This window comes from Sphingomonas jaspsi DSM 18422, from assembly GCF_000585415.1.
GTDB lineage: Bacteria > Pseudomonadota > Alphaproteobacteria > Sphingomonadales > Sphingomonadaceae > Sphingomicrobium > Sphingomicrobium jaspsi.
The window spans coordinates 417489-642581 of record NZ_KK073876.1; the positions used below are offsets into that span (position 1 = coordinate 417489).

Here is a 225093-nt window from a genome sequence, read left to right on the forward strand (position 1 = left end):
GCCGACAAGGCGTCGCGGTCGACCGCACCTTGCTTGGTCGTCCCCGGGAACCGTGCTTCGATGAGGGGGACGAGGCGGCCACCCGGCCCCTGAAGTGCGCGAACGGTTGCATCGGCATCGAACACCGGGATGCCGGCGTCGGCGAACATCGCCGCAACCGTCGATTTCCCCATCCCGATCGATCCGGTGAGCGCGAGGCTTTTCATGCCTGCAGCTTTTGCCAGAGGATGGCGTCGCGGTCACGCGGCGCATCCACGCCGAAGAACAGCTTGAAGCTGGTAGCGGCCTGTCCAACCAGCATGTCGAGCCCGTTTGCGACCTTCAAACCGCGACGCCGCGCCTGTTGCACCAGGGGCGTTTCGACCGGATCGGTGATCATATCGAACACCCAGCCGCTGGTCGGCAATTGGGATAAGTCGCAGTCAAGGCAATCCATGCCGTTCATCCCGAGCGGCGTCGCGTTGATCACTCCGCTGCCACCGATGGGCGCGTCCATCGGCGCGGGTTGGACATCCAGACCGAATTCGACCGCCAGCTTCATGGCTGCAGCCATATCCCGCGCCTGGATGCGAACCGCGGTCAGCCCCACCAGCTTCAGCGCGACGAGTGCGGCTCGCGCCGCGCCGCCGTTGCCGAGCAATGTAACCCCGGCCATCGATGCGCCGTCCCGCTGCAGCCTGGCCAGAATGTCGGCGATGGCGCCGACGTCGGTATTGGCCGCGACGATCTTCCCGTCCCGCGGCAGCAGGACGTTAGCCGCGCCCGCGGCAACTGCCCGGTCGGTCGCGTCATCCGCCAGCCCGAGCGCATCGAGCTTGAGCGGCATGGTGACGTTGCTGCCCTTCCAGTCGACGTCCGCCCGTCGCTGCGCGACATAATCGGCCAGATCGGCACGCGGCACCCGACGCCTGCCGTAGCGAGCGTCGATCCCCAGCTGGTCGAGCCAGAATTGGTGGATCAGCGGCGAGCGACTATGGTCGATCGGGTCGCCAATCACTTCGGCATATGACGTCATGACATCATCAGCCCGCGCTCGCGCAGCGCGCCGAGGAGCGGCAGCAGCGGCATGCCAAGGATGGCGAAATGATCGCCGTCGACCTTTTCGAACAGGGTTACGCCGCGCGCTTCCATCCGAAAGACGCCCACGCAGTAGCTGACGGCGGGCCATTCGGCGGCGAGATAGGCATCGATGAAGCTGGAGCTCAGCGGGCGTACGTAGAGCTTGGCCGTTTCGGCATGGCTCCATTCGACCTTGCCATCCTTCGCCAGAGCGACGGCACTCGACAACAGCATCAGCTGGCCGGAAAATGCGCGAAGGTGCGTTGCGGCTTCATCGCGGTTCCGCGGCTTGGAATAGCGCGTCCCATTGACGGTCACCGTGCTGTCGCTGCCGATCACCCAATCGTCGGGCCCGTGCGCGATCGACGATGCTTTTCCTTCCGCCAGGCGCATGGCGAGACTGGCGCCGTCGCCGACATGCTTTTGCTTGACGACGTCTTCGTCGAAATCCGGGCTTCCCACACGATAGTCCACGCCGGCCTGGTCCAGCATGGCGCGACGGATCTCGCTTTTGCTGGCCAGAATCAACGACATCGTACCCCCGGTGCAAAAGGCTGTGAAAAAACCGCTGCGACTCCCTAGCGCGAAAGCGTGAATCCCCCAACGCCTGCCGATTCAACCGAGCCACGAGTCCGGGATTCGAGAGTCGGTCCACAGGGAATGAATCTGATCCACAGCCTGTGAATCATGGGAGAGTCGCGATGCGACTCGCGCTGACTCCACGAGTCGCGTTGAATCGAGTCCTGTTGGCAAAGCGTGGAGGCGGCCTTAAACCCCGCGCTCAAGCGACCAACTAATCACTTCAATCTTTGAATCTATAAATATTAGGGAGAATAGAGGGGTGAGCCCGAGCGAGGATCAAGGCGCCATAATGGCCGATAAGCCCCTGCTTTCCGTTCTCCGGGGCGAGCGGCGCGACCCGCCGCCGATGTGGCTCATGCGACAGGCCGGTCGCTATCTGCCCGAATATCGCGCCCTCCGCGCGACCAAGGGCGGCTTCCTCGACATGGCGTACGATCCTGAGGCCGCGGCGGAAATCACCCTGCAACCGCTGCGCCGCTTCCCGTTCGACGGTGCCATCCTGTTTTCCGACATCCTGATCGTGCCGCATGCGATCGGCCAGGACCTGACCTTCGTCGCCGGGGAAGGCCCGCGGCTCGCACCCCCGCTCGCCGATGCCTCGCTGGACGGCCTGCAACCGGTGCTGCAGCGCCTCGAGCCGATCTGGGCGACCGTGCGTAGGGTGAAGGCCGCGCTGGCCCCTGAGACCACGTTTCTCGGCTTTGCGGGCAGTCCGTGGACCGTCGCGACCTATATGGTCGCCGGGCAGGGCAGCCGCGAACAGGCCGAGGCGCGGCAGTTGGCCTATCTCGACCCGGGCAAGTTCGACGCCATCATCCGCCGGATCGAAGCGGTGACCCTCGATTACCTCACCGGGCAAGTCGAAGCGGGTGTCGATGCCGTGCAGTTGTTTGACAGTTGGGCTGGTAGCCTCGCCCCGTCCGAGTTCGAACGCTGGGTGATCGAACCAACCGCGCGCATCATCGAGGCTTTCCGCGCCCGTCATCCGGAAACACCGGTTATCGGGTTCCCAAAGGGCGCTGGCGGCAAGCTAAGGGCCTATGCTGCTGAGACTGGCGCCGATGCGGTCGGTCTCGATGAAACGGTCGATCCGCACTGGGCAGCGCGCGAATTGCCGCAGGGCCTTCCCGTCCAGGGCAATCTCGACCCGTTGGCGCTAATCGCCGGCGGCGCCACCCTGGAAGCAGCAGTGAAGCGCATCCTTGACGCCTTCGCCGACCGGCCCCACATCTTCAACCTGGGGCACGGGATCCAGCAGACGACGCCGATCGCCCATGTCGAGGAGCTTGTCCGCTTGGTGAAGGGCCGCTGATGCAGTTTCTGGCCGATTGGCAGGGATTTCTCGGTGCCGCTTACCTGTGGGTGAAGGCGGCGCACGTTACCTTCGTGATCTTCTGGATCGCCGGCCTGTTCATCGTCCCGCGCTATTACATCCACCATCAGGCGACGACGCCCGGATCGGCCGAAGACCGCGCCTGGATCGAACGCGAGGACAAGGCCCGCACGATCATCCTTACCCCGGCGATGATCATCGTCTGGGTGCTTGGGCTTATGCTCGGCGTTCACCTCGGTGCGTTCGGCCAACACTGGTTCAGCGCCAAGCTGCTGCTGGTGACGATCCTGACCGGCTACCAGGGCTGGATCACCAGTTACGGTCGCAAATTGTCCAAGGGCCACCGCGAGCAGAATGACAAGCGGTTGCGGATCATGAACGAGCTGCCGGGCATGCTGACCGCCCTGATCGTCGTGCTGGTCATCGTCCGACCCTTCTAAACCCGTTGACTTCCCCTAGGCGTCGGACTTAAGCGCCTTTCTCAAGACGGCTGCATCGGCCCGACTTCCTTTGCCGGTGTTTTCCAAAGACCGTCGCACCTTTTGCGTGGCGTCCTGCCGCGTACCTTTTTTCCCAAGTTCGTTTCTCGAAAGACTACCCATGCACCTCAAGGACCTCAAAAAGAAATCTCCCGCCGACCTCGTTGCCATGGCCGAGGAAATGGGCGTCGAGGGCGCGTCGACGATGCGCAAGCAGGACCTGATGTTCTCGATCCTGAAGGTCCGCGCCGAAAACGGTGCCGAGATCATGGGCCAAGGTACGATCGAGGTGCTGAACGACGGCTTCGGCTTCCTCCGCAGTCCGGAAGCCAACTATCTCGCCGGTCCCGACGACATTTACGTCGCGCCGAACGTCGTGCGGAAGTTCGGCCTGCGCACCGGCGACACGGTCGAAGGTGAAATCCGCGCGCCCAAGGACGGCGAACGCTATTTCGCGCTGACCAAGGTCAGCCAGATCAATTACGACGAGCCCGACGCGGTTCGCCATCGCGTCAATTTCGACAACCTCACGCCGCTCTATCCGGACAGCAAGCTTCGCCTCGACACGCTCGATCCGACCATTAAGGACAAGAGCGCGCGGGTGATCGACATCGTCGCGCCGCTCGGCAAGGGCCAGCGTGCGCTGATCGTCGCGCCACCGCGCACCGGCAAGACCGTGCTGCTGCAGAACATCGCCCGCGCCATCACCGACAATAATCCGGAAGTTTTCCTGATCGTCCTGCTGATCGACGAGCGTCCGGAAGAAGTCACCGACATGCAGCGCAGCGTGAACGGCGAGGTCGTCAGCTCGACCTTCGACGAACCCGCTTCGCGCCACGTTCAGGTCGCCGAAATGGTCATCGAAAAGGCCAAGCGCCTGGTCGAGCACAAGAAGGACGTCGTCATCCTGCTCGACAGCATTACGCGACTCGGCCGCGCCTATAACACTGTCGTCCCCTCGTCGGGCAAGGTGCTGACCGGCGGCGTCGACGCCAACGCGCTGCAGCGCCCGAAGCGCTTCTTCGGTGCCGCGCGTAACATCGAGGAAGGCGGCTCGCTCTCGATCATCGCCACTGCGCTGATCGACACGGGATCGAAGATGGACGAAGTCATTTTCGAAGAGTTCAAGGGCACCGGCAACAGCGAAATCGTCCTCGACCGCAAGGTCAGCGACAAGCGCATCTTCCCGTCGCTCGACGTCGGCAAGTCCGGCACCCGCAAGGAAGAACTGCTGGTCGACCAGGCGACCCTGTCGAAGATGTGGGTCCTGCGCCGCATCCTGATGCAGATGGGCACCGTCGACGCGATGCAGTTCCTGCTCGACAAGATGAAGGACGCCAAGTCCAACGAAGACTTCTTCGCCAGCATGAACCAGTAAGGCGTCCACCCAGGTGCCGGCTTTTCCCACGCTCAACTTCTCGTCGGTCTTAACGCCCAGCGGGATGAGCCAACTTGGTCAGATCATCATCGGCGACCTGACCATGGCGGGCGACAATGTCGTAATCATGGGATCGCTGGCATCCGGCCTGCCCGATCGCCAGCGGCGCAAGGTTCTGATGCTCGGCGTCGGCATGGCGCTGATCTTCCTGATCACGTTCGCCTTGCTTGCGACCCAGCTGCTCAAGATCACCGGCCTGGTGTTCGCGGGCGGCCTCCTGCTGCTCTGGGTCGCCTACAACATGTTCCGGGAACTGCACCCGGCCAAGGTGGTGATTGCCGACGATCCCGATACGGCCGAGGTAGAGGGACCGCCCGCGACGAAGAGCTTCTTTCAGGCAGCGGTAGCGATCACGGTCGCCGACCTCAGCATGAGCCTCGACAACGTGCTGCTGGTCGCCTCGATCGCGCGCGAAAATCCCTCGCTGCTTTTCATCGGCCTGACCTTTTCAGTGCTGTTCATGGGTTTTGCCGCAAATTATGTCGCACGCCTGATCCAGCGCTATCACTGGATCAACTACATCGGCCTCGTCGTCATCCTCTACGTCGCGGTGACGATGATCGTCGAAGGCTGGAACGGCGGCGAACATGTGCTTGGCCTGCGAAGCCTGTTTGGCCTCTGACCGGCTAAAAGGGCTGGATTCCGGCGTCGTTTGACCCCAAGTGAGCGGCGAGGGCGCCTGATCACAGGGGTATGATATGATCGACATGTTGGCGGCTACGTTGGCCGCCCAAGCCGCTTCGCTCGGCAGCCCGGCCGAGATCTGGTCGGCCATCATTCAGGACTTTTCGAATATCGGCCAGCCGGGAGCAATGGCTGCCTTTCTGCAGGTGCTGCTGATCGACCTGGTTCTGGCCGGTGACAATGCCATCGTCGTCGGCGCCTTGGCTGCGGGCCTTCCCGCGGAACAACGCCGCAAGGTGATCCTCATCGGCGTCGTGGCCGCCCTGGTGTTGCGGATCCTGTTCGCGCTGGTCGTATCGCAGCTGTTGCAGGTCGTCGGCCTCGTGCTGGCGGGCGGGTTGCTGCTACTGTGGGTGGCATGGAAGATGTGGCGCGAGCTGCACCATGGCGGCGAAAGCGCGGGGTCGCCCGAAGTCACCGGTGACGAACATAGCGGTGTCCGCCCGGCGCGAAGCTTCGCCAGCGCGGCTTGGGCCGTTGCCGTCGCGGATGTCAGCATGAGCCTCGACAATGTCCTCGCCGTCGCCGGCGCGTCGCGCGAGCATCCCGGGATCCTGATCGTCGGGCTTATCTTCGCCGTGGCACTGATGGGCGTCGCCGCCAACATCATCGCCCGTTACATCGAGCGCTATCGCTGGATTGCCTATATCGGCTTGGCGGTAATCGTCTGGGTCGCGGCGAAAATGATCCATGACGGGTGGGTCGACCCGCACGTCGGCGTCGGCACCCTGTTCGGCTGATGCCTCCCACTGAGGCCGCCGATACGATCGTCGCGCTGTCGAGCGGTCGCCCGCCGGCCGGTATCGGTGTCATCCGCTGCAGCGGGCCTCAGGCCTTTGCGGCGGCGCAAGCGTTGGCCGGGTCTCTTCCTGAGCCGCGGCTTGCGTCGCTGCGTCACATTCGGCGCCCGGGAAGCGACATGTTGCTCGACGAGGCGCTTGTTATCGCATTTCCGGGCCCTCGAACGGCAACCGGGGAAGATTTGGTCGAATTCCACTGCCATGGCGGAAGGGCGACGGTCGATGCCGTCCTGGCGGCGTTGGTCGAACAGCCGGGTTGCCGGATCGCGCAGCCCGGCGAATTCACCCGTCGGGCGCTCGTCAACGGACGCATCGACCTTACCGAAGCGGAAGGTTTGGCCGATCTGTTGGCCGCGGAGACGGAGGTACAGCGACGATCGGCGATGGCGAGGGCCGGGGGAGCCTTTCGCCGCCGGCTGGACGAGTGGCGGGAGCGTCTCCTTGCGCTGTCGGCACAGGCCGAAGTGGCGATAGACTATGCGGATGAGGAGGATGGGGAGACCGCTCCGGACCTCCGGCCCGCGATCGCACATCTCAGACAGGAAATCGCGCTGTTGTTGACCGCACCGAGGGTCGAACCCTTGCGCGACGGCGTAAGGGTCGTGGTCGCCGGACCAACAAATGCCGGAAAATCAAGTCTTATCAACAGGATAGTAGGATATGACAAGGCGATCGTAACGCCCATCGCCGGCACGACGAGAGATGTCATCGAAATCCCGGTTTCGATTGGCGGCATTCCCTTCCTGCTGGTCGATACCGCCGGCCTTCGCGCTACGGGTGACGAGGTGGAGGCCATCGGCATCAGACGCGCGAAGGAGCAGATCGAACAGGCCGACATTTTGGTCTGGCTTGGCTCACCTTGCGAAAAGCCTGCGGGGGCAATCCAAGTAGCTAGCAAATCCGATCTGGCGCAACCCGCCGAACGCGGCGGCCTAAGACTGTCATCGGTAAGCGGCGAGGGCGTCCAGGAGCTGATTGCCGAAGTTCGTCAGCGTGCCGCTGCTTTGATGCCGAAAGGCGACGAATTGACGCTCGATCGCCGACAATTTCGTCTCCTCGGTGATGCCGAGGCGGCACTAACCCGGGCCGCCAGCCTGTCTGACGCTTTACTTGTGGCGGAGGAGCTGCGCACCGCCAGGGTGGCCATCGATGCTATCAGTGGCAGGGCTGGGGTAGAAGATCTGCTCGACTCCTTGTTTGGCAAGTTCTGCCTCGGAAAGTGAGGATTGGACGTTTCACGTGAAACATTGCCGCGCCGCTGCCGATCCGATAAATGCCGCGCCGTGTTCCATGTCATTGTCATTGGTGGAGGCCATGCTGGCGTAGAGGCTGCTGCCGCGGCGGCTCGCCGTGGTGCGCGCGTAGCGCTGGTTAGCTTCAGCCGGGACGACATTGGTCAAATGTCGTGCAACCCGTCTATCGGGGGCGTCGGTAAGGGGCACTTGGTCCGAGAGATTGACGCGCTGGGCGGCATCATGGCGGTAGCTGCCGACCGGGCGGCAATTCACCGGCGAATGTTGAACGCGTCGAAGGGTAGCGCAGTCAGAGGCCCACGCGTCCAAGCCGACCGCCGCCGGTTTCGCACGTCGGTTCAAGCGGCCCTGGCTGGGCACGGCGTCACCGTAATCGAAGGTGAGGTGTCGGGCCTGCTGATCCATGGTGCCGCCGTCGCAGGGGTAGCGCTGGCCGACGGAAACACGCTGGCTGCCCCAGCGGTGGTCCTTGCTACAGGCACGTTTCTCGGCGCCACCCTGTTCCGCGGTCTCGAACAATGGCGTGGGGGGCGTGCAGGGGCTAACGCTTCCGACCGGCTCGCAGGGCAGGTAAGGGAACTGGGGCTGGCTGCAGGCAGGCTGAAGACTGGGACGCCCCCGAGGATCGATGGTCGATCGATCGATTGGTCCGCGGTCGTGCCCCAACCCAGCGATGACACCGAATGGTCCATGTCGATGGAGTTGGCAGCAAAATCGCTTCCTCAATTGAGTTGCGCCATCACCCGAACAACCGGGCGCACACATGACGCGATCCGCGCCGGCCTGAATCATTCGCCGCTTTTTGCAGGCAGCATTGAGGGCCGGGGACCGCGCTATTGCCCGTCCATCGAAGACAAGATCGTTCGGTTCGGCGATCGGGACGGCCATCAAATCTTCCTCGAGCCGGAGGGGCTGGACGACCATCTTGTTTATCCGAACGGGATTTCGACATCCTTGTCGGCCGAGACGCAAGATGCCGTCATTCGATCCATTCCAGGCTTGGAGCGGGCGAAAGTCGTCCAGTACGGCTACGCGGTCGAATATCAATATGGTGACCCCCGCAGGCTGAGCTCGACGCTCGAACATGGTGACCTTCAAGGACTGTTTTTTGCCGGTCAGATCAATGGCACGACGGGCTATGAAGAGGCGGGCGCGCAAGGGTTGGTGGCCGGTGCTAATGCTTCAGCCGTGGGCCTTGGCCTTGATGCATTCATCCCGGATCGCGCTGAGTCCTATGTCGGCGTGATGGTCGACGACCTCACACTCCAAGGCGTGAGTGAGCCTTATCGGATGCTGACCGCTCGTTCTGAATATCGGCTTCACTTGCGCGCGGACAACGCCATCACACGCCTTGGCCCAACAGCGATTCGCCTAAGATTGCTCGATGAATATCGACAGTCACTGGTGGAAGAGCGTCTACGCCAGCACGCCGATGCTTCCGATGCCCTCGAGCAAGAAGTTTCGGCGGGGGAACTCGGCCTGCAGGGTTCGGATCGAAAGTCGCTCGCGGAGTGGGCGCGACGGGATGACGCCATAGCATTTGTCAGGTCCCGTCTGCCTGCAGGCCCCGGTGCGGAAGAGGCGCTCGATGATGCACAATATGCACCGTATCTCGAACGTCAGAGGAATGAGCACAGAAACCGGCAGCGCGACTCAATGGCAATAATAGGGAGCGACTTCGATTATGAGGCCGTGCCGGGCTTATCCAACGAAATGAAGGAACGGCTCCGAGCGTCTCGGCCGTCGAACCTAGACCAGGCATCGCGTCTGGCCGGCATTACGCCTGCCGCATTGTCCGCACTACACTTTGCGCTCGTCCGTTCGGCAGCATGATCGATCGACTTGATGCCCTGTCGGGACGAACTGTTCCACGTGAAACATTGGAGAAAATTCAGCTGTTCGTGGCGATGCTTCTCGAGGAAAACGCCAAGCAGAATTTGATAAGTTCTAAGACCGTCGAACAGGTCTGGGAACGCCATATCTACGACGCCGCGCAGCTCGTCACGCATTCCACACCAAGCGAGCGTTGGTGCGACATCGGATCGGGACCCGGCCTTCCGGGCGTCATCATCGCCATTCTCGGCAGCCCCATTATGTTGATAGAGCCGCGCCGTTTGCGCGTAGAGTTTCTGTCGCGCGTAGTGGAAGCGCTCGACCTGCAATCGGCAGCCATATTCCACGGGAAGGCGGAGCGCTGCGCCGAAACGTTCGACGTGATAACCGCCCGCGCAGTGGCGGCGCTACCGAAACTGTTCGGGCTTGCATCCCATTTGGCACACAGCGGGACGAAATGGGTACTCCCCAAGGGCCAAAGCGCCAAATCGGAACTGGATGACGCGCGCCGAACATGGCAGGGTGTGTTCGAACTGGTTCCGAGCATGACCAGCCCCGACGCATCGATCGTGATCGCGCAGGGGGTGAAGCCGAGGGGGGAACGATGATCCGCGTCGCCGTGGCCAATCAAAAGGGCGGGGTCGGGAAGACCACCACCGCGATCAACTTGGCGACGGCGTTGGCAGCGATCGGTTGGCGGGTATTGCTGATCGACCTCGACCCCCAGGGCAACGCGTCGACCGGGCTTGGTGTCCCTCAATCCGCGCGCGAGCGATCCAGCTATGACGTGTTGATCGGCGAGGCCACGCTTTTACAAGCTGCGGTGGAAACCAAGGTGCCGCGCCTCGACCTCGTGCCGGCCACGGTCGATCTGTCGGGTGCCGAGGTCGAAATGGTCTCGATGGATGACCGGACGCACCGGCTTTCCCAAGCGTTCGACGAGGCACCTGAGGGGCGGTGGGATATCTGCCTGCTAGACTGCCCGCCGTCGCTCGGTCTCCTCACGGTCAACGCGCTAGTGGCTTCGCGCCAGCTCCTGGTGCCGCTGCAGTGCGAGTTTTTCGCGCTGGAAGGCCTCAGCCAACTGCTACAGACCGTTGAACGGATCCGTGTCGCCTTCAATCCGGAATTGTCGATCCTCGGCGTAGCGCTCACGATGTTCGACCGGCGCAACAATTTGTCGCAGCAAGTGGCCGACGATGTTCGCGCCTGCCTTGGCAACGCGGTGTTCGATACGGTGGTACCCAGGAACGTACGCCTGTCCGAAGCGCCGAGTCATGGGCTCCCCGCCCTGATATACGACCTGAAATGCCCGGGCAGCGAGGCCTATCTGAAACTCGCACGGGAAATCATGGCGCGCCTGCCGCGCGTCGAAGCAGAGGCAGCATGAAGAAACCCAGTGGGTTGGGCAGGGGCCTAAGCGCCCTGATCGACGAAACGGTTCGCGCTCCAAAAGATCAAGCGGCCGACCGCGACCAAGGAATTGTGCGCGAAATCGAAATTGGTCGCATTCGTCCCAATCCTTCGCAGCCGCGGAAACTGTTCGACGAAGCTGCCATCGCCGAGCTGGCCGAATCGATCGCGGAACGGGGTGTCCTTCAGCCAATCCTCGTGCGCGCCAGGGCGGACGGGTTCGAAATCATCGCCGGCGAACGGCGTTGGAGGGCGGCGCAAAAGGCGCGGCTCCATAAAATCCCCGCGCTGGTCCGCGACATCGACGACGCGGCAACCGCCGAATTGGCCCTGATCGAGAATATCCAGCGCGAGGACCTTAACGCGATCGAAGAAGCCGAGGGCTATCGCCAGCTGATCCTGACCTATGGCCACACCCAGGATGCCGTTTCGAAACTGGTGGGCAAGTCGCGTAGCCACATCGCCAACCTGTTGAGATTACTCGATCTTCCGGACGACGTTCGCGAAATGTTGTTGCGAGGCGATATCAGCATGGGCCATGCCCGCGCGATTGCCAATGCGGATGATCCGACCTCGCTGGCGCGGGAGATCGTGGCGGGCGGGCTATCGGTCCGCCAGGCTGAACAGCGGGTCAAGCAGGCCAAGGCCCCGATCGAGACGAAATCGGTAAGCCGGACCGGGGCGAGCGCGGTGGATGCCGACCTGGCGGCGCTTGAGCGGCAACTTGGCGACCTGCTGGGATTGCGTGTGAAGGTCGCGCACGGCAAGTCGGGCGGGACGGTGGCACTCCACTATTCTACGCTCGACCAACTCGACATGATTTGCCAGCGGCTGAGCGGCGAGCCAATTTGACGTCAGCGTGGGCGGGCCGCTCTGGCCAGCGTAACCAGTGTTTCGCCGAGCGCCGCCTCGCTTTCGGCCATGCCGAAGATCAATTCGCGCTCGAGCGCCCCGACGCGACTGGCCGCTTCGGCGATCCGGTCGGCCGACCATGTAGACAGCAACCGCTGGACGAGCGGTTTGTCCTTCCAGAACAAAGCTTTACCGAACGACGTCATGACGGCGTCAAGCCGTTCACCGCGTTCCATCCGCGCGCGTAGCGGGGCAAGCATCAACAACCTACGCTGAAGGGCGCGGAGGATCGGAATGCTCTCCGCGCCCCCGTGGGGAAGTCGCGCCAACTCCTCGACCAGCGCATCCATTCGGCCCGCCAAAGCCAGATCGCCAAGCTTCAGCCAGTCGCCCTCTGCGCTGTCGGCACCGATGGCATCGATGGTCGCATGGTCGAGTTCGGCCGTGCGGTCGCCGCCCGCGCCGAGAAACAGCGCGAATTTTTCGAGTTCACGCTCGGCGATGGCCTGGTTGTTGTTGGCCGCCGCAGCAACGCGCTGGGCGACGTCCGGCACCATCCTGAGGCCGTGGCTGCGGCCAAGCTCGGTGATCACCCGCTCCATGTCGCGGCCTTCAGGGACGTAGGAGCAATGGGCAAGCGCAGACGGATGCGATTCTGCGAGCTTCAGCAGCGCCGACGTTTTGCGGAGCTGTCCGGCGACGGCAACGACCGCGCTCTCGCTGGCCGGCGAATCGAGCAGCGCCGTCACCCCGTCGCATATCTCGTCTCCGGCCGGTTCAATCCACAACGCCCGCGGGCCGCCGAATAGCGCCATCGCACCCGCTTCGTCGGCCAGGCTGGCCGGGTCGAGCTTGATGGCATTGCCCAGGATGATGAACTTTTCGGCGTTGCCCAACCCTTTCAGCAGCCGCAGCGCGAGCGCGCGCGATCCCGCTTCGTCGGGACCATGAAACAGGTAGAAGCGGATGGACGGCTCTGGACGGTCCAGCGCGGCGGGAAGTTGACCCTTCGCGGCCTTCATCGGCGCGGATGGGACATGAACAGGCCAAGCCGCGAGACGATCTGGTCCGCGACGACTGTGGTCAACCGCTCCTGGGCGCTATTTTCGGCAGCGACCGTCGCATATTCGCTGCTGACCACGTCGATTCCGGCATCCGACCCCGCCGTGGCATCAAGTACGACGAGCCCGCTCTTGAGATCGACCAGTTGGTAGCGTGCACGAAGCGTGCGGCGTTCGCGGGTCACTGCGCTGTCGCCACGGATCCCAAGCCCGGACAGGTCGTCGTCAAGTTCTACGTCGAGCCGATATTGGGCTGCCGAAGGCTCTCCGCCGAGCCGGTCGACCAGCGCGTTGCGCATCAGCCAGCCGTTCTTTTCAGGGATTGCCGCGACCTGGACCGCCGAAAGGGACGTTGCCACTTGGCCCGACCCCCCGCCGGCGTACATCGGCCGCAGCCCGCACCCTGCACAGCCGAGCATCGCGGCAAGCAGCAAGGGAAGGGCGGTGCTACGCATCAGGCGACGATATTGACCAAACGGTCGGGGACCACAATCACCTTGCGCGGCGGGCCGTTCAAATAGGTCTGGACCTTGGGCAGGGCGATGGCCTGCGCCTCGATTACATCCTTGGCGGCACCGCGGGGCGCCGTCAGCGTATCGCGCAGCTTGCCGTTCACCTGCACCGCGATGGTCACTTCGTCATCGACGAGAAGCGCCGGATCGTGCGCTGGCCAGGCAGCGTCGGCGATCATGCCGCCTTCACCACGGCTCTGCCATGCCTCTTCGGCCAGATGCGGTGCACCGGGCGCGACCAGTAGCAGCAAGGTGCGGATCGCTTCGTCCCGATCGGCGGAGGCTGGCGCCTTCTCGATCGCGCTGGTCAACTCGTAAAGCGCCGCGACCGACTTGTTGAATTGCAGGCCCTCGATCGCTTCGCCTACCGCAGCAACGGTACGATGGACCTTCTTGCGGAGCACCAGGTCGTCGCCGCCATTGCCTGCGGGAGCCATCGCGAGGCGCCACACGCGCTGGACGAAGCGGCTGGCACCTTCGATGCCGCCTTCCGACCATTCGAGGTCACGCTCGGGAGGGCTGTCGCTGAGCATGAACCAGCGCACCGCATCGGCGCCGTAGCGATCGAGAATCGGTTCGGGATCGACCGTATTCTTTTTCGACTTGGACATCTTCTCGACCCGGCCGCGCGACACCTCGGCGCCCGTTGCCATTTCGACCAGCACGCCTCCTTCGCGCACGTCCAACTCGACCGGGTTCAGCCAGCGACCGTCGGCGCTCTTGTAGGTTTCATGGGTGACCATGCCCTGCGTGAACAGGCCCTTGAACGGCTCCTTGAGCGAAATCTTGCCGATCCGTTCGAGCGCGCGGGTCCAGAAGCGGGCGTAGAGAAGGTGGAGGATCGCATGTTCCACGCCGCCGATATATTGGCCGACCGGCAGCCAGCTTTCCGCTTCGGCGCGGTCGAACGGTCTGTCGTCGGGCTGGCTGGCGAAGCGGATGAAATACCAGCTTGAATCGACGAAGGTGTCGAGCGTGTCGGTTTCGCGGCGCGCGGGCCTGCCGCACGTCGGGCAATCGACCTTGCCCCAGGTCGGATGGCGATCGAGCGGGTTGCCGGGGATGTCGAAGCTGACGTCGTCGGGCAGCACGACCGGCAACTGGTCCTTCGGCACGCCGACCGGGCCGCAGCCCTCGCAGTGGATGACCGGGATCGGAGTGCCCCAATAGCGCTGGCGGCTGACGCCCCAGTCGCGCAGGCGGTACTGGGTCTTGCCCTGGCCCCAGCCTGCCGTCTCGGCGCGGTTGATAACCTCGGCCTTGGCGGCCTCGCTGGTCATGCCGTCGAGGAACTGCGAATTGACGGCGACGCCATAGTCAGTTTCGGCTTCGACCACCGGGTCCGACTCGCCGGACGGATTGGCAGCGACCACGCGGCGGATCGGCAGGCCATATTTTGTCGCGAATTCGAAATCGCGCACATCGTGGGCGGGCACGCCGTAGAGCGCGCCGGTACCGTAATCCATCAGCACGAAATTGGCGATCCAGACGGGCAGGCGCCAATCGGGATCGAACGGGTGGACGACTTCCAGCCCGGTATCGAAGCCCAGCTTCTCGGCCGTCTCGATCTCCGCCGCGCTGGTGCCGCCGGCGCGTGCCTTGGCGATGAAATCGGCGACCTCGGGCCGTTCGGCGGCAAGCGCTTCGGCGATCGGATGGCCGGGCGATATGGCGACGAAGCTGGCACCGAAAATGGTATCCGGCCGGGTGGTGAAGACTTCGATATCGCACGCCCCGCCGCCCGGCGGCGTATCGGCCAGGCGGAAACAGAACTGCATCCCGCGGCTTTTGCCGATCCAGTTTTCCTGCATTAGCCGGACCTTGTCAGGCCACTGGTCGAGCGTGCCGAGGCCGTCGAGCAGTTCCTCCGCGAAGTCGGTGATCTTGAGGAACCACTGACTCAATTTCTTGCGCTCGACGGTGGCGCCGGACCGCCAGCCCTTTCCGTCGATCACCTGCTCATTGGCCAGCACGGTCATGTCGACCGGGTCCCAGTTGACCTCGCTTTCCTTGCGATAGACGAGGCCGGCTTCCATCAGGTCGAGGAACAGCGCCTGCTCCTGACCGTAATAGTCGGGTTCGCAGGTGGCGAGCTCGCGGCTCCAGTCCAGCGCGAAGCCGATCCGCTTCAGCTGCTGGCGCATGGTGGCGATATTGTCGCGCGTCCAGCTGCCGGGATGAACCTTCTGTTCCATCGCCGCATTTTCGGCCGGCATGCCGAATGCGTCCCATCCCATCGGGTGGAGCACCTCGAACCCCTGCATACGCCTATAACGGGCGAGCACGTCGCCCATGGTGTAGTTGCGGACATGGCCCATGTGGATGCGTCCCGAGGGATAGGGAAACATCTCGAGCACGTAAGACTTGGGCTTGGGGCTCGACGAATCGGCCTCAAAAGTCTTGGCGTCCGCCCAACGCTGCTGCCAGCGCCGGTCGGCAACCGCCGGATCGAAGCGGTCGGTCATTTGATCAAGCCTTAGCCGCCGACAGTGGTGCGGCGCAGGTCGCGGGCGCGGGTGAGGATGATGTCCTCAAGCTTTTGCACCGTCGCAGCCGATACGGGCGCGTCGACCCACTGTCCGCCTTGGTTGACCTGGCGGCTGGCGGCAACCTTGAGCGCATCGGCGCGCAGGTCCTGGTCGGTGATCGACACGGTCAGCTTGACCCGTTCGCCGGGGGTGCGCGGATTGGTGTACCAGTCGGTGACAAGGACGCCGCCGTTGCTGTCGGCCGTCACCAGCGGGGCAAAGCCGAGCGTGTCGACGGCCGCGCGCCACAGATAGCTGTTGACGCCGATCATCGTCATTTTCGACGGGGCCAGCTCGGTCGGGATATTCTTGTCCTTCGAACAGCCGGTGAGCGCGGTGCCCATGGCGGCCATCGCGGCAATGGTAAGGGTCAGACGGGACATGGTTGCTCTCGTTACAAGAAGTGTGGTCGACAGGCGTTATAGATGCTGCACGCGCCTCGGCAAGCGTCGCAATGCCTGTCGTCGAATGTTTCATTTGTGGACTTCGGGCAACAGGGCGGTGGCGAATCGCGCAGAGTCATGGAACTGTCAGCCTCGTCGAACTATGTAAGGTCAGGAACAGGAGTGTTTTTGCGTGCGTAGCAGGGACGACATGATAGCTCGGAAGACGGCGTTCGCGCTGGCGGCCGCTGCGCTCGTCCTCGTTCCGTCGATCGGCCTGGCGGCTGCCGGGCAGGATCGTCCGGCCGCTATCTCCTTGAATTTCGACAAGGTTTCGAGCTTCACGCCGGCGATGGCAGATCCCCGGCTGGCGGCGATGTTCGCCAATCGCTCGCTCAACGAATTCCGCTTCACCCCGGCTGCGGCCAAGGGTCGGCCGTCGCAGGTGCGAGTCGCGGTCCGCGGCGGAACGGGCATGCCGACCCCGGCACGTCCGGTCGAAGTTGCGGTGGCAAGTGCGCCGACGGCGCTGGCCCCGACCAATTACAATCTCGGCGCGTCGGTCGGCTGGCGCCGACTCGCGGTGGCTGGCGATGTCAGCCGCACGCGCAGCATCGATCCGACGATCGGCACGCGCGAAACTGCGGTGGTGGGTGTCAGCTACGATCTCAAGAAGCTGACCGGTCGCGTCGCCTTCTCCGGCGAACGCAACGACAGCCAGATCGCTCGCCTGTCGCGGCCGGACAGCGTGGCCGTCGATGTCGGCGCCAGCTACAACATCAGCCGCAATATCGCGGTGAACGGCGGCGTTCGCTACAAGATCGAACGCGACCAGATTCCGGCGCTGGCCGAAGACCGGCGCGACGACAAGGCCGTTTACGTCGGCACTGCCGTCAAGTTCTGATCCAGCAATCGATACCGGCGTAGCCGTGGAAGGGGCGTCCTAGGGCGTGCCACCGCCACTCGTTCATCCCGCCGAGCGCGATCGCAGTCGTTCCTGCGATGCGCGCCAACCGCTTCGCCTCGGCTGAGCCAAGCGCCTGCCCGTCGGGATGCGACGAGGTCGGAAAGATGGGAGATACCAACACAAGGTCTGCGCTGATCCGGCGAGCGAGTCGCGCTTCGCTTTCGTCATGCACCGGAAAACTTCGCGGCATGAGGCCGCAAGCCCCCGCTGGCCGGTGGACAAGCTCTGCGCCGATCAGCCGTGCCAAACCGACGTCTCCCGCGACGCCAAGTACAAGACCGCGCCGCTTGGCGATCGACCCCACCTTCAGCGCCAGTCTCAGGCGTGCCGCGCGATCCAGCGTGTCGTGACGAACGATCACCCCGCTACCGCGCGGCAGCGCGCGCAATGCGGACCATAGGGCAGCACCCATTCTCTCGTCGGTCATCAGCCAACGTTTGGGCCACGTTCGGACAGGGGGTTGGCGGCGGGGCATCGCCTTTCCTATAGCGCGGCGAATGACCGATGCCGCAACCCGCCTCGACGACGTCCGCGACGACATGGTCCGCGCCTGCAAGGCCAGCCGGCGCCGAATCGACGACGTGACCCTGATCGCAGTGTCCAAGCGGCGAAGCGCGGACGAGATCGCCGCGCTCGCGGATGCTGGCGTTCTGCACTTCGGCGAGAATCGCGTGGCGGAAGTCGAGGAGAAATGGCCCGCGATCCGCCAGGCGCGGCCCGGCCTGATCCTTCACATGGTCGGCCAGTTGCAGTCGAACAAGGCCGCCGATGCGGTGCGGCTGTTCGACGTGATCCATTCGCTCGACCGCCCTTCGCTGCTCGATGCGCTGGTGCGTGAAAGCGCCAGGGCCGGCCGCGCGCCGTCGGTCTACGTTCAGGTCAATATCGGGGACGAAGAGCAGAAAGGCGGCGTGGCGATCGACGATTTGCCTGATTTCCTGGCCAAGGTTCGCACCTCCGGCCTGCCCCTCGCCGGCTTGATGGGCATGCCTCCGCGCGGCGTTCAGGCGGGACCTTATTTTGCATTGCTCGCCGATCTGGCGCGACGTCATGGCGTCAATGGTCTCAGCATGGGGATGTCCGACGACTTTGCGACCGCAATCATGATGGGCGCGACGGCGATCCGCGTCGGGACCGCGCTGTTCGAATAATTAGTCGAAGTGGCCGCTGCGCGCCTTCTTGGTCGCGATATAGTCGGCGTTATGGGGATTGGTCGGCATATGGTGCCCGACCCGTTCGAAAACGCTGATCCCTTCCCGCTCAAGCCCCGCAACCTTGTTGGGATTGTTGGTCAGCAAGCGCACGGCGTCGATGTGCAGCGCGCGCAGCATGGCCGCCGCCATGGCATAGTCGCGTTCATCGTCCGCAAAGCCCAGCCGCCGGTTGGCATCGACCGTATCGAGACCCCGATCCTGCAGTGCATAAGCGCGCAGCTTGTTGGCAAGGCCGATCCCACGCCCTTCCTGGCGCAGGTACAGCAGGACGCCGCCGCCTTCCTGGCCGATGATGCGCAGCGCTTCCTTCAGCTGGGGACCGCAATCGCACTTGAGGCTGCCGAATACGTCTCCGGTCAGGCACTCGCTGTGCAGCCGCACCAGGGGCGGCTTGCCCCCAAACGCGCCGACCACCAGCGCGACATGATCTTCGCCTGACGAAGGGTCGCGGAACGAAACCATCTGGCTGGGAGGCAGGTCGTCCAATGGCAGCTTTGCCCGCGCCACGATGTCAGCCACGACGGGCGCATCGATGAGCGCCGGATCGAGGTCGACGACGGCAATGTCGGTCGCGACGGTGGCCCACACCGCCGGCAGAAGTCCCGCGAGGCGGGCGAGTTCGATCGCGTGGGCCGCTTCGTCGAGAAGTCGGCATGCTTTGGCCGGACCGATGGGCGCGCGTTCCATGTCCCGCGCCGGATCGGCCAAGGCCAGCGCCTCGGCCTGCCCCATCCAATCGCAACGCGCCACCGACACCGGGCCATCGGTCGCGGCATCTTTCTGATTGCCAAGGCCCAGCGTCGCCGCTCGCGGGCCACTGAGGATAAGGCAGCCCTTCGCGCCCGGCGCGAACAGGTCGAGCATCGCCTGGCTGGCGGTTTCGAGGGCGAGAAAGTCGGTCCGGCCGATCCGCACCGCGCGGCCGGCCCGGAAGGCGGCGATCGCATGACTGAGCGCCGCGCCCTGCGTCACAACTCCAGCTCTACGATCAGCGGCACATGGTCGGACGGCTTGTCCCAACCACGCGCGGGTTCCAGCACACGGTGCCCGGTCGCCTGCTTGGCTAGCGCAGGGCTGGCCCACATATGGTCCAGGCGGCGACCGCGATCGCTCGTCTTCCAGTCTTGCGAGCGATAGCTCCACCAGGTGTAGTTGCGCTCGGGCGCCGGGATGAACTGGCGGCCGAGGTCGACCCAGTCATGGCTTTGCTGCAATCGGCCAAGGGTCTCGACCTCGATTGGTGTGTGGCTGACGACGTCGAGCAGCGCCTTGTGGTTCCAGACGTCGCTTTCCAGCGGCGCGATGTTGAAGTCGCCGACGATTAAAGTCGGCTGAGCCAACTTTTCCGACCAGCGGGTCATCCGGTCCAGAAAGTCCAGTTTCTGGCCGAACTTGGGGTTCTGATTGCGGTCGGGAATGTCGCCGCCCGCCGGGATGTAGACATTTTCCAGACGGATACCGTGCGGCAGCATTGCGCCGACATGGCGCGCTTCGCCATTGTCCTGCCAATCGTGCCGGCCGGCATCCATCAACGGCACGCGGCTGAGGATGGCGACGCCATGGTGCATCTTCTGACCGTTGAGTTCGTGATGGATGTAGCCGCGGTCAAGGAACGGCTTGCCCGGGAAGACATCGTTCATCGCCTTGGTTTCCTGTAGGCAAAGGATGTCCGGCTGCTCCTCGTCGAGGAACTTCTCGACGATATGGCTGCGCGCGCGGACGCTGTTGATGTTCCAGGAGGCGATCTTGAGTTTGGTCACGCAGCCTCTGTAGCGTCCCTGATGAAAACGAAAAGGAGGGCGTTTCTGTACCAATCCCACGGAGGCGCAAAAGGAGGCCCGTTTCGATTGGGTCCCCCGGACCCAATCGAAAAGGCCCTTGCTCCGGGGGCATGGAGCAAGGGCCGACCAAGCGTTCGTCACGCAAGGCGATCGGGACATCCCGGGTAACAGGGGGGAAACCCCGGCGGCACCGATCTAGAGTGCCTTGTACAATTCCCAAGCTGTCCGCAGCCTTAACCGTTTTCAATCACTACGCTTTTTTACGCGCGCTTCTTTCCCGGTTCGGCGAAGGTGAATGCGCTGTCGGGGACGGCGACATTGTAGCGCACGTTGGACAGTCGGACCGTGGTGCGCTTGTTCTGCGCGTCGATTGCGGTCCAGCCTTCCAGCTTCAGGCCGCCCGGGGCCCCGCCGCTGCGGGTAAACGCCAGCACGATCGTCCCGAATTCGGGACGGCGCGCGTCGCGGGCGCGAACGACGACCACGTTGGGATTGTCGCTCTTCTGCACCCGGGCGATGCGGGCGAGGTCGGGGTTGGGCGACAGCAGCACGGCCATCGGCGACTTGCCGATCGGCCAGCTCGACTTCTGCCCGACGTCATAGTCGATGAAGTTGAGCGTCTTGCCGTTGGCGACCAGCAGCATGTTGGCACCCGCGCCATAGGCGAAGCGGATCTTGCCCGGACGCTTAAGGCTCAGCGTGCCGCTCAACTGGCGCCCGCGACCGTCGGTCTGAACGAAGTCCGCGGTCATCGACGTGGTGGCGGCAAGGCTCGATTGGACGGCCTTAAGGTCGTTCGCGCTTTGCGCGAATGCCGGCGCCACGACACTCGCGACCAGCGCCGCAGGAATCAGGGCACGCGCGATAGGGGTGGCAAAACTCATGGAAATCTCCCGATATTGATTGACGCCGCATTTGGCGGTTTCGGGTTGAATGCGTCCTGAACCCGCTTGTTCCGTCCGGTTCAGATCGCCGACCTCAAATGGGATGCCCGTCGGTGTCGATCAATACTTCGCGCCGACCGACATGGTCCGGCTGGCCGACAAGGCCGTCCTTCTCCATGCGTTCGATCAGTCGCGCCGCGCTGTTGTAGCCGACGCGCAGCTGGCGCTGCAGGTAGCTGGTCGACGCCTTCTGGCTCTCGGCGACGATCTGGATCGCCTTGCGGTAAAGCTGGGTTTCGGGATCGTCGTCGCCGACCGGCGCACCGTCGAGCAGGTAGCCGCCGTCTTCCGGTTCTTCGGTCACTGCCTGAATATAGTCGGGCACGCCCTGCTTTCGCCAATGGTCGGCGATGGCGCGGACTTCTTCGTCGCTGACGAACGGGCCGTGGACGCGCAGGATTTGCTTGCCGCCGGGCATGTACAACATGTCGCCCTTGCCCAGCAGCTGTTCGGCGCCCTGTTCGCCCAGAATGGTGCGCGAATCGATCTTGCTGGTGACCTGGAAGCTGATGCGGGTCGGCAGGTTGGCCTTGATGACGCCGGTGATGACGTCGACCGACGGGCGTTGCGTCGCCATGATCAGGTGGATGCCTGCCGCGCGCGCCTTCTGGGCCAGTCGCTGGATCAGGAATTCGACTTCCTTGCCGGCCGTCATCATGAGGTCGGCCAACTCGTCGACCACCACCACGATCTGCGGCAGGGTTTCATATTCCAGCTCTTCGGTTTCATAGACCGGCTGGCCGGTGTCGGCGTCGTAGCCGGTCTGGACCTTGCGGCCCAGCGTCGAGCCCTTGGCCTTGGCGTCGCGCACCTTCTGGTTGAAGCTGGCAAGCTGGCGAACGCCGAGGCTGGCCATCATCCGGTAGCGCTCCTCCATCTGCTCGACCGTCCACTTGAGCGCGCGGATCGCCTTGCCGGGCTCGGTCACGACCGGCGCCAACAGGTGCGGGATGTCGTCATAGATGCTGAGCTCCAGCATCTTGGGGTCGATCATGATCATCCGGCACTCGTCCGGCGACAGGCGGTAGAGCAGCGACAGGATCATGCAGTTCAAACCGACCGACTTGCCCGACCCGGTCGTCCCCGCGACCAGCAGGTGCGGCATCGGTGCCAAGTCGGCGATGACCGGATCGCCGCTGATGTTCTTCCCCAGGATCAACGGCAGCGACATGTTCTGGTCCTCGAACGCCTGGCTGGCGATCAGCTCGGTCAGGCTCACCATGTCGCGCTTGGCGTTGGGAAGTTCGATGCCGATGACCGTGCGGCCGGGGATGGTCGCGACGCGTGCCGACAGCGCCGACATGTTGCGCGCGATATCGTCGGCCAGGGCGATCACGCGGCTGGCCTTGATGCCGCTCGCCGGTTCCAGTTCGTACATGGTGACCACCGGTCCCGGGCGGACTTCGATGATGTCGCCGCGGACGTTGAAGTCTTCCAGCACGCTTTCCAGCAGGCGTGCGTTGCGTTCGAGGCCGGCGCGGTCGATCTGCTTCTTGTCGGCCGGGGGCGCGGGATTGAGCAGGTCGATCGGCGGCAATTGGTAATTGTCGCCCAGCGCCAGGCTGGCCTGTCCGGCCTGCGCCGCGGCCACTTTCGCCTTTTTACCGGTCAGCTTGGCGGCGGCTGCGGCCACGATCGGCTTGGCGGGATCTGCAACGGCGACGACCGGACGCGGACGCGGCGGCGCGGCGACATCGTCGTCGTTGTCGACCGCGATCTTGGTCCGCCGCGGCGGCTTTACGGGTGCGGACGGGTCACGGCGAAGCCGTTCGGCCGCCCATTCCTTTTCCTCGTCGCGAAGGCCCAGGGAAAGATAACCAACCACCAGCCCGCCCACTCCGCACAGCAGCATCGTCGCCAGCCGCACCGGCCCCTCGACCGCCGGATTGCCGATTGCCGCGATCAGCGCGTCGATGCCGTAACTGACGGCAAGCCCAAGCGCGCCGCCGTAAGCGGCGGGCAGTCCGGGCACGGCCGATCCGGCATAAAGGCCCATCGCCACCCCGATCAGCAGCACCCCGAGGCTGGCCAGCAACAGCGATCGGCCAAACCGTGGATTTTCCGCCCCGCGCATGAATCGCAGGCCGCGCAGCGCGATCAGCGGCAGGAACAGCACTGCGCCGATCCCGAACAGGAACAGCAGCGCGTCGCTGGCATAGGCACCGAAGCTGCCCAGCCAGTTGGTCGGCGGGCCGCCCGCGGCCGTCGTCAGGCTGGGGTCGACGCTATTGTGGGTGATCAGCGCAACGCCAAGTGCCACCGACAGCGCGATCAGCGCCGCACCGAAGCTCTTGCGAAGGAAGTTGCGAATGCCGACCGCCAGCGTCTCGCGCCAGTCGGGTCCCAAATCCTTCTTCTGCGCGCGCTGCGCGGCCGTCGCCATGACGTCATATCCCCCGGGAAATCATCTTCGGCCATATTGTGCCTGTCGGCGGACTCCGGGGCAAGGCTTCCCAGCGCGCCCAAGCCAGACTAGATGAAATCCATGCAACGCAGCGATGTGATCATCCTTGGCGGCGGACTGGTCGGGCTGGCGCTCGCCGCCGCACTCGACGCCAGTGGCCTTACCGCCGTCGTCATCGACCCCGCCGACCCGTCGACCCGGATTGACGCCGCATTCGACGGCCGCACCAGTGCGGTCAGCTCATCTTCAATGCGGATGTTCGATACGATCGGGATCAGCGACCATTTTCCCGCGCCCGGCTGCCCCATCCGGCGCATCGAGGTCGCGGATGGGCTCGAGCCCGGCGGCCTTGCCTTCGATCCGGCAGATGATGACGAGCCGCTCGGCTGGATGCACGAAAACCGAAACTTGCGCGCCGCCCTGCTCGCGCGCGCCGAGGCAGCAAAACATGTCACGCTGCTGTGGAAGAGCCGCGCCGCCGCCATCGATCGGTCCGACGTCGGGGTGACGGCCACGCTCGAAGACGGGCGGGTCATCAAGGCGGCGTTGCTGGTTGTCGCGGAAGGTCGCAACAGCCCGACGCGCCAGCAGGTCGGGATTCGCGTCGCCAACTGGAAATATGACCATGCGGCGATCGTGTCGGTGCTGCGCCATGAACAGCCGCACGACAATGTCGCATGGGAAATCTTCTACCCGGCTGGGCCATTCGCGCTGCTGCCGATGAATGACGACGCCGATGGCCGGCACCGGTCGGCGATCGTCTGGTCGGTCCGTCAGGCCGACGCGACCGGAATGCTGGCCCTCAGCGACGACGATTTCGCGGCCGAGGCCAAGGCGGCGATGGGCGGCTTCCTCGGCGCCATCCAAACCGCGGCGCCTCGGTCCAGCTATCCGCTGGGCTTCCATCATGCGGCGCGCATCACCGATACGCGCCTCGTACTGGTGGGCGATGCCGCGCATGGCATGCACCCGATCGCCGGACAGGGCGTCAACGTCGGTTATCGCGATGCCGCCGCGCTGGTGCAGGTGCTGGTCGAAGGCGCTCGGCTGGGCCTCGACCTGGGCGACCGGCAGTTGCTCGACCGCTACCAGCGGTGGCGCAGCCTCGACACCTTCATGGTCAGCCTGGCGACCGACGGGCTCGCCCGCATCTACGGCATACCGGGGAAAACCGCGTCGCGCGTCCGGCGCTTCGGCATGGGCCTGATCGACCGCATCGGCCCGGTGAAGGACCGGTTGATGGCCGAAGCGCGCGGTACCAGCGGCGATCTGCCACTGCTGCTGCGCGGCCTGCCGATCTAGATCGTCGCGCCCGCTTCGGCGCGCTGCTTGGCGCCATGTTCTCGGGGGCGGGTCATGACGAACGGCCCCGACCAGTCGCCTGCGATGGCCCAAGTGCCGCCGACCTCATGCCCTTCATCGCCGATCAGGCCCTCATATTGCACCGGCGCGATCACCTCGTCGTGCGCATCGTAGATTTTGGTGAAGGTCAGCAGCGTGCCGTCATGCCGGCCTGCCAGCGTCGAATGCATTCGACCGCTCCGCCCGAACCCTGCGCCATCTTCGTCGATCAGCCCGCTGACGAAGCCGCCTTCGTCGCGCAGGTCGGCGACGAACGCTACCGGCTCAAGGCTCCCCGGATAGCAATAACTGCCGGACCAGCGCCCCGACAGGTCGGTCATTGCAGCGTCTGGTCGTTGTCCGCACCGCCCGGCGCGAGTCGCTGGAACTGCATCAGCTGGACGACCAGGTCGGCGCGCTCCATCAGCGTCGGTGCTTCCAGCAGGGCCTGTTTGGCGCCGACGTCGAACGGCGACACTTGGGCGATGGCGTTGACCAGCATCTCATCGTCCAGTCGACCGACCATGTCCCAGTCGATCGCGACCCCCAACGCATCGCCGAACCGCCTCGCCTCGCGCTCGACGTCGGCGCGGATCGCCATCGGCAGCGCATCGGGCTCCGCATCGTCATAGGCGGCAAGATCGACATCGGCCTGGCGATAGGTTGTGCCAAGGTCGCGTTCGGCAATCAGGCGGAACCGGCTGACCCCCTGCAGCACGATGTTGTAACGGCCGTCGTCCATCTCCTCGACCCCGACGATGTCGCCGACGCAGCCGCTGCGGAACAGGGGCGGCGGATCGCCTGCGCCGCTCGGCTGGATCATGCCGATTCGTGCGGTGCCGGCCAATGCGTCGCGCACCATGTCGCGATATCGCGGCTCGAAAATATGCAGCGGCAATTGGCTGCGCGGAAACAGGATTGCACCGGCCAGCGGGAACAGCGGGATCCGCGCAGGGTCAGCACCCATCATGTGAACAGCAGCGCCGACAGGCGTCGCCGCACGCCGCGACCCCAGGGATCGTCGAATCCGGCGGCTTCGAGGATTTGCAGCAGCTTGGCCTTGGCCGCGCCCTCGTTCCACGCCGAATCGCGGGCGATAATCTCCAGCAGGGCGTCGGCCGCGCCGTCGCGGTCGCCGGCCGCCATCTTCGCCTTCGCAATCGCAAAGCGCGCGTCGTGATCGTCCGGGTCGTTCGCCAGTCGCGCCTCGTCGGCCGACGTGTCGGCCACCGGGGTCGCCGCCACTTCCAGCGCCGAGCGCGCCCGCGCGATTGCCGGATGCGCAGCGTTGGCGGGGTCCAGGCCCTCCAGCAGCGCGCGGACCTCATCAATCTTGCCGCCCGCCAGCATGGCCCGCGCCAGCCCGCCGATCACGACCGGATTGTCGGGATCCATGTCGCGGATTTGTGTGAAAATCGATTCGGCGCGGGCCGCATCGCCGCTCTCGAGAAGCTCTTCGCCCATGGCGATCAGCGGCTCGACCTGCGCCGCAAGATCCTGTACCGCACCTTTGACCGGAAGCTGGGCCAGCAGCTGGTCGAGCACCTTGGTCAGCTGGCCTTCGGTGCGATAGTTGGTGATGTCGGCAACGGGCTGGCCTTGGAAAAAGGCGTAGACGGTCGGGATCGACTGGATCTGGAACTGCGCGGCGATGAATTTTTCCGCGTCGACGTCGATCTTGGCCAACACCACGCCGCGGTCGGCATAGTCGGCGGCGACCTTTTCCAGCACCGGGCCCAGCTGCTTGCACGGACCGCACCATGTCGCCCAGAAGTCGAGGATGACGAGACTGGTCATCGACGGCTCGATCACGGCCTTCTGAAACCTTTCGACGGCCGCGCGTTCGCTTTCGGTCATGCCAAGGGTCGCCACGCTACACTCCTTCCTGCCGGGCACCGCATATGGGCGCGACACCGCTTTCCGGCAAGCTTTGCGAAACAGGGGTTGCGCGGTTCGACAGTCGCTGCTAGCTGCCCGCCCACCCGACCGGACGACGCTGTTTTCCGGTCCGCCAGATCGAGCGGGCGTAGCTCAGGGGTAGAGCACAACCTTGCCAAGGTTGGGGTCGAGGGTTCGAATCCCTTCGCCCGCTCCATTTCCTTCCATCGACGATGCCGGACTGCCGAAAGTCGGCTGTAACCGTTTGCCGTTGCGGTTAGAATATCGGGCATGAGACTCGCCCTTGCCGCCGTCGGCCTTTGCGCCGTCGCTACCGTCATGGCCTACAGCGAAAGCCAGGCCGAATCGCCCGTCCGCGTGCCTGCCCCGGCACTGGTCATCGCGAACAAGGCGCCGACGGAGACCGCCTATTTCGCCGGTGGCTGCTTCTGGGGCGTCGAAGCGGTGTTCGACCGGGTCAAAGGCGTGCGCATGGCGCAGTCGGGCTACGCGGGGGGAGCGCTGAAGAACCCCGATTACGAAGCGGTGTCGACCGGCGCCACAGGGCATGCCGAAACGGTTAAGGTCGTCTTCGACCCCCGCCAGGTCAGCTATGCCACGCTGATGCAGATCTATTTCTCGGTCGCGACCGATCCGACCCAGCTCAACCGCCAGGGTCCCGACACGGGCACGCAATATCGCGGCGCGATGTTCCCGACGTCGCCGGCACAGGCCCAGCAGGCGCGCGCCTACATCGCGCAGCTGACCAAGGCCAGAACCTATCCGCGGCGCATCGTCACCCGGATCGAACCCTTCAACGGCTTCACGGTCGCAGAGGCCTATCATCAGGACTATCTCGTCCGGCATCCTGCGCAGCCCTATATCGTCATCAACGATCAGCCCAAGGTCGCAGCCTTGAAACGCTATTTCCCGCAATATTGGAAGGCCTGATCAGCCCAGCGGCCGCTCACGAAACCATTGGGTGACAATATATTTGACGCCCTTGCGAACCTTCATCCCCTGGTGAAGCGTCGCATTGTTGGGCATCCCGTCGGGCAGCAGGTTGTTCCACAGCAGCAGCTTGCCGGTTTCGGGCCGCACGGTCTTGCCGATGGTTTTGAATCGGGTCGCCCCGCCTTCGTCCGGCTCGTTCAGGTACAGCATCGCCGTCCAAGTCCGCTGGCCGGCGTCGGCGCAGTGAAGGAAATAGTCCGCGCTGCCGGGATTGAAGGTGTCGGTATGCGGGCGGAATTCCTGCCCTGGGGTGTAGCGCTGCCCCTGCGCCGGCTCGGCCTGCGACAATTCCGCGCCGACGATCTGCGCCAGCGACAGCTGAAGCGCCGCAACCAGCGGGTGACCGGGGTCGAGGTCGCACGTCTCGCTGGTGCGGAAGCCTTCCTCGCCCTGATCGTCCGCCAGGGTGGACGGGCGACGGCGCTCATCGATCAAGGCGCATAGCCGCGCGCAGTCGCTAGCCGGGAGGAAATGGCGCACTATGAACAGGTCCAGCCGCGGGTCCGGTACACGCTGCACACCTTCGCGACGCCGCAGGGGCCAGCGACCGGCCCCGTCAGCGCCGGGCATTATGGTAGGCGACCAGCTCGCGCGTCACGGCCTGCATCAGGTCCTGGCTGTTGCCGTCGCTGCGGTTCGTCACGGTCATGATCGCCATCGCGTAGACCGTGCCGTCGGGTGCGGTCAGCAGGCCGATGTCGTTGATCCCGGCGATTCGCTTCTCGAAATTCTGGCCCGTCCCGGTCTTGTGGCTCCAGCTCCATCCCGCAGGTAGAGCGGCGCGTACACGCAGCTTGCCGGTGCGAGTCTGCGACATGATCGACAGCAGGCGGTTGGTCGATTCGGCCGACAACAGTTCGCCGCGCTTCAACCGCGCCAGCGCGCGGGCGACCGATTGCGGTGCAGCCCCGTCGTAGGGGTCTGCGACGTAACGGTCGAACGCAGCCCTCCGCACCGCTGCCGGCAGCGCGTTGCGCGCTTTATAAAAGGCGTCGCCGATCGAATAGCTCTGGCTCCAGATCAGGCCCGCAATCTTGGACTGTAGCGCCCGCTCTCCTTCATAAAAACGGATCGAGCCCAACCCCTTGGCGGCGATCATCGTACGCACGGCCGAAGGTCCCCCGATCGACCGCATCAACTTGTCGTTGGCGGTGTTGTCGCTCTCAGTGATCGCGGTGAACAGAAGCGCCCCCAGCGTCGTGGTGTGGCCGCCCGCCAATATCTTGTCCGCAAGCGGCTGGTGGAACAGCGTCAGGTCGTCGCGCCCCAGCGTTACCTTGTCGGACAACGACACCCGGCCTCGGTCGACCGCGTCCATCGCGGTGATGGCGACCCACAGTTTCGAACAGCTCTGCTGCGGATAAAGCGCCGTCGCGCCATAGCCGATTTCCCACCCGTCTTTCAGCGACACGATCGCGATACCCGCCTTGCCGTCGAACGCGCGGCCCATCTCGGCAATCCGCGCGTTGAGCGCCGCAGGCCCGGGACGTGCCGGTCGCAGGGTCGACGGGGTCGGCGCGCCGCCGCCGGGCAAGGGGGCCAAGGGATCCGAGGTCTGGGCGGGTGCCGACGATGCGCCGGCGATCAGCAGCGCGGTCGAAATCAACTTGCGCAAAAGAGGCGTCATGACGTCGGTTTCCCCCGGTGAACTCGGTCGTAGCGACCCTATCGCAGGCGGGATGAACCGCCGATGGCCCTTCCGTCGCAAGGTCGCAAAATCGCTCGACCTTGCCAAGACGGTCAGAGCGGGGGTGCGCTCGGCGCGGTACCGCCTCCCAGCAGGGCGGCGGATTCCAGTTCGTCTAGCGCGCGGTGGGCGGCAATGTAGCGCCGGGCCGACACCACCCACTGGCTCGCGTTTCCGGCGCCGGGGAGCCGCATCGTCTCGGCCAGTGCTGCGTCGACTTCGCCTCCCCGCAAGCGGGCGATTGCGCGGTCGTAACGGGCCTGCGGCTGGGGCGATGGCGTGTCGGTACGATGGATGGCCATGATCGATCCTAGCTCGCGCTTTACCCCGTCCCACCAACCTTCATCGGGAGCGCCGCTGCGAAGCGAGGGTCCAAGCGCTTCATACTGCTGGACGAGCGCGTCGAGGCGCACTGGTTCGCGCGAAGCGGTGATGACGGTCGCGACGGCAGCTTGGTGACGATCGCCGAACCGCTGGACCAGCAACGGCTCGAGATAGCCAAGCGCCACGCCGCGATCGATCGCGCGGCGGGCGGCGAAGGCGATCAGCAGCGCGTCGGCACGGCCGGCAGATCCGGCTGCGGCTTTGGCCTGGCCTTCGATCGCCGCCAGCCGGCTTTCAAGGGTCGAAATCCGTGCCGCATCGACCGCTGTCAGCGTGGGGCTGGCCGCCACGGCAGGCTGCGGCTGGGCGCTTGCCGGTGCTGGCGCCAGGGCGGCGGCCACGGGCGGCGCGGCCTTGGGCTCGACCCCGAAAAATCGCGCGCCCGCGTCCCAGCGCGACAGGCCCCAAGTCGCCATTCCGGCGCCTGCGAACAGCAGCAGGATCGTCCAGGCGATCCGCGCTCCCCATCCGGATCGTTGTGGTTGATATGTCACGCTCATCGGCCGCCTGTCTGGCACAGCTTGGCAGCAAGGGCCAGCAACTGCGCATCGCCCGGCTGGTCCGCGACGGCGATGACCCGCCATCCGCCCCCGCAGGCAATGGCCGCGGCGGAGCTGATCGCCACGATGTCGATCCCGCCGCGGTCGGTTACCAGCTCGGCCAGCCGTTTACCCGCGCGCGGACTGTGGATCGCGACGACTTGGTCCGTCATCGGCGGCAGCGCGGGCGCTGGAATGGCGCGCGCTTCATACACGGCGACCGCGGTGATGTTGGCGCGCCCTGGCGGTGCCGTCCGATGCCGACCGCCCGGGTGTAGCAGACGTAAATCTGCGGGCAGGGCATGCAACAGGTCGTCGACCCCGCCCTCGCCCGTTTCTTGCACGGAAAAGCCGGCTGCGCGTGCCGCATCGGCCGTGACCGCTCCAACCGCGAACACCGGCAGGTCGCGATACAGTGCCAGCTGCCGGTTGCCGTACCGAACTGCATTGGCGCTGGTCAGCAGCAGGCCGTCGAATTGGGACGCGGCCGGCGCGCTCCAGTCCAGCGGAACGACTTCGAACAGGGGGCAGCCGACGACGGTCAGTCCCAACGCTCTCGCACGGGCGATGCTGGCCGACAGCCCCGGTTCAGGGCGCACCAGCAGCAGGGTCCGCATCACGCCTCGAACAGCAGGCGGATACTTGCCGGCGCGTCGGCCAGCATTTCGCGCGCCAGCGCAGCGGGGCCGTCGACATCGCCTACCGCAAAGCGAGCCCGGCCATCAATCCGTTCCGCCCCGTCCTCGCTCAGCAACTCGCAGCGAAAGTCGACACGATCGCCATCGACGATAGCAAGCGCCGCGACGGGCGAATGGCATGTGCCGCCTAGCGCGCGGGTGTAGGCGCGCTCGGCCATGACGGCAGCGTGCGTGTCGCGATGGTCGATCGCCTTCAGAAGTTCCACCACGCGCTTATCGTCACCGCGACACTCGATCCCGACCGCGCCCTGCGCCGGTGCCGGCAGCATCTCGTCGACCCCGATCGTGCTGCCGACGTCCTTGCGGCCCAGCCGGTCGAGTCCGGCTGCCGCGAGCAGGGTCGCATCGACTTCCCCGCTTTCGCGCTTGGCAAGCCGCGTGTCGACGTTGCCCCGAAGGGTGACGATGTTGAGATCGGGTCGCTTGCCCCTGAGCTGAGCGGCGCGGCGCGGACTGCTCGTGCCGACGGTCGCCCCGGCGGCGAGTGCTGCAATCGATTCCGCGCCGATCAACCGGTCGCGCACATCGGCGCGCGGCAGCATCGCGGCGATGACCAGGATGTCGGGTCGTTCGCTTTCCACGTCCTTCATCGAATGCACCGAAATGTCGGTGTCGCCGGCTAAAAGGGCGACGTCCAGCTCCTTGGTCCACAGCGCCTTGCCGCCGACATCGGCCAGCGGCCGATCCTGGATCCGGTCGCCGCTGGTCTTGACGGTGTGGATCGCCACCGCCCCCTTTTTCCAGCCGTGCGCGGCTTCCAGCGCGGCCGCCACCATATGCGCTTGGGCCAGCGCCAGCGGGCTGCCCCGCGTTCCCAACCGGATCTGAATCTCGCTCATCCTTGCTAGCGCTAGCCTAAGCGGGGCTTTTTAGGCAAAGGCCTTTGTCATGGCGCTGATCCTCGCCCTCGAATCCTCCTGCGACGACAGCGCCGCCGCGCTTGTCACGTCCGACCGCCAGATCCTGGCGCAAGCGGTCGTCGGCCAGAATGACGCGCACCGTCCGTTCGGCGGCGTGGTCCCCGAAATCGCTGCGCGCGCTCATGTCGAAATTTTGCCTGGGCTCGTCCGGCAGGTGCTCCACGATGCCGACGTTTCGGTGGGCGACGTTGACGCGATCGCTGCCACCGCCGGCCCGGGCCTTATCGGCGGGGTGATGGTCGGGCTCCTCGCAGGCAAGGGTCTTGCGCTGGCATCGGGCAAGCCGCTGGTCGCGGTCAATCACCTCGAAGGCCATGCGCTCAGCCCGCGGCTGGTCGACCGGGCGCTCGACTTTCCCTACTTATTGCTGCTCGCCAGCGGCGGCCATTGCCAGCTGTTGGAAGTGCGCGGGGTCGGTGATTACCGCCGCCTCGCCACCACCATCGACGATGCGGCGGGCGAAGCGTTCGACAAGGCGGCCAAACTGCTCGACCTCGGTTATCCCGGCGGACCGGCGATCGAGGCGTTGGCCAAGGACGGCGACCCGAATGCCGTAGCGCTCCCGCGCCCGCTGGTCGGCAGCGGCGAACCCCATTTCAGTTTCGCGGGCCTGAAGGGCGCAGTGCAGCGCGCGGTGCAAGCGGGCACTCACCGGCCCGAGGATATTGCCGCCAGCTTCCAGCAGGCGGTGGTCGACTGTTTCGTCGACCGCACCCGGATCGCGTTGGAAAAGAGCGATGCGCCGTCGCTGGTCGTCGCGGGCGGCGTCGCCGCCAACGCCAGCGTGCGGGACGCGCTGCGACAGTTGGCCGAGAGAAATGGCCGTCGCTTCTCGGTCCCGCCCGGCTGGCTGTGCACCGACAATGCGGCGATGATCGGCTGGGCCGGGGCGGAGCGTTTCGCGGCGGGATTGATCGACGGGCTCGACGCCCCGGCACGGGCGCGCTGGCCGCTCGATCCCGACGGCGAAAAGGTCAGGGGGGCAGGGGTTAAGGCATGACGATCCAGAAACTGGCGGTGATCGGCGGCGGCGCCTGGGGCACGGCGCTTGCGCAAGTCGCGGCGACCGGCGGCCGCGAAACACTGCTCTGGGCGCTGGAAGATGACGTCGTGGCGGCGGTCAACAAGATCCACGAAAACCCGGTCTATCTGAAGGGCCAGAAGCTCGACCCTGCCATCCGTGCCACCAGCAATTTCACCGAGTTGAAAGACGTCGACGCCTGGCTGGTCGTCACCCCAGCCCAGCACATGCGCGCCGTTCTCTCGCGCTCGCCCTGTCCCAACATGCCGCTGATCCTTTGTTCGAAGGGGATCGAGGAAGGCTCAGGCAAGATGCTCCACGACGTTGCGCACGAAGTGTGCCCGTCTTCTCCGGTGGCGGTACTGTCGGGCCCGACCTTCGCGCATGAAGTGGCGGCGGGCCTGCCCACGGCGGTCACGCTGGCCTGCAACGACGCCGCGCTTGGCGAAGCGCTGCGCGACCGCATCGCGCTGCCGACTTTTCGCACCTATTTGACCGACGACGTTGCGGGTGCCGAAGTCGGCGGCGCGGTCAAGAACGTCCTCGCCATCGCCTGCGGCGTGGTCGAAGGGCGCGGGCTCGGCCAGAATGCCCGTGCTGCACTCATCGCGCGCGGCTTCGCCGAAATGACCCGCTTCGGCCTTGCCATGGGAGCAAAGCGCGAAACGCTCGCCGGCCTGTCGGGGCTGGGCGACCTTGTGCTAACCTGCTCATCGACCAGCAGTCGCAACTTCTCGCTCGGCAAGGCGATCGGCGAGGGCAGGAACGCGGCCGAGCTGATGACCGACCGCCGTACCGTGGCTGAAGGCGCCCACACCGCGCCGGTCCTCCACCGCATCGCGCAGGAACGGGGCATCGACATGCCGATCGTCGCCGCGGTCGACGCGCTGCTGAAGGGAAAGATGGGGATCGACGAAGTGCTCGAAGCGCTGATGAGCAGGCCGCCCCGCCCGGAAGCGCATTAGGGCCCCGAAGCGCACTAGAAATCGATGGCTATGCCCTTCTTCTCCCAGTCGCCATAGCGGGTGGGGTCGAGCTTATGTTCTTCGCCCGCGGGCGGACCGGCATCGCCCTTGCCCGGTTCGGGAACCGGAGGCGATTTGCTGAGGTAATCCGGGGCTTTGACGTGCGCGGGGCGTTTCATATCCGTCAAATGATGCCTAAAGGGCGCGATGCCAAGTCCCGAAGGCCTTCCCGCCCGCGCCGCCGCGCTCAAGATACTCGATGCCGTGCTGCGTCGCGGTCATACGATGGATGCAGCCGCGCAGGTCGCCAGGTCGCTGCCGCCCGCTGACGCAGCCCTGGCGTCGGCGATCGCTGGCGAAGCGTTGCGCCGCTTGCCCGACCTTGACGCCCTGATCGACAGCGCAACCCGTCAACAGCTTCCTGACGACAGCAAGGCGCGGATGGTGCTGCGCCTGGCTCTCGCGCAGAAGGCGGGCCTCGGCACGCCCGACCATGCCTTGGTCGCGACCGCCTTACCGCTGGTCGACGGCGGACCGCGCCGCCTCGTCCACGGCGTGCTCGGGACGCTGCTGCGCAAAGGCGTGACGCTGCCCGATGCGCCGACCCTTCCCGCCGAAGTCGAGGACCGCTGGCGCAAGGCGTGGGGCGATGACATGGTAGAGGCCGCCCGCCGCGCCATCGCCCACCGACCGCCGCTCGACCTCAGCTTCGCGTCGGAAGTCGTCTCGGCCGACTTTCCTCAGGGTATTTCGCTCGCCCCGCGCCATCGCCGGCTGACTGACGCTGGCGCCGTGGCGTCACTGCCCGGCTTCGGCGAAGGCGGCTGGTGGGTGCAGGACCTTGCCTCGTCGCTCCCCGCCCGCCTCATTCCCTCGCCGGCGAAGCGCGTTCTCGACGCCTGCGCCGCACCCGGGGGCAAGACCATGCAGCTCGTTGCGGCAGGCCATGCGGTGACCGCGCTCGACAAGTCGCAAAGTCGTCTGGCCCGACTTTCCGAAAACCTCGCTCGCACCGGCCTGAAGGCGGATACCGTCACCGCCGACGCGCTCGATTGGGCGCCGTCCGAGCCATTCGACTCTGTGCTGCTCGACGCGCCCTGCTCGGCCACCGGCACCTTTCGCCGTCATCCCGAAGTCCTTTACCGGGCCCGCCCGCGCATCATCGCAGATTGCGCCGACCTCCAGTCGCGCCTGCTCGATCGGGCAGCGGGCTGGGTCGGGCCGGGCGGAAGCCTGGTCTATGCCGTCTGCTCGCTCGAACCCGAAGAGGGCGAGGCGCAGATCGACGCCTTCCTCTCGCGCCACCCCGATTTCCGGATACAGCCTGCCGACCCGCAAGTTCCCGGAATCGCGCCCCATCCGCGCGGCTGGCTCCGCATCCTCCCCGGCACGCTCGAAAAAGACGGCGGCCTCGACGGTTTCTTTACGGCGCACCTTGTCCGGGCAGGCGTTTAACGTCTAATCGGGCCCATGGCCCGACCGATCATTTCGCCCTCCATCCTCAGCGCCGATTTCGCCAAGCTCGGCGAGGAAGTGCGCGCGATCGACGCCGCCGGCGCGGACTGGATCCATGTTGACGTCATGGACGGCCATTTCGTGCCCAACCTCACCATCGGCCCGGCGGTGATCAAGGCGCTGCGGCCCCACTCGGCCAAGCCATTCGACGTCCATCTGATGATCGAGCCGGTCGACCCGCTGCTCGACGCCTTCATCGACGCTGGCTGCGACCACATCATCTTCCATCCCGAAGCCGGTCCGCACGCGCACCGCACCGTCCAGCGGATCCGCGCGGCGGGCAGGAAGGCGGGCATTGCGCTCAACCCCGCGACCCCGGCCAAGATGCTCGATTATCTGCTGGAGGAAATCGACCTCGTTCTGGTCATGAGCGTCAATCCCGGCTTCGGCGGCCAGAAATTCATCGCCAGCCAGCTGCGCAAGATTGAAGCGATCGCAAACCAGGTCGCCAAGAAGGACCTCGTCGTCGACATAGAAGTCGACGGCGGCATCGACCCGGTCACCGCGCCTGCCGTGATCGACTCCGGGGCGACCGCGCTGGTCGCAGGAACCGCCGCTTTCCGTGGCGGGCCGAGCGAATATGCCGCCAACATCGCGGCTTTGCGAGGAGAGGAATGAGCGACACCGACATCGTCGGAAAGCTCGCCAAAGGCTCGCTCCTGTCCCGCCTGTTCGGGTCGGGGAAACAACCGCTGCGCCTCGTCGCCGTCCCGCGCGACCATGTCGTCGGCGACCGCGCGCGGGGCGATGCCCTGCTTGGCGGTCGCCTGATGCTGGGCAGCGACATGGTGTCGCTTGCGGAAATCGATTTCAACGCGGTCGGCACCGAAGGTCCGCTGGCCCGCGAAGTGCAGAGCTTCGCCTGGCTGCGAGACCTCGCCGCCTCCGCCAGCCGCGAAAAGGGCGCGCGCCTTGCCGAAGCGATCGCGGGCCGCTGGTTGATCGCCCATGGCGCGCGCGTCGACGCCGCCTGGGCGCCGCATTTATGGGGCGAGCGCATCCTCTACTGGACCGCCTACGCCCCCTACATCTTGTCGAGCCGCGACGCGGGGTACCGCAGCGCCTTGCTCAACACGTTGGCGCGTGGGGCACGGCACCTCGACGCCAACGCCGACAAGGCCGCACCGGGCATCGACCGCATCACCGCGTGGAGCGGCGCATTGGTGTCGGCGCTGACCCTGCAAGGCGGCCAATCGCGCCTGACGCGAAGCGAATCCGGCCTGATGCGCGCGCTCGCCTCGGCGCAGTTCGAAGATGGCGGTTTGATAAGCCGCAGCCCGGCCGAACAGATGCTGCTGGTTGATCGCCTCGGCCTCGTCCGCGCGGCCTATTTCGCGGCCAAGCAGACCATGGCTGACGGTTTGGAATCCGCCGCCGCCGCCGCGCTCGCCGCGCTTCATGGCGTCACCATGGGCGACCAGGCGCTGGGCAGCTGGCAGGGCGGCAACCCCGGTGACCCGGCGCGCCTCGCGGCGCTGATCGAAGGCTGCGGCCTGCGTGCCCGCCCGCTCCGCGCCGCCAAGGGCTGGGGCTACCACCGCCTCAGCGCACTGGGCACGATCCTGGTCATCGATGCTGCCCCGCCGCCGTCGCCGAAAATGGCGGCTATGGGCTGCGCTTCGACGCTGGCGCTTGAAATCAGCGACGGGGCACAGCGGCTGGTGGTCAATTGCGGCGGACCCGGCCCGGTCCCGACCGCGTTGCCGGGCGAGCTGGTACAGGCACTGCGGACGACCGCCGCCCATTCGACGCTGGTGCTCGACGACACCAATTCGACCGCGATCCTCGACGACGGCAGCTTGGGCAAGGGCGTGACCGACGTCGTCATCAACCGGCAGGAAGACGACGACTGCTCGCGGCTCGAGGCCAGCCACGACGGCTATCTGAAGGGCTTCGGCCTGGTGCACGAACGGCGCATCAGCCTCGGCAACGACGGCAAGGAAATCCGCGGCGAGGACAAGCTCACCGCCCGCGGCCGCCGCAAGATCAAGGAAGCTGCGCCCTACGCGATCCGCTTCCACCTCGCGCCCGGGGTCGAAGCGACCGTCACCGCCGACGGCATGGGCGCCATCCTGCGCTCGCCCGGTGCGCCGCCGTGGAACTTCAAGTGCCGCGGCGCGATGCTGCGCGTCGAAGAAAGCCTGTTCATCGATTCAACGGGCATGCCGGTCGGCACGCTCCAGCTCGTCGTCGTCGGGGAAATATCCGGCGTCGGCGGCGACATCGCCTGGCAATTCAGGCGCTCCAGCTAAACCCCCAAAGCCTCAAGGACCTGACCCATGACTGATATCGTGCCCATTCGTCGGGCTCTCATCTCGCTCTCCGACAAGTCGGGGCTGGAGGAGCTGGCCGCGGGGCTGGTCAAGGCGGGGGTCGAGCTGGTGTCGACCGGCGGGACGGCGGCGAAACTGCGCGAGCTCGGGCATCGGGTGCGCGACGTCAGCGACCTCACCGGCTTTCCGGAAATGATGGACGGGCGGGTGAAGACGTTGCACCCGATGGTCCATGGCGGCCTGCTCGCGGTGCGCGACAATGCCGACCATCGCGCGGCGATGAACGAGCATGGCATCGGCGCGATCGACCTCGTCGTCGTAAACCTCTACCCGTTCGAAGCGACGGTCGCGAAGGGTGCCGATCGCGACACGATCATCGAAAATATCGACATCGGCGGCCCGTCGATGGTTCGCTCGGCGGCCAAGAACCACGAATTCGTCGCGATCCTCACCGACCCGGCCGACTATTCGACGCTGCTCGACCAGGTCGAAGGACAGGGTGGCACCACCCTCGCCTTCCGCCGCCAGCTCGCCGCCAAGGCCTATGCGCGTACCGCTGCCTATGATTCGATGATCGCCAGCTGGTTCGCTTTTGCCGACCAGGGGCAAGCCTATCCCGACACCCGCTTCATCGTCGGCACCAAGTCGACCGAACTGCGCTACGGCGAAAACCCGCACCAGAAGGCAGCGCTGTACCTGCCGATGGGCCCTGCGACCCCCGGCGTTGCGCAGGCGACGCAGGTGCAGGGCAAGGAGCTGAGCTACAACAATCTGAACGACGCCAACGCCGCGCTCGAACTGGTCGCCGAATTCCGCGACGGTCCGCCGACCGTGGTCATCGTCAAGCACGCCAACCCGTGCGGCGTCGCCACCGGTGACACGTTGCTCGACGCGTGGAAGCAGGCGCTGGCATGCGACAGCGTTTCGGCGTTCGGCGGGATCGTCGCGGTCAACCGCCCGCTCGACGGTGCCACTGCCGAAGCGATCTGTGACATCTTCACCGAAGTCGTCGTGGCCCCGGATGCCAGCGATGACGCCAAGGCGGCGTTCGCGCGCAAGAAAAATTTGCGCCTGCTGCTGACCGGCGGCCTGCCCGACCCGGAGCGCGGCGGGCAGACGGTGGCGGTGATCGCCGGCGGCTTGCTGCTACAGGACCGCGACAACGGCTGCGTCACCCGCGACATGCTGAAAGTCGTGACCAAGCGCGCGCCGACCGAACAGGAACTGAAGGACTGCCTGTTCGCCTGGACGGTTGCCAAGCACGTCAAGTCCAACGCCATCGTTTATGCCAAGGACGGCGTCACGGCCGGCATCGGCGCGGGCCAGATGAACCGCCGAGACAGCGCCCGCATCGCCGCGATCAAGGCGCGCGAAGCGGCCGAGCTTTACGGCTGGGCGCAGCCGCATACCGTGGGTAGCGCCGTGGCCTCCGACGCCTTCTTCCCCTTCGCCGACGGCTTGCTGGCGGCGGTAGAGGCAGGCGCCACCGCAGTGATCCAGCCTGGCGGTTCGATGCGCGATCACGAAGTGATCGCGGCGGCCGACGAAGCGGGCCTGGCGATGGTGTTCACCGGAATGCGCCACTTCCGCCACTAGGTTGCGGACGCCGCGGCGCGACCCGTCTAGGCGCTACGCGAGGTCGCTCAAACGGGCGCGTCTCCGGCCGATCCGGGCGGGGGCAGCTGCATCTCGGCAATGTCGCTCTTGCGCATCTTGAACAGTTCCCGGTCCTCGGGGCCGAAGCCCTTGAACCACAGCACTGCACAGAATGCGCCGAGGATCACCGGAATGCCGACGACGAGCTGGTAGAACTCGGGCAGGTACAGCCGCACTGGTATGCCGACCGCAATTGCTGCCGCCGCCGACCACAGCAGCGTCCAGCGCCAGCCGGTTACGGCCTCCTTCAGCTTTCGATGCAGAAGGTTGGATTTCATGATCGATGCAAAGCCCAGCGATATGGCGAGGGCCGCCGCCGGGCCGGTCGCCACCCAGGCGGTGGGCCAGCCGGCATCGCGCATCAGGACGATCAGCAGCGCGCTCAGCGCCGCTTCGATGGCCAGCATGGTCAGGCTAATGATCATGTTCTTGTGCCGCGCGAGGTAGATCAGCGCTGCCTCGCTCACCACTGCGGTCGCGGCCGCGACCTCGGCTGCCAGCAGGAACGCCAGGGTCGCCGTACCGCCGGTGAATTTGTCGCCGACCAGCGCCATCACCGCGCGGCCGGGAATGCCCAGCGCCAGCGCGATCCCGGCCTGCGCACCCAGGATCCAGAAGCCGACCTGGCGCACCTGCTTGGCGACGGTGGAATAGTCTTTCGCCGCGACGCCGCGCGCGATCGCCGGTCCCAACACCGGCTCGAAGCTGGTCTTCAGCTTGGCGGGCAGCGTCGCCACCTGCTGCGCGACGTAGTAAATCCCGACGTAGGCGGGCGACAGGAACAGGCCCAGCACCGCAATGTCGACGCGGCGCGACCCCCATTCGACCGCATCGGCCGCCGCCAGCGGCAGGTAGCGGCGCGTGGTTTTCCACGCCAGGCCCCAGTCGGGCGACCAGCCGTGCGGGATGCCGTAACTGCGGACCAGCGGGATCAACGCCGCGACCAGCGCCGCAAGCATCGACACGACATAGGAAATGATCAGCCCGTCGCGCAGCGAGATGTAGGACCAGATGAACGCGACGATGCTGATCGCCCAAGGCTCGACCACGCTGCGCGCACGAACCGTCGCGCCGACATCGTGGCGATAGGCGAGGGCGGCGAGCGCAATGTCCGTCCACGCGACCGCCAGCACGGTGACCGGCAGCGCCCAGTCGAGACCATGGACCTGGCTGTTGGGGAACATGGCGACGGGGAAGCTCATCAGCACCGCCATCGACACGGCCGACCCGATCAGCGTGACCAGCATGGCGTCGGCGACGACGCAGGCGTGCGGCTTGTCGGTCGTCGCCAGCAGCTGCGCCAAGCCGCGCTTCAGGCCGAGGGTCGACAATTGCGCTGCCAGTTCGACCACCAGCACCGCATAGGCGAAGCGGCCCAACGCCTCCGGGCCGTAGCTGCGGCCGGCGATGAACAGGAAGGGTAGGCGGGCGATCAGCCGGATGACGAAGCCGAGGAAATTCAGCCGACCGCCGCGCGCCAGTGCCGCCATGTCGGCGTTGGACTGGTTGCTGGCGTTGCCGTTAGTGGTAGCCGCCTCGCTCAATGCGCGGCGCCCCAGTTTGCGCCCCAGCCCACTTCCACGTCGAGCGGCACGTCCAGCGACAGCGCGGGCGTTGCGGCCTCGGCCATCACCTTGCGCACCACCGCTGCGGCCGCCTCCTCTTTGCCTTCGGGAACTTCGAATACCAGTTCGTCGTGAACCTGCAGCAGCATCCGGACGTCACTCAGGCCCGCGCCCGCCAGCGCCGCGTCCATCCGGTTCATCGCCCGCTTGATGAGGTCGGCGCTGGTGCCCTGGATCGGGGCGTTGATCGCGGCGCGCTCGGCACCGGCGCGGTGCATCGGGTTCGACGCGCGGATGTTGGGGAAGTGCGTCTTGCGGCCGAACAGGGTGCGCGAAAAACCGTTCTCCCGCACGAAGGCCAGCGTTTCGTCGATGTACGTGCGGATGCCCGGGAAGCGCGCGAAATAGCGTTCGATGATCGCCTTGCCCTCGTCGCGTTCGACCCCCAGTCGGCCCGCCAGGCCCCATGCCGAAATGCCGTAGAGGATTGCGAAATTGACCGTCTTGGCCTTGCCGCGCGTGTCGCGGTCGACATGGCCGAACAGTTCCTCGGCGGTCATCGCGTGGATGTCCTGCCCCTTCTGGAAGGCTTCCTTCAGCTGCGGAACATCAGCCATCTGCGCCGCAAGGCGAAGCTCGATCTGGCTATAATCAGCACTCATCAGCACATGGCCAGGCTCGGCGACGAAGGCGTCGCGGATCTGGCGGCCGAGTTCGGTGCGGATCGGGATGTTCTGCAAATTGGGTTCGGTCGACGACAGCCGCCCGGTCTGCGCGCCCGATAGCGAGTAACTGGTGTGGACCCGGCCCGTGGTCGGATTGATCTGCGCCTGCAGTGCGTCGGTGTAGGTGTTTTTCAGCTTGGTCAGCTGGCGCCATTCCAGCACCCGCGTTGCGACCTCGACCCCTTCGCCCGCGAGCCGTTCCAGCTCGTTGACGTCGGTCGAATATTGCCCGCTTTTGCCCTTGCGCCCGCCCTTGAGGCCGAGCCGGTCGTAGAGCACCGCGCCCAGCTGCGCCGGCGACCCGATCGTGAACGGTCCTTGCGCCGCTTCGTAGATCGTCTCTTCCAGCTTCGCGATTTCGGTGGAGAAGGTCGTCGACAGCTTGGCCAAATAATCGCGGTCTACCTTGATCCCGCGCTGCTCCATCTTGCCGACCGTCGCGACCAGCGGACGGTCGACCATCTCGTACACGGTCGTCGCGCTTTCCGCCGCGATGCGCGGCTTCAGCCGCTGCCACAGGCGCAGCGTGATGTCGGCATCTTCGGCGGCATATTCGGTGGCTTGGGGCAACGGCACCTTGTCGAAGGTGATCTGCTTCTGCCCGGTCCCGCACACCGATTTGAAGCTGATGCACTCATGGTCGAAATGCTGCTTGGCAAGCTCGTCCATGCCATGGCTCGACCGACCGGCGTCGAGGTCGAAGCTCATTACCAGCGTGTCGTCATAGGGACCGACGTCGATCCCCTCCTTGGCGAAGATCACCCAGTCATATTTAAAGTTGTGCCCGATCTTGAGCACCGCCGGGTCTTCCAGCAGCCCTTTCAGCTTTTCAAGCACCAGCGCCTTGGGCAGCTGCGAGGGCGCATCACTGAGCAGGTCGGCACCGACGTGCGCTACCGGGATGTAGCATGCGACGTTGGGCTCGACCGCCAGGCTGACCCCCACCAGCTTGGCGACGATGCAATCGATGCAGTCGGTTTCGGTATCGACCGCGACAAAGCCTTTTTGCCGCGCCGCACCGATCCACAGGTCGAGCTGCTCTTCGGTGTCGACCGTCTGGTATTTGGTGCGGTCGACGCTGATCTTCTCCGGCTCCGCGGGTGCGGCCGGCGCCGACGTTGACGTCATGGCGGCAGCATTCCCCGCGCTCGCCGAGGCGTGGCCGCCGACACGGTTCAGCAGCGACTTGAAGCCCATGTCTTCGAGGAAGGCGCGCAGCGGCTCGGGCGGAATGCCCTTCAGCTCCAGCCCCTCGATCGGTTCGGGCAGCGGGGCGTCGCATTTCAGCGTCACCAATTCCTTCGACAACCGTGCATTGTCGGCATGCTCGGTCAAATTCTGCTTCAGCTTGGGCTTGGTGATTTCATGGACCGAGGCCAGCACGGTCTCGACGTCGCCATATTGCTGGATCAGCTGGCTGGCGGTCTTGGGACCGACCCCCGGCACGCCCGGCACATTGTCGACGCTGTCGCCCATCAGCGCCAGGACGTCGCCGACCTTTTCCGGCCCGACGCCGAACTTCTCCTTCACTTCGGCGATGCCGATGCGCCGGTCGTTCATCGTGTCGAGCATGTCGACCTTGCCGTCGTCGACCAGCTGCATCAAATCCTTGTCGCTGCTGACGATGGTGACCTTCCACCCCGCCGCCTTCGCCGCCAGCGTGTAGCAGGCGATGATGTCGTCAGCCTCCAACCCTTCCTCCTCGATGCAGGGGATCGAAAAGGCGCGCGTTGCGGTACGTATGAGCGGGAATTGCGGGACCAGGTCCTCGGGCGGCGGCGGCCGGTTGGCCTTGTACTGGTCGTACAGCTCGTTGCGGTGCGTATGGCTCGACGCGTCGAGGATCACCGCCATGTGGGTCGGCCCGTCGGCCTTGTGGAGGCCATCGGCCAGCTTCCACAGCATCGCGGTATAGCCATAGACCGCGCCCGCCGGCACCCCGTGCCGGTTGGTCAGCGGCGGCAGCCGGTGATAGGCGCGGAAGATGTAGCTGGACCCGTCGACGAGGTAGAGGTGGTTCTGCTGATCGGCCATGAAGCGCACGGCTTTAGCAGCATGGTTCGGCATTTCCAGCTTTTGACAACGGTCAAGGTGCAAGGCGCCCACGCATCATAGCGTGCGGGCAACAAGCAAGGAGTTGCCCCATGTCCGTCCGTATTGACCCCAGGTTGCTCGCCGATGCCCGTGAAATCGTCATCGCGCCCGACGCGCCGCGCGCCGTCACCGAGCGCGACTTCAACCTTCCCGTCGCGCTTCACGCCGGATTCTTCGGCCTGTTCATCGCCTATCTCGGCGTGATGTGGATCGGCTTCGGCAACCCCGACCTCGCGATCCCGATGGCGATCTTCCTCTTCTTCACTGCCGCCTTCTACGTCGTCCCGGCGCTGTGGGCGACGATGGCGGGGCCGAGCGAAACCCGCGCCATGCCGCTCGACAAATTGCTGGGCAGCGGCATCGACACCCTGACCGGTCGCACCGGCGGCGGCGCGGCGGTCGCGCAGGTGCTGGTCCTGCCGGTGCTGATCTTCCTGTGGGGTGTCGCCGTCGCGGTCATCGCCGCGCTGGTCTAAGCCGCCAGCTGCTCCAGCCGCACCGGGTCGCGCAGGCGAATGCCGCGCGGCCCGTCGCGCGCCACGATCCCGTCACGTTCCAGGGCCGTGACTTGGCGGCTTACCGTTTCGATCGTGGTGCCGAGCAGCGCGGCCATCTCGCCCCTGCTGATCGGCAGGTCGAACCGGTCGGCCGGATGGCACGGCGAATGGCTCGCCGCGCGCGCCATCGCCAGCAGGAAGCCAGCGACCCGGCCCTTGGCGTCGCGCCGCGCCTGCAGCTCGACCAGCGACCGCGCCTCGAACAACTCCTCCGCCGACCGCCGCAGCAGCGCCTTGGCCAGCGCTGGGAAACGGTCGATCGCCCGTTCGTAATCCTTGCGCTCGAACAGGCACAGCTGGCTGTCGGTCAGCGCGACCACGTCGTGACGCGCGACCGGCGCGAACATTTCGCCGACGAATCCGGCCGGGTGGATCAGGCTCAACACCCGCTCGGTCCCGTCCTCGCCGTGGCTGGCGATCTTCAACGCGCCGCTGACCAGCGTCGCGCACAAATCCTGGTCGTCGCCCGCCGCGAACAGCGTCTCGCCCTTCTTCAGCGTCCGGCGCCGCCCGATCCGCTCCAATTCGTCACGCTCTTCGGGACGCAGCGAAGCGCAGGCCGCCCGTTCGCGAACGGGGCAGGTGGAACATTGCAGGCGGCTGGTCATGCCTCTTCGTAACCCTGTCTTGGCCGGAATTCGGCGGCATCGCTTGCCCGTCCCGGTCGCTTCTGTCTAACCCTACGCCATGCATCATTCACCTGTCGACTTCCCCTACCTCGGCTTGCTCCTGTTCGTGGCGTCGCTGGTGGCGATGCTGACACGACGCGTTGGCATGCCTTACAGCGTGGGCCTGGTCATCGCCGGTTTCCTGCTCGCGCTGACTCCGTTGGGCGCGGATTTGCAGTTGACGCCGGAACTCATCATGCAGGTCTTTCTTCCGCCCTTGGTTTTCGAAGCCGCAATCCAGATCCGCTGGCGGCCGTTCAAACGGGAATTGCCGCTGCTCCTCGTCCTGGTGACGGTGGGGGTGGTCTTGGCGGCCGGGCTGGTGGCGGCGGGCATGCACGCATTCGCCGGATGGGGCTGGCTCGGCGCGGCATTCTTCGGCGTGCTCATCGCCGCGACCGATCCGGTTTCGGTGATTGCGGCATTCAAGGAAATGAAGGTCGACCATCGCCTTCACCTGCTGGTCGAATCCGAAAGCCTGCTCAATGACGGCGTTGCGGCGCTCGGCTTTTCGTTGCTGCTGGGCATTGCGGCCGGAGCGGAGCTTGGCGCGGGCGCGATCAGCTTCAGCCTCGTGTGGATCGCGATCGGCGGCATTCTGTGCGGCCTTGCCGTCGCCGGCTTCCTGCTGCTCATCGCCGGGCGCACCGATGACAAGCTGGTCGAGGTTAGCCTGACTATGCTCGCGGCCTATGGCAGTTTCCTGCTTGCCGAACATTTCCACATGTCCGGCGTGCTGGCGACGCTCTCAGCGGGCATCCTCGTCGGCAACTATGGGTGGATGGGTTCGATCAGCGACCGCGGACGTCCGGCGGTGTTGCACTTCTGGGACTATGCCGCCTTTCTGGCCAACAGCTTCGTCTTCATCCTGATCGGCAGCGGCGAGGCTTCGCCGACCCTTCTCGCGGCCATTCCCGTCGCCGCGATCGCGACCCTGTTGTCACTCGCCGGCCGCGCGGTGGCGGTCTATCCCCTCAGCCTCGCGTTCGGGAAAAGCGCCTTGGCCGTGCCGTGGAAGTATAAACATGTGCTGTTCTGGGGCGGGCTGCGCGGCGCGCTGGCCTTGGCGCTGGCGCTGGCTATCCCGTCCAGCGTGCCGGAACGCAGCGAGATCATCGCCGCCAGTTTCCTCGTCGTCGCCTTCTCGATTTTCGTGCAGGGCCTGACCATGCCGCTGCTGATCCGTCGCCTCGGCCTTATCCGCGACGAAGAAGACCCGGCGTGCGAAGCCCACCACGCCGCCGACGGCGCTTGAACGGAGCATATTCGATGAGCGACAAATTCCTCCGCCACAAACAGCCCTGGACCAGCGACGAAATCCAGAAACTCCACCGCCTTGCGGGCAAGGGCATGAGCCTCAAGGCGCTAAGCAAAGCCCTCACCCGGAGCGAGGAAAGCATCCAGGCGCGGGCGAAGCAGGATGGGTTGAAGGTGTCGAAGCTGCGCTAGAGCCGCCATCAATCGGTAACATAGCTGTTCCAGCGTCTTCTGCTGGCAGGATTTGCCCGAGCGGCTTTGGAGGGAAAAGATGAGCTTGATGGACAGCAACGCGGTTGATCCCAACCGCCCCAAGCGCATCGCCCTCGTGATCGCCAACCCCGCCGTATCGTCCACGACTGGCTGGCCAGTCGGATTTTGGTGGTCGGAACTCAGTCATCCCTACCATGCGTTCACCGAACGTGGGTACGAGGTCGAAATCTACTCGCCCGCCGGTGGCGCCTGCCAAGCCGACGCGATGAGCGATCCGAGAGACCCCTCAGGATATTCGGAAGCCGACATCCTCTCGATGGGGTTTCTTTCGACGCCCAAGCTTGCTGCGCTGGTCGAATCGACCCGTCCGGTCTCTGAACTCGACGTCGACCACTTCGACGCGATCGTCGTCGCTGGCGGCCAATCGCCAATGTTCTCGTTCGAACAGGCGACGGACTTGCATCGAAAATTCGTGGACTTCTACGAAGCCGGCAAAGTGGCTGCCGCCTTATGTCATGGGACCGCTGTGTTGCGTTACGCGCGGCTTTCCAACGGCGAAGCGTTGGTGAAGGGGCGGACGGTAACGGGGTTTGCGAATGTCGAAGAAGATTTCGCCGACAACGCCGTCTGGTCGATGAACCTGTTGTCGCGCGACGAACATGTCATGCCTTGGCGGATCGAGGATGAACTGAAGGCGCTCGGCGCCAACTATATTCAGGCGGGCCTGTGGCGTTCATTCGCCGTCCGCGACGGCAATCTCGTCACAGGTCAGCAAAATTTTTCGGGTGCGGAAACCGCGCGGAAAGTCATCGAAGCGCTGGGTGGCTGACATCGCGCCAGCCGTCGACCTACGGCACTAATATAGTATCCACCGCCTCTTCCGCCGTCTCTGGATAATCCAGCGTGTAATGAAGCCCGCGGCTTTCGTGGCGGCTCAGCGCGCTGCGAATGATGAGGTCGGCGACCTCGACCAGGTTGCGCAGTTCGATGAGGTCGGTCGTCACGGTGAAATTCTTGTAATAGTCGGTCACTTCCTGCCGCAGCAGGTCGATGCGGTGTTTGGCCCGTTCCAGCCGCTTGGTGGTGCGGACGATGCCGACGAAGTTCCACATGAAGCGGCGGATTTCGCCCCAGCATTGCTGGATGACGACTTCCTCGTCGCTGTCGGCGACGCGACTTTCGTCCCATGGCCGGATCGCGGGCGGCTCGGCCAGTTCGTCCCAGCACTTCAGGATGTGCCGCGCCGCGCTGTCGCCGAACACGAAACATTCCAGCAGGCTGTTGCTGGCCAGGCGATTGGCACCGTGCAGCCCCGACTGGGTTACTTCACCCGCCGCATAGAGGCCCGGCGCATCGGTCTTGCCGTCAATGTCGACCAGCACGCCGCCGCAGGTGTAATGCTGCGCGGGGACGACCGGGATCGGCTCCTTGGTGATGTCGATGCCAAGGCCAATCAGCTTTTCATAGATGTTGGGGAAATGCTCCTTCACGAAGTCGGCGGGCTTGTGGCTGATGTCGAGCCAGACATAGTCGAGGCCGTCGCGCTTGATTTCATTGTCGTTGGCCCGGGCCACGATGTCGCGCGGCGCCAACTCGGCCCGCTCGTCATAATCGGGCATATAGCGGTGGCCGGTCTTGGGGTTCTTCAATATCCCGCCTTCGCCGCGCACCGCCTCGGTGATCAAGAAATTCTTGACCTCAAGGTTGTAGAGGCAGGTCGGGTGGAACTGCATGAATTCCATGTTGCTGACCCGGCACCCCGCGCGCCACGCCATGGCGATGCCATCGCCGGTCGCCCCGCGCGGCGCGGTCGAATAAAGATAGGTGCGGCCCGCCCCGCCGGTGGCGAGGATGGTGGCCCGCGCGGTCAGCGTTTCGACCTTCCCGCTCTTGCGGTTGTAAGCATAAAGACCGTGCACCGCGCCGCTCGTTGAAAACTCCTCGGCATGGCGGCCGGTGGCGAAATCGATCGCGACATGGTCGGGCAGGACGGTGATGTTGGGCTGCTTGACCGCCGCCTTCTCCAGCGCTTCCTGCACGGCCCAGCCAGTCGCGTCGGCGACGTGGACGATGCGGCGGTGGCTATGCCCACCCTCGCGCGTAAGGTGCCAGCCTTCCCCGTCGTCGTCGATGTTGAACGGCACGCCAAGGTCGGCCAGCCGCTTGATCGCGGCAGGCGCCTCACTGACGACATGTTCGACGACCTTAAGGTTGTTGAGCCCCGCACCCGCGATCATCGTGTCGCGGACATGGTTTTCGAAACTGTCGCCGGGCTCCAGCACCGCGGCGATCCCGCCCTGCGCCCATTCGGTCGCCCCGCCGCCCAGCTCGCCTTTGGCCAGCACCGCGACCTTCTTGGTCTCGGCCAGCGTCAGCGCCGCGGTCAGCCCCGCCGCGCCCGACCCGATGATGATGACGTCGAACTGGCTCATGCGTCTTCGCGATCGCTGGTCAGCGCCAGGAACACATCTTCAAGGTCCGGATCGCGGGTTGAAACGTCGACCACCTCGATCCCGCTTTTCTGCAGCGCGCCAAGCACTTCGCCCGCATTGACCTTGTCCTTGCGGTACTGAATTTCCAGCGTCGTCGGCCCCAGCCGCTCGACCCGGTCGAAACAGGCGTTGTCGGGCATGGTCGTAAGGTCGCCCGCCACTTCGACCCGCACGACCTTGTCCTGCGCCTTGGCGATCAGCTCGCGCGTCGGTTCGTTGGCGATCAGCTGGCCATGGTTGATGATGGCGATGCGGTCGCACAGCTCTTCGGCTTCTTCGAGATAGTGGGTGGTGAGCACCACCGTCACCCCTTGGCGGTTGAGCTGGCGGACATAGTCCCACAGCTGCTGGCGCAGTTCGATGTCGACGCCGGCGGTCGGCTCGTCGAGCACCAGGATCGGCGGCGAATGGACCATCGCCTTGGCCACCAGCAGGCGTCGTTTCATGCCGCCCGACAGCGTGCGGGCATAGGCGTCGGCCTTGTCGGTCAGGCGTACTGCGGCCAGAAGTTCGTCGGTCTTCCGCTCCCCTTTGGGAATGCCATAAAGCCCCGCCTGAATTTCCAGCGCTTCTTTCGGCGTGAAAAAGGGGTCGAACAAGATTTCCTGCGGCACGATGCCGATCGCACGCTTGGCGTTGCGTGGATGCTCGTTGATGTCGAAGCCCCAGATGCGGGCGCTTCCGCCGGTCTTCATCACCAGGCCGGCCAAGATGTTGATCAGCGTCGACTTGCCCGCGCCGTTTGGGCCCAGCAGCCCGAAAATCTGCCCGCGCGGAACATCGAAGGTGACGCCGTCCAGCGCCCGCTTTCCGCCTGCATAGGTTTTCGCCAGGTCGCGGATTTCGATCGCAGCATCGCTCATGGCGATTCGCATAGCCCCGTCGGCCAATCCTTGGAAGGCGCGAAGGTAAATGAGTAATTTACCTTACTCATCATCCTCTTTTTTCCATTAACCAGGTTAAGTCGATCGCGTGGACATACGCCACGCCTCGAAGGTGCTTGCCGCCTGCTTCGCCATGTCGCTTTCCGCGGCAGGGCAGGCTGCGCCCAAGTCGGCGGTCCCCGCCGCAAAGGGGGCCGCGCAGATCGTCCGGCCGCTCACCCTGACGCGCATCGCCGACATGGACTTCGCCATGCTAGGGGTCACGACCGGCGGGACGGCGACGATCAACCCGGTCAACGGTGCGATGACGGTCAGCGGCGGCCTGGTGCAGCTAGGGGGAGTGCCGTCACCGGCGCGCTATGTCGGGGCTGCATCCAAGCAGACCGTCGTGAACATTCGCGTACCCAACCAGCCGGTTCTCATCACCCGCGTCGGCGGAACCCAGACGCTCCGCGTCAGCGCCTTCACGCTCGACGGCCAGGACAAGCGCGCGCTCGCTGCGGCGACCAGCTTCTCCTTTGCCGTGGGGGCGACGATCACCGTCCCGGCGGGGACCGTGGAAGGGCTCTATCAAGGCACGATCGACGTCACCGTCCAATATCCCTGACCGTCCAAAAGCTTAATTTGACGGGTTAATTTATCCCTCACCCGATCTCTTGAATCGCTGGTGAGTTGTCGCGGCCTATCCTGCCGTCGCGGACCGATGGGTCCCGTGTGGACAGGATTGGATTTGTCGTGACCAGATTGACGTGCCTCCTCGCGGCCGCCGCGTTCGGCCTTGCCATGCCGGCTGAAGCCGCGCCCGTCGCCCCGCCGACGCCGGCGAGCGGCAAGGCGTTGCTGCTGAAGCCGTTGACGCTGACCAAGCTCGGCGACCTGTCGTTCGGGACCATCGTCACTTCCAACCTGCCGGGCACCGTCGCCATTCCCGCCGACGGTAGCGCGTCGATCGTCACCGGCGGCGTGGCCCATGTCCCGTCGGACACGGGCAGCCGCGCGCGGTTCGCTGGGGCGGGGACGGCGGGCCAGCAGATCATCGTCGTCGCCGACAATCCGCTGACGCTCAGCAACGGGCTGGGCGATACCGTCAGCGTCCTTGCCATCACGCTGGACGGCCCGAACGTCCGCACGATCGATGCCAGCCGCGCCTTTTTCGTCAACGTCGGCGGCATCCTCTACGTCGCCGCCAACCAGCCCGAAGGCATCTACCAGGCGACCCTCAACGTCACCGCTTGGTACCTCTGACGCCAATAACAAACCATCTGCTCGGAAAGACCCTCACTGTGAAAAAGCTGATTGCGTTCGCCGCAGCGTCGCTGCTTGTCCCGGCTGCAGCCGCCGCCGCGCCGGTTGCCGCCAATCCCCCGGCCAAGGGCAAGGTGCTGCTGCTGACGCCGCTGACGCTGACCAAACTCAGCGACCTCCACTTCGGCACGATCATCACGTCGCCGACCGCCGGGACGGTGACCGTTCCGGCCGACGGCAGCGCACCGTCTGCGTCCGGCGGCGTGACGATGGTGGCGTCCGATCCGCCCGTCCTCGCCTACTTCGCCGGCGCCGGTTCGGTCGGCCAGGACGTGATTATCGCAGTCACCAATCCGGGCACGCTCAGCGACGGTCTGGGCAACACGGTGACGGTCGTGTCGCTCGATATCGAAGGGTCGACGACCAAGACGATCGACGCCAGCCATGCCTTTTTCTTCCATGTCGGCGGCACGATCCAGGTCGGCGCCGACCAGGCTGACGGCCTTTACCAGTCCAACTTCGACGTCACCGCCGACTACCAGTAAGGTTATTGGCAGTAAGCCGATTGAAGCGCGCTCGCTGCGTTGCTAGGGCGACGGACATGAGCGCGCTTCCTCCGCCCGAAACCATCCGCACCAAGCATCACCGCGTCGCCTGCGACGGCAGCGGCCAGGTCGACGCCGCGCTGGGTCACCCGCGCGTCTATTACCAGATCGACGATGAAACGGGGTTCGTCGATTGCGGCTATTGCGATCGTCGCTTCATCCTCGAGGGCGGACCGGCCGACGTCGCCGAACCGCCGCAAGCCTCGTGAGCGGCGACCCACGCAATTTCCTCTATCGCGGCGATCTCGATCCTGACGCCGCCGAGGCGCTTGCCGCCAAGCATCTTGCCGCCCACGACGACGGCGAACTTTACCTCCAATATCGCGTGTCCGAAGCGTTCGGGTTCGACGATGGCCGGCTGAAGACCGCCGATTATCATGTCGGCTCGGGCTTCGGCCTGCGCGGTGTCACGGGCGAAACGACCGCCTTCGCCCACGCCAACGAAATCAGCGCCGCCGCGATCGACCGCGCCGCCCAGACGCTGAAGCTGCTCGATCCCGCCACAGGCCCGCACGCCGCGCCGCCGCCGCGCACCAACCGTGCGATGTACGGCACCGACGATCCGCTGACGCTGATCCCCTTCGCGAAAAAGGTCGAGCTGTGCCAGACGATCGACGCCGCCGCCCGCGCCCGCGATCCGCGCGTCGCGCAGGTCAGCGTCAGCCTGTCGGGCAATTGGTCGGTGGTCGAAATCGTGCGCGCCGACGGCTTTGTCGCCACCGACGTCCGTCCCTTGGTGCGCCTCAACGTGTCGATCGTCGCCAAGCAGGGCGACCGCCGCGAAACCGGCAGTTTCGGCATCGGCGGCCGCTATCTCTACGACAGCCTGTTCGAGCCTGCGACCTGGAACCGCGCGATCGACGAGGCGCTGGCCCAGGCGCTGGTCAACCTTGAAAGCGTCGCGGCCCCGGCGGGCGAAATGCCGGTGGTGCTCGGTCCCGGCTGGTGCGGCGTGCTGCTGCACGAAGCGGTCGGCCATGGGCTGGAAGGCGATTTCAACCGCAAGGGCACATCGGCCTTTTCCGGCCGGATCGGCGAACGCGTCGCCGCGCCGGGCGTCACCGTCATCGACGAGGGCGCGATCGAAAACCGGCGCGGATCGCTCAGCATCGACGATGAAGGCACGCCCACGGGGCGCACCGTGCTGATCGAGGACGGCATCCTCAAGGGCTATATGCAGGACCGGATGAACGCCCGGCTGATGGGGATGGAGCCGACCGGCAACGGCCGACGCGAAAGCTTCGCCCATGCGCCGATGCCGCGCATGACCAACACCTTCATGCTGGGCGGCAAGGACGATCCGGCCGAGCTGATTACCCGGGTGCCCAACGGCATTTATTGCAAGAGCTTCGGCGGTGGGCAGGTCGACATCACCAGCGGCAAGTTCGTCTTCAGCTGCACCGAAGCCTACAAGATCGAAGGCGGCAAGATCGGCGCGCCGATCAAGGGCGCGACGCTGATCGGCGACGGCCCGACCGTGCTGACCCGGGTCAAGGGCATCGGCAACGACATGGCGCTCGACGAAGGCGTCGGCATTTGCGGGAAGGGCGGCCAGTCGGTCCCGGCCGGTGTCGGTCAGCCGTCGCTGCTGATCGACGGGATCACGGTCGGAGGCACGGCCTGAGCCTCGTCGAGCTGGCGCGCTTCGGGACGCGGGTCGAAGCCGACCTGGCGCGACTGGCGCTTGAGGCGGAGGGCATCGGCGCCGTGCTGATGGATACCGAAGCGAACAGCTTCTTCGGCGGCGGCGGTCTCATCGGTGTGCGGCTGATGGTCCTCGACGACGATGTCGACGAAGCGCGGAGGATCCTCGCCGAAAATTAGGTGCGGATAAGGTGCGCGACCGGCGCGAGGCTGAAGCCCGCGCTTTCGGCGCAGCGTTCCAGCTCCTCGCGCGGGGTGCCGTCCTCGCTCTTCGCGACCGCCCAGGCCAGGGTCGACCGATTGCCGGAACGGCAGAAGGCGAACAGTTTGCCGCCCGCCGCTTCCGCCTCGTTGATCGCTTCGCGCATCGCCTCCACATCGCTCGGCCCCATGCCGCGCGCGATGGGAATGTGGCGATAGGCGAGACCCGCGGCCTCAGCGGCCGCCTCGATCTCGTCGCTCGGCGGCTGGCCTTCGTCTTCGTCGTCCGGGCGGTTGTTGACGATGTGCGTCACGCCCATCGCTTTCAGGCGCTCAACGTCCTCGGCTGTAATCTGGCCGTTGACCAGCGTCCGTTCATCCAGCTGCTTCTGCATGTCCCGTCTCCATCGCCTCGGCCAGCGCCGCGAGCAGCGACTCGCCGTGCCGCTCCAGCTTGGTATCGCCGATCCCTTCGATGGCGGAAAGCTCGGAAAGGGACTTCGGTTTCATCGCGGCGACCGCGCGCAACGTCGAATCGTGGAAAATGACATAAGGCGGGACGCCCTGCTCCTTGGCCCTATCGCGGCGCCACGCCCGCAATGCCTCGAATAACGGGTCGTGCGGATACTCCTCGCCGCCCTTCCGCCGTGCCTTCGACCGCTTCGGCGGAACGGCGATGACCAGCGTCTCTTCGCCCTTCAGGACCGCTTTCGCGCCCGGCCCGAAACTGAGGCCCCCATAATCGTCGGCGCGCAGTGCGTCGCGGGCGAGCAGGCTGCGCGCCACGGGGCGGACCAGCGCCAGCTCCTCGGCGTTCATGATGCCGAACACGCTCAACCGGTCATGGCCGAACTGTCGCACCTTTTCACTGTCGTCCCCGCCCAGCACGGCGGCAAGGTGCGCGACGCCGAAGCGCATTTCGGTGCGGAAGGCGGCGCTGAGCAGCTTCTGCGCGACCGTGGTCACGTCGATCGTCGCGGGCGGGTCGAGGCAATTGTCGCAATTGCCACAGGTCGCGGGCGGTTCTTCGCCGAAGTGGCGCAGCAGGATCGCACGGCGGCACGTCGCGGCCTCGACGAAAGCGGCCAGTGCATTCAGCCGGTCGCGTTCCCCCGCACGTCGGTCGGGCTCGACCTCTGTCTCGATGCGGCGGCGGGCGCGGGCGAAATCCTCCGCGCCCCAGAACAGCCAGGCTTCGGCCGGGTCGCCGTCGCGGCCCGCGCGGCCGGTTTCCTGATAATAGGCTTCGATCGATTTGGGGATACCGGCATGCGCCACGAAGCGAACGTCGGGCTTGTCGATCCCCATGCCGAAGGCGACGGTCGCGGCCATCACCATCTCTTCGCTGTCGACGAAAGCGCGCTGATTGCGCTGGCGGACGCCGCCGTCCAGCCCGGCATGATAGGCGCGCACCTCGCGTCCGTTCGACAATTGCTCGGCCAGCTTCTCGGTACCGTTGCGGCTCGGCGCATAGACGATGCCCGGTCCGGGCTGGGCCTTCATCAGCGACTTGAGCTGGCTCGGCAGGCCGTCGCGCGGGCGGACATGGTAGCGGATGTTGGGCCGGTCGAACCCGGCGACGATGAGGCCGTCGTGCGGTATGCCAAGCTGGACGAGGATATCCTCGCGCGTCCGCCGGTCGGCGGTCGCGGTCAGCGCGAGGCGCGGCACGTCGCGGTGCTGGTCGAGCAACGGCAACAGCCCGCGATAATCGGGGCGGAAATCATGCCCCCATTCGCTGACGCAATGCGCCTCGTCGATGGCGAACAGCGCGATGTGCGCTTCCTCCATCAGCCGCGCGAAGCCCTCGGTCGTCGCCCGCTCGGGCGCGACGTAGAGCAGGTCGAGCTGCCCGTCGCGCAGCGCATCGCGGATGGCGCGGGGGTCTGCGCTTAAGGACGTCAGCGCGGCGGCGCGAATGCCGAACCCCTCAGCCGATCGCACCTGATCTTCCATCAGCGCGATCAGCGGGGAGATGACGATGCCGGTCCCGTGTCGGGCGAGTGCGCCGATCTGGTAGGTCAGCGACTTGCCCGCCCCGGTCGGCATCACCGCCAGCGTGTGGCTGCCCGCGACCGCGCGATCGACGACCTCCTCCTGCACCCCGCGAAAGGCGGAAAATCCGAAGCGGTCGTGGAGGAGTTGATGCACGCGTGACACGCCCCGCCTATCGAGTGTGCGGCCATGCGATGCAAGGGTTGCGTGGGGAGTCATCGACCTGCCAAGGGTAGGCCAATGACTGTCAGCGTAGATATGGGCACCGGCCCCAATGGCCAGCCCGTTTCAATGGACCTGGAAGAATTGCTCGCCACCCGTTTGCTCGTCCAGGGCAATTCGGGCAGCGGCAAGTCGCACCTGCTGCGCCGCCTGCTCGAAAAAAGCGCGGGCGAGGTGCAGCAGATCGTCATTGATCCCGAAGGCGACTTCGTCACGCTCGCCGACAAATATGGCCATGTCCCAGTCGAGGCCGCCGATCATAGCGAAAAGGATATCGCCCGCCTCGCGGCCCGCATCCGCGAGCATCGTGCGAGCGTAGTGCTGAGCCTCGAAGGGCTGGAGGCGGAAGGGCAGATGCGCTGCGCGGCCGCCTTCCTGATGGGGCTGTTCGATGCCCCGCGCGACCATTGGTACCCGGCGCTGGTGGTGGTCGACGAGGCCCAACTATTCGCGCCTTCGGGCGGCGGCGAAGTGGCGGAGGAAGTCCGCCGCGCATCGTTGTCGGCCATGACCAACCTGATGTGCCGTGGCCGCAAGCGTGGGCTGGCCGGTGTCATCGCCACCCAGCGGCTCGCCAAGCTGGCCAAGAATGTCGCCGCCGAAGCGTCCAACTTCCTGATGGGCCGCACCTTCCTCGACATCGACATGGCCCGCGCCGCCGACCTGCTCGGCATGGAGCGGCGCCAGGCCGAGGCCATCCGCGACCTTCCGCGCGGCACCTTCCTCGCGCTCGGCCCCGCCGTCGCGCGGCGTCCGGTGGCCGTGGCGATCGGGCCGGTGGAAACGCAGGCGCGATCGATGAGCCCCAAGCTGGTGCCATTACCCACCGCGCCCGCCGAGGATCTGCAGGGATTGCTGTTCGCCAAGTCCGACGTGCCCGAACCGGTCGCGCTTGCCGCCCCGCCGCCGCCGCGCGCATTGCCGTCCGAAGCGCTGCTCAATGCGATGGCCAGCGCCATGCCCAAGCGCGCCGAGGCGATGCCCGCCAAGTCGGACCAGGAAACCGCGACCATCGTCGCCGACGTGCTGCGCGCCATCGTCGAGGACCCGGACAGCGGTGCGCGCTCGGGATCGGTGCTGTTCCAGGATTTCACCGTGCGCTGCCGAATGGGCGGGCTTGCCAGGCCGCCGCTCGACCTCGCGGGGTTCACCCGCCGCCTGTCGATGGCGCGGGCGGGGATTTTCGACGAGGCCGACGATAGCTGGGCGTCGGCGCTGGAGGCCGCCTCGCTGCTCCCCGACGACATGCTCGGCCCCTTCCTGCTGGTCGCCCGCGCCGCGCGCGAAGGCGCGCCCTGTCCCAGCGACGAAGCCATCGCGGCGAGCTATGGCACCGCCAGCCTAGGCCGCGCCCGCCGCCTTCTCCAATATATCGAAACCCGCGAACTCATCGTGACGCGAGTGGACCTGGCGGGGAAGCGGAGTATTGCGATTCCGCGATTGGGGTGGTCGACGGCGGCGGCTTAGTTCTGATCTCTAGGGCCGGCCGCATATTTAGCGGCCGCGGCAGTTTTTACTCTGTAACCGTCGGGCGTCCGGACCAAATCTTCAACCAATGGAATACCGCCGTTTGGCATAATTGGTAGCGAGGCGGTGGCAGGCCACTGACGTTTCATGTCAGCCACTAGATTGTCCCGAAGCCGATTAGAAAGCGCTTGATCTTGGCCAAGCGAGAACGTGACCCAAACGCGCCCAATATTGTCCCGAAAATCCATGGCAGAAACGAGCGCCTCTTCATCGTTCTTGCCACGCCATATCGCTGCATTGAACGTAATCGGAGAAACCTCAGACAGGGATCTAAGTTCGTCGGCCGTAGCTGAATCGACGTGCAGACCTTCCTTCTCAGCCGCCGCCGACATTACATCAACAAAGCGCGCCTTATCGTCCGGGGTTGGCAACGGAACCTCATATGCCGCGACGGTTCTTGCCCAGTCGGGCTGCTCCGCGACCCCGCAGGCGGCTAATACGACAAACAACAAATGGAAAGGTCGGCGCATCGTTGGTTGGATTGGACATTATCGGGTGAGGGTCAATTGCAATGAGGACTGACCTCGTTGAATTACCCTTCCGCCACCTCCTCCATCTCCCGCTCCGCGGCCTGCCGCGTCCATAGGTCGGCGTAGAGCCCGCCCTTCGCCAGCAGTTCGGCGTGGGTGCCGCGTTCCGCGACCTTGCCGGCGTCGAGGACGACGATCTGGTCGGCGTCAGCGATGGTCGACAGGCGGTGGGCGATGATGATGGTGGTGCGGCCGCGCGATGCGGCGCTGAGGGTCGACTGGATCGCTTCCTCGGTGCGGCTGTCGAGCGCGGATGTGGCCTCGTCGAGGATCAGGATCGGCGGGTCCTTCAGCAGGGTGCGGGCGATGGCGACGCGCTGCTTCTCGCCGCCCGACAGCTTCAGCCCGCGCTCGCCGACCATCGAATCATAGCCGGACGGCAAGGCGGCGATGAAGCCGTCGATCGCCGCGCCCTTGGCCGCTTCCTCGACCTCCGCCTGGCCCGCGCCCTCGCGGCCATAGGCGATGTTGTAGCCGATGGTATCGTTGAACAGCACCGTATCCTGCGGTACGATGCCGATCGCCGCGCGCAGGCTCGCCTGCTTCACCGCGGCGATGTCCTGCCCGTCGATGGTGATCCGCCCCGCGGTGGGGTCGTAGAACCGGTAGAGCAGCCGCGCCAGCGTCGACTTGCCCGCGCCCGACGGCCCGACCACCGCAAGGCTGGTCCCCGCCGGCACGTCGAGCGTCACGCCCTTCAGGATGATCCGCTCGGGCTCATAACCGAATGCCACATCCTCGAACCGCACATGCCCCGCCGCGACCTGCAAGTAGGGCGCGCCCGGCGCATCGACCACCTCGGCTTCGGTGTCGGTGAGGTTGAACATCGATTCCATGTCGATCAGCCCCTGGCGGATCGAACGATAGACCCAGCCGAGCATGTCGAGCGGGCGGAACAGCTGCATCAACATGGTGTTGATGAACACCACGTCGCCCGGCGTGAACTGGCCCGTCGACCAGCCCCAGACGGTGTAGGCCATCGCGCCCAGCATCATCAGGTTGGTGATCAAGCTCTGGCCGATGTTGAGCCAGGCCAGGCTCACTTCATTCTTGACCGACGCGGCGGTGAATTTCCCGACCGCCTCGTCGTAGCGCCTGGCTTCGCGCTCCTCTGCGCCGAAATATTTGACCGTCTCGTAATTCAGCAGGCTGTCGACCGCGCGGCCGATGGCGCGGTTGTCGTCCTCGTTCATTTCGCGCTGCAGCTTGGCGCGCCATTCGGTCACCCGGCGGGTGTAGGTGATGTAGACGACCACCATCGCCAGCGTCGCCGCGACCAGCCCCGCACCGAATTTGTAGAAGAAGATGACGCAGGCGCCGACCAGCTCGATCAGCGTCGGGGCGATGTTGAAGAGGAGGAAATAGAGCATCATGTCGATGCTCTTGGTCCCGCGCTCGACGATCTTGGTCAGGCTGCCCGTCCGCCGCTCGAGGTGGAAGCGAAGGCTGAGCGAATGGACATGGCGGAACACCCGCGCCGACAAACGCCGCGCCGCATGCTGCCCGACCTTTTCGAACAGGGCGTTGCGGAGGTTGTCGGCCAGCACCCCGCCGAACCGCGCCGCGACATAGGCGGCGACCATCGTCACCGCCGCACCCCACAGCGCCCTGTCGCCGCTCATCGCATCCACCACCGCCTTGTAGGCGAAGGGCATGGCCAGCGAGATCGCCTTGCCCGCCAGCACCAGCGTCAGTGCGACGATCACCCGCGCCTTCAGCTCGCTCTCGCCCTTCGGCCACAGCAGCGGCAGGAAGCGCCACAGCACCTTGAAGCTGCCGCTCGGGCTTTCGGGACTGGCGGCAGGGGGGCTCATCGCCTCTTAGCTAGGGCGGCATCCCGAAATCCGCAACGGATGCGACGAACCGTTTGGAACCAATGCGATTTTTTGGCCGTTATCGCGGTCAGTCCAACGGGGAATGAACAATGGGTCCGGGTTTCTTCATGATCGCCATCCTGGGTTGCGCAGACGGCAGTGCCGCCTGCACGCCGGTGGCGACCATGCCGACCCGCTATGAAAGCCGCGCGGCTTGCGAAGCCGCCACGGTCGCCGCGCTTGACCAAGCCGGCGATTTCGATTTCCCGACCGTGACTGCCCAGTGCCGTCCGGCCCAGGCTCCTGCCGCCCAGCGCTCGACCGCCAAGCCGCTCCCCGCCGCCACCGCGCAAGGCTAAGCGCGGGAAATTTTCCCAAAGCTTCGGAATATTTCACCAGCCTCGGCGGGCATAAATCTGCGCGAACACTGAAATACAACGACTTTTTCAAATTGGCACGGTCCCTGCAATAGACATGGCAAGCCCGATGTCGGGCCCATGAAAAGGGAGAATGACAATGTTGGTTTCGCTCAATCCGCTTCGCCAGGTCGCCGTCAGCGCCTCGGCCGCGTTCATCGTTTCGCTGCTCTTCGTCAGCGCCGCCATCGGCCCGCTGCCGATCGCCTAACAATCGCATCTTCGTCTTCAATCGGGAGTCAAAGACATGAACGGACGTTTCGCGCTCAATCCGGCCAAGGCCAAGGTGATGGGCGTTTGCGCAGGCATCGCCGACTATTTCAACGTCGACGTCCTGCTGGTTCGCCTGGCGATGGTCGGCATCACGCTGATCACCGGTCCGGTTGCGATCCTGCTCTATATCCTGACCGGATGGCTCGCCACCGAGGACCGGTAAGTCCGGTCCCGGTGCGCCGCCGGCAGTCGGCCGGGCGGCGCGCCGGTTGAACTTCACGGCCGATCGGGCATTGTCCGCCAGTACGCTGGCCAAGGAGACAGGCCCTGCTTCTGCAATTGTTCGTCGCCACCATGATGGTGATCGTCACGGTCCTGATCCACGGTAGCGGTCTGTTCGGACTGTCGCGCGCCCTTAGGGTCGAAGCGAGCGAGAAGCATCGCTTCCAGATCGACCTCGTCAGCGTCCGCGGCCTGGGCTTCACGCTCTTGCTGGTGCTCAGCCTTTTCGCGCTGCACGGCATCGAAATCTGGGCCTACGGCGTTTTCTACCTCACCGTCGGCGCGCTTCCGAACATCCTCGACGCGGTCTATTTCTCAACTATTACCTACGGCACCATCGGCTATGATGACGAAGGCCTCGCGCATGGCTGGAAGATGGTCGCGGCGATCGAGGGCATCAACGGTATCATCCTGCTCGGCTGGTCCACCGCCTTTTTCGTCACCGTCGTGCAACGGATTGGCACAACGAGCCGTTGAATGCGGTCAAAGGCTGGGCGATAAGCATTGCGGTCGTCCAGGAACGAGGAGACGATGATGGAACGGCAAGGCGAAGAAGTTCATCTGGACGAGGTCGAGGCGACCGGCGGGGTCAAGCGTCAGGGCGTGCGTTACGTTCTCGGGTTTTCGCTGCTGCTCGTCGTGGTGGCCATGTCCGCCATCTGGATTTTCGGTTCGGTTTTCAAATAGCCCTGCCGGTTACCACGCTGGACAGTCGCGGCGGCGCCGACCATGAAGGACGGCAATGACGCAGCCCGCTGACCTGCCCCGGCTCAACCCGCTCGCCCGGCTGGTCTACTGGCTCATCATCCAATGGTACGATCGGACCAGCTGGACAGCCGTCGGTACGCTTCCGCCGGAACGGAAATTCGTGATCGTCGGCGCGTCGCATACCTCGAACTGGGACTTCCTGGTCTTCCTCGGGACGATCCGCGCGCTTGGCCGGCGGGTTCGATTCATCGGCAAGCACAGCCTGTTCCGCTGGCCGATGGAGGGCTTCATGCGCGGGCTTGGCGGGGTGCCTGTCAATCGCACGACCAGCAAGGACCTTGTCCGCCAAGTGGTCGACCAATTCGATCGGCACGACGACTTCGCGCTCATCGTCGCCGCCGAAGGCACGCGATCCTACACCGAAAAATGGCGCTCTGGATTTTACCAGATCGCGCTGCAGGCGGGCGTCCCGATCGTTTGCGCCGGACCCGATTACCCGACCAAGCGCGGTATCATCGGCCCGGTCATCCGGCCGACTGGCGATTATGCCCGAGATATGAAGCCCGCGTTCGACTTTTTTCGATCCCTACGGCCCAAGCACCCCGAACGGGCCGGCTTTCCGCCCGACAGCTGAACCTTGCCATTATCACGCTGCGCCTTAGGGTCTGGCACGACAGGAGAAATATGATGCGCGTTCATCGCACTGCCTTCGCTTTAACCGTCGCGATCGGCCTGGCCGGTGCCGCCATGTTCGCTGCGAGTGCCGACGCCGCGTTGCCGGTCGGGGCAAAGGCACCCGATTTCCGGACCGTGGGCGCGCTTGGCGGCAAGCCGTTCCGGCTGCACCTGGCCGACCAGCTGAAGCACGGGCCGGTGGTGCTCTATTTCTATCCCAAGGCGTTCACCAAGGGATGCACCCTGGAAGCCAAGGCCTTTGCAGATGCCATGCCCGAATTCCGCAAGGCGGGCGCCCGGGTCGTCGGCATGAGCGCCGACGACCTTGAAACGCTGAAGAAATTCTCGGTCGAACATTGTCGCAGCGTTTTCCCGGTCGCCACCGCTTCGGCTGCCACGATCAAGGATTACGACGTGGCGATGCCGATGGTGAATAACGTCACGGCGATGACCAATCGTACCAGCTATGTAATCTCGAAGAGCGGCCGGATCGTCATGGTTCATTCCGATCTCGACTGGAAAGATCATGTCGCCAAGACCCTGGCCGCGGTGCGCGCGCTCAAGGCGCAATAACCCATTTTAAGATTGTGTCGTTTGCGCAACGGCTTACCGCACAAATTCTGGTAAATGACGTTAACCGCTTCCATTAACGAAACTGGAGGCACAGCCTCGCGTTCAAACTGGCTTGGAGAGGCCACTTATGAAGTTTGCAACGCGCATGGTGGGGGTGCTGCTGGGTGTGGCGACCGCATCGATCGCCTCCGCAGAGTCCGCGTCTGTCCCAAACAACGACCCGCTTCGTCCGTTGCCGACGTCCATCCGGACTACGGCCTACGCGGCAGCGGCCCCCAATATTTTCGGTACCGCCGCACTGAATGCGGGCGTGACCATTTACGACGCCCGTTTTCGACGCGTCGCGGCCGCGGACAGGACCGACGGCCGCGTTCTCGCTCTCGCTGAAAGCCTGAAAGGCCTAAGCGCTGTCGATCAGCTTCGCACCGTCAAGGCCGAAGTCGAACGTCGTGTACGCTTCGCCACCGATCTCGACGCCATGGGCGTATTCGACCTGTGGGCCAATGCCGGCGAGACGCTGGCGCGCGGCGTCGGCGATGACGAAGATATCGCCATCGCCGAAATGCAGGTCCTGAAGGCGGCGGGCTATGACCCGGCCGATCTTTACCTCAGTATCGGTCGCCACAAGGTGCGCGGCGCCCACGTGGTGCTGGTCGCGCGGACCCCGGAGGGCTTTTACATGCTCGACCAGTCTGAGCCGACCATCGTGGCCGCATCGTCGGGCCGCGGACGGTTCGTCCCGCAACTGACCGTGGGCCAAGGCCGCAGCTGGATCCACGGCTACCGCCGCGCTTCGCTGGCCGCGCGTTAAGTTTCGGTACACCGGCTGGCAGCGTTAACGGCTGCGACCGCACGGAATTGGTCCCACTCGGAAGGCCGGTAACCGGTCCCTGCAAACGGTTCGACTCACCGGAAACGACGGATAGGTTTGCATCCGGCCTGCGTTTCTAAGCCCATGATGTACAAGCAAAAAACGACCCGCTTTGGCGCGACCGCGATAGCCGCGGTGCTTGCCCTTCAATCCACCACTGCCCTGGCGCAGGTAGCCGACCCGGCCGCGACGGTTCCTACCGTCGAACCGTCGAACGACCCGGTTGCGACCAGCCCCTCGGCCGTCGAACCTGAAACGACCGTTTCCGACACGCCAGTCCAGCCTGCGACTGAAACGGCAACTCCTGCCGTCGTCACGCCGAAGGTTGCGAGCAAGCGCCAGGTTGCAGCCAAGAACGCGCCCGCGCCGCGCGCTCGACCGGTGGCGGCCAACACACCCGCCAAGCCCGTTGAAGCACCGGTCGCGGTGGCCGTCCCAACCCCGCCGACGGCGGCGCCTGCGGAACAGCAGCAGGCTGCTCCCGTGGTGGTCCCGACGGCCGATCAGGCCGCGAATTCTGACCTTCCTCTGATTGCGGGTGGGGCCGGCGCGGCAGCACTTGCGTTGCTGGGGACGGGCCTGCTCGTCACCCGCCGCCGTCGTCGAGACAACGTTTTGGCTGAAGAAGCGATGGCGGTCGCCCAAGCGCCAGAGCCGGTGGTTGACCGTGAGCCGGTACCGGAGCGCTCGGCTTTTGCCTGGGGCAAGCCTGCCGCTGCGAGCGCAGTCGCGACCTCTGCGCAGCCCTTGCCGCGTGGATTCGATACGTCGCGTTTCGGTCGCCACGTTCAGGCGGCCTATCGCGGTCCGACCCCTGACAACCCGTCGCTGTCGCTGAAGAAGCGCATCAAGCGCGCGTCCTTTTTCGATCTGCGGGAGAGGCAGGCCGCGGCCGCCCGGGGCAGTGGGCCGATCGGCATAAACCCCGCGCTTGTGCCCGCCTAAAACCTCCACCCCATGCCTTGGCGGTGTATGACCAAGGTGGCGCCGTCGTCCGCACAAGCGGGCGGCGGCGTCGTTCATTGACCACGCCGCGCGCATCGCGCAGCATTGCGAGATGGACCCGCGCTTCGGCAGCTTTAGGGAATTCTGGCCGCATTACCTGCGCGAACATTCGCGTCCGGCAACCCGCGCGCTCCATTACGTCGGCACGACATTGGTCGCGTTGCTGGCGGTGATGCTGGTGTGGAGCGGGAACTGGCGCTGGCTGGCCGCGATGCCGGTCGCCGGATATGCCTTTGCATGGGCCGCACATTTCGCGATCGAACGGAACCGGCCGGCGACCTTCACTTATCCGCTGTGGTCGCTGCTGGCGGATTTCCGTATGTGGGCACTGGCGCTGACGGGCCGGCTCGGCCCGGAACTCGACCGGGCAGGCGTCGCGGTCACGGCGACAAGGAAGGATCGATGATGGTTCGCAATATGCTTCTGCCGTTGGCCGGGTGCCTGTCGATCATGGGTTGTTCGTCATCGGAGCCTGCACCGCAAGTGCAAGCGAACAACGCCACCGAGGTGGAGGCCGCCAATGTCGTCGACAACGAGGTCAACCAGCTCGCGCCGCCCGCGAGCGACGAAGGCATCGATGCTAAGGTCGCGGGCACCGACTTCAATGCCGTTGCCGACATTCCGTGCGGCATCGACGGCAAGCTCGACGACAATTGCAGTGCGGGGGTGAAGCGCGACCGTGCCGCGGGCGGGACAAGCTTCGTCGAAGTCACCAAGCCCGACAAGAGCAAGCGCGTGCTGTTCTTCCAGGGGACCGCGGCAAGTGGCGCCGACAGCAGCCAGGCCGACGGCTCGGCGAGCTACCGCTTCCTGTGGCATCGCGAAGGCGACTGGACCGTGATCAAATATGGTCCTGAGCGCTATCGCGTTCCGGACGCATTGGTCGTGGGCAGCTAAGCCCGGCGCAGGCGGCGGAACAGCCGGGCGATCAGGCCGGGCTTGGGTTCCGCAGTTGCTTCGGACGGCTCGGCGATCTCCGTAACTGCTTGGGCAGGCGGCGCAGCGACGACCGGCTCGCCTTCGTCCACCACCACGCGCTTTCTTAACGAACTGCCGCTGTCGCTGCTGCCCGGCGAATAAAGGTCGGCGAGCGGGTCGTGCTTGGGCTCCCATTTCTTCATGGTCAGCGTCGCGACCGGCGCGATGTCGGCTGCGGGCTGCGCATTGAGGGGAGCCTCGCCTTCACGCATCAGGCTGGCGAAATCGGTGTGGAGGCCGAAGGTGCCGGCGACCAGGCGGGCGCCTTCGGGGAGGCCATGTGCGTCGGCTGCGCGCTCGAGCGCCTGAAGGAAGCGCAGCGCGCGTACCCATGTGCCAAGCACATATTCGCAATAGCCGCCCGGCGCCCGGCCCTCGACCCCGTCGCGCCCGTCACGCAGGTAGTAGCGGTGCTTGGACTGGATGAGGGCCGTGTTGAGCGCGGCGAGGCCGGTGAGGACGGAATAGAATTCGACGTCTTCTTCTTCGCCGGCGAAGGCGGGATTGTCCGACAGGCATTCGGCCAGCAAGGCGTCGCGGCTGGCGCTGCTGAAGGCGAAGCTGTCATCCGAATAAAGCGCGATGACCAGCGTCGGCTCATGCTCGTCGGTGCCGTCGAAGACCAGGTCGGGCTCGTTTGTGAGGCCGACCGTGATCGCTGTGATCGCCGGGCCCTCATGCTCGGCGAGGATTGGCATGAGGTCTTCCCATCCTTCGAGCGCCACGTCATCGGCCGACGCGATCTTGGCGAGCTTGGCGATACGGCCTTCGAACGGTGCCAGCGCCTCCGCAATCATACGATCGGCGGCGTCGAGGCGGGCGGCGACGATGTGACCGCGCAATCGATCGACCCATTGCCGCTCACCTTCTTCGGTGAGGAAGGTCAGCTGGAGCGGGTGCGGCGTTGCCGGCTCGCAATAGCTGCGCACGCCTTCGGTGCGCGAATCCGGAATATGCACGAAGGCCGGATGGTTCATGCCTGGTCCTCTCCTTCGACCGGGGGTCCAGGCCGGTCGTTTGTCCGGGACTTAAAGGAAAGGGGTTAAGGCTTGATGGACGATGCCTGTTAGACGCTCGCCGCCTCCCGCGCGGGCAGGGCGCACATCTGGTCGTAGCCGAGGACGTGGGCGGCGCGGCCGAAGCCGATCCATCCTGCCGCGCAGTAGGTGAGGTCGACGATTTCGGCATCGCTGAGCTGCGACTTCAGTTCCGCCCACAGCGCGTCGTCGCGGGCGAGGCCTTGCGGATCGAGGCTCATCGCCTGGACGTAGCGAACCGCGATCCGCTCCCGATCGTCGAGGCCGGACAGGTCGCCTTCGAGCACCGCGCGGTAAAAGCCCTCGTCGGGCACCGTTCCCTTGATGCCTTCGTCCTTGCCGATCCCGAGCAAGACGCTGTGGTCGGCGGTACGGAAGGCGCGGCAGACGGTGCAGCCGTTGATCGCGGCGATGGCGATGCGCGCGGCCTCGAACAGGCGCATCGGCAGGATCGAATGACGGTAGGTGGCGACCGAAAAGGCGCCGGCCGCGCCGATCAGTTCCGGGGCGTAGGCGTCGGCCAGGTTGGGCATGGCGGTGCCCGGCGGCACATCAAGGGCGACTCGCATCGGCGCTTCTCCTCAAGGGACGGAGGTAGCGTAGGCCAGCAGGTCCCGGCGCGCCAGAGCGCCTAGGCCAGCCGCCTGCGATTGGCGCGGACCCGCTTGCCGTAGACGCTGACTGCCTTGCGGGCAGCGGCTTCCGGGGTTTTGACGCGGCCGGAAGCGATCGCGCCGGCGAGTTCATAGCCTGCCTCGACCTTCTCCCCAACCATCCGCTGCGCTTCCCGCGTCGCGGCGGGGCCGCCGTGCATCAGGCGCAAAGTGCGCAAGCCGATGACCATGGCGGCGTCGGCCATCATGAAGCCGGTCTGCATCCACAGGCGGGTCCAGCGAGCGGTGTCGGCGGTGCTTAGGGTAGGGGTGCGGGTCATGGCGTGGTCCTTCAACAAGGCGACGCGAACGTCCGCGCAGGGGATCAACGTGCTGCACCGCAACAAAGGTCCACTCGTCGCCCGGAACTTCTCATTGTGAAGTGGTTCGGCGGAAAGCGAATTGGGGTCGCCGATGCCCAAGGCTGACGCGCCTTCCTTGTTCGGCTGCTTCAGCCGCGCTGGTAGGCGGCGAGGATCGCGGTGACGAGGCCGGGGAAGCGCGCCTCCACTTCGGCGCAGCGGGAAGAGTTGCGCATGTCCACGCCGACCCGTTCGGACCGGATCAGCCCCGCGTCGCGAAGGATCTTGAAATGCTGCGACAGCGACGATTTGGGGATCACCCGCTCGCCCGTATCGGCCAGCGCCGAACAGCGCTGGACGCAGTCCACGCCCGCAATCCCGGCGAACAGGCGCGCCCTTTCGGGATCCGCCAGCGCGTGCAGAATCGCCTCGGGCCGGAAGTCGTCGGGGGAAGGGTGAACGAGGGGTCGCATGACATTTTTTCAGATAGTCGCCCTTGAAGGGCGGTTCAATAGTTCCATATTTCCGAACTATCGGACCAAGCATGCCATGGTGGCGTCGCGGCCCGCCACGAAAAAGGAATGAAGTCATGGCCAAGCTCAACGGAAAAGTCGCGCTGGTAACCGGTGCGTCGAAGGGTATCGGCGCTGGAATCGCCAAAGCGCTGGGCGCCGAAGGGGCATCGGTGGTCGTCAATTACGCGTCGAGCAAAGACGGCGCCGAAGTGGTCGTCGACGCCATCAATGCGGCAGGCGGCAAGGCTATCGCGGTCCAAGGTAATGTCGCCGACGAAGCGGAGGCTAAAGGCCTGGTCGACGCCGCGATTGCCGAATTCGGCCGGCTGGACGTGCTGGTCAACAACAGCGGCGTCTACGCCTTCGGCGCGATCGAGGACGTCAGCGTCGACGAATACCGCCGCCAGTTCGACACCAACGTGCTCGGGCCGCTGCTGGTCACCAAGGCCGCCAGCCCGCACCTGAAGGAGGGCGCCAGCGTGATCAACATTTCGTCGGTCGTGACCAGCGCACTGATGCCGGAATCGGCGATCTACACCGGCACCAAGGGCGCGCTTGACGCGATTACGGGCGTGCTGGCCAACGAGCTGGGTGCGCGCAAAATTCGCGTCAACGCGATCCTGCCCGGCATGGTCGAAACTGAAGGCACCAAGGACGCCGGCATCACCGCGTCCGACATGGCGACCGGCATCGTCGCCCAGACCCCGCTCGGCCGCCTGGGCCAGCCCGACGACATCGCCAAGGTCGCGGTGTTCCTGGCCAGCGACGACGCCCAGTGGCTGACGGGCGAAAAGCTTTTCGCCAGCGGCGGCCTGCGCTAGCAGGCACGTCCGACGCGCGCGCATCCTGCCAACCACCCCTCGGGGTGCGCGCTCGTCACTGCTGGTCGAGGATCAAGCCCGAAACGCGACTCCAGAAGACCGGCCGAACCTGCCGATCCTAGTCCCTATCATGGGTCGCGGATAGCAAGCCTAGCCCTTACCGGTTCGCCCCCGCGACTTTTCACAGTTTTCACGGTCGTGAGCGAGGCCGGGCGGGGTCGTGCCGACGGCCTGCCTATTCTCCAAACTTCAATCCTGTTCGCGGCCTCCCGACCCGAAGTATAGCTCCCGCCCGCCTTCGTTATAGGCGCGGCTCATCTCGGTAATTCCGATTATCCGCCGCAGCGTTGCCACGCGCCAGTCCTGCCATCCATGGGCCAGTCGTCGCGGCGCCACCGGAACTGGTTTGGCCCTTCGAACATCGCCCACCACGTCACTGGCTTGCCGCTTTCCGTGAGGCGATCTTCATTTTCGATCTTCATGAAAATCCGGTCGGCCTTGGTCTTGATCACGTCGTAGGTGGCACGAAAATCCTTCACGCCGCGCTCGGTGAGTTCGACGCGGCGACGGTCGGCGCTGACGCGAAACTGCTGCGCAATGTCGCAGCTTTGGACCACCTCGCCGGTATCGGTGTTCATGATTTGCCAATAGCGCAGAGGGCCCGGCGGCGCATCCGGAGAGACCCAACGCGACCAACGCCGTGATCGAAGTCCGGATCATTGTACCTCCTCTTCGCCGAGATAGAGGCGGTCGCCTTTGGCTTTGTATAGCTCGCTCATTTCCTGCATCCCCGCCTCGGCAACCTCCGGCGCTAGCTTCTCCGCCTCAGTCTGAGCATTTTGCTTCGCCGCGAAGTCTCTGACCTCTTGGGTGATCTTCATCGAGCAGAACTTCGGCCCGCACATCGAGCAGAAGTGAGCCGTCTTCGCGCCTTCCGCCGGAAGCGTCTGGTCGTGATATTGCTCGGCGGTGTCGGGATCGAGCGACAGGTTGAACTGGTCGCGCCAGCGGAACTCGAAGCGGGCGCGGCTGAGCGCGTCGTCGCGCAGCTTCGCCGCCGGGTGGCCCTTGGCGAGGTCGGCGGCGTGGGCGGCGAGCTTGTAGGTCACCACGCCGACCTTGACGTCGTCGCGGTCGGGGAGGCCGAGATGCTCCTTGGGCGTGACGTAGCAAAGCATCGCGGTGCCGTACCAACCGATCATCGCGGCACCGATGCCGCTGGTGATATGGTCGTAGCCGGGCGCGATGTCGGTGGTGAGCGGCCCGAGCGTGTAGAAGGGCGCTTCGCCGCACGCCTCGAGCTGCTTGTCCATATTCTCCTTGATCTTGTGCATCGGCACATGGCCGGGGCCTTCGATCATCACCTGTACGTCCTGGTCCCAGGCGCGCTTGGTGAGCTCGCCCAGCGTGTAGAGCTCGGCGAACTGGGCTTCGTCATTAGCGTCGGCGATGGAGCCGGGGCGCAGACCATCGCCGAGCGAATAGGCGATGTCATAGGCCTTCATGATCTCGGTGATCTCGTCGAAGCGTTCGTAGAGGAACGATTCCTTGTGATGGGCGAGGCACCATTTGGCCATGATCGAGCCGCCGCGGCTGACGATGCCGGTGACGCGGCTGGCGGTCAGCGGGACGTAGGGGAGGCGCACGCCGGCGTGAATGGTGAAATAGTCGACGCCCTGCTCGGCCTGTTCGATCAGCGTGTCGCGGAAGATTTCCCAGGTGAGGTCCTCGGCGATGCCGCCGACCTTCTCCAGCGCCTGGTAGATGGGGACGGTGCCGATCGGCACGGGCGAGTTGCGCAGGATCCATTCGCGGGTGTCGTGGATGTTGCGGCCAGTCGACAGGTCCATGACCGTGTCGGCGCCCCAGCGGATCGACCAGACCATCTTGTCGACTTCGGCCGCGACGTCGCTGGCGACCGCGCTGTTGCCGATGTTGGCGTTGATCTTGACCAGGAAGTTGCGGCCGATCGCCATCGGTTCGGATTCGGGGTGGTTGATGTTGTTGGGGATGATGGCGCGGCCGCGGGCGACCTCGTCACGGACGAATTCGGGGGTGATTTCGTCGGGGATGGAGGCACCCCAGCTATGGCCGTCGGGGGCGGTGCGGCCGACCTTGGCGATATGCTGGGCGTTGGCGCGGGCGAGGTTTTCGCGGATCGCGACATATTCCATTTCGGGGGTGACGATGCCCTTGCGGGCGTAGTGCATCTGGCTGACATTCATGCCCGGCTTGGCGCGCAGGACGCGGCGGCGGACGTTGGGGAAGGGCTGGACGCCGCCCGAACGGTCGGGGCCGAGCTGGCCGTTGTCCTCGGGTCGAACTTCGCGCTGGGCGACCTCCTCAACATCGCCGCGGCCGCGGATCCAGTCGCGGCGCAGCTCGGGCAGGCCGGCCATGATGTCGATGCGCAGCGCAGGGTCGGTGTAGGGGCCGCTGGTGTCGTAGACGTGCAAGGGAGGCTCGCCGCACGAGGGCTCAAGGTCGATGGCGCGCATCGCGACCTTCACGCCGTCACGGCCTTCGACGAGGACTTTGCGGCTGCCGCGGATCGGGCCGGTGGTGACTTTAAGTTCGGTACGGGCGGGGACGTCAGCCATCTTTTACTCCATGTCGTGGAGGGATGGCGGAACGACCGTCATCCGCTCCCTACGCCCGCATCAACGGGATCAGGTTCGACGGGTCGCAGTCTCGAACTGCCTCTCAGCCGCTTCGATTGCCCGCCGTCGAAGAATCTCGGGCGGGGCGGCTCCCCGGGGATGAACGCTCTTTAAGGCCGCTTGGCGCGGCGCGCAACGTCGGCGGTCAGCGGCCGATCGACGGCGACTGCTGGGCCTTGGGGCGCGAGGCGGCCTGCTGTTCGGCGACGCTGAGCGTCCCGTCCTTGTTGGCGTCGAGCCGGTCGAAATTGGACAGGGTCGGGGCGCGGAATTCGTCCTTCGAAATGGCGCCGTCCTTGTTCTTGTCGAATTCGTCGAGGAACGGCTTCGAATTGGCTTCGGGCATCGCCGGCAGCTTGGCCTGGGCGTTGAATTCGGCCTTGCTGATCGATCCGTTGCCGTCGGTATCGACCCGGGCGAAGGCGGCGTCGCGCTGCGCCGCCATTTCGTCGAGCTGCGCCTTTGCGGTGCGGATCAGGCGGGCCTTGATCTCCGCATCGTCGGCCTTGCCGTCGTGGTTGGCGTCGAGATCGGCGTAGTCGGCGTCGAGCTCCGCGGTCAATTCGGCCTTGGCGACGGGCTTGGGCTGGTCGGCTTCGGGCGCGGCCTGCGCCAGCGCGGCGGTGGAAGCGAAAAGCAGGGTCAGGGCAGTGATCGGTCGAAGCATGAAAGATGTCCCCGAAATGGGTGTGGTCCAAGTGGGCGCGCTTGTCGCGCCGCGCAGCATGTTGCGCAAGCGGGATTGCAAGAGGATGAACGAAAGGCGGCGGATCGGGTCGATCCGCCGCCTTCCAGCTTGTCAGAAATCGACTAGCGCTTGGCCGGGCGGGCCGCGGCGCGTTCCTGTACGCTCAGCTTGCCGTCCTTGTTGGCGTCGAGCTTGTCGAAGTCGGCGAGCGGTCCCGCGCGAAATTCCTGCAGCGTAATCGCCTGGTCCTTGTTGCTGTCCATGCGTGCCAGAACCTTGCCGGCATCCGGCTTGGGCGCCGCAGGGACAGGCGCGGCAGCATTGAATTCGGCCAGGCTGAGCTGACCGTCATGGTTGGTGTCGAGCTTCTTGAATGCAGCCTCCCGGCGCGCATTGACGACGGTAACGCGCTGCGCTGCCATCCTCGATTCCGCTGCTTCGATCTCCAGCTTGCTGAGCTGGCCGTCCTTGTTCGTGTCCATGGCAACAAAGCGGGCGTCGATGGCGCTCAGAAAATCGGACTTCGTCATCGGCTGCACGGCCGGTTTTACCGTCGCGGCTGGCGCCTTGTCTGCGGTTGGGGCGGCACTGGCGGCAAAGGCCGCGATCGTCAGGGCAAAAATACTCATCTTGCGACGTCCTCCATTAGGTCGTTGGCCGGGAAGCTAGCCTCACAAATGCGCGAGCGAAAGCCCCTGCGCGGCAGGCGAATAAGTTTCTTAATTGATATGGATCATATTTTTTTGCTTCTTCGTATTGTCATAAAGCCATGTCAGGCATAGGGTGCTGAGTAGGAATTGCCGTCGTTTGGGCGGGATGTTCTGTGTTTGCGCGCTTCAGCTGCCGGGCTTCGAGCGTCGCAAGAGCATCCTTTTCGAGGGCGATTTTTGTGTTCCAAACGCCATCGGCCGGTGGCGAAACAGGGGTGATTGATATGACGAATAACACCACGTCGCGGGTAGCTTTGTTTGCCGGCGTATCCCTTGCCGTCTTCGCATGCCCGGCAGTAGCCGCAGCGGCGACCGTACCGGGACAAGGCAGCCTGGAGATCGCTCCGGACGTCTTCGACATCATCACCATCGGTAACCTGCAGCATGGCGTAACCAACAGCGGCTCGGGCACCGTCACCTCGACCGTCGCCTCCGACAACACCGGCAAATATCTGCAGCTCGGGATTGCTACCGGCGCCACCCCCGCCGGCAACGTCGAGCTCGGCATCGTCCATCCGGCGGCCGCGACCGGCACCGACAGCGCGTCCATCGTCGCTTATGCGACGGCCATCGGCGGCGGTGCCGAGGTCGCAAACGCGGCCATTTCCGGCCCGGCCGTCAACCAGTTCGGGTCCGGCGCCGGATCGGGCGAGATGGCAGTCGCCAACGGCGGCAGCCTCAATATCCAGGCGGGCGCGGCCGCGCTCGGCTCCACGGCAAACGCTAACGCCTCGGTCGGTACCGGCATCGGACAGACGCTCAGCATGGGCAAGGATGCAGTTGCGCTGATCGCCAATGCCGGTGGCGGCACGCTGGAAATCCAGGCGGACGCATTCGCCGAGGGCACCAACGCCAACGCCAACGCCAACCTGGGCGCCGGACTTTTGCAGGACGTGACGAGCGCAAACGGCACTGCTGGCGCGCGCGTCACCAATAATGGGGACTTGAGCATTGCCGCTGCGGCGACTGCCTTCGCATCCGGCGGTACGGCCAGCGCCAATGTCGGCCAGGGTATCGCCCAAGCGGCGTCGGGCCTGGGCGCGAACGTTGAATTGAACAATGGCGGCGATCTCGAAATCAGCGCCGCAGCACTGGTCAGCGCGTTCACGGCCGATGCAAACGCCACGATCGGCGTTGGCGTCAGTCAGGCCGCTGTAGCCAATTCGGGCACGGCAAGCGCCGCCATCGGCAACGACGGATCGCTGTCGGTCCTCGCCGATGCTTCGGCCGAGGGCGTATTCGCCAATGCCAATGCGACGGTCGACACGGCTTATCATCAGGCGGCGACCGGGACGAACGTCGACGTCAGCCTCACCAACAGCGGCACGATGGTCGGCGGCGCCATTGCGAATGCATCCGCATCTGCCTCGGCCTCGGCGAACGCCACGCTTGGTGTGGGCGTATATCAGGAAGGCCTCGGGCAAACGGTCAATCTTGGCATCCAGAATGACGGCCTGATGAATGTCGGCGCGTCGGCAAATGCGACGGCGCTGGGCGTCGCCAATGCCGGTGCGTTCGCTTCGGTCGGATTCGCCCAAGTGGCGAGTGGCAGCGACGTTACGTTGGACCTCACCAACAATGGGCTGATGAGCGCGGGCGTCGTTGCAGACGCAAATGGCGCGAGTGCGAACGCTCAGGCCTTGATGCTCGCCGGCTATTATCAATCCGCTTCGGCGGGGGCGACGGCGGACCTTAGCATCAACAACGACGGGTCGATGCGTGCCGGCGCGTCGGCAGAGGCTAGCGGTGATGTCGCTAGCGCCCAAGCGGGCATGCAATATGGCGTCTTCCAACAGGCGGGCGCGAGTGGCACGGCGAACGCGGCAATCAACAACAGCAGCGAAATCAGCGTTGGCGTTGGTGCTCACGCAGTCGGCGTCACATCGGCCAACGCGCAGGCCAACATGCTGGCGGGCATCGTTCAGGTTGCTTCGGCGGCCAGCGTCGCATCGGCCAACATTTCGAACAGCGGCACGATGAGCGTCGTCGCAGGCGCGCAGGCGACCGCCAGCGGCCTCGCAAATGCCTCGGCCGGAATGCAGGTCGGCGTCTATCAGTCGGCGACTGCAGGAAGCTCCGCCAGTGCGTCGTTGGTTAACAGTGGGCCGCTGACGGTTGCCGCAGAAGCGTCGGCCAACTCCGCCAGCAGCGCCAATGCCAGTGCCGGCATCCAGGCCGGCATCGCCCAGCTGGTGTCGGGCGGCACAACCGCTAACGCCGATATCACCAATTCCGGCGACATCGAGGTTAGTGCGGACGCCGAGGCGACCGGTGCCAATGCTGCGGCCCAGGCCGGCATCGGTGTCGGGATCGTCCAAGACGTCGCGAGTGGCGGGAACGGCAGCGCCAACTTAGCCAATAGCGGGTCGATTACCATCGCGGCGGACGCCGGTGCCCAGGTCGCTGCGACCGCCGTTGCCACCGCGCAGATCAGCGCGGGTATCTCGCAGTCGGTTGCCGCCTCGGGCGATGCCCTGGCCGACCTGACCAACGACGGCGCGATCTTCATCAACGTCAACGCCGATGCATTCGCGACAGTTGCGGCCTCGGCCAATGCGGCCCTTGGGGTCGGCATCGCGCAGACCGCCTCGGCGAGTGGCGATGCAACGGCGTCGATTCTCAATAACGACCAGATCGCGATGAGCGTGAATGCCGTTGCCACTGACGCGGCGGCGAACGCGGCTGCCGGTTACGCCATCAGCCAGTCGGCGGTAGCGAGCGGTGCGGCGGTTGCCAGCTACGCGCAGGGCAGCAGTGGCACCTTATCGCTGGATGTCGCGGCGACGGCCTCGGGCGTTGCGGCGACGGCCAACGCGGTCGCTTCGGGTCTCGTCAACCAGTTCGCCAGCGGCTCCGCCGCGTCGGCGCTGGTCGACAATGACGGTTCCATGGACCTTACCATTTCGGCGGTCGCTAACGGCTCAACCGTGGCGGACGCGGTTGCGAGCATGACCAGCCAGGCCGGCATCTTCCAGTCGGCGATAGCCAATGGGACGAGCCAAGATGCATCTGTGGCAGTCGTCAACGGCGGCACCATCAACATGGCAGCGAATGCCGACGCCATCGCCACCAACGGCGGAGCGCAGGCCTATGCCTCGGTCTACAGCGGCATCGAACAGAATGTGTCTGCGGCTGACGGCAATGCGACGGCCTCGGTAGACAATAGCGGCACGCTGAACATTTCGGGTATCGCCAATGCATCGGGCCAGTTCGCGCAGGCCACGGGTTATGGCTACGGCATCTACCAGTCGGCGACGGCGGGTGGCGGCTTCGATGCGACGGCATCGATCAACAACAGCGGCACCTACAATGTTGTGGCGGCGGCCAATGCCACCGCGACGTCGGGCCTCGCCGATGCGTCGGCCAACGCCTTCGACGTAGCGGTGCAAAGCGCTAACGCGACCAGCGGCGGCGACGCCTCGGTCATTTTCGCCAACACCGGCGATGTGACCTTGAACGCCAACGCGCATGCCTCCGGCTCCAACGCGGTTGCGTCGGCCTTCGTTGGGGCCCTGGTCGACCAGAGCGCCGCCGCCAACAGCGGAACGGATCCGAGCGGCCACGCGTCGGCCAGTTTCACCAATGGCACGGCCGGTGCGATCAACGTCGGCGCGACGGCGGTTGCCATCGGCACCAACGCCGGGGCCGATGCGCTCGCCAGTGCCGACACGATGGTGTCGCAGGACGTGACGTCGGATAGCGGCTCGGCCAACGCGTCGATCCAGAACGACGGCTCGCTGGACATCGCCCTGAGCGCGACCGCGCTCGCTTCGACCACGGCGACAGCGAGTGCGCTGTTCAACCCGACGTCGAATGCGGTGATCTACCAGAATGCATCGGGTGCGACGTCGGCTTCGGTCAGCCTCGCCAATGCGGGCGACCTTTCGCTGACGGCCGACGCCTCGGCCCAGGCCGGTACGCTGGCCAACGCCCTCGCTAGCATCCAGTCGGCGATCGCGCAGAATGCCAGCGCGTCGGGAACCGCTTCGGTCTCGCTCGACAATGGCGGATCGCTCGACATTACCGGTACGGCCAAGGCTTCGGCTGCGACGGCCAATGCCACGGTCAACCTCGATAGTTCGATCGACCAGAATGCCGTGTCGACTTCGGCTGCGGCTTCGGTGTCGCTCACCAGCGGCGGCGACATGACGATCGGTGGACAGGCGATGGCCCAAGGCACGATCGCCAATGCCACCCTGAACAACAACGCTGCGATCAACCAGCAGGCAGTCGGCCTGGCCGGTGCCGACGTGACGTTGACCAACGGCGGCAACATGCTGATCGGTGGCGCCGCGGTGGCGATGGGTTCGACCGCTAACGCCAACGCGGCGGTGAACAACGTCCTGAACCAGGTCGCTACGGCGATCGGCGGCTCTGCCAGCGCGTCGGTCGGCCTTAGCAACGGCGGTACGATCGACATGGTCGCGCTGGCAATTGCGGAAGGTTCAAGTGCCAACGCCAATGCGAACCTTATCAACGGCATCAACCAGACGGCCAACGGCGGCAACGGCGCGACGGCGTCGCTGACCAACGATGGCGAGCTGAGCATCGCCGCCATCGCCGATGCGACCGGCGGCGACGTCGGGGCCAATGCCAACCTCGTCAATGCCATCCGCCAGAGCGCTTCGGCGCCGACGGGCACGGTTTCGGCGTCGCTTGACAGCAGTGGGTCGCTCGACCTGACGGCCGGCGCGCTCGCCATCGGTGGCACTGCGCAGGCGAATGCCAACAACATCAACGCCATCAACCAGCAAGCCGGTGTCGGCACCGGACTGGCCGAAGTTGGCTTCAGCAACGGCGGCGAGCTGAACATTCTCGCCCTCGCGACGGCGGTCGCGGACACCGGCGCGGCGAATGCAGCGGCGGCAGCCATCAATGCCGTCAGCCTCAACGCCGGCGCGACCAGCGGAACGGCGTCGGTCGCCTTTGCCAACAGCGGGACGGCAACGATCTTCGCCGATGCGGTGGCTTATGCCGGCTCGACGGGCACGCAGGCCAATGCCAATGCGCAGCTGGTCAACGGCATCGCCGGAGCGGCGGACGTGACTTCCGGCCTCGCGACCGTGGCCTTCGACAATAGCGGATCGCTGGCTATCGGCGCCTCGGCTTCGGCAACTGCCAGTGGGCCGGCTGTGGCGAACGCGCAGGCGGTCAACGGCGTGACATTGAACGCCAGTGCGAACAGCGGCACGGCCGTTGTCGATGTGACCAACAGCGGTGAGTTCAGTTTCGAAGCCACTGCGGTCGCGCTCGGCACGGCAGCTGCCAATGCTGGCGCTGTTGCGGTGAACGGTCTCGTCATGTCGGCTGGTGTTACCACCGGTGCAGCGACGGCGTCCCTGTCGAACAGCGGAAGCATGGCCAACGACGCGCACGCGTTTGCGGCGGGCAGCGCGGCCAATGCCAACGCACAGAACGTCAACGCCTACGTCCAGTCGGCGAGCGCGGATGTCGGAACGGCGACCGCCAACGTCACGAACAGCGGTTCGCTGAGCGCGAGCGCGCAAGCGACGGCCAATGCGTCGAATGCCGCCAACGCGCAGGCCATTCTGTTCGGCGGACTGAACCAAGCCGCTGGCGTCACCAGCGGAACGGCCAGTGCGGCGATCGACAACGGCGGCTCGATGGCTTTCAACGCGAGCGCGCAGGCTGCGGGGTCGGGAGCGAACGCCCTGGCCGCGCTGGTCAACGCCGTGAACCAGTCGGCCTCGGCCGGCACCGGCCTCGCGAGCGGATCCATCGACAACAGCGGATCAATCGACCTGGCCGCGGTTGCCTTGGCGACCGGCACGGTGTCGGCACAAGCGATCGCACAGCTGTCCGGAGGCGTTCGCCAGACTGTCAGCGTCACCTCCGGCACAGCTGAAGGTGCGATCAACAATAGCGGGACCATCAGTGGTGTCGCCCATGCCGCGGCATCGGACGCCCTGGCGGTGGCCGTTCTGGCCAACGGTCTCTTCCAGACCGTCAACGCAGTAACCGGCTTGGCCAGCGGTTCGCTGACCAACAGCGGCACGATCGGGTTCACGGCCAGCGCTACGGCGACGGGCGCAAATGCTACGGCGATTGCGCAAAACGTCTTCGGTGTTGTGCAAAATGTGGCCGTGACGTCGGGAACGGCGACCGGCCTGCTCGACAACAGCGGATCGCTTGACGTTGCGGCGACCGCCGCGGCCAGCGCCACCAGCGGCAACGCCAATGCCAATGCCCAAGTGGTCAATGCCGTGGTGCAGAATGTGACGGCCACGACCGGCGAAGCAGGCGGATCGCTGACGAACAGCGGGGCAATCAGCGTCGCGGCCAATGCCAATGCAACGGCGACGGCCAACGCCAATGCCGGGGCGCTGCTGGCCGGCGCCTTGACGCAGAACGTGTCGGTGACCAGCGGCACGGCAGTTGCCACGTTGACGAACAGCGGTTCGGTCGATGTTTCGGTCTCGGCCGCGGCATCGGGAACGGCTGCAAACGCCAATGCCAATCTGTCGAACGGCGTCATCCAGAATGCCTCGGTCGGGACCGGAATCGCATCCGGCTTGTTCGACAACAGCGGGGACATCAGCATCGGTGCCAACGCGTCGGCGGTCGGAACGCTGGGTGCTGGGGCGGCCGTAAACGCGGTCGACCTGGTCGCTCAGAACGTCTCGGTTGGGGTCGGCACCGCCGCCGCCACGATGACGAACAGCGGCTCGATCGACGTTGGCCTGTCGGCCAGCGCATTTGCGGCCAACGCCAATGCGCAAGTGGTCGGAACCGACATCGTTGCCCAGAATGTTTCCGCGTCGACGGGAAGCGCCTTCGCCTCGCTCGTCAACAGCGGCGACATTGCGGTGAATGCGACGGCCAGCGCGCTGGCGAGCAGCGCCGCGACGGCAGCGGTGACCATCAACAATCCGCTTGGTCAATCGGTGTCGGGCTCGGCGTTCGCTTCGGGCGTGCTCGACAACAGCGGCTCGCTGGCGGTTGCCGCCAACGCTACGGCAGCAGGTTCGATTGCCGACGCCAATGCGGTAATCAACAATGGTATCGTCCAGAATGTGACGGCGACAGCGGGCAATGCCTTCGCCTCACTGACCAACAGCGGCACTGTCGACTTGTTCGCGGGTGCCTCGGCCTCGGCCACGGTCGGCAATGCCAATGCCGTTGCCTCGGCTAACGGCGGCATCGGGCAATATATCAATGCCACCGGCGCCGCGACGGGCGTGCTGGAAAACAGTGGTTCGTTGTCGGTCGTCGCCAGTGCCACGGCGGCGGCGGCAGGCTTCGCAAATGCCTTCGCCACGGCAGGCGGCAGCGCCTTGTCGCAAACGGCCAACGCTGCGACGGTGGACCTCACCTGGACCAACAGTGGCTCCGTAACGGCCTCGGCTAACGCGTCGGCGGTTGGCGGTACGGGCGCGAACGCCTCCGCTCAGGCCTATGGTGGCTTCCAAGGCTTGAACGGTTCGGCTTCGCAGGTCGGGTCTATGACCAACAGCGGCTCGCTGAATGTCGCGGCAGCGGCATTCGCTTCGGCGCCCAGTGGTGCTGATGCACGGGCCGACGCCACCGGCCTTGGGCAAAACATCAACGGTTCCGCGAGCGGTACGGTGTCGTTCGTGAACAGCGGCACGGTGGCCGTCAATGCCAGCGCAACCGCGTCTGGCACCGGCGCCAACGCCAACGCAGAGGCGCTCGGTTATTATCTGAACAACAACTCGCCGGCAGCGCTGATCGACATCACCAATAGCGGGTCGATGGATATCAACGCGGTTGCCGCTGCAACGGGTAGCTCGGGTAATGCCGTAGCCAATGCTCGTGGCTTCGAACTCGAATCGTTCGGCAGCGCGCCGTTTACCGGCACGATGACCAACTCGGGCGACATCAACGTCGTCGCCCAGGCCACCGGCGGATCGAGCAGCAGCGCGAATGCGACAGGCATCCTGATCGGCGCATCGGCGATCAACATGGATGTTGTGAACAGCGGCACGCTGAACGTCGACGCGATCACCGGTAACGGCGGCGACGCCAGCGCGATCGGTTTCACCGCACTGACCTACGGTGCGGCAACCGGCACGACCCCGCTGACTTTCACCAATGACGGCGGAACCATCCGTGTTCGGGAAAGCGTCGACGGTGGCGCGACCTGGACCCGCGGCATGGCGATCGACGTCACCGGCGCGCCGAACCCGGCGATCATCAATCTGCTGGGTGACGGCTCGATCTACGGCAACATCGACATTCGCGATGGCGACGTGATCAATGTGGCCGGGGGTGAAACGTCGTTCAGCGGCATCATCAATCCGGAATGCATGCCGCCGGTGCTGGACGGTGCGTCGAGCAGCTGTGGTCAGGGCACGCTGAACATCCTGTCGGGCGGTACGCTGTACATGCGCGACGGCACCAGCGATCCGGCCAACATGTATGACGGTCCGTCCTACGCCTTCGTCGATACGTTCAACATGAATGCCGGCGGCACACTGGCGGTCGAGTTGAGCCCGACCGGTACCGGGACCCAGGCGGTCGGAACCTATCCGCAGATCTTCGCCGACACGGCGAACCTTGCGGGGACGATCGACATCCGCCTGAACAACCCGAACGGCCTGTTTGCCAACAATTACTTCTACGACAACGTCATCGACGCCAACACGCGGAACGGCACCTTCAGCCAGTGCCTGCTCAATGGCGGGGCAAGCTTCGCCCTGCTCGGCGTGAACTGCGTCTATGACTCGCTTGCGAACGTCGACATCAACATCAACCGCGTTGCCTTCAATGCGGTCGATGGTCTGACGCCGAACCAGCTGGCGGTCGCGACGGGCATCGAAAATGTCTACAGCCCGACCCTGACCGGACCGTTCTCGAACGTGTTGGCGCAACTGTTCACGCTTGACGAACCGACTTACGTCAATGCGCTCGACCAGCTGAGCGGGGTCGAATATCCGAATTACCTGCATGCGGTGCGGAACAATGTGTTCGTCACCAACAGCTTCGTGTCGGATCAGCTGGACTGCGCAATCGACGTTCGCGGGGTCGACGCCTGCCGGACCCCGGAATACCGCGGGCGCTTCTGGGTCTTGGGCGATTACAACTGGGCGAAGGTCGATACCAATGCCTACGCGATCGGTTACAAGACAAAGAACTGGAACGTTTTGTTCGGTGCCGACTATCGCTGGGGCAACTTCTCGCTCGGCGCCTTTGCAGGCTACCGTTCGGTCAAGGCCGACTTCCCGGATGCGACCATCGGCAGCAAGATCAAAGGCACCGGCTGGCAGGTTGGCCTGGACAGCACATTCGACGTGGGTGACTTCTACATCCGAGCGCTGGGCAGCTATTCGAAGCTCAATGGCGACAGCTATCGCGACATCGAATTCGGCACTTTCAGCGCTCACGCCGAAGGCAAGCCCGACGTCAATGTCGTTTCCTTCTACGGTGAAGCGGGTGTCCGTCTCGGACTGACGCCGAACAGCTGGTTCACGCCGTATGCGGCCGTCGACTACACCTCGATGAAGCTCAAGGGCTTCACCGAAACCGGTGGCAATGGTGCCGGTCTGCAGTTCGACACGCAGAAGGAGACCCAGGTTTCCGGTCTGATCGGGCTGAAGTGGACCGGAAAATGGGGTGGAATCATCCCCGAAGCCAAGGTCGCCTACCGCTACGACTTCAGCGGGGAGGATCTCGGGGTCGACGCCCGCTTTGCCGACGCGCCGCTTGGCAGCGACTTCCGCAAGGAAGAAAGTCGCAAGAAGGGGTCGTTCATCGCGGGTCTGAGCTTGGCGGGAACGCTCGGCTCAAACGTGACCGGCCGGATCGGCTATCAGGGTCGCTTCAACGACGAGGTCAAGGATCATGCGCTCTACGGATCGCTGACCCTGCACTTCGGCAGGGTGGCTGCGGCTGCGCCGCCGCCGCCGCCGCCGCCCCCGCCGCCCCCGCCGCCTGCGACGCAGACCTGCGCGGACGGATCGGTGATCCTGGCAACGGACAGCTGTCCGCCGCCGCCGCCCCCGCCGCCGCCGCCGCCGCCGCCGCCCGAACCGGAGCGCGGCTAAGCGAGGCGCCGTCAAACGGTGGGGCAGGATGTCTCCCGCCCCACCCGCCGACGGGGCAGAACATTGCGAAAAGACAAGAAGAGGGGCCAAAATCCCTCTTCTTTCTTTATCTGCTTGTGATTTTCTGGAAGCATGGGTGCCATGAGCGAAACAACCACCATTTCCAACGTCCCGACCGGCGCCAATGGCCGCAACGGCACTGTCGACGAAGCCATCGCCAAGGCGCAGCAAGGCCGGGTTTCAGTCAGTCCTTCAAAAGCCATCGAAATGGCGACAAAATTGTTCAGCGTGGGCAATTTCGCACAGGCTGAGAAAGTCTGCCGACAGGTTCTGTCCGCGCGGCCCAACAATGCCGACGCGCACAACATCCTGGCAGTGGCGCTCAATGCCCAAGGCAACTCTCAAGAGGCGATCGCCAGCCTACGCCGAGCCATCAAATTTGCTCCTCAGGCACCGAACGTGCACGCCAACCTGGGTGAAATCCATCGCCGGCGCGGACAGAAGCGGGAGGCGGTGCAGGCGTTCAAGGATGCGCTGAAGCTGGATCCGGGCAATGCCCAGGCGCATAACAACCTCGGCATCATCGCTTACGAGGAAGGCCGTTTCAAAGACGCTGCCGACCATTATCGCAAGGCCCTGCAACAACGGCCGAACATGGCCGAAGCGCTCAACAATCTGGGTAACGCGTTGCGAATGACGGGCGAAATGGAAGGCGCCATGAGCGCCTATCAGGACGCGCTGACGCACCGCGAAATCTATCCCGAAGCCTATAACAATCTTGGCACGCTGCTGCAGGCCGACCGCCAGTTCGACGAGGCCGAGCACGCTTTGCGCAAAGCCATCCAGCAGTCGCCGCAATATGTCGAGGCGCACAACAATCTGGCTACGCTCTATGCGTCGCAGCAAAGGGACACCGATGCGCTGCGGATTCTGGGCGACGCGCTGAAATTCGCCCCCACAAACGCCGCGACACTGCTGTTGACGTCCAAAATCCAGCTCCGGCGCGCCAACCTGCCTGCAGCGGAACAGGCCGCACGACTTGCGCTGAAGACCGAGCCTTCCAACGCGGAAGCGCTAACCGTCCTTGGGCAAATCCTTCATGAAACCGATCGATACGAGGAAGCGATCTCAGTGCTTGAGAAAGCACTGGAGCATGCTCCCGACAGTCCCGAGGCGCGAAACTTTTACGGCGTCGCGCTCAAGTCAGTCGGTCGGCTCGACGAAGCGCGGCAGGAGATTCTGAAGGCGCTGGCAAAGAATGATCACATCTATGGCGCTTATGCCAATCTCAACGATTTGGTCGACTTCGCCAAGGAAGACGAGCTGTTCGGCAAGATGGACACCATCTTCGCCAAGGCGAAGAACCGCGAAGCGCCTGCACTTCTGCCGCTGCATTTTGCCTATGGGAAGGCGCTCGACGACCGTGGCGAGCATGAGCGGGCGCTCGAGCATTATATCACCGGCGGCAAGATGAAGCGCGCTACCTTGAAGTATGACGAAGCGGAAACGAACGCATTCTTCGATGGTATCCGGGAATGCTTTCCGAAGGAGATGTTCGAAGATCGCCCGATCGCCGGTTTCTCGGACGAACGCCCGGTGTTCATCATCGGCATGCCGCGTTCGGGCTCGACCCTGGTAGAGCAGATCATCTCGGCGCATCCGGACATCTATGGTGCCGGCGAGGTCAAATATCTCAGCATGTCGCTAGGAAAGTTGCGCGACCGTTTTCCGTCCCTTCCTCGCTACCCGCAGATGGTCAAGAAGATGGGGCCTGCCCAGTTCGAAATTTTCGGCAAGTCATACGTTTCGATGCTCCAGCAGGGTGCCGGCGATTCGAAGAGAATTACGGACAAGTTGCTGACCAACTACTTCTTCGCCGGCCTGATCAATCTCGTCTTTCCGAAGGCGCGCTTCATTCATACGCTGCGCAACCCGGTCGACACCTGTCTCAGCGGGTTCACCAAGCTGTTCAAGGACGACATGCCCCACAGCTATGAGCTTGGTGAGCTTGGGCGTTATTACGGCAAGTATCGCGAGCTGATGGCGCATTGGGAGCAGGTGCTTCCAGCGGGTGTTCTGCACACCGTGCGCTATGAAGAGGTGGTTGCCGACACCGAGAAGGAAGCTAGGGCGCTGATCGACTTCCTAGGCCTTGAATGGAACGACGCCTGCCTCGAGTTTCACAAGTCCAAGCGGCCGGTGAAAACCGCCAGCGTCGCCCAGGTGCGAAGGCCAATCTATACCTCGGCCGTCGAGCGGTGGAAGAAATATGGCCCCGGCCTGCAGCCGCTGGTCGATGCCATCGTCGCCACCGTCCCGGAAGAAGCCGAGCGGCTTAAGGACACAGCACCGGCCAAACCTGCCAAGAAACCATCAGCCAAGACCGCGACAGCAAAGGCGCCGGCAAAGCCCAATGGTCCAGCGAAGGCCGCCGCCAAGGCCAAAGAGTGATCGATGTCAGCGCTATGGTGTGCCGCCGGTCGGCGGCGCACCATATTTGCGAATCAGGGTTATCTGGTTAGAGCGCCCAAGACATGAAAAGTCTCACCCACCTCGAGAGGCTGGAAGCCGAGAGCATCCACATCATCCGCGAAACGGTCGCGGAGGCGGCCAAGCCGGTGATGCTTTATTCGATCGGCAAGGACAGCGCGGTGTTGCTGCACCTGGCGAAGAAGGCCTTCTATCCCGCGCCTCTGCCCTTCCCGCTGCTGCATGTCGATACGACGTGGAAGTTTCGCGACATGTACGCGATGCGCGACCGGGTTGCGGCGGAAGAGGGCATCGAGCTGCTGGTCCACCGTAACCCGGAAGCGATCGAGCTGGGGATCAATCCGTTCGACCATGGGCCGGTCCACACCGACATGTGGAAGACGCAGGGGCTGAAGCAGGCGCTCGACCATCATGGCTTCGACGCGGCGTTCGGCGGCGCCCGACGCGACGAGGAAAAGAGCCGCGCCAAGGAGCGCATCTTTTCCTTCCGCACCGCCAGCCACCGCTGGGACCCCAAGCGCCAACGACCCGAGCTGTGGAGCCTTTACAATGTCCGCAAAAAGGCGGGCGAATCCATGCGCGTCTTCCCGATCAGCAACTGGACCGAGCTCGACATCTGGCAATACATCATGGCCGAGAAGATCGACATCGTGCCGCTCTACCTCGCCGCGCCGCGACGGGTGGTGGAACGCGACGGCCTGTTGCTGATGGTCGACGACGAACGCTTCCGCCTCGAGCCCGGCGAGGAAGTGACGACGCGCTCGGTGCGGTTTCGCACGCTGGGCTGCTACCCGCTGTCGGGCGCGGTCGAGAGCGAGGCCGACACGATCGAGAAGGTGGTGCAGGAAATGCTGCTGACCACGACCAGCGAACGGCAGGGCCGGATCATCGACCGCGACGCCGGCGACGGGTCGATGGAGAAGAAAAAGGTGGAGGGCTATTTCTAGATGAGCCTGGCCATCGACAGCGAACGCGACCTCATCGCGACCGACATCGCCGCCTATCTCGAGCGGCAGAAGAACAAGGAGCTGCTGCGCTTCATCACCTGCGGCAGCGTCGACGACGGCAAGTCGACGCTGATCGGCCGCCTGCTGTTCGACAGCAAGCAGATCTTCGAAGACCAGATGGCGGCGCTGGAAAGCGACAGCAGGAAGGTCGGAACGCAGGGGCAGAACATCGATTTCGCGCTGCTGGTCGACGGGCTGTCGGCGGAGCGCGAGCAGGGCATCACCATCGACGTCGCTTATCGCTTCTTCGCGACCGACAAGCGCAAATTCATCGTCGCCGACACGCCGGGGCATGAGCAATATACGCGCAACATGGTCACCGGCGCGTCGACCGCCGAGCTGGCGGTGCTGCTGGTCGATGCGAGGAAGGGCATCCTCGAACAGACGCGGCGCCATTCGATCCTGGGCAATCTGGTCGGCATCCGCCGCTTCGTGCTGGCGGTGAACAAGATGGACCTGGTCGATTATGACCGCGACGTGTTCGACGCCATCTGCGCCGACTATCGCGCGTTTGCCGACCGGATCGGTATCGCCGAATGGATCGCGATCCCGGTGTCGGGACTGGCCGGCGACAATATCGCCAACCGCGGCGAGGCGACCGGCTGGTATGACGGGCCGACGCTGATCGAGCATCTGGAAACGGTTCCGATCGACAGTGCGGCGGACGAGGCCAAGGCGTTCCGCATGCCGGTGCAATGGGTCAACCGCCCCAATCTCGACTTCCGCGGCTATGCCGGGCAGATCGCCAGCGGCACTGTGCGTGCCGGCGACGAAATCCGTGTACTGCCGTCGGGACGGACGACGCGCATCGATCGCATCGTCACCATGGGCGGCGACCTTGAAGAGGCGGTCGCCGGGCAGTCGGTAACGCTTACCTTCGCCGACGAGGTCGACTGTTCACGCGGCGATGTGATCGCCGCCGCCAAGGATCCGCCCCACGCCGCGGATCAGTTCGAAGCAACTATCGTGTGGATGGCCGAGGACGACTTGATCCCGGGTCGCGGCTATTGGCTGAAGCTGGGAACGCAGACGGTGACCGCGACGGTCGCCCAGCCCAAGCACCAGCTCAACGTCAACACGCTCGACGAACTGGCGGCGGATACGCTGGGGCTCAACGCCATCGGTGTCGCCGAAGTCACCACCGACCGCGACCTGGTGTTCGAACCCTATGCCGTCGATGGCGGCGCGCCCAATCGCGCGCTTGGCGGCTTCATCCTAATCGACAAGCTCACCAATGCGACGGTCGCGGCGGGGATGCTGCACTTCGCGCTGCGTCGGGCCGAGAATATCCATCGCCAGGCGCTCGACGTCAGCCGCGAAACCCACGCCGCGCTGAAGGGGCAGAAGCCCGCGGTGCTGTGGTTCACGGGCCTCAGTGGCGCGGGCAAGTCGACCATCGCCAACCTCGTCGAAAAGAAGCTGGCGGCCAAGGGGCGGCACACCTTCCTGCTCGACGGCGACAATGTCCGCCACGGGCTCAACAAGGATCTGGGCTTCACCGAGGCCGACCGGATCGAGAATATTCGCCGCGTCGGCGAAGTGGCGCGGCTGATGGCCGATGCGGGGTTGATCGTGCTGACCGCCTTCATCTCACCGTTCCGCGCGGAGCGCGACATGGTGCGGCGGATGATGCCCGAGGGCGAATTCATCGAGGTGTTCGTCGATACGCCGTTGGCCGAGGCCGAGGCGCGCGACGTGAAGGGCCTGTATGCCAAGGCGCGCGCGGGCGAGTTGCCCAACTTCACCGGCATCGACAGCCCCTATGAAGCGCCGGAAAACGCCGAGATTCGCATCGACACGACGGCGATGAGCGCCGAGCAGGCCGCCGACGCGATCGTCAAGGCGCTCGACCATCGAATTGGATAGGTTTGCAACCAAGTGTCGTGGCGGCCGTTACGGGACGGTTATGATCAAGCACTTCATTGCCGCCGCCGCCGGCCTGACCGCCGCTGTCGCCCATGCCGAAGACACGCCCAAGGACGATTTGCGCATCCGCGTCGGGCTTGGTGCCAGGGTCCAGCCATCCTTCATCGGCAGCGACAAGCGCGAAGTCGCGCCGCTGTGGGACATCGACGTGGCCCGCGGCGACAAGCTGTTCCAGTTCGAGGCGCCGGACGACAAGTTCGCGGTGCCGGTTTACAACAAAAACAGTTTTTCCTTTGGCCCGACCGCCAACATCGAATGGAAGCGCAAGGCGAAGGACGTCGGCGTGGCCGTCGACAATGTCCCGACCACGTTCGAAGCGGGTGTCTATGCGCAGTATCAGCCGCTGGAATCGATCCGGCTGCGCGCCGACCTGCGCAAGGGCATCGGCGGTCACCAAGGGATCGTCGGTGGCATCAGCCTCGACAAGATCTGGCGCGACGGCGACAAATATGTCTTTTCGGTCGGCCCGCGGCTGAGTTTTTCGGACGGCCGTTACCAGCGGGCCTATTTCGGGGTCGACAATGGCGCTGCGCTCGCCTCGGGCCTTCCCGTCTACCGTCCGGGCGGCGGGGTGCACGGCGTCGGGATGGCGAGCGGGCTGACTTACCAGTTCAACCCCCGCTTCGGGATGTTCGGCTTTGCCAAATATGAACGGCTGGTCGGTGATGCCGCCAAATCGCCGATCGTCCGCGAATATGGATCTCGCACGCAGCTGTCGGCCGGGCTGGGCCTGACCTACACCTTCAACGTCAAGCGCTAGGCGAAGCGGCCGCGGTTGGCCGACCCGGCCGGGGCAGTTATCGCCTCAGTCGCCGCTTCCGGGCTCCGGCGAGAAATATTTGTCGTACTTGCCTTCCTCGCCTTTGTGCTCGTCGGCGTCCGCGGGGCTGTCTTTCTTGCGGGTGAGGTTGGGCCATTGGGCTGAGAAGGTCGAGTTGAGCTCAAGCCACTGCTCAAGGCCGTTTTCGGTATCGGGCAGGATCGCTTCGGCCGGGCATTCGGGTTCGCACACGCCGCAATCGATGCATTCGTTGGGGTTGATGACGAGCATATTTTCGCCCTCGTAGAAGCAGTCGACCGGACAGACTTCGACGCAGTCCATATATTTGCAGCGGATACAGGCGTCGGTGACGACATAAGTCATGGCGGTCAGTGCTCCCTCTTCTTAACCCTGTCGCTAAATCGGCGAAAATCCGGCGTCAATCGGCTGGCGCTTGTTGCGAGACGTTTGCAGCGAGCTCCTCGTAATGAAGACGGGCTTCAGCGGCTGGACCGCGGCGCGCCGGAAGCGCGGTCACGCGAATGACGCGGACATGGCCGTGGAGCGGCAGGGTGACGGTCGATCCGGTCCTTATTTCCTCGCTGCACTTAACGACATGGCGCCCGTCGATGCGGACGCGGCCGGTGTCGATCAGTGCCTGCGCCTGGGTGCGGCTTTTCAACAGGCGAACGAAGAACAGGTAGCGGTCGAGCCGCATCACTTGCGCTTGAGGTGGGCCAGCGCGGCGAAGGCGTTGCCGGCCTTGGGCGGGCGGGTTTCGTGGCGGTGCGGACGGCGATGGCCGCGCCAGGTCCATGCCTCGCCCTTTGGCACGAAGCCGACTTCGGCCATCAGCTTGCGCATCGCTTCGTCGTCGAGGCCGAGGCTGGTGGCGAGCGCGTGGTCGATGGGGTCGTCGCCATTCGACTGGCGCACATGGTGGGCGTGGGTCGCCAGCCGGTCGGCAAGGTCGATCCTGAGCCAGGTCGCGCCGAAGCGGCGGAAGGCCAGACTTGCGCCACGCGGATCGGCGCTGCCGTCGAGCGTCGCGGCGGAGGGATGGGGCAGCGTGGGCAGTTTCTGGCCCGAACGCACCGCGAGCAGCGCCGCACGCCACTGCTGCGCGCCGGGTTTCAACAGCGACTGGACGTAAACGTCGAGCGCGCCGAGCCGAACGCGCAGGCGATGCAGCGCATGGCGGTCGTCCTTGTCGAGCATCCCGACCTGCTGGGCGATGGCGCGACGTGGCAGCAAGCCGCCGGCATCGACCATCATCGCCGCCAGCGCGCGCACGCCGGGGCGCGCCTCGCGGTCGGTGGCGGACTGGGCGAGCGCACGCAGGGCCGGGAGGTGGCGTTCGACCTGCGCGTCGACCCACCGTTCGAGCCGGGCGCGCAGCTTAGCGCGGCGGTCGGCCGACAGGCGGTCGAGCGGGCGCGTGGTGCGCACCGCGGGTTCCATCAGCGAGCGGCCGGGAGCGAGGCGAGCGAGGACGTAACCGTCCCAGGCAATGCCGAGCGCGTCGCCGTCGTCGACCAGGTGGAAGGCGGTGTCCGAGGCATCGCACAGTTCGCGCGCACGGCGGTCTAGCTCGTCGCCGAGGCGCCGTTCGGCGGCGGCGAGCAACAGCCGCTTGTCGGCGTGACGCGCCCCTGGATCGACCTTGAAATCGAAGCCGTTCAAATAGCCGATCGGTTCGGGGCCGACGCTGACCTCGCCATCGGCGGCGACGGTGACCGGCAGCGCGTCCGCGCCGCGCGCGCCGATGTCGCGGACCAGCACGGCGGTGCGGCGGTCGACGAAGCGCTGGGTCAGTTTTTCGTGGAGCGCGTCGCTCAGGCGGCCCTCGACCGCCTTGGTCCGCGCGGCCCATTTGGCGGGTTCGGCCAGCCAGTCGGCGCGCTGGGCGATATAGGCCCAGCTGCGAATGCCGGCGAGCCGGTCGGCGAGGGCCTCGATATCGCCGCTGACATTGTCCAATCGCGCGACTTCCGACGCGAACCATTCGTGCGGGATGTGCCCGCCTTCGCAGACATAGCCGTAGAGGCGGCGAACCATGCGGGCATGGTGCATCGGGCCGACCTTGCGGAAGTCGGGCAGGCCGCAAACCGCCCACAGCCGCCGCGCCTTGACGCCTCGCGCAGAGGCGATCGAATGATCCTCGGCGATGAGTTTCAGCACCGCGAGGTCGATGGCGAGCGGTGCCGAGCGCAGCAGCGGTTCGTCGCTCTTCTCTTCCAAGCTCGCGATGAGGCTGCGGACGTCAGAGAAGTCGAGGTCGGCGCTGCGCCAGTAGAGGAAATCGAGCGGGCGGAAGCGATGCTCCTCGATCGCATTGATTTCCTCGTCGCTGAACTGCGGACCATTGTCGCCGCCGAGGCCAAGCGTGCCGAACGTGCCGTCGCGCTGGTGACGCCCGGCGCGGCCCGCGATCTGCGCCATTTCGGAAATGGTGAGCCGCCGGTCGCGGTGGCCGTCGAACTTTTCGAGGCCGGCGAAGGCGACGTGGCTGACGTCCATGTTGAGGCCCATGCCGATGGCGTCGGTGGCGACGAGGTAATCCACCTCGCCGCGCTGGAACATGGCGACCTGGGCATTGCGCGTGGCGGGCGACAGGGCGCCCATGACGACCGCCGCGCCGCCCTTGAACCGGCGCAGCATTTCGGCGAGCGCATAGACCTGCTCGGCGCTGAAGGCGACGACGGCGGAGCGCGGCGGCAGGCGGCTGAGCTTGGTCGACCCGGCGTAGCGCAGCGTCGAAAAGCGCGGGCGGCTGACGATCTCGGCTTCGGGCAGCAGCTTGCGGATCAGCGGCTTCAGCGTGTCGGAGCCGAGGATCAGCGTTTCTTCCCGCCCCCGCGCGCGGAGCATGCGGTCGGTGAAGACATGGCCGCGTTCGGGGTCGATGCCCAGTTGCGCCTCGTCGATCGCGGCGAAGGCGAAGTCGCGGTCCTTATCGTCGGGATGTTCGGCCCAGCCCTTGACCGGCATCGATTCCGCCGTGGTCAGGAAATAGCGCGCGCCCGGCGGCACGATCCGTTCCTCGCCGGTGATCAGTGCGACGTTCCGCTCGCCCTTGATGGCGACGACGCGGTCGTACACCTCGCGCGCCAGCAGGCGCAGCGGGAAGCCGATGACGCCGCTCGAATGGGCGCACATCCGCTCGATCGCCAAGTGGGTCTTGCCGGTGTTGGTGGGCCCAAGGATGGCCCGGACAATGCCGTCGTGGTCGGCGGGCATGATGGCCAATGTGACACGATGGCGCGCGAGTTCAAGGCCGATCGGTCGCTTTCAGACCTTCTTAACCATGATGTTGGACAAGTGGGGCAAGGAGACCACAGGCAAGTGCACCCCCTCGACCAACTTGGCAGCTTCGGCGGCGGCGCAGGCGTTGCCGCGCGACCCTTCGGCCAGTTGCGCGCGGGCGAGCGGCAGGCGGCGACGTTCGGCCGAGCCAAGCAGCCGTTCAGCCTGGTCGTCGACCTTAACGAAGACATGTTCAGCCGCACCTGGTGGCGCGGCTTCGGTACGCTTACGGCAATCGTCGTCGCGCTGGCGCTGACCGCGCCGATCGGCTGGGAACCGCTGCCGTCGACCAATCCCGAAAAGATCAGCGTCGAAGAGGCCGAGCAGTTTCGCGACCTGGCGATCTCGCCCGCTGCCGACGGGGCGCGGATGGGCGGGCAGATGACGGCCAATTCCCACGTCGAGCCGGTGGCGGTCGCACCCGAGCGGGCGCGGCTCGAACTGTTCGCACGGCTGGGTGAGGGCGACAGCCTGGACCGGCTGCTGGTGCGCAACGGCGCGACCTACGTCGATGCTGCCACGGCGTCGCGGCTGGTCGCGGGGGCCGGCGGCCAAATTGCGCCGGGGACCAGCATCGCCATCGTGCTGGGACGGCGCGGGGCGGACGGCAAGCGGCCGCTTGAAAAGGTGCGAATGCGCGCCGGGCTCGACAAGGTCGCCACGGTGGCGGCGGGCGCGGCGGGACTGGCGCTGCAGATCGAATCGATCGCGGTCGACCGCACGCCGGTGCGCGTGCGCGGCCGGGCGGGCGACGGACTTTACTGGGCGTTGCGCGCGTCGGGGGTCGAGCCGGCGGCCGCGGCAGAATATCTGCGCGCGCTCGCCGGGCAGGTCGATGTCGGCACGATCGCGCCGTCCGACCACTTCGACCTAATTTTCGCCAACCGCAGGGCAGCGACCGGTGAAAGCCAGGCAGGTCCCTTGCTCTACGCCGCGCTCGAACGTGCGGGCCAGAAGCCGGTGCGGATGATGAAGTGGCAGGTCGGCGGACGGATCGATTGGGTGGATGCCGACGGCGGCGGGCAGCAGGTCGCGGCCTTCGCCTGGCCAGTCAACGCCCGCATCACGTCGGGCTTCGGCATGCGCTATCACCCGATCCTGCACTTTGCGCGCATGCACAAGGGAATCGATTTCGGTGCGGCCTGGGGCACACCGATCGTGGCCGCGGCGGACGGGCGCGTGACGCTGGCGGGGTGGGCCGGGGGCTATGGCCGCCAGGTGCGCATCGCCCACGGCGGCGATCTTGCCACCAGCTACAGCCATATGAGCCGGCTGGTGGTCGAGCCGGGCGCCTTCGTGCACCAGGGCCAGCTGATCGGCTATTCGGGCTCCAGCGGCCTGTCGACCGGCCCGCACCTTCACTATGAGGTGTATCGCGGCGGGGTGGCGGTGAATCCGATGGGGGTGAAGTTCGCAAGCCGGTCAGCGCTTGAGGGAGCGAACCTCGGCGCGTTCAAGGCGCGCCTGGCAGAGCTGATGGCGATCGGCGGCAAGAGCCGTTCCTAAAGCGGTCCCTTAAAACACCCCCTTTTCTTTCAGATCGAATTTGCGAAGATGATGGCTCGCCATGCCCTTGCCGGAGGGTTGTGGCGAAGGGCCGCGGGGGACTTCGTGGCGGTCAGCATGGGGGATTGAAATGCCGAATTCCGGCAAGGCGACGTTCGTCGACTATTACGACGTGCTGCAGGTCAATCCGCAGTGCGATGCGAAGATGCTCGAATCGGCCTATCACTATCTCGCCAAACTATATCACCCCGATCATTCGGGGACGGTCGACACGACCATGTTCAACGAGGTTACCGAGGCCTATCGCTTGCTTCGCGATCCCGAACGGCGGGCCGAATATGACATTCTTCACGCGCAGTACCGGCCCCAGGCCGACACGCGGTATCCGACCAGCGCGCAGTTCGACGTCGACGAACAGGCGGCACTGGACGACGCCGACGATCATGCCCGCATCCTGACTTACCTCTACACCAAGCGGCGCGAGGATGCGCAGAACCCGGGGGTGGTCGGTTTCTACCTCCAGGAAGCGCTGCAATGTTCGGACGAGATATTCGAGTTCCACAAATGGTATCTCAAGGAAAAGGGGTACATCGTCACGACCGAGCAGGGCATGCTGGCGATCACCATCAAGGGCGTCGACCATGTGATCGAAATGTCGCGGGCGGCGAAGGATGAGAAACTGCTGATCGAAAAGGAGGCCCTGCGCCGCCGTTCATAGGGACGGAGTTGTGATGTTAGCGTTCGTTCTATGACCTCCAGCAGACGTGATCGCTTCAATAAGCTTTACGAGTTGGCGTTGAGGATTCGGGAGTGCGGCGAGCCAGGCCTTTGGTTGCCCAAAATTCAAGCGCTTGCGGTGCGCGGGCACGCGGATGCCATGACGGACCTAGCGGACCGGTATTCCGGCGACAGCCGCCTCGGACCGGCTTCGAACAATTGCAGCCCCGCAGGCCTGTACCGGCGCGCTTACCGAAAGGGGTCTGACCGCGCAGCCGGCAACCTCGCGATTAGCTGTTTCAATCGCCGCGACCTCAAGGGCTACCGGTACTGGCTTCGCAAAGCGGGACGGGCTGGAGACATGGAACGTCAGAAGGAGTCTCGGCGCTTTGAAACCCGCTTATGGCATGGCCGCGCCCACGACATCGGTCGCGGGCGGCCAAAGGCTAAGCGCGATTCAATCGGGTAGCTAAGAGCAGGCTCTTAACGGGCTTCGGCTTCTCTTCGCGCTGCTCCAGCGACGCGCTAACGCGCCGCTTTGCTGCATTCGGCAGCTTATCTGCCGTGCCCGCGCCAGCGCTTGATCGTGCGCTGGATGATGCCTTCTTCGTCGCCGGTCTCGCGCCATGCGGCGGCGAAGCTGGGGTCCGACGACGCCGGGCGCTTTTCCGGTTCGAGATTGTCGAAGCGGACGCGGATCGGGATTGCGACGCCTTCGCCGCAGACGATGCATTCGCGGTTGCGCAGCGCCGGGATGGCGTCGAGGAAGCCGCGCGCGCCTTCGGGCATCGCGGCGCGGACGCAGGCCTGATCTCGGTCGTTGTTCAGACGCATCGACACGATGGTCCCGCACTGCGACAGCACACCTTCGGCCAAGTCGGACGGACGCTGCGTGATGAGGCCCAGCGACACGCCGTACTTACGGCCTTCCTTGGCGATACGCTCGAGGATCTTGCGCACCGCCTGGCCGCCCGAATTTTCGTCCTTCGGCACGTAGCGGTGGGCTTCTTCGCAGACCAGCAGCAGCGGGCGCTGCGCCTCGGTCCGCGACCAGATGGCGTAGTCGAACACCATGCGGGCGAGCACCGAGACGACGACGCTGGTGACTTCGCTGGGAACGCCCGACACGTCGACAATCGAAATCGGGCGACCGTTTGAGGGCAGGCGGAACATCTTGGCGATGAACGGCGCCATCGAATCGCTGACCAGCATGCCGTTGAACATGAAGCTGTAGCGCGGGTCGGCGCGCAGCTCGTCCAGCTTGTTCTTGAGCCGCTGGTAGGGCGTGGTGTCCCCGGCGCGGTCGAGCTTACCCATTTCGGTGGTGATCACCCCGACGAGGTCGGTGAGGAGGTAAGGGATCGGCGAATCCACCGTCACCTTGCCATATTGTTCGGCCTGGCGCGATTTCGACCGCGCGGCGAGGATGCACTTGGCGAGAATGTCGGCGTCGCGCTGGCGTTCCGCACCGTCGGTGGTGAGGATGACCTCGCAATGTTCTTCGAAATTGAGCAGCCAGTAGGGCAGCTGCAGGTTGTCGACGTTGAAAATCTCGCCGCAGCTCTTGAAGGCCGCCGAATATTCGCCGTGCGGATCGATCATCACGATGTGGCCTTCGGGGCTGAGCTCCGAAATGCGGTGCAGGATCAGCGCGACCGAGGTCGATTTACCGGTACCGGTCGATCCCAGGATGGCAAAATGCTTCGAGAGCATTGGGTCGACGTACAGCGTGCCGCGAATGTCGTCGGTCGGGTAGACCGTCCCGATTTCGACGTGGGGGCTGTCGTCGGCAGCGAAGATCGCGCGCATGTCGGCGGTTGTGACCGGCATGATCGCCGCGCCGGGGATCGGGTAGCGGGTGACGCCGCGGCGGAACCCGGTGAGACTGCCGTCGGCGGTCTGCAGGCCTTCGCCGAGGAAGTCGACGTTGGCGATGACGGTGCCCATTTCGTCGCCGGCGCGCAGCGTGCGGACGTTGGCGACCAGCCAGCTGCCGCCGACCTTGACCTTGACCTGGCTGCCGACCTGTCCGGACATGGCGACCGACGGATCGTCATGGCCCATCATCTCGGCCAGCGTCGCGCCGTCCATGATCACGCGCGAACCCGAGCCCGCGATTTCCAGCACCTGGCCGATCGGCGGAACATGGACGCCCGCGCCGCCGACGGCGTCACGGTCGCTATATTCGTTCAGCTCGTCGAGGAACTGCTTCAGGCTCGGTTGGTCGGTCATCGGCGCATGCCACCCTTTTCGATGAATTTGGTTGGCGCCGGATTAGCCTAATCGGGTTAAAATCCCCCTAAGCCCGCCTCATGCGCGGCGGCGGAACAGGGCGGCGGCGGCCCAGCCGAGGCCCAGCGACAGCAGCACTGCGGCCAAGCCGTACAGGAAACCATGCTGGCGCGCGGCGAGGGCGACGAAGCGTTCGAAGCCCGATTTGCCGATCTCGATCTCCTTGGTCGCGGCGGCGATCACCTTGCCGCGATCGATCAGGAAGGTTTCGGCGGTGTAGGTGCCGACTGGAACCTGGCTGGGGATGTCGATCCGGGCGCGATACAGCACGCCTTCACTGATTTCGACGCCCGACGGATTTTCGCGGTAAAGTCCTTTTTTCTCGCGCAGGTCTAGGAGGCCGGCTTCGAACCGCCGTTCCTTGTCGGGAAGCGCGCCGCCGCCGGGGGACAGCTGGAGGTCCTGCAGGCCCAGTTCGTAAATCGCCGCCGTGCGTTCGTCGACGAGGTCGCGGACCGGCTTGGACGAAGCCACCGCGTAATAGCCCGGGGCCGAGCGGAAGCGGTTGGAATCGGCGTTCATCCAGATGCCGGCGATTTTCTGCTTTTCGCGCACGAGGATGGGTTCGACCGGGCCCTTGAGGACGACGATGACGTCGGCCGGACGCGACGGCACGCGGCCGCCCGGGTAGATGATCGCGCCGAACAATAGCAGCTGCGCCCCGGTGAAGCTGTATTTGATCTGGATCGAGCGGGCAGAAATGTCGGGAACGAGCACCGGTTGGGCTTGGGCCATGAGGAGCGGCGCTGCGGCCAGGACGATGAGCGCGCGCTTCACAGATATTCGACCGTGAAGATCTGATCGGGGCGCCAGGTCAGGCCGAGCAGCATACGCAGCGCCACCAACAAGATGATCCCGGCCAAAGCGAAGCGCAGCAGGTCGGGCTTCAGCTTGGTCGCCAGGATCGCGCCATATTGCGCGCCGACGACACCGCCGACCAGCAGCAGCCCGGCGAGCACGATGTCGACCGCCTGCGTCGTCATTGCATGGATCATGGTGGTGACCGCGCTGACCGCAAGGATCATTACCAGACTGGTGCCAACCACCACGCGCGGGGCCATGCCGAGCAGGTAGATCATCGCCGGGACGAGGATGAAGCCGCCGCCGACGCCAAGGAGCACGGTCAGCACGCCCGCGACGAAGCCCAGCAGCGCGGGGGCGATCGGGGAGAGGTAGAGCCCGGACGCGTAAAAGCGCCAGCGGAGGGGCATCGATGCGACCCACTTGTTGTGGCGCGGCCGTTCGCGCACGGTTTCGACCTTGAGCCAGCCGAGCGCGACCAGCGCATCCTTGAGCATCAGGCTTCCGATCGAGCCTAACAGCGCGACGTATAGGAAGCCGATGACGAGATCGATCTGGCCGCTTTTCTGCAGCAGGGTGAACAGGCCGGCCCCGGCGAGGCTGCCGAGCGCGCCGCCCGCGGTCATCACGCCGCCCATCTTGAAATCGACCCCCCCGCGGCGAAGGTGGGCATAGACCCCCGATACTGACGCGCCGGTAATCTGGGTCGTGGCGCTGGCCACCGCGACGGTCGGCGGAATCCCGTAGAAGATCAGCAGCGGCGTCGTCAGGAAGCCGCCGCCGACGCCGAACATGCCCGACAGGACCCCGACCATCGCGCCCAGCAGCACGATGATCAGCGCATTGACCGACAGGCCGGCGATGGGGAGGTAAATGTCCATGACGCGTCAGATCCGACGCTAGCCCCAAAACCGCGACAAAACCAAGGCAGGGCTTGCGTCGGGGCCTCAGAAATCTCCGGCAAGGGTCAGTACCGCGCCGGAGCCGGGCTCGGCCTTGCCGGTCAATTTTCAGCGATAGTCGGCGTGCGCCTGGAGTCCGTGGTGTAGCGGAACGGAGATGTGCGGCCTACCGGGTGGCCGGGGTGGGGTCGTCCGGGGGTTGCTTGCGCAGCAACTCGCGGCAGCTGGCGAGTAACGGCAGCGGATAGAGCGGGAAGGCCGTCATCACGGGCAGGAAGCTGCCGCGCCAGATGGTCAGTGCGATCAGCGGCACGAACATGATGAGGTCATAGCCCAGCGCATAAGGCGCCGCCATCAGGCTGGCGGTGCCGATCAGTGCGGTCTGTTCGACCGCCGTACGGCGGCGGCCGAAGACCAGCGTTAAGATGCCGATGGCGGCGCCGATCGCCATCCCGCCGATGCGCGGCAGGTGCCACCGTTCGGCGACGATGCCCGGCGTGACGCCCAGCTTGATGATATTCGACTTGGCGACGACGTGGTGGAAGGCGCCGAGCGACTGGTACCAGTCGATCCAGCGTTCGGTCCCGAACAGCAGCAGCGATGCGGCAACGACGGCGGCGAAGGTCGCGCCCGCCGCCACGAAGGCCCGCCAGTCGCGGGTCAGGATGAAGAACAAGGGCGCCATCAGCACCAGCTGCGGCTTCACCGATGCGACGATGCCGAACATCAAGCCCGCCAGCAGCCGGTTGGGCGTCGCGCAGGCGGCAAGGACGATCGAACACAGGATCAGCGACACCTGGCCGGTCATCACGCCGCTGAACAGCGCGGGGCTGATCAGGCACAGGCCGACCGCGCCCCACGGCAGGTGGCGGCGGACGGTATACACGAATAGCGCGATGCCGAGCAGGTTGAACAGCACGAACCCCATCGCCAGCGGCACCAGGCGGAGCGGCTGGATCCAGATCAGCATGGTCGGCGCGTAGGGGAAGCCGTAGACGTCGGAGCCCCAGTTATAGGCCAGTGCGGCGGGGCGGTTGGCGACGGTCCAGAACACGGTGAAGTCGTTGCCCACCCGTTCGTAGAGGAAATAGCCGACCGAGGCGAAGCCGCAGAAGAAGAGGAAGATGGCACTGGCCAGCGCGACATTCCGCCGATCGACGCGCGGCGGGGCGGCAGGCGCCAGCGCCCGCACATCGCCTTCCCAGAAACGATCCATCAACACAGGCAAACTTCCCCACGGCCCAGGCGTGACCCGCAGGGCTAGCGCGGAATGGTTAATTTTGTGGTTAGGGGTGGGGTCGGGCGAAAGCTGAGCCGATGCTGACGGATCGCGGTGGTTCCAAAATCGGACATGTCGGATAGGCTGGCAGCAACGCTGCCGTAAATGGGGGACAAGCGGGGATGACGCAGCCAGACGATGAGATCTCGATTGCCAAGGCGTACGGCCTTCCGGTGGCCTTGACGGCGATCACCTTTCTGATCGCCATCTCGCTCGGCGCGGCCAGCGGGGTTCGGCCATATAATTTGTTCGGTATTTACCTTTGGGGCTGGGCCGCAGCTACTCTGCTCTGTCTCTTGGTAGCGGTCTTTTTCGAAGCAATGCATTTGGCGCTGACCAAGGCCGATCGCCCCGTAAGCCGTTTGATGGAAAGCGTGAGGGTAAGGACGCAACTGGCCCCAGTGGCAGCCTTTTTGTTTCCGCTTTTTCTTGGGGCCTACACATGGGCCAAATGTTCGATTCCGCGTATCGTCGGCTATCGATGGGAGGCCTTCTGGTCGGACGCGGATCGGCTGGTTCTGTTCGGGAACGACGGTTGGAAGATCGCCCACGCCATACTGCCGACGCAAGCGGCTCCGTTCCTGTCCTTTTTCTATGCCATCGGTTGGGGGCTCGCGCTGGTGGTCGGCAGTTCGCTATATTGCGTGTCAAAAAGCCGGCGTGAGGTGGCGACGTTCTTTTCCGCCTTGATGCTTAGCTGGTTAATCGGCGGGGTGTGCCTAGCTTATGCCGTTTCGGCAGCCGGCCCGATTTTCGTGCATCTGAGCGATTCCGCACTTGCCGCCAGGTTCGAACCGTTGCGTGCGCAGTTGCTGTCAGTCCTCGGCGACAAGAACACCATCATTTCGACGCAGCGCTATCTCGCGGCAGGGATCGACAAGGCCTATGCGACGAAGGGATCAGGTGTCTCCGCCATGCCATCGATGCACATAGCGACGGCGACGATCCTGCTGATCGCGACAAGGAGAAGGTGGTTGCTTCCCTTCGCGTGCCTGTTCTGGCTGACGACATTCTTCGGAAGCGTCTATTTCGGATATCATTATGCGCTGGACGCGCCGGTCGCCGCCGGAATTGCGATCGCCTGTTGGTGGATTTCGGCCCGTTACTATTCGTCAGGAAGCGTCCGCAGCGCGATGATCCCCGCCCAAGCGACGGTCTGATCGCTCCTTCTTTGGCGACTGTTGAAACGCTGCGATCACGCTTGGTGTCGCATCTTGGCCATTTCGCCTAACGCATTTGCGAGAAAGCCAGTCGGCGGCCAGCGCGACAATGATGCCTCCCGCGCCATCGGCGCCATAGTGCCAGCCAAGGACAACCGAACCGAAGTAGATGGCAGCGACATAAGCCAACCCGAGCTTGGGCCATCCACGATGGGCAAGCACCAGCGCAAACCAAGTGGCAATACCAACGTGCAGCGATGGGAAGGCCGAAATGCCGCCACCCAACAATGCGCCTTTGGCTTGGTAGTTTGCCCACAGGAATCGGGCTGGCACCTGTACGGAGTCAGGCGCCGCTGCGAGGTCATAGCTGCCGATGAACAACGGCCCTGCTGACGACACTAGGTAGGCGGCGAACATTCCGATTGCCCAAGTCAGCATGAAGGAGAGGATGAAGCGACCCCGCGCCGGACCCCGCCAATGGATGACCCACAAAATCCCACCCAGATTCGATATGTGCCAAAGCCCGTAGAAAAGTCCGACCGCCGGAAGCCATGGGCGTATGGCATTCGCCAAGAATTGGCCGTTCAACCCGATTGCCGCATCAACTTTCGCAAGCGTATCGTCTGCCCAGAAAGGCACCACAGCGGTGATCATGGACTTGAGAAACGAGGTCGAAAACAACAGCACCGCAACGACGGTTACGCCCAGAAGTATAAGCCATTGCTCCCTCAACGCTGCTGGCGCCGCGCTGCGCAATTGAGCGATTGGGTGGGCAACCCCGGCGCGCCACATCCGGAAGATTGCGGTCAGAAGCCGGGCCGTTGCGGTAAGCGCGACGATAAGGGAGGCAACGACGAGACTGGTCATTCCGCTCGGGGCGGCCGGATAGCCTGTGATCAGGCGAACACCACCCGCCGCCGCCAGTGTAGCAAGCGCGATGACCACTGCAGGCCGCACCCAAGGTTCGTCGTCGAACATGCCAATAGATTGATGCAAAGCCTGCTTGTTGTCAGCCCTTGGCAACGCCACCAATTTCGTTCGTCTTGATATGGAACGGAATCCGGCAACTTGCGCTGTATCGGACAGAGAGTAACCCCGCATCGCCGACCGACGAAATGATTGCCATGCTGATCCAAACGACTTTGCGCACACGATCGATCGCGCTTCTGGACCGCGTCGAGGAGCGGTTGCCGCGCATCATGACGCTGTGGTTCCTGATGGCACTGACGGCCTGTGCCGCGCGAATTGCGATCAGCCCGCTCCAGTCTTTACCTGATGTCGGCACGTTTTTGCCCTATGTTCTGCTGGTCGGTGCGCCGTTGGTCTCGATGGGGCTGGCGCTGAAATGGTTCGAACGCGGGGACGAACTGCCGCAGCCGTCGGTGCGCCTGGCACGCGTCGGACGGTGGACGGACGTGTCGGCCCGTCATGCCCGCCGACATCCGCTTTACGGGAGCAGCGGTATCATGCTGTCGCTGTTGATCGGCATGCTGCTGAACGTTCCGGTGCGATCGCTGGAATATCTCGCGTCGGTTCCGGCGCTGGCGGGATCGGTGCCGCATTGGCTGTCGACTCTTCGCCTCGCGATGACCGCCGACGTCGTCATCCTGTCGAGCCTTTACACCATCTGCTTCGTCGCGGCCTTGCGCCGGGTGCCGATGTTCCCGCGCCTGCTAATACTGACCTGGCTGGTCGATGCGGCGATGCAGCTGGGCATCGGCCAGGCGGTGCGTGCCGCCGGTGGCGTGCCGCCGTCGGTCGGCGACGCCTTGTCCACCCTGCTGGACGGCAACATCAAGAAGGTGGCGATCAGCGTCGGCCTGTGGCTGCCCTACCTGCTTCTGTCGAAGCGGGTAAATGTGACCTTCCGCCACCGAGTCGCGATTCGCAAAGCGGCGCGTTAACCCCGCCAATCCGCCGATTCTCGCCCTTATCCAAGCCATTGTAATGGTGGCAGGAAAGGCGCAGCGCGTCCCTAAATGGCACGGAATTTAACGGATTAGCGGGCCCCTATAGCTGCCGCGCGGGCTATGTTCACCATTGAAATCAAGGACTTAGAGGTAACAGCCTGAATCCATGTATTTAATCATCGTTAAATAGACGTGCTTGACAAAAAGTTAATCGAGTCACAGCCTTCAGGGGTCAAGCGGCTGGGGGGCCGTGATTTTTTGATCCGTGGGGGCTTCCGGTTTTGAAGTCCCGTACAGCGTTTCAAGGGTCCGAACCCTCCCGACGCAAGGCAAGCTCATTCGTCCCCTTGGGGGGCGGGGAATTTGTAAATGTGAAGGGGACGGAACATGAAGACTTTCATCAAGACTCTCAGCGACAAGCGTGGCGCCTCGGCGGCCGAATATGCGCTTATCCTCGCGATTATCGGCGCGGTCATTGCGCTTGCGGCCCTCGGCCTCAGCAATGCCATCGGCAATGCGATGAACAACACCGCGAACTGCATCAACGACCCGGTGACGGCGAACTGCTAATCGCTGGATCGGCGGCCGCACTTCGGTGCGGCCGCCATTACTTCATCGATCGGGGGCTGGCGACGGACCCGGTCGATCTGACCTGACGGTCGCCGCCAATATTTCGGGGGAAGGGGCGGATGAAACGGCAAACCCTTATCGCGCTGGGCATAGCGTTGATCCTGGGACTGGTCGCGGTGATCGTGGCCAACGCCTATCTGAGCGGGCGCGAACGCCAACTTGAAAACTCTCCCCAGGGCATGGTCCGGGTTGCGGTCGCGGCGATGCCGCTCGACTTCGGCACCCAGCTGACGCCCGAAAAGGTCAAGTTCGTCAATTATCCGGCGACCTCGCTGCCGCCCGGAACCTATCGCACGCTGCAGGAGCTGCTGCCCGCGGGGAAGACCCGCGCCGCGCTGCGCCCGATCCAGATCAACCAGCCGCTGCTCGCCTCCGACTTGACCGGTGAAGGCGAAGGGGCGTCGATCGCCGCGCTGCTGCCCGACGGCATGCGCGCCGCGACCATCCGCATCAACGACGTGTCCGGCGTGGCCGGCTTCGTGAATCCGAACGATGTGGTCGACGTGCTGATCACCCGGCAGAGCCCGGGCGGCGCGCAGCAAAATGTCACCGACGTGCTGCTGCAGAACGTCCGCGTGCTGGCCAAGGGGCAGAGCACCAAGGACGCGGGCCAGCCCGACCAAGCGTCGGTCGACCGGTCGGTGACCGTCGAAGTCTCGCCCATCGACGCGCAGAAGCTGGTGCTCGGCCAGCAGCTCGGCAGCCTCAGCCTGGTGCTGCGTAAGCCGGGGATGGAACAGAATATCCCGCAGGTGAAGCCGATCACGCTGGAAGATTTGCGCTACAGCTACCAGACGTCGCTGCCGCCGCAGGGGGGTGCCGCGCCCGCGACCGCCGCTGGTGCGCCGCCGCCGGCCGAACAGCGCGCGCGGATCGCCGCGATCAGCCAGCCGCGCCGGCCCACGCCGCGCCCGGTTCGTGCTGCGCCGGCGCCGACCAAATCGACCAATACGGTGGTGGTGACCAGGGGCACCGAAGCCAGTTCTTACGAGGTGGGGGACTATGCGCGTCAATAGACTGAAAGGCGCGGCGATCGGCGCCGCCATTGCCGTTGCGCTGGCCTGTCCGACGACGGCCTCGGCGCAGGTGTCCGTCAGCGCGGCAGGCGACATCCATGCCGGCGCGCTCGAAGTGCCGCTCAACAAGAGCCAGGTGCTTAGGGTCGACCGGCCATTCGCCCGGGCGATGGTCGGCAACAGCGAAATCGCCGACGTGCTGCCGCTGACCGACCAGTCGCTGTACGTGCTGGGCAAGAAGATGGGGACGACCAGCCTCACCCTCTACGACCGGTCGAGCCGGCTGATCGCCGTGGTCGACATTGCGGTCGGTCCCGACGTCACCAGCCTCAAGCGGCAGCTGTCCGAACTCCTGTCGGCCGACCAGGTTGGCGCGCGTATCGCCAATGATTCGATCGTGCTCGAAGGCGTCGTCAGCAGCGCGCCGATGGCCGACCGCGCGGTGCAGCTGGCGGAAACCTATGCCCCGGGCAAGGTCGTCAACATGCTGCAGATCGGATCGTCCCAGCAGGTGATGCTGGAGGTCCGCTTTTCCGAAGTGAAGCGCAGTGCGCTGAAGGACCTCGGCCTCGGCCTGTTCGTGCAGGGCGGCGGCAGCCACGGCTTCGGCGGTGCGGTCGGCGGCGGTGCCAGCCTGACGCCAGGTGGCGACATCACGACGACCAACGTGGACCCGGTCACGGGTTCGTCGGTGACGCAGACCCAGCCGGGCCCAGGCGTGCTGCGCCTTGGATCGATCGTCGACAGCTTCGGCATCCTGCGGCGCAGCTTCGGCATCCTGGGGCTAAATATCGACGCGACGCTCAATGCACTCGAACGCAAGGGCGCGATCACGACGCTGGCCGAACCGACGCTGGTGGCGCTGTCGGGCGAAACCGCCAACTTCCTGGCGGGGGGCGAATTCCCTATTCCGGTATCGCAGAGCAATGGCGGCGGTGGCGGAAACGGTGGGGGCAATTCGAACATCACGGTCGAATTCAAGCCGTTCGGCGTCAGCCTGGCGTTCACGCCGACCGTACTGGCCGACGGGGTGATCAACCTGGTCGTCGCGCCCGAGGTCAGCTCGATCGACAACAGCGCGTCGGTGGTGATCAACAATCTTCGCATCCCGGGCCTGCAGACCCGGCGGGCCAAGACCACGGTCGAACTGCGCGACGGCGAAAGCTTCGCCCTGGCCGGCCTGCTGCGCAAGGATTTCTCCGACACCGTGCGCCAGTTCCCGATCCTGGGATCGATCCCGATCATCGGCTCGCTGTTCCGTTCGACCAACTTCCAGCGGGAAGAAACCGAACTGGTGATCATCGTCACGCCGAGGCTGGTGCGGCCTGTGCGGGCGGGAACGCTCAAGGTCCCGACCGACCGCGCCACGCCGCCCGACGAAGCCGACCTGTTCCTGCTCGGCCGAACCGACGGCGGGGTCGGCGCCAACCCGCTCGCGCCCAGCCAGAGCGGGCCGGTGATGCGCCCGATCGGCGAGCCGGCGACCGTCAAGCCCAGCGGCGGAATGGCCGCGTTCGACCCGTCCAAGCTCGAGAAGGATTACGGCCATGCGCTTTGAACTGAAGCTTGCGATTTCGGCCGGGGCGGCATTGCTCGCGGCCGGCTGCGCGCCGGTCGATCCGGGCATGGGCGAAGCGCTGCGCTACGACATGGCCGCGCAGACCGTCGATCCCGATCCGGTGTATCCGGAGGATGGCGCCAAGCCGGGCGACAGCGGCGAACATGGCGCAAAGGCGTCCGAACGCTACCGCAAGGGCACGGTCAAGGATGTGCAGAGCGCAACCACCAGCAGCGGCACGGGCGGCAACAGTGGCGGCGGCAGCGGACCGCGCTGAGGATGAACGATGAAGCGCATAAGCATCTTCGGGACGGAGGCCAGTAAAAGGGGCGCGGTTGCGCCCACTGTGGCCCTTTCGCTGTTCGCCCTGATCGGCGCTGGCGGCATTGCGTTCGATTATGCGCGCGTGGCGACCCTGGATACCGAATTGCAGCAAGCCGCGGATCAGGCGGCCCTAGCCGCGGCGACCCAATTGGACCGCGCCGACGGTGCGCGCCAGCGGGCGACCGACTCGATTACCTCGACCAGCAAGGATCGGCTGGCGGAAAACTTCACCCGGTTCGCGAACGACGGCAACGCCGACGGGACCCAGGTCGAAATCCAGAGCATCACCTTCTGCAGCGCGTTCGACGACAGCGTCGCGGACACCGCGTCGGCCTGCACCAAGATCGCGGCCAGCGCCACCGATGGCGACAGCCGCGCCCGGTTCGTGGTGGTGACGACGAAGGTTCGCACGGCAAACTATGCATTGACCCCGATCGTCGGTGCTTTCGCAGGGGACGTGTCGGCAACGGCCGTGGCGGGAATCGAATCGTCCATCTGCAACGTTGCGCCGTTGCTGGTCTGCGCACCGTCGGACGATTTCCCGACCGCAGACGATGTCGGCAGGGGAATCGTGATGAAGACTGCTGGTGGTAATAAGTGGGTTCCCGGGAATTACGGATATCTTGACTTTGGGAACGGCAACCAAGCGGTGCTCAACGCTTTGCTCGGCAATGGACTGAATGGCTGTCAGAGCGCTGACGATAACCAAACCGAGCCAGGCAATAAGAACGCTACCGACGCGATCAACACACGCCTCGACGTCTACGCGGGCCTCAATAAAAACGATGCAAGCAAGTGCGACCCGGCTACCGGTTCGGCATGTCCTTCGGCGGACACCCGCAAAGATATGACCCAAACTATGACCTATACAATTCGGCAGACTGCGCAGCCTACTAGCTCGCCAGTTTGTGGAGCGCCTCCGGGAGGCAGACCGCAAGACGCGACAGGTCAAGTGGCTTACGCCGACTTCGTTCAGAACAAAGGCGCGAAACAATTCGGCCGTGATACTTGTCATTACACTTCTTGTTCGGGCGGTAATTTTGGCGACGGAAATTGGGATCGGGCTGGGTATATTGCGGCTAATCATCCAAGCCAGACCGCAGCATCAATTGCGGCAGCAATTGGTGGCGGGGCAACGGCGACAACACTGACGAGGTACCAGGTCTACCTGTGGGAGATCGCCAACAAGGCGACGGCTCTCAATCCACAGACGATCTCGACTGGAACGTGGAGCAAGCAAGGTCAGAATTGGAGCATCACAAAGGTCTGTGCGTTCAGCCAGCCAAGATATGCTGCCGCGGCAGCGGCTACTGCCAAGGACCGGCGAGTCCTGCCGATCGTTGCCGCCAATTGCGACAATCTAAAAGGCAAAGGAGCGGCCTTTGAGGATTATATCATCCTGCGAGTCTTTGACGTCTTCCTGACTGAGCCGTCGCTGCAGCGCAGCGCGGCCAACACCGGGGTAAGCGGGGCTACCGCCACCACCGACGACAAGGAAATTTACGGCGAAGTGATCGGCCCGGCCCAGCCGGTGGGCGGCACCGGCGGCTTCCAATATTACAGCCGCAGCAGGCCGTACCTGGTGCGATGATGGGCCGTGGCAATCCTTTCGCCTTCAAAAACGGCGCGGCGGCAGCGGAAATGGCGATGGTCCTTCCGCTCCTGCTCGTCCTGATGTTCGGCAGCGCCGAACTCGGCAACTATTTCCTCGATGAACATGGCCTGGTGAAGCAGGTGCGCGACGGCGCGCGCTATGCCGCGCGACTGCCGTTGGAGGCGAACTACACCTGCCCATCGACCGTCAGCAGCAGCGCGCAATCGTTGATCACCAACGTCACGAGGACCGGGACGGTAACCGGAAGCGGGACGCAGGGGCGTTTCAACTCCGCCTATTGGACCCGCAATTGCGGGTCGGGAACACAGACCCTCACCATCACGGTGCGCTGCGTGTCGAATGACGATTATGACGGCATCTATCAGTCGCTGACGGGTGACATACCGGTAGTGAAGGTCAGCGCCGCGATCGGTTATCGGTCGGTCTTGGGGACGCTTGGCCTGCCGACGGCCAACCTCTGCCTGCGGGCCGAATCCGAAGCGCCGGTGATCGGGTCATGACCGTCCGCAGCCTTCCTTTTGACCGGCGCGGTTCCAGCGCGGCCGAATTTGCGCTGGTTCTGCCGCTGCTGATCTTGCTCCTGTTTGGGATCATCGACACCGGTCGCTTCTTCTGGGAATTGAATCGGTCCGAAAAGGCGACCCAGATGGGGGCGCGAATGGCGATCGTGACCGACCCGGTATCGCCCGACCTGGTCGGCGCAAGCTATGTCAGCGGGACGATCAAGGCAGGCGACGTCATTCCGGCCAACCAGCTTGGCACCGTCAAATGCACCAGCACCGGCTGCACCTGCGAAACCGCGCCCTGCCCCAGCGGTGGCGGCACCGTGGACAGTGCGGCGTTCAACCTGATCGTCGCGCGGATGGCCAAGATGAATCCGTTGATCGCGGCCAACAATGTAGTGATCCGCTATTCCGGGTCGGGCTTCGGTTATGCCGGTGCAGCGGACGAAACGATGGATGTCCAGCCGCTGGTCAATGTCCAACTTCAGAACATGCAATTCAGACCGATTGCACTGCTGGGCTTCGGAGGGTGGAATCTACCCAATGCGTCGGCGACCCTGACGGCCGAAGACAGTAGCGGCAGCATATCGAATTGAGGTGAGTGGTGATGAGCGTGCATAACCCGGAACGACCCAACAGCCAGTGGATGGCCGATACCGGACCCGCCCCGGTCCGCCTGCTTCTGGCCGGCGTGGACGGGGATGCCAACGACCTCGTCGGGGCGACGGCGGCGGGCTTCCCGCTCGATCTCGTCATCGTCGGCGCGGCCGATCCGGTCGACGCTTCGATGCTGCAGGGCGCGGCGGCCGCGGTGGTCCAGGTCGACAAGGAAAATCCGGCCTCGATCGCGCGGTTCGAAACGCTGGCGGCGGGGACGCTGCCGCTGATCGCCGCGGCCTATGATCCGCCGCTGGCGCTGGTCCGCTCGCTGGTCCGCGCTGGTGCCCATGACGTGGTGCCGCTGCCATTGGTGCGCGAAGAGCTGGAAACCGCGCTCGATCCGATCCGCAAGCTCGTCGCCGGCATGGCCCAGCGTACCAAGGCAGGGCACCGCAAGGTCGTAACGGTGATCAAGAGCGAAGGCGGGGTGGGGGCGACATCGCTGATCAGCCAGCTCGCCATCGCCTTTGCCGCCAGCGAACGGGCGCTGGGTCGCGAGGCCTGCCTGCTCGACCTCGACGTCCAGTTCGGAGATGCGGCATTCCAGCTCGGCTTGCAGCCGGCGCTGTGCCTGACCGACATGGTGGAGGCCGGAAAGCGCCTCGACGGCGACATGCTGCGCTCGGTCGCGGCCCAGCATCCCAGCGGGCTTTCGGTGGTCGCGGCGCCGAAGGAGATCACCCCGCTCGAAGCGCTGACGAGCGATCAGGTGCTGAAGATCGTCGACCTGGCGGCCGACGAATATGGCACCGTGTTCGTCGACCTGCCGATGAACTGGAGCAACTGGTCGCTGTCGCTGCTGGCGCGGTCGGACCTGGTGCTGATGGTCACCGAATTGCGCGTGCCGTGCCTGCATCGTGCGCGCCGGCAGCTCGACCTGCTGGACGCGCAGGGGCTGCACCATCTCGACGTGAGGATCGTGGTCAACCGCGCCGAAAAGGGCCTGTTCAAACAGATCGGCACCGCTGACGCGGAGCGCGTCCTGCGCCGCCCGGTCGCCTATACGATCGTCAACGATCACCAGACGATGACCCAGGCTATCGATCGCGGCGTTCCGATTTCGGAGATCAAGCGGAAATGCGCGCTCGGCAAGGACATCGACCAATTGGAGAAGGGTCTCGCTGCGGCCCTTGGGCTGGAGCACTAAGCGATGTGGCAGATCCGCAAACCGAAAGAAGAACTCGCGCCCGAGGAAACCGCCGAACGGCGTGAGGAGGATCGCAGGCTCAAGACGACCGGCGATGCCGGTGCCTTTGCCTCGGTCGACGTCCACACCGACCTCAAGGTCGAGCTTCACCAGCGCCTGCTCGAGCTGATCAATCTCAGCGCACTCGACAAGATGTCGCGTGAACAGATCGAGGACGAGGTCGGCGACATCGTGCTCGAGGAATTGTCGAAGCAGCGTCACGCGCTCAACAATGCCGAGCGCAAGCAATTGGTCGGCGATGTGCTCGACGAATTGCTCGGCCTTGGGCCGCTGGAGCCGCTGCTCAAGGATCCGACGATCACCGACATCCTGGTCAACGGCCACGACAATGTGTTTGTCGAACGATATGGCGTGCTCGAACCGTCGCCGGTCAAATTCAAGGACTCCAAGCACCTCATCCGCATCATCCAAAAGATCGTGTCGGCCGTCGGTCGCCGCGTCGATGAAAGCTCGCCGCTGTGCGATGCGCGCCTCGCCGACGGCAGCCGCGTCAACGCGGTGGTGCCGCCACTCGCGCTCGACGGCGCGCTGCTGTCGATCCGCAAGTTCGCCAAGGTGCCGATCAGCATGGCGCGGCTGGTCGAAATCGGATCGGTCCCCGAACAGGTTGCCGAGGTGTTGCAGGCGGTCGTCAAGGCGCGCCTCAACGTGCTGATCTCCGGCGGCACCGGGTCGGGCAAGACGACCATGCTCAATGCCATGTCGGCCTTCATCGACAATCGCGAACGAATCGTGACGATCGAGGATTCGGCCGAACTGCAGCTGCAGCAGGTCCATGTCGCGCGGCTCGAAACCCGTCCTGCCAATATCGAAGGCAAGGGCGAGATCACGCAGCGCGAACTGGTGAAAAACGCGCTGCGCATGCGGCCCGACCGGATCATCGTCGGCGAAGTGCGTGCCGGCGAAGCGTTCGACATGCTGCAGGCGATGAACACCGGTCACGACGGGTCGATGACCACCGTCCACGCCAATACGCCGAGAGACGCATTGTCGCGTATCGAACAGATGATCGGCATGTCGGGGATTGATGTCCCGGCCCGCTCGGCCCGCGCGCAGATCGCCTCGGCCATGCATGTCGTCGTTCAGGTCGGACGCCTCAGCGACGGTCGCCGCCGCCTGCTCAGCCTCAGCGAATTGAGCGGCATGGAGGGCGATGTCATCACCATGCAGGAAATCTTCCGCTTCCGGCAGACCGGCATCGCCGCCGACGGCATGGTTCAGGGGCGCTTCGAAGCCAGCGGCATCCGTCCCCGCTTCCTCGAACAGACCATGGCGCACGGCGTGACGCTGTCGCCCGAGCTGTTCCGGCCAGACAGGAATTTCGACCAATGAGCGACATCTGGCTGCGCGCATTCTTCCTGATCCTGGTCTTCGCGGCCGTTGTGTTCGTGGTCGAACGCTTCGCGGGCGCCTTCGTCGGCCGGCGGATGGAAAGCCGGGCGATCAACAAGCGGCTCGACCTCATTTCGCAAGGCGTGTCGCGCGACCATGCGATGCAGCTGCTGCGCCGGTCGTCGAGCGGGATCGCCGAAAGCCTTCCACCCATCTTGTCGGGTGCCGTACTTCGTGTCGAAAAGCTGCTGATCGCGTCGGGCCTGACGCTCCAGACGGGGCGGCTGCTGATGGCGTTGCTGGTCGCCCCGCTGGTGCTTTTCCTGATCCTGGTCGCACTGGTGTCGGCCAGCGGCGGAACGCTCGGGCCGGGCCGTCTGCTGCTGCTGGCGGTTGTGGCCTTCATGATCGGCGCGGGCATTCCGCTGCTGTTCCTGCAGGTGAAGGCCGGGCGGATGCGAAAGAAGATGCAGGACCAGTTCCCGGTCGCGCTCGACGTGTTCGTGCGCGGGCTTCGCGCAGGTCACCCAATCGCTTCGGCGCTGGACCTGCTGACGGTCGAAATGCCCGATCCGATCGGTTCGGAATTCGGCCTTGTCGTCGATGAAGTGACCTATGGCGCTGACCTGCGCGACGCCTTGTCGGCGATGGCCGACCGCTGGGACCTCGACGACATGCGGATGTTCGTGGTGAGCCTGTCGGTGCAGAGCGAGACCGGCGGCAACCTTGCCGAGATCCTCGAGAATTTGAGCAAGGTGATCCGCGAGCGCGCAGCGATGATGATGAAGGTGCGCGCGCTGTCGAGCGAAGGCCGAATGACGGCGGCGATGCTGACGGGTCTGCCGGTTCTGGCCTTCGTCCTGCTGTTTCTGGGCAATCCGGCCTTCTATCTCGACGTGGCCGACGACCCGGCGTTCATGCCCGGCTTCATCGGCTTGGGGCTGCTCTACGCGATCGGTTTTTACGCGATCCGCAAAATGATCGATCTGAAGGTTTGAGGCTGTCATGACGGAACTGCTTGCCAACGACCTGACCCGTTACGCACTTCTGGCGCTGCTGTTCGTGGCGGTGGTCGGCGTCACCTACGGTATCGCCTCGCTGCTCGGCGAACGTCGCGAAGTGCGCGAGCGTTTGGCCTCGGGTGTGCAAGGCAGCGAGGCGGCTGCGGCTCCGTCGGGTCTTCGCACCCACGACGCACGCAGCGCCTGGCTATCGCTGGTCGGGGCGATCGAACGTACCGGCATTCCGCTGGTCGACACCAAGGACGCGACCTTGCGCTCGCGGCTGGTGGCCGCCGGATTCAAGGAAGAATATGCGCCGCGCGTCTATTCGCTGATCCGCCTGATCCTCGTCGTCGGCTTGCCGTTGACGCTTTTTGTCCTGCTGTTCTTGGGTGGCGGGGCACCGTCGACGTCGCGGCTGATCGTCATGGGCATGATCATGGCGCTGATCGGGCTTTACGTGCCCAGCCTGATCGTCCGCATCCGCGCCGACCGGCGCCAGCAACAGTTGATCAACGGCTTCCCCGACGCGCTCGACCTGATGCTGGTGTGCGTCGAGGCGGGGCTCGGCCTGGAAGCCGCGTTCAACCGCGTGGGCATGGAAATGACCCGGTCCCACCCGCTGCTCGCCGAACAGTTCGGCTCGGTGGTGCTGGAACTGCGCGCGGGCCGCAGCCAGGAAGATGCGTTGCGCCGCCTCGCCGACCGCGCGGGCGCCGATGAAATCCGCGCGTTTGCGACCCTGCTGATCCAGTCGGCCAAGCTCGGGTCGTCGGTTGCCCAGACTCTGCGCACCTATGCCGCCGAAATGCGCGAGCGCCGGCGCATGCGGGCCGAGGAAAAGGCACACCGACTGCCCGTCCTGCTGTCGATCCCGCTGGTTTGCTGCATGCTGCCGGTGATGATCGGCGTGCTGATGCTGCCGGCGGTCATTCGTACCATCCGGGTCCTGATCCCGGCGCTTGCGGGAGGAAGCTGATGATCAAGAGGATCGTTCCGGTCGCACTGGCCATGGTGCTGATGTCTTGCGGGGCGCAGAGCGTCGACGTCCGCGCGGTCAACGGTCCGCTGAAGGCCGGGGCCCAGCCGGTCGATGTGCGGATCGCCGAAGGCTATTCGCAGATGTCACTGGGCAATGTCGGCCTCGCGCTGGAATCCTATCGCAAGGCGCTGCGCGACGATCCGGGCAGTGTCGACGCGATGCGCGGGCTTGCTGCCGCCTACGACAAGATGGGCCGATTCGACCTGTCCCGCCGTTATTATGAAATGGCGCTGGCGGTGCAGCCCAAGCAACAGGACATTTACGAACAATTGGCCGCGTCGCTGCAGATGCAGGGGCGGCCTGACGAAGCCGCACGGGTCAAAACCGAGATTGCCGTTCGCGAGGCCGCCCCCGAGGTGTCGCAAGCGGTTCCCGGCTCGGTCTCCGTGCTGCCGCCGCCACCGGCGCAAGGCGTGGCTTCCGCTTCGGCGGACGCACGCATCGCGTCGGTGGCGGTTGTTTCGCTCCCCGCCCCGCAACGCGGGCCGAGGCTTGAGCGCCTGTCGATGGCGGAAGTGGCGCTACTGACGAAACCCGGCGTGATGTGGGACGCGCGCACGGTCAATCGCACCGCGCGCAGCACCACGATCCAGTTCGATCGTAAGCCCGCACCGGCCGTCACCCTGCTCAACGCCGCGCGGGTCCAAGGTCTGGCTGCCCGCACGCGCAGCTACCTGCAGGGACGCGGCTTCGGCGCCGTGCGGATCGGCAATGCGCCGGAAACCCGCCAGCAGAGCGTGATCCTTTATTCGGCGGCGGAACGGCTTCGCGCGGTTCGTCTGGCGGCGCAGTTCGGATTCGCGATGCAGGCACGCCCGCATGCCAGCGACGGATCGCTGACCGTCCTGCTGGGCCGTGATGCCGCCAGCGACCGGGCATTGAGGCCGACCGCTTGATACTGGCTGCGGCGATGATGCTGGCGCTGGCGGATCCGTCGCCGCCGGCCGCGCCGCTGGAAGCCAACGCCACACCGTCGCTGGTCGAAGCTGGCCATGCGATCGAACAGGGTCGGCTGGAACAGGCTCGCGCCATGCTCGGCGCCGCCATCGCCGTCGGTGCCAAGGGCGATCCGGTCGACCGGCTTCTCGCCGACCTCGAATATGCCAGCGGTCATGACGATCGGGCCTTGACCTATTATCAGGGCCTGCTGGTGGCGCATCCGGGCGAGGGACTGTTATTGGAACGTGCCGGGATCAGTGCGCTGCGCCTGGGTCGGGTCGACGAGGCCGTCCGGCTGCTCGACCGCGCGACCGCCACGCACGACGCGGGGTGGCGAGCGTGGAACGCGCGCGGCGTCGCGGCGGACCGGCAAGGACGGTGGGACGAAGCCGCAGCGGCCTATGACCGAGCCGAAGCACTTGGCCCCGCCCAGGCGGAAGTGGCCAACAATCGTGGATGGTCGGCGATGCTTCAGGGCGACTGGTCGGCGGCGGTGGGTGCGTTCGAGCGGGCCGCGGCGATCAATCCCAACCTACCGCGCCTCGCCAACAATCTCGAACTCGCGCGATCAGCGGTCGCGGCCGGACTGCCCGCACGCCGTGCGGGCGAAGGCGACGATGCCTATGCGGCGAGGTTGAACGACGCGGGCGTAATCGCCGAGGCCGCGGGCGAACCGGCCAGGGCGAAAGCGGCCTTCACCCAGGCGCTGCAATTGCGCAGTCGCTGGTATGCACTTGCGGCCGACAATCTGGCGCGGGTCGCAAAGGCGCCATGAACTTGGTCGCGCTGGCCCCGCACTGGCTGGTCGTCATCATGCTTTTCCTTCTTCTTGCGGCAGCGACCGAAGATGCATGGCGAATGCAGATTTCCGACAGCTTTAGCGTGGCGATCCTGCTCGGCGCCGGGCTCGCCATCCTGCTTGCGGGCCCTGCCTGGTCGTTGTGGCAGAATATGGCGTTGGTGCTCGCCGTGCTGGTCGTCGGCACCTTTCTGTTCGCGCGCGGCGGAATGGGCGGGGGCGATGTCAAATTGATGGGTGCCGCAAGCCTGTGGTTCGACTGGTCAATGGGCTGGCGAATGTTGGTGGCGGTCGCACTGGCAGGTGGGCTAGAAGCCATCCTCGTGACCTTGATCCGACTCCTTCCCTGGTCCGACGGCGCCCGCAGCCGCGTGGCCCTGCGCCAGCGGCAGGAAGGCCTTCCCTACGGCATCGCCATTGCTGCGGGTGTCGCGCTTTCGATCTGGCAGTCATGGCGATGAAGGTGGCGCTCGGCGTGGCGCTGGCAATGGTGTCCCTGCCGGCGATCGCCGCGCCGCAGATCATCGCGGCGCGGGGACGCTGGGCGGCGCTCCAGGATGGTGCGCTATGCGAAGCGGCCAGTCGATCGTTGCTGGCCGCGCCCAAGGGGAAGATCCAGGCCCGGGCAGGAATCAGCTTCGATGCGTCGGGCCAGCGCCGGGGCGAGTTCGCGGCGCGGCTGTCTCGTCCGGTCCGCGACGGTTCGACGGTGATGCTGTACGTCGGCAACCTGCCCTTCCTGCTGGTCGCGCGCGGCAACATGGCGTGGAGCCGCGGCCCGGCACAGGAAGCGGCGATCGTCGATGCGATCCGCATCTGGGGAGGGATGCGGGTGGAAGCGCGCTCGCCCGGCGGCGGCCGCATCGTCGACCGCTACGGCCTTGAAGGGGCACCGCTGGCAATCGACGCCGCGGCAGCCTGCGCGGCAAGGCTGGCAAAGCGCTGAAAAAATAGATAAAGGCGCGCCTTCATCATGAGCGCCGATACCAAGCTGATGCCGATTCCCGGCCCCGATACCGTGCCCGTCCCGCGCGCGGTCGTTCCGCGTGCCGACGGCAAGGTTGAACTTGTTGGTCTGCCAAAGGACGACATCCGCCGCGTGCTGGAAGAGGCGGGTCTAGACGCGCGCCAGGCCAAGCTGCGCGCCAAGCAGATCTGGCACTGGATCTATAATCGCGGGGTGAGCGATTTCGAGGCGATGACCGACATCGCCAAGGCGCAGAAGCCCTGGCTGAACGAGCGCTTTACCATCACGCGCCCCGACGTGGTCGAGGCGCAGGTGTCGGTCGACGGCACGCGCAAATGGCTGTTGAAGACCCACGACGGCCATGACTTCGAAATGGTGTTCATTCCCGATGCGGATCGCGGAACGCTATGCGTGTCGAGCCAGGTCGGCTGCACGCTCAACTGCCGCTTCTGCCACACCGGGACGATGAAGCTGGTCCGCAACCTCGAACCGGCGGAAATCGTCGGTCAGGTGATGCTGGCCCGCGATGCGCTGGGCGAATGGCCGTCGAGCCCGGATGGGCGCATGCTGACCAACATCGTGATGATGGGCATGGGCGAGCCGCTCTACAATTTCGACAATGTGAAGCAGGCGCTGAAGATCGTGATGGACGGCGACGGCTTGGGCCTGTCGAAGCGCCGCATCACCCTGTCGACGTCGGGCGTCGTGCCGATGATGGAACGCTGCGGCGACGAGATCGGCGTCAACCTTGCGGTATCGCTCCACGCGGTAACCAAGGAGGTGCGGGACGAGATCGTGCCGCTCAACAAGAAGTACGGGATCGAGCAGCTGCTGGAGGCATGCGCGGCTTACCCCGGCGCGAACAATGCCCGCCGTATTACATTCGAGTACATCATGCTCAAGGACAAGAACGACAGCGACGACGACGCGCGCGAGCTGGTTCGCCTGCTCAAGCATTACGAGCTGCCGGCGAAGGTCAACCTGATCCCGTTCAACCCTTGGGAAGGGTCCGAATACCAGACCTCGACGCCCGAGCGGATCCGGTCTTTCAGCAACATCGTCTTCGAAGCGGGCATTTCCGCCCCGGTCCGCACGCCGCGCGGACGCGACATCGACGCGGCCTGCGGCCAGCTCAAGACGGCCGCCGAAAAGCGCAAACGTGCCGACCTCGACCGGGAAGCGGCCGCACAAGGGTTGAACGACGCCGCCTGATCGTTAGCGTAGCCCCGAAACCTTGGGGGTAATCGCGCATGGCCTTGATCGGACGGTTGATCGGAACGCTTCTGACCAAGGGGCAGATCACGCTCGTCACCCCTGACGGCAAGCGCGAAACCTACGGCAGGGACGGCAAGCACCTGACCGTACGATTCACCGACAAGCGCGTCGGCTTCGACCTGGTCCGCAACCCTCGGTTGACGATCGGTGAGGCCTATATGGATGGTCGCATCGTCATCGAGGACGGGACGATCCTCGACCTCCTCGAACTGATCGTCGGCGCCAATCGCTGGGAAGACGGCGGCCAGGGTCGCAAGGCGATGACGAAGGGCAAGATCAAGGGTCTGACCGCCCTGCTTCGACGCAACCCGATCGCCCGGTCGAAGCGCAACGTCGCGCATCACTACGACCTCAAGGACGAGCTGTACGAGCTCTTCCTCGACAGCGACCGTCAGTATAGCTGCGCCTATTTTACCGATCCGTCGAATAGCCTGGAGCAGGCGCAGGCCGACAAGAAAGCGCATATCGCCGCCAAGCTTTACCTGAAGCCGGGGCAGCGGGTGCTGGATATCGGCTGCGGCTGGGGCGGGACCGCGCTTTACCTCAACCGCGTCGCCGACGTGGACGTGCTCGGGATCACGCTGAGCGAAGAGCAGCTGAAGGTTGCACGCCGCCGCGCCGACGAAGCGGGCGTCGCCGACCGGGTGAAGTTCGAACTGATCGATTATCGCGTGCTGCAGGGCCGGTTCGACCGGATCGTGTCGATCGGCATGTTCGAACATGTCGGGCTGGCGCACTACGAAGAATTTTATGCCAAGTGCCGCGAGCTTCTGGCCGACGACGGCGTCATGCTCCTGCACACCATCGGCAAGCTTGGCAGCGCGGGCGCGCCAGACCCCTTTACCGACAAATGGATCTTCCCCGGCTACCACCTGCCGTCGCTGAGCCAGATGTGCGCGGCGAGCGAAAAGGTGCGGCTGATCGCCAGCGACGTCGAAACGCTGAGGCTGCATTATGCCTACACGCTGCGCCACTGGCTGGACCGGGCGGCGCAGGCCAAGGCCGATATCGTGGCGATGTACGACGAGCGATTCTACCGGATGTGGGAATTCTATCTCGCCGGCGGGATCGTTATGTTTGAAAGCGGTGCGGCCTGCAATTACCAGGTCCAATATATCCGCGATCGCAACGCCCTTCCGATCACGCGCGACTATATGGCCGAGGCCGAACAGCGGTATCGCAGCGCATAAAAAAGGCCCGGCCCGCGGCCGGGCCCTTCAGTTGCCAAAAGCCCTGGGGTGTCAGCTGGCTTTCGGTGCGTGCTCGTCATGAAGCTCGCGCATCTTGATCATCATCATCGGCCGGGCAGCCTTGCGCTCTTCGGCCGTGACCTTGCCGTCCTTGTTGGCGTCCATTTCGTCGAAATGCTTGAGCGCCATCGCCTCGGCCTCAGCGGCGGTGATCTTACCGTCGTGGTCGCTATCGGCCATCACGATCATGTGACCGCCCATGCCCGGACCGCCGTGCATCATGCGCATCTGGCGGCGCATGGCCTTGCCGTCGGCCGCGGCCAAGTCCTTGCCGTCGCCGTCCTTCATCACGATGCGCCGTTCGATGCGAACCTGGCGACCCTTGGCGAATTCGTCGCGGCTGATCGCGCCGTCCTTGTTGGTGTCGAGGCGATCGAAAGCGGCGTTGGGATCGCCCAAGCCATGCTCCATGCCTTGCATCGCGCCCGGCCCGCCATGCTCCATCCGCATGGCCATATGGTCGCCCTTGATCACGTCGATTTCGTCCTTGGCGATCACGCCGTCCTTGTTGGTGTCGAACTTGGCGAAATGCTCACGGACCTTGGCCACCACTTCGGCGCGGGTCATTTCCTTGTCGGCCATGGCCTTGCCCTGCTCGCCGGCCACAGCGCCAGCGGCCAAGGCGACAAGACCCGCCCCAATCATTAAATTCCTGATCATCAAGCCCTCCTTTATCCCGAATGGCCGAGGCTATGCCTCGATTCCTGTATCACGCTTGAACAGATCGCCTTGAGGTGGCAATGCGCCCGCGCCCACGAACATCGATTTTTCCGAAGGATATCCAGCCCATGGCCGACCCGATCAAGCGCATCGTCCTCGCCTTTTCCGGCGGGCTCGACACCAGCGTGATCCTGAAATGGCTGCAGCAACGATATCAGGCGGAAGTGGTGACCTTTACCGCCGACTTGGGGCAGGGCGAGGAACTGGGGCCGGCTCGGCACAAGGCCGAGCTGATGGGCGTGAAGCCCGAGCATATCTTCATCGACGACCTGCGCGAGGAATTCATCGCCGATTATGTCTTCCCTATGATGCGTGCCAATGCGCTGTACGAAGGGCTCTACCTCCTCGGTACGTCGATCGCGCGGCCGCTGATCGCCAAGCGCCAGATCGAAATCGCCCGCCAGGTCGGTGCCGATGCGGTCAGCCATGGCGCCACCGGCAAGGGTAACGACCAAGTCCGCTTCGAGCTTGGCTATTATGCGCTCAATCCCGACATCAAGGTCATCGCGCCGTGGCGCGAGTGGGATCTGACCAGCCGCACCGCGCTGATCGACTTTGCCGAAAAGAACCAGATTCCGGTCCCCAAGGACAAGCGCGGCGAAAGCCCCTTCTCGACCGACGCCAACCTTCTCCACACGTCGAGCGAGGGCAAGGTGCTCGAAGACCCGTGGGTCGAAGTGCCCGACTATGTCTATTCGCGCACCGATGACCTTGTTGCGGCGCCCGACACGCCCGAAGAGATCACCATCGACTTCAAGGGCGGCGACGGTGTAGCGGTCAACGGCGAAGCGCTTTCGCCCGCCGCGCTGCTCACCAAGCTCAACGAACTCGGCAAGCGCCACGGCATCGGCCGTCTCGACCTCGTCGAGAACCGCTTTGTCGGCATGAAGAGCCGCGGCATGTACGAGACGCCGGGCGGCACCATTTATCATGCTGCCCACCGCGCGATTGAGCAGCTGACGCTCGATCGCGGTGCCGCGCACCTCAAGGACGAGCTGATGCCGCGCTATGCCGAGCTCATCTACAACGGCTTCTGGTTTGCGCCGGAACGCGAGATGCTGCAAGCCGCGATCGACCAAAGCCAGGCCAAGGTCGAAGGCACGGTGCGGATGAAGCTGTATAAGGGCGGCGTCCACATCACCGGCCGCAAGTCGCCCAACAGCCTCTACAGCGAAAAGGTCGTCACGTTCGAAGACGATGCCGGCGCCTACGACCAGCGTGACGCCGAAGGCTTCATCAAGCTCAACGCGCTGCGCCTTCGCTTGCTGGGACGGCGCGATCGCATCTGACGTTGATCGCAAGCCCCTTGCCAAGCGGCATGGGCAGTGCAACGGCGGCAAAGGTGCCGCCGCCACGCGGGGCCGGGGCTGAAAAGGGGCGTCCTTGATCACCACGCCGGAAATCGTCGCGCATGAAGCCGCCCCGGCACCGTCGCCGAAGGGCGGGCCGCGCCCGTGGTGGGAAGGGCGGCCGTTCGTCGCGGCGATGATCCTGCTGGCGTTCGTGCCCTTGCTGTGGCCGACCATTCCGCCGCTGGTCGACGTGGGCGGGCATATGGGCCGCTACAAGGTCGCCGCCGATCTCCAGACCAGCCCATACCTTTGGCAATGGTTTCATTTCCACTGGCTGCCGATCGGCAATCTTGGCGTCGACCTCTTGGCCGTTCCGCTTGGCAAGCTGATCGGCATCGAGCTGGCGACGAAGCTGGTGGTGATGTCGATCCCGCCGCTGACCGTCGCCGGCATGTTGTGGGTGGCGCGCGAAGTGCACAACCGCCTGCCGCCGACCGCTGCCTTCGCGCTGCCGCTCGCCTTCGGTCATCCCTTCATGTTCGGCTTCATCAACTTCGCCTTGTCGATGGCGCTGGCCTTCCTGGCGTTCGGCCTGTGGCTGCGGCTCGGCCGGCTGGAGAAATTGAAGCTTCGGGCGCTGCTGTTCGTACCGATCAGCTTCGTCGTCTTTTTCGCACACACGTTCGGCTGGGGCATGTTGGGGCTGCTCTGCTTTTCCGCCGAAACGGTGCGCCAGCACGATCATGGCCGAAGCTGGTGGAAGTCTCCCTTCGTCGCCGGATTCCACGCAGCCTCGCTGGCCTTCCCCGCCCTGCTGGTGCTGATGTGGCGCAACGATGCCACCGGGGGCATCACCGCCCACTGGTTCGATTGGGACTATAAGTGGAACTATCTGCTGAGGATGTTCCGCGACCGCTGGGAAACCTATGACATCGCTTCGGCGGCGCTGGTGACGGCACCGCTCGCGCTGGCGATCGTCCACCCCAAGCTCACCCTGTCACGCAACCTGTTCTTTTCCGGGCTGGTGCTCGCCGCCACCTACGCCCTGCTGCCGCGGGTAGTGTTCGGGTCGGCCTATGCCGACATGCGCCTCGTTCCCTACGCCGTCGCGATCTTCATCCTGGCGATCCGCTTCAAGCGCGAAACCAGTTATCCGCTGGCAACCTGGCTCGCCTTCGCGGCGCTGGGGTTCGTGGTGATGCGCATCGGCGGCACCACCGCCAGCATGACCATCGCGGGGATGAAGCAGAACGAACAGCTCAAGGCCCTCGACCATGTGCCGATGGGCTCGCGCGTCGCCGTGCTGGTGTGGGACCGATGCGACCAGTGGGCGCTTCGCCGGTCGGATCATCTCGGCGCGATCGCGACCGTCAGGCGCGACGCCTATACCAACGATCACTGGCCGATGGTCGGGTCCGCCTTGCTGCGGGTTCATTATCCAGCGGCCGGCATCTTCCAGCGCGATCCGACCCAGATCGTCCGCGATCCGGGTTGCAGCAAGGAAGGCTGGCGCGTGCAGTCGGCGCTCCGCTACATTCCCAAGGACAGCTTCGATTATCTGTGGCTGATCGACATGCGCGCCATTCCCGACGACTGGCTCGACGGCTGGACGCCGGTATGGTCGGGCGAAGGGTCGCGCCTGTTCAGGCGAGGGGCCGTCGAAGGACCGCCACCAGTGACACGCCGAACGGCATCGGAACGCGACCGATAAGATCCTTTTCCAGGCCGAAGATCGTATCGAGCAGGCGGTTCACCCCCGCGCCTGGCATGGCGTCGTCGCTGCTTTCCTTGCCCGTCAGCTTGCCGAGCAGCCGGACCGCGGCGATCGGCGGATAGAGCAAGGTGTTGAACGGGGAGATGAGGTCGATCGTAAAGCCCGCCGCCCTGGCCAGCGTTTCGATCTCGCGCTGGCGGTAACGGCGATGGTGGTGATGGGCGACGTCGTGCGCGCTCCACATCCACGGGTTGATCGGAACGGTCAGCAACAGCGACCCGCCGGGCTTCAGAAGGCCGATGATCGATTTCAGCGATGCCGCGTCGTCAGGGACATGTTCGAGCACATCGAGCAAGGCGACAAGGTCGTAGCTGCCCGCCGCAAACATCGACACGTCGGGCAGAGCGGCGGCCATGACCGGTTTGCCGAGGCGTTCGCTGGCGATGGCGCGGGCGGTGTCGTCGAGCTCGCTGGCATCGACGGTGCCGAACCGGCCCAGCATCGCAAGGTTGTGGCCTGTGCCGCAGCCCAGTTCAAGGATACGGGCATCGTCAGGCGGCCGCGCGACCCGTTCGATCAGTTCGGCAAGGATGCGGCGCCGCGCGGCAAACCACCAATGGTCGGCATCGAGCTTCGCCATCTGCTCGTATATCTTGCGATCCATCAGCCCTCGCCGATCCGCTCGCGGATCACGTAGAGCGGGCGACCCTTGGCCTCGATCAGGATGCGGCCGATATATTCGCCAAGGACACCGAGCGAGAGCAGCTGCAACCCGCCGAGGAACAGCACCGCCACCATCAGCGAGGCATAGCCGGGCACGTTGATACCGGAGGTCAGCGCGACGATGATGATGTAGATGGCGTAACCGAGCGCACCCAGCGCGACGAAGGCGCCGAGGTAACTCCACACCCGGAGCGGCACCGTCGATGCCGAGGTGATGCCGTCGACTGCGAGGCGCCAAAGCTTCCAGTAATTATATTTGGTCGTACCGACCTTGCGCTCTTCGCGGTGATAGCTGACCGCGGCCTGGCGGAAGCCGGCCCATGCGAACAGGCCCTTCATGAAGCGGTTGCGCTCGGGCATTTGGCGGATCACGTCGACCACCCGGCGGTCGAGCAGGCGGAAGTCGCCGGCATGTTCGGGAATCTTGTCGTCCGACAGCCAGTTGTGCGCGCGATAATAAAGGTCGGCGGTCAGCCGCTTGGGCAGCGTATCGGTTTCTCGATTGTCGCGCACGCCGTAGACGACGTCGTAACCGTCGCGCCATTTGGCGACCATTTCGCGCAGCGCCTCCGGCGGGTCCTGCAGGTCGACGTCCATCGGCACTACCGCCTTGCCGTCCGCCGCGTCGATGCCGGCGCTGAGCGCCGCTTCCTTGCCAAAGTTGCGTGACAGCGAAATGCCGCGAATTCTGCGGTCGGCGGCATTGGCCTTGCGGATCACTTCGAGCGTGGTGTCGCTGCTGCCGTCATCGACGAACAGGATTTCGAACGATTGCGCGACCGGATCGTCGAAGCTTTCGAGCAGCGGCACGACACGGGCCAGGAAGGGCCCGATCGCCTCTTCCTCGTCCTTCACCGGAACGATGATGCTCAAGTCCGCCATGGTCATGCGTAGACGAAGCGACGATGAAGCGCGAAGGTCAAGAGCGGCGTGACGAATATCATCGGCAGGGTCGGCCACCAGGTCGGTCCGCCCAGCTGCTTGACCAGCAGCCAGATGAAGAACTGGTTGGCCGCGAAGCCGATCAGGTTGACGATGATGAACCGTACCATCCGCACATGCTGGCGGTCGCGCGCGCCATGATCCTTGAAGCTGAAGGCGCCGTGGGTGAAGTAGCTGACCGCCGAAAAGAACAGGAAGACGATGGTGAAACTGACCATCGGATCGACGTGCAGATATTCCGCGATCAGCCAGTAGCTGGCCGCGACCAGCAGGGTGATGATCATGCCCGCGACGGCATAACGTATCAGCTGCAGGAGCATGGCGCGGCGGGTCGGCGGCAAGCGATCGAGGGTCGACTGGATCATCGGCTTGCTCTCTAGTGGCTTGGCGCTAGGACACAATCATCAACTTTTGCCGGGTATCAACTTGTCCAGAACCCGGGGGGAACATCGCCGTCATGACCGAAGAAGAAATGCTGGCACGCTGGGACCAGGCGAAACGCGTCTATGCGCAGCGCTGGGTCTGGCTGCTGCTGGCGATCTGGCTGCTCTACGTGGCCTTCATGATCTGGCACAAGATGCCCGCGATCAACGCGCTCGCGCTGGGCGACACCGACGACAATCTCCGCTTGGCCGAAGTACGGGCGTGGCTGAACGGGCAGGGCTGGTTCGACCTTCGCCAGCATCGCTTCGACCCGCTCCACGGCGGCGCGAACATACACTGGTCGCGGCTGGTCGACCTGCCGATCGCAGGGCTGATCCTGCTGCTGAAGCCGATGATCGGGACGGCCGCGGCAGAACGTTGGGCTTCGGGGCTGGCGCCGCTCCTCCCGCTGTCGCTGCTGGCGTTCAGCCTGGCGCTGACGGTGCGGCGACTGGTCGGCGAGAAGGCGTGGGTCCTGCCGCTGCTCGGCCTCGTCAGCGCCTATTCGACCATCGGCATGTTTTCGCCGCTCAGGATCGATCATCACGGCTGGCAGCTCGCGTTCCTGTCGCTGGCGATCGCCGGCATGGCCGATCCGCGAAAGGCGCGCGGCGGCGCGGTGATGGGGCTGGCGACCGGCCTCTCGCTAATCGTCGGGCTGGAAATGCTGATCTACCTCGCGCTGCTTGGCGGCGCGGCGGTGCTGATGTGGGTGGCCGAACGCGACGAGCGGCGACGGATGACGGCCTACGCCGCGACGCTCGCCGCCAGCACGGGCCTCGGCTACCTGCTGTTCGCGAGCGAGGCCAACCGGCTGCCGGTATGCGATGCGCTGTCGCCGGTATGGCTGTCCGATGCCGCGGTCGGCGCGGCGGTTATGGTCGCACTCAGCTACCTTCGCTTCGACGGCTGGAAGTCGCGGCTTGTCGCGGCGGCGGTGGCCGGTGTCGGCGTCGCGGCCTTCCATGCCTTGTCATGGCCTCACTGCCTGCAGCGGCTGGAAGGCGTCTCGCAGGAAGCGACCGACCTGTGGCTCAACCGCGTCAAGGAGGCGCGACCATTCTATCGGTTCGACTGGCGCACGGCATCGATCACGGTCGCCTTCCCGGCAATCGGTCTGGTTGGCTGGGCGCTGCTGGTGCGAAACGCGTGGAAACTGGGCGCCGAAGGTCGGGACCTGCTGCGCCGGATGCTGGCGATCGCCCTCCCCGCCGTCGCCGGGCTCGGGCTGCTGGCATGGCAGATGCGCGCGGCCCCGGCGGCACAGATGATGGCGCTGCCGGCGGCGGCGGGCCTCGTGGTGTTGGTCGGCAATGCACTGCTCAATGCCGAAAAGCTGTTGACCCGGCTGATCGGCGTGATCGTCATCACGCTGAGCCTCGGTGCGCTGGTGCCGGTGGTGATCAACGCCCTGCCGCAAAAGGCCGACAAGCCGATCCAGAAAAGGGTCGGCGCCGCAAACCGTAACTGCACCAGCGCAAAGGCGCTGGCGCCGCTCGACCGTCTGCCCAAGGGCCTGGTCTTCAGCTTCGTCGATCTCGGGCCGCGGCTGATCGTCATGACCCATCACGATGCAGTCGGTGGACCCTATCACCGCAATTACAACGCCATCGTCGATGTGATGAAGGCGTTCCGCGGGGACGAGGCACAGGCGCGGCGGATCGTCGACTATTATGGCAGCGACTATCTGCTGATCTGCCCGGACATGGCGACCGCAACGCTGTTCACGACCGAAACGCCGAAGGGCTTTTACAGCCAGCTGGTCGGCGGGAAGGTCCCGGCCTGGCTCCAGCCTGTCGATCTCGGCAAGGATTCGCCGTTCAGGATGTGGAAGGTCGTCCGCTAGGTCGCTTTAGGCGGCGAGGCCGGGGAGCGAGCGTTCGAGGCCGTCGAGCACGAACTGCGTCGCTAGGGCCGCCAGGATCACGCCGAGGATACGGGTGATCATCGCTTCCAGCTTGGGGCCGATGAATTTCATCAGCGGTCCGGCCGCGAGCAGCGCGACCAGCGTGATCAGGATGACCGCGGTCATCGCGCCCAGCACCACGATGCTTTCGCCGACGCCATCGGCGCGGGCGTTCAACAGCATGATCGACGCGATCGACCCGGGGCCGGCAATCATCGGGATCGCCATCGGGAAGACGCTGATATCCTCGGCTTCGGGCGTGCCCTTGATTTCCTCGGCCCGCTCCTCGCGCCGTTCGGTCCGGCGTTCGAACACCATGTCGAGCGCGATCATGAACAGCATGATCCCGCCCGCCAGCCGGAAAGCGGACAAGGAAATGCCCATGTGGCTGAGCAATTGTTCGCCCAGCAAAGCGAAAAACAGTAGGATCGACCAGGCGACGAGGCAGGAACGGATCGCCATGTTGCGACGATGCCTGGCGTCGGTCCCCGCGGTCAGCGACGCGAAGATCGGCGCGCAGCCCGGCGGGTCGATGATGACCAGCAGCGTCAGGAATGCGGAGGTCGCCAGCTCGATCATTCGTCCGCCACCGTTTCGGCAAAGGCGACGTCGTAGGTCCAGCCGTTCCAGGTTTCGACGACGATCCGCCGTTCCTTGGCGTCCGGGTCGCGGGTCCAGCCCCAGCGCAGCGACATGTCGTCCGAAGAGCCCTGCATGGTCGACGGCGCCTTGCCGTCGGGCGTGCCCAGTCGGCCGGTTCCATATGCATTCGCCGGTCCGCGCGGCGGAAGGTGATTGCAGCTGGCTTTCCGAACCGTTGGATCCTTGGGGACGGGGCCGACGGCGGTTCCGCTCTGGCCGCCGTCATAGGTCCAGCGCCACTTGCCGTCGCGTTCGAACCAGATGGTGGTGAAGGTGCCGTGCCCGTCGCCCTTCCACCAAGGTCCGTGGTTCACCGCGACGCGCCCGTCGCAGCTGACGATGGACAGCGCCGGCGCCCAATCGACCGATTGGGGCGGGTCGGCGCGCTTGCGCAGGAAATCCTGCGCGTAGGTCGGTTCAGGCGTGAACATCAGCGCGTCGAATGCGGCCCAATTGCGGAATGCCGTCCATTGGCCGTTTTTCTGCGCGTCGGCGATGAAGGCTCTTTCCGCCGCGATGGCGTCTTGCGGCTCGGCCGCCGCCGCGAGGAGCAAGGCCAGCATCAAAGCTGCGGGTCCTGCAGGCCTTCGCGCCGATGCGCCGCGACCAGCGTGTTACGCAGGAGCATGGCGATGGTCATCGGCCCGACACCGCCCGGCACTGGCGTGATCGCGCCCGCGACCTCGGCCGCTTCATCGAAGGCGACGTCGCCCACCAGTCGGCTTTTGCCGTCGTCGCTAGCGATACGGTTGATGCCGACATCGATGACGGTCGCCCCCGGCTTGATCCAGTCGCCGCGGACCATTTCCGCGCGACCGACCGCGGCAACAACGATGTCCGCGCGCCGGACCAGAGCTGGCAGGTCCTTCGACCTGCTATGCGCGATGGTGACGGTGCAGCTTTCGCCCAGCAGAAGCATCGCCATCGGCTTGCCGACGATGTTCGATCGGCCGATTACCACCGCATCCATGCCGGTAAGATCGCCCAGTTCCGTCTTCAGCAGGTGAAGGCAACCGAGCGGGGTGCAGGGCACCATCGCCTCGGCCCCGACCGCCAGCCGACCGGCGTTTTCGATGTGGAAGCCGTCGACGTCTTTGGCCGGAGCGATCGCGTCGATCACCTTGGCGCTGTCGATGTGGCCGGGGAGCGGAAGCTGGACGAGGATGCCGTCGACGGCTGCGTCGTTGTTGAGCTGGTCGACCAGCGCCAGCAGGTCGGCTTCGCTGGTCGTGTCGGGCAGCTTATGTTCGATGCTGTCCATCCCCGCCTCGACCGTCGCCTTGCCCTTGGAGCGGACATAGACCGACGACGCCGGATCCTCGCCGACCAGCACGACCGCGAGGCCAGGCGCGCGACCGACGGTTTCGCGGAACGCGGCGACGCCGTCGGCGACCTTGTGTCGCAGCGCCAGGGCCGCTGCCTTGCCGTCGATCCGCCGCGCGCTCACGGCCTTAACCGATCGGAATGTTGTAAAGCAGGATGCGAATGACGCCGATCAAGACCAGCACCAGGAACGGCGACCAGTCGATGCCGTTGATCGGCGGAAGGATCTTGCGGAAGGGCCGGTAGAGCGGCTGCAACAGCCGATCGAGGCCGTCCATGAAGGAGCGGAGGCCCGTGTTCGAATAGTTCAGCACGTTGAACGCGAACAACATGCTGAGGATGGCGTGTCCTACGATCAGCCACCACAGGACCGACAGCAGGTAGAGGATGATCTGGATGAGAGTTCCCATGGCGGTGGCTTAGCGACCTACGCCACCGCGAGCAACATCGCTTCAGGGTGCGAAGCGGTCGGGCTGGGCTTCGGCCAGGATCAGCGCGAAATCTTCGTTCGCGTCGGTCCATTCGGCCAGCGGGGTCCAGCCGCCCGCCAGCAGCAGCAGGCGCGCGCCGCGCGGGCCGTATTTGTGACTATTCTCGGTGTGGATCGATGCGCCCTTGGCGAAGCGGAAGCGCCGCTCTTCGACCCTGAATGCGACGTCGCGGTTGGCGACGAGGTGCATTTCGATGCGACCCAGCATGTCGTTCCAGCGCGCCTCATGGTCGAAAGCCTCGACCGGTATATCGCCGTCCAGCTCACGATTGATGCGGCGAAGCAGGTTGCGATTGAATTCGGCGGTGACGCCTTCGGGATCGTCATAGGCCGCGATCAGGCGGTCCACCGGCTTCACTCGGTCCATGCCGATCAGCAGCTTCGATCCGGTCCCGAGCACGGTTCGGAAATGGCGCAGCAGGTCGGTCGCGCTGCGGGGCACGAAATTGCCGATGGTCGAGCCCGGGAAAAATCCCACCCGGCCCATCCCGCGGACTTTATCGGGGAGAGCCATGGGCTTGGTAAAATCAGCCTCGACGGGGATGACGTCGATCTGTGGAAAATCGGCTGCCAAAGCGGCGGCGCTGTCGCGCAGATAGTCGCCGCTGATGTCGATCGGCACATATGCGGCCGGTCGCAGCGCATCGAGCACGATCGGCGTCTTGGTCGAGCTTCCCGAGCCGAACTCGACTAGCGCCCCGCCGCGCCCCACGCGGTCGGCGATGTCGCTGGCGCGCGCCTGCAGCAGCGCCGTTTCGGTGCGGGTCGGATAATAGCTGGGCAGGCGCGTGATGTCGTCGAACAGTTCCGACCCGCGCCGGTCGTAGAACCAACGCGCGGGAATGGCGGGGATCGGTTCGGCAAGGCCGTTCAATACATCGGCCCGAAACGCCGGATCGACCCGTTCAACCGTTTTTTGCAAGACGCACTCCCGTTAACTGCCAGCGCGCGGCCGGGGGAAAGAAATTGCGGTAGGTGGCGCGACTGTGGCCGCGCGGGGTCGCGCAGCTTGCACCCTTCAGCACGAACTGACCGCACATGAACTTGCCGTTATATTCGCCGACGGTGCCTTCTTCGGGCGCGAAGCCGGGATAGGACAGGTAGGCCGATTGGGTCCATTGCCAGACGTCGCCGAACGGTCCGCCGCCCGGCTTCGGCAGCACCGGTCCTGCCTGGTCGAGCTGGTGGCCGATGTTGGGATCGGCCGAGACGAAGGCGTCTTCCCATTCGAATTCGGTCGGCAGGCGCGCACCGGCCCAGCGGGCGTAGGCGTCAGCTTCGTAATAGCTGATGTGCGCGACCGGCGCGGCGCGGTCGATCTCGCGCCGTCCGGCGAGGGTGAAGTGGCTGCCGTCGTCGTGCCAGTAGAGCGGTCGTTCGATGCGGTTCGACTGTCGCCAGTCCCAGCCCTCGCTCAGCCACAGCGACACATTGGCGTAGCCGCCATCGGCGATGAACTGCTGCCATTCGCCGTTGGTAACGCAGCGGTTGGCGATGGCGTGCGGGTGCAGCAGCGCCTGATGTCGCGGGCGTTCGCAGTCGAAAGCGAAGCCCTCCTCAGCGGCACCGATATCGACCAGTCCCTCGCGTCCGTCGATCCATGCAAGCGGTTCGGTCGCGTAGCAAGCCGCAGCGGCAAGACCGCCGTAGGCCGGCTCGAGCGGGTTTTCCGCCAACGTCGCGAGGATATCGGTCAGGAACAGCTCTTGGTGCTGCTGTTCGTGGTGGATGCCGAGTTCGACCAGCTTCAGCGCTTCGGGCGAAAGACCGGGTAAGGCGGCTTGCAGCGCCTCGTCGACCGCTATCCGCCAGTCGCGGACCTCGTCGAGGCTGGGGCGGCTGATCATTCCCCGTCTGGCGCGGGCATGGCGTTCGCCTTCGCCCTCGTAATAGCTGTTGAACAGGAACGGCCAGCGCTCGTCATGCAGGCGGTAACCGGGCACATGGTCGCGCAGGATGAATGTTTCGAAGAACCAGGTCGTGTGCGCCAGATGCCATTTGGCGGGCGATGCGTCGGGGTGGGGCTGGATGGCGGCGTCGGCGTCGCTCAGCTGCGCGGCGAGGCCTAGCGTCAGCGCGCGGGTCGCAGCCAGCCGATCGGCCAGCGTCTGCCTTCCCTGCTCGTCCGCTCGTGCCACGTCCCGCTCCTTAACTTGTACAAACTGTTATGGCCGGGAAACGTTTCAATCAGGCGTCGCGCGTGGCCCCCGGCTGCCAAAGCACGTCCCCGCCTTCCTTCGCCGCGACGAAGCGCGCGGTTACGAACAGATGGTCGGACAGGCGGTTGAGATAGGCCAGCGCGTGGGCATTGACCTCTTCCTTGTCGGCCAGCGCGACGGCCTCCCGCTCAGCGCGGCGTACGGTGGCCCGCGCCATGTGGAGCTGCGCCACCGCCATCGACCCTCCCGGCAGGATGAAGCTGGTCAGCGGCGCGAGATCGGCGTTCATCGCGTCGATCTCTTCCTCCAGCCGAACCGGCTGGCGCTCGACGATGCGCAGCGCATGTTCTTCGAAGTCGGTACCGAACGGGGTCGCGATATCCGCGCCGAGGTCGAACAGTTCGTTCTGGATGCGGCGCAGGCGCTCGGCGATGTCGCCATCCCCGAATGCGGCGATGGCGACGCCGATCGCGCAATTGGCTTCGTCCACCTCGCCGATGGCGGCGATGCGTGGCCCCGCCTTGCTGACGCGGCTGCCGTCGACGAGCCCGCAGGTGCCGCCGTCGCCGGTCCGGGTGTAGATTTTGTTGAGCTTGACCAGCGTTACTTCCCGGCGCCGGCGGCGATCAGGATCAGGATGACGATGACGATGGCAATCGCCTGGAACATCACCCGTTTCTGCATGTAATTTTGCTGGATCTCGCCGGACACGTCCTTGCCGTTGGCCATGGCGATGACCCCGCGGACAAGCACGTAGGCAGTGGCACCCATTGCCACGACGAGGGCGATGATGAGAAGCGCGTTCATGCTTGCCTATCTAGGCGTCGCCGAAGCGAAATCCTAGAGGCAGTCGCCCTTGTGCCAGCGTATCGGCAAGGGCCCCGCCGTCGACCCCCGCATCCCGCATCGCTGCCAGCGTCGGCGCACGGTCGCGCTTGGCGAGACGGCGACCGTCGTCGTGCAACACCAGCGGGTGGTGCAGGTAGACAGGTTCCGGAAGGCCGAGCAGCGCCTGCAGCAGGCGCTGGATGGGCGTCGACGACCGGAGGTCCACTCCCCTCACCACCCTCGTGACGCCGCTGTCCGCGTCGTCGACGACGCAGGACAGGTGATAGCTCGCCGGGGCGTCTTTGCGGGCGAGGATGGCGTCGTCGATCTGGTCGCGCCGGGTCGAAAATTTCGCTCCGTCCACTTCCTTCCATCCGGGCAACCCGGCGCCGTCGATCGCCTTCGCCGCATCTAGGCGCCAGCTGTGCGGTGTCGACGCGCGCCGGTCGGGATCGTCGGGCAGGCCGCGGCAGGTGCCGGGGTAGGTCCCGGTCGCGCCGCCGTGGGGTGCCGATAACGCCTGGGCGATATCGGCGCGGGTGCAGAAGCAGGGGTAGACGAGGCCCGCGGCCTTCAATCGGTCGAGGGCCGCTTGATACAGGCCGGTCCGCTGCGACTGGACCAGAGGCGCAGCATCCGGTGCCAGGCCGAGCCAGTCGAGGTCGTCAAGGATTGCGTCCACGAACTCGGGGCGGCAGCGACCGGGATCGAGATCGTCGATCCGCACCAGGAACTTCCCGCCCGCATCCCGCGCCAAACGATGGCTGATCGCAGCCGAATAGGCGTGTCCGAGGTGCAGGAGGCCGGTGGGGCTGGGGGCAAAGCGGGTCACGGTCATCGCCAGCGCCATATCATGGGTGTGTCGTGCTTCCACGCCACAATATGTCGCGACTTTTGCCATAACTGTTGCAAAAGCGACTCTTGACCCGGAATCCCCATTTTGCTGTCATGTTGTCGTCACCCCGGGTTGGCATCCGGGGGCGCGACAGACGGAAAGACGGGCCTTTCGGCCGCCGGTCTCCCGCCATGAGTGCGACACGGCCGGGGGGTGCGGCGTTCAAAGGGTCCATCGATCCACGAACGCTGGAGAACCTTGCGCCGTGTATCAGACCGACCTCCTCCGCCATCCGGACAGTTGCCCCGCCCTCGTGCTCAACGCCGACTATACGCCGCTGAGCTATTACCCGCTCTCGCTATGGCCGTGGCAGACCGCGGTCAAAGCCATGTTCCTCGAACGCGTCGACGTGGTATCCCATTACGACCGCGAAGTGCACAGTCCGTCCGCCAGCCTGAAATTGCCATCGGTGATCGCGCTGCGCCAATATGTAAGGCCGAACGAATATCCCGCCTTCACCCGCTTCAACCTGTTCCTGCGCGACCATTTCCGCTGCGTCTATTGCGGCAGCCACAAGGAGCTGACCTTCGACCATGTCGTCCCGCGTGCTCAGGGCGGCCGGACGAGCTGGGAAAATGTCGCCACCGCCTGCGCGCCCTGCAATCTCAAGAAGGGCGGGCGTACGCCGCGCCAGGCACAGATGCATATCGCGCACGATCCGATCCGCCCGACCAGCTGGCAGTTGCAGGAACACGGCCGGAGTTTCCCGCCCAATTACCTGCACCAAAGCTGGCGCGACTATCTTTATTGGGATGTCGAGCTCGACCCCTAACGCCTTGTTAACCATCTTCGGCGATGGTCGTCGGCATGAACGTCACGCCCAGTCCCGTCCGCCCGCCGCGCCTGCTGATCGTCGAGCCGTCGGCCAGCGCCTTGCGGGTCATGGCCAAGCGCTTAGGTGAGGCGGGTTACCGGGTCATCGGCTGTCCCAATTCCGCCGACGCACTGGCGGAAATGCACCGGCAGAAGATCGATCTGGTCGTCGCCGAGCTTCGCATGGCATCGCTGAGCGGCATCGACCTGACGCGGATGATCCGGGCCGACACGGTGATCCGCGAAACGCCCGTGGTCCTGGTCGCAGGCCGTTCCGACAAGTCGGGTGCGATCGACGGATTCGGCGCTGGCGCCGACGACGTCGTCGCCAAGCCCTTTCATTTCGAGGTGCTGATCGCGCGGATTGCGCGTCGACTGGCGCGGGCGGCGGCGATCGAGCGGCTTCACCTGGACCGCCACAAGCTGGACGAGCGTGTGACTACGCGGGCAATCGAACTGGGCGAGCTTCGCGACCGGCTGAAGGCCAGCGAAGCGGAACGCCTGCGGCTCAGCCAGATCGCCGGTCGGGCCTAGCGGCTGGCGAGATAATCCTCGATCATCGGGCGAAGATCCGGCCGGTCGAGCGCGATCGCCAGGTTGGCCAGCACGAACCCCGCCTTGTCGCCGCAGTCGTGGCGGACCGCATCGACCTTCAGCGCATGGAACGGCTGCCGACCGATCAGCTTGGCCATGCCGTCGGTCAGCTGGATTTCGCCGCCGGCCCCCTTTTCGCCGCGGCCGAGAATGTCCATCACTTCTGGCTGCAGGATGTAGCGGCCAACGACGCCGAGCCGCGAGGGCGCGTCTTCGGGCTTGGGCTTTTCAACCAGTCCGCGAACTTCGGTCGCGTCGCCCCGCGTCTCGCCCGGCGTGATGATGCCGTAGCTGGCGGTCTTGTCGGCGGGCACTTCCTGCGCGCAGACGATGTTGCCGCCCAGCGTTGCGTAGGCATCGACCATCTGTTTGAGCGCCCCGGGCTGGCCGACCATCAGGTCGTCAGGCAGCAGCACCGCAAAAGGTTCGTCGCCGACGATATGGCGGGCGCACCAGATCGCGTGGCCGAGACCCAATGGCTGCTGCTGGCGGACCGACACGATTTCGCCGAACCCGGTCTTGGCAGGGGCGAGCGGGTCGAGGCTCTTGCCCGCCTTGCTCATGGTCGCTTCCAGTTCGAAGCCCATGTCGAAATAATCGACCAGCGAGCTTTTCCCGCGACCGGTGACGAAGATCATCTGTTCGATGCCCGCTTCGCGTGCTTCGTCGACCGCATATTGGATCAGCGGCCGGTCGACGACCGTCAGCATTTCTTTCGGCATAGTCTTGGTCGCGGGCAGCAGCCGCGTGCCGAGGCCGGCAACCGGGAAAATCGCCTTGCGAACGGGCTTGGTCATTTGGGATCATCCGCATTGTCGGGGCCGGTGGTGCTCGGCGTCGGATCCTGGCCGCTGCCGTTGGGCGGCGGCAGGTCGAAGCGGTCGGGCTCGCGCGGCTTGCCCTTTTTCAGCAACTCGTCGACGCGTCCGGGCGCTGCTTGGGTCGGCAGGCGAAGCAGGGCCGAGGAATCGGGCGTCGCTTTGGCGACCGCGGGCTTGGGGGGCAGCGCATGGCCAGCCTGGGGCTCCAGATCGGCCACTTTGCCGCATCCGGCCAGCAACAAGGCCGTCGCGGCCAACGCCCATTTCCTGCTCATCGTCCCTCCCGCGCCGTGCGGATGGCTTCCCTTACCCGGTCGGGCGACGTGCCGCCATAGCTGCGACGCGATGCGACCGACGCTTCAACCGACAGGCGCGGCAGGACGCGCTCGTCGATGCGCGGATCGATGGCGCGAAGTTCGTCGAGCGTCAGATCATCCAAGGCCTTGCCGGCGGCTTCGGCGGCAGCGACAGCCCGACCGCTGATATGGTGCGCCTCGCGGAACGGGACACCCGCATCTCTGACCAGCCAATCGGCGAGGTCGGTCGCGGTGGCATGGCCAGCGGCGGCGACCGCGCGCATCTTTTCGGGCACGAATTCGAGGTCGGCGATCATTCCCGCCATCGCGGCGAGGCTCAAGCCCAGCAGGTCGTGCGCGTCGAACAGCGGCGGTTTGTCGTCCTGCAAATCCTTGGCATAGGCCAGCGGCAATCCTTTCAGGATGACCAGCATGGCGACGAGGTCGCCGATGATCCGCCCGCTGTGCCCGCGCACCAGCTCGGCCGCGTCGGGGTTGCGCTTGTTCGGCATGATTGAGCTGCCGGTCGACCAGGCGTCGGGCAGTTTCACGAAGCCGAACGGCTGCGAAGCCCACAGGATGATCTCTTCCGCCAGCCGCGACAGGTGGACCGAGGTCAGCGCGGCGGCATGGAGATAGTCGACCACGAAATCGCGGTCGCTGACCCCGTCTAGGCTGTTGGCGGTGGGGCGGTCGAAGCCCAGCGCCGACGCCGTGGCGTCGCGGTCAAGATCGAAACCCGTGCCCGCCAGCGCCGCGCTGCCAAGCGGCGATTCGTTCATCCGCCGCCGCGCATCGGCGAAGCGGCTGCGGTCGCGGACGACCATTTCGCGATAGGCCATCAGATGGTGGCCAAGCGTCACCGGCTGGCCTGACTGGAGGTGGGTGAAGCCCGGCATGACGTCGGCGGCATGCTGTTCGGCTCGCCCGATCAGCGCCGTTTCCAGCGCGTCCAGTCCGGCGATGCTGTCGTCGATGCACTGGCGGACGAACAGCTTGAAATCGGTCGCAACCTGGTCGTTGCGCGACCTGGCGGTGTGGAGCCGCCCCGCGGCGTCGCCGATCTTCTGGCTCAGGCGGTGCTCGACATGCATATGGATGTCTTCGAGCGCCGGGTCCTCGACCAGCTCGCCGCGTTCAATCTCAAGCCCGACTTCGGCGAGGCCGGCGTCGATCGCCTTGGCGTCGGCGTCGCTAAGGATGCCGCGATCGGCCAGCATGGCGGCGTGCGCGCGACTGGCGGCGATGTCTTGGCGCCATAATCGCTTGTCGACCGAGATGGAGGCATTTATCTCGCGCATCACTGCGGCCGGGCCGCCTGCAAAGCGCCCGCCCCACATGCTATTGGAGGTGCCCGTGCGGCTGATCGTCTGTCTCCTTGCCCTTGGCCTGATTGCGGGTTGCGATAGGGAAAAGCAGGAAGCGCCTCAAGCGCCGGTTGCACAGGAAGAAAGCGGGAAGGGGCTCGACCGCTCGCACAAGGGCGAGGCCGCACCGGCGACGATGTTCAAAAACCCGGACGGCGGCGACATCAGCCTGGCCAAGTTCAAGGGCACGCCGGTGCTGGTCAACCTGTGGGCAAGCTGGTGCGCGCCGTGCATCAACGAACTGCCGACCCTGCAGAAGCTGGAAGAAGCCCATGCGGTCGACGGTGCGCTGGGCGTTATCGCTGTCAGCCAGGACATGGCCCCGCAATCCTCGGTCGACGCCTTCCTGAAGGAGAAGGGCATCGCGCGATTCGCCGCCTTCCATGACGAGAAGATGGGACTTACCGACGCGCTGTCGATCCAGGTCATGCCGACGACCGTCCTCTACGACGCGGACGGCAAGGAAGTGTGGCGCTACGTCGGCGATCTCGACTGGAGCGGGGCCGAGGCGAAAGCGCTGCTCGCCGAGGCCGGCCCTACCGCCGGCTGAACCGGCCGCGCGCGGCTGCCACGACCCGTCCGTCGATGATCGCCAGACCGCCGGCGATCAGCAGCAGGCCGGACAATTGGTTGAGCGCCAGATGCTCGCCGAGCACGATACTTCCGACGACGATGGCGACGGGCGGCACCAGCAAGGTGACAAGCAGGCTGTTGGTCGCGCCGGCCCGTTCGATCAACCGGAAGAAGATGATGTAGGCCAGGGCCGAGCACAGCAGCGACAGCGTCACCACCGATCCCCACGCCTCCCACGAAGAGGGCAGCGTCGCCAGCGATTGGCCGAACAGGAGGGCAACCGGCGCAAGCATGATCGCGCCGGCGATGAACTGGGCGGCCGCCAACTGCATCGGATTGACGCCAAGCGCCTTGAACCGGCGGGCGAAGATGCCGGCGAGGGCATAAAGAAGGGATGCGAACAGGCAGGCCAGCTGGGCCAGCAGGTGATTGCCGCCGTCGCCCGCAATCTGCGGGCCGATCATCGCCGCCACGCCGCCGAAGCCGACCGTCACGCCGATAAGGCGCGCGCGGGTCAGTCGCTCATCGGTCGTGGCGACATGGGCGGCCAAGACGCCGAAGATCGGCGTCGTCGCCTGCAGGATGGCGGCGAGGCCGCTGGCGATGTGCTGCGTGCCCCATCCGAACAGCAGGAACGGCACGACATTATTGAGCAGCGCTAGAACGCCGACCGACGCCCACACCGTAGCGGGCAGGCGCAACCGGTGTCCCGAAACGCGCAGGATGACGGCAAGGGCGGTCGCGGCGATAACGAGGCGGATCCACACATAGGTCAACGGGTCGAAGGCGGCGACGGCGACCTTGATGAACAGGAAGGCGGAACCCCAGATAAGTGCGAGCAGGCCCAGCATCGCCCATTCGGCGCGACCCATCCGGAGCGATGGCGCGGCCTTGGGTGAGGGCAGGTCGATGGTGGTCGAACGGTCGAGCGGCGCCACGGGCAGGTCTCCTATTGGAGCGCAGCGCCTAATGGAGGACCGGCGTCCCGGCCAACTGAATGTGCCGCATCGGCAATAAGGTAGACTTATCGGCCCCAGCGGACCTCAGTCGCGCAGCAGCTGGGAGCGGTTGAGGCCGGGGGCCTCAGTCGCGCAGCAGCTCGTTGATCGAGGTCTTGCTGCGGGTGCGCTCGTCGACGCGCTTGACGATGACTGCGCAGGCCAGGCTCGGTCCGCCGTCCTTGGCTGGGAGCGTGCCGGGAACGACCACCGAATAGGCGGGCACCCGGCCATACATGACCTCGCCGGTCGTGCGGTCGACGATCTTGGTCGACGCGCCGATGAAGACGCCCATAGAAATGACCGCACCTTGTTCGACGACCACACCTTCGGCCACTTCGCTGCGCGCGCCGATGAAGCAATCGTCCTCGATGATGACGGGGCCTGCCTGCAGCGGCTCGAGCACGCCGCCGATGCCGGTGCCGCCGGAGATGTGGACGTTGCGGCCGATCTGGGCACAGCTGCCGACCGTCGCCCAAGTGTCGACCATTGTGCCTTCACCGACATAGGCGCCGAGGTTGACGAAGCTGGGCATTAGCACCGCGCCGGGCGCGATATAGGCGCCGCGGCGGACGACCGAGCCGGGTACTGCGCGGAAGGCGGCGGACTGGAACTGCTCGTCGCCCCAGCCGAGGAACTTGCTGTCGACCTTGTCCCACCAGGACGCGCCGCCCGGCCCGCCCGAAATGGCGGTCATCGGATTGAGCCGGAAGGACAGGAGGACGGCCTTCTTAAGCCACTGATTGACCTGCCAGCTGCCGTCGACCTTCTCGGCGACGCGGGCCTGGCCGGAGTCGAGCTGCAGGATGGCGGCCTCGACCGCGTCGCGGACTTCGCCCGTCGTCGCGGCGGAAATGCCGTCGCGCGCGTCCCAAGCGGCTTCGATGGTCGATTTGAGGTCGGTCATTCGCTCATTCCTTCGGTGATGTCGTGCAGCCATTCGGCGACGTCGGTGATGGTGTAGTCGATAAGGGCCGGATCGGCGTCATGATCGCCATGGTCGCTGCCATTGTCGACCCAGACGGTGGTCATTCCCATTGCCTTGGCGGGTTTCAGATTCTTGGCCATGTCCTCGACCAGCACGGCCCGCGCCGGGTCGATCCCGAATCGGCCGACCAGCAGTTCGTAACCGGCAGGGTGGGGCTTGGGGACGTAGCCGGTAGCGTGGATGTCGATCATCCCATGGAAATGAGCGTCGATGCCGATCGCCTTCAGCACCCGCTCGGCATAGGCATCGTTGCCGTTGGTGAAAATGAAGCGGCGGCCGGGGAGCCTGGTCAGGGCGTCGGCGAGCCGGCGGTCGGGCGAGACGCGATCGAAGTTGATGTCGTGGACGTCGTCCAGGAAGTCGTGGGGGTCGACCTCGTGCAGCTTCATCAGGCCGGCCAATGTGGTGCCATGGTCACGGAAATATTGCTTTTGCAGTCGCCGTGCCTCGATCGGGTCGACATCCAGCAGGCGTTGTACATAAGAACTCATGCGGGCGTCGATGAGGTCGAACAATCGCGTCGACGCGGGATACAGCGTGTTGTCGAGATCAAAGATCCAGTCGCTGATCTGGTCGAAGGGAGGCTTCATCAAGGCGGCTCTAGTCCGACTTGCCTCTTCAGCAAAATGAAAGCTTTCGCTATTCATAAGGAAATCGGAGAAAGCCGTTAGGTTTCAGCGGCTTGGGTGGGGATAAACGATGAGTAAACAACTGCTGTCGACGACTGCTTGCGGGTTGATGCTGGCGCTGAGCGCCTGCGGAGGCGGCGGTGGAGGCGGTGTCGGTTCGACGCCCCCGCCGCCCAGTTCGGTGACGCCGACGCCGACGCCGACGCCAACCCCGACGCCAACACCTACTCCCACGCCGACGCCGACCCCGTCGTCGACCAATTTCGTCACGGCCGAATATAACCGCTCGAACGGCGCGACCTCTTCGGGGGCGATCACGGCGTGGCAGAAGGGTTCGACCGGGGCCGGGGTCAAGGTCGGGGTGATCGATTCGGGGATCAATCCGTCGCTGGCAGAGTTTTCGGGGCGCATCGATCCGGCCAGCCGCGACGTCGCGGGTTCGCGACCGCTTGACGACGAAGACGGGCACGGCACCGCCGTCGCCGCGACCGCGGCCGGTGCCCGCAACGACCTGCAGAATATGGGCGTGGCGTTCGACGCGACGATCGTGTCGCTGCGCGCCGATTCGCCGGGCAGCTGCGCCGGCACCGACGGCTGTCAGTTCTACGATTCGGCGATCGCCAGCGGCATCGACGCCGCGCGTATCGCCGGTGCGAAAGTGATCAACATGTCACTGGGCGGATCGGCGCCGGGCCAGACGCTGCTGCAGGCGATGCAGCGCGCGGTCAACGCCGGCATCATCCTGGTGATCAGCGCCGGCAACGACGGCGAAGACCCGACCAAGGGCGGTAACGCCGATCCGTTCGCACTGGTCCCGGCACAAAATTTCCCGGGACAAGTAATCATCGCCGGGTCGGTGGGTGTCGATAACGGCGCGGGCGGAACCGACCTTAACCAGCTGTCGACCTTTTCCAACAAAGCCGGCAGCGGGGCGGCCTGGTACCTGACCGCACTCGGTTACCGGGTGCGGACGATCGATCACACTGGCACGGGCTACCTCTATTCGGGCACCAGCTTTTCGGCACCGATCATCACCGGGGCGGTGGCGCTGCTTGCGCAGGCGTTCCCGAACCTCAGCGCCGCGCAGATCGTCGACCTTCTGTTCAAGACCGCCGACGACCTTGGCGCGGCGGGCGTCGATTCGATTTATGGCCACGGCCGCCTCAACATCACCCGTGCCTTCCAGCCGGTCGGAACGACCAGCCTTGCGGGGTCGGCGCAGCCGGTGACCAGCGCGTCGACCACGACCTTGCTGCCCGAACCCGCGGGCGATGGCGGCAAGAAGGGATCGCTGGGCGCGATCGTGCTCGACGATTATCGCCGCGCCTTCGTGATGGATCTGGCGCGGGGGGTGCATTCGGCGGAACAGCGCACCTTCCTCGCCAACATGCTGAACGCGCAGGTGCAGAGCCATGCCTCCACCTCCGGTCCGCTGACGGTCGCCTTCAGCGTGTCGCAGCGTCCGGGCACCCGCCTTGGTTTCGATGCCTCGCAGTCGATGATCGGCCCGGAAGATGCGCGCAAGGCGCGGCTCGTGGCGGGAAGCGCGATCGCGCGGCTCGATGCCAAGACCAAGCTGGCGCTCGGCATCTCGGAAAGTGCGAAGTCGATCGAGCGCAAGCTCAACGGTGCACAGCCGGGCGCCTTCCTCGTCGCGCGCGACGTGTCGGCGGACCCCGGTTTCCGCTCGGACCGTTCGGGCAGCTTCGCGGCGCGGCGTGACCTGGGTTTTGCCGGCGCAACGGTCGCCAGCGAAAGCGGGACCGTGCTCGACAACCGCCAGGTGTTCGGCAACGGTGGTGCCAGCTACCGCTACAACAGCATCAGCCTCGACCGCTCGTTCGGGTCGAACTGGCTGTCGCTGGGTGTCGCGCATCTCGATGAAAAGCGCAGCTTGCTCGGCGGACGCGTCGGCGACGTGTTTGGCGGTGGCGGCGCGTCGACCGTCTTCCTCGATGCCGAACTGCGGCGTTCGTTCGGCAATGGCTGGGGCGCATCGCTGACTGCGCGGCACGGCATGACCGATTTCGCCGGAGGCAGCTTCCGCACCGCGGCCTATGGCTTCGATCTGTCGAAGCTCGGCGTTCTCAATGCCAACGACCGCTTCGGCTTGCGCATCGCGCAGCCGCTGCGGATCGAACATGGCGGGTTCGCGGCGCTGCTCCCGACCAGCTACGACTATGCGACGGAAACGCCGACGCTGAGCGTCGCACGGATGAACCTGACTCCTTCGGGTCGCGAACTGGATGCAGAGCTGAGCTATTCGACCAGCTTCGGCAGCAGCTGGCTGGGCGGCAATCTGTTCGTCCGGCGCCAGCCGGGTCACATCGCCGCGGCAGACGCCGACGTCGGCGCCGCGATCCGCTACAGCCTGGGGTTCTGACGGAACAAGCGGCGGGGGTTTTGCCTAAACGGTGAAGCTCTCGCCGCAGCCGCAGCTGCCCTTGGCGTTGGGATTGTCAAAGACGAACCCCTCGGCGAAATCGTCGACCTTCCAGTCCATGGTCGATCCGATGAGGTAGAGGATCGATCCGGCGTCGACGTAGAAGGTCCCGCCCGGCGTTTCGATCTTCTCGTCCGCGCGATTCTCTTGCGTGACGTAATCGACCGAATAGGCGAGGCCCGAACAGCCGCGGCGCGGGGTCGACAGCTTGACGCCGATGGCGCCGTCGGGGGCGTTGGCCATCAGCCTGGCGATTCGATCTTCCGCCGCAGGGGTCAGGATGATCGCGGCGGGACGAGGGCGGCGGGTCTTTGCGTCCGCCATCAGAGCATCCCCAGTTCGAGGCGGGCTTCGTCGCTCATCTTCGACGGGTCCCAAGGCGGATCCCAGACCAGCTTCACTTCGGCGTCGCGAATGCCGGGAACCGAAAGGACGCGAAGCTCGACCTCACCCGGCATGGATTCGGCAACCGGACAATGCGGCGTGGTCAGCGTCATGGTGACGACCGCGTCGCCATCCTCGCTGATCGCGACGTCGTAGATCAGGCCGAGTTCGTAAATGTCGACCGGGATTTCGGGATCGTAGATCGATTTGAGCGCCTCGATCACCGCTTCCTGCAACTGGCCGCCGGGCGCGTTGGTATCGAGCGCCGGCTTCTGCTCGGCCAGGAATCCGGCGAGATAGTCGCGCTTGCGCTCGACTTCCGGAGTCAGGCGGGCGCGCGGCGGGGTTTCCACCGCACTCACTTCCTCGACCTCGATCTTCTTTTCCTCGTTCATCCGAAAATCCGTTTCACCTTATGCAGCCCGCGAAGCAGCGCCTCGATATCGCTGGCATCGCTATGGGCGGCGAAGCTTGCGCGGGCGGTGGCGGGAACGCCGAGATGGTCCATCAGCGGCTGGGCACAATGATGCCCGGCGCGCACCGCCACGCCTTCGTCATCCAATATGGTGCCGATGTCGTGCGGATGAACCCCGTCGAGCGCGAAACTGACGATGCCCGCGCTGTCGTCCGGCCCGAACAGGGTGATGTCGTTCATCCCGCGCAGCGCGTCGCGGCAATCGCGGACCAATGCGCTTTCGTGCGCGTGAAGCGTGTCCAGACCGATGCCTTGCGTCCAGTCGATCGCCGCATGGAGGCCGACCGCGCCGACGATGTGCGGCGTGCCGGCTTCAAAGCGGGCGGGCGGGGGTAGGAAGGTGGTGCGCTCGAACGTCACCCGGTCGATCATCGCACCGCCGCCCTGGTACGGGGGCATGGCGTCGAGCAGTTCCTTACGGCCCCACAGCACGCCGATGCCGGTCGGGCCGTAAAGCTTGTGGCCGGAGAAGGCGTAATAGTCGCAGCCGATGTCCGCGACGTCGACCGACAAGCGCGGCACGGCTTGGCAGCCGTCGAGCAGAAGCTTCGCGCCGACCTTGTGTGCGACGCCGGCAGCGCGTTTGGCGTCGAGGATCGAGCCTAGAACGTTCGACACATGGGCGAAGGCAACGATGGCGTGGGTCTCGTTGGCCATCGCCTCGGCGGCGTCTAAGTCGATGCGGCCGTCTTGGGTCAGCGGCACGACGTCGATTTCGTAACCCGCCAGCTGCCACGGCACGATGTTGCTGTGATGCTCGAGCTGGCTGAGCAGCACGCGATTGCGGTCCCCGCGCGGATGGCAGGTTGCAACCAGGTTGATCGCCTCGGTCGCGCCGCGGGTGAAGATGGTCTCGTCGGCCTGCCCGCCGATCAGCGCGGCCGCCGCGCCGCGCGCCGCTTCGAAGCTCTGCGTCATCGCCGCCGACCGCTCGTAAACGCCGCGATGCACCGTCGCATAATCGCGGCCGTAAGCGGTCGCGATGGCGTCGATTACCGCCTGCGGTTTCTGCGCGGTCGCGGCGCTGTCGAGATAGTGCCAGCCCGTGATCGCCGGGAACTGGTCGCGAACATTGAGCGCGGACGTGAGTGGCGCGACGACGTTCACTTAACCACCTCGCGCAGTGTGTTGCGGGCGGCGACGGCGATCTCGCTATCCTCGCCCAGCACGTCCCACAGGCCGCCGACGAATCCCTCCAGCAACACCGCCTTGGCCGTCGCCGGATCCATCCCGCGCGCCATCGCATAAAACAGCTGGTTGGCGTCGAGCTCGCCGACCGTTGCGCCGTGCGCGCACTTCACATCGTCAGCGTAGATTTCCAGTTCGGGCTTGGCGTTAGCGGTCGCGCCGCGATCGAGTAGCATTGACTTCACCGACTGCTCGCTGTCGGTGTGCTGCGCGTCGCGCGCCACCGCGACCTTGCCGAGATAGCTGCCCGTGGCAGTATCGCCGAGCACGCTGCGCACCGTCTGACGCGACGTCGCATTGGGTTCGACATGGAGCACCGTCGTGACGATTTCGAGCGTAGAATCGCCGCTGCCGATCATTGCCGCATCGAACTGGAAATCGGCGCCGTCGTGCAGCGTCACATCCAGCTCAATGCGACCGTAACGCGCTGCATTATTGAGCGCGAAAATATGCGCCGACGCGCCCGCTGCCACCGTCATTTCAACGCGGCGAATGTCGATCGCTTCGCCGCTCGGCAGCCAAATTTGCTGCAGCGTTTGCTGCGCAGCAATTTTGATGGTCAGTGGCGGCGACAGCGCATCCCAAACCTCGCCAAGTGCGGCGATATCGGCGTAGCGAAACGCCTCGTCCTTTCGTGTCGGCAGAGCCGTCACGCGGCGACCTCCGCATAGCCTTCGCGTTCGAGTTCGTGAGCCAGTTCGGGGCCACCCGAACGAACGATCTTGCCGGCGCTTAGCACATGCACGCGGTCGGGTTTCACGTAATCGAGCAGGCGCTGGTAATGGGTGATCAAGAGCACCGATTTATCCGGCGCGCGCATGATCGAATTGATGCCTTTGCCAACGGCTTTGAGCGCGTCGATGTCAAGGCCGCTGTCGGTTTCGTCGAGGATGGCGAGCTTGGGGTCCATGATGCCCATCTGCACCATTTCCGCGCGCTTCTTTTCGCCGCCCGAAAAGCCGACATTGACCGGCCGCTTAAGCATCTCCGCATCCATGCCGAGCAGCGCGGCCTTTTCCTTGGCGAGCTTGATGAAGGCGCCGCCCGACAGTTCCTCCTGCCCACGCGAACGGCGCTGCGCGTTCAAACTTTCACGCAGAAACTGAAGATAACTTACGCCCGGGATTTCGACCGGATATTGGAAGCCGAGGAATAGCCCCGCCGCCGCGCGTTCGTGTGGCTCGAGGGCGAGCAGGTCCGCGCCGTCGAACGACACGCTGCCGTCGGTCACTTTGTAGCCGGGTCGACCGCCGAGGACATAGGCCAGCGTCGACTTGCCCGCGCCGTTGGGGCCCATGATGGCATGGACTTCGCCGGTCGGTACAACGAGGTCCAGTCCGCGAATGATCGGCTTGTCCGCGACGGTCGCGTGGAGGTTGGAAATTTCAAGCATCATAAAGCCCTGGGATAGGAAATGGCGACCTTGGCGGCATCGTCAACGAAGCCTTCGTCCGGTCGATTGTGAGGCGTTTGCTGGGTCGTGAAATAGCGTAACGATGATTCTGCCGATCCGGCCGACCGAACCGCTTCCGGCATGGGCTGCTCGAACCACCAGGCTTTGACGCTGGAAAAATCGTGACACGCCGCACTAGGCTCGAACCGTCGGGCCAGCGCGATCAGCTCGCTCATCGGGTTCATCGACTGGACCTCGCTTCGAAACGACGTTCCGCCAGCGCGGCTATCTGCCGGTCGCGCTCCGATGTCAGACAGACCAGCAAGTCCTTATCGACAGCGGCCATCAGCGCCTTTCGCTGATCCTTTCCAACGCCGCGTTCCTGCGCGGCAGCGATCCGCGGCATCATCTGGTTCATGCAGGTCACGACGCTGGCGCAGCCGATGGCATCGATGTCCGCGTCACCACTTGATTTGCTGGTCTTGCAGGTCGCGCCCTTATCCGACGCGTGCGCGTTTCCTTTCCACGTCTCGAGCTTGCGCGACATGACCACGACTTCAGCAGGGTCGGCTGTCGGCCCCATCGACGGCGCGGCCAACATGGAAAGAATGAACAACGCGATCACCCGACGCTTCCTTCAAGATTGATGCCAAGCAGCTTCTGCGCCTCGACCGCAAACTCCATCGGCAATTGCTTCAGCACCTCGCGGGCGAAGCCGTTGACGATGAGGGCGACCGCCGCTTCCTGGTCCAGCCCGCGGGCCATGGCGTAGAACAGCTGGTCCTCGCTGATCTTCGACGTCGTCGCTTCATGTTCGACCTGCGCGGTCGGGTTGCGGACTTCGATGTAGGGCACGGTGTGCGCGCCGCATTCAGGCCCAAGCAGCAGGCTGTCGCACTGGGTGAAGTTGCGGACGTTTTCAGCGCCCGGCATGACCTTCACCAGCCCGCGATAGGTGTTGTCGCTGCGGCCCGCGGAAATACCCTTGCTGACGATGGTCGAACGGCTTCGCGGGCCGATGTGGACCATCTTGGTGCCGGTGTCGGCCTGTTGGCGGTTGTTGGTCAGCGCGACCGAGTAGAATTCGCCGACGCTGTCCGCGCCCTTCAGGATGCAGCTGGGATATTTCCAGGTGATGGCGCTGCCGGTTTCGACCTGCGTCCAGCTGACCTTGCTGCGGTCGCCCGCGCATAGCGCGCGCTTGGTCACGAAATTGAAGATGCCGCCCTTGCCCTCGGCATCGCCCGGATACCAGTTCTGGACGGTGGAATATTTGACCTCGGCATCCTCCAGCGCGACGATTTCGACCACCGCGGCGTGGAGCTGGTTTTCGTCGCGCATCGGCGCGGTGCAGCCTTCGAGGTAGGACACGTAGCTGCCCTTGTCGGCGACGATCAACGTGCGTTCGAACTGCCCGGTGTTCTCCGCATTGATGCGGAAATAGGTGCTGAGCTCCATTGGGCAGCGCACGCCTTCGGGGATGTAGACGAAGGTGCCGTCGGAAAAGACCGCGCTGTTGAGGCACGCGAAATAATTGTCGCGCTGGGGCACTACGCTGCCGAGATATTTGCGGACGAGATCGGGATATTCCTTCACCGCCTCGCTGATGCTGAGGAAGATGACGCCGGCTTTTGACAGTTCGTCGCGGAAGGTGGTGGCGACGCTGACGCTGTCGAACACCGCGTCGACCGCGACCTTGCGCGCACCTTCGACGCCGGCGAGCACCTTCTGCTCCTCGATCGGAATGCCGAGCTTTTCATAGACGCGCAGGATTTCGGGATCGACCTCGTCCAGGCTGCCCAGCTTCGGCTTGGCCTTGGGCGCAGCGTAATAATAGGCGTCCTGGTAGTCGATGGCGGGAATGTCGAGCTTGGCCCAGTCGACCTCCTCCATCTCCAGCCAGGCGCGATAAGCCTTCAGCCGCCAGTCGAGCATCCATTCCGGCTCGCCCTTCTTGGCGGAGATGAAGCGGACGATGTCTTCATTGAGACCCTTGGGCGCGAATTCCTGCTCGATGTCCGAGCTGAAACCCCACTCATAATCCTTGGCGATCGCCTCGCGGGCCTGCTTGTTGCTCACCACTTCGGTCATCGCGCCAGCTCCTCGAGGCTGACCGCGCCGAGCGCGCCGCGCACCGCGTCGCCGACCACGCTCATGTGCGGCTTGACCCGGCAATGGGCGTCGAGCGCGCAGTCCGACGGACCGTCGTTGCTGGCGCACTGCGTCAGTTCGAACGGGCCTTCGACCGCTTCGATTATGTCGGCGAGCGTGATGTCGGGCACCGACTTGGCCAGCGCATAGCCGCCGCCGGCGCCGCGCTGCCCGATCAGCAGGCCGGCGAGCGCCAGGCGCTGCATGACCTTCTGCGCGGTGGGCAGCGGCACGCCGGTGTCGTCGCTGAGCTCGGTCGCGCTGAGGCGCGCGTCGGGGCCGCGGCGCGCGGCTGCGGTCATCATCACGACCGCATAATCGGCAAGGTGGGTGAGTCGCATTTCAATTAAGACTATATCGTTCCGAATTGCCTCTGGCGAGGTCGGGATACGAAATCAAGCCCAAGGAAGGAGTTGCGTTCGACCGCGCGGCTGGCTTAGCGCGCGACCATGGGCCTTTATCAATTCGCACGTCCGCTGATTTTTGCGCTCGACGCCGAAACGGCGCACCGTGCGACCGTCGGCGCATTGGCCCTGTCGCCGACCATGCCGCTACCCGAATTTCCTGGGTCGTTGGCCATCGACGTGGCGGGGCTTCGCTTTCCGTCGCCGGTCGGTCTGGCGGCCGGGTTCGACAAGAATGCCGAATGCCCGGACGCGATGCTGGGCCTTGGCTTCGGTTTCGTCGAAGTGGGCACGGTGACGCCGCAGCCGCAGGCCGGCAACCCGCGGCCGCGCCTTTTCCGGCTGAAAGATGACCGAGCGGTGATTAACCGCATGGGCTTCAACAACGAAGGGCAGGCGGCAGCGCTGGAGCGGTTGGGCAAGCGCAAACGGAGGGGGATCGTCGGGGTCAATATCGGCGCCGACAAGGACAGCGCGGACCGCATTGCCGACTATGCGGCGGGCGTCCGCACCATGTCGCAGGTTGCCGATTACCTGACCGTCAACATCAGTTCGCCCAACACGCCGGGCCTGCGCAACCTGCAGGCGGGCGGCGAACTTGTGGAATTGCTGGCAGCGGTAAAAGAGGCGCGAACGGTCAGCATTCCTGTCTTTTTGAAGGTCGCTCCCGATTTGGAGGCTGGGGACCATGCGAGGATCGTCAAGGCGGCGGTCGACAGCGGGATCGATGCGCTGATCGTCAGCAACACGACCATCTCGCGCCCCGCGCTCCGCTCGCCGCAGGCGGGCGAGCAGGGCGGCTTGTCCGGAAGACCTCTTAAGGCGTTGGCACTCGACCAGCTCAAGGCGTTCCGCGTGGAGACGGGCGGGCAGTTGCCGCTGATTGCGGCCGGCGGCATCGAGAATGCGGACGACGCATGGGACCGTCTGGGTGCCGGTGCGAGCCTCGTCCAGCTCTATTCGGCGCTGGTCTACGAAGGGCCGGGGCTGGCCAAGCGGATCGCCGGGGGCCTCGCCGCGCGCCTGAAACGCGAAGGCATGTCGTCGCTCGCCGACCTGATCGCCTAGCGTTTCGGCGCGAGCAGCAGCACCACTCCCTCGCGGCGAGGATCGAAGCCACCATCGACGCGGCCGTCGCGGATCAGCACGCCATGCACGCCGCTGTCCTCTCCGACGCCTGGCTTCAGGTCGATGCCGCGCGCGCGCAGCGCATCGAGGGTCGCCGCGCTGAACTTGGTCACTTCGCCGTTGAAGGCCGCACCGCGCGCGACGAGGTTGGGTTGGGCCAGCGCCTCCTGCATCGGCAGCTTCCAGTCGACGGCCGCGACCAGCGACTTGGCGACATAGGCGATGATCGCGTTACCCCCGGCGCTGCCGATGGCCCCGGCGAATTGGCCGTCGGGGGTCAGCAGGATCGTCGGCACCATCGACGAGCGGGGCCGCTTGCCCGGCGCCACCGCGTTGGCCGCGGGCCGCCCGTCGGCGCCGATCGGGCTGAACGAAAAATCGGTCATCTGGTTGTTGAGGAAGAAGCCGTCGACCATCCGCCCCGATCCGAAAATCGATTCGACCGTAGTGGTGATCGACACCACATTGCCGTCGGCGTCGCGGACGATGAAATGCGATGTTCCGGCGGGTTCGCGGGTGAGATCGGCAGCCAGTTGCGGCGCCCCGGCCGGCGTGCCGGCCTTGGGCGGCGACATGGCGATCGTGCCGATCAACGTCGCCCGCTGGTCGAGATAGGCGGGGTCCAAAAGTCCGGCGACCGGCACGTCGGGCACATCACCGACATATTGGTCGCGGTCGGCATACATCAGGCGGCTCGCCTCTGCGAACAGGAACCAAGCCTGCGGATCGCCGGGACCGCGCCGGGCGATGTCGGTACGTTCGAGCAGGCCGAGCAGTTCCAGCAGGCCGACCCCGCTCGACGGCGGCGGCGGGACACAGGCGCGATACGTGCGCCAGTCGCGGCAAAGCGGCTCCCGCTTCACCGGTCGATAGGCGGCGAGGTCGGCCATCGTCATCGAACCGGGATAGTCGCCCTGACGAACGCGCTCGACGATCCGCGCACCGGTCTGGCCGCCGTAGAGCGCGGTCGGCCCCTGCTCCGCCAAACGGCGCAGGAAATCGGCATAGGCAGGATTGCGCAGCGTGTCGCCGGCGCGCAGCAAGCCGCCGCCGGGTCTTGCGAAATAGGCGAGGACGTCAGGCGCGCGATTCTCGGCGTAATCGCCTGCAATCAACCGGGCGAGACGCGGGCTGACGACGAAGCCGTCGGCGGCGGTGCGCTCGGCGCTGCCGAACAAAGTGCGCCACTCCAGCTTGCCATGGTCGCGCTGCGCCATCGCCAGCATGGCCACCGCACCCGGCACGCCGGTCGCGCGGCCGCTTAGCACCGCGGTGTCGAACGGCAGTGGCTTGCCAGCGGCGTCGAGGAACATCGAGGGGCTGGCTTGCGCGGGTGCCGTTTCTCGTCCGTCGTAAATCGTCACCTTGCGCGCGGCCGCGTCGTAGTAAGTCATGAACGCCCCGCCGCCGAGGCCGCTCGATTGCGGCTCGACCAGGCTGAGCATGGCCTGGACCGCGACCGCGGCGTCGACCGCACTGCCGCCACGTTCCAGCACCTCCATCCCGGCGCGCGCGGCGAGCGGGTTGGCTGCGATTACGAATCCTTGTTGCGTAGCAGGCGGGGGCGATGACGGGACGGTCGCGCAGCTGGCGACGAGCGAGGCGGCGGCGATAGCGGCAATCAGGCGTGCGAACATGGCGGCCACGCTAGTGGGCTTTGGCGGCTGGCGAAAGTCTGCCAATCGGCTAAAGAGGCCGGCTTGAATGGCGTCCGCCAAGAGACGTCGGCGAATAGAGGATGACCATGGCGCGATCGGGCCGGACCGAACTCGAACATTTTCCCAACCTCGTCACCATGTTCCTGACGCGGGCCAGGGAGCATCCGCAAAAGCCGTTCCTGTGGAAGAAACGCGAAGGCCGCTGGCAATCGATCAGCTATGGCGAAGCCGCGCGAATGGTGGCGTCGCTGGCAGACGGACTGAAAGAACTCGGCCTCAAGACGGGCGACCGGGTCATGCTGGTCAGCGAGAACCGGCCTGAATGGCTGATCGCCGACCTCGGGATCATGGCGGCGGGCTGTGTGACGGTGCCGACCTACACCACCAACACCACCCGCGATCACCAGCACATCCTGGCCAACAGCGGCGCGTCGGCGGTTATCGTGTCGACGCAAAAGCTGGCCAAGCCGTTGTTGCCAGCCGTGCTGTTCGCCAGCGATTGCCATCACATCATCTCGATCGACGACATCATCACCGGCCAGTCGGCTGAAGTCGCGCAATTCCATCACTGGAACGACCTCGTGCGTGACGGCGCCGATATCGCCGGGTTGGAAGCGGAGATGGCCAAGGTCGGCCGCGCCGACCTCGCCTGCCTGATTTATACCAGCGGCACCGGCGGGGCACCGCGCGGGGTCATGCAGCACCACGGTATGATTCTGCACAATGTCGAAGGCTGCATCGACGTCATCGCCAACGACTTCGGTTGGGACGACGAGGTTTTCCTTTCATTCCTGCCGGCCAGTCACGCCTACGAGCATAGCGGCGGACAGCATTTCCCGGTCGCGCTCGGCGCGGAGATTTATTACGCCGAAAGCCTCGAAAAGCTGGCGGCGAATATCGAGGATGTGAAGCCGACGATCATGGTCGTGGTGCCGCGGCTGTTCGAGATGCTGCGTGCCAAGATCATGAAGCAGGTTGAGAAGGACGGCGGCCTGCCCGCCTATCTGATGGGCCGTGCGCTTTCGATCGAAGGCAAGCGCTACCACGGCAAGTCCAATCCGCTCGACCTGCCGATGGACGGGCTGTTGTCGATCACCCTGCGCAAGAAGGTGAAGGCCAAGTTTGGTGGGCGAATGAAGGCGATGGTGTCGGGCGGCGCGCCGCTCAATCCCGATGTGGGCCTGTTCTTCCAAGCGATGGGCCTGCCGATGCTGCAGGGCTATGGCCAGACCGAGGCGGGGCCGGTGATCAGCTGCAATCGCCCGAGCGCGGGCATCCGCATGGACACCGTGGGCCCGCCGCTCAAGAATACCGAAGTGCGCATCGCCGAGGACGGAGAGATAATGGTCCGCGGCGAACTGGTCATGCATGGCTATTGGAAGAATGCGGAAGAAAGCGCCCGGGTGCTGATCGACGGCTGGCTCGCAACCGGCGACGTCGGCCACATCGACGAAAAGGGCCGGATCAAGATCACCGATCGCAAGAAGGACCTCATCGTCAACGACAAGGGCGACAATGTTTCGCCGCAGCGGGTCGAAGGCATGCTCACCCTGCAGCCGGAGATACTTCAGGCGATGGTCTATGGCGACCAGCGCCCGCACCTCGTCGCGCTACTGGTGCCCGACCCGGAAGAGATGCGGCGGTACAAGGATGATCCCGACGGGATGCAGAAGGCGCTTTCGAAGGCGGTGGACCGCGTCAACGCCGACGTCAGCGTGATCGAAAAGGTCCGGCGCTTCATCGTCGCTGACGAAGCCTTCAGCGTCGACAACGAGATGCTCACGCCGTCGATGAAGATCCGCCGCCACGTCATCGGCAAGACCTATGGCGAGCGCCTGAACGCGCTCTACCACAAATAGGTCAAGGCTTGGTGTAGGGAACGAAGTCGCCAAACACGCAGGCACCGCCCTGCATTCCGGTACGCAGGTCGACGAGCTGGCTGATATCCCCGCTGCACAGCTGGTTGGTGCCATATTGTTTGGTGACCAGCGTGAACGATCGGTTGGCCAGCCCGGTGCAGGGCGCTCGCGGCCGCTGCAGGTAGATGGTCTTGCCGTCGCGGTAGAGGAAGGTCCGGTCGTCGACCACTTCCATCTGGGTCGCGCGATAGTTGGGGATGCAGCGCAGCGGAGTCCCGGCGGTGCGGCCGGCCAGCGTCACCGCCAGTTCCTGCTCGGTACGCAGTTCGGCCTGGCGCTGCGCCTCCGGATTGACGGCACAACCGGCCGCCAACAGGGGGAGAAGGGATGCGGCGAGAATGGGTCTCATGGTGACGCCCTCCTATGGACTGTTGCTAGAAATGATCCTTGGCCCGTCTGAGTTCCGCGAACTCGCCCGCGTCGGCGGCGCGGACGAAGGGGTTTGTAGCCTTTTCCAGCGCGACCGTCGTCGGCACCGTCGACAAGTTCTGCGATCTTGCCGCCTCGACATCGGCCAGCCGCGCGGCGATGGCCGCATCGTCCGGCCTGGCATGGGCCGAGAAGCGCGCATTCGACAGCGTATATTCGTGCGCGCAATAAATTTGCATGTCGTCCGACAGGTCGGCGAGGCGGCGGAGGGACGCGTACATCTGGTCCGCCGTTCCTTCGAACAGGCGGCCGCAGCCCATCGCGAACATCGTGTCGCCGACGAAGGCGACCCCTGCCTCGCGGAATATGTAGGCGATGTGGCCCAGCGTATGGCCCGGCACTTCCCATACCTCTGCGTCATGGGCGCCGACGGAAATGCGGTCGCCTTCTTTCAGGGGACGGTCGATCGTCGGGATGCGGGCCATTTCTGCGGCCGGGCCATAGACCGTCGCGCCGGCATCCTTCACCGCCTGGTTGCCGCCGGTGTGATCGGGATGCCAATGGGTGTTGAGCACCTTGTCGATGGTCCACCCGCGCGCATCGGCGGCGGCAAGCACCGCGTCGGCATCGCCCGGATCGACCACGGCGGTTTCACCGCTCGCCGCGTCGTGCAGCAGCCAGAGATAATTGTCGCTGAAGGCCGGAACAGCGACGATTTCCAGGCCTTGCATTACCAGCTGCCGGTGTTGGGCATCGACGCCCATGGTTCGGCTGGGTCCTTGTGCCCCTTTTGCAGCAGTTCCACCGAAATGCCGTCGGGCGACTTCACGAAGGCCATATGGCCGTCCCGCGGCGGGCGGTGAATGATGTGGCCGGCGTCCTGCAGCCGCTGGCATGTCTGGTAGATGTCGTCGACCCGAAAGGCGAGGTGGCCGAAATTGCGTCCGCCGCTGTAGGTTTCCGGCGCACTGCCGTCCTTGGGCGGCCAATTGTACGTCAGCTCGACCTCCGCGCTGGCGCGGTCGCTGCCGTCGATCACGTCTTCCGGTGCGGCCAGGAAAATAAGGGTGAAGCGGCCGGCCTCATTTTCCATTCGCCGCATTTCCTTGAGGCCCAGCAGCGTGAAGAAATCCACCGCCGCATCGGGATCGGCCACGCGGATCATGCTGTGCAAAAACTTCATCGGTCGGTCCTTGTTGCTGAAGCGCCTAGATGGGCCGTCGGATCGCCGATGCAAGGCATGTCAGGGCTGCGGGTCGGCCGGGCCTTCGCCGTCCCCGTCGGGCCGCTTGGCAACTTCGTTGGTGACCGTCAGCGGTACGTCGAGCATCGACAGGGCATCGCGCGCCGCGGCACCTGTAGAGCCTGCCGGGTCGGCCGCAACCGCCTTTTCCCAATAATTGCGCGCCTCCTTGTCGTCGCCGGCGGCCTTGGACACATGGCCCGCTTCGAAGAGGACGAGGGCCGATCCGGGTGCCATGGTCAGTGCCCGGTTGATCGTCGCGCGGGCCAGCGGGATATTGTCCTCGCGGATCGCCAGAGCGGCCGAAAAATACCACAGAAACGGATCGGCCGACACGGTTTCGGCGGCCTTGGTGACCAGCGCGCGAGCGGCCTTGAGGTCGCCAGCTTCCTCGGCCGCCCGCGCCCGGTCGAGCTGCGCAAGGCCGAGCTGGGTGCCGCTGAGCGTTCCGCCCGCCAGCGCCTTGTCGAGCGTAGCGGCAGCCTTTTTCCCGTCGCCGGCGGCGATCCACATATTGCCCGCGGCCGCGAGCGCCTGGTCGCGCCGAACACCGGCAAGGCCCGCGGCTGCCTGTTCCAGCAGCGACGCGCTCTCGGCAGGCCGGTTGTCACGTGCGGCCTGGGCGGCTCGGCAGCTCAGGCTGTCGACGGTTTCGTTGACGGCGCAGGCCACGGCGGAGGCATTGGGGTAGGGCAAAGGCGCCGGACTGGCGGCAAATAAGGCGGCGACGAGGATCAACGAATTAGCTCCAGCAGGCCGGCAAGCTCCACAAGGATCGCGTGGATCTCATGCGGCTCGCTCAGGCGGTGACCCCCGTTCTTGATCAGTCGAAGCTGCACATCGGCTGAACCGAGGTCGGCCATCAGCCTGATGGGTACCCCCATCGGGACGTCTTCGTCCTTTTCGCCGTGCACCAGGCGCACCGGCTGGTCGAGCGCAACCGTTTTGTAGAGCAGGCGCAACGCCGCGCCCGATTCCCAGAAGGCGCGGTGGGTCACCATTGCATCGGGACCATAAGGCGTGGGTCGTTCGAGCCGGCCTGCTGATGCCAGTTGCTGTTTTTCCTCGGCCGTGAAGCCCCAGTCGGTGAAGTCGGGTGCGGCGGCGATGCCCATCACCGCCCGGACCCGATCCGGCCGCTGTAGGGCGGCGTGGAGCGCCAGCCATCCACCCATCGAGGAACCCGCGACGATCAGTGGTCCCTCGGTGAGGAGATCGATGGCAGCGAGCGTCTCTCCCAGCCAGCGATCGAGCGTTCCGTCAGCGAAATTGCCCCCCGACGATCCCGTTCCGCTGTAGTCGAGGCGAAGGCATCCAACCTCCCGCGTCGCGCAAAAGGCGTCGATGCTTTCCGCCTTGGCGCCTTCCATGTCACTGGCATAGCCCGGCAGGAACAGGACCGTCGGCCTACCTTCGCCGGCCTTGCGGTGACGGGTGGCGATACGCCGTCCGTCGCCGGGATCGAAGTAGGATAGTGGCGGCGGCGCTATGTCGAACATCGGCATGCCCTACCCCTGCCGTGCAAAGCAGGGGCGGGCAAGACTAGTTGCGGCTCGGGTCGGCGCACGCTGCTTTCAGCGCGGCGAAATCCTTGGCCGGCATGGCCGGACTGCGCTTTAACGAGCCAATGCGTTTAGTTCCGCTTGGAACAGGTCGGGCCGATCGATCATGATGAAATGGGCGGTGTTCGCTACCGGGACGAGACGGGCAGCCGGCTGGGCCGCGTAATCGGTGACGTAGCGGTGCTGGGCCTTTTCGGGGTCTTGCGCCTGATACAATACTACCATCGGCACCTCGATGGCGGCGATGTCCCCCCGCAGGTCGGTCATCAGGTCTTCATACACCGCCTGCGCGACCACCGCCGGATCGGCCTTCAGCGCCCAGTTGGCGATTTTCATGCGGGCTTCGGGTGTCGCAGCCATCCCGCCGCCAGGATCTTTGCTGACGCCGCGTACGGCGGCGGCTTTCATCGCCTCGCGGTTGGCCAGCATTTGCGTCTTCATCATGTTGGCTTGAGGCGTCACGCTTTCGACCGTCGCCTTGTCGTCCAATACCGTGCCGAAGAACGGGAGTGCGTCCACTACCATGATGCCTTTGACCTGATCGGGTCGGTCGAGTGCGAACTTCATCGCCAGCAACCCGCCGAAGCTATGCCCGGCAACGATCGCCTTGCCGATGCGGCGCGACGTCAGGTCTGCGGCCAAGTCGGCGACTATGCCGTCGATCAGGCCCGGCCCCTCGTTGGCAGGTGTCGGGACTCCTTCGAAGCCCTTGACTTCGACGACCAACAGGCGGTGGTCAGTCCGCAAGGCGGCGACTGTTTCGTCCCAGACCGCGCCGGGCGTCGACATGCCGGGGATCAACACGATCACCGGGCCCTTCGTCCCATAAAGTCGGGTGCGGATGTGGTCGTGTTCGGTCGTCGCGGCCTGCGCGGCGGCCAGCGGTTGGGCGGCGACGGGCGAGCAAGCCGCGGGCGCGAGCAGTGACGATGCGGCGGCGGCCGTGACAAGGGTCCAGATTTTCATGACTATTCCTTCGACGGGGAGACGAAGACGTTTTCGATGCTGGTGTCGAACAGTTCGGCGATGCGGAATGCCAGCGGCAGCGACGGGTCGTACTTGCCGGTTTCGATCGCATTGACGCTTTGACGCGACACCTCGAGCCGGTCGGCAAGGTCCTGCTGGCTCCAGTCGCGCTCCGCGCGCAGGACCTTGAGGCGGTTCTTCATGCGCAGTTGCCCGCGGTGCCGAACTGCACGCGATTGGCCGCGGCCCCGACGCCCAGGCCTGCGAACCAGAGAACTGGGGCCCAATAGAGATCGGTCCGCGGCAGCACGTCGAACGACGACAGGAACCCGTGAACGGCGCAAATTGTCAGCGCAAAGCCGGTCGCAACGATCATTTGCCGGACCATCAACATGCGCAGGAACTCGTCTTTTTCCTCGATCAATAAACGCCCGATGGCCCAGAAAACGCCGATGATCGGCAGTGCTGGCAATACGCCAAGGACATAGGCTTCGACGCCGACGACACCGCCGTTCTTGAAGCGTGTCACGACGCCGAGCAGGATGAAGATGTAGCTGCCCATGAAAAGCGCCATGCGCCGCACATAATTGCGGTGGGCGACCGACTTGATCATCGCCATGGTCTACGCATCCACCGAACGGCCGCAACGACCGAGGTAGAAGCTGGACGTCGCCGCCGGTACGACCAGCAAAGCGGTTTGTAGCACTTTCGCATCGACGAAGTCGAAGATGGTGAGCGCGGCGAGTGCCATCATCGCAGCCGCGATGCAGATTCCCGACTTTAGTTGTGCATCCATGTCAAACGTCCTTTTCTCAATGACAAGGAGACTTTACTTTTAGCATTGTGGGTATGTCAAGCATCATTGACAAAATGTCGCGTGACCTTGAAGTTTCTGATTTCGTGGCGATTTTTGACGCCGAACAATTGCCCCGCCGCGGCGTTCGGCCATACATCCGTCGCATTGCGGCGACATCGCCCGCCGCGAATCAGATATTCGGGACTTTAGTGATGACCTCCATCGATCCGCTGCCGGCCGTGACCTTCATCATCGAATGGGAAAACGCCATCGATGTCGAGGATGACTGGACCGCAAAGGCGATGCTCGCGCTTGAGCGCGAGATCCGCGACGTCGCGCCGCGCATGCCGCAAAAGCCGCGCGTCATGTATCTTTACGACAAGAATGAAGTCGCGCCCGGCACGGTCGAAGGGGTGATTGGCACGGTCGCACCGGGCCTGAAAGACGTTGCCGACCTGGAGGTCATTCCGACCGACGGCCTCACGTATTACAAGCTTAAGAATTACGGCATCGCCCGGTCCAGGACCGAATTGTCGGTGATGGTCGACAGCGATGCAGGTCCGCAGCCCGGCTGGCTCGATGCCTTGCTGAAGCCTTTCGCTGATCCCGAAGTGATGGCGGTCGGGGGCTTTACCGTGCTCGGCCACGAAACCTTGCTCGACAAGGCGATGGCGCTGAGTTGGGTGTTCAACCTGCCGAACGAGCGTACGCAGACCGAGAAGCGCAACAAAATTCACGTCAACAACTGCGCGGTACGGACCGACTTTTTCCGGGCCAACCCGTTCCCGGACCTGCCGGCCTTCAAGAAGCAGTGCGTATTCTGGTTGAAGGGCATCACCGCGCGCGGTCACAAGTTCGTCCGCACCGCCGACGCGATGGCGATCCATGCGCCGCATCCGGGTTGGAAGTTCCTTGCCTGGCGCGCCTGGACCGGCGGCTACGACAGCGATTTCGCCGGCTATCACAGCTTTTCGAAGAACCGGGTAGGCCGGTTCGTCTATGCCTTCTGGCATTTCGTGCGGAAGCTGGTGCGGTCGTGGAAGAATATCCTGCTCAAGGGCGGCAAGGTCGACCTGCCGATCTGGCAGCGTCCATTCGCGATGCTGATCTCGCTCGGCTTCTACTTCGTGATGCTGATCGGCCAGCTGGCCAGTGTGTTCAGCCGCAGCTTCGGCCCGTTGCCCGACGTCAGGCCGCTGGAGCCGGTCGCCGCCTAGTCGCCGGAAAAGTCGCGGCGCCTTGTCGCGACGCGGAGCAGACCTTGCGCGACCAGCGGCGGCAAGGCCGCCCAGCCAAAGGTCGAGGCAAGGGTCGACGCGTCCGAACGTAGCTTGCCGAATTTACCCTTGCCGGCGAGCCGGGCCAGATGGCGCGCCACATCATAGGCAAGGCCCTGCCGGAACACCGGGTCGCTGCTATATTCCGGATGGCGCGCATGAAAGGCGAGCAGGGATTCGGTGAAATTGCCGAGGCCTGCGGAAATCGCATCGTTCGAATAGCGCTTGATCCACCAAACGTCGTCGCGACAGGCCATGCGCCCGACCTTGGCCAACCGCAGCAGGAAGTCGAAGTCCTGCCGCCGCTTCAACGCCTCGTCGAATCTACCGGCACGAAGCGCGGCGTCGCGGCGAACCATGATGCCCGGTGTCGCTTTCCAGATGCGGCGGGTGAACAGCGCCTCGAGGATCGCCCGATTGTCGTCGAGGACCGGGTTGAGCATGTCGGCGTCGGGCTTGCGTCCGTCGGGATAGACCTTGCGGAAGCTGTCGATCAGCACATCGAATTGCGGGTGAGCGGCGAACCAGTCGACCACCTTTCCCAATTTCATCGGGAGATAGGCATCGTCGCTGTCAAGGAAGGCGAGCAGATCGGCGCGGGATTCGTCGATCCCACGGTTGCGGGCGGCATTGCCGCCCATGTTGCGGGGTTGGCGGGCAAGGCGGATGCGAGGGTCGTCATAGGCCGCGACGACGTCGGCGGAGCCGTCGGTCGATCCGTCGTCGACCACGACCAGTTCCCAATCGCCGAAATCCTGCGCGACGACGCTGTCGATCGCGTGGCCTACAAGGTCCGCGCGATTGAATAGCGGCATGATCACGGAAATGGCGGGCAAGGGGCGTCCTTCGACTTTTACCCATTGCTGGTGCCAAAGGCGGCGACGCAGGGCAAGCGAGACCATTGAAGCCGTTGCTGCACTGCACTAGGTGGCAAAGCGTCATGACCAAGATGTTCAAAATCTCGCTGCCCGATGGCTCCGTCCGCGAAATGGCCGAAGGGTCCACCCCGGCGGATGTTGCCGCGGCGATCGGGCCGGGCCTTGCCAAGGCGGCGCTGGCGGCGCGCGTCGACGGCGAATTGCGCGACCTCAACCGCCCGTTCGAGGGTGACAGCCAGCTTGCATTGGTCACCAGCCGAGACGAGAAGGACGCGCTGGAACTGGTGCGCCACGACTTCGCCCACGTCCTCGCCGAAGCGGTGCAGAACATCTTTCCGGGTACCCAGATCACCTTTGGTCCGGCGACCGACGACGGCTTCTACTATGATTTCGCGCCCGCCCCGGGCCGCGGCATGTTCACCGACGAGGATCTTCCCCTGATCGAGGAAGAAATGCGTCGCGTCATCGCCGCCGACAAGCCGCTGGTGCGCGAAGTTTGGAGCCGGGAAAAGGTCCGCCAATTCTTCCTCGACCATGGCGAAAGCTTCAAGGCGGAGTGGGTGATGGAACTGCCCGAGGGCGAGCCGATCACCATGTACAAGACCGGCCATGGCGAGGCGGACTGGATCGACCTGTGCCGCGGGCCGCACTTGGCATCGACCGGCAAGCTCGACCCGCAGGCGTTCAAGCTGACCCGCGTCAGCGGCGCTTACTGGCGCGGCGACCAGGCGAACCCGATGCTCAGCCGCATCTACGGCACCGCCTGGCTCAACAAAAAGCAGCTGGCCGAGCATCTCGTCCGGCTGGAGGAAGCTGCCAAGCGCGACCATCGCAAGCTTGGCCGCGAAATGAACCTGTTCCACCTGCAGGAAGAAGCGCATGGCAGCGTCTTCTGGCACCCGCAGGGCTACGCGATTTATCGCGTGCTTGAAGATTATATCCGCCGTGCGGTGCAGGGCGCCGAATGCCTCGAAGTGAAAACCCCGCAGGTGATGGACGCGCGCCAATGGGAAAAGAGCGGCCACTGGGGCAAGTATCGCGAGAATATGTTCGTCATCCCTGACGAGGTCCCCAACACCGAGGACGAAGGGCCGCTGGTGTCGGACGATGCGCAGTGGATGGCACTGAAGCCGATGAACTGCCCGGCGCACGTCCTGATCTTCAAGCAGGGCATCAAGAGCTATCGCGACCTGCCGCTGCGCCTGGTCGAAAACGGCTGCTGCCACCGCAACGAGCCGCACGGTGCGCTGCATGGCCTGATGCGCGTTCGCCAGTTCACCCAGGACGACGGTCACATCTTCTGTCGCGAAGACCAGATCGTCGAGGAAGTGCGCAATTTCTGCCAGCTCGCTGATCGGGTCTACAAGGACTTCGGCTTCACTTACGCCGTGAAACTGGCGCTGCGCCCCGACCAGCGGTTCGGCAGCGACGAGGACTGGGACAAGGCAGAGGCCGAGCTGCGTCAGGCCGTCATTGATGCTGGCATGGCGACCGAGGAATATGGCTGGGAAGAATTGCCGGGCGAAGGCGCCTTCTATGCGCCCAAGCTCGAATGGCACCTTACCGACGCCATCGGTCGCACTTGGCAGGTCGGCACCATCCAGTCGGATCGCGTCCTGCCTGAGCGGCTCGACGCGAGCTACGTCGGCGAGGACGGCGAGCGCCATCGGCCGGTGATGCTACATCGGGCCATCTTCGGCAGCTACGAGCGCTTCATTGGCATCCTGATCGAGCATTTTGCGGGCAAGCTGCCGCTGTGGCTGGCGCCGACCCAGATCGTCGTCGCAACCATCGTCAGCGATGCCGATGCCTATGCCCAGCTGGTGACCGACAAGCTGAAGGCCGCGGGCCTTCGCGCCGAGGTCGATCTCCGCAATGAGAAGATCAACTATAAGGTGCGCGAACATTCGCTGGCGAAGGTTCCGCTGCTGCTGGTTGTCGGCAAGCGCGAGGCGGAAGAGGGGACGGTTGCGGTCCGCCGCCTTGGCAGCGACGAGCATCAGAAGGTAATGGGCCTTGATGACGCGATCTCGGCCTTTACCGCCGAAGCGACTGCGCCCGACCTCAGCTAAGCCGCCACACGACATGGGGAAAATCCGCCTCCCAGGCGCGCCGCCCCTTCACTTTGGCCCGCGAACGCCTTAAGTCGCGGGCCACAACCAACGACTCTAGGAGATTGCGCTATACCACCGCCCTATCCGCGCCGTTCCATGGCGCCGCCGCAGTTGAGCGGCCCTCGCTACAATCAGTTTATCCAGGCCCAGAAGGTCCGGGTGATCGACGAAAATGGCGAAAATCTGGGCGTGATGTATACGCGCGAAGCCTTTGAGCAGGCGCAGGAAGTCGGTCTCGACCTGGTCGAGATCAGCCCGGGCGCCGATCCGCCCGTCGCCAAGTTCCTCGACATCGGCCGCTACAAATATGAAGCGCAGAAAAAGGCCAACGAGCAGCGCAAGCGCCAGAAGACGCAGGAGATCAAGGAGATCAAGATGCGTCCGAACATCGATGACCATGACTTCGACGTGAAGATGAAGAAGGTCTTCGAGTTCCTTGAGGAAGGCGACAAGGTGAAGCTCACCCTGCGCTTCCGCGGCCGCGAAATGGCGCACAACCAGCTTGGCATGGCCGTGCTTCAGCGGGTGGCCGAACAGACTGCCGAAGTTGCCAAGATCGAGCAGCATCCGCGCATGGAAGGCCGGCAGATGCTTATGGTGATCGCACCCAAGTAAAGTTCGCGAACCGCAACGGTTCAAATAAGGCGCGGCTTCCCCTACGGAAGTCGCGCCTTTTTCATGTTGCGCTGCGACCTGTGACATTTTCGTCGCAATCGGCTCGATTCCATCGCGCGAACGCCGTCCGCCGCTTCCTTCCCCTGTGTTGCTCGCGTAATTCTGCTCACCAAGAACATAAGAAATTCACAGGGGAGTATTTGATGCGCAAATCCGTTTGGCTGCTTTCGGCAGGCCTTTTTGCCCTTTCGACTCCGGCATTCGCACAGCAGACCGACACCGATGGCTCGGCGGCCCAGCCGACCGACGGTGCGACCAGCGAAGCGGCCGCCGTCGACAACAAGGCGACCCAGACGTCGGCCGAAGCCGACACCAGCGAAATCGTCGTTACTGCGACTCGTCGTAACGAAGCGCTGTCGGACGTTCCGCTGGCGGTGTCGGCGGTTACCGCCGAATCGCTCGCCAACACAGGCGCCAGCGACATTCGCCAGCTGACCCAAGTGTCGCCGTCGCTGCTGGTGTCGTCGACCTCGTCGGAAGCTGGTGCGGGCGTGGCTCGTATCCGCGGTGTCGGCACGGTCGGTGACAACCCTGGTCTCGAAAGCTCGGTCGCGGTGTTTATCGACGGCGTCTACCGCTCGCGCACCGGCGTCGGCCTGACCGAACTCGGCCAGATCGACCGGATCGAAATCCTTCGCGGCCCGCAGGGCACGCTGTTCGGTCGCAACGCGTCGGCCGGCCTCATCTCGATCATCACCGCCAAACCGAAGTTCAACACCGAAGTGTCGGGCGAACTGACCATCGGCAACTACAACCTGCGCCGCGCCGAACTGTCGGCGACCGGTGCGCTCAGCGACACGATCGCGGCGCGCATCGACGGCGTGCTGGTCAAGCGTGACGGCTTCCTCGAAGACGTTATCTCGGGCCGCGACATCAACAATCGCGACCGCTGGTTGCTCCGCGGGCAGCTGTTGTTCCAGCCGAACAGCGACCTGTCGTTCCGCGTCATCGCCGATTACGCCAAGCGCAACGAAGAATGCTGCGCCGCGACCTACCTGCCGGCGCATGACTATGCCGCCGGTGCCGTTCCGAACGAACAGCCGTCGACGATTGCCGGCATCGAACGTGCGTTGGGTGCGATCATCAACGACGATACCTTCGCGCGCGACGTGTCGATTACCCCGGGCCGTTCCTACCGTTCGGACGTCAAGGACTACGGCCTGTCGGGCGAACTGGTGTACGATTTCGGCGGGGCCGAGCTGACCTCGATCACCGCCTATCGCTACAACAAGTTCATCCGCGGCCAGGATGCCGACTACAACAACCTCGACATCCTCTATCGTCCGGATGACGGCGGCGCCTTCAACCGCTTCAAGACCTTCACCCAGGAACTCCGCCTCCAGGGCACGACCTTCGGCGGCAAGCTCGACTGGCTGGTCGGCGGTTACTTCGCGAAGGAAAACCTGCGGGTCGACGACAACCTGACCTACGGTGCGGACTATAGCCGCTATGCCAACTGCCTTGCGGCGGCGAGCTTCGGCGTGTCGACCCTGCTGGCTCCGGGCAGCTCGCCGAACTGCACCAACAGCGCGGTCGCGACAGGCATTCGCTCGCAGCTGATCGCCGGTTATAACGCCGCGGTTGCGGCCGGTGCGGCGGGCGCCACCACGGCGGCCAACCTCGCCAGCCAGATCACCGCCCTCGGCGCCTTCGCCCAGCTCAACAACACCGGCCTTCCGGCTGGCATCCCGCCGGTCAACTTCTCGGCGGCGCCGTTCGGTACCAGCGGCTTCACCAACCTGGCGATCGCGCTGGGCGGTGCGGGCTTCGTCGGTTCGACGCTCAACGGCGTGGCGCTCGACGACAGCTACAGCCAGAAGAGCACCAACTGGGCGCTGTTCACGCACAACATCTTCTCGATCACCGACAGCCTCAAGCTGACGGCGGGCCTGCGCTACACGCGTGAAAAGAAGACGTTGGACGCGACGCTGTTCGACAACAACACGCTGTGCACCGTGTTGTCGGGTTCGTCGCTGCAGCAGCTGCCGTGCGTCACCCCGTCGGCCCCGGGCGGTTCGTTCGTGATCAACGATTCGAAGACCGAAGGCCGTTTCTCGGGCACTGCGGTGCTCAGCTGGAAGCCGACCGACAAGCTGCTCACCTACATCAGCTATTCGCGCGGCTACAAGGCGGGCGGCTTCAACCTCGACCGTTCGGCGCTGTGGCGCGCGCAGCCGGTTCCGACCACGGTCCCGGCGACGCCCAACAACGTCGTGCTGACCAACCCGCCCCTGTCGGGCAGCGGCGCGATCTGCGTCAGTGCTGCGCAGAAGGGTTGCCAGGGAATCGTCGCTTCGGGTGCTGACCTGCAGTTCAAGCCGGAAACCAACGACGCGTTCGAACTGGGCGCGAAGTTCAACGGTCGCGGCATCGACATCAACGTTGCCGTGTTCCGCCAGCTGTTCCGCGATTTCCAGCTCAACACCTTCAACGGTCTCAACTTCATCGTTGAAAACGTGAACTCGTGTAAGGGCGACCTCAACACCAATGGTGCGGCCAACCTTGCGCCGAACCAGGCGGACGAGGACAATCGTGCCGACACCGGTGCCTGCACGGGCAAGACCCAGGCTGGCGTGAAGAGCGTCGGCGTCGAACTGGAAGCCTTCACCCGTCCGTTCGCGAACGTGTCGTTCAACCTCGGTGCGGTCTATGCCAACACCAAGTACCGCGACAATCTGGTCGGTGCCGACGGTCGTCCGCTGTCGAACGCGCTGTTCCAGCTGCCGGGCAGCCGCCTGTCCAACTCCAGCCAGCTCGCCCTCACCAGCGCGCTGTCGTGGACGCCGCCGATCGGCGACAGCGGCCTTCGTGCGCTGTTCTACATCGACGGCCGTTACCAGAGCAAAATCAACACCGGCTCGGACCTCGATATCGAAAAGGTCCAGAAGGGCTACACGGTGTTCAATGCTCGCGTCGGCCTGCGCGGGCCGAGCGATAGCTGGGCCGTCGAACTGTGGGCGCAGAACCTGCTCGACAAGAACTTCCTGCAGGTCGCCTTCGACGCGCCGCTGCAGGGCACGGGCACGGAGCGCGGCGTCAACAAGGGCTTCTATGCCCGTTCGACGCAGCTCTACGGCGCCTTCCTGGGCGAACCGCGCACCTTCGGTGCTACGTTCCGCCTGAAGTTCGCGCCGAAGAAGGCGATGCCGGTAGAGGAAGCGGCTCCGCCGCCGCCGCCCCCGCCGCCGGCTACCCAGACCTGCCCCGACGGATCGGTGATCCTGGCGACGGACAGCTGCCCGCCGCCGCCGCCGCCCCCGCCGCCTCCGCCGCCGGCGCCGGAGCCGGAACGCGGCTAAGGACGATCAGCTTCGATCAAGGGAAAGGGCCTCGCAATTGCGGGGCCCTTTTTCCGTCAGGCGCTTTCGAGCATCGCGAGCAGGTTCGACCGCAATATCTGACCCGCCGCCGGGCCCAGTTTGTGGCCTTCCACATCGGTCAGGTAGAAAACGTCCACTGCCCGCTCGCCATAGGTGGCGATATGGGCCGAGTGCAGCTGGTAGCCGGACGCGTGGATGGTAAGCGCCAGCCGCGCGAGCAGGCCGACCTGATCGCGGCCATTGACTTCGACGACGGTCGTCCGGGTCGATGCCTTGTCGTTGACCAGGACACGCGGCGCGACGCGGAAAGCTCGTTCTCTTTTTCCCAGCGGTGCCGGAGTCGGTAGCGGCGGCGGATCGTCGGACCGGATCGACGTCTCGATCGCCTTGACCAGCCGCTTGCGTTGCCGGGCGTCGCCATAGGGTTTGCCGCGCCCGTCGACGATCAACAGGTTGTCGAGTGCCATGCCATCTCGCGTGGTGTGGATGCGCGCATCGACGATCGAAGCGCCGGCCGTGCTCAGCCCCGCAGCGATACGATAGAATAGGCCGGGCCGATCGGCAGCGAAGACGCTGACGCGCGTGGTCCCGGACACGGGATCGGGCACCGCTTCCACGGCCACGGTCGCGCCGCCGATATGGGATTCGGCAACCGCTACCTGATGCGCATTGGCGACTTGCCATTCAGTGGGCTCCGCCAGCCAGTAGCTGTCGGGCAAGCGGCGCAGGTGCGATTTGGCCATCGCCTTAGTCCAGTTGGGCAGGGCGGCGACCAGGGCCTGCTGCCGCGCCTCCACCTCTTCGGCGCGACCGCGCTGCTTGTGGCCGAGACGCAGACGTTCCTCGGCGGCATCGAACAGCGTGCGCAGCAGCAGCCGCTTCCATTCGGTCCAGGTCCCCGGTCCGACCGCGCGGATGTCGACCACGGTCAGGATCAGCAGCAGCCGCAACCGCTCGGGGCTCTGCACTTCGCGCACGAAGTCTTCCACCGTCTTGGGGTCTGCAAGATCCCGGCGGAATGCGATCCGGCTCATCAGCAGGTGGTGGCGAACCAGCCAGGCGACCGTTTCGGTTTCGCCGTCGTCGAGGCCAAGCCGCGGGCACAGCTCCATCGCGATGTCCGCACCCAATTCGCTATGATCGCCGCCGCGGCCCTTGGCGATGTCGTGCAGCAGCACGGCGACATACAGCGTACGGCGCGATGCGATCTGCTCGAACACGGCGGTCGACAGGGGATGATCCTGCGCCAACTCGCCTCGCTCGATCCGGGACAACAAGCCGATCGCCCTGATCGAATGCTCGTCGACCGTATAATGGTGATACATGTCGAACTGCATCTGCGCCACGACCCGGCCGAAGTCCGGCATGAATCTGCCGAAGACGCCGGCCTCGTTCATCCAGCGCAAGGCAACGTCAGGATCCTTCCTCGCGGTCAGCACTTCCAGGAACTGGCGGTTGGCTTCGGGATCGTCGCGCACCAGATCCGCCAGCCTTGCGTCCCGCGCGGCCGCCCGCATCGCGCTGGGGTGAATTTCCATACCCTCGCGCGCGGCCAGCGCGAACAGCTCGATCAAACGCTCAGGCTTTTCGGCGAACCAATGTTCGGACGGGATTGAAAGGCGGCCCCGGTCGATGACGAATCCGTTGAGGCGGCGTGGGCGTCGGCGCAAGGTGGGCAAGGCGAACCGGCGGCCCTTTTCCGCCATTTGTTCGTCCAGCTGGGCGAGGAACAGACCGGTCAGGTCGCCGACGGTCTTGGCGTTGATGAAATAGAATTGCATGAAGCGCTCGACCGCGCTTTTGCCCGGGCGGTCGGTGTAGCGCATCGCGGCGGCGATCTCGCGCTGCATGTCGAAGCTCAACCGATCTTCGGCGCGTCCGCTGATGCGATGCAGGTGGCAGCGCACGGCCCAGAAAAAGCGCTCGGCCCGCTCGAACCGCCGAAACTCGGCGGCGCCGAACAGGCCCTTGTCGACCAGTCCATCGGGACGGTCCACGCCATAAACATATTTGCCGATCCAGTAGAGCGTGTGGAGATCGCGCAGGCCGCCCTTGCCGTCCTTGACGTTGGGTTCGACGACATATCGGCTGTCGCCCATCTTCTGGTGGCGCTCGTCGCGCTCGGCGAGCTTCGCGACGACATATTCGCGCTCGCTGCCGGCGACCACCTCAGTGCGGAAACGACGCGCAGCCTCCTCGTTCAGTGCTTCGTCGCCCCAGATCCAGCGTCCTTCCAGCAGGGCGGTGCGCGTCGACATGTCGCCCTTGGCGGCCGTGACCATTTCCGACGGCGTGCGGACCGAATGGCCGACCTTCAGCTTCAGGTCCCACAAAAGATAAAGCATCGCCTCGGCCACCTGCTCGCACCAGTGCGATCGGTGGTCGGCGACAAGGAACATCAGGTCGACGTCGCTGAACGGTGCCATTTCGCCGCGCCCGGTCCCGCCCAGGCCGATGATCGAAACCCGTTCCGAGCGGGTCGGGTTGTGGTTGGGATAAAGCCGCGTCGTGACAAGGTCGTAAATGAGCCGGACGATCTGGTCGGTCAAAAACGCGTAGGAGGCCGCAATTTCCCGACCGCGACCCGGATGGTCGAGCATTCGCCGTTCGATCTCGCTTCGACCTGTTGCCATTACATCAGCCAGCAGCCCGGCCGCCGTTTTCTGAAGGTCCTTGTCGGCCAGCGCTGCCAGCCGCTCCGCCACCGCACGCCGGTCGATGATCTGGCGCCGCTCGGCGATCAGGGCGTAGCGTGGCTGCTGCCGCATCAGCCTGTGGCCGCCAATCGCTTGAGTGAGTAGAGGGCGTCGAGCGCTTCGCGCGGACTGAGCGCATCGGGGTCGATGGCAGCCAGTGCGTCGGCTAGCGGATCGGGCGCATGCGCCTCGAGGGTCTGTGAGGCGAAGAGGGGCAGGTCGTCGAGTCCTGCCGCAATCCCGCCGGTCGCATCGCGCCCGGCCTCCAGCTTCGACAGCACCGACTTGGCTCGAGCCAGGACCAGCGGCGGCAGCCCCGCCAGCTTGGCAACGGCGATCCCGTAGCTGCGATCGGCGGGACCGTCGGCGACTTCGTGCATCAGCACCAGTTCGCCCTTCCATTCGCGCGCCCGGACATGGTGGAGCGACAGCGCATCGAGCCGGTCGGACAAGCGGGTCAGCTCGTGATAATGGGTTGCGAACAGCGTGCGGGAATTGACCGTATCGTGCATCGCCTCGACCACCGCCCAAGCAATGGCGAGCCCGTCATAGGTCGAGGTGCCGCGCCCGATCTCGTCGAGGATGACCAGGCTGCGCGGGGTCGCCTGCGCAAGGATGGCGGCGGTCTCGACCATCTCGACCATGAAGGTTGAGCGACCGCGTGCCAGATTGTCGGCCGCGCCGACCCGGCTGAACAGGCGGTCGACCACGCCGATCGTCGCGCTGGTCGCGGGGACATACATGCCGGCTTGCGCGAGAAGCGCGGCGATGGCGACCTGGCGCAGGAATGTCGACTTGCCGCCCATGTTGGGGCCGGTGATCAGCCACAGGCGGTCGCGGGCGGAAAGGGCGCAATCGTTGGCGACGAAGCGCTCCCCATCCTTCGCGAGCGCCTCCTCGACGACCGGATGACGCGCGCCTTCCAGCGCCATGACCGGCTCATCGCTGAGATGCGGCAGGCACCATTGACCTTCGCTGGCGCGTTCGGCGTTGGCCGCGGCGACGTCGATGCGGGCGATGGCGTCGGCGGTATCGGCGATGCGCGCCGCGGCAGCGACGGCCAACGCCGACAATTCCTCGAAATGGGCAACTTCGGCGGCCAGGGCATGGGCGCCGGCTTCGACCACCTTGCTCGCCTCGGCATGGAGGTCGGGCGAGTTGAAGCGGACGACGCCGGCCAGGGTCTGGCGATGGGTGAAGCCGCTGTCGGGCGCCATCAGCCGGTCGGCCTGTCGCGCGCTGACCTCGATATGGTAGCCTAGTACGGCGTTGTGGCGAATCTTGAGCGAACTGAGGCCGGTCTGGTCGCGATACCCGGCCTCAAGCGCGGCGATGGCGCGGCGTCCGTCCTGGCTTGCAATGCGGAGGGCGTCTAGCGCGGCGTCATAGCCTTCGGCGATGTAGCCGCCCTTGGCCGTGTCGAGCGGCGGCGAGGCGACCAGGGCGACGTGCAGCCGATCGGTCAAGGCGGCATGGCCGCCCATGTCGGGCAGCAGCGATTTCAGCAGGTCGGGGCAGGTGAGGTCGCATTCCAGTTCGGCCTTCAGCGACGCGGCGGCGCTGAGCCCGTCGCGCAGCTGGGCGAGGTCGCGCGGACTGCCGCGACCGGCGACGAGGCGGCCAAGGGCGCGACCGATATCGGGCATGGCCCGCAATGCCTCGCGGACGCGCGCGCGGCGGATCGGCTCTTCGTGGAGCCACTTCACCAGCGCCAGCCGTGCCTCGATCGCCGGCACGTCGGTCAGCGGCGCCGACAGGTCGGCGGCGAGCAGGCGGCGACCCGGTGCGGTGACGCAGCGGTCGATGCAGGCGAGCAGGCTGCCAGCATGACTTCTCGTTTGGGTGCGGACGATCTCCAGGCTGTCGCGAGTCGCCGGGTCGATCGCCATATACTGAGCGCGGGCAATGCGGCGCGGGGCGGCGAGGAAAGCGACGGCATCTTTCTGCGTTGCCTGCAGATAGGCGAGCAGGCCGCCGGCAGCGACCAGTTCGGCGCGCGACGGCGCCCCGAATCCGTCAAGGGTGGCGACGCCGTAACGCTCTTTCAGCGACCGTTCCCCGGCGATGCTGTCGAAACCGCCCTTGCCCGCGCTAGTCGCGATGCCCGGAACTTTATTGTCCGCGATGACTTCGGCAGGCGACAACCGCGCCAGTTCGGCCTTGAGCTCACCCGGCCCGCAGGCGACCAATTCGAACCGCCCGGTCGAAATGTCGGCGGCGGCGATGGCCCAATCCTCGCCCGCCCGCCCGACGGCGGCGAGCCAGTTCGAGCGGCCCGATTCGAGCAGCGTTTCTTCGGTCAGTGTGCCCGGGGTGACGAGGCGGACGATGGCGCGCTCGACCAGCGCCTTCGACCCGCGCGCCTTTCGCGCCTCGGCGGGACTTTCGGTTTGTTCGGCGATGGCGACACGGTGGCCGGCGCGGATCAGGCGGGCGAGGTAGCCTTCGGCGGCATGGACCGGAACGCCGCACATCGGCACATCCTCGCCGCCGTCCGACCCGCGCTTGGTGAGCGCAATATCGAGGCAGGACGCAGCGACCTTGGCGTCGTCGAAGAACAACTCGAAAAAGTCGCCCATGCGGTAAAACAGCAGCGCATCCTCCGCCTCGGCCTTGAGGCGATGGTACTGCGCCATCATCGGCGTCTGTTTGGGCGGTGGAGCGTCGCTGCGGGCCATCGGCCCCTTGCTAGCGGCAAAGCGCCGCGCGCGCGAGGGTGACTCTTGCCGCTAAGTGCCGCTAAAGGCCTTTCCGACAGGAGAGAATTTTGAGCGAGAGCAACGTCAAATTCACGCGCGACGAAGCGCTGGACTTCCATTCGCGCGGTCGGCCGGGGAAAATCGAGATCGTCGCATCGAAGCCGATGGCGACCCAGCGCGACCTCAGCCTCGCCTATTCTCCCGGCGTTGCCGTCCCGGTCGAAGAGATCGCGAAAGACCCGGGCAAGGCCTATGACCTCACCGCCAAGGGCAATCTCGTCGCTGTCATTTCGAACGGCACCGCCATCCTCGGCCTCGGAAATCTCGGCGCGCTGGCGTCGAAGCCGGTAATGGAAGGCAAGGCAGTCCTCTTCAAGCGCTTCGCCGACGTCGATTCGATCGACCTTGAGGTCGACACGACCGATGCAGACGCCTTCATCAACGCGGTGGCGCTGCTCGGCCCCAGCTTCGGCGGCATCAACCTCGAAGACATCGCCGCCCCCGACTGTTTCGTCATCGAACAGGCGCTCAAGGAGCGGATGAATATCCCCGTCTTCCACGATGACCAGCACGGCACGGCGATCATCACCGCGGCCGGGCTGATCAACGCCTGCCACCTGACAGGCCGCGAATTGAAAGACATCAAGGTCGTCGTGAACGGCGCGGGTGCCGCGGCCATCGCCTGCACCGAATTGATCAAGGCGATGGGCGTCCGCCACGACCATGTCATCATGTGCGACCGGTCTGGCGTCATCCACAAGGGCCGCGACGACCTCGACCAGTTCAAGTCGGCGCATGCCGTGGTGACCGAAGCGCGCAGCCTGAAGGACGCGCTTAGCGGCGCCGACGTCTTCCTCGGCCTCAGCGCTGCGGGGGCGTTAAAGCCGGACATGGTGACGGACATGGCGCCGCAACCGATCATTTTCGCCATGGCCAACCCGGATCCGGAAATCACGCCGCCCGAAGCCAAGAAGGCGCGGCCCGACGCGATCGTCGCGACCGGTCGCTCGGATTATCCCAACCAGGTCAACAACGTGCTGGGCTTCCCCTTCATCTTTCGCGGCGCCCTCGACGTGCGGGCGACCGGGATCAACGAGGAAATGAAGATAGCCGCGGCAGAAGCACTCGCCGCGCTGGCGCGCGAACCAGTGCCCGAAGAGGTCGCAGCCGCCTATGGCGGGCTGAGCCACAGCTTCGGTCCCGATTACATCATCCCCGCGCCGTTCGACCCGCGCCTGATCGAGATCGTGCCGGCCGCCGTTGCGCAGGCCGCGATGGATACCGGCGTCGCGCAGAAGCCGATTTCGGACATGCGGACCTATCGCGAGCAATTGAAGGCGCGCCTCAACCCGACCTCATCGGTGCTCAACATGGCGTATGACGCGGCCCGCGCGAACCCGCGCCGCGTGCTGTTTGCCGAAGGCGAAGAGGACAATGTCATCCGCGCCGCCATCGCCTTCAGGGAAGGCGGCTACGGCACGCCGGTGCTGGTCGGGCGCGAAGACGTCTACGACAAGCTGGCCGAAATGGGGGTCGACGACCCCAAGAGCTACGAGGTCCTGAACAGCCGCAACTCGCCGATGGTCGCGAAGGCAGTCGACTTCATCTACGCCAAGCACCAGCGCCATGGCCTGCTGCGGCGCGAGATCGAGCGGATGGTCAACCAGGACCGTAACACCTTCACCGCCGCCATGCTGGCACTGGGCGAAGGCGATGCGATGATCACGGGCACGACCCGGCCCTTCAGCCAGTCGCTGCGCCAGGTACGCTGGGTGATCGACGACGAAAAGAACGACACCTCGCCGTTCGGCATCAACATCATCGCGTCGCGCGGCCGGACGGTGATGATTACCGACACCGCCGTGATCGAACGTCCGACCGCCGAGCAGCTTGCAGCGATCGCGGTAAGGGCGGCCGCCTTTGCCCGGCGGATGGGCCAGGAACCGCGCGTGGCCTTCGTCAGCTACACTACTTTCGGCAACCCCGTCGGCCGCCACATCGGCGAAATCCGCGACGCGGTGAAGGTGCTCGACACGCTGAAAGTCGACTTCGAATATGAAGGCGAAATGGGTCCGGACGTGGCGCTCAACCACGAAGCGCAGCAGAAATTCTATCCGTTCAGCCGCCTGACCGGCCCGGCCAACATTCTGGTGATGCCTGGCCTGCAGTCGGCCAATCTGTCGGCCAAGCTGCTAAGGGCGCTGGGCGGTGAGAATGTCCTGGGGCCCTACCTGATGGGCATGCAGCTGCCGGTGCAGATCGCGCCGATGACCGCTTCGTCGTCCGACCTTGTGACGCTTGCGGTGCTGGCCGCCGGCGGTGCCGACGCGCTGCGCAAGCCGCCGCCCCGATCGCGCTAGATTCGTTCGACCTGGCTGACGCTGTCGGCGGCCCGCAGGGCGGCGACGAGGGCGTGGAGATGGGCGAGGTCGTGCACTTCCACATCGACGTGGAAGGTCATGAAGCTGCCGTCGCGATGCGCAAGCTGCAGGTTGACGATGTTGGCGCCCTTCGCGCCGAGGATGCCGGCCATTTCGCCGAGCGCCCCGGCGACATCGCGCAGGATGACACTGAGCTTTGCGGTGCCGCCGTCCGATCCGTCGCCCCAGGCGAGGTCGAGCCAGTCAGCATCGACGCCGCTTGCCAGGTGATCGCAGCCGATGACATGCACCTCGATCCCTTCATCCTCACGGCGGAGGCCGACGATGCGGTCGCCGGGAATCGGGTGGCAACATTGTGCTAGGTCATAGGCGACACCGGGGGTCAGACCCTTGATCGAAATGGCGGTGCGCTGGCCGAGCGGACGCGGGGCAACGTCGCCACCGGCCGAGCCAGGCATCAGCGCTTCCATCAGCTCGACATCGCTGACCTGTCGCCGGGCGATCTTGATCATCAGCGCCTCGACGTCTTCGGCCTTCAAGGACTTGACCGCCCGCTTCAGCGCGTCCGCACCAAGCGGTGAGGGCAGGCGGGCGACGATTTCGTCATAGATTTTGCGGCCGAGCTCGATCGTTTCGTCGCGTTCCTTGTGGCGAACGAAGCGGCGGATACCCGATCGCGCCTTGCCGGTCACGACGAAGCGCAGCCAGCTGGGCTGCGGATGCTGGGCTTCAGACGCCAGGATTTCGACCTGGTCGCCGTTATCGAGGATGGTCCGAAGCGGCACCACCCGACCGTTGACCTTGGCGCCGACCGTCTGGTCGCCGAGGTCGGTGTGGACGGCATAGGCGAAATCGACCGGGGTCGAACCCTTGGGCAGCTGGATCAGTTCGCCCTTGGGCGTGAAGGCGAAGATGCGATCCTGGTACATCGCCATGCGGGTATGCTCGAGCAGCTCTTCCGGGCTTGCCGCATGGTCGAGGATTTCCACGAGGTCGCTGATCCACGGAACCTTTACATCGTCGGCAGGCTTGCGCTCCTTGTAGGCCCAGTGCGCCGCGAGGCCGCGTTCGGCCTGCTCGTGCATGTGGCGAGTGCGGATCTGGATTTCGATGCGTGACTTGCTGTCGTGTATGACCGTGCTGTGGAGCGAACGATAGCCGTTGCGCTTCGGAGTAGAGATATAATCCTTGAACCGCCCGGGAACCATCGGCCAGCGCTGGTGGATCAGGCCAAGCGCCTGGTAGCATTGGTCGACGTCGCCGACGATGACGCGAAACGCCATCACGTCTGACAGCTGTTCGAAGCTGATGTGCCGCTCGGCCATCTTCTTCCAGATCGAGAAGGGGTGCTTCTCGCGCCCAGTGACTTCGGCTTCGAGGCCATGGTCGTTGAGGTGGAGCTGGAGGCCGAGGCCGATCCGGTTGACCAAGTCGCCGCCGGCATCGTGCAGTTGCTTTAGGCGCCGCGTGATCGAGGCATAGGCGTCCGGCTCCAACTGGCGGAATGCCAGCTGCTGCATCTCCTGCATGATTTCGTACATGCCGATCCGCTCTGCCAGCGGGGCATAGATATCCATCGTCTCCTTGGCGATGCGGCGGCGCTTGTCCTCATTCTTGATGTGGTGAAGCGTTCGCATGTTGTGCAGCCGGTCGGCCAGCTTCACCATCAGCACGCGAATGTCGTCGGACAAGGCGAGCAGGAACTTGCGGAGATTTTCGGCGGCCCGTTCATTCTCGGACTGCGCCTCGATCTTGCTGAGCTTGGTGACCCCGTCGACCAGCCGCGCCACCGACGGCCCGAACAGTTTCTCGATCTGCTCGGGGGTAGCGACCGTATCCTCGATCGTATCGTGGAGGATGGCGGTGACGATCGTCTCGTCGTCGAGCTTGAGGTCGGTCAAAATGCCCGCGACTTCGATCGGGTGGCTGAAATAAGGGTCGCCTGACGCGCGCACCTGCGCACCATGCGCCTTCATCGAAAAGACGTAGGCGCGGTTGATCAGCGCCTCGTCGGCGTCGGGATCATAGGCCCGGACCTTTTCGACCAGTTCATACTGTCTCAGCACTTGTCTAAGATGGGGTCAGCGCCCCTTCTTTCGCAAGCGCAAAAAAGACCGGTTTCCGAGGGCGCGGAAACCGGCCTTCGAAGTGGCCGCACGCGATGCGTGGCGCGGGGCCGGGAGCCTTAATTGGCGTTGGCGACGGCGCTGCCGCCCTTGGCGTCCTTGTTGCACTTGGCAAGTTCGTCCGCGGCCAGCGCGCGGCCATCGGCAAGAAAGCTGTCGATACGCCCCGCCTTCTTGGCCAGGTCCTGGCACAGGACGACCGGGCGACTAAGCTCGGTGGTGCCGTGGCACGAGCCGCCAGCGCAATTCCAGCGAATGTCCTTACCGGTAATCTTGGCGTCGGCGGGCGCCGCCGCCGGCTTGGCGACGTAGCTACCGGCGAGCGCGGGGCTGGCAATGAGGGCGGTCGCGGCAATGGCGGCGAGCAGGCGGGTCATGGTGCCTCCGGAAATTGAGTTGCTGTTCGCAACTGTGTAAGCGATTCGCGTTGCAATCCGCAACTGTTATTTGCTGAACAATGGTGTAAGTTGCGCGTGGGAGAGATGTGCGTTGAACAGACATGTCGTGAATCCGATGCCGGATATTGAATCGTTTCGCGCTGCGGCGCTCCGCTGCCCCCTGCCGCCCGCAGTCGAACTGATCGGCGAAAAATGGGCCTTTCTCATCCTTCGCGGCGCACTCAACGGTCTGCAGCATTTCGAGCAGTTCCAGGCCGGTCTCGGGATCGCCCGCAACATCCTGTCGAACCGCCTTGCCAAGCTGGTCGAAGGCGGAATCCTGGAACGCAAGCCCGACCCGGATGACCGCCGCAAGGTGATCTACTCGCTCAGCGAAAAGGGCGAAGCCTTGCTTCCGGTGGTCTTGGCGCTTCGCCAGTGGGGCGAAGACTGGGGGCATGGCCGCCAGGAAATCATCCTGGCGGACCAGCGTGACGGCAAGCCTATCCGCCGCATTTGCGTTCAGGCGGAGGACGGTCGCGAACTCAAGCTGGAAGAGCTTATGTGGGTCGACCGGGCCACTGGCGCCAGCCTGAAGCACCCGCCAAAGCAGATCTAACGAAAAAGGGCGACCCGAAGGCCGCCCTAACGTCGTGCTTGCCTGTCTCGCGGCCAGGCTGTGCGCGATGGTTATTCGTAATCGCCGCCCGACGGGGTCGGACGCGGCGGCGCGGCGGCGGTGAGACGCAGCGCTTCGGCCGATTCGCTCAGCGACGCCAGTTCATCCGTCTCATCGTCTTCGTCGATACGGACCCGCTGCAGATTCGACACGATCGCTTCTTCGAGATGCTTCGGACGAACCGTCTGTTCGGCGATCTCGCGCAGGGCGACGACCGGGTTCTTGTCGCGGTCGCGATCGATGGTGAGGTCGGCGCCACCCGAAATCTGCCGGGCGCGCTGGGCCGCCATCAGCACCAGGTCAAACCGGTTGGGAATCTTGTCGACGCAATCTTCGACCGTCACGCGCGCCATTTGCCGCTCCGCACTTAAAAGGAAGGTGTTTTCGAAAGCGCGGGACTTAGGGATCGATGCCGCAAGAGTCAATGAAATCCGGTGGAACTTGCCCTTTGCACGCGCGCTGTTCATCTTGAGCAGGGACGATGAGCGACATGGAACATCCGCAAGGGCCGACGACCAACCGAAGCATCGGCGCGACCGTCGGCGACAATACGATGCTGCTGATCCCGAGCGGCCAGGAGCGGCTGAACCAGATCCTGTCGCTGATCGACAGCGCGCAGAGCGAACTCGCCCTGCTCTTTTACATGTTCAGCGATGACGTGGCGGGGAACGCCATCCTCGAAGGCCTGACCCGCGCCGCGGCGCGGGGCGTGAAGGTAAGGCTGCTGATCGACGGGTTCGGATGCGGCAGCGCGGACGCCGAATTCCTCGCCCCCCTGAAGGATGCCGGGGGACATTTCTGCATCTTCCACCCCAGCTACGGGCGCCGATACCTCATCCGCAACCATCAGAAGATGGCGATTGCCGATCGTCGGTTGGCGCTGGTCGGCGGGGCCAATCTCGACGCCAACTATCTGACCGACCAGGGGGCAGACCGCTGGCGCGACCTGTGGCTGCTGCTCGACGGTCCGGCCGTCGAGGAATTGTCCGACTACTTCGACGACGTTCACGCCTGGACGACTGGCAGCCGGAACCGCATCCGTGACCTTCGGCGGATCATTCAGCGCCATAGTCATGGCCAAGGACGGGTCAGTTGGCGCTTCAGCGGCCCAATGCGTCGCCGCAATCCGTGGCCGGGCACGATCGCGCGGGAAATCGACGCCGGAAAGCGGCTCGACATCGTCGCCGCCTATTTTGCGCCGTCATGGCCGATGCTGAAACGCATCGGTCGCCTTGGCCTGCGCGGCACCGCCCGCATCGTCAACGCCGCCAAGTCGGACAATAGCGCGACGATCGCCGCGGCCCGCCATACGTATCGCAGGCTGCTTCGGCGCAATGTCGAGATTTACGAATATCAGCCGGCCAAGCTGCATACCAAGCTCTATATCGTCGACGACGTCGTCCACATCGGCTCGTCCAACTTTGACTTCCGTAGCCTCTACCTCAACCTCGAAATCATGCTGCGGGTCGAGGACGCGGGTTTCGCGGACCAGATGCGGGCCTATGTCGACGCGGAAATCGCCGACAGCGTTCGCATTACGCCCGACCTTCACCGCCAGCGCGCAAGCCTGTGGCGGCGACTGAAATGGACCTTGTCCTACTGGCTGGTGACCACGGTCGACTATACGGTGACCAGGCGCATCAATTTCGGAATCGAATAGAGGCGTCAGTGCTGGCGCTGGCGATAGGCCCAGAAGAGGGTCGCCGGCGGCACGTTGATCCATTCGAAGCCGCGATCGATCTTCTCGAAATGCGGCGCGATGAAGTCGCGCACCTTGGGGCTGAACTGATAAACCAGGAAAGCGCCGCCATCACGAATGGCGCGGCCGGTGGCAGCGGCGATCGCATCGCCCACGCCGGGCGGCAGCGTCGAAAAGGGCAGGCCCGACAGGATGTAGTCGGCATGATCAAAACCATGGTCGCGGATGATCGCTTCGACGTCGGCGGCAGAACCATGGACGGCGATGAAGCGGTCGTCGTCGATGTCGTCGGCCAGATAATCGATGAAATCCTGATTGGTGTCGATCGCGATCAACTTCGCGTCGGGCGCCATTTTTTCGAGGATCGGCCGGGTGAACGTGCCGACGCCCGGTCCATATTCGACGAACAGTTTCGTGTTCTGCCAGTCGACCGGCTTCAACATCTTTTCGATCAGGATTTTGGAGGAGGGTATGATCGAGCCGACCATCACCGGATGCTTGATGAAGCCGCGCAGAAACTGCCACCGCGGATGCTTGCGCCCACGGCCGGCGCGCAGTGACTGACGCTGGTTCTTCAACTGGCTCACTCGGGTCGCGTTCAAGAACCGGCTCCGCAAAATCGCATTAATGACCGTTGCCGTTCGCAAATGCGAAGGCGCTTGGCAAGGCAAATGGACGGCTTTCGTCGCACCGAACCTGTCCCTATGTCGAAAAGATGCAGTTTGGACCCACCAGGCCGCGCATCGCCGCCAGCGCGCTGACCACGCCGCATTTCTTGCTGCTGTTCGCGGCCATGCTGGTCGCCGCCGCCGGTAACACGGCGCTGCAATCGGTCATGCCGGCCATCGGCCGGGACATCGGTATGTCCGATTTCTGGGTGACCATGTCCTATACCTGGTCGGCAATCCTGTGGGTGTCGCTGGCGCCATACTGGGCGCGGAAAAGCGATGTCCATGGTCGTAAGCGGCTGACCATGATGGGCGTCGGCGGGTTCGTCGTGTCCATGACGCTTTGCGGGCTGGCGCTTCTGGCGGGGATGAAAGGACTGATCGGACCGACGTTGACCTTTGTCCTGTTCGGGCTGTTCCGGTCGATCTACGGATCGCTGGGATGTGCGACGCCCAGCGCGACGCAGGCTTATCTCGCCTCGAAGACACGGCGCTCCGGACGCGTGCCGGCACTGTCGTCCCTGTCGAGCAGCTTCGGGCTCGGGACGATCGTCGGCCCGGCGCTGGCGCCCCTCTTCGTGCTTCCGTTCGTCGGACTGTCAGGCCCGATGTTCGCCTTTGCAGCCATCGGCCTCGTCACGCTGATTGCCGTCGCCCGCTGGCTGCCCGACGACAGCAAGCCTCGCCACGGCCGACGCGCCGGTCATGGTGCCGCCATGAGTTACCCGTCGCTGGCGTCCTCTCCGACCGGGGCCAGCGTGGTGGCAGCCACCAACCCGCGTGCCGCGCCGATGAATTGGTGCGATCGGCGGATTCGCAACTGGATCATCGCCGGGGTCGCGGCGGGCCACGCCCAAGCGGCTGCATTGAGCTGCATCGGCTTCTTCACCATCGACCGGTTGCACCTTGCCCCTCACGGGTCGGAGCAGGAAATCGCCATCGTCATGATGGCGGGTGCAGCGGCGACGCTGGCGGCGCAATGGGGACTCATTCCCCGTCTCAATCTGGCGCCGAGGTCGCTGATTCTGTGGGGATCGGCCGTCGCGGCCGCCGGCATGGTCGTCACCATGATGGCGTCCGATCTTTACGGTCTGGTGCTGGGCTTCGGCATCACCAGTCTTGGCTTTGGTTTTACCCGCCCGGGTTTCACCGGCGGCGCAAGCCTTGCCGTCCCGCTGACCGAACAAGGCGGCGTGGCCGGCGTGGTCACCGCCGCCAACGGCATTTCCTATGTCGCAGCGCCGGGTGTCGGCATGGCGCTTTATGGCATCGATCCGCATTGGCCATTCGCGGTCAGCGCGGCGCTGCTCTTGGCGCTGGTGCTGTGGGGGCGCCACCGACTGGCAGCGCCCCGACAGGATTAGGCCTTGTTGTCGTCGCCCTTGGTCGTTCCCTTGGGCTTGAGCATGCCCGGCATCACGAAGCCGATGCCGCCAACCGGCTTCACCGCGTCGGCCTTGAGCGTTTCCTTGATGCGGGCATAGTCGGCCAGCATCTCTTCGGTCACCGAAGGCCGGGTTTCGGTCAGCGCCTTTTCGAAATCGGCCATGGTGACTTCGCCGCCCTGCAAGTCGCGTCGAAGCGCCGTAAGACCTGCGCGTCGGGTCAGGTCTTCCAAGTCGGCACCAGTGAACCGTTCGGTCCGCCGTGCCAGGCTTTCCAGGTCGACGTCCTTCGACAGTGGCATGTCCTTCGTGTGGATTGCAAGGATGCGGCGGCGACCAGCGGTGTCGGGCGGGCCGACGTAGATCAACTCGTCAAACCGCCCCGGGCGCAGGAGCGCGGGGTCGATCAGGTTTGGACGGTTGGTCGCGCCAATGAGGACGACGTTGTTGAGCTCTTCGAGCCCGTCCATCTCGGCAAGGATGGTATTGACGACGCGTTCGGTCACCTGCGGTTCGCCAAGTCCGCCGCCACGGGCCGGCACCAGGCTATCCAGCTCGTCGATGAAAATCACCGTCGGCGCGACCTGGCGGGCGCGGGCGAACAGGCGGGCGATCTGCTGCTCGCTCTCGCCATACCATTTGCTGAGCAGGTCGCTGGATTTGGTGGCGATGAAGTTGGCTTCCGACTCCTTCGCCGCAGCTTTTGCGAGCAAGGTTTTGCCGGTACCCGGCGGGCCATAAAGCAGGAAGCCCTTGGCAGGTCGGATGCCCAAGCGCTTGAACGCGTCGGGATGCTTGAGCGGAAGCTCGACACCTTCTCGCAGCTTGTCTCGCGCCTCGTCGAGGCCGCCGATGTCGTCCCAGCTGAGGTTCGGCACCTGCACCATCACCTCGCGCATGGCGCTCGGCTGGACCCGCTTCAGCGCATTGTCGATATCGCTCTGTTCAACCGAAAGGGCGTCGAGAACCTCGGTCGGGATGGTTTCCTTGTTGAGGTCGAGCTTGGGCATGATCCGGCGCACCGCTTCGAGCGCGGCCTCGCGGACGAGCGCCGAAAGGTCCGCGCCAACAAAGCCGTAGGTCCGCTTGGCCAGGGCATCGAGGTCGACATTGTCAGCCAGCGGCATGCCGCGGGTATGGATGCCGAGGATTTCGCGTCGGCCTTTTTCGTCCGGAACGCCGACCACGATCTCGCGGTCGAATCGGCCGGGGCGGCGAAGCGCCTCGTCGATCGCGTCGGGCCTGTTGGTGGCGGCGATGACGACCAGGTTCTGGCGCGGTTCAAGGCCGTCCATCAACGTCAGCAACTGGGCGACCAGACGCTTTTCCGCTTCGCCGCTCACTTGGCTGCGCTTGGGTGCGATCGAGTCGATCTCGTCGATGAAGATGATTGACGGCGCGCTCTTGGCGGCCTCCTCGAACAGCTCGCGAAGCTTCTTTTCGCTTTCGCCATAGGCGCTGCCCATTACTTCGGGGCCCGCAATATGGAAGAAACGGGCGTCGCTTTCGTTGGCGACGGCGCGTGCGAGCCGGGTCTTGCCGGTGCCGGGCGGGCCGTGCAGCAAGACGCCCTTGGGCGGGTCGACGCCCAGCCGCTGGAAGAGCTCCGGGTGCCGAAGCGGCAGTTCGACCATTTCGCGCAGCGCGTCGATCGTGCTGCCCATGCCGCCGAGATCGTCGTAGGTGACGTCGGCACGCCGCTCCACTTTGGTGCCGTCGAATTCGGGCAGCAGCTCGACCACCGTGTCGGCGTTGATGTGGACGATGCCGCGCGGGCTCGCTGAAACCACCTGCAAGCGCACTTCCTGTAGCGCGAACGCCGGCGCATTGAGCAGCTGGCGGATGTGGTCGGGCATGTCGGTGTTGACCCGCTGGTGACCGGCGATCGCCACCGTATCGCCTTCGGTGAACGGGCGATCCTCGAAGCTGCGGCGGAGAGCCTCTGTCGAACCCTGCAGGCGGACATTGTTCTGGGCCGGAGCGAACACGACCCGGACAGCCGGACGGCTGACCGCCTTCTTCACCTCGACATATTCGCCGGAGCCGACGCCGGCGTTGGACCGCTGCAGGCCGTCGAGCCGAATAATGTCCAGCCCCTCGTCGTCGCCGTAATGGCGGATGGCGCGGGCGGCGGTCGAACGCTTGCCCACAATCTCGATCACGTCGCCTTCGTTGAGGCCCAGCTCCTGCATAAGCTTGCCGGGCAGGCGGGCGATGCCGCGTCCGCTGTCGGCGGGGGGCAGGTTGGCGACTTGTACCTTGCCGGTGATGGTTTCGACGTCAGCCATCGGCTTATCCAGATCCTTCTTATTGTTCGACAGGCCCCACAACGCGCCGCCTTGGAAACGGCGGCAGGGGGCCATCGGTTCAATCTGGGATCGAAACGGGCAAAAAAAAGGGCCGGGCGTCGCCGCCCGGCCGGAAGGATTCAGGAGAGGATGCCTCGAAAGGCAGGGTCTTTATCGCACTGCACAACGATTTTGGCAAGAGGGATTTCGCAGGTGCAGCATGAATAGGTATGCAAAGCGAAACGGGATTGAGAACGCTCACAATTTAATCGTGCCGGCGATCTTCCTCAGGATGCTGCGGGGTAGGAAGCGGTGCCCCTGCGCCCCCGCCTTGTTGGCAAAGCCAGGAATCACAACCGCCTTTCCGGCGTCGATGCCCTCCAGCCCGATTCGGACGACCTCGGGTGAGGTCATGAACATCTTGTCGACGACCGGATGGCCGCCGAACCCGGCCACTTGGCCGAATTCGGTCGCGGTCGGTCCCGGGCAGAGCGCCGAGACGGTCACGCCGTCGCCCTTTACTTCTTCGTGCAGCGCTTCGCTAAATGACAGCACATAGGCCTTGGTCGCGAAATAGACCGCCATGCCGGGGCCCGGCTGGAAGGCGGCGGTCGAGGCGACGTTGAGGATCTGACCCGAATTGCGCTCGATCATGCCCGGCATCACGGCGTGCGCCAGTTCGGTCAACAGGCCGCAATTGAGGTCGATCATCTGGCGCAGCCGCTTGCCGTCCTGCCCGACGAACTTGCCGGTCAGGCCGAAGCCGGCGTTATTGACCAACAGATCGACATGTTCGCCATGGGCGGCAAGGTCGGCCATCAACTTGTCCGCCGCATTCGGTTCGCTGAGGTCCAGCTCGACCGCGCGGGCGTTGCCGAGTTGGGCCGCCAGCGCGTCGAGCCGGTCCTTGCGGCGGGCGACCAGCACCAGCCGGCGGCCCCTGGCCGAAAGCTGGCGCGCGAAATCGACGCCAAGCCCTGCCGAGGCGCCGGTGATGAGGGCGACCGCTTCGGTCATGGTCAGGCCACCGTCGCCTTGACGATCTTGCCCGGGTCGCGCACGGGTTCGCCGGTCGGCAGCGCGTCGACATATTCCATCCCGCTCTCGACCTGGCCCCAGACGGTATACTGGTTGTCGAGGAAGCGGGCGTCGTCGAAGCAGATGAAGAACTGGCTGTTCGCACTATTCGGGTTCTGCGCACGCGCCATCGAGCAGGTGCCGCGAACATGCGGTTCGGCGTTGAATTCGGCCTTCAGGTCGGGAAGGTCGCTGCCGCCCATGCCGGTGCCGGTCGGGTCGCCGCCCTGCGCCATGAAGCCCGGGATAACGCGATGGAACACGACGCCATCGTAGAAACCGTCCTTTGCGAGGCCGGCGATGCGCGCGACGTGACCCGGCGCAAGGTCCGGACGGAGCTTGATCACGACGTCGCCGCCGGTCGAAAGGGTGAGGGTCAGGGTGTTGGCGTCGGCCATGGTCTTGTCCTTATCTGGGAAAATCTGGCCGCCATGTAGTCGTGCCTTGCCGGTTGCGCCAGTGGCCTAGGCGGCATAGGGAGGCGCGACGAACCACAAGCGGGCTGAGGGGAAGAGGCGCCATGAGCGACAGCGACATCATCGCCACCCCTCTGCATGAGCCCGAGACCCAGGTCGAAAACGATGCGGTGATGGACGAGGAAGACCGGCTGCGGCCGCGCTTCGTCCGCGAAGTGCTCGACGCCGTCGCCGACGGCGATGACGAGGAAGCGCGGTCGCTGGTCGCCGAGCTCCACCCGGCCGACATCGCCGACCTCATCGAATTGACGCCTGCGGACGAGCGCGGCGACCTTATCCAGGCGCTCGAAGGGCTGGTCGACGCCGACGTTTACGCCGAACTCAACGAATTCGTCCGCGAAGACGTCATCGACGAGATGGAGCCGCAGCAGGTCGCCGACCTCGCCGCCCAGCTCGATACCGACGACGCGGTCGCGATCATCGAAGACCTGGAGGAAGATGAGCAGCGCGCCGTCCTCCGCGCGATGGAGCCTTACGATCGCGCCGCGGTCGAAGAAGCGCTTACCTATCCGGAAGAAACCGCTGGCCGCCTCATGCAGCGCGACCTCATCGCGGTGCCGGAACATTGGACCATCGGCCAGGTCATCGACTACCTCCGGTCGGGCGAGGAACTGGCCGACGATTTCTGGGAAGTGTTCGTCGTCAATCCGCAGCACCATCCGGTCGGCACCTGCAAGCTGTCGCTGATCTTGCGCTCGCCCCGGTCGACCCCGGTCGCCGAGGTGATGAAGCGCAAGCAGACGCTGATCCCGGTCGACCTCGACCAGGAAGAAGTGGCGCTGAAGTTCCAGAAATACGCGCTCATCTCCGCTGCGGTGGTGGACCCGTCGGGCCGCCTGGTCGGCATGATCACGGTCGACGACATCGTCCACATCATTCAGGAAGAAGCCGGAGAGGACGCGCTGCTGCTGTCTGGTGCGGGCGAAGGCGACATCAACGAGCCGCTGGTCGACACCTACAAGGCGCGGGTGCGCTGGCTAGCGGCCAACCTGCTGACCGCGCTCGTCGCGGCGACCGTCATCCGCTTTTTCGAACATTCGATCGAACGCATGGCCATTCTCGCGGCGCTGATGCCGATCGTCGCGGGGGTCGGCGGCAATGCGGGCACCCAGACGCTTGCCGTCACCGTGCGTGCCATCGCGACCAACCAGCTTACCGGGTCAAACCATTGGCGTGCGGTGTGGCGCGAGATCCGCGTGGCGCTGATGAACGGATTGACGATCGCCGTCCTGATCGGGGTCGGCGTCAGCCTGTTCCTCGGCAGCTCCGAACTCGGTGTCGTCATCGCCGCCGCGATGCTGACCAATATCGTGATCGCCGGGCTGGCCGGCGTGCTGGTTCCGCTGGGGCTGGAGCGAGCAGGTGCCGACCCGGCGGTCGCTTCGTCGGTGTTCGTGACGATGGTCACCGATTCGATGGGCTTCCTCGTCTTCCTGGGCCTTGCGACGGCCGCGGGACTCGCCGGCTAGCGGCTTGAATTTCCGGGCATATCCCGCCACTTGGGCGGCGTGCCGCTTCATCTCACCAAGGTCGCCGTCAGCTGCGCCAGCGTGGAAACGCTGGAACGGCGGATCGCGTCGCGATCGGTCGGCGGAGAGGTTCGCGTTCCCACCCGGATGCGTCCCAAACGCGCCGACGAGCTGATCGGCGGCTCGCTGCACTGGATCGTCAAGCATCGCATCGTCGCCAAGATGGAAATCCTCAGGATCGAGGATCGCAGCGACGGCCGCATCGACTTCGTATGTTCGGACCAATTACAGTCGGTGGCACCCAAGCCCAAGCGCGCGCATCAAGGCTGGCGCTATCTCGAAGAAAAGGACGCGCCGGGCGTGGACGGCGACGGCAGCGGCCTCAGCGACCTGCCGCCGCGCCTGTACGGCAAGCTGGCTGCCCTAGCGTTGGTCTGACTAGCGTCAGTGCGGGTAGCAGCGGATTTCATACGATGTTTCTCCCCCGCAGAGGCGGAGCAAAACGTCGGTCGAAACGCCTCCCTATTCCTTGCAGCCCGATACGCTGGCCGAGCCCTGCACGCGAAGGGTGCAGCTGGGGTTGCCGCTCAGGGTCACCGACGCCACGCCGAATGCGTTGACCTTGGCGGTGTCGGTCGCCGTCAGCTGGATGAGCGAAGGGCCTTCGGCTGTCACGACCGCGTCCTTGGTTGACAGGCCTGCGGCGTCGATATTGACCGAACCGCGCGCAAAGGTGCTGGCCTTGAGGGTCTTGCCGGCGAGGCGGACCGTCCCAGACCCGCTGACCGACACCCGGAACTGGTCGACTGCGACGCTGTTGATCCTTGCAACCCCCGCGCCTTCGACATTCAGGTCGAAGCTTAAGCCCTTGACCTTGTCGATCGCCAATGTGCCGGCGCCGTTTAGCCACGCAGTGGACAAATCGTGCGTTCCGACCTCGACCACCACCAGGCCGCTACTACCGCCCGGATAACCGCCCCATGCATTGGCGTCGCGCCGGATGATGAGTGTGCGCCCGTCGACCTTGACCGATACATTGTCGAGCGCCGCGCTGTTCTTGCCGCTGGCTTTTGCGAACGGGGCCACGCCGGTCGTCAGGCGAACCTCGAAGGGGCCGTCGACGCGAATACGATCGAACCCGCTGACCCCGTAATTTCGGGATGCGCCGGGCGCGGCGGAGGCCGGCAGGCTGGCGAGCGCGATTAGAGCGAGAATGGGCAGACGAGCGATCATCTGCCCTATAGTCTGCGATCATGGTTAACGAACGGTCAAGACCGACGGCTGACCTCAGTGGCAGCTGACATTGCCCGAACCGGCCTTGGACACCGAGCATTTGGCGCCGCCGCCGATATCGACATCGCCCGATCCCATGATCGAAACCTTGGCCGTGTCGCTGGCCTGGGCCCGGACGTTGCCCGACCCGGCGATCGACACGTCAGCGGTCTTGGCCTTCACGGCGGACGTGTCAATGTCACCCGATCCGGCGATGTTCAGGTCGACCGAATCGGCCGCTCCACTCGCCATGATCCCCCCGGAACCGGCGATCGAAAATTTCAGAACGCCGCCGTTGGTCGCACCGATCTTGAGCGCGCCCGACCCGGCGACGTCGCCGTCGAAGTCGCCCGCGACCTTGTCGACGTCGATGTTGCCCGATCCGGCGATGCCCGCCTTGCGCAGAGCGGCAGTCGTTACCGTGAATTCGGCCTTGCCCGACCGCCAACTGAAGCGGATGCCCTTATGTTTCTTGGGCACGATCTTGAGCGTGCCGTCTTCGACCAGCACGTCGGTCTCGTCGAGCAGGGCCGAACCGCCCTTGGCCGTCGCGCCGGGTTGGCCGCCGGTGACGATCTTCACGTCATAGGGGCCGGCCACCTCGATCTTGTCGAAGGCACCGAGGGCATAGGTGCGATCGACAGCCGGACCGGCGTCGCGCTCCTCGCTATGTCCGGAAAAGTGGCAAGCCGACGACAGCAGGGCAGCGGCAGCGATGGCAACAGGACGGAACATTTCCTTCTCCTTGGCGTGTTGCCACAATAATACAGTAATGCGGTCGTCAGCGCAACCGGAAAGTCCGGTCGTTCAGCGCTTACACACCGAGGCGTCGTTGCCCGACTGGATGCGGGACAGCAAAGTTGCCTGACCGGCGTCGATGATCACCCCCGACGAGCCGCAGCGGCGGAGCTGGAATCGAACCTTGCGCGCGCGAAAATCGAGCGAGACGCGGCGGAAGGTCGACAAAAGGTCGGTGCCGAGCAGCAGGGACGGCTCGTCCTTCACCCCGAAGGCGGTAAAAGGCGGCACATCGGCAAAGGCCATCGGCACATTATTGAGCGTGACCGATCCGATCTTCAGTTCGGCGATGCGCGCCATTTGCAACTCGACGACCACACCGGTCACGCCCATCGCCTTGACCGACTGGAATTTCCGGCGGTTGCCGCGGATCAGCTTGTCGCGCAGGGCCAGGTTGCCGATGGTGATTTCCGATCCCGTATCGATGATCGCGTCGACGGGCAGGCCCGCCGCGCTCACCTCGGTCAGGATCAGCTGGCCGCGTTTCCGCCGTGCCGTCACGACGATCTCGCCGTCCAGCATCAGCGCCGGCCGCCGCGCGTCTTCCGATTTGATGACGCGCTTTTCGAAATCCATCATCAGCCGCTGCTCGACCAGCGCGTCGATACCGATCATGCCGTCGCCGCCCAGATCGTCTTCCTTCAACGCAGGAAGTTCGAGGTCGTTGATCTTGCTCGGCCCCAGCGTGAGTTGGTTGACTTTCACCCGGTCGACCATCGCGCTGGCGGTGGTGGCGTGGAGGATGGTCGGGGTTCCCAAGGGCAGCTGGAGTTCGCGGGCAATATTGAGCCCGACCACCGAACTGTCCGCGCCGCTGTCGACCAGGAAGCGGTACGGCCCGCGGCCGTTGAGCATTACCTCCACCGTCATGCGGGTAAAGGACTCGCGCGCGCGGATCTCTTCGCCCGCGATGTCCAGCTGGTTGTCGATCACGGCAGGCGGCAGGGTCATCGACGGGACCGTCGGCACCGTCACGGGCTTCCCTACCCGCGCAGGCGTTTCGGCGTTGGCGCAGTCCCCGCCGACCCACAGGCAGGCCATCGCCGTCGGAACCAGGAGCATGCTTCTTCGCACCGCCATCGCCTCCTTGCGGATGCGGTGAGACTAGGCCGACGCGGCCGATGCCCGCCATCGATTTTCGATGGACGGCGGACAACGAAAAAGGGCGCCCGGTGAGGGGCGCCCTTCTGTTCCGTCGAAGTCGCCTGAATCAGGCGTCTTCGCGGGTCTTGTGATGGATCACGGCAGCCTTGTTCAGGATCTCGAGGATCTTGACCAGCGCGGCCTTTTCGTCGGTCTGCTCCATCGCGCCGAGTTCGCGTGCAAGACGCGAGCTGGCCGCTTCGAAGATCTGCCGTTCCGAATAGCTCTGCTCGGGCGCATCGTCCGGGCGGAACAGGTCGCGGACCACTTCGGCGATCGACGTCAGGTCGCCCGAATTGATCTTCGCTTCATATTCCTGGGCGCGGCGCGACCACATGGTGCGCTTGACCTTGGGCTTGCCCTTCAGGGTTTCCAGCGCGTCCTTCATCGTCTTGTCGCTCGACAGCTTGCGCATCCCGACCGAATCCGCCTTGGCGACCGGCACGCGAAGCGTCATCTTTTCCTTCTCGAAGCGAAGGACATAGAGGTCGAGGCGGGTTCCGGCGATTTCGGTGCTTTGGAGTTCGACCACCCGGCCGACACCATGCTTGGGGTACACCACATAATCGCCAACATCGAAGCTAAGGGCCTTCGCCGCCATTTAGTCACCTTTCTCAAACGTCCACGCGGACACGCACTGACCTCGCCGTATCGCCCCCCAACAGCGACCCCCCGGTCCTGGCCATGCCTGACGTGGATTTTGATCCTGTATGAAACGACCGCCGCGGAAGGCGACGGCCTTGTGTCAATTATATAACAGAAAATGATTCAAATTTCGAGTCCCAGTTGTTTTGGTGCCTCGACGTCGGGATCGACGATCGAATGAAGGCCAAGTCCCAGCAATCTAACGCCTTTTGGAACTGGCAGGATCAGATCCAAAAGCGCCTGTCCGGCGGCTTCGAACGACACCTTGCCGGTTAACGGCGTAGTAAAGCTCTTCGACCGCGTAATCTGCGTGAAATCGGCATATTTCACTTTCAGCGTCACCGTGCGACCCTTTACTCCCGACCGCTCGATCCGCTGCCAGGCAAGGCCCGCCACGCGCTCGACTTCCCGGCGCAAATCCTCTTCCGTTAAATAGTCGACATCGAAGGTGCGCTCGGCGCTGACCGACTTGTAGGGGCGGTCGGATTTGACCTCCCGTTCGTCGATCCCGCGCGCGATTCGCCAGTACCAACGCCCCGATGACCCGAAATGGGCTTCAAGCTGTTCTAACGGCCATGCGGCCATGTCGGCGCCGGTCAGGATGCCCAGCCGCTCCATCTTGGCCGCCGTCACCGGCCCGACGCCATGGAAGCGCTTGACCGGCAGGGTCGCGACGAACGCCGGACCCTTGTGCGGCGGGATGACGCACAGCCCATCGGGCTTGTTCTGGTCGCTCGCCAGCTTGGCGATGAACTTGCAGTAGCTCACCCCGGCCGACGCCGTGAGCCCGGTTTCGGCCTTGATGCGGGCGCGGATTTCCTCTGCGATGGCCTTGGCCGTGCCCAGCCCTTTGCGATCCTCGGTCACATCGAGATAGGCCTCGTCGAGCGCCAGCGGCTCGATGAGGTCGGTATAGTCAGCGAAGATGGCGCGGATCTGCTGGCTGACCCCGCGATAGACGTCGAAGCGCGGCTTGACGAAGATGAGGTCCGGACAGCGCCGCTTGGCGGTGACCGATGGCATCGCCGACCGCACTCCGAACTTACGCGCCTCATAACTCGCCGCGGCCACCACCCCGCGATGCCCGCCGCCAACCGCGACCGGCTTGCCGCGCAAGGTCGGATCGTCGCGCTGCTCGACCGACGCGTAAAAGGCGTCCATGTCGACGTGGATGATCTTGCGGGCGGGGGCTTCGTTCACGCCCTGTTCTTATCGCGCGACGCGGGTGGGATAAAGAGTGCTAGGCCTTTGCAATGGCTGGCCAGTTCTGCTTAAGGGCGGCCAAACCTTTCGGACTCACAGGACCCGTCATGAACATCCACGAATATCAGGCCAAGGAATTGCTCGCGAAGTTCGGCGTTCCGGTACCCGCCGGCCACGCCGCGATGAGCGTCGAGGAAGCGGTCGCGGCCGCCAAGCAACTCCCTGGACCGCTGTGGGTGGTCAAGGCGCAGATCCACGCCGGCGGCCGCGGCAAGGGCAAGTTCAAGGAATTGGGTCCCGACGCCAAGGGCGGCGTCCGCCTGGCAAAGTCGATCGACGAAGTCCGCGCCCATGCCGAGGAAATGCTTGGGCGTACGCTGGTCACCATCCAGACCGGCGACGCCGGCAAGGAAGTGCAGCGTCTCTACATCACCGACGGCGTCGACATCGCCAAGGAATTCTACCTCGCGCTGCTGGTCGATCGCGCCACCGGCCGCATCGCCATCGTCGCCTCGACCGAAGGCGGCATGGACATCGAAACCGTCGCCCATGACACGCCGGAAAAGATCCACACCATCACCGTCGATCCGGCGACCGGCCTGATGCCGCACCACGGCCGCGCCGTCGCTGCCGCGCTCGGCCTTACCGGCGACCTCGCCAAGCAGGCCGCCAGCGTGACCGCCGGCCTCTACAAGGCGTTCCTCGGCACCGACGCCAGCCAAATCGAAATCAACCCGCTCGCCATCACCGACGACGGCAAGCTGATGGTCTTGGACGCCAAGGTCGGCTTCGACAGCAATGCCATGTTCCGCCACAAGGACCTGGCCGAGCTGCGCGACCTCACCGAAGAAGATCCGATGGAAATCGAGGCCTCGAAGTACGACCTCGCCTACATCAAGCTAGACGGCGACATCGGCTGCATGGTCAACGGCGCCGGCCTCGCCATGGCGACGATGGACATCATCAAGCTGAACGGCGCCTTCCCGGCCAACTTCCTCGATGTCGGTGGCGGCGCCAACAAGGAAAAGGTCACCGCGGCGTTCAAGATCATTTTGAGCGACCCCGCCGTGAAGGGCATCCTGGTCAACATCTTCGGCGGCATCATGCGCTGCGACACGATCGCCGAAGGCATCGTCGCGGCGGCCAAGGAAGTGAACCTCGACGTTCCGCTGGTGGTTCGCCTCGAAGGCACCAACGTCCAGCTGGGCAAGGACATTCTCGCCAATTCGGGCCTGCCGATCGTGTCGGCCGACGACCTGGGCGACGCCGCCCGCAAGATCGTCGCCGAAGTCAAACAAGCCGCCTAAGCTTTCAGGAGAGCCACTGCCATGAAGCTGCTCGTCGCCGTCAAGCGGGTGATCGATTACAACGTGAAACCGCGCGTGAAGATGGACGGAAGCGGGGTCGACCTCGCCAACGTCAAAATGTCGATGAACCCGTTCGACGAAATCGCGGTCGAAGAAGCCATCCGCCTCAAGGAAAAAGGCGCGGCGACCGAGATCGTGGTGGTCTCGATTGGCCCGGCCAAGGCGCAGGAAACGCTGCGTACCGCGCTGGCGATGGGTGCCGACCGCGCCGTGCTGGTCCAGACCGATGAAGAGAGCGTCGAACCGCTCGCGGTCGCCAAGATCCTGAAGGGTGTGGTCGAGGAGGAGGCCCCCGGCCTCGTCATCCTCGGCAAGCAGGCGATCGACGACGACAGCAACCAGACCGGCCAGATGCTGGCCGCGCTGCTGGGCTGGCCGCAGGGCACCTTCGCCTCCAAGGTCGAAGTCGCAGGAAGCGACGTCAGCGTCACTCGCGAAATCGACGGAGGTCTCGAAACGGTGAAGCTCGCCACCCCGGCGATCGTCACCACCGACCTTCGCCTCAACGAGCCGCGCTACGCCTCGCTGCCGAACATCATGAAGGCCAAGTCAAAGCCGCTCGCGACCAAGTCGCCCGGTGATTATGGCGTCGACGTCGCGCCGCGCCTCGAAACGCTCAAGGTGACCGAACCGGCGAAGCGCACCGCCGGGATCAAGGTCGGCTCGGTCGACGAACTCGTCGCCAAGCTTAAAGACATGGGAGTCGCGTAACATGAAGACGCTCGTTCTCGTCGAACATGACGGCGCGGCCATCAAGGACGCGACCCTCGCCACCGTCACCGCTGCCTCGAAGCTCGGTGAAGTCCATCTCCTCGTCGCCGGATCGGGCGTCGGTGCGGTCGCTAGTGCCGCCGCGCAGATCGCGGGCGTCGGCAAGGTTCACGTTGCCGACGGTGCACACCTTGAGCACCAGCTGGCCGAAGACGTCGCGCCGGTCGCCGCCGCGCTGATGGCCGACCATGACGCCTTCCTCGCGCCCGCCACCACCTACGGCAAGAACATCGCGCCGCGCGTCGCCGCGCACCTCGATGTCATGCAGATCAGCGACATCCTGTCGGTCGAAGGCGAAGACACCTTTACCCGCCCGATTTACGCCGGCAACGCAATCGCCACGGTCAAGTCGAAGGACGCGAAGAAGGTCATCACCGTTCGCGGCACCTCGTTCGAAAAGGCCGCCGCTTCGGGCGGTTCGGGCAGCGTCGAGAATATCGATGCCGGCGGATCGTCGGGCAAGTCGAGCTTCGTCGGCGCCGAATTGTCGAAATCGGAACGTCCCGAACTGACCAGCGCCAAGGTCATCGTCTCGGGCGGCCGCGCGCTCGGCAGCTCGGAAGAATTCCACCGGTTGATCGATCCGCTCGCCGACAAGCTCGGTGCCGCAGTCGGCGCCTCGCGCGCTGCGGTCGACGCGGGCTATGCTCCGAACGACTATCAGGTTGGCCAGACCGGCAAGATCGTCGCGCCGGAAGTCTATCTGGCGGTCGGCATCTCGGGCGCGATCCAGCATCTTGCGGGCATGAAGGATTCGAAGACCATCATCGCCATCAACAAGGACGAAGAAGCCCCGATCTTCCAGGTCGCGGACATCGGCCTGGTTGGCGACCTTTTCAAGATCGTGCCCGAGTTGACCGAAAAGCTGTAATGGCGGGTCCGGACCTCCACGGCCCGGACGCCCCCAGCACAGAAGCAAAGGCGCGCGCCAAGGCGAACGAACGCCCGGCGTGGCGAGCCCTGACCCTTGCCGACGTTGCACGCAGCGCGCGATTGGACTGGTCCTTTGCCGGGCTGATGGCCCTATCGGCCGCCATCGCCACACTGGGCTTATTGCAAAACAGCACCGCCGTTGTGATCGGCGCGATGCTGGTGTCGCCGCTCATGGGCCCGATCATGGCGATCGGTTTTGGACTTGCGGTGTTCGAAAGTCATTTGCTGCGACGCGGCGCCCAAACATTGGTCGTGGGCGCGTTCGTCGCAATCGTCGTGTCGGCGGTCATCGTCTGGCTGACGCCAGTCAAAAGCCTGACCGACGAACTGGCGGCCCGCACCAGCCCGACGCTGCTGGACCTGGGTGTGGCGCTGGTCGGTGGAATCGCCGGCGTCTTTTCCATCGTCACCCGCAAGGCCACGGTAATGGTCGGCGTGGCTATCGCCACGGCACTGGTGCCGCCGCTGGCGACGGTGGGCTACGGCTTCGTCATGGGGATGGGCGAGGTGGCCAGCGGCGCGGCACTCCTGTTCTTCACTAATACCGCTGCGATCGTTGCGGCTGCGGCGGCGGTGGCGATCATAAGCCGGTTCCGGCCCATGCTGACGCCCCAGCAGACGCTAGTGCAGACGGTCACCATCCTGACGGCGATCGGGCTGGTCGCCGTCCCCTTGTCCGGCGGCCTGCGGCGGATCGTCGAGCAGGCGAGGATCGAGCGGCTTGCCCAGACAGAACTTCAGGCAATGGTCGGGCCGAACGGCACCATCAGCAGGATTTCGACAACGGTCGACGCCGACCGTGTCCGTGTCGACGCAGTGATAATCGCCGACCGTTACGTCGTGGGTAGGGAGGAGCAATTGGCCAACGCGTTGCGCCGAAGCGGTCAAATCGCGTCGGCCGACGTTTCGATCATCCAGCTTTCGGCCGCTAGCGCTGCGGCGGTTGAGCGACAGAGCAGGAATGCGGCGGAATTGGCGGCGTGGGCAGCAGAACGGCGTGAGGCAGACGACATCGCCAAGGCATTGGCTGGGGTCGATGGGACGGACGCAGGCCGACTGACGATCGATTCACGCCTGAAGCGCGCGGCCATTTTTTCCGTCCAGGATCAACAGCCGTCAGTCGACACGCTTAGCCAGATTGCAGAACGATTTCCGCAGTGGGTCATCCTTCTCGACGGCTCGCCATGGGTGCCGCCACCAAAACCGCAGGCCGAAACGTCGGAAACTAAGCTTCAATCGTCCGGTTGATCAGACCCGAAGATTTCGGCGGCCTCGTCGAACTCTTCGTCTGCCACGCTAATCACAGGGGCGAACCGCAGCACCGCGAAGCCGACCAGCGCTGACAGGACGGACCCGGTAAGGATCCCGATCTTCGCCTCGTCGACCAGCAAGGCCGCGTCGGGGAAGGCGAGCGCACCGATGAAGAGGCTCATGGTGAAACCGATCCCGCACAGAATCGATGCGCCGTAAAGCTGGCGCCAGCTGGTGCAGGCCGGTTTGGGCGCGAGGCCGCCTTTTACGGCCAGCCAGATGGCGCCGAAGATGCCGAGCTGCTTGCCGACAAACAGCCCCAGCAGCGTCGCCAGCGGAAGCGGATCGCCCAATGCGTGCAGCCCCACATCCAGGGCGACGCCCGCTGACGCAAAGCCGAAGATGGGGACGATAGCGAACATGACCCACGGGTGGATCGCATGTTCCAGTCGCTTGAGCGATGAACGGGCTTCCCCACGTCCGAGGGGGATGGTGAGCGCGGCCAGCACGCCCGCGATGGTCGCATGCACGCCGCTGCCCAGCATGAGGTACCACGCGACCGCGAAGCCAAGCAGGTACGGCCATAGTCGGCGGACTCCGAACTGGGTCATGGCCGCCATGGCCAGGATCACGCCCAGCGCGCCGGCCAGCATCCATACGTCCAGCGCCGCCGTGTAGAACAAGGCGATGATCGCCACTGCGCCGATGTCGTCGACGATGGCGATGGTGACGAGCAGCAGCTTGATCGATGGCGGCGCATGGCGCCCCAGGATGGCCAGGACGCCGATCGCAAAGGCGATGTCGGTTGCAGCCGGAATGGCCCAGCCGTTCACGAGCCCCGGTTCGTGCCCGGCGACCAACAGATAGATGGCGGCCGGCAACGCCATCCCTGCCGCAGCGGCGATAAACGGCAGGCGCCGTTCGGCCGGGGTCGACAGACGACCGTCATACCATTCGCGTTTGACCTCCAGGCCGACCAGCAGGAAGAAGATCGCCATCAACCCGTCGGCGATCCAGTAGTGGACCGACATCTGGCCGAACCGCGGCATGACCGGGCCGACCTTCCATTCCAGCAGATGGTGGTAAGTGTTGGCCACAGGGCTGTTCGCGACGATCAGCGCCAGCGCCGCGGCCGCGATCAGCACGATCCCGGCGCGCTTTTCCATTTGTTGCTGGGCCAGGGTGTCGGATGCCATGCCGCTTGCTAGCGGCTGGCGTCGGACGGGTCTAGGGAAGGGATGGTGCCCAGGGACGGGATCGAACCGCCGACACTGCGATTTTCAGTCGCATGCTCTACCAACTGAGCTACCTGGGCGCACCGTCAAAGGGCCGGTCGGCCCCGCGAGCGAAGGGCCGTCTAGCGGTCGCCTTCGCCCATGTCCAGCCCTTCCGGATCGGCGGGCGGACCGGGAATGGCATATCCATCGCCAAGCCACTTCAACAGGTCGCGATCCTTGCATCCGCGGCTGCAGAAGGGCGCATATTCGGGCGCGGGTATCTTCCCGCACAGCGGGCAATCTTTCGGCTTATTCGGCATAGGCTTGCCACATGGCGAGCGTCGGGTCGGGATGCAAGCTGACTTCGCCGCCGACGCGAGCGGCCAGCGCGTCGACCCACTCGGGCTGAATCGCGCCCAGCACCGCAGGGTGCGCTCGGAGCCGGGTCTGGCCGACGCTGGACGACGCCGTGCGCAAAAGGTTCAGCGCTTCGAACGTAGGCCGATCCGCCGCCAATTCGAACAGCGAGGCATGCCGTCTTGGCCGCACGATCTGCATAAAACCGAAACCGTTCACCGCCGTTCGCTCGAAGGGCTGGGGCAGCGCAGTATCGAACGCGTCTGCGATCGCTTGCCGCTCGGCCTTGCCCGCCACGGTCGGAAAGTCGATGCCGATCGACCCGGCGATACCGTGCCTGCGGATCGCACGCGCTGCCGCCTTTGCCGACGCCTGCGCCAGTTTTGCCGTGGGCAGGGTCCCGTCGACGTCGATCAGGGTCATTGCCGGCGTCAGGAAAACGCGCAGCTCGCCGCCAGGAAAGGCAACGATGCCGTCGCGCGCATCGCTGATGAGGTCCTGCCATCCGGCATCGTCCATTTCGCCGGACGATGCGTCGATGGCCGGCGGCAGGGCGGCAACAGCATTTCCATCGGCTACCTTCGCCAGCGGCCGTTTCCAGTCCTCAGCGCCGCCCAGCGATTCGCGCGTGACCTCGATCGCCAGCGTCGCCCCTTCGATGACGCCCGCCGCGCCCTTCGGCAGCAGATATTCGGTGCCGGATACAGCAGCCAGCGCAGGTCTTCCCGCTTTGGTCAGCCTGGCCTCGAGGATGCTGCCGGCTGGAACGATGCCATCGCGCAGGATGCGCGCTTCGACGATCTCGCCGTCTTCGATCAGCGCGAAGCGGCTTTCGCCAATCCCGCGCTCGACCCGCCATTCAGGCAAGGTCATAGCCTGCGCTTTTCAGCAGGTGCCGCGTTTCGGCAAGCGGCAGGCCGACGACGTTGGAATAGCTGCCGGCGATGTGGCGGACATAGACTTCGCCATAGCCCTGAAGGGCATAGCCGCCCGCCTTGCCGCGCCACTCGCCATGACCGGCATAATAGTCGATTTCTTCCGCGCTCAGCCGCTTCATCGTGATCGTCGTTTCGACGACCCGGCTTCGCATGTTCCCGTCCGGTAGCCGAAGTGCAACGCCCGTAAGCACTCGATGGCGACGTCCGCTTAGCAGGTTCATGCATTCGCGCAGGGTCGCTTCGTCCTCGACCTTGGGCAGGATGCGACGACCGACCGCCACCACCGTGTCGGCGGCAAGCACCAGTGCGTCAGGATGACGAGCGACGGTCGCTGCCGCCTTCTCCACGGCCAACCGCAGCGCATGCGATTTCGGCAGTTCGCCCTTGGGCACGCTCTCGTCGATGTCGGCCGGGTCGACCGCATCCGGCGTGACGCCGATGCGGGCGAGGAGGTCGAGACGTCGGGGGCTCGCCGAGGCGAGGACCAGCTTCACTTAGTATCCCGGCGGGCGCTCGCGGCCGGGCATGAAGCGGTAGGTGATGCGACCCTTGGTAAGGTCGTAGGGCGTCAGTTCGACCAGCACTTCGTCACCGGTGAGGACGCGAATGCGGTTCTTGCGCATCTTGCCCGCGGTGTGGCCGAGGATTTCGTGACCATTCTCCAGCTCGACGCGGAACATCGCATTGGGCAGCAGTTCCACCACCCGTCCGCGCATCTCGAGAAGTTCTTCCTTGGCCATGCAATCCTTCAAGTCTTTAAGTTTGGTCGCAGCCCTTTAGCGGCGATGCGGCGCAAAATAAAGGCGGGCGGACCATTGTCGGTCCGCCCGCCTTCCGATCAGGCCGGATTATGCTTGGCGAGGAAGTCGCGGACTGCCTCGATGAACTGCACCTCGTCCTTTTCGAACGGGAAATGGTGCGTGTTCTTTGGCTGCTCAAGGTAGACGAAATCCTTGCCCTCGACCTTGCCAGCGTCCTTCAGCTTTTTCACCAGGTCGCGCGACTGCGAAACGGGAACGCGGTCGTCCTTGGCGCCATGGACGATCAGGATCGGGATCGAAAATTCCGCCGCGTGGCGCGCGGGGCTGATGTCGGCCAGTCGGCCCGCCGACCCGATGTAGGTCGCGCCATAGGCGCCAAGGTAATTCTTGTCATAGGCGACCATGTCGGGAAGGTCGTGGACGCCTGCGCCGCTGATCGCGCAGCGATAATATTTGCCGTCGCGCTGGGCGGCGCGCGACGCCGCATAGCCGCCATAGGACCAGCCCATGATGCAGACCCGCTTGGGATCGGCGATGCCCTGGCCGGCAAGATAGGTGATGGCATCGAGCAGGTCGTCCTGCATCGACGCGCCCCAGTTGCCGTCCGCCAGCTTTTCCCATGCCTTGCCGTAGCCGCTCGACCCGCGATAGTTTGGCTGGATCACCGCATAACCGAGTTCGGCCAATGGCTGCGCCCAGCGGTCGAAGCCCTCCTCATCGCGCGCCCAAGGTCCCCCATGCGGAAGCACGATCAGCGGCAGCGCCTTGGCCGGCTTGAGCCGGGGTAAGGTCAGGAACGCCTCGATCGATTGCCCGTCGCGAGCCTTGTAGCGGACGGTCTGGACCGGATTGAGGTCCATATCCTTCAGGCTGTTGTTGAGATAACCCACCATCTGCACCTGGCCGGTGCGGGTGTCGTAGAGGTAGTAGCTGCCGCGCTGCCGCGACGAGCCGACCATCACGAGAATCCGCTCGCGGGCCCGGTCGGCGGAAGCGATGTAGGCATTGCCCTTGCCGAACAGATCGTCCAGCCCGGCCTGGATTTCGGCCAGCCGCGGCGTGAAATATTTCCGCCGCGCCTTGGTGTCGGTCCAGGCGATGGCCTCGATCGCATTGTCGGCCTCGTTCGGAAGCACCGCGTCGATGTCGTAGCCCGGCACCGAGAAGATCTTCTTGCCGAGCTTCATCGTGTCGAGGTCGATTTCGAAGGCGGCGCTGTAGCCGTCGCTGCGGCTGGTCGCGATGCCGGTCTTGCCGTCAGCGAGGAAGATGCTCGGGACGACGTTGCCGTCGCTGTAGCGTTCCATCTTTTCGTCGATGATCGTCTTGAACGGCGACGACGCGTCCTTGCGGTACAGGACGGTGCGCTTGCCTTTCTCGCGGTCGGTTCCGAAGCCAAGCCGGACGACGCCGTTGCCGTCGGCTTCCCACGCGCCGACAACCGGATTGCGTTGCTGGACGATGGTCTGCTTGCCGGTTTCGAGGTCGACCTCGATCACTTCGGGATTGAACAGCCGCTCATAGCCCTTGCCGGCGCGGAAGCGCGAAAGAAGGATCCGCGGCCGGCCTTCGTGGCTGCGCCACAGGATGTTGTTCGCCGACAGGAAACTGTCGTCCCAACCCAGCAGCGTCACCTTCTTGGTGCGGGCGTTGTAGTTGATGAGGCGCAGGACGTCGGTCTTGTCGCCGTCGATGGCCGTATATTCGGCGAGGGTGATGATGAGGTTCTGGTCGTCGAACCAGCTCCAGTCGATCACCCGCTTCTGGCCATAGCCCATGAATTCGCCGTCGCGGGCGACGAGGTTGGGCTTGGCGTTGGGCTGCGCCAGGTCGATGATACCCAGCACCTTTTCGTCGCCGACGCGCAGCTTGGCCGCGATCAGCTGGCCGTCCTTGCTCAGCTTGGCGCCCGACAGGGCTGGAAACTGCGCGAAGGTCGCAACCGGAATTGGCGTTGCCGGTGCCTGCGACGACGGCGCCTGGGCGTTCGCGCTGATGGCGCAGCCGGCAAGCAACAGTGCGCTCCAACAGAATTTCATTTTGTCCCCCTCATCCCTATTCGGCGAGGGCAAGTCTATCGGTCGCGGCGTTGGGTTCAACCCAAAGACAAAGGCCCGCCGCGCCTTAGCGCGACGAGCCTTTGCGGTTTTCGGGCCGGTGTTGCGGCGTTACATCGCCGCGTGGCCGGCCAGCGCCGCCAGCAACAGCAGCGCGACGATGTTGGTGATCTTGATCATCGGGTTCACCGCTGGGCCCGCCGTATCCTTGTACGGGTCGCCCACCGTGTCGCCGGTGACCGCGGCCTTGTGGGCTTCGCTGCCCTTGCCGCCATAGTTGCCGTCTTCGATATACTTCTTGGCATTGTCCCACGCGCCGCCGCCCGAGGTCATCGAGATGGCGACAAACAGGCCGCCGACGATGACGCCGAGGAGCAGGGCGCCCAAGGCCGCGAAGCCTTCGGCTTGTCCCGCGACCGCGCTGATCACGAAGTACACCACGATCGGCGCGAGCACCGGCAGCAGCGACGGGATGATCATTTCCTTGATCGCTGCCTTGGTGACGAGGTCGACCGTGCGGGCATAGTTCGGCCGCGACGAGCCATCCATGATACCCGGATTGTCGCGGAACTGTTCGCGCACGTCCTTGACCACGTCGCCGGCCGCGCGGCCGACCGCTGTCATGCCCATCGCGCCGAACAGATAGGGCAGCAACGCACCCAGCAGCAGGCCGACGATGACGTACGGGTTTTCCAGGCTGAAGTTGACCTGAAGGTTCGGGAAGAATTCCTTGAGGTCGGTGGTGTAGGCGGCGAACAGCACCAGCGCGGCAAGGCCGGCCGAGCCGATGGCATAGCCCTTGGTCACCGCCTTGGTGGTGTTCCCGACCGCGTCGAGCAGGTCGGTCTTTTCACGAACGCTGTCGTCGAGCCCCGCCATTTCGGCGATGCCGCCGGCATTGTCGGTGACCGGTCCGTAGGCGTCGAGCGCAACGACCATGCCCGCCAGTGCCAGCATCGCGGTCGCACCGTAGGCGATGCCGATCAGGCCCGCGAGCTGGTAGGCGATGATGATGCCGGCGACGATCACCAGGGTCGGCAGCGCGGTCGATTCAAGGCTGATCGCCAGACCCTGGATGACGTTGGTGCCATGACCCGTTTCCGACGCTTTGGCGATCGAACGGACAGGGCGGTAATTGGTGCCGGTGTAATATTCGGTGATCCAGATGATGAGGCCAGTGATTACCAGCCCGAGCAGCGCGCAGTAAAACAGCTCGCGGCCATTGAAGGTCACGCCCGGGAGGTCGGTTTCCATTCCGCCGAGCGCATAGCTGGTCGCGAACCAGATGGCCGGCACCGCCAGCACCGCGCTGACCAGAAAGCCCTTGTACATGGCGCCCATGACGTTGGTGCCGCCGCCGAGCTTCACGAAGAATGTGCCGACGATCGAGGTCAGGATGCATGCGCCGCCGATCAGCAGCGGCAGCGCCATCAGGTTGGGCAGCAGATCGCCGACGCCCTTCATGAGGAGCGCAGTCAGCACCATGGTGGCGCCGACGGTGACGACATAGGTTTCGAACAGGTCGGCGGCCATGCCGGCGCAGTCGCCGACATTGTCGCCGACGTTGTCGGCGATGACGGCCGGGTTGCGGGGGTCGTCTTCCGGGATTCCGGCTTCGACCTTGCCGACCAGGTCGGCGCCGACGTCGGCGGCCTTGGTGAAGATGCCGCCGCCGAGACGCGCGAAGATCGAGATCAGCGAAGCGCCGAAGGCGAGGGCGACGAGGCCGTCGACCACGGTGCGGTCTTCACCGCCGACGGTGTAGCCGCCCGGGCCGGTGAGATACCAGTAGAAGACCGCGATCGCGAGCAGCGCGAGGCCGGCCACGAGGAGGCCGGTGATGGCACCGGCGCGGAAGGCGAGGGTGAGGCCCTGCTGCAAGCCTTCGCTGGCAGCCTGCGCGGTGCGCACGTTCGAGCGCACCGAGATGTTCATCCCGATAAAGCCCGCGACACCCGACAGGATCGACCCGAGCACGAAGCCGGCGGCCGAAATGGGGCCAAGGAACAGGAAAACGACGATGGCAACGACCACGCCGACGATGGCAATGGTGGTGTACTGGCGGCGCAGATAGGCGGAAGCGCCTTCCTGGATGGCGCCGGCCACTTCGACCATGCGCTGGTTGCCGGGCGAGGCGCGCAGCACCTGCTGGCTGGTAAGGATGCCGTAAAGCAGCGCGACGACGCCGCAGGCGATCGCAACTAAGACCAAGTTCATGTTGGAAAAACCCCCATTCGACCCTGAAGACGCGCCGGCTGTTACCGGTCGCGGCGTTTGAAGTGCGGGTGGAAGGTGTAACGGGCTTTTGGGCGGTGGCAACCCGCTCGATAGAAGGGCTTAGTGAATGAGCAGCGCGGTCGCCATGCCGGACGCCACCCCAAGGACGGCGATGACCCACTGGCGGGTGCTAAGCATGGCGATGTTCATAACCCAGATGCTCCGGCAACGGCACCTCTCCGTCGGCATCGTGGAGCGTCAAAACTCCGCCGTCGGTCAGCGACCCGATGCGAGCAAGAATCGTCCCGGAAGGTAAAGAAAGGCTTAAGACTGGGTCGAAATCGGCCGGCAGTGCCGCCAGCAGCGCATAATCGTCGCCGCCTGTCGCCGCAAACAGGCGGGTCGCGCGGGCCTGGCCATGATCGGCGATGAACGCACGCGACAGCGGGATGGCGTCTAGGTCGATCGTGGCGGCGCAACCACTTGCCCGCATCAGCCGCATCAGGTCGAGCAACAGGCCGTCGGAGACATCCATCATCGCATGGGCATGAGGCGCGATGGCTCGCCCTGCCGCGAGTTGCGGGACGGGTCGTCGATAGGCCTCGACCAGTGGCCCCTCGCAGCGCGGATCGCCGGTCAGCGCCATCAGGCCCGCCACGCCGTCGCCGATATTGCCGACCAGCCACAAGGCATCGCCGGGCTTGCCGCCCGCCCGCGACGGCGGCTCCGCCTCGGATCGGCCGATCGCCGTCAGGCCGAAAACGCGCGGCGCGTCGAGGGGGAGCGAAATGGTGTCGCCGCCGATCAGCGCCAGGCCATAGGCCTCGCACGCCGCCGCGACCCCGCCGAGGAACGCCTCGTTCCAGTCCGCGCCGGCCAGCGTCATGCTCATCAGGGCTGCGACCGGCGTCGCGCCCTTTGCGGCGAGATCGCTGAGGTTGACCGTAACCAGCTTCCAGCCGACCGATGCTGGCGGATCGTCCTTTAGGAAGTGGACGCCCTCGGCAATGCTGTCGTGCGTGATGACGAGATCGCCGAGCACGGCCGCGTCGTCGTTCAACCCGCGAGCAGCAGGATGGGTGGCGAGCGCTCGCAGCCGCTCGATAAAGGCCAGTTCGCTCTGGCTCATTGCAAAGGACGCGCCGCGGTGCTGAACATTGCGCCACTATAGACCGATGAGGCCCCGCCGATGAAAGCCCCCCTGTTCGCCATCGCCCTGATCGTCGCAGCGCCTGCACTTGCGACGACCGACGACCCTTCGCACATGATGCCGACGATCAGCGCCGGTCATGTGATCGCGTGGCAGGACATGGATGGCGGTGCGGCCGGCCGGATGACGGTCTGGGTCTGGACCCCGCCCGGTTACGGCAGGGTCAAGGGCAAGCGCTATCCGGTGCTTTACATGCACGACGGTCAGAACCTGTTCGACAAGGACCTGACCAAGTTCAACCAGGAATGGGGGATCGACGAAGCAATCCCGCGGATGGTGGCGCAGGGCGACCTGCGCGACTGGATCGTGGTCGGGGTGCAGAGCCCCAAGTCGCGCTACGATACGCTGTTTCCCACCAAGCTTTTCCAATATCTGCCGGCCGACTTCCAGCAGCGGGTGAAGACGCTCGACAGCGGCGATCCCAAAGGTCCGCTGGCCGGCGACGATTATCTGCGTTTCCTGGTCAGGGTGGTGAAGCCCCGGGTCGATCGCAGTTTCCGCACCTTGCCGGGCCGCGACGATACGGCGGTGATGGGCTCGTCGATGGGCGGTCTGATGAGCTTTTACGCCATGGCCGAATATCCCGAAATATTCGGACAGGCGGCCTGCGTGTCGATGCACGTCGCGCTTGGCAGCCCGACCGACAAGGACACTGACCATGCCAGGGTGTCGGTGAATGCGGCGGAGGCGTTCCGCAAATATCTGGCGACCAGCCGGATACGACCGGGCATCAATCGCCTCTACATTGATCATGGGACCGGCACGCTCGACGGCACCTACGGGCCCTATTCGGAAAAGCTGGTCGCTGTGCTGAAGGCGCGGGGCTGGACCGGGCCGTCGTTCAGCTTCCGCACTTTCGCCGGGGCGGAGCATAATGAGACGGCGTGGGCGCAGCGGGTCGATATCCCGCTCGCGTTCCTCGATCGCAAGGACCCTTAAGCCGGACGCGCGGCCTTGCCGATGCTGTCGAGCAGGCCGTTGACGAAGCCCTTTTCGCGCTTGTCGTAAAAGGCGTCGGCGACGTCGACATATTCGCTGATGACCGTCGCCAGCGGCACGTCGCGGCGGGCGAGCAATTCATAGGCGCCCACACGCAGGATCGCTTTCATCGGCTTGTCGAGGCGCGGCAGCGTCCAGCCATCGGCAAGGTTGTCGCCGATCAGCGCGTCGATCTCTTCGATCCGCGCCAGCGCGCCGGTGACGAGGTCGTCGAAAAAGCTCTGTTCGGCCTCGGCATAGGTGGCATCCTCGATCGTCGCGCCGAGGCGGTGATCGTGGAATTCATGGATCAGCTTGGCCGTCGGCGTGCCTTCCATGTCCTGCTGGTAGAGCGCCTGCACGGCGGCAAGCCGGGCGGCGGAGCGCGAGATCGAGCGAGTCATGATGCGGCGCCCCTTAGCGATTCATTGGCCGATGAGGAAGGGGCGCAGCGCCGCTGCGACCTGATCGGGTGCCTGCCACGGAGCGAAATGGCCGACGTCGGGCAACGGGAATACCTCTACATCGTCGCCAACCTCGCCGATGCCTTCAAGCTGGATTGGCAGCAGCGCCTTGTCGTCCAAGCCCCAGACGATGCGAACCGGGATATTGAGCTTGGGAACACCGTTCGTGACCCAGTCGGGCATGCTCGCCGCTTCGTCCGGCCCCGGGACGACGATGCGGCTGGCGCGGTACCAGTTGAGCATCGCGGTCATCGCGCCGGGCTGGCTCCAGTCGTCGATGTAGCCCTGTCGTTCTTCCGCGGAGATGCTGGCCAGGTCGACATGCGGTGTGAAGCTTTTGTCGAAGAATGCCTCCATGCCCATCCGCGCAATCCCCGCCTCCATCGCCGGGTTGCGGAAGGCATTCATATATTGGCTCGCCGCGCGCTGGGCGGGATCCTCGATCAGGCTTTTCTGGAAGATCAGCGGATGTGGCGAGTTGACGATCGCCAGTCGTTCGATCCTCGGAGAACCGCGCAGCGCCGAGGCCCAGGCGATCGCGCCGCCCCAGTCGTGGCCGACCAGTGCGAAGCGCTCCGCGCGTATGGCATCAGCCAGTGCGAACAGGTCGGCGACCAGCGTGTCGGTGGCATAGTCGGCGACGTCGTGCGGCTTGTCGGTCGCGCCGAACCCACGCAGATCGGGCATGATCATCCGCACCTTGTCCGACAGCAGCGGCACCAGCCCGCGCCACGTCCGATGGCTTTCGGGGAAGCCATGGACGAAAATTGCCGGCGGTCCGTCGGCGGGTCCGGCGGTGGCGACGTTCATGGCGATGCCGGTCGACAGCGCGACCTTCCGTTGCTCGATCATGGCTTGTGCTTCCCGCCTGCCGCGCCGAATGTCCAGTCATGCATCATATCGGAATCCTGCAATACAGCCTTGAAGGCGCGCTCCTCTGCTATCGGGAGGCTGCGTTTGAAGCGATGCGGCGGCTTGGCGAGCATCGCCATCCGCTGATCACCATGGCCGGGCTCAGCATGGCCGAGACGATCGACGATTGGGATGCCAAGAACTACGACGCGCTCCGGGCAGGAACAGCGGCGGTGGTCGAGCGGCTGGCGCGCGCCAGTGCCGACTTTTTCGTGATGCCGGACAACACCGCCCACATCGCGTTGGAGGAAGAAGGGCCGCCGCTCGCGATTCCCGGTCTCCACATCGGCGAGGTCGTCGCCTCGGCGGCTTCCGATCGCGGCTATCGCAAGGTCGGCATCCTCGGCACCAACTGGACGATGGAGGGCCCGGTCTATCCCCGAGCGCTCGCGTTTCACGGGATGGAATGGGCCGTGCCCGATGCGACGACGCGCAAGGAACTGCACCGCATCATCATGGACGAACTGTGCATGGGCGAGTTCCTGACAGACTCGATCGCGATCTTCCAGGCGGCGGTAGAGGCTCTGCGGATCGACGGCTGCGATGCGGTGGCGCTTGTCTGCACCGAAATCCCGCTCATCCTTAATGACGACAACAGCTCGCTACCGGTGCTCGATTCGACGCGGCTACTGGCGAAGGCTGCGGTCGACGTGGCGCTCGGCGACAGGCCGCTGCCCAATTGGCGCGGCGGGCGCGCTCAAAGGTAGCTGACGGTTTTCGGCACTTCGGGAATCGGGATGAACTCTTCGGTGTCGCCCGGTACCAGCGGGAAGCGCCTGGCCTTCCAGTCCTCCTTGGCCTGGTTGATCCGATCGCGGCTCGAGCTGACGAAATTCCACCAGACATGGCGCTTGGTCGCAAAGGCTTCGCCCCCCAGCAGCATCGCCCGCGTCGGTGCGGATGCACGCAGAGTCATCCCCTGGCCCGGCGCTAGAATGTAGAGCGTGAACGGTTCGAGCGACTGTCCGTCGAGGCTGGCGTCGCCTTCAGTCACCAGTACCGCTCGCTCGTCGGCATCGGCGTCGATCGGGATCGACGCACCGGCGTCGAGGATGATGTCGGCGTAGATGGTCGCGCTATGCTGGGTAACGCCTGCGGTCTGGCCCCATAGCGTACCCATCAGCACTCGCGCCGATACGCCTTCGCCCTCCACCAACGGCAGGCCGTCCGATCCGACATGTTCGAACGCCGGGTCGATCTCTTCCTTGCCGTCGGGCAGCGCGAGCCAGGTCTGCATCCCGTAGAAGACGGGACCGTCCGGACGCGTAATAGCAGGCGACCGCTCCGAATGGACGATGCCCGTTCCCGCCGTCATCAGGTTGATCGCGCCCGGCTCGATGACCACGTCGCTGCCAAGGCTGTCGCGATGCTGGATCGCGCCTTCGAACAGGTATGTGACGGTCGCGAGGTTGATGTGCGGGTGTGGCCTGACATCCATGCCGTGACCGGCGGGCAGCTTGGCCGGGCCGAACTGGTCGACGAAGATGAAGGGCCCGACCATCGTCCGCGTCTTCGCCGGCAGGGTGCGGCGGACCTTGAAGTCGCCAAGGTCGTGGGTGACGGGAACGATGACGTCCATAGCTATTCTCCCGGAGCGAGCGCTTTAATGCTGAGGGCGTGGACCTTGTCGACCATCAGCTCGCCCAGCGCAGCATAGATGGCGCGTTGCCGCTGCACCCGGTTCTGTCCCTCGAATAAGGGGCTGGCGATGGTCAGCGCGAAATGGCTCTCCCCGCTGCCGTCATGCCCGGCGTGGCCGACATGGTGGTGGCTCTGGTTTTCAAGGTCGAGCGTCGTGGGGTTTAGCGCGGCCTCGAGGCGGCGGATCATTTCGGCGGCGACCGGACCGGTGGAAGAAAGGCTCATCGCGCCTATATAGTGGGGCTAATCATGAGCGCGAAGATGAATATCGAACTGGTGAAGGCGGCCAAGGGCGCGGTCATCCGCGTGCTGCGCGACGACGGCAGTACCGCGGAAAGCTTCCTGCCCGCCAAAGGCCCGGTACCGCACGATGCCGTCCATTATTTCGTCGAACGCGAATTGGGATGCGACAATGCATTCTGGGGCCTGGTTGCTGCGGGGCACCACCCGGAAGCGATCGCCGACCTTGCCAAGGCGTCGGGTCATGCTAGCGCCAAGCGGGCGGATATCCCTGCAGCCGATTTCGTGGCCGCCATCCAGGTGGAGCGAATCGTCGAGGCGTTCGAAGCCGATCACTGGAGCGGCGGCAGCGGCGATCCGGCAGGCATCGTCGCGATGGCGCGATCAGGTTGCGAGCAGTCCAACGTCGCCCCGGTCGATCTAGGGCCGGCGCAGGTCGAGCGTATTCGCCGCGGCATCGCCGACTTTGCCGCGGGCTGGGCAGAACTGCCGCAGGGCGGGTCGATGCCCCTTGCGTGGGGGAGCGGGATATGAGGCAGACCCGCTTCCATGGCCGCGTCGAGGGAGCGGCCGCTTGCTGTTCGGTCCCCGGCTGCAGCGAGCCGGGCGAGTTCCGCGCGCCGGTGACACCGTCCTCGTTCGACGGCCCCGGTTCGTTTCGCTGGCTGTGTCTCGACCATGTGCGCCAGTTCAACAGCGCCTATAACTTCTTCGCCGGAATGACGCCGGACGAGATCGAAGCGGCGCAATCGCCGACGGCGGGGTGGGAACGACAAACTCGCGCTTTCGCCTCCAACGGCGGCGACCCGATGCCTTCATGGGGCGACTTTTCCGACCCGCTCGACGCCATTTCCGCCCGCTTCCGGCCGACCGCAAAACGGCAGGCGGTCGAGCGCTTTTCCGGTGCCGAGCGCCATGCACTGGGCGTGCTCGGACTGAAGGACGATACCGACCTCCATAGCGTCCGGCGGCGCTATTCCGATTTGGTGCGGCGCTATCACCCGGACCGCAATGGCGGCGACCGTCGTCATGAAAAGAAGCTGGGCCAGGTGATCGAGGCCTGGCAGACACTGAAGATCGCGCGCGCCTTCGCCTGAGCTATTTCGACAGGGCGAAGTCCACCCGCACCGCCACCGTGCTGCTGTTGACCCCCGGATTGAACGGCGGCGGCGGGGGCGCAGCGACCTGGGCGATCGGCGGCGGCGCATTGAAGGTCTGGATCGCGCTATCCATCGGCTGGGGCTCACCGCCGGCTTGGCCGCCATCGCGAATTGCCAGGATGCGGTCGACCTTGAGGCCAGCCGCCTGCGCATAGGCATCGGCGCGTGAGCGTGCGGCCTTGTAGGCCGCGGCGTAGGCCGAAAGGCTGGCCTTTTCGGCATCGGCCACCCGCAGCGACGGCCCCGACAGCAGGTTGGCGCCAGCCTGGGTCGCGGCGAGCACGGCATCGCTGGCGCGGTCGAGCTGTTTCAGGCGGACGGTCACGGTGTTGTTGGCCTGGTACCGGCCACGATCCTTGCCGTAATCGATGCGATTGAGGGTGAGGCTGCTGGTTTGCAGGTCGTCGGGCTTGATCCCGAACTGGGTGAGCGCGGCGGTGACTGCCTGCATCTTGCTGTTGTTGAGCTGGCTCGCTTCCGCCGCCGACCCGGCCAGTGTGGTCACGCCGAGCGAAAAGCGCGCTTCGTCAGGCCGCGTTTCGGCGCGACCGGTGGCCGACACGGTCAACAGGGTTTCATCACGATCGACACCGCGGGGATCGGGAGCCGACTGGCCGCAGGCGACAAGCGGAAGAGCGAGAAACAGGACGGGAAAACGCATCGAAAGCCCTCCAAGGTAGGCTCAGATGTTACATTGTTACATGAGTCTGTCAATCGCGGTTGGGCGCCCCCACCGGGAAGTAGGCGCGGAACGGTCTCGCATCCTCCACGCACCGCGAAACCGGCGGCAAGTCCAGCAATTCCGCCCGCAATGCGGATAGTCGCGGACGCGCCGGCCCGATCGGTTCGATCCAGTCCGCATAGAAGAGCGACGGCGCGGCCGCACAGGTGACCAAGGACACATGCGGTGGAAGTTCGTTCTGACCCAGCCAGCCCTCGATCCAGTCGTAGGCCTGTCGCAGCCGCGCCTTTCCACCGGCAACCTCCGCTTCGACCGGCTGCTCGCGAAGCCCGAGTTCGGGGTGGTCGCGATCTATGAAATATGCCGACACCACGCGCTGCATATTGCCCATCACATAATGGTCGAACACGCGGTCCATCATGCGGGCGACGACGGCGGCTGCCGGGTCTTCCGGGATCAGCGGGGCGGGGCCGGGGTGGTGTACGGCCAGATGCTCGACGATGCTTGTCGCCTCGACCACGACCGTGTCACCGTCGACCAGCACGGGAATGTGGCCGCCGGGATGCGTCTTTCCGGGGAATTGTTCGCACAGCGGCCGGTCACTGGCCATCGGCGCGAAGGTGAAGGGCGTGTTGTTTGCGTAGAGCGGGATCAGCGCCTTCCACGTGTAAGACGAAAAGAGATGGCCGTGCAGCGTGAGCGTCACCACTTGCCCTCCGCAATCGCCTGCTGGCGCTTGGCTTCGTGCGCGTTTGCCTTTGCCGCAGGAGACTCGCCGGTCGCCACGCAGAGTTCAGGGACGAAGACGGCAACTGCCGTACCCCTGGAGGTGGTCTTGCCGCTTTCGAACCGGAGCGTTGTTGGCGGAGAGCCGGGGGCAAAGGTGCGTTTCCCGCTGCCGAGGACGACCGGGTAGGTGAGGATCGTCAACCGGTCCAGCATGCCGCGCTCGATCAGGCCCGGATAAAGCGTGCTGCTGCCCCAGATCTGCAGGTCGGGGCCGTCGCCTTGCTTGATCTCGGCGAGCGCGTCGAACCCCGAAACGCGGCGGCTTCCCGCCCAGTCGAGCGGAGCGTCGTGACGCGTCATCACAAACTTCTCGGCGGCGTTGAAATCGTCTGCGATCTCCTTGTCTTGGCCGTCGTGATAAGGCCAGTAGGAGGCGAATATATCGTAGGTGCGGCGACCAAGCAGCAGCGAATAGGGCGGCATCAGGCTCGGGCCGATTGCTGCACCGGCCTCTTCGTCGGGAAAGCCGAACTGCCAGCCACCCAGCGCAAACCCGTCCGTCGGATCTTCACTTGGACCACCCGGCGCCTGCATTACGCCGTCGAGCGACTGAAATACGGTGCCGACAATCTTACGCATCCGCGGGCTCTCCCGCGATGGCCGCCTCGATCGTGGCATGATCGATCTTCTGCATGGTTATCATGGCGTCGAACACGCGCTTGGCGACGACGGGGTCGGGGTTCGTGTTGCCTTCCAGCAGGATCTTCGGGGTGATCTGCCAGGCAAAGCCCCAGCGATCGGTGCACCAGCCGCAATCCATCGCCTGCCCGCCGTTTCCGGTGATTGCGTTCCAATAGCGGTCGGTTTCCTCCTGGCTTTCGGTGATGACCATGAAACTCACTGCCATATTGGGCTTGAACGCCGGGCCGCCGTTGAGGCCGATGAAGTCGCGGCCTAGCACCGTGAATTCGACGGTCAGTTCGTCGCCTTCATGGCCGTCCGGATAGTCACCGGGCGCGCGCATCGCGCTGCCGACACGGCTGTCGGGGAAAGTGGCGGAGTAGAATTCGGCCGCCCGTCTCGCTTGGCCCTTGTCGAACCATAGGCAATTGGAAAGCGTTCCCATTCTGACCTCCTCAGCTTTTGCGCGGGCCAACCACGCCGAATAGCGCGCCCTGCGGGTCGATCCCGATCATCGCGAACTCGCCGCCGGGGATCGGCATCGGCGCAGCGATCTTCTGCCCCCCGCCGTCGGCGACGGCCTGCTCCGCCCGGTCGATGTCGTCGACGCCGATGTAGTGGACCCATGCGCTCATCGGGCTTTCCGGCACTTTGCGCATGATGCCGCCGATGCCGACGCCGTCGGCCTGGACGAATTTATAGTCGCCCATCTCGCCCATGGGCATGCCGCCTTCCTGGGTCCAGCCGAAATGCTTGGCAAAGAAGGCGATCGCGCCGTCCTGGTCGGTGGTCGACAGTTCATTCCAGCGGAAATGCTGGGCCTCATGCGGATCGAACACGTCGCTCTTGGCGTCTGGCTGGTCCGCGGGCGGGGTCGGCTTCATGATGTAGAAGGGGACGCCGACCGGGTCGGTGACCATCGCCACCCGCCCCACATTGGGAATGTCGAACGGCTCCATATGGACCTTGCCGCCATCGGCCTTGATCGCCTCGGCACGGGCATCGACGTCGTCGTCGTGAATGTAACCGAGCCAGATCGGCCGTGCGCCATGCTCGCGCATTTCTTCGGTCAGTGGCAGCACCCCTCCGGCGAACTTGCCGTCGTAGCGGCCGATCATCCGATAGCCGTTGGGGAAATCCGACTGCGGCGAAATCGACCAGCCGATGACGCTGTCGTAGAAATTCTTGGCCGCGTCGGCGTCCGGCGTCACCAGTTCGTACCAGATGTAGCTTCCGGCCATGATCAAATCTCCTCGTAGTCGACCTCGGGCGTAAAGCCGCCCCAGAACATGCGCTTCATATCGAACGGCATAGGGGCGCCGGGTTGCATGTCCGGGTCCGCCATCAGCGCTTCCCAGCCCTTGTCGCGCGTTTTCTTATCGGGCCACAGGATGTAGGCGAACACGACGTTCTCGTCGGCCGTCGCCTTGACCGAACGGGGGAAGCTGGTTTCCTTGCCTTCTTCCAGCCCGTCGCCCCACGCCTCATGCCCGCCGATCGCACCGAGCGACCGGCACTTGGTTGCCATCTTGCGGGCGAGATCGAAATATTCGTCCTTCTTGTCCTTCGGTACCGGGACAACGAAACCGTCGAGATATGCCATGACGACGCCTCCTCAAGCCTGCTCGAACGACGCCGCACCCTGTTCCGCGGCCGCGGCGTCCATCCACATGAACTCGAAGTGATTGCCGTCCGGATCGAGGACGCTTCGGCCGTACATGAAGCCATAGTCCTGCACCGGACCCGGGTCGGCCGTTCCGCCTGCCGCTACACCGGCTTCGATGGTCGCATCGACGGCTTCGCGGCTGTCGCGCGACAGGCAGAACAGGCCGGCGCTGTTCTTGCGGACATCAGCGATCGGAAGGCTGGTGAACTGGCGATATTTGTCGTGGGTCAGCAGCATGAAGAAGATGCTGTCGGAAATGACCATGCAGGCCGCTGTCTCGTCGGTGAACTTGGGCTCGTTGTGCGCACCAACGGCTTCCAAGAAACGTCGAGATGCGGCGAGGTCGCTGACCGGAAGGTTCACGAAAATCATCTGCGGAGTGGTCATTTTTCTCTCCCGAATCGTCTGATTCGTCTTGTCTTGTGACCCTCTAAGTCATAAATAGCAACTATGGAGTTAGAAAATATAACTAGTTCGGGACGATCCGTGTCAAAGCGCCGGTATGATGATGCCTGCGGCACGGCGCACGGGCTTGAGTTGATCGGTGAACGCTGGGCGTTGCTGGTACTTCGCGAACTGATGCTGGGACCGCGCCGCTTTTCGCAGCTGAAGGAAGATCTGCCGGGCATCAGCGCCAACGTGCTGACCCAGCGGCTCGCCGAACTGGAGGAGCGAGGACTCGTTGTGAAGAAACGCCTGCCCGCCCCGGCCAGCGTCCAGGTCTATGAAGCGACCGAATGGGGACTGGAAGCCGAGCCGATCGTGCAGGTGCTGGGTCGCTGGGCCGCCCGCTCGCCGCATCACGATCCGACGCTTCCGATCAGCGGCGTATCGATCCTGTTGTCGTTCCGCACCATGATCAACGAGAAACGGGCCAAGGGCATCGACGCGCGCATCGGCTTCGTCTTTGGCGAGGATCGTTATGTTGCCCGGCTGAAGAAGGGCCGGATCAAGGTCGCGAAGGGCGAAACCGCAGGCGTGGACCTTTTGTTCGACGGGAATCCGTCCGCCTTGGCTGCCATCGTCTATGGTGGCGCGCCGCTGGAAATCATGACGGTGACGGGCGACCTGGCGCTGGCGGCAAAGTTCCGGACACTGTTCCCGTTGCCCCCGAAAGTTGGCGAGACGCGTTCTTGAGGCGAATCCCCTAAACGCCTAAGGCGAGTCTCATGACCGACATCCCCAACGTCACGCTCGACAGCCGCGCCGATACGATCCTTTCCGCGCCGGACAAGATGGTGAAGGCGCGCGACGCCTTCGGCATCGATACCGATCTGGAAATCCCGGCATTCAGCGAGGCGGACGAGCGGGTGCCCGACCTCGACCCGGCCTATGTGTTCGACCCGGATACGACGATGGCGATTTTGGCCGGCTTCGCGCGCAACCGCCGCGTCATGGTCCAGGGTTACCACGGCACGGGCAAGTCGACCCACATCGAACAGGTCGCGGCGCGCCTCAACTGGCCGTGCATCCGCATCAACCTCGACGCGCACATCAGCCGTATCGACCTCATCGGCCGCGACGCGATCGTCCTGCAGGACGGCCAGCAGGTCACAGAATTCCGCGAAGGCCTGCTGCCCTGGGCGCTGCAGCACCCGGTCGCACTGGTGTTCGACGAATATGATGCGGGCCGCCCGGACGTGATGTTCGTGATCCAGCGCGTGCTGGAAACCGACGGCAAGTTGACGCTGCTCGACCAGAACCGGGTGATCCGCCCGAACCCCTGGTTCCGCCTGTTCGCGACGACCAACACCATCGGCCTCGGCGACACCAGCGGCCTTTATCATGGCACGCAGGCGCTCAACCAGGGGCAGATGGATCGCTGGAACATCGTCACCACGCTCAACTATCTTCCGGCAGCGACCGAGGCGCAGATCGTCCTCGCCAAGTCGGGCGAATATGACCAGCCCGACGGCAAGGCGACGGTCGACAAGATGATCAAGGTCGCCGACCTGTCGCGGCAGGGTTTCATCAACGGCGACATTTCGACCGTCATGAGCCCGCGCACGGTCATCAGCTGGGCGCAGAATGCGCTGATCTTCGGCGACGTCGGCTTTGCCTTCCGCGTCTCGTTCCTCAACAAGTGCGACGAGAGCGAGCGGCCGCTGATCGCCGAATATTACCAGCGCGTATTCGGTACCGACCTGCCCGAGAGCATCGCCCACCGGGCCTGACGCATGGCCCAGCCGACCAACCTCGAAAAATTCCGAACCGTCCTAGCCGGGGCGACCCGTGCGATCGCGCGCGACGCGGAGGCCGAGGTCATGTTCACATCTGAAGGGAGTGGCGCCGCCGGAAAGGTTGCGCGTGTCGCCTCGCCCGGCATGGGCATGGACCCACGTCTGGTCGCCGAAGCGCGTGGGGCCGCGGATTCGCTGGCGCTGAAGCTTCGTCATCATGATCCAAGATTGCACGCCAGCCGCGCGCCGTTGGCGGATAATGAAGCCCGGGCGGTATTCGAAGCGCTGGAAATGACCCGGGTCGAAGCGCTCGGATCGCGGACCATGGCGGGGGTGCGCGAGAACCTCGACCGGCTGGTCGAGGCGCGAGTCCGCACCGACGCCATCACCCGTGCCCGAACGATCGAGGAAGTCCCACTGGCCACCGCCGTAGCGCTGCTGGCGCGCGAGCGGCTGACGGGCGAAGCGCCGCCCGAGGCTGCGGCGCCGGGTCTCGGCCTGATCCGGCCGTGGATCGAGGATAAGGCGGGTGCGGAGCTCGACGCGCTGGCGCTGTCGATCGACGACCAGGCCGCTTTCGCTACCCTATCGCGCCGACTGCTCGAGGATCTTGAGCTCGCCGATCCCGAATCGGATGCGGAGCAGGAGCCTGAAGAGGGCGGCGACGAGGACCAGGGCGAAGACGAGGGCCCCGACGAGCAGGACGACGCCGAGACCGACGGCGGCGCGCAGGGCGGCGAGATGGAGATGCGTTCGGAAGAAAGCGAGCGAGACGACGGCGAGGAGGAACAGGCCGACAGCGAAGCCGAGATGGAGGAAGGCGACGCCACCAGCGCCGATGATGGTGGCGAACAGGCGCGCGCCAACCCCTCGCGCCGCAACTGGCCCGACGAGCCCGCGACCGATTACAAGCCCTTCACCACCAAGTTCGACGAAATCGTCACCGCCGCCGAGCTCTGTGACGAGGAAGAGCTGCTACGCCTGCGCGCCTATCTCGACCAGCAGATGGCCAGCCTCGGCGGCGTCGTCACGCGCCTTGCTAACCGGCTGCAGCGGCGACTGATGGCGCAGCAGGCGCGCAGTTGGGACTTCGACCAGGAAGAAGGCCTCCTCGACGCCGCCCGGCTGGCGCGCGTGGTCGTCTCGCCGGGCCATTCGCTCAGCTACAAGGTCGAGCGCGAGACCGAGTTCAAGGACACCGTCGTCGGGCTGCTGATCGACAATTCAGGCTCGATGCGCGGACGACCTATCTCCATCGCCGCGACCTGCGCGGATATCCTGACCCGGACGCTGGAGCGCTGCGGGGTCGCCACCGAAATCCTCGGGTTCACGACGCGCGGATGGAAGGGCGGGCAGAGCCGCGAGGCGTGGCTCGGCGAAGGACGTCCGCCGCATCCTGGTCGCCTCAACGACCTCCGCCATATCATCTACAAGCGCGCGGATGAGCCCTATCGCCACGCGCGAAAGAGCCTCGGCCTGATGATGCGCGAGGGGCTGCTGAAGGAAAATATCGACGGTGAAGCGCTGCTATGGGCGCACAACCGGCTGATCGCGCGTCCTGAGGAGCGAAGAATCCTGCTGGTCATTAGCGACGGGGCGCCGGTCGACGATTCAACCGCGTCGGCCAATGGCGGGACCTATCTGGAAAAGCATCTTCGTCAGGTCATCGGCTGGATCGAATCGCGCTCCAGCGTCGAATTGTCTGCGATCGGAATCGGACACGATGTGACGCGATACTATTCGCGCGCGGTGACGATCATGGACGCCGAACAGTTGGGCGGCGCGCTGATCGAGCAGCTCGCAGGCCTATTTGACCAGAAATGAGAGAGTTCGTCGGGCGGATGGGCCCGGAGTGATACGCACTCCGGGCCCCCCTCTGTACGCAACAGGAGGGATTCGGTCCGCCTCACGACGTGCTGACGAAGGGAAAAGGGGGAAACCTCCGTCCATGGATGCGCTTATGGCCGATTCGCAGTTGAACGAGGCTGAATAGGTCGTGCAGCGAATGTTCATGAAATCACGCATTTTCAATGGCTTGTCTGTCGGCTTGGCGACATTGCTGGCATTTGGACGGATCCACGGCATGCCATCGATCGCGCCGTTGCCCACAGCTGCTCGGCCCATTGTCGCGACCCCCGTCGAGGTCGGTGACCCGCCAAGTCCCTTCCGCCTCGCCGGGGCATGGAGTCTCGAATCGCCCGACCGCCGCCTGCGCGGCATTTCCGGCCTCGCCATCGACGGCGAGGGGCTGCGCGCGATCAGCGATCTTGGCGCTGCCGTCCGGTTGGATGCCCCGAACGGAGCGGCGCAAGCGGCCGCATTCGCCGACCTTCGCGACGGGCCCGGCCGGTTCGGGTATAAAATCCACCGCGACGCTGAGGCAGTCACGACCGACGGACAGGGCGGCTGGCTGGTGGCGTTCGAGCAGCGCCATTCGCTGTGGCGCTACGACCGCGATTTCGCGCACAGCTACCAGCTTGCCCCGATCGATCGTCCATGGGCGAACAATGGCGGCGCGGAAGCTATTCTCCGGCGCGACGGCCAAATCGTCGTGTTCTCGCAGGCAGGGGACGAGGTGTTGACGCTCTCGGGCGGACGCTGGATCGGCCGCCCGCTAGAGACCGGCGGGTGGGAAGTCGCCGACGCAGCGATGGCGCCGGACGGCGCGACCTGGCTTTTGCTGAGGCGATTCGGGATGCGCGGGTTTGAAAATGCCCTCGCCCCGCTGGCGGAGCGAAACGGCGCATTTGCAGTGGGCAGTGTGACGCCGGTGCCCAAGGGCTGGTCGGACAATCTGGAGGGGTTGGCGATCGCGCAGCAATCCGACGGCCTGCGCTTCTGGCTGATCAGCGACGACGGCCACCGCATCTTCGCGCGCACGCTGCTGATCGCACTCGACCTGCCGCTGACACAAGAAAACGCCCGGCTGTGAGGCCGGGCGCTGTCTGAAACTCACAAAACTTCAGGCTGCTCTCATAACCGTCCCCCGGACGGTTACTTCGCAGCCTTCTTGGCGAGTTCGCGCTTCAGCTTTGCCGCCTTCGGCGACAGCTTGTCTTCGCTCGTCTTCACGAGCCAGTTGTCGAGGCCGCCGACATGCTCGACCGAACGCAGGCCGTGGGTCGACACGCGAAGCTTCACGCTCTTTTCAAGCGATTCGCTCATCAGCGTCACGTTCTGCAGGTTCGGCAGGAACGTGCGCTTGGTCTTGTTGTTGGCGTGGGAAACGTTGTTACCCACCTGCCGGCCCTTGCCGGTCAGCTCGCAAACGCGCGACATCGGTCACATCCTAATCTGAAGGTTGGACGCCGAAGCGCCCGGAAAGCGCCGCCCGATACCGTCACAGGACCAATACGTCAACCTTTCGGCGCCGCTTTCCGCTCACGCGCGGGAAACCTTGGCGCGACTTCGGGCGTTGGCTGGGCACATCTTAGGGGAGCAGTCGCATGCGTGCCATCTTCGTTCTGCTGATCGTTGCGGTGATCGGCTTGATCGCTGCCATCCAGTTTGGGCTGATCAACATCACCCAGACCCAGCCTGCCACGACTCCGACGGTCACGGCGGAGAACGGCGTGATTCGCGCCGAACCCGGGCAGGCACCGGCCTTCGACGTCGAAACCGGCACCGTTGGCGTCGGGACGCGCGAAGCCAATGTCGTCGTTCCCCAGGTCGAAGTCACCAAGGGTCAGGCGACGGTCAAGGTTCCGACGGTCGAGGTCAACAAGCCGGCCGACGCCCCCGCCAAGCCCTGATCCTGCCGGATGACGTCGTCGTCGTGCTGCGCTAGCGTGGCACGGTGACCGCCTTTCCACTCCCTGCACCGATGCGCCGCGCGCTCGACCTGGCCGCCGAATCTGCTGCGGCGGGGGAGGTGCCTGTCGGCGCAGTGATCACGCGCGGCGACGAGGTGATCGCCGAAGCTGGCAATGCCATGCGCGGCACGCTCGATCCGACTGCCCACGCCGAAATCGTTGCGATCCGCCGGGCGGCGGAGCGGCTCGGTGAGCCGCGCCTCGACGGCTGCACCCTGTGGGTGACACTGGAGCCTTGCGCCATGTGTGCCGGCGCCATCGCACTGGCGCGGCTCGACGCGGTGCGCTTTGCCGCGGAAGACCCGAAGGGCGGCGGCGTCCTTCATGGTGCGCGGGTCTTCAGCCAGCCGACCTGCCACCATCGACCCGATGTGCTGGGCGGGATCGGCGAGGCCGAGGCGGCGCGCCAACTGCGCAATTTTTTCGAGGCACGCCGGACATAGAAAAGGGCGCCGCAAGCGACGCCCTTTCCCGTAATTTCAGCTGTTGGCTTAGTAGGCGCTCTGCTGGGTGACCGGGACCACCTTGATTTCGACGCGGCGGTTGGCCTGGCGGCCCGCCTCCGTATCGTTCGACGCGATCGGCTGGGTTTCGCCATAGCCGCGGACGCCCATGCGGGCGCGGGCGACGCCGCGACCGGCCAGATAGTCGGCGACCGACTGGGCGCGCTGCTGCGACAGGGTCATGTTGTAATCGTCGGGACCATCGGCGCTGGCGTGGCCAAGGACGTCGATATAGGTCTGGTTATAGGTCGACAGGGTCTGGGCGACTTGGTCGAGCGTGCCTTGGAACTGCGGCTGGATAGCCGAGCTGTTGACCGGGAAGGTGATGCCCGACGGCATGCGCAGGATCAGGTCGTCGCCCTGACGGATCACGTCGACGCCGGTGCCGGCGGTCTGGCGACGGAGGTCGGCTTCCTGGCGGTCCATGTATGCGCCGACAGCGCCGCCGGCGATCGCGCCGATACCGGCGCCGAGGATCTTTTCGGTGCGGTCGCTGCGGCCTCCGACAAGATCACCCACGAGGTAGCCGCCGAGCGCGCCGCCGATGGCGCCGATCGCGGTCTTCGAAATGGTCCGCTGACCCGTGTAAGGATCGGTGGTGCAAGCGGCGGTCATGACCGCGGCGGAGGCGGCGAGAACGCCAAGAATGTGAATGCGACGCATTGAAAATCTCCGGATATGCGTGTTGGGATCGGGTGAGGGAACGGCAGGAAAGGCCGATTGTTCCGCCTGATGATCGGACGTCCGGCCTTGCCGTGGCGCGAAATTGACGGCATGGACTCGACCATATCATGAGCGACGCGCTCCTCCCCTTTCCCTGGCTCGACCTTCTGCTCATCGTGGCGCTCGTCGCGCTAAACGGCGTATTCGCGATGAGCGAGCTGGCGATCGTGTCGTCGCGCGAGGCGCGGCTGAAGGCGCTGGCAAAAAGCGGGTCGAAGGGCGCGAAGGCGGCGCTCGACCTCGCTGCGGAACCGGGTCGCTTCCTTTCGACCGTGCAGATCGGGATTACCCTCATCGGCATCCTGGCCGGTGCCTATTCGGGCGCCAGCCTAGGTGACCCGGTCGGGCAGCGGCTTGCGCTGCTGGGTATCGATCCCGAAACGGCAAGGACGGTCGGCTTTGGGCTCGTCATTGTCTTCACGACCTTCATTTCGCTGATCATCGGCGAGCTAGTTCCCAAGCAGTTTGCGCTGCGCAATCCGGAACCGATCGCCGCCTTCCTGGCCCGGCCGATGATCTGGCTGTCGAAGCTGACCGCCCCCTTCGTCTGGCTGCTCGACCGCACCAGCGCGATGATCTTCAAGCTGGTCGGCCTCGACCGGGAATCGAAGAATGTCGTGACGGCCGAGGAACTGCACCTTGTCGTGGCGGAAGCGCAGACTGCAGGCGTGCTTGAGGAAAGCGAGCGGGCGATCATTTCGGGGATCGTCCGATTGGCCGATCGCCCGGTGCGCGAAGTGATGACCCCGCGCACCGACATCGACTGGATCGACATCGGCTGTTCGCGTGACGAGCTGCGCCAGACGCTGTCGGAAACGCCGCACAGCCGCTTGCCCGTGGCCGACGGGTCGGTCGACAATATCGTCGGGGTGGTGTCGACCCGCGACATGCTGACAGCTCTGCTCGACGGGCGAGAAATCGATATCCGCGAACTGATGCGCGATGCGCAGGTCATCCCCGACCTGATGGACGCGATGGACGCGCTGGCGGTGCTTCGCGGGGCCGATGTCCCGCTCGCGCTCGTCCACGACGAATATGGTCACCTCGACGGCATCGTGACCCCGGGTTCGATCCTTGCCGCACTGGCAGGCGCTTTCGCCAACGACCTCGACGAGGGTGAGGACCCGCCCTGCGTCGAGCGGGAAGACGGCAGCTGGCTGGTGTCGGGCGCGGCGAGCGCCGACCTCCTATCCGATCGGCTGGGGGTAGCGATGCCCGGTGAGCGCGATTATTCGACCGTCGCCGGTTTCGCGCTTTCGGTCCTGAAGAAGATCCCGGAAACGGGCGAGCATTTCAAATATGACGGCTACCGGTTCGAAGTCGTCGACATGGACGGCCGCAAGATCGACAAATTGCTCGTCACCCGGCCGCGCAAGCCGCGCGGCGAGCGGACGGCGGACGAACAGTCCGCCGCCTGATCGACCTCAAAGATTGCCGAATTTTACCGCGTAGCCGTCGGTGTCTCCGCGGGCGAGATAGTCGGCCTGCTCAACGATCCGGTCCCGGGCAAAGCGGCCCTTGAAGGCGCCGAGCGAGGCGTCGAGCGTTTCGACCTGTCCCGGCGACAGCCCGGCGATCTGGTCGAAGCGCATGATGCCGCGCTCGTTCAGCAGCGCGGCCATCTTCGGCCCGACACCCTTCAGCTTCTGCAGATCGTCGGGCGCACCCGCGGCGCCGGGCAGTTCGGCATGAACCTTGGTGCCGAGGATTTGGCCCGCCACGTCGCTGGTGGCGGCCGCGGCCTCATCAGCGACACCTTTTCCTTCGCCGACCTTCGTCATGTGCGGGCGCACCGGCGCGCTGTCGCTGAGCGTCACGCGCTGACGCGGCTTGAAAAAGAAGTAGCCGGTGATCAGACCGATCAGGACGGCGACGAGGATGATGGGCCAATATTCGGTCAGGAAAGCCACGGGTTCAGATCCTCTTCTTGTAGATGTTGGCGCGACGGCGCAGTTCGAACAAATAACCGATGATCATGCCCAGTGCGAAGCTGACCAGTCCCAGCAACTGGGCTTCGACCGCCAGCGGCAACAGGAACACATTCGGCTGGAAACCGCCCTTCGGGTCGACCCAGGACGCGTCGAGAATGCCGTAAATGTCGTTCAGGATGCGGGCCAGTTCGGCACGCTGGAAACCGTCCGGATTGCCTTCGATCAGGACGCGGCGCGTCAGGGGCGCGCGCTGCATTTTGGCGCTGAAGACCGGACGGCCGTTGATTTCCGGCACATCGTTGTAGCGGATCGTGCGCTCGGCACGCTGGTCGACGGTTTTGGCGAAGCGCTCGCCCGCGCCCAGCGGACCATGCCACAGGGCGGAAAAGGCCAGCGTCGCGGCAATGCCGATCAGGAAAATACGTCGGGGGGTCATGCGCTTCGCTCCAGTTCGCGCCAGCCGATGTCGCGGCGGCAGAAGCCGTCTTCAAAGTCGATCACGTCCACGGCCTGGTAAGCCCGATCGCGCGCCTCGCGAAGGGTCGAACCTCTGGCGGTGACGGCCAGCACGCGGCCGCCGGTCGAAATGATCCCCTGGTCGTCGGATGATGTGCCCGCATGGAAGACGGTGATGCCGTCGATCGCTTCGGCGCGGCCCAGTCCTGTAATCCGTCCGCCCTTCACCGGGGTGCCGGGATAGCCCAGCGCCGCGATGATGACGGTCATGCTGGTGTCGCGGCTGAGTGACGGGGCGTCGAACGGCGCGCCGGTGGCCACGGCATGGAGCAGCGCGGCGAAATCGCCCTCGATCCGCGGCATGATCGCTTCGCACTCTGGATCGCCGAACCGGACATTATATTCGATCAGCTTGGGGCCGGCGGCGGTCAGCATCAGTCCGGCAAAAAGGACGCCGGAAAAGGGTGTGCCCGCATCGGCCATCGCTCGGGCCGTCGGCTCGACGATCTCGCGCATCGCCCGCGCTTCGAGCTCGGGGGTCAGGACCGGGGCGGGCGAATAGGCACCCATGCCGCCGGTGTTCGGGCCGGTGTCGCCTTCGCCGACCCGCTTATGGTCCTGCGCGGAGGCGATCGCGACGGCGCGCGGCCCGTCGACCAGCGCAAACAGACTGGCCTCTTCGCCTTCAAGGAATTCTTCGATCACCAAAGGCCCGTCGCCGGCCGCGCGGATCGCGGCCTCGGCTTCTTCGCGGCTCATGGCGACGGTGACGCCCTTGCCCGCCGCAAGGCCGTCGGCCTTGATCACCACCGGGATCGAAAAGCGGTCGAGTGCGGCCAGCGCGTCGGCTTCGGTTTCTATCCGGACATAGGCCGCGGTGGGGATGTCATGCCGAGCGCAAAGGTCTTTGGTAAACCCCTTCGAACCTTCCAGCTGGGCCCCTGCGGCCGACGGGCCGAAGCAGGCGATGCCGGCGGCGCGGCATGCGTCGGCAACCCCGGCGACCAGCGGCGCTTCAGGGCCGACCACGACAAGGTCGACGCCTTCACGCTGCGCCAGCGCGACAACCGCAGTGGGATCGCACGGGTCGATCTCGACGCATTCGGCCCAGCGGGCGATGCCGGGATTGCCGGGACCCGCGATCAGCCGCGTGCAGCTTGGCGATTGCTTCAGCCGCCACGCCAGCGCATCTTCGCGCCCACCCGAACCCAGCAACAGGATATTCATGCCTCTCCCCGACGATCTTGAACCACAGGGCCTCCTAGCCGAGGCGAAGGGCGGCGACAATTCGCCTCCGCTGTCGGTCAGCGAACTGTCGGGCGCGCTCAAGCGCACGGTGGAAAGCGCCTTCGGCTTCGTCCGCGTCCGCGGCGAGATCAGCGGATGGAAGCGCCACAGCTCGGGCCATTGCTACTTCACCTTGAAGGACGAGAGCGCCGCCATCGACGCGGTCATCTGGAAGGGGCAGGCAGCCAGCCTCGCGTTCCGGCCAGAAGACGGCGCGGAGGTCGTCGCGACCGGCAAGCTGACCACCTACCCGGGGCGATCGAAATATCAGATCGTCGTCAACCGCATGGAGCTGGCAGGCGAGGGGGCGCTGATGGCGCTGCTCGACAAGCGGCGTCGCGCGCTCGCCGCCGAAGGCCTGTTCGACGACGGCCGCAAGCGCCCCCTGCCTTTCCTGCCGCGCGTGATCGGGGTGGTGACATCGCCGACCGGCGCGGTCATCCGCGACATCCTG

At 65.0% G+C, this 225093-nt stretch carries 226 protein-coding genes, 2 tRNA genes and 1 riboswitch (2 of these 229 running past the window's edge); of the genes, 104 read left to right on the forward strand and 124 right to left on the reverse strand.

Going from position 1 to position 225093, the window contains the following annotated elements; genetic code table 11:
• The 3 genes in view from coaE to G570_RS02160 are tightly spaced (each overlapping or abutting the next) and all read right to left on the reverse strand, a layout consistent with a single transcriptional unit that may run on beyond the window.
• Window positions 1-206, reverse strand: partial view of a dephospho-CoA kinase gene (gene coaE, locus G570_RS02150; protein WP_037498660.1) — the 5' portion only. Its footprint begins 388 nt before the window's first position; only the first 206 of its 594 coding nucleotides appear in the window; it begins with the start codon at window positions 204-206; its stop codon lies beyond the left edge, outside the window.
• The gene (locus tag G570_RS02155) at window positions 203-1015 is read right to left on the reverse strand and encodes a shikimate dehydrogenase family protein (RefSeq protein ID WP_037498662.1); all 813 of its coding nucleotides are present in this window, start codon (window positions 1013-1015) and stop codon (window positions 203-205) included. The genes coaE and G570_RS02155 overlap by 4 nt, the downstream gene beginning before the upstream one ends.
• The gene (locus G570_RS02160) at window positions 1012-1593 is read right to left on the reverse strand and encodes a Maf family protein (protein WP_037498664.1); all 582 of its coding nucleotides are present in this window, start codon (window positions 1591-1593) and stop codon (window positions 1012-1014) included. The genes G570_RS02155 and G570_RS02160 overlap by 4 nt, the downstream gene beginning before the upstream one ends.
• A gap of 337 nt (window positions 1594-1930) precedes the next feature.
• Here G570_RS02160 and hemE point away from each other — a divergent pair, with 337 nt between their 5' ends.
• From hemE to G570_RS02210, 10 genes are all read left to right on the forward strand, one after another.
• On the forward strand, window positions 1931-2953 hold the full coding sequence (hemE, locus tag G570_RS02165) for a uroporphyrinogen decarboxylase (RefSeq protein WP_037498666.1): 1023 nt from the start codon (window positions 1931-1933) through the stop codon (window positions 2951-2953).
• The gene (locus G570_RS02170; RefSeq protein WP_037498669.1) at window positions 2953-3414 is read left to right on the forward strand and encodes a CopD family protein; all 462 of its coding nucleotides are present in this window, start codon (window positions 2953-2955) and stop codon (window positions 3412-3414) included. The genes hemE and G570_RS02170 overlap by 1 nt, the downstream gene beginning before the upstream one ends.
• A 160-nt stretch (window positions 3415-3574) precedes the next feature.
• Window positions 3575-4831: a transcription termination factor Rho gene (gene rho, locus G570_RS02175; protein WP_037498672.1), complete on the forward strand. Its 1257-nt coding sequence runs from the start codon at window positions 3575-3577 to the stop codon at window positions 4829-4831.
• A 64-nt stretch (window positions 4832-4895) separates the two neighbouring features.
• Window positions 4896-5513, forward strand: a complete 618-nt coding sequence (locus G570_RS02180) for a YjbE family putative metal transport protein (protein ID WP_051503946.1) — start codon at window positions 4896-4898, stop codon at window positions 5511-5513.
• A 76-nt stretch (window positions 5514-5589) separates the two neighbouring features.
• The gene (locus tag G570_RS02185; RefSeq protein ID WP_037498678.1) at window positions 5590-6315 is read left to right on the forward strand and encodes a YjbE family putative metal transport protein; all 726 of its coding nucleotides are present in this window, start codon (window positions 5590-5592) and stop codon (window positions 6313-6315) included.
• Window positions 6315-7598 carry a tRNA uridine-5-carboxymethylaminomethyl(34) synthesis GTPase MnmE gene (mnmE, locus tag G570_RS02190; protein ID WP_037498681.1) on the forward strand — a complete coding sequence of 428 codons (1284 nt, stop codon included), beginning with the start codon at window positions 6315-6317 and terminating at the stop codon, window positions 7596-7598. Before G570_RS02185 ends, mnmE begins: the two co-directional genes overlap by 1 nt.
• Before the next feature lie 60 nt (window positions 7599-7658).
• Complete coding sequence (gene mnmG, locus G570_RS02195; RefSeq protein WP_037498684.1) at window positions 7659-9461, forward strand: tRNA uridine-5-carboxymethylaminomethyl(34) synthesis enzyme MnmG; 1803 nt, start codon at window positions 7659-7661, stop codon at window positions 9459-9461.
• On the forward strand, window positions 9458-10069 hold the full coding sequence (gene rsmG / locus G570_RS02200) for a 16S rRNA (guanine(527)-N(7))-methyltransferase RsmG (protein WP_051503947.1): 612 nt from the start codon (window positions 9458-9460) through the stop codon (window positions 10067-10069). Before mnmG ends, rsmG begins: the two co-directional genes overlap by 4 nt.
• Window positions 10066-10851, forward strand: coding sequence for a ParA family protein (locus G570_RS02205; protein ID WP_037498687.1), 786 nt, complete (start codon window positions 10066-10068; stop codon window positions 10849-10851). Before rsmG ends, G570_RS02205 begins: the two co-directional genes overlap by 4 nt.
• Entirely contained in the window at window positions 10848-11726 is an 879-nt protein-coding gene (locus G570_RS02210; protein ID WP_037498691.1) for a ParB/RepB/Spo0J family partition protein, read from the forward strand. Before G570_RS02205 ends, G570_RS02210 begins: the two co-directional genes overlap by 4 nt.
• 2 nt (window positions 11727-11728) lie before the next feature.
• Here G570_RS02210 and holA read toward each other — a convergent pair whose 3' ends face one another.
• Genes holA through G570_RS02230 form a run of 4 tightly spaced genes read right to left on the reverse strand, consistent with a single transcriptional unit; the run spans window position 11729 to window position 16180 of the window.
• The gene (holA, locus tag G570_RS02215) at window positions 11729-12748 is read right to left on the reverse strand and encodes a DNA polymerase III subunit delta (protein ID WP_037498693.1); all 1020 of its coding nucleotides are present in this window, start codon (window positions 12746-12748) and stop codon (window positions 11729-11731) included.
• Entirely contained in the window at window positions 12745-13242 is a 498-nt protein-coding gene (gene lptE / locus G570_RS02220; RefSeq protein WP_037498696.1) for an LPS assembly lipoprotein LptE, read from the reverse strand. The genes holA and lptE overlap by 4 nt, the downstream gene beginning before the upstream one ends.
• A complete protein-coding gene (leuS, locus tag G570_RS02225; RefSeq protein WP_037498699.1) occupies window positions 13242-15764 on the reverse strand; it encodes a leucine--tRNA ligase in 2523 nt (840 codons plus the stop codon). Before leuS ends, lptE begins: the two co-directional genes overlap by 1 nt.
• A gap of 11 nt (window positions 15765-15775) precedes the next feature.
• A complete protein-coding gene (locus G570_RS02230; RefSeq protein WP_051503948.1) occupies window positions 15776-16180 on the reverse strand; it encodes a DUF3576 domain-containing protein in 405 nt (134 codons plus the stop codon).
• A gap of 241 nt (window positions 16181-16421) precedes the next feature.
• Here G570_RS02230 and G570_RS02235 point away from each other — a divergent pair, with 241 nt between their 5' ends.
• Entirely contained in the window at window positions 16422-17114 is a 693-nt protein-coding gene (locus G570_RS02235) for a porin (RefSeq protein ID WP_037498707.1), read from the forward strand.
• On the opposite strand, the gene G570_RS02240 is transcribed toward G570_RS02235, so the two are convergent.
• Window positions 17104-17604, reverse strand: a complete 501-nt coding sequence (locus tag G570_RS02240) for a thiamine phosphate synthase (RefSeq protein WP_051503949.1) — start codon at window positions 17602-17604, stop codon at window positions 17104-17106. The genes G570_RS02235 and G570_RS02240 overlap by 11 nt on opposite strands.
• A 70-nt stretch (window positions 17605-17674) precedes the next feature.
• Here G570_RS02240 and G570_RS02245 point away from each other — a divergent pair, with 70 nt between their 5' ends.
• Window positions 17675-18328 (forward strand): YggS family pyridoxal phosphate-dependent enzyme, encoded by a 654-nt coding sequence (locus G570_RS02245; RefSeq protein WP_037498713.1) that lies wholly within the window; start codon window positions 17675-17677, stop codon window positions 18326-18328.
• On the opposite strand, the gene ribA is transcribed toward G570_RS02245, so the two are convergent.
• The 4 genes from ribA to G570_RS02265 form a co-directional block, all read right to left on the reverse strand.
• Window positions 18329-19363: a GTP cyclohydrolase II gene (gene ribA, locus G570_RS14040; RefSeq protein ID WP_037498716.1), complete on the reverse strand. Its 1035-nt coding sequence runs from the start codon at window positions 19361-19363 to the stop codon at window positions 18329-18331. It lies immediately after the preceding gene.
• Complete coding sequence (gene xth, locus G570_RS02255; protein WP_037498720.1) at window positions 19360-20151, reverse strand: exodeoxyribonuclease III; 792 nt, start codon at window positions 20149-20151, stop codon at window positions 19360-19362. The genes ribA and xth overlap by 4 nt, the downstream gene beginning before the upstream one ends.
• Window positions 20152-20432: 281 nt before the next feature.
• Window positions 20433-21056 (reverse strand): LolA family protein, encoded by a 624-nt coding sequence (locus G570_RS02260; RefSeq protein WP_051503950.1) that lies wholly within the window; start codon window positions 21054-21056, stop codon window positions 20433-20435.
• 94 nt (window positions 21057-21150) lie between these two features.
• On the reverse strand, window positions 21151-23499 hold the full coding sequence (locus G570_RS02265) for a DNA translocase FtsK (protein WP_037498722.1): 2349 nt from the start codon (window positions 23497-23499) through the stop codon (window positions 21151-21153).
• A 102-nt stretch (window positions 23500-23601) separates the two neighbouring features.
• Here G570_RS02265 and G570_RS02270 point away from each other — a divergent pair, with 102 nt between their 5' ends.
• Window positions 23602-24822: an FAD-dependent monooxygenase gene (locus tag G570_RS02270; RefSeq protein ID WP_037498725.1), complete on the forward strand. Its 1221-nt coding sequence runs from the start codon at window positions 23602-23604 to the stop codon at window positions 24820-24822.
• On the opposite strand, the gene G570_RS02275 is transcribed toward G570_RS02270, so the two are convergent.
• The 3 genes from G570_RS02275 to G570_RS02285 are packed head-to-tail and all read right to left on the reverse strand — an operon-like array spanning window position 24819 to window position 26733.
• A complete protein-coding gene (locus G570_RS02275) occupies window positions 24819-25202 on the reverse strand; it encodes a hypothetical protein (RefSeq protein WP_037498728.1) in 384 nt (127 codons plus the stop codon). The two genes, G570_RS02270 and G570_RS02275, sit on opposite strands and share 4 nt — an antisense overlap.
• On the reverse strand, window positions 25199-25831 hold the full coding sequence (locus tag G570_RS02280) for an LON peptidase substrate-binding domain-containing protein (protein WP_084607452.1): 633 nt from the start codon (window positions 25829-25831) through the stop codon (window positions 25199-25201). Before G570_RS02280 ends, G570_RS02275 begins: the two co-directional genes overlap by 4 nt.
• Entirely contained in the window at window positions 25828-26733 is a 906-nt protein-coding gene (locus tag G570_RS02285) for a tetratricopeptide repeat protein (protein ID WP_037498731.1), read from the reverse strand. The genes G570_RS02280 and G570_RS02285 overlap by 4 nt, the downstream gene beginning before the upstream one ends.
• 148 nt (window positions 26734-26881) lie before the next feature.
• On the opposite strand from G570_RS02285, the gene G570_RS02290 reads away from it, so the two are divergent.
• Window positions 26882-26956, forward strand: a tRNA-Gly gene (locus G570_RS02290).
• A 74-nt stretch (window positions 26957-27030) separates the two neighbouring features.
• The gene (gene msrA, locus G570_RS02295) at window positions 27031-27690 is read left to right on the forward strand and encodes a peptide-methionine (S)-S-oxide reductase MsrA (RefSeq protein WP_037498734.1); all 660 of its coding nucleotides are present in this window, start codon (window positions 27031-27033) and stop codon (window positions 27688-27690) included.
• Here the strand turns inward: msrA and G570_RS02300 are convergent, their stop codons facing one another.
• The 5 genes from G570_RS02300 to hemC all read right to left on the reverse strand — a co-directional run bounded on the left by G570_RS02300 (window position 27691) and on the right by hemC (window position 31900).
• Window positions 27691-28188 carry a prolyl hydroxylase family protein gene (locus G570_RS02300; protein WP_245600245.1) on the reverse strand — a complete coding sequence of 166 codons (498 nt, stop codon included), beginning with the start codon at window positions 28186-28188 and terminating at the stop codon, window positions 27691-27693.
• Window positions 28189-28309: 121 nt separating this feature from the next.
• Window positions 28310-29380 (reverse strand): serine hydrolase, encoded by a 1071-nt coding sequence (locus G570_RS02305; RefSeq protein WP_037498740.1) that lies wholly within the window; start codon window positions 29378-29380, stop codon window positions 28310-28312.
• Between the two features lie 113 nt (window positions 29381-29493).
• Window positions 29494-30324 carry a hypothetical protein gene (locus G570_RS02310; RefSeq protein ID WP_051503951.1) on the reverse strand — a complete coding sequence of 277 codons (831 nt, stop codon included), beginning with the start codon at window positions 30322-30324 and terminating at the stop codon, window positions 29494-29496.
• Entirely contained in the window at window positions 30321-30980 is a 660-nt protein-coding gene (locus tag G570_RS02315) for a uroporphyrinogen-III synthase (protein WP_037498744.1), read from the reverse strand. The genes G570_RS02310 and G570_RS02315 overlap by 4 nt, the downstream gene beginning before the upstream one ends.
• Window positions 30980-31900 (reverse strand): hydroxymethylbilane synthase, encoded by a 921-nt coding sequence (hemC, locus tag G570_RS02320; protein WP_037498745.1) that lies wholly within the window; start codon window positions 31898-31900, stop codon window positions 30980-30982. Before hemC ends, G570_RS02315 begins: the two co-directional genes overlap by 1 nt.
• A gap of 49 nt (window positions 31901-31949) precedes the next feature.
• On the opposite strand from hemC, the gene tsaD reads away from it, so the two are divergent.
• Both tsaD and G570_RS02330 read left to right on the forward strand, forming a co-directional pair.
• On the forward strand, window positions 31950-32981 hold the full coding sequence (gene tsaD / locus G570_RS02325) for a tRNA (adenosine(37)-N6)-threonylcarbamoyltransferase complex transferase subunit TsaD (RefSeq protein ID WP_037498747.1): 1032 nt from the start codon (window positions 31950-31952) through the stop codon (window positions 32979-32981).
• Complete coding sequence (locus G570_RS02330) at window positions 32978-33967, forward strand: NAD(P)H-dependent glycerol-3-phosphate dehydrogenase (RefSeq protein WP_037498749.1); 990 nt, start codon at window positions 32978-32980, stop codon at window positions 33965-33967. The genes tsaD and G570_RS02330 overlap by 4 nt, the downstream gene beginning before the upstream one ends.
• 14 nt (window positions 33968-33981) lie before the next feature.
• On the opposite strand, the gene G570_RS13315 is transcribed toward G570_RS02330, so the two are convergent.
• Window positions 33982-34146 carry a DUF1674 domain-containing protein gene (locus G570_RS13315; RefSeq protein ID WP_084607454.1) on the reverse strand — a complete coding sequence of 55 codons (165 nt, stop codon included), beginning with the start codon at window positions 34144-34146 and terminating at the stop codon, window positions 33982-33984.
• A gap of 28 nt (window positions 34147-34174) precedes the next feature.
• On the opposite strand from G570_RS13315, the gene G570_RS02335 reads away from it, so the two are divergent.
• From G570_RS02335 to purH, 4 genes are read left to right on the forward strand one after another with little or no spacing between them, the layout of a single operon-like run.
• A complete protein-coding gene (locus G570_RS02335) occupies window positions 34175-35422 on the forward strand; it encodes an RsmB/NOP family class I SAM-dependent RNA methyltransferase (protein WP_037498751.1) in 1248 nt (415 codons plus the stop codon).
• Between the two features lie 15 nt (window positions 35423-35437).
• The gene (gene rpe, locus G570_RS02340; RefSeq protein WP_037498753.1) at window positions 35438-36100 is read left to right on the forward strand and encodes a ribulose-phosphate 3-epimerase; all 663 of its coding nucleotides are present in this window, start codon (window positions 35438-35440) and stop codon (window positions 36098-36100) included.
• A complete protein-coding gene (locus G570_RS02345) occupies window positions 36097-37734 on the forward strand; it encodes a heparinase II/III family protein (RefSeq protein WP_051503952.1) in 1638 nt (545 codons plus the stop codon). Before rpe ends, G570_RS02345 begins: the two co-directional genes overlap by 4 nt.
• A gap of 27 nt (window positions 37735-37761) precedes the next feature.
• Entirely contained in the window at window positions 37762-39351 is a 1590-nt protein-coding gene (purH, locus tag G570_RS02350; protein WP_037498755.1) for a bifunctional phosphoribosylaminoimidazolecarboxamide formyltransferase/IMP cyclohydrolase, read from the forward strand.
• Window positions 39352-39398: 47 nt separating this feature from the next.
• On the opposite strand, the gene G570_RS02355 is transcribed toward purH, so the two are convergent.
• Together G570_RS02355 and polA are read right to left on the reverse strand one after the other, a co-directional pair.
• Window positions 39399-40901 (reverse strand): lipopolysaccharide biosynthesis protein, encoded by a 1503-nt coding sequence (locus G570_RS02355; protein ID WP_051504483.1) that lies wholly within the window; start codon window positions 40899-40901, stop codon window positions 39399-39401.
• Window positions 40902-40951: 50 nt separating this feature from the next.
• Entirely contained in the window at window positions 40952-43735 is a 2784-nt protein-coding gene (gene polA / locus G570_RS02360; protein WP_037503468.1) for a DNA polymerase I, read from the reverse strand.
• 110 nt (window positions 43736-43845) lie between these two features.
• On the opposite strand from polA, the gene G570_RS02365 reads away from it, so the two are divergent.
• Window positions 43846-44271: a hypothetical protein gene (locus tag G570_RS02365; RefSeq protein WP_037498757.1), complete on the forward strand. Its 426-nt coding sequence runs from the start codon at window positions 43846-43848 to the stop codon at window positions 44269-44271.
• On the opposite strand, the gene G570_RS02370 is transcribed toward G570_RS02365, so the two are convergent.
• On the reverse strand, window positions 44268-44960 hold the full coding sequence (locus G570_RS02370; RefSeq protein WP_037498760.1) for a Crp/Fnr family transcriptional regulator: 693 nt from the start codon (window positions 44958-44960) through the stop codon (window positions 44268-44270). The two genes, G570_RS02365 and G570_RS02370, sit on opposite strands and share 4 nt — an antisense overlap.
• A gap of 79 nt (window positions 44961-45039) precedes the next feature.
• Here G570_RS02370 and G570_RS02375 point away from each other — a divergent pair, with 79 nt between their 5' ends.
• From G570_RS02375 to G570_RS02385, 3 genes are all read left to right on the forward strand, one after another.
• Window positions 45040-46275, forward strand: a complete 1236-nt coding sequence (locus G570_RS02375; protein WP_037498763.1) for a cation:proton antiporter — start codon at window positions 45040-45042, stop codon at window positions 46273-46275.
• Window positions 46276-46289: 14 nt separating this feature from the next.
• Window positions 46290-46469: a hypothetical protein gene (locus G570_RS02380; RefSeq protein WP_037498765.1), complete on the forward strand. Its 180-nt coding sequence runs from the start codon at window positions 46290-46292 to the stop codon at window positions 46467-46469.
• Window positions 46470-46548: 79 nt separating this feature from the next.
• A complete protein-coding gene (locus G570_RS02385; protein ID WP_037498768.1) occupies window positions 46549-47319 on the forward strand; it encodes a type 1 glutamine amidotransferase domain-containing protein in 771 nt (256 codons plus the stop codon).
• Between the two features lie 19 nt (window positions 47320-47338).
• Here G570_RS02385 and nadB read toward each other — a convergent pair whose 3' ends face one another.
• Together nadB and G570_RS02395 are read right to left on the reverse strand one after the other, a co-directional pair.
• A complete protein-coding gene (nadB, locus tag G570_RS02390) occupies window positions 47339-48922 on the reverse strand; it encodes an L-aspartate oxidase (protein WP_037498770.1) in 1584 nt (527 codons plus the stop codon).
• Window positions 48919-49845: an ABC transporter ATP-binding protein gene (locus tag G570_RS02395; protein WP_037503471.1), complete on the reverse strand. Its 927-nt coding sequence runs from the start codon at window positions 49843-49845 to the stop codon at window positions 48919-48921. The genes nadB and G570_RS02395 overlap by 4 nt, the downstream gene beginning before the upstream one ends.
• 154 nt (window positions 49846-49999) lie before the next feature.
• On the opposite strand from G570_RS02395, the gene G570_RS02400 reads away from it, so the two are divergent.
• From G570_RS02400 to G570_RS13320, 6 genes are all read left to right on the forward strand, one after another.
• Window positions 50000-50473 carry a DUF4402 domain-containing protein gene (locus G570_RS02400; protein WP_156930287.1) on the forward strand — a complete coding sequence of 158 codons (474 nt, stop codon included), beginning with the start codon at window positions 50000-50002 and terminating at the stop codon, window positions 50471-50473.
• A gap of 128 nt (window positions 50474-50601) precedes the next feature.
• Window positions 50602-51111: a DUF4402 domain-containing protein gene (locus G570_RS13005; protein WP_156930288.1), complete on the forward strand. Its 510-nt coding sequence runs from the start codon at window positions 50602-50604 to the stop codon at window positions 51109-51111.
• Between the two features lie 38 nt (window positions 51112-51149).
• The gene (locus G570_RS02410; protein ID WP_037498776.1) at window positions 51150-51656 is read left to right on the forward strand and encodes a DUF4402 domain-containing protein; all 507 of its coding nucleotides are present in this window, start codon (window positions 51150-51152) and stop codon (window positions 51654-51656) included.
• 56 nt (window positions 51657-51712) lie between these two features.
• Entirely contained in the window at window positions 51713-51925 is a 213-nt protein-coding gene (locus G570_RS02415; RefSeq protein ID WP_037498778.1) for a zinc-finger domain-containing protein, read from the forward strand.
• Window positions 51922-53340, forward strand: a complete 1419-nt coding sequence (gene tldD / locus G570_RS02420; protein WP_037498781.1) for a metalloprotease TldD — start codon at window positions 51922-51924, stop codon at window positions 53338-53340. Before G570_RS02415 ends, tldD begins: the two co-directional genes overlap by 4 nt.
• Window positions 53253-53540 (forward strand): putative signal transducing protein, encoded by a 288-nt coding sequence (locus tag G570_RS13320; protein WP_084607458.1) that lies wholly within the window; start codon window positions 53253-53255, stop codon window positions 53538-53540. The genes tldD and G570_RS13320 overlap by 88 nt, the downstream gene beginning before the upstream one ends.
• Here G570_RS13320 and G570_RS02425 read toward each other — a convergent pair.
• Entirely contained in the window at window positions 53537-53956 is a 420-nt protein-coding gene (locus G570_RS02425; protein ID WP_037498783.1) for a protein tyrosine phosphatase family protein, read from the reverse strand. The two genes, G570_RS13320 and G570_RS02425, sit on opposite strands and share 4 nt — an antisense overlap.
• Window positions 53937-55721: a DNA helicase RecQ gene (gene recQ / locus G570_RS02430; protein WP_037498785.1), complete on the reverse strand. Its 1785-nt coding sequence runs from the start codon at window positions 55719-55721 to the stop codon at window positions 53937-53939. Before recQ ends, G570_RS02425 begins: the two co-directional genes overlap by 20 nt.
• A 75-nt stretch (window positions 55722-55796) precedes the next feature.
• Between recQ and G570_RS02435 the strand changes: the two genes are divergently transcribed.
• A complete protein-coding gene (locus tag G570_RS02435) occupies window positions 55797-57245 on the forward strand; it encodes an ATP-binding protein (protein WP_037498787.1) in 1449 nt (482 codons plus the stop codon).
• Here the strand turns inward: G570_RS02435 and G570_RS02440 are convergent.
• Both G570_RS02440 and G570_RS02445 read right to left on the reverse strand, forming a co-directional pair.
• Window positions 57242-57775, reverse strand: a complete 534-nt coding sequence (locus tag G570_RS02440; RefSeq protein WP_037498788.1) for a hypothetical protein — start codon at window positions 57773-57775, stop codon at window positions 57242-57244. The genes G570_RS02435 and G570_RS02440 overlap by 4 nt on opposite strands.
• 62 nt (window positions 57776-57837) lie before the next feature.
• On the reverse strand, window positions 57838-59649 hold the full coding sequence (locus G570_RS02445) for an ABCB family ABC transporter ATP-binding protein/permease (RefSeq protein ID WP_037498791.1): 1812 nt from the start codon (window positions 59647-59649) through the stop codon (window positions 57838-57840).
• A 110-nt stretch (window positions 59650-59759) separates the two neighbouring features.
• Between G570_RS02445 and G570_RS02450 the strand changes: the two genes are divergently transcribed.
• From G570_RS02450 to G570_RS02490, 10 genes are all read left to right on the forward strand, one after another.
• Window positions 59760-60008: a hypothetical protein gene (locus G570_RS02450; RefSeq protein WP_037498794.1), complete on the forward strand. Its 249-nt coding sequence runs from the start codon at window positions 59760-59762 to the stop codon at window positions 60006-60008.
• Between the two features lie 304 nt (window positions 60009-60312).
• Entirely contained in the window at window positions 60313-60501 is a 189-nt protein-coding gene (locus G570_RS02455; RefSeq protein ID WP_037498797.1) for a PspC domain-containing protein, read from the forward strand.
• Between the two features lie 116 nt (window positions 60502-60617).
• Window positions 60618-61037, forward strand: a complete 420-nt coding sequence (locus tag G570_RS02460) for an ion channel (protein WP_245600246.1) — start codon at window positions 60618-60620, stop codon at window positions 61035-61037.
• Between the two features lie 54 nt (window positions 61038-61091).
• The gene (locus G570_RS13555; RefSeq protein ID WP_156930289.1) at window positions 61092-61247 is read left to right on the forward strand and encodes a hypothetical protein; all 156 of its coding nucleotides are present in this window, start codon (window positions 61092-61094) and stop codon (window positions 61245-61247) included.
• 55 nt (window positions 61248-61302) lie between these two features.
• Window positions 61303-61902, forward strand: a complete 600-nt coding sequence (locus G570_RS02465) for a lysophospholipid acyltransferase family protein (RefSeq protein WP_037498800.1) — start codon at window positions 61303-61305, stop codon at window positions 61900-61902.
• Between the two features lie 50 nt (window positions 61903-61952).
• Complete coding sequence (locus G570_RS02470) at window positions 61953-62516, forward strand: peroxiredoxin (RefSeq protein WP_037498804.1); 564 nt, start codon at window positions 61953-61955, stop codon at window positions 62514-62516.
• 127 nt (window positions 62517-62643) lie between these two features.
• Window positions 62644-63327: a transglutaminase-like cysteine peptidase gene (locus G570_RS02475; protein WP_037498807.1), complete on the forward strand. Its 684-nt coding sequence runs from the start codon at window positions 62644-62646 to the stop codon at window positions 63325-63327.
• A 144-nt stretch (window positions 63328-63471) separates the two neighbouring features.
• Entirely contained in the window at window positions 63472-64332 is an 861-nt protein-coding gene (locus G570_RS02480) for a hypothetical protein (protein WP_051503955.1), read from the forward strand.
• Window positions 64333-64444: 112 nt separating this feature from the next.
• A complete protein-coding gene (locus G570_RS02485; protein ID WP_037498810.1) occupies window positions 64445-64798 on the forward strand; it encodes an Mpo1-like protein in 354 nt (117 codons plus the stop codon).
• Entirely contained in the window at window positions 64795-65289 is a 495-nt protein-coding gene (locus tag G570_RS02490) for a hypothetical protein (protein WP_156930290.1), read from the forward strand. Before G570_RS02485 ends, G570_RS02490 begins: the two co-directional genes overlap by 4 nt.
• On the opposite strand, the gene G570_RS02495 is transcribed toward G570_RS02490, so the two are convergent.
• The 4 genes from G570_RS02495 to G570_RS02510 form a co-directional block, all read right to left on the reverse strand.
• Window positions 65286-66347, reverse strand: coding sequence for a hypothetical protein (locus tag G570_RS02495; protein ID WP_037498813.1), 1062 nt, complete (start codon window positions 66345-66347; stop codon window positions 65286-65288). The genes G570_RS02490 and G570_RS02495 overlap by 4 nt on opposite strands.
• An 89-nt stretch (window positions 66348-66436) precedes the next feature.
• Window positions 66437-66976 (reverse strand): carboxymuconolactone decarboxylase family protein, encoded by a 540-nt coding sequence (locus G570_RS02500; RefSeq protein ID WP_037498816.1) that lies wholly within the window; start codon window positions 66974-66976, stop codon window positions 66437-66439.
• Window positions 66977-67038: 62 nt separating this feature from the next.
• Window positions 67039-67341, reverse strand: coding sequence for a hypothetical protein (locus G570_RS02505; protein ID WP_037503485.1), 303 nt, complete (start codon window positions 67339-67341; stop codon window positions 67039-67041).
• A 170-nt stretch (window positions 67342-67511) separates the two neighbouring features.
• Window positions 67512-67835 carry an ArsR/SmtB family transcription factor gene (locus G570_RS02510; RefSeq protein WP_037498819.1) on the reverse strand — a complete coding sequence of 108 codons (324 nt, stop codon included), beginning with the start codon at window positions 67833-67835 and terminating at the stop codon, window positions 67512-67514.
• Between the two features lie 116 nt (window positions 67836-67951).
• Here G570_RS02510 and G570_RS02515 point away from each other — a divergent pair, with 116 nt between their 5' ends.
• Window positions 67952-68698, forward strand: a complete 747-nt coding sequence (locus tag G570_RS02515; RefSeq protein WP_037498822.1) for a glucose 1-dehydrogenase — start codon at window positions 67952-67954, stop codon at window positions 68696-68698.
• A 332-nt stretch (window positions 68699-69030) separates the two neighbouring features.
• Here the strand turns inward: G570_RS02515 and G570_RS02520 are convergent, their stop codons facing one another.
• From G570_RS02520 to G570_RS13015, 4 genes are all read right to left on the reverse strand, one after another.
• The gene (locus tag G570_RS02520; protein WP_037498824.1) at window positions 69031-69336 is read right to left on the reverse strand and encodes a hypothetical protein; all 306 of its coding nucleotides are present in this window, start codon (window positions 69334-69336) and stop codon (window positions 69031-69033) included.
• 78 nt (window positions 69337-69414) lie between these two features.
• Complete coding sequence (thiC, locus tag G570_RS02525; RefSeq protein ID WP_037498827.1) at window positions 69415-71298, reverse strand: phosphomethylpyrimidine synthase ThiC; 1884 nt, start codon at window positions 71296-71298, stop codon at window positions 69415-69417.
• Between the two features lie 28 nt (window positions 71299-71326).
• A riboswitch (TPP riboswitch) is annotated at window positions 71327-71464 on the reverse strand.
• A gap of 39 nt (window positions 71465-71503) precedes the next feature.
• Window positions 71504-72025, reverse strand: a complete 522-nt coding sequence (locus tag G570_RS13010) for an EF-hand domain-containing protein (RefSeq protein WP_051503957.1) — start codon at window positions 72023-72025, stop codon at window positions 71504-71506.
• Window positions 72026-72168: 143 nt separating this feature from the next.
• On the reverse strand, window positions 72169-72675 hold the full coding sequence (locus G570_RS13015; protein WP_051503958.1) for an EF-hand domain-containing protein: 507 nt from the start codon (window positions 72673-72675) through the stop codon (window positions 72169-72171).
• A gap of 305 nt (window positions 72676-72980) precedes the next feature.
• Between G570_RS13015 and G570_RS02540 the strand changes: the two genes are divergently transcribed.
• From G570_RS02540 to G570_RS13020, 5 genes are all read left to right on the forward strand, one after another.
• Window positions 72981-82781 (forward strand): autotransporter outer membrane beta-barrel domain-containing protein, encoded by a 9801-nt coding sequence (locus G570_RS02540; protein ID WP_156930292.1) that lies wholly within the window; start codon window positions 72981-72983, stop codon window positions 82779-82781.
• A gap of 141 nt (window positions 82782-82922) precedes the next feature.
• Window positions 82923-85232 (forward strand): tetratricopeptide repeat-containing sulfotransferase family protein, encoded by a 2310-nt coding sequence (locus G570_RS02545; RefSeq protein WP_037498832.1) that lies wholly within the window; start codon window positions 82923-82925, stop codon window positions 85230-85232.
• A gap of 83 nt (window positions 85233-85315) precedes the next feature.
• Window positions 85316-86218 (forward strand): sulfate adenylyltransferase subunit CysD, encoded by a 903-nt coding sequence (gene cysD / locus G570_RS02550; RefSeq protein ID WP_037498834.1) that lies wholly within the window; start codon window positions 85316-85318, stop codon window positions 86216-86218.
• Entirely contained in the window at window positions 86219-88144 is a 1926-nt protein-coding gene (gene cysN, locus G570_RS02555; protein WP_037498837.1) for a sulfate adenylyltransferase subunit CysN, read from the forward strand. It begins immediately after the preceding gene.
• A gap of 40 nt (window positions 88145-88184) precedes the next feature.
• Entirely contained in the window at window positions 88185-88964 is a 780-nt protein-coding gene (locus G570_RS13020; protein WP_051503959.1) for a MipA/OmpV family protein, read from the forward strand.
• Between the two features lie 45 nt (window positions 88965-89009).
• Here G570_RS13020 and fdxA read toward each other — a convergent pair whose 3' ends face one another.
• From fdxA to G570_RS02575, 3 genes are read right to left on the reverse strand one after another with little or no spacing between them, the layout of a single operon-like run.
• Window positions 89010-89348: a ferredoxin FdxA gene (fdxA, locus tag G570_RS02565; RefSeq protein WP_037498840.1), complete on the reverse strand. Its 339-nt coding sequence runs from the start codon at window positions 89346-89348 to the stop codon at window positions 89010-89012.
• A 55-nt stretch (window positions 89349-89403) separates the two neighbouring features.
• Window positions 89404-89682: an RNA-binding S4 domain-containing protein gene (locus G570_RS02570; RefSeq protein WP_037498843.1), complete on the reverse strand. Its 279-nt coding sequence runs from the start codon at window positions 89680-89682 to the stop codon at window positions 89404-89406.
• Window positions 89682-92204, reverse strand: coding sequence for a helicase-related protein (locus G570_RS02575; protein WP_037498847.1), 2523 nt, complete (start codon window positions 92202-92204; stop codon window positions 89682-89684). Before G570_RS02575 ends, G570_RS02570 begins: the two co-directional genes overlap by 1 nt.
• A gap of 105 nt (window positions 92205-92309) precedes the next feature.
• On the opposite strand from G570_RS02575, the gene G570_RS02580 reads away from it, so the two are divergent.
• Window positions 92310-93776 (forward strand): M23 family metallopeptidase, encoded by a 1467-nt coding sequence (locus tag G570_RS02580; RefSeq protein WP_051503960.1) that lies wholly within the window; start codon window positions 92310-92312, stop codon window positions 93774-93776.
• A 130-nt stretch (window positions 93777-93906) separates the two neighbouring features.
• Window positions 93907-94494, forward strand: coding sequence for a J domain-containing protein (locus G570_RS02585; protein ID WP_037498850.1), 588 nt, complete (start codon window positions 93907-93909; stop codon window positions 94492-94494).
• A gap of 554 nt (window positions 94495-95048) precedes the next feature.
• Here G570_RS02585 and G570_RS02590 read toward each other — a convergent pair.
• The 4 genes from G570_RS02590 to G570_RS02605 form a co-directional block, all read right to left on the reverse strand.
• Window positions 95049-96725: an ATP-binding protein gene (locus G570_RS02590; protein ID WP_084607470.1), complete on the reverse strand. Its 1677-nt coding sequence runs from the start codon at window positions 96723-96725 to the stop codon at window positions 95049-95051.
• Window positions 96726-96803: 78 nt separating this feature from the next.
• Window positions 96804-97520, reverse strand: a complete 717-nt coding sequence (locus G570_RS02595; protein ID WP_174377474.1) for a TIGR02186 family protein — start codon at window positions 97518-97520, stop codon at window positions 96804-96806.
• Window positions 97521-97558: 38 nt separating this feature from the next.
• Complete coding sequence (locus tag G570_RS02600; protein ID WP_037498856.1) at window positions 97559-98467, reverse strand: sulfite exporter TauE/SafE family protein; 909 nt, start codon at window positions 98465-98467, stop codon at window positions 97559-97561.
• Window positions 98468-98654: 187 nt separating this feature from the next.
• Window positions 98655-99704, reverse strand: coding sequence for a glycosyltransferase family 87 protein (locus G570_RS02605; RefSeq protein ID WP_037498858.1), 1050 nt, complete (start codon window positions 99702-99704; stop codon window positions 98655-98657).
• Window positions 99705-99889: 185 nt separating this feature from the next.
• Between G570_RS02605 and G570_RS02610 the strand changes: the two genes are divergently transcribed.
• The gene (locus tag G570_RS02610) at window positions 99890-100927 is read left to right on the forward strand and encodes a phosphatase PAP2 family protein (protein ID WP_037498861.1); all 1038 of its coding nucleotides are present in this window, start codon (window positions 99890-99892) and stop codon (window positions 100925-100927) included.
• Here G570_RS02610 and G570_RS02615 read toward each other — a convergent pair.
• Window positions 100880-101905: a phosphatase PAP2 family protein gene (locus tag G570_RS02615; RefSeq protein WP_037498864.1), complete on the reverse strand. Its 1026-nt coding sequence runs from the start codon at window positions 101903-101905 to the stop codon at window positions 100880-100882. The genes G570_RS02610 and G570_RS02615 overlap by 48 nt on opposite strands.
• Window positions 101906-102051: 146 nt before the next feature.
• Here G570_RS02615 and G570_RS02620 point away from each other — a divergent pair, with 146 nt between their 5' ends.
• The 18 genes from G570_RS02620 (at window position 102052) to G570_RS02705 (ending at window position 118895) form a co-directional block, all read left to right on the forward strand.
• Window positions 102052-102831 (forward strand): hypothetical protein, encoded by a 780-nt coding sequence (locus G570_RS02620; RefSeq protein ID WP_037503501.1) that lies wholly within the window; start codon window positions 102052-102054, stop codon window positions 102829-102831.
• A gap of 393 nt (window positions 102832-103224) precedes the next feature.
• Entirely contained in the window at window positions 103225-103407 is a 183-nt protein-coding gene (locus tag G570_RS02625) for a Flp family type IVb pilin (RefSeq protein ID WP_037498867.1), read from the forward strand.
• A 119-nt stretch (window positions 103408-103526) separates the two neighbouring features.
• Window positions 103527-104483, forward strand: a complete 957-nt coding sequence (cpaB, locus tag G570_RS02630) for a Flp pilus assembly protein CpaB (protein WP_051503962.1) — start codon at window positions 103527-103529, stop codon at window positions 104481-104483.
• On the forward strand, window positions 104470-106041 hold the full coding sequence (locus G570_RS02635) for a type II and III secretion system protein family protein (protein WP_084607474.1): 1572 nt from the start codon (window positions 104470-104472) through the stop codon (window positions 106039-106041). Before cpaB ends, G570_RS02635 begins: the two co-directional genes overlap by 14 nt.
• The gene (locus G570_RS02640) at window positions 106031-106318 is read left to right on the forward strand and encodes a hypothetical protein (protein WP_051503963.1); all 288 of its coding nucleotides are present in this window, start codon (window positions 106031-106033) and stop codon (window positions 106316-106318) included. The genes G570_RS02635 and G570_RS02640 overlap by 11 nt, the downstream gene beginning before the upstream one ends.
• Window positions 106319-106327: 9 nt before the next feature.
• On the forward strand, window positions 106328-107956 hold the full coding sequence (locus G570_RS02645; RefSeq protein ID WP_084607476.1) for a pilus assembly protein TadG-related protein: 1629 nt from the start codon (window positions 106328-106330) through the stop codon (window positions 107954-107956).
• The gene (locus G570_RS02650; protein ID WP_084607478.1) at window positions 107953-108480 is read left to right on the forward strand and encodes a TadE/TadG family type IV pilus assembly protein; all 528 of its coding nucleotides are present in this window, start codon (window positions 107953-107955) and stop codon (window positions 108478-108480) included. The genes G570_RS02645 and G570_RS02650 overlap by 4 nt, the downstream gene beginning before the upstream one ends.
• The gene (locus G570_RS02655; protein ID WP_037498875.1) at window positions 108477-109079 is read left to right on the forward strand and encodes a TadE/TadG family type IV pilus assembly protein; all 603 of its coding nucleotides are present in this window, start codon (window positions 108477-108479) and stop codon (window positions 109077-109079) included. The genes G570_RS02650 and G570_RS02655 overlap by 4 nt, the downstream gene beginning before the upstream one ends.
• Before the next feature lie 11 nt (window positions 109080-109090).
• Window positions 109091-110290, forward strand: coding sequence for a CpaE/TadZ family protein (locus G570_RS02660; RefSeq protein ID WP_051503964.1), 1200 nt, complete (start codon window positions 109091-109093; stop codon window positions 110288-110290).
• Window positions 110291-110293: 3 nt separating this feature from the next.
• Window positions 110294-111682 carry a TadA family conjugal transfer-associated ATPase gene (locus G570_RS02665; RefSeq protein WP_037498877.1) on the forward strand — a complete coding sequence of 463 codons (1389 nt, stop codon included), beginning with the start codon at window positions 110294-110296 and terminating at the stop codon, window positions 111680-111682.
• A complete protein-coding gene (locus G570_RS02670; protein ID WP_037498880.1) occupies window positions 111679-112680 on the forward strand; it encodes a type II secretion system F family protein in 1002 nt (333 codons plus the stop codon). The genes G570_RS02665 and G570_RS02670 overlap by 4 nt, the downstream gene beginning before the upstream one ends.
• Before the next feature lie 7 nt (window positions 112681-112687).
• Window positions 112688-113662, forward strand: coding sequence for a type II secretion system F family protein (locus G570_RS02675; RefSeq protein ID WP_037498882.1), 975 nt, complete (start codon window positions 112688-112690; stop codon window positions 113660-113662).
• On the forward strand, window positions 113662-114621 hold the full coding sequence (locus G570_RS02680; RefSeq protein WP_037498884.1) for a LytR C-terminal domain-containing protein: 960 nt from the start codon (window positions 113662-113664) through the stop codon (window positions 114619-114621). Before G570_RS02675 ends, G570_RS02680 begins: the two co-directional genes overlap by 1 nt.
• A complete protein-coding gene (locus G570_RS02685; RefSeq protein WP_156930294.1) occupies window positions 114618-115439 on the forward strand; it encodes a tetratricopeptide repeat protein in 822 nt (273 codons plus the stop codon). The genes G570_RS02680 and G570_RS02685 overlap by 4 nt, the downstream gene beginning before the upstream one ends.
• Complete coding sequence (locus G570_RS13820) at window positions 115436-115924, forward strand: A24 family peptidase (protein WP_051503965.1); 489 nt, start codon at window positions 115436-115438, stop codon at window positions 115922-115924. Before G570_RS02685 ends, G570_RS13820 begins: the two co-directional genes overlap by 4 nt.
• Complete coding sequence (locus tag G570_RS13025; RefSeq protein ID WP_051503966.1) at window positions 115915-116409, forward strand: hypothetical protein; 495 nt, start codon at window positions 115915-115917, stop codon at window positions 116407-116409. The genes G570_RS13820 and G570_RS13025 overlap by 10 nt, the downstream gene beginning before the upstream one ends.
• Window positions 116410-116436: 27 nt before the next feature.
• Window positions 116437-117642, forward strand: coding sequence for a dual-specificity RNA methyltransferase RlmN (gene rlmN / locus G570_RS02700; protein ID WP_037498889.1), 1206 nt, complete (start codon window positions 116437-116439; stop codon window positions 117640-117642).
• Between the two features lie 38 nt (window positions 117643-117680).
• Window positions 117681-118895, forward strand: coding sequence for an SAM-dependent methyltransferase (locus G570_RS02705; RefSeq protein WP_037498891.1), 1215 nt, complete (start codon window positions 117681-117683; stop codon window positions 118893-118895).
• 51 nt (window positions 118896-118946) lie between these two features.
• On the opposite strand, the gene G570_RS13975 is transcribed toward G570_RS02705, so the two are convergent.
• Entirely contained in the window at window positions 118947-119615 is a 669-nt protein-coding gene (locus G570_RS13975) for an EF-hand domain-containing protein (protein WP_084607480.1), read from the reverse strand.
• A 128-nt stretch (window positions 119616-119743) separates the two neighbouring features.
• Here G570_RS13975 and G570_RS02715 point away from each other — a divergent pair, with 128 nt between their 5' ends.
• Together G570_RS02715 and G570_RS02720 are read left to right on the forward strand one after the other, a co-directional pair.
• The gene (locus tag G570_RS02715) at window positions 119744-120964 is read left to right on the forward strand and encodes an argininosuccinate synthase (RefSeq protein WP_037498894.1); all 1221 of its coding nucleotides are present in this window, start codon (window positions 119744-119746) and stop codon (window positions 120962-120964) included.
• A 94-nt stretch (window positions 120965-121058) separates the two neighbouring features.
• Complete coding sequence (locus G570_RS02720; RefSeq protein WP_051503968.1) at window positions 121059-122678, forward strand: hypothetical protein; 1620 nt, start codon at window positions 121059-121061, stop codon at window positions 122676-122678.
• Here G570_RS02720 and G570_RS02725 read toward each other — a convergent pair.
• Genes G570_RS02725 through G570_RS02735 form a run of 3 tightly spaced genes read right to left on the reverse strand, consistent with a single transcriptional unit; the run spans window position 122611 to window position 124711 of the window.
• Entirely contained in the window at window positions 122611-123345 is a 735-nt protein-coding gene (locus tag G570_RS02725) for a class I SAM-dependent methyltransferase (protein ID WP_037498897.1), read from the reverse strand. The two genes, G570_RS02720 and G570_RS02725, sit on opposite strands and share 68 nt — an antisense overlap.
• On the reverse strand, window positions 123345-124292 hold the full coding sequence (locus G570_RS02730; protein ID WP_037498899.1) for a glycosyltransferase family 2 protein: 948 nt from the start codon (window positions 124290-124292) through the stop codon (window positions 123345-123347). Before G570_RS02730 ends, G570_RS02725 begins: the two co-directional genes overlap by 1 nt.
• The gene (locus G570_RS02735; protein WP_037498901.1) at window positions 124289-124711 is read right to left on the reverse strand and encodes a GtrA family protein; all 423 of its coding nucleotides are present in this window, start codon (window positions 124709-124711) and stop codon (window positions 124289-124291) included. The genes G570_RS02730 and G570_RS02735 overlap by 4 nt, the downstream gene beginning before the upstream one ends.
• A gap of 92 nt (window positions 124712-124803) precedes the next feature.
• On the opposite strand from G570_RS02735, the gene G570_RS02740 reads away from it, so the two are divergent.
• A complete protein-coding gene (locus G570_RS02740; RefSeq protein WP_051503969.1) occupies window positions 124804-126615 on the forward strand; it encodes a hypothetical protein in 1812 nt (603 codons plus the stop codon).
• A 6-nt stretch (window positions 126616-126621) separates the two neighbouring features.
• On the opposite strand, the gene G570_RS02745 is transcribed toward G570_RS02740, so the two are convergent.
• Genes G570_RS02745 through gluQRS form a run of 9 tightly spaced genes read right to left on the reverse strand, consistent with a single transcriptional unit; the run spans window position 126622 to window position 132967 of the window.
• On the reverse strand, window positions 126622-127254 hold the full coding sequence (locus tag G570_RS02745; RefSeq protein ID WP_037498904.1) for a MarC family protein: 633 nt from the start codon (window positions 127252-127254) through the stop codon (window positions 126622-126624).
• On the reverse strand, window positions 127251-127880 hold the full coding sequence (locus G570_RS13030; RefSeq protein WP_051503970.1) for a hypothetical protein: 630 nt from the start codon (window positions 127878-127880) through the stop codon (window positions 127251-127253). Before G570_RS13030 ends, G570_RS02745 begins: the two co-directional genes overlap by 4 nt.
• Complete coding sequence (gene folD, locus G570_RS02755) at window positions 127880-128764, reverse strand: bifunctional methylenetetrahydrofolate dehydrogenase/methenyltetrahydrofolate cyclohydrolase FolD (protein WP_037498907.1); 885 nt, start codon at window positions 128762-128764, stop codon at window positions 127880-127882. Before folD ends, G570_RS13030 begins: the two co-directional genes overlap by 1 nt.
• Before the next feature lie 4 nt (window positions 128765-128768).
• Entirely contained in the window at window positions 128769-129050 is a 282-nt protein-coding gene (locus tag G570_RS02760) for a YggT family protein (RefSeq protein WP_037498910.1), read from the reverse strand.
• Window positions 129051-129092: 42 nt separating this feature from the next.
• The gene (gene egtD / locus G570_RS02765; protein ID WP_037498912.1) at window positions 129093-130052 is read right to left on the reverse strand and encodes an L-histidine N(alpha)-methyltransferase; all 960 of its coding nucleotides are present in this window, start codon (window positions 130050-130052) and stop codon (window positions 129093-129095) included.
• A complete protein-coding gene (egtB, locus tag G570_RS02770) occupies window positions 130036-131268 on the reverse strand; it encodes an ergothioneine biosynthesis protein EgtB (RefSeq protein ID WP_051503971.1) in 1233 nt (410 codons plus the stop codon). Before egtB ends, egtD begins: the two co-directional genes overlap by 17 nt.
• 49 nt (window positions 131269-131317) lie before the next feature.
• Complete coding sequence (locus G570_RS02775) at window positions 131318-131890, reverse strand: cob(I)yrinic acid a,c-diamide adenosyltransferase (RefSeq protein ID WP_037498915.1); 573 nt, start codon at window positions 131888-131890, stop codon at window positions 131318-131320.
• A gap of 2 nt (window positions 131891-131892) precedes the next feature.
• Window positions 131893-132096, reverse strand: coding sequence for an HIG1 domain-containing protein (locus tag G570_RS02780; protein ID WP_037498918.1), 204 nt, complete (start codon window positions 132094-132096; stop codon window positions 131893-131895).
• 10 nt (window positions 132097-132106) lie between these two features.
• Window positions 132107-132967, reverse strand: a complete 861-nt coding sequence (gene gluQRS / locus G570_RS02785; RefSeq protein ID WP_037498920.1) for a tRNA glutamyl-Q(34) synthetase GluQRS — start codon at window positions 132965-132967, stop codon at window positions 132107-132109.
• A gap of 250 nt (window positions 132968-133217) precedes the next feature.
• Here gluQRS and G570_RS02790 point away from each other — a divergent pair, with 250 nt between their 5' ends.
• Complete coding sequence (locus G570_RS02790; protein ID WP_037498923.1) at window positions 133218-133784, forward strand: HNH endonuclease; 567 nt, start codon at window positions 133218-133220, stop codon at window positions 133782-133784.
• A gap of 35 nt (window positions 133785-133819) precedes the next feature.
• Window positions 133820-134359 carry a response regulator gene (locus tag G570_RS02795; RefSeq protein WP_169731722.1) on the forward strand — a complete coding sequence of 180 codons (540 nt, stop codon included), beginning with the start codon at window positions 133820-133822 and terminating at the stop codon, window positions 134357-134359.
• On the opposite strand, the gene G570_RS02800 is transcribed toward G570_RS02795, so the two are convergent.
• The 3 genes from G570_RS02800 to argH are packed head-to-tail and all read right to left on the reverse strand — an operon-like array spanning window position 134356 to window position 136876.
• A complete protein-coding gene (locus G570_RS02800; RefSeq protein ID WP_037498926.1) occupies window positions 134356-135216 on the reverse strand; it encodes a UTP--glucose-1-phosphate uridylyltransferase in 861 nt (286 codons plus the stop codon). The genes G570_RS02795 and G570_RS02800 overlap by 4 nt on opposite strands.
• Window positions 135213-135515, reverse strand: a complete 303-nt coding sequence (locus G570_RS02805; protein WP_245600247.1) for a hypothetical protein — start codon at window positions 135513-135515, stop codon at window positions 135213-135215. The genes G570_RS02800 and G570_RS02805 overlap by 4 nt, the downstream gene beginning before the upstream one ends.
• On the reverse strand, window positions 135512-136876 hold the full coding sequence (gene argH, locus G570_RS02810; RefSeq protein ID WP_037498928.1) for an argininosuccinate lyase: 1365 nt from the start codon (window positions 136874-136876) through the stop codon (window positions 135512-135514). The genes G570_RS02805 and argH overlap by 4 nt, the downstream gene beginning before the upstream one ends.
• Before the next feature lie 16 nt (window positions 136877-136892).
• On the opposite strand from argH, the gene G570_RS02815 reads away from it, so the two are divergent.
• Window positions 136893-137453, forward strand: coding sequence for a TlpA family protein disulfide reductase (locus tag G570_RS02815; protein ID WP_245600248.1), 561 nt, complete (start codon window positions 136893-136895; stop codon window positions 137451-137453).
• Here G570_RS02815 and G570_RS02820 read toward each other — a convergent pair.
• The 3 genes from G570_RS02820 to G570_RS02830 all read right to left on the reverse strand — a co-directional run bounded on the left by G570_RS02820 (window position 137440) and on the right by G570_RS02830 (window position 140052).
• Window positions 137440-138414, reverse strand: a complete 975-nt coding sequence (locus G570_RS02820) for a DMT family transporter (RefSeq protein ID WP_218915868.1) — start codon at window positions 138412-138414, stop codon at window positions 137440-137442. The genes G570_RS02815 and G570_RS02820 overlap by 14 nt on opposite strands.
• A 145-nt stretch (window positions 138415-138559) precedes the next feature.
• Window positions 138560-139381, reverse strand: coding sequence for a 2,3,4,5-tetrahydropyridine-2,6-dicarboxylate N-succinyltransferase (gene dapD / locus G570_RS02825; RefSeq protein ID WP_037498930.1), 822 nt, complete (start codon window positions 139379-139381; stop codon window positions 138560-138562).
• Window positions 139378-140052 carry a pyrimidine 5'-nucleotidase gene (locus G570_RS02830; protein ID WP_037498933.1) on the reverse strand — a complete coding sequence of 225 codons (675 nt, stop codon included), beginning with the start codon at window positions 140050-140052 and terminating at the stop codon, window positions 139378-139380. Before G570_RS02830 ends, dapD begins: the two co-directional genes overlap by 4 nt.
• A 109-nt stretch (window positions 140053-140161) precedes the next feature.
• Between G570_RS02830 and G570_RS02835 the strand changes: the two genes are divergently transcribed.
• Window positions 140162-142474, forward strand: a complete 2313-nt coding sequence (locus G570_RS02835; protein WP_037498936.1) for a S8 family peptidase — start codon at window positions 140162-140164, stop codon at window positions 142472-142474.
• A 24-nt stretch (window positions 142475-142498) separates the two neighbouring features.
• On the opposite strand, the gene G570_RS02840 is transcribed toward G570_RS02835, so the two are convergent.
• The 9 genes from G570_RS02840 to G570_RS02880 are packed head-to-tail and all read right to left on the reverse strand — an operon-like array spanning window position 142499 to window position 148466.
• On the reverse strand, window positions 142499-142858 hold the full coding sequence (locus G570_RS02840; protein ID WP_037498939.1) for a HesB/IscA family protein: 360 nt from the start codon (window positions 142856-142858) through the stop codon (window positions 142499-142501).
• Entirely contained in the window at window positions 142858-143313 is a 456-nt protein-coding gene (locus tag G570_RS02845) for an SUF system Fe-S cluster assembly protein (RefSeq protein WP_037498942.1), read from the reverse strand. Before G570_RS02845 ends, G570_RS02840 begins: the two co-directional genes overlap by 1 nt.
• Window positions 143310-144500 (reverse strand): cysteine desulfurase, encoded by a 1191-nt coding sequence (locus G570_RS02850; protein ID WP_037498945.1) that lies wholly within the window; start codon window positions 144498-144500, stop codon window positions 143310-143312. Before G570_RS02850 ends, G570_RS02845 begins: the two co-directional genes overlap by 4 nt.
• A complete protein-coding gene (locus G570_RS02855) occupies window positions 144497-145234 on the reverse strand; it encodes a SufD family Fe-S cluster assembly protein (protein ID WP_037498948.1) in 738 nt (245 codons plus the stop codon). The genes G570_RS02850 and G570_RS02855 overlap by 4 nt, the downstream gene beginning before the upstream one ends.
• The gene (sufC, locus tag G570_RS02860; RefSeq protein ID WP_037503541.1) at window positions 145231-145974 is read right to left on the reverse strand and encodes a Fe-S cluster assembly ATPase SufC; all 744 of its coding nucleotides are present in this window, start codon (window positions 145972-145974) and stop codon (window positions 145231-145233) included. Before sufC ends, G570_RS02855 begins: the two co-directional genes overlap by 4 nt.
• A complete protein-coding gene (locus tag G570_RS02865; protein ID WP_156930295.1) occupies window positions 145974-146210 on the reverse strand; it encodes a hypothetical protein in 237 nt (78 codons plus the stop codon). The genes sufC and G570_RS02865 overlap by 1 nt, the downstream gene beginning before the upstream one ends.
• 5 nt (window positions 146211-146215) lie before the next feature.
• Entirely contained in the window at window positions 146216-146599 is a 384-nt protein-coding gene (locus tag G570_RS02870; protein WP_037498953.1) for a hypothetical protein, read from the reverse strand.
• Window positions 146596-148065, reverse strand: a complete 1470-nt coding sequence (sufB, locus tag G570_RS02875) for a Fe-S cluster assembly protein SufB (protein ID WP_037498957.1) — start codon at window positions 148063-148065, stop codon at window positions 146596-146598. The genes G570_RS02870 and sufB overlap by 4 nt, the downstream gene beginning before the upstream one ends.
• On the reverse strand, window positions 148062-148466 hold the full coding sequence (locus G570_RS02880) for an RrF2 family transcriptional regulator (RefSeq protein WP_037498960.1): 405 nt from the start codon (window positions 148464-148466) through the stop codon (window positions 148062-148064). Before G570_RS02880 ends, sufB begins: the two co-directional genes overlap by 4 nt.
• Window positions 148467-148574: 108 nt before the next feature.
• On the opposite strand from G570_RS02880, the gene G570_RS02885 reads away from it, so the two are divergent.
• On the forward strand, window positions 148575-149597 hold the full coding sequence (locus G570_RS02885; RefSeq protein ID WP_037498963.1) for a quinone-dependent dihydroorotate dehydrogenase: 1023 nt from the start codon (window positions 148575-148577) through the stop codon (window positions 149595-149597).
• On the opposite strand, the gene ggt is transcribed toward G570_RS02885, so the two are convergent.
• Window positions 149594-151294 carry a gamma-glutamyltransferase gene (gene ggt / locus G570_RS02890; protein ID WP_037498966.1) on the reverse strand — a complete coding sequence of 567 codons (1701 nt, stop codon included), beginning with the start codon at window positions 151292-151294 and terminating at the stop codon, window positions 149594-149596. The two genes, G570_RS02885 and ggt, sit on opposite strands and share 4 nt — an antisense overlap.
• A gap of 101 nt (window positions 151295-151395) precedes the next feature.
• On the opposite strand from ggt, the gene G570_RS02895 reads away from it, so the two are divergent.
• Window positions 151396-153174: an AMP-dependent synthetase/ligase gene (locus G570_RS02895; RefSeq protein WP_245600249.1), complete on the forward strand. Its 1779-nt coding sequence runs from the start codon at window positions 151396-151398 to the stop codon at window positions 153172-153174.
• 1 nt (window position 153175) lies between these two features.
• Here G570_RS02895 and G570_RS13040 read toward each other — a convergent pair whose 3' ends face one another.
• The 9 genes from G570_RS13040 to G570_RS13565 form a co-directional block, all read right to left on the reverse strand.
• On the reverse strand, window positions 153176-153583 hold the full coding sequence (locus G570_RS13040; protein ID WP_156930296.1) for a hypothetical protein: 408 nt from the start codon (window positions 153581-153583) through the stop codon (window positions 153176-153178).
• A gap of 25 nt (window positions 153584-153608) precedes the next feature.
• Entirely contained in the window at window positions 153609-154367 is a 759-nt protein-coding gene (gloB, locus tag G570_RS02905) for a hydroxyacylglutathione hydrolase (protein ID WP_245600250.1), read from the reverse strand.
• Window positions 154334-154786, reverse strand: a complete 453-nt coding sequence (locus tag G570_RS02910) for a VOC family protein (RefSeq protein WP_037498969.1) — start codon at window positions 154784-154786, stop codon at window positions 154334-154336. Before G570_RS02910 ends, gloB begins: the two co-directional genes overlap by 34 nt.
• A gap of 60 nt (window positions 154787-154846) precedes the next feature.
• The gene (locus G570_RS02915; protein ID WP_156930297.1) at window positions 154847-155584 is read right to left on the reverse strand and encodes a tetratricopeptide repeat protein; all 738 of its coding nucleotides are present in this window, start codon (window positions 155582-155584) and stop codon (window positions 154847-154849) included.
• The gene (locus G570_RS02920) at window positions 155581-156351 is read right to left on the reverse strand and encodes an alpha/beta fold hydrolase (RefSeq protein WP_037498971.1); all 771 of its coding nucleotides are present in this window, start codon (window positions 156349-156351) and stop codon (window positions 155581-155583) included. The genes G570_RS02915 and G570_RS02920 overlap by 4 nt, the downstream gene beginning before the upstream one ends.
• A 111-nt stretch (window positions 156352-156462) precedes the next feature.
• Entirely contained in the window at window positions 156463-157374 is a 912-nt protein-coding gene (locus tag G570_RS02925) for an alpha/beta fold hydrolase (protein WP_051503978.1), read from the reverse strand.
• 2 nt (window positions 157375-157376) lie between these two features.
• The gene (locus tag G570_RS02930) at window positions 157377-157577 is read right to left on the reverse strand and encodes a helix-turn-helix transcriptional regulator (RefSeq protein WP_037498973.1); all 201 of its coding nucleotides are present in this window, start codon (window positions 157575-157577) and stop codon (window positions 157377-157379) included.
• Window positions 157574-157993 carry a hypothetical protein gene (locus tag G570_RS02935; protein ID WP_037498975.1) on the reverse strand — a complete coding sequence of 140 codons (420 nt, stop codon included), beginning with the start codon at window positions 157991-157993 and terminating at the stop codon, window positions 157574-157576. The genes G570_RS02930 and G570_RS02935 overlap by 4 nt, the downstream gene beginning before the upstream one ends.
• 3 nt (window positions 157994-157996) lie before the next feature.
• Entirely contained in the window at window positions 157997-158170 is a 174-nt protein-coding gene (locus G570_RS13565; RefSeq protein WP_156930298.1) for a hypothetical protein, read from the reverse strand.
• A gap of 212 nt (window positions 158171-158382) precedes the next feature.
• Between G570_RS13565 and G570_RS02940 the strand changes: the two genes are divergently transcribed.
• Window positions 158383-159387 (forward strand): hypothetical protein, encoded by a 1005-nt coding sequence (locus G570_RS02940; RefSeq protein WP_156930299.1) that lies wholly within the window; start codon window positions 158383-158385, stop codon window positions 159385-159387.
• On the opposite strand, the gene G570_RS13045 is transcribed toward G570_RS02940, so the two are convergent.
• On the reverse strand, window positions 159384-160283 hold the full coding sequence (locus G570_RS13045; protein WP_169731723.1) for a glycosyltransferase family 2 protein: 900 nt from the start codon (window positions 160281-160283) through the stop codon (window positions 159384-159386). The genes G570_RS02940 and G570_RS13045 overlap by 4 nt on opposite strands.
• A gap of 104 nt (window positions 160284-160387) precedes the next feature.
• On the opposite strand from G570_RS13045, the gene thrS reads away from it, so the two are divergent.
• The 3 genes from thrS to G570_RS02960 all read left to right on the forward strand — a co-directional run bounded on the left by thrS (window position 160388) and on the right by G570_RS02960 (window position 166413).
• On the forward strand, window positions 160388-162397 hold the full coding sequence (thrS, locus tag G570_RS02950) for a threonine--tRNA ligase (protein ID WP_037498979.1): 2010 nt from the start codon (window positions 160388-160390) through the stop codon (window positions 162395-162397).
• A gap of 138 nt (window positions 162398-162535) precedes the next feature.
• Window positions 162536-163054 (forward strand): translation initiation factor IF-3, encoded by a 519-nt coding sequence (gene infC / locus G570_RS02955; RefSeq protein WP_037498982.1) that lies wholly within the window; start codon window positions 162536-162538, stop codon window positions 163052-163054.
• A gap of 203 nt (window positions 163055-163257) precedes the next feature.
• Window positions 163258-166413 (forward strand): TonB-dependent receptor, encoded by a 3156-nt coding sequence (locus G570_RS02960; RefSeq protein ID WP_218915869.1) that lies wholly within the window; start codon window positions 163258-163260, stop codon window positions 166411-166413.
• A 56-nt stretch (window positions 166414-166469) separates the two neighbouring features.
• Here G570_RS02960 and G570_RS02965 read toward each other — a convergent pair whose 3' ends face one another.
• Together G570_RS02965 and mutS are read right to left on the reverse strand one after the other, a co-directional pair.
• The gene (locus G570_RS02965) at window positions 166470-169202 is read right to left on the reverse strand and encodes a [protein-PII] uridylyltransferase (protein WP_037498985.1); all 2733 of its coding nucleotides are present in this window, start codon (window positions 169200-169202) and stop codon (window positions 166470-166472) included.
• Window positions 169202-171808, reverse strand: coding sequence for a DNA mismatch repair protein MutS (gene mutS, locus G570_RS02970; RefSeq protein ID WP_037498988.1), 2607 nt, complete (start codon window positions 171806-171808; stop codon window positions 169202-169204). Before mutS ends, G570_RS02965 begins: the two co-directional genes overlap by 1 nt.
• Window positions 171809-171894: 86 nt before the next feature.
• Here mutS and G570_RS02975 point away from each other — a divergent pair, with 86 nt between their 5' ends.
• Window positions 171895-174189 carry an NADP-dependent malic enzyme gene (locus G570_RS02975; protein WP_156930300.1) on the forward strand — a complete coding sequence of 765 codons (2295 nt, stop codon included), beginning with the start codon at window positions 171895-171897 and terminating at the stop codon, window positions 174187-174189.
• Here the strand turns inward: G570_RS02975 and G570_RS02980 are convergent.
• A complete protein-coding gene (locus G570_RS02980; RefSeq protein ID WP_037498991.1) occupies window positions 174186-176276 on the reverse strand; it encodes a RelA/SpoT family protein in 2091 nt (696 codons plus the stop codon). The genes G570_RS02975 and G570_RS02980 overlap by 4 nt on opposite strands.
• A 119-nt stretch (window positions 176277-176395) precedes the next feature.
• Window positions 176396-176713, reverse strand: a complete 318-nt coding sequence (locus G570_RS02985) for a CC_3452 family protein (protein ID WP_037498994.1) — start codon at window positions 176711-176713, stop codon at window positions 176396-176398.
• A 136-nt stretch (window positions 176714-176849) separates the two neighbouring features.
• Between G570_RS02985 and G570_RS02990 the strand changes: the two genes are divergently transcribed.
• Window positions 176850-177332, forward strand: coding sequence for a winged helix-turn-helix transcriptional regulator (locus tag G570_RS02990; protein WP_051503981.1), 483 nt, complete (start codon window positions 176850-176852; stop codon window positions 177330-177332).
• A gap of 71 nt (window positions 177333-177403) precedes the next feature.
• Here the strand turns inward: G570_RS02990 and rpoZ are convergent, their stop codons facing one another.
• Window positions 177404-177745, reverse strand: coding sequence for a DNA-directed RNA polymerase subunit omega (gene rpoZ / locus G570_RS02995; protein WP_037498997.1), 342 nt, complete (start codon window positions 177743-177745; stop codon window positions 177404-177406).
• Between the two features lie 128 nt (window positions 177746-177873).
• Between rpoZ and G570_RS03000 the strand changes: the two genes are divergently transcribed.
• Window positions 177874-179052 (forward strand): phospholipase D-like domain-containing protein, encoded by a 1179-nt coding sequence (locus G570_RS03000; protein WP_051503982.1) that lies wholly within the window; start codon window positions 177874-177876, stop codon window positions 179050-179052.
• Between the two features lie 5 nt (window positions 179053-179057).
• On the opposite strand, the gene G570_RS03005 is transcribed toward G570_RS03000, so the two are convergent.
• On the reverse strand, window positions 179058-179579 hold the full coding sequence (locus G570_RS03005) for a class I SAM-dependent methyltransferase (protein ID WP_245600314.1): 522 nt from the start codon (window positions 179577-179579) through the stop codon (window positions 179058-179060).
• 227 nt (window positions 179580-179806) lie between these two features.
• Here G570_RS03005 and G570_RS03010 point away from each other — a divergent pair, with 227 nt between their 5' ends.
• Complete coding sequence (locus tag G570_RS03010; RefSeq protein WP_051504502.1) at window positions 179807-181123, forward strand: MFS transporter; 1317 nt, start codon at window positions 179807-179809, stop codon at window positions 181121-181123.
• Here the strand turns inward: G570_RS03010 and G570_RS03015 are convergent.
• The 3 genes from G570_RS03015 to G570_RS03025 all read right to left on the reverse strand — a co-directional run bounded on the left by G570_RS03015 (window position 181120) and on the right by G570_RS03025 (window position 184907).
• Window positions 181120-183432 (reverse strand): CDC48 family AAA ATPase, encoded by a 2313-nt coding sequence (locus G570_RS03015; RefSeq protein WP_037503572.1) that lies wholly within the window; start codon window positions 183430-183432, stop codon window positions 181120-181122. The two genes, G570_RS03010 and G570_RS03015, sit on opposite strands and share 4 nt — an antisense overlap.
• A 258-nt stretch (window positions 183433-183690) precedes the next feature.
• On the reverse strand, window positions 183691-184449 hold the full coding sequence (locus G570_RS03020; protein WP_037499003.1) for an SDR family NAD(P)-dependent oxidoreductase: 759 nt from the start codon (window positions 184447-184449) through the stop codon (window positions 183691-183693).
• 2 nt (window positions 184450-184451) lie between these two features.
• Window positions 184452-184907 carry a peptidylprolyl isomerase gene (locus tag G570_RS03025; protein ID WP_037499005.1) on the reverse strand — a complete coding sequence of 152 codons (456 nt, stop codon included), beginning with the start codon at window positions 184905-184907 and terminating at the stop codon, window positions 184452-184454.
• Window positions 184908-185029: 122 nt separating this feature from the next.
• Here G570_RS03025 and mgtE point away from each other — a divergent pair, with 122 nt between their 5' ends.
• Both mgtE and G570_RS03035 read left to right on the forward strand, forming a co-directional pair.
• On the forward strand, window positions 185030-186454 hold the full coding sequence (gene mgtE, locus G570_RS03030) for a magnesium transporter (protein ID WP_037499008.1): 1425 nt from the start codon (window positions 185030-185032) through the stop codon (window positions 186452-186454).
• Window positions 186455-186493: 39 nt separating this feature from the next.
• Window positions 186494-186892, forward strand: a complete 399-nt coding sequence (locus tag G570_RS03035; RefSeq protein WP_037503575.1) for a DUF1489 family protein — start codon at window positions 186494-186496, stop codon at window positions 186890-186892.
• An 84-nt stretch (window positions 186893-186976) separates the two neighbouring features.
• On the opposite strand, the gene G570_RS03040 is transcribed toward G570_RS03035, so the two are convergent.
• The 5 genes from G570_RS03040 to dinB form a co-directional block, all read right to left on the reverse strand.
• Window positions 186977-187687: a GIN domain-containing protein gene (locus tag G570_RS03040; protein WP_037499010.1), complete on the reverse strand. Its 711-nt coding sequence runs from the start codon at window positions 187685-187687 to the stop codon at window positions 186977-186979.
• A 54-nt stretch (window positions 187688-187741) separates the two neighbouring features.
• Window positions 187742-188461, reverse strand: coding sequence for a head GIN domain-containing protein (locus tag G570_RS03045; RefSeq protein ID WP_037503579.1), 720 nt, complete (start codon window positions 188459-188461; stop codon window positions 187742-187744).
• Window positions 188462-188533: 72 nt separating this feature from the next.
• On the reverse strand, window positions 188534-189586 hold the full coding sequence (locus tag G570_RS03050; RefSeq protein WP_037499012.1) for a retroviral-like aspartic protease family protein: 1053 nt from the start codon (window positions 189584-189586) through the stop codon (window positions 188534-188536).
• Between the two features lie 148 nt (window positions 189587-189734).
• Window positions 189735-190268 (reverse strand): CarD family transcriptional regulator, encoded by a 534-nt coding sequence (locus G570_RS03055; RefSeq protein WP_037499015.1) that lies wholly within the window; start codon window positions 190266-190268, stop codon window positions 189735-189737.
• 167 nt (window positions 190269-190435) lie between these two features.
• Window positions 190436-191473: a DNA polymerase IV gene (gene dinB, locus G570_RS03060; RefSeq protein ID WP_051504504.1), complete on the reverse strand. Its 1038-nt coding sequence runs from the start codon at window positions 191471-191473 to the stop codon at window positions 190436-190438.
• A 149-nt stretch (window positions 191474-191622) separates the two neighbouring features.
• Here dinB and sucC point away from each other — a divergent pair, with 149 nt between their 5' ends.
• The 4 genes from sucC to G570_RS03080 are packed head-to-tail and all read left to right on the forward strand — an operon-like array spanning window position 191623 to window position 195834.
• On the forward strand, window positions 191623-192822 hold the full coding sequence (gene sucC / locus G570_RS03065) for an ADP-forming succinate--CoA ligase subunit beta (protein WP_037499019.1): 1200 nt from the start codon (window positions 191623-191625) through the stop codon (window positions 192820-192822).
• A 21-nt stretch (window positions 192823-192843) separates the two neighbouring features.
• Window positions 192844-193593 carry an electron transfer flavoprotein subunit beta/FixA family protein gene (locus tag G570_RS03070; protein WP_037499022.1) on the forward strand — a complete coding sequence of 250 codons (750 nt, stop codon included), beginning with the start codon at window positions 192844-192846 and terminating at the stop codon, window positions 193591-193593.
• Window position 193594: 1 nt separating this feature from the next.
• Window positions 193595-194524, forward strand: coding sequence for an electron transfer flavoprotein subunit alpha/FixB family protein (locus tag G570_RS03075; RefSeq protein ID WP_037499025.1), 930 nt, complete (start codon window positions 193595-193597; stop codon window positions 194522-194524).
• Window positions 194524-195834 carry a DUF389 domain-containing protein gene (locus tag G570_RS03080; RefSeq protein ID WP_051503984.1) on the forward strand — a complete coding sequence of 437 codons (1311 nt, stop codon included), beginning with the start codon at window positions 194524-194526 and terminating at the stop codon, window positions 195832-195834. Before G570_RS03075 ends, G570_RS03080 begins: the two co-directional genes overlap by 1 nt.
• On the opposite strand, the gene nhaA is transcribed toward G570_RS03080, so the two are convergent.
• From nhaA to thiL, 9 genes are all read right to left on the reverse strand, one after another.
• Window positions 195819-197033, reverse strand: a complete 1215-nt coding sequence (gene nhaA, locus G570_RS03085; RefSeq protein WP_051503985.1) for a Na+/H+ antiporter NhaA — start codon at window positions 197031-197033, stop codon at window positions 195819-195821. The two genes, G570_RS03080 and nhaA, sit on opposite strands and share 16 nt — an antisense overlap.
• A gap of 43 nt (window positions 197034-197076) precedes the next feature.
• Window positions 197077-197152 (reverse strand) — tRNA-Phe (locus G570_RS03090).
• A 42-nt stretch (window positions 197153-197194) separates the two neighbouring features.
• Window positions 197195-197374: a DNA gyrase inhibitor YacG gene (locus G570_RS03095; protein WP_037499028.1), complete on the reverse strand. Its 180-nt coding sequence runs from the start codon at window positions 197372-197374 to the stop codon at window positions 197195-197197.
• The gene (locus G570_RS03100) at window positions 197364-198284 is read right to left on the reverse strand and encodes a hypothetical protein (protein ID WP_051503986.1); all 921 of its coding nucleotides are present in this window, start codon (window positions 198282-198284) and stop codon (window positions 197364-197366) included. The genes G570_RS03095 and G570_RS03100 overlap by 11 nt, the downstream gene beginning before the upstream one ends.
• Window positions 198271-198843 carry a Maf family protein gene (locus tag G570_RS03105; protein ID WP_037499031.1) on the reverse strand — a complete coding sequence of 191 codons (573 nt, stop codon included), beginning with the start codon at window positions 198841-198843 and terminating at the stop codon, window positions 198271-198273. Before G570_RS03105 ends, G570_RS03100 begins: the two co-directional genes overlap by 14 nt.
• Window positions 198844-199089: a translation initiation factor IF-1 gene (gene infA / locus G570_RS03110; RefSeq protein ID WP_037499034.1), complete on the reverse strand. Its 246-nt coding sequence runs from the start codon at window positions 199087-199089 to the stop codon at window positions 198844-198846.
• Between the two features lie 98 nt (window positions 199090-199187).
• Window positions 199188-201149, reverse strand: coding sequence for an alpha/beta hydrolase family protein (locus G570_RS03115; protein ID WP_037499037.1), 1962 nt, complete (start codon window positions 201147-201149; stop codon window positions 199188-199190).
• Window positions 201150-201278: 129 nt separating this feature from the next.
• Entirely contained in the window at window positions 201279-203384 is a 2106-nt protein-coding gene (locus G570_RS03120; RefSeq protein ID WP_037499040.1) for a sodium-translocating pyrophosphatase, read from the reverse strand.
• A 190-nt stretch (window positions 203385-203574) separates the two neighbouring features.
• The gene (gene thiL, locus G570_RS03125) at window positions 203575-204513 is read right to left on the reverse strand and encodes a thiamine-phosphate kinase (protein ID WP_037499043.1); all 939 of its coding nucleotides are present in this window, start codon (window positions 204511-204513) and stop codon (window positions 203575-203577) included.
• A 60-nt stretch (window positions 204514-204573) separates the two neighbouring features.
• On the opposite strand from thiL, the gene G570_RS03130 reads away from it, so the two are divergent.
• A complete protein-coding gene (locus tag G570_RS03130) occupies window positions 204574-205533 on the forward strand; it encodes an alpha/beta hydrolase (protein ID WP_051503987.1) in 960 nt (319 codons plus the stop codon).
• Here G570_RS03130 and nusB read toward each other — a convergent pair.
• Both nusB and G570_RS03140 read right to left on the reverse strand, forming a co-directional pair.
• Window positions 205530-205976: a transcription antitermination factor NusB gene (gene nusB / locus G570_RS03135; RefSeq protein ID WP_037499046.1), complete on the reverse strand. Its 447-nt coding sequence runs from the start codon at window positions 205974-205976 to the stop codon at window positions 205530-205532. The two genes, G570_RS03130 and nusB, sit on opposite strands and share 4 nt — an antisense overlap.
• Window positions 205977-205997: 21 nt before the next feature.
• Window positions 205998-206888 carry an alpha/beta fold hydrolase gene (locus tag G570_RS03140; RefSeq protein WP_037499049.1) on the reverse strand — a complete coding sequence of 297 codons (891 nt, stop codon included), beginning with the start codon at window positions 206886-206888 and terminating at the stop codon, window positions 205998-206000.
• 38 nt (window positions 206889-206926) lie between these two features.
• Between G570_RS03140 and G570_RS03145 the strand changes: the two genes are divergently transcribed.
• Window positions 206927-207655: an aspartate/glutamate racemase family protein gene (locus G570_RS03145; RefSeq protein WP_037499051.1), complete on the forward strand. Its 729-nt coding sequence runs from the start codon at window positions 206927-206929 to the stop codon at window positions 207653-207655.
• On the opposite strand, the gene G570_RS03150 is transcribed toward G570_RS03145, so the two are convergent.
• Complete coding sequence (locus G570_RS03150; RefSeq protein WP_037499054.1) at window positions 207646-208527, reverse strand: pirin family protein; 882 nt, start codon at window positions 208525-208527, stop codon at window positions 207646-207648. The genes G570_RS03145 and G570_RS03150 overlap by 10 nt on opposite strands.
• Before the next feature lie 2 nt (window positions 208528-208529).
• The gene (locus G570_RS03155) at window positions 208530-208814 is read right to left on the reverse strand and encodes a BolA family protein (RefSeq protein ID WP_037499055.1); all 285 of its coding nucleotides are present in this window, start codon (window positions 208812-208814) and stop codon (window positions 208530-208532) included.
• 24 nt (window positions 208815-208838) lie between these two features.
• Here G570_RS03155 and G570_RS13050 point away from each other — a divergent pair, with 24 nt between their 5' ends.
• Together G570_RS13050 and G570_RS03165 are read left to right on the forward strand one after the other, a co-directional pair.
• Window positions 208839-209363, forward strand: coding sequence for a hypothetical protein (locus G570_RS13050; protein ID WP_051503988.1), 525 nt, complete (start codon window positions 208839-208841; stop codon window positions 209361-209363).
• Window positions 209360-209926, forward strand: coding sequence for a J domain-containing protein (locus G570_RS03165; protein WP_037499058.1), 567 nt, complete (start codon window positions 209360-209362; stop codon window positions 209924-209926). Before G570_RS13050 ends, G570_RS03165 begins: the two co-directional genes overlap by 4 nt.
• Before the next feature lies 1 nt (window position 209927).
• Here G570_RS03165 and G570_RS03170 read toward each other — a convergent pair whose 3' ends face one another.
• The 7 genes from G570_RS03170 to G570_RS03200 are packed head-to-tail and all read right to left on the reverse strand — an operon-like array spanning window position 209928 to window position 214134.
• Window positions 209928-210650 carry an SIMPL domain-containing protein gene (locus tag G570_RS03170; RefSeq protein ID WP_037499060.1) on the reverse strand — a complete coding sequence of 241 codons (723 nt, stop codon included), beginning with the start codon at window positions 210648-210650 and terminating at the stop codon, window positions 209928-209930.
• 49 nt (window positions 210651-210699) lie between these two features.
• Window positions 210700-211377, reverse strand: coding sequence for a glutathione S-transferase family protein (locus G570_RS03175; RefSeq protein ID WP_037503598.1), 678 nt, complete (start codon window positions 211375-211377; stop codon window positions 210700-210702).
• On the reverse strand, window positions 211374-212039 hold the full coding sequence (locus tag G570_RS03180) for a dihydrofolate reductase family protein (protein WP_037499063.1): 666 nt from the start codon (window positions 212037-212039) through the stop codon (window positions 211374-211376). The genes G570_RS03175 and G570_RS03180 overlap by 4 nt, the downstream gene beginning before the upstream one ends.
• Window positions 212032-212526, reverse strand: a complete 495-nt coding sequence (locus G570_RS03185) for a VOC family protein (RefSeq protein ID WP_037499065.1) — start codon at window positions 212524-212526, stop codon at window positions 212032-212034. Before G570_RS03185 ends, G570_RS03180 begins: the two co-directional genes overlap by 8 nt.
• 10 nt (window positions 212527-212536) lie before the next feature.
• A complete protein-coding gene (locus tag G570_RS03190; protein WP_037499068.1) occupies window positions 212537-213322 on the reverse strand; it encodes a VOC family protein in 786 nt (261 codons plus the stop codon).
• Between the two features lie 2 nt (window positions 213323-213324).
• Window positions 213325-213684 carry a DUF1428 domain-containing protein gene (locus tag G570_RS03195; protein WP_037499070.1) on the reverse strand — a complete coding sequence of 120 codons (360 nt, stop codon included), beginning with the start codon at window positions 213682-213684 and terminating at the stop codon, window positions 213325-213327.
• A 12-nt stretch (window positions 213685-213696) separates the two neighbouring features.
• Complete coding sequence (locus G570_RS03200) at window positions 213697-214134, reverse strand: VOC family protein (protein ID WP_037499073.1); 438 nt, start codon at window positions 214132-214134, stop codon at window positions 213697-213699.
• Window positions 214135-214233: 99 nt separating this feature from the next.
• Here G570_RS03200 and G570_RS03205 point away from each other — a divergent pair, with 99 nt between their 5' ends.
• The 4 genes from G570_RS03205 to G570_RS03220 all read left to right on the forward strand — a co-directional run bounded on the left by G570_RS03205 (window position 214234) and on the right by G570_RS03220 (window position 218859).
• On the forward strand, window positions 214234-214884 hold the full coding sequence (locus G570_RS03205; protein WP_245600251.1) for a winged helix-turn-helix transcriptional regulator: 651 nt from the start codon (window positions 214234-214236) through the stop codon (window positions 214882-214884).
• A 32-nt stretch (window positions 214885-214916) separates the two neighbouring features.
• Window positions 214917-215921, forward strand: coding sequence for a cobaltochelatase subunit CobS (gene cobS, locus G570_RS03210; RefSeq protein WP_037499078.1), 1005 nt, complete (start codon window positions 214917-214919; stop codon window positions 215919-215921).
• A 3-nt stretch (window positions 215922-215924) separates the two neighbouring features.
• Complete coding sequence (gene cobT, locus G570_RS03215) at window positions 215925-217751, forward strand: cobaltochelatase subunit CobT (protein WP_037499079.1); 1827 nt, start codon at window positions 215925-215927, stop codon at window positions 217749-217751.
• Between the two features lie 259 nt (window positions 217752-218010).
• Window positions 218011-218859 (forward strand): esterase-like activity of phytase family protein, encoded by an 849-nt coding sequence (locus tag G570_RS03220; RefSeq protein WP_169731724.1) that lies wholly within the window; start codon window positions 218011-218013, stop codon window positions 218857-218859.
• Window positions 218860-218921: 62 nt separating this feature from the next.
• On the opposite strand, the gene rpmB is transcribed toward G570_RS03220, so the two are convergent.
• Complete coding sequence (gene rpmB, locus G570_RS03225) at window positions 218922-219206, reverse strand: 50S ribosomal protein L28 (RefSeq protein WP_037499083.1); 285 nt, start codon at window positions 219204-219206, stop codon at window positions 218922-218924.
• Window positions 219207-219373: 167 nt separating this feature from the next.
• On the opposite strand from rpmB, the gene G570_RS03230 reads away from it, so the two are divergent.
• Entirely contained in the window at window positions 219374-219679 is a 306-nt protein-coding gene (locus G570_RS03230) for a hypothetical protein (RefSeq protein WP_037499084.1), read from the forward strand.
• Window positions 219680-219750: 71 nt separating this feature from the next.
• Window positions 219751-220182, forward strand: coding sequence for a nucleoside deaminase (locus tag G570_RS03235; protein WP_037499086.1), 432 nt, complete (start codon window positions 219751-219753; stop codon window positions 220180-220182).
• A gap of 48 nt (window positions 220183-220230) precedes the next feature.
• Here G570_RS03235 and G570_RS03240 read toward each other — a convergent pair whose 3' ends face one another.
• The gene (locus G570_RS03240) at window positions 220231-220905 is read right to left on the reverse strand and encodes a YiaD family glycine zipper/OmpA-like lipoprotein (RefSeq protein WP_037499090.1); all 675 of its coding nucleotides are present in this window, start codon (window positions 220903-220905) and stop codon (window positions 220231-220233) included.
• A gap of 128 nt (window positions 220906-221033) precedes the next feature.
• On the opposite strand from G570_RS03240, the gene G570_RS03245 reads away from it, so the two are divergent.
• Complete coding sequence (locus tag G570_RS03245; RefSeq protein WP_051503989.1) at window positions 221034-222383, forward strand: hemolysin family protein; 1350 nt, start codon at window positions 221034-221036, stop codon at window positions 222381-222383.
• Window positions 222384-222389: 6 nt separating this feature from the next.
• On the opposite strand, the gene G570_RS03250 is transcribed toward G570_RS03245, so the two are convergent.
• Genes G570_RS03250 through purD form a run of 3 tightly spaced genes read right to left on the reverse strand, consistent with a single transcriptional unit; the run spans window position 222390 to window position 224579 of the window.
• Window positions 222390-222875, reverse strand: a complete 486-nt coding sequence (locus G570_RS03250) for a hypothetical protein (RefSeq protein WP_051503990.1) — start codon at window positions 222873-222875, stop codon at window positions 222390-222392.
• Window positions 222876-222879: 4 nt separating this feature from the next.
• Window positions 222880-223332: a hypothetical protein gene (locus G570_RS13055; RefSeq protein WP_051503991.1), complete on the reverse strand. Its 453-nt coding sequence runs from the start codon at window positions 223330-223332 to the stop codon at window positions 222880-222882.
• Window positions 223329-224579, reverse strand: coding sequence for a phosphoribosylamine--glycine ligase (purD, locus tag G570_RS03260; RefSeq protein ID WP_037499094.1), 1251 nt, complete (start codon window positions 224577-224579; stop codon window positions 223329-223331). The genes G570_RS13055 and purD overlap by 4 nt, the downstream gene beginning before the upstream one ends.
• On the opposite strand from purD, the gene xseA reads away from it, so the two are divergent.
• Window positions 224578-225093, forward strand: the beginning of a protein-coding gene (gene xseA / locus G570_RS03265) for an exodeoxyribonuclease VII large subunit (RefSeq protein WP_037499097.1). It continues 891 nt past the right edge of the window; only the first 516 of its 1407 coding nucleotides appear in the window; its start codon is at window positions 224578-224580; the stop codon falls past the right edge of the window. The genes purD and xseA overlap by 2 nt on opposite strands.

Bases quoted from the DNA above. Each gene is read 5' to 3' on its own strand.
- G570_RS02470 (WP_037498804.1), top strand. From the start codon at position 61,953: ATGATGCGCGTTCATCGCACTGCCTTCGCTTTAACCGTCGCGATCGGC.
- G570_RS02280 (WP_084607452.1), bottom strand. From the start codon at position 25,831: ATGATGGGTGCTGACCCTGCGCGGATCCCGCTGTTCCCGCTGGCCGGT.
- G570_RS03200 (WP_037499073.1), bottom strand. From the start codon at position 214,134: ATGACCACTCCGCAGATGATTTTCGTGAACCTTCCGGTCAGCGACCTC.
- G570_RS03040 (WP_037499010.1), bottom strand. From the start codon at position 187,687: ATGATCGCTCGTCTGCCCATTCTCGCTCTAATCGCGCTCGCCAGCCTG.
- G570_RS03145 (WP_037499051.1), top strand. From the start codon at position 206,927: ATGCATCATATCGGAATCCTGCAATACAGCCTTGAAGGCGCGCTCCTC.
- G570_RS03095 (WP_037499028.1), bottom strand. From the start codon at position 197,374: ATGCCGAATAAGCCGAAAGATTGCCCGCTGTGCGGGAAGATACCCGCG.
- G570_RS03070 (WP_037499022.1), top strand. From the start codon at position 192,844: ATGAAGCTGCTCGTCGCCGTCAAGCGGGTGATCGATTACAACGTGAAA.
- G570_RS02160 (WP_037498664.1), bottom strand. From the start codon at position 1,593: ATGTCGTTGATTCTGGCCAGCAAAAGCGAGATCCGTCGCGCCATGCTG.
- G570_RS03050 (WP_037499012.1), bottom strand. From the start codon at position 189,586: ATGCTCCTGGTTCCGACGGCGATGGCCTGCCTGTGGGTCGGCGGGGAC.
- gluQRS (WP_037498920.1), bottom strand. From the start codon at position 132,967: ATGGCGCTGGCGATGACCGTGACCCGCTTTGCCCCCAGCCCCACCGGC.
- G570_RS03045 (WP_037503579.1), bottom strand. From the start codon at position 188,461: ATGTTCCGTCCTGTTGCCATCGCTGCCGCTGCCCTGCTGTCGTCGGCT.
- G570_RS03055 (WP_037499015.1), bottom strand. From the start codon at position 190,268: ATGGCGGCGAAGGCCCTTAGCTTCGATGTTGGCGATTATGTGGTGTAC.
- gloB (WP_245600250.1), bottom strand. From the start codon at position 154,367: ATGGGCGTCGATGCCCAACACCGGCAGCTGGTAATGCAAGGCCTGGAA.
- G570_RS02330 (WP_037498749.1), top strand. From the start codon at position 32,978: ATGACGATCCAGAAACTGGCGGTGATCGGCGGCGGCGCCTGGGGCACG.
- G570_RS02400 (WP_156930287.1), top strand. From the start codon at position 50,000: ATGTCGCTTTCCGCGGCAGGGCAGGCTGCGCCCAAGTCGGCGGTCCCC.
- G570_RS02305 (WP_037498740.1), bottom strand. From the start codon at position 29,380: ATGACGCCTCTTTTGCGCAAGTTGATTTCGACCGCGCTGCTGATCGCC.
- G570_RS03235 (WP_037499086.1), top strand. From the start codon at position 219,751: ATGCGCCGCGCGCTCGACCTGGCCGCCGAATCTGCTGCGGCGGGGGAG.
- G570_RS13010 (WP_051503957.1), bottom strand. From the start codon at position 72,025: ATGCTTCGACCGATCACTGCCCTGACCCTGCTTTTCGCTTCCACCGCC.
- G570_RS02370 (WP_037498760.1), bottom strand. From the start codon at position 44,960: ATGACCAGCCGCCTGCAATGTTCCACCTGCCCCGTTCGCGAACGGGCG.
- G570_RS02660 (WP_051503964.1), top strand. From the start codon at position 109,091: ATGAGCGTGCATAACCCGGAACGACCCAACAGCCAGTGGATGGCCGAT.
- G570_RS02375 (WP_037498763.1), top strand. From the start codon at position 45,040: ATGCATCATTCACCTGTCGACTTCCCCTACCTCGGCTTGCTCCTGTTC.
- G570_RS03245 (WP_051503989.1), top strand. From the start codon at position 221,034: ATGAGCGACGCGCTCCTCCCCTTTCCCTGGCTCGACCTTCTGCTCATC.
- G570_RS02570 (WP_037498843.1), bottom strand. From the start codon at position 89,682: ATGCGGCTCGACCGCTACCTGTTCTTCGTTCGCCTGTTGAAAAGCCGC.
- G570_RS02210 (WP_037498691.1), top strand. From the start codon at position 10,848: ATGAAGAAACCCAGTGGGTTGGGCAGGGGCCTAAGCGCCCTGATCGAC.
- G570_RS02275 (WP_037498728.1), bottom strand. From the start codon at position 25,202: ATGACCGACCTGTCGGGGCGCTGGTCCGGCAGTTATTGCTATCCGGGG.
- G570_RS03170 (WP_037499060.1), bottom strand. From the start codon at position 210,650: ATGCGTTTTCCCGTCCTGTTTCTCGCTCTTCCGCTTGTCGCCTGCGGC.
- G570_RS13050 (WP_051503988.1), top strand. From the start codon at position 208,839: ATGAGCGCGAAGATGAATATCGAACTGGTGAAGGCGGCCAAGGGCGCG.
- G570_RS02450 (WP_037498794.1), top strand. From the start codon at position 59,760: ATGGGTCCGGGTTTCTTCATGATCGCCATCCTGGGTTGCGCAGACGGC.
- rsmG (WP_051503947.1), top strand. From the start codon at position 9,458: ATGATCGATCGACTTGATGCCCTGTCGGGACGAACTGTTCCACGTGAA.
- G570_RS02910 (WP_037498969.1), bottom strand. From the start codon at position 154,786: ATGAAGTTTTTGCACAGCATGATCCGCGTGGCCGATCCCGATGCGGCG.
- tsaD (WP_037498747.1), top strand. From the start codon at position 31,950: ATGGCGCTGATCCTCGCCCTCGAATCCTCCTGCGACGACAGCGCCGCC.
- cobS (WP_037499078.1), top strand. From the start codon at position 214,917: ATGACCGACATCCCCAACGTCACGCTCGACAGCCGCGCCGATACGATC.
- G570_RS02675 (WP_037498882.1), top strand. From the start codon at position 112,688: ATGACGGAACTGCTTGCCAACGACCTGACCCGTTACGCACTTCTGGCG.
- infC (WP_037498982.1), top strand. From the start codon at position 162,536: ATGGCGCCGCCGCAGTTGAGCGGCCCTCGCTACAATCAGTTTATCCAG.
- G570_RS02480 (WP_051503955.1), top strand. From the start codon at position 63,472: ATGATGTACAAGCAAAAAACGACCCGCTTTGGCGCGACCGCGATAGCC.
- G570_RS13040 (WP_156930296.1), bottom strand. From the start codon at position 153,583: ATGAGACCCATTCTCGCCGCATCCCTTCTCCCCCTGTTGGCGGCCGGT.
- G570_RS02240 (WP_051503949.1), bottom strand. From the start codon at position 17,604: ATGACCGACGAGAGAATGGGTGCTGCCCTATGGTCCGCATTGCGCGCG.
- ggt (WP_037498966.1), bottom strand. From the start codon at position 151,294: ATGTTCGCACGCCTGATTGCCGCTATCGCCGCCGCCTCGCTCGTCGCC.
- G570_RS02940 (WP_156930299.1), top strand. From the start codon at position 158,383: ATGACCTCCATCGATCCGCTGCCGGCCGTGACCTTCATCATCGAATGG.
- rlmN (WP_037498889.1), top strand. From the start codon at position 116,437: ATGAGCGCCGATACCAAGCTGATGCCGATTCCCGGCCCCGATACCGTG.
- G570_RS03010 (WP_051504502.1), top strand. From the start codon at position 179,807: ATGCAGTTTGGACCCACCAGGCCGCGCATCGCCGCCAGCGCGCTGACC.
- G570_RS02260 (WP_051503950.1), bottom strand. From the start codon at position 21,056: ATGAGTTTTGCCACCCCTATCGCGCGTGCCCTGATTCCTGCGGCGCTG.
- G570_RS13030 (WP_051503970.1), bottom strand. From the start codon at position 127,880: ATGCTGGCCTTGCTCCTCGCGGCGGCGGCCGAGCCGCAAGACGCCATC.
- hemE (WP_037498666.1), top strand. From the start codon at position 1,931: ATGGCCGATAAGCCCCTGCTTTCCGTTCTCCGGGGCGAGCGGCGCGAC.
- G570_RS03075 (WP_037499025.1), top strand. From the start codon at position 193,595: ATGAAGACGCTCGTTCTCGTCGAACATGACGGCGCGGCCATCAAGGAC.
- G570_RS02840 (WP_037498939.1), bottom strand. From the start codon at position 142,858: ATGGCGGACGCAAAGACCCGCCGCCCTCGTCCCGCCGCGATCATCCTG.
- G570_RS02395 (WP_037503471.1), bottom strand. From the start codon at position 49,845: ATGAGCGATGCTGCGATCGAAATCCGCGACCTGGCGAAAACCTATGCA.
- G570_RS02760 (WP_037498910.1), bottom strand. From the start codon at position 129,050: ATGGGAACTCTCATCCAGATCATCCTCTACCTGCTGTCGGTCCTGTGG.
- leuS (WP_037498699.1), bottom strand. From the start codon at position 15,764: ATGACCGACCGCTTCGATCCGGCGGTTGCCGACCGGCGCTGGCAGCAG.
- G570_RS03140 (WP_037499049.1), bottom strand. From the start codon at position 206,888: ATGATCGAGCAACGGAAGGTCGCGCTGTCGACCGGCATCGCCATGAAC.
- G570_RS02705 (WP_037498891.1), top strand. From the start codon at position 117,681: ATGGCCTTGATCGGACGGTTGATCGGAACGCTTCTGACCAAGGGGCAG.
- lptE (WP_037498696.1), bottom strand. From the start codon at position 13,242: ATGCGTAGCACCGCCCTTCCCTTGCTGCTTGCCGCGATGCTCGGCTGT.
- G570_RS02800 (WP_037498926.1), bottom strand. From the start codon at position 135,216: ATGACCAAGCCCGTTCGCAAGGCGATTTTCCCGGTTGCCGGCCTCGGC.
- G570_RS02615 (WP_037498864.1), bottom strand. From the start codon at position 101,905: ATGTTCGACGACGAACCTTGGGTGCGGCCTGCAGTGGTCATCGCGCTT.
- G570_RS02435 (WP_037498787.1), top strand. From the start codon at position 55,797: ATGACTGTCAGCGTAGATATGGGCACCGGCCCCAATGGCCAGCCCGTT.
- G570_RS02780 (WP_037498918.1), bottom strand. From the start codon at position 132,096: ATGAACGCGCTTCTCATCATCGCCCTCGTCGTGGCAATGGGTGCCACT.
- G570_RS02935 (WP_037498975.1), bottom strand. From the start codon at position 157,993: ATGGCGATGATCAAGTCGGTCGCCCACCGCAATTATGTGCGGCGCATG.
- G570_RS02510 (WP_037498819.1), bottom strand. From the start codon at position 67,835: ATGCGACCCCTCGTTCACCCTTCCCCCGACGACTTCCGGCCCGAGGCG.
- cpaB (WP_051503962.1), top strand. From the start codon at position 103,527: ATGAAACGGCAAACCCTTATCGCGCTGGGCATAGCGTTGATCCTGGGA.
- G570_RS02960 (WP_218915869.1), top strand. From the start codon at position 163,258: ATGCGCAAATCCGTTTGGCTGCTTTCGGCAGGCCTTTTTGCCCTTTCG.
- G570_RS02445 (WP_037498791.1), bottom strand. From the start codon at position 59,649: ATGAGCCCCCCTGCCGCCAGTCCCGAAAGCCCGAGCGGCAGCTTCAAG.
- G570_RS02645 (WP_084607476.1), top strand. From the start codon at position 106,328: ATGAAGCGCATAAGCATCTTCGGGACGGAGGCCAGTAAAAGGGGCGCG.
- mgtE (WP_037499008.1), top strand. From the start codon at position 185,030: ATGAGCGACAGCGACATCATCGCCACCCCTCTGCATGAGCCCGAGACC.
- G570_RS02245 (WP_037498713.1), top strand. From the start codon at position 17,675: ATGACCGATGCCGCAACCCGCCTCGACGACGTCCGCGACGACATGGTC.
- G570_RS02635 (WP_084607474.1), top strand. From the start codon at position 104,470: ATGCGCGTCAATAGACTGAAAGGCGCGGCGATCGGCGCCGCCATTGCC.
- G570_RS02985 (WP_037498994.1), bottom strand. From the start codon at position 176,713: ATGACCCGCCTGCTCGCCGCCATTGCCGCGACCGCCCTCATTGCCAGC.
- nusB (WP_037499046.1), bottom strand. From the start codon at position 205,976: ATGACTCGCTCGATCTCGCGCTCCGCCGCCCGGCTTGCCGCCGTGCAG.
- G570_RS02595 (WP_174377474.1), bottom strand. From the start codon at position 97,520: ATGGCCCAAGCCCAACCGGTGCTCGTTCCCGACATTTCTGCCCGCTCG.
- nhaA (WP_051503985.1), bottom strand. From the start codon at position 197,033: ATGGCATCCGACACCCTGGCCCAGCAACAAATGGAAAAGCGCGCCGGG.
- G570_RS13020 (WP_051503959.1), top strand. From the start codon at position 88,185: ATGATCAAGCACTTCATTGCCGCCGCCGCCGGCCTGACCGCCGCTGTC.
- G570_RS02600 (WP_037498856.1), bottom strand. From the start codon at position 98,467: ATGGACATTTACCTCCCCATCGCCGGCCTGTCGGTCAATGCGCTGATC.
- G570_RS02170 (WP_037498669.1), top strand. From the start codon at position 2,953: ATGCAGTTTCTGGCCGATTGGCAGGGATTTCTCGGTGCCGCTTACCTG.
- G570_RS03240 (WP_037499090.1), bottom strand. From the start codon at position 220,905: ATGCGTCGCATTCACATTCTTGGCGTTCTCGCCGCCTCCGCCGCGGTC.
- msrA (WP_037498734.1), top strand. From the start codon at position 27,031: ATGAGACTCGCCCTTGCCGCCGTCGGCCTTTGCGCCGTCGCTACCGTC.
- polA (WP_037503468.1), bottom strand. From the start codon at position 43,735: ATGGCCGATCAGCAGAACCACCTCTACCTCGTCGACGGGTCCAGCTAC.
- G570_RS13025 (WP_051503966.1), top strand. From the start codon at position 115,915: ATGGCGATGAAGGTGGCGCTCGGCGTGGCGCTGGCAATGGTGTCCCTG.
- holA (WP_037498693.1), bottom strand. From the start codon at position 12,748: ATGAAGGCCGCGAAGGGTCAACTTCCCGCCGCGCTGGACCGTCCAGAG.
- purD (WP_037499094.1), bottom strand. From the start codon at position 224,579: ATGAATATCCTGTTGCTGGGTTCGGGTGGGCGCGAAGATGCGCTGGCG.
- G570_RS02230 (WP_051503948.1), bottom strand. From the start codon at position 16,180: ATGGCCGCCATGGGCACCGCGCTCACCGGCTGTTCGAAGGACAAGAAT.
- G570_RS02865 (WP_156930295.1), bottom strand. From the start codon at position 146,210: ATGAGCGAGCTGATCGCGCTGGCCCGACGGTTCGAGCCTAGTGCGGCG.
- G570_RS02655 (WP_037498875.1), top strand. From the start codon at position 108,477: ATGACCGTCCGCAGCCTTCCTTTTGACCGGCGCGGTTCCAGCGCGGCC.
- G570_RS02735 (WP_037498901.1), bottom strand. From the start codon at position 124,711: ATGATCCAGTCGACCCTCGATCGCTTGCCGCCGACCCGCCGCGCCATG.
- G570_RS03155 (WP_037499055.1), bottom strand. From the start codon at position 208,814: ATGAGCCTTTCTTCCACCGGTCCGGTCGCCGCCGAAATGATCCGCCGC.
- G570_RS02500 (WP_037498816.1), bottom strand. From the start codon at position 66,976: ATGCGAGTCGCCCTTGATGTGCCGCCGGGCACCGCCATGCCCAACCTG.
- G570_RS13565 (WP_156930298.1), bottom strand. From the start codon at position 158,170: ATGGATGCACAACTAAAGTCGGGAATCTGCATCGCGGCTGCGATGATG.
- G570_RS02620 (WP_037503501.1), top strand. From the start codon at position 102,052: ATGCTGATCCAAACGACTTTGCGCACACGATCGATCGCGCTTCTGGAC.
- G570_RS02925 (WP_051503978.1), bottom strand. From the start codon at position 157,374: ATGAAAATCTGGACCCTTGTCACGGCCGCCGCCGCATCGTCACTGCTC.
- G570_RS03025 (WP_037499005.1), bottom strand. From the start codon at position 184,907: ATGGCCGACGCCAACACCCTGACCCTCACCCTTTCGACCGGCGGCGAC.
- G570_RS02355 (WP_051504483.1), bottom strand. From the start codon at position 40,901: ATGGCGGCACTGGCGCGCGGCGGTCGGCTGAATTTCCTCGGCTTCGTC.
- G570_RS02920 (WP_037498971.1), bottom strand. From the start codon at position 156,351: ATGCCGATGTTCGACATAGCGCCGCCGCCACTATCCTACTTCGATCCC.
- G570_RS02475 (WP_037498807.1), top strand. From the start codon at position 62,644: ATGAAGTTTGCAACGCGCATGGTGGGGGTGCTGCTGGGTGTGGCGACC.
- G570_RS03000 (WP_051503982.1), top strand. From the start codon at position 177,874: ATGAGCGACATGGAACATCCGCAAGGGCCGACGACCAACCGAAGCATC.
- G570_RS02180 (WP_051503946.1), top strand. From the start codon at position 4,896: ATGAGCCAACTTGGTCAGATCATCATCGGCGACCTGACCATGGCGGGC.
- G570_RS02880 (WP_037498960.1), bottom strand. From the start codon at position 148,466: ATGCGACTCACCCACCTTGCCGATTATGCGGTCGTGATGATGACCGCA.
- G570_RS02885 (WP_037498963.1), top strand. From the start codon at position 148,575: ATGGGCCTTTATCAATTCGCACGTCCGCTGATTTTTGCGCTCGACGCC.
- G570_RS02650 (WP_084607478.1), top strand. From the start codon at position 107,953: ATGATGGGCCGTGGCAATCCTTTCGCCTTCAAAAACGGCGCGGCGGCA.
- rpe (WP_037498753.1), top strand. From the start codon at position 35,438: ATGGCCCGACCGATCATTTCGCCCTCCATCCTCAGCGCCGATTTCGCC.
- G570_RS02515 (WP_037498822.1), top strand. From the start codon at position 67,952: ATGGCCAAGCTCAACGGAAAAGTCGCGCTGGTAACCGGTGCGTCGAAG.
- G570_RS02425 (WP_037498783.1), bottom strand. From the start codon at position 53,956: ATGCAGAAGCAGCTGGATGAACGGACGCTGGTCAACGGCCAGATTACA.
- cysD (WP_037498834.1), top strand. From the start codon at position 85,316: ATGAAAAGTCTCACCCACCTCGAGAGGCTGGAAGCCGAGAGCATCCAC.
- dinB (WP_051504504.1), bottom strand. From the start codon at position 191,473: ATGGACGCCTTTTACGCGTCGGTCGAGCAGCGCGACGATCCGACCTTG.
- G570_RS02440 (WP_037498788.1), bottom strand. From the start codon at position 57,775: ATGCGCCGACCTTTCCATTTGTTGTTTGTCGTATTAGCCGCCTGCGGG.
- G570_RS02795 (WP_169731722.1), top strand. From the start codon at position 133,820: ATGAACGTCACGCCCAGTCCCGTCCGCCCGCCGCGCCTGCTGATCGTC.
- G570_RS02505 (WP_037503485.1), bottom strand. From the start codon at position 67,341: ATGACCCGCACCCCTACCCTAAGCACCGCCGACACCGCTCGCTGGACC.
- thiC (WP_037498827.1), bottom strand. From the start codon at position 71,298: ATGGCTGACGTCCCCGCCCGTACCGAACTTAAAGTCACCACCGGCCCG.
- rho (WP_037498672.1), top strand. From the start codon at position 3,575: ATGCACCTCAAGGACCTCAAAAAGAAATCTCCCGCCGACCTCGTTGCC.
- G570_RS02740 (WP_051503969.1), top strand. From the start codon at position 124,804: ATGACCGAAGAAGAAATGCTGGCACGCTGGGACCAGGCGAAACGCGTC.
- G570_RS02365 (WP_037498757.1), top strand. From the start codon at position 43,846: ATGTCCGTCCGTATTGACCCCAGGTTGCTCGCCGATGCCCGTGAAATC.
- G570_RS02830 (WP_037498933.1), bottom strand. From the start codon at position 140,052: ATGAAGCCTCCCTTCGACCAGATCAGCGACTGGATCTTTGATCTCGAC.
- G570_RS13975 (WP_084607480.1), bottom strand. From the start codon at position 119,615: ATGATCAGGAATTTAATGATTGGGGCGGGTCTTGTCGCCTTGGCCGCT.
- cysN (WP_037498837.1), top strand. From the start codon at position 86,219: ATGAGCCTGGCCATCGACAGCGAACGCGACCTCATCGCGACCGACATC.
- G570_RS02835 (WP_037498936.1), top strand. From the start codon at position 140,162: ATGAGTAAACAACTGCTGTCGACGACTGCTTGCGGGTTGATGCTGGCG.
- G570_RS02665 (WP_037498877.1), top strand. From the start codon at position 110,294: ATGTGGCAGATCCGCAAACCGAAAGAAGAACTCGCGCCCGAGGAAACC.
- G570_RS02520 (WP_037498824.1), bottom strand. From the start codon at position 69,336: ATGAACACCGATACCGGCGAGGTGGTCCAAAGCTGCGACATTGCGCAG.
- G570_RS13015 (WP_051503958.1), bottom strand. From the start codon at position 72,675: ATGAGTATTTTTGCCCTGACGATCGCGGCCTTTGCCGCCAGTGCCGCC.
- G570_RS02725 (WP_037498897.1), bottom strand. From the start codon at position 123,345: ATGGATCGCAAGATATACGAGCAGATGGCGAAGCTCGATGCCGACCAT.
- G570_RS02490 (WP_156930290.1), top strand. From the start codon at position 64,795: ATGATGGTTCGCAATATGCTTCTGCCGTTGGCCGGGTGCCTGTCGATC.
- rpmB (WP_037499083.1), bottom strand. From the start codon at position 219,206: ATGTCGCGCGTTTGCGAGCTGACCGGCAAGGGCCGGCAGGTGGGTAAC.
- sufC (WP_037503541.1), bottom strand. From the start codon at position 145,974: ATGCTTGAAATTTCCAACCTCCACGCGACCGTCGCGGACAAGCCGATC.
- G570_RS03150 (WP_037499054.1), bottom strand. From the start codon at position 208,527: ATGGACGTCATCGTTCCCGTCACCCACGACCTTGGCGACTTCAAGGTC.
- G570_RS02805 (WP_245600247.1), bottom strand. From the start codon at position 135,515: ATGAGCAGGAAATGGGCGTTGGCCGCGACGGCCTTGTTGCTGGCCGGA.
- thiL (WP_037499043.1), bottom strand. From the start codon at position 204,513: ATGAGCCAGAGCGAACTGGCCTTTATCGAGCGGCTGCGAGCGCTCGCC.
- cobT (WP_037499079.1), top strand. From the start codon at position 215,925: ATGGCCCAGCCGACCAACCTCGAAAAATTCCGAACCGTCCTAGCCGGG.
- G570_RS03195 (WP_037499070.1), bottom strand. From the start codon at position 213,684: ATGGCATATCTCGACGGTTTCGTTGTCCCGGTACCGAAGGACAAGAAG.
- G570_RS03120 (WP_037499040.1), bottom strand. From the start codon at position 203,384: ATGAACTTGGTCTTAGTTGCGATCGCCTGCGGCGTCGTCGCGCTGCTT.
- G570_RS13820 (WP_051503965.1), top strand. From the start codon at position 115,436: ATGAACTTGGTCGCGCTGGCCCCGCACTGGCTGGTCGTCATCATGCTT.
- G570_RS02455 (WP_037498797.1), top strand. From the start codon at position 60,313: ATGAACGGACGTTTCGCGCTCAATCCGGCCAAGGCCAAGGTGATGGGC.
- G570_RS03185 (WP_037499065.1), bottom strand. From the start codon at position 212,526: ATGGGAACGCTTTCCAATTGCCTATGGTTCGACAAGGGCCAAGCGAGA.
- G570_RS03080 (WP_051503984.1), top strand. From the start codon at position 194,524: ATGGCGGGTCCGGACCTCCACGGCCCGGACGCCCCCAGCACAGAAGCA.
- G570_RS02895 (WP_245600249.1), top strand. From the start codon at position 151,396: ATGACCATGGCGCGATCGGGCCGGACCGAACTCGAACATTTTCCCAAC.
- dapD (WP_037498930.1), bottom strand. From the start codon at position 139,381: ATGACCGACCTCAAATCGACCATCGAAGCCGCTTGGGACGCGCGCGAC.
- G570_RS02205 (WP_037498687.1), top strand. From the start codon at position 10,066: ATGATCCGCGTCGCCGTGGCCAATCAAAAGGGCGGGGTCGGGAAGACC.
- sucC (WP_037499019.1), top strand. From the start codon at position 191,623: ATGAACATCCACGAATATCAGGCCAAGGAATTGCTCGCGAAGTTCGGC.
- G570_RS03015 (WP_037503572.1), bottom strand. From the start codon at position 183,432: ATGGCTGACGTCGAAACCATCACCGGCAAGGTACAAGTCGCCAACCTG.
- sufB (WP_037498957.1), bottom strand. From the start codon at position 148,065: ATGACCGAAGTGGTGAGCAACAAGCAGGCCCGCGAGGCGATCGCCAAG.
- infA (WP_037499034.1), bottom strand. From the start codon at position 199,089: ATGGCCAAGGAAGAACTTCTCGAGATGCGCGGACGGGTGGTGGAACTG.
- G570_RS13555 (WP_156930289.1), top strand. From the start codon at position 61,092: ATGATGGAACGGCAAGGCGAAGAAGTTCATCTGGACGAGGTCGAGGCG.
- G570_RS02730 (WP_037498899.1), bottom strand. From the start codon at position 124,292: ATGACCATGGCGGACTTGAGCATCATCGTTCCGGTGAAGGACGAGGAA.
- G570_RS02640 (WP_051503963.1), top strand. From the start codon at position 106,031: ATGCGCTTTGAACTGAAGCTTGCGATTTCGGCCGGGGCGGCATTGCTC.
- G570_RS02930 (WP_037498973.1), bottom strand. From the start codon at position 157,577: ATGAAGAACCGCCTCAAGGTCCTGCGCGCGGAGCGCGACTGGAGCCAG.
- G570_RS02590 (WP_084607470.1), bottom strand. From the start codon at position 96,725: ATGACCGACCAACCGAGCCTGAAGCAGTTCCTCGACGAGCTGAACGAA.
- G570_RS02235 (WP_037498707.1), top strand. From the start codon at position 16,422: ATGATAGCTCGGAAGACGGCGTTCGCGCTGGCGGCCGCTGCGCTCGTC.
- G570_RS02715 (WP_037498894.1), top strand. From the start codon at position 119,744: ATGGCCGACCCGATCAAGCGCATCGTCCTCGCCTTTTCCGGCGGGCTC.
- G570_RS02540 (WP_156930292.1), top strand. From the start codon at position 72,981: ATGACGAATAACACCACGTCGCGGGTAGCTTTGTTTGCCGGCGTATCC.
- G570_RS03005 (WP_245600314.1), bottom strand. From the start codon at position 179,579: ATGGTCGGCTCGATCATACCCTCCTCCAAAATCCTGATCGAAAAGATG.
- G570_RS02990 (WP_051503981.1), top strand. From the start codon at position 176,850: ATGCCGGATATTGAATCGTTTCGCGCTGCGGCGCTCCGCTGCCCCCTG.
- G570_RS02185 (WP_037498678.1), top strand. From the start codon at position 5,590: ATGATCGACATGTTGGCGGCTACGTTGGCCGCCCAAGCCGCTTCGCTC.
- thrS (WP_037498979.1), top strand. From the start codon at position 160,388: ATGACCAAGATGTTCAAAATCTCGCTGCCCGATGGCTCCGTCCGCGAA.
- G570_RS02845 (WP_037498942.1), bottom strand. From the start codon at position 143,313: ATGAACGAGGAAAAGAAGATCGAGGTCGAGGAAGTGAGTGCGGTGGAA.
- G570_RS02495 (WP_037498813.1), bottom strand. From the start codon at position 66,347: ATGAACCATCCGGCCTTCGTGCATATTCCGGATTCGCGCACCGAAGGC.
- G570_RS02625 (WP_037498867.1), top strand. From the start codon at position 103,225: ATGAAGACTTTCATCAAGACTCTCAGCGACAAGCGTGGCGCCTCGGCG.
- G570_RS02380 (WP_037498765.1), top strand. From the start codon at position 46,290: ATGAGCGACAAATTCCTCCGCCACAAACAGCCCTGGACCAGCGACGAA.
- G570_RS03115 (WP_037499037.1), bottom strand. From the start codon at position 201,149: ATGAAATTCTGTTGGAGCGCACTGTTGCTTGCCGGCTGCGCCATCAGC.
- G570_RS03165 (WP_037499058.1), top strand. From the start codon at position 209,360: ATGAGGCAGACCCGCTTCCATGGCCGCGTCGAGGGAGCGGCCGCTTGC.
- G570_RS13315 (WP_084607454.1), bottom strand. From the start codon at position 34,146: ATGAAACGCCCCGCGCACGTCAAAGCCCCGGATTACCTCAGCAAATCG.
- rpoZ (WP_037498997.1), bottom strand. From the start codon at position 177,745: ATGGCGCGCGTGACGGTCGAAGATTGCGTCGACAAGATTCCCAACCGG.
- argH (WP_037498928.1), bottom strand. From the start codon at position 136,876: ATGTGGGGCGGGCGCTTTGCAGGCGGCCCGGCCGCAGTGATGCGCGAG.
- G570_RS03130 (WP_051503987.1), top strand. From the start codon at position 204,574: ATGAAAGCCCCCCTGTTCGCCATCGCCCTGATCGTCGCAGCGCCTGCA.
- G570_RS03220 (WP_169731724.1), top strand. From the start codon at position 218,011: ATGCCATCGATCGCGCCGTTGCCCACAGCTGCTCGGCCCATTGTCGCG.
- G570_RS02575 (WP_037498847.1), bottom strand. From the start codon at position 92,204: ATGCCCGCCGACCACGACGGCATTGTCCGGGCCATCCTTGGGCCCACC.
- hemC (WP_037498745.1), bottom strand. From the start codon at position 31,900: ATGAGCGAGATTCAGATCCGGTTGGGAACGCGGGGCAGCCCGCTGGCG.
- G570_RS02315 (WP_037498744.1), bottom strand. From the start codon at position 30,980: ATGCGGACCCTGCTGCTGGTGCGCCCTGAACCGGGGCTGTCGGCCAGC.
- G570_RS03100 (WP_051503986.1), bottom strand. From the start codon at position 198,284: ATGACCTTGCCTGAATGGCGGGTCGAGCGCGGGATTGGCGAAAGCCGC.
- nadB (WP_037498770.1), bottom strand. From the start codon at position 48,922: ATGAGCCAGTTCGACGTCATCATCATCGGGTCGGGCGCGGCGGGGCTG.
- purH (WP_037498755.1), top strand. From the start codon at position 37,762: ATGACTGATATCGTGCCCATTCGTCGGGCTCTCATCTCGCTCTCCGAC.
- G570_RS02465 (WP_037498800.1), top strand. From the start codon at position 61,303: ATGACGCAGCCCGCTGACCTGCCCCGGCTCAACCCGCTCGCCCGGCTG.
- G570_RS13055 (WP_051503991.1), bottom strand. From the start codon at position 223,332: ATGACCCCCCGACGTATTTTCCTGATCGGCATTGCCGCGACGCTGGCC.
- fdxA (WP_037498840.1), bottom strand. From the start codon at position 89,348: ATGACTTATGTCGTCACCGACGCCTGTATCCGCTGCAAATATATGGAC.
- G570_RS02680 (WP_037498884.1), top strand. From the start codon at position 113,662: ATGATCAAGAGGATCGTTCCGGTCGCACTGGCCATGGTGCTGATGTCT.
- G570_RS03230 (WP_037499084.1), top strand. From the start codon at position 219,374: ATGCGTGCCATCTTCGTTCTGCTGATCGTTGCGGTGATCGGCTTGATC.
- G570_RS02385 (WP_037498768.1), top strand. From the start codon at position 46,549: ATGAGCTTGATGGACAGCAACGCGGTTGATCCCAACCGCCCCAAGCGC.
- G570_RS03020 (WP_037499003.1), bottom strand. From the start codon at position 184,449: ATGACCGAAGCGGTCGCCCTCATCACCGGCGCCTCGGCAGGGCTTGGC.
- G570_RS02610 (WP_037498861.1), top strand. From the start codon at position 99,890: ATGACGCAGCCAGACGATGAGATCTCGATTGCCAAGGCGTACGGCCTT.
- G570_RS02485 (WP_037498810.1), top strand. From the start codon at position 64,445: ATGGACCCGCGCTTCGGCAGCTTTAGGGAATTCTGGCCGCATTACCTG.
- G570_RS02155 (WP_037498662.1), bottom strand. From the start codon at position 1,015: ATGACGTCATATGCCGAAGTGATTGGCGACCCGATCGACCATAGTCGC.
- G570_RS02965 (WP_037498985.1), bottom strand. From the start codon at position 169,202: ATGCGGCAGCAGCCACGCTACGCCCTGATCGCCGAGCGGCGCCAGATC.
- G570_RS02605 (WP_037498858.1), bottom strand. From the start codon at position 99,704: ATGGATCGTTTCTGGGAAGGCGATGTGCGGGCGCTGGCGCCTGCCGCC.
- G570_RS02345 (WP_051503952.1), top strand. From the start codon at position 36,097: ATGAGCGACACCGACATCGTCGGAAAGCTCGCCAAAGGCTCGCTCCTG.
- G570_RS02745 (WP_037498904.1), bottom strand. From the start codon at position 127,254: ATGATCGAGCTGGCGACCTCCGCATTCCTGACGCTGCTGGTCATCATC.
- G570_RS02270 (WP_037498725.1), top strand. From the start codon at position 23,602: ATGCAACGCAGCGATGTGATCATCCTTGGCGGCGGACTGGTCGGGCTG.
- G570_RS02335 (WP_037498751.1), top strand. From the start codon at position 34,175: ATGCCAAGTCCCGAAGGCCTTCCCGCCCGCGCCGCCGCGCTCAAGATA.
- G570_RS02415 (WP_037498778.1), top strand. From the start codon at position 51,713: ATGAGCGCGCTTCCTCCGCCCGAAACCATCCGCACCAAGCATCACCGC.
- mutS (WP_037498988.1), bottom strand. From the start codon at position 171,808: ATGGCCCGCAGCGACGCTCCACCGCCCAAACAGACGCCGATGATGGCG.
- G570_RS02670 (WP_037498880.1), top strand. From the start codon at position 111,679: ATGAGCGACATCTGGCTGCGCGCATTCTTCCTGATCCTGGTCTTCGCG.
- G570_RS02585 (WP_037498850.1), top strand. From the start codon at position 93,907: ATGCCGAATTCCGGCAAGGCGACGTTCGTCGACTATTACGACGTGCTG.
- mnmE (WP_037498681.1), top strand. From the start codon at position 6,315: ATGCCTCCCACTGAGGCCGCCGATACGATCGTCGCGCTGTCGAGCGGT.
- G570_RS02265 (WP_037498722.1), bottom strand. From the start codon at position 23,499: ATGGCGACGGCCGCGCAGCGCGCGCAGAAGAAGGATTTGGGACCCGAC.
- G570_RS03190 (WP_037499068.1), bottom strand. From the start codon at position 213,322: ATGGCCGGAAGCTACATCTGGTACGAACTGGTGACGCCGGACGCCGAC.
- G570_RS02545 (WP_037498832.1), top strand. From the start codon at position 82,923: ATGAGCGAAACAACCACCATTTCCAACGTCCCGACCGGCGCCAATGGC.
- G570_RS03180 (WP_037499063.1), bottom strand. From the start codon at position 212,039: ATGCGTAAGATTGTCGGCACCGTATTTCAGTCGCTCGACGGCGTAATG.
- G570_RS02310 (WP_051503951.1), bottom strand. From the start codon at position 30,324: ATGAGCGTGACATATCAACCACAACGATCCGGATGGGGAGCGCGGATC.